The organism is Marcopretia estuarina LEGE 06307 (assembly GCF_056633115.1).
This window is the reverse complement of sequence record NZ_JBSJOY010000001.1, coordinates 280,179-504,259: the sequence shown is the minus strand read 5'-3', so window position 1 is coordinate 504,259 and position 224,081 is coordinate 280,179. Positions and strand designations below refer to the sequence as shown.

Sequence of the window (224,081 nt, the reverse complement as noted above, 5' to 3'; positions counted from 1 at the left end):
CAGATCGAGAAGCTGTTGCCCGCCCTGGAGCAGCAGGTGCAGCAGGCTGAGGCCTATGTCACCGCCTCCAAGGACAAGCTCAACCGGGAGCGCCTCAAGCTCGAGCACTACAAGAGCGACATGCAGAACATGAAGGATCTGGCGGAAGTGAACGCCGCGCTGGAATCGATCGCCAAGGTCAACAACGACTTCGACATCGGCTCCGCCCGCTCCTCCTTCGAACAGGCCAGGAACGCGGTGGAGGGTCGAAATCTGCGCAACGCCGCCCTCGCAGAACTCAGCGAAAATCCGCAGGAAAAGCTCACAGCCGATCTGGAACAGCTTTCGCTCGATGCGGAGGTCACCCAGCGGCTTCAGGCCCTTGAAGCTGCCCCCCTGCCCCAGTTCGAAGACAGGCAACCATGAACGGTGAGACCCCGAGCGGCAAACGCAGCGGACCGCCGCCGATCGTTTACATCCTGCTGCTGGTGATCGCAGCCGGTGCTCTCTGGGGTGGCCGCAACCAACTCCTGGGCCTGCTGGGTGCCCGTCCTTCCCTGCCCGGCCTGCCGCAAGGGGTGCCCAGCCTGCCGCAGGGGCTGCCCGGTCTGCCGGGCCAGGAGCCTGCGGCGGCCGCCTTCCCGCCGCCCAGCGCTGTGCCGGCCGGCACGGCCGTCAGCATCGATGGCTCCACCAGCATGGTGCTGATCAACGAAGCCCTCAAGGCCGGCTTCATGGCGGCGTTTCCGGGCACGGAAGTCACCACCGCCGCAGTGGGCACCGACAACGGCATCCAGGCGCTGCTGGGCGGCTCCGTGACCCTGGCGGCGATCTCGCGGCCGCTGACCTCTGAAGAGCAGGGGCGGGGCCTGAGAGCCGTGCCGGTGGCCGACGACCGGATCGCCCTGGTGGTGGGCATCGACAACCCCTTCCGGCGTGGCCTCTCCCGCAGTCAGGCGGTGCAGATCTTCCGCGGCGAGATCATCAACTGGGCCACGCTCGGCGGCCAAAATCGGGCCATCCGGGTGTTGAACCGCCCCAGCGTCAGCGGCACCCATTCGGCCTTCCGCGCCCTGGTGCTGGAGGGGCAGCCCTTCGGCAGTGGCCCCACCATCACCACCATGGAGCGCGACGCCACCACGCCGATGCTGCGCCTACTGGGCGCGGACGGCATCGGCTACGCCACTTACGCCCAGGTCGCTGATCAACAGACGGTGCGCGTGGTGCCGATCGACGGCAGCACCCCGGAAGCGCAGGATTACCCCTTCAAGCGTCCCCTCTTCTATGCCTACCGGGAGCCGGCCGGCCCCGCCGTCCAGGCCTTCCTCGGCTACGCCCTCTCACCCAAGGGCAGCGCGGCGATCGCCGCAGGCGTGAAGGGGCCCTGATCAAGCGCTGCTCGGTTCACCCACTGGTCTTACGGCTGGGGTTCCAGCTGACCTGGCAGCTGCCCTTCCAGCTGGCTGAAGATTCCCAACCGACGGAGCTCAGCGTGCAGCCGTTCGGCGGGCTCACGGTCGAGCAGCGGGGTGAGAGCCTCGCTTCGGGCGAGCAACCCAGTGGTCTCTCCCGGCGCGCAGCCCAACCAGCGGGCCAGACACTGCTGACATTCGAAACGCGCCTCCCCCTCTACTCCATCAGGCACGCGCAGCCGTAACCGCCAGGCCGGCGGCACGGCCTCCCCGCGCTCGATCCTGCGCAACCCTTTCAGCGTGGCCAATACCAACACCGCATCGCCCGTTGCCACCACCAGATCACAGGCCGGCAGCTCGATCACCGTGGCGCTGCCGCGGCGCCTCAGAGACACGGCAGTGACGCCATATCCGTGCTCCAAGCGGGCGATGGTGCGGCCGAGCAGGGTGTCGCCGGGCGCGATGCGGTAGCGCACCAGCAGCAGGTGGTGGCCGCCGATGCCCACCACCCCCTCCACCCGTTCCCCAAAGGCGGTAGCCACCAGGGCGTCAGCGGCCAGGTCCACCGCCGAGATCACCGTGACCCCGCCCAGCAACTCCCCTAGCCTGGGCGCCGCTGCCAAGGCGTGGGCAAGCACAGCCAGGCGTGCCTCGGGCCAGCGCCGCTGCAGCGCCAGTGCCCCTTCCAGATTCGCCAGCAGATCGGGAGAGAGCAGCCCCACGGCCGAAACCCTGCTTCCCCTGAGGGAGGTCAGGGCCGCATCAACGCTCTCGTAGATGGGGGTGCCAGCCTCCTGGTCCTCCCAGTCCTCCCCCCGCTGCACCCGCACGACCGGCAACTTCTGGCGCTGGAGGGCGTGCGCCACGCCACGCGCCAGGTCGCCGCCTTCCACCAGCAACACCGGCCGCAGCCCCCGCCGCAGCCGGGCAGGACGTCGGCGCACGAGCCGATCGCGCAGCAGCCGTTCCAGCAGCACGGCCACCAGCGCCGACGTGAGCAGGGTGCCCACCAACGAATAGAGCAGCGTGCCGGTGATCAGCCAGCCGCTGGCCTCCGCCAGGCCTGCGCCGCCATCGAGCAGCACGTTGACCGGATCCACGTATTCACCCTTGAGCAGCGCAAGGGTGACGAACATCCCCTGCCGCCAGCTGCCCGGCTGAGAAAACAGCTGCGGGCCGATCACCAGCAGCAGGGCCAGAGCACCCACGGCCAGCCACTGCGCCCGTGACCGGCGGGCGAGGGGCGCCAGCAGCCGCCGTGGCAAGGCGGTGACTCCCGCCACCGCTTCGGCGCGTTGGCCGGCGGCAGTGGGCGCCACCCCGAGCGGGTGGAATGATCCCGGCGTGAGCAGCAGATCGCTCCCACCGCCCCCGGCCTGGTCGGGGAGCTGCACCGGTCGCTGCCAGTGAGGGTCCTGGCGGGGCCCTTCCACCAAGTGATAGAGCTGGCCATCGGCTTCAAAGCTGGCGGCTGCTTCGCCCGGGCGCAACGCGCCGCTGATCGCGCCGGTGGCCAGCAAGGCCGGATCCACCACCGCCAGACCGGGCAGGCGGGCTTCCAGCAGCGCTCCCAGGCTGGCCTGCCGGCTGGAGGATCGCAGCACAATCGTGGCGTCGGGGTTGAGCAGGCGGCACTGCAGCGCCGCTTCCACATTCACCGAGCCATCGGAGCTGAGCAGCAGCACGGCGCGCGCCTGGTGCAGCCCGGCCCGCTGCAGGTCGCCGGGCTGGCGCATGTCGCCTTGCAGCAGCCCCGCGCCGAGCCGCTGCCGCAGGGAGGGATCGAGCCTGTTGGGTGGTTCCAGATCGAGCCCCGCCAGGGGCACATCGAAGCTCAGCAGGCGGCTCAGGCAGGCCTGGCCCAGCGAGCCGAGGCCACACACCAGCACCAGACCGGCCCGGCAGTCGACCGCCGTCGCCTGTCCGGTGCACCCGGCGTCATCGTCCTCGGATGGGCCGCGCACGCTCGCCGCCAGGGAGGACATCCATCATCAGCAGCGCGGCGATCATCAGCCGCGCCGGCGTGATCCAGGCGACAGCGCAGCAGCGCAGCAGCGGGACTGGCCGCGAAGTGTGACGGCTTCCGAAGCTCAACCGTGTGTTGAAGAGCCCTTAACCAGCTACCGACAGCTTGAAAGGGTTCCACGCCCGTCAGCAATGTCCGGATCGCAGACGCCGGGTCTTGCGCCCTCCAGCGCCGACCTGCCCCTGCCGGCTAGCTACGGCGACCCGCAACGCAACGGGCTGAGCGCCGCCGATCTGGTCGACGGCATGACCGAGCACCTCTTTTACACACTGGGCCGGCAGGCCAGGGGGGCCAGCCACCACGACCTCTACATGGCGCTCAGCTATGCCGTGCGCGACCGGCTGATGACCCGCCACCTCGCTTACAAGGACGAGCTGCGGCGACTGCGGCCCAAGGCGGTGGCCTACCTCTCGGCCGAGTTCCTGATCGGGCCGCAACTGGGCAACAACCTGCTGATGCTGGGCATCGTTGAACAGGCCAGGGAAGCCCTGCGTCGTTTCGGGATCAACAACCTGGACACGGTGCTCGATGAGGAGGAGGAGCCTGGACTGGGCAATGGCGGCCTCGGACGCCTGGCGGCCTGTTACATGGAGTCGCTGGCCAGCCTCGAAATCCCCGCCACCGGCTACGGCATTCGCTACGAGTTCGGCATTTTCGATCAGCTGATCGAGCACGGCTGGCAGGTGGAGATCACCGACGGCTGGCTGAAGGGAGGCTGGCCCTGGGAATTGATTCAACCCGAGCGCAGCTGCAGGGTGGGTTTTGGCGGCCACACCGAACAGGTCCGCGACGAACGGGGTGAACTGCGGCATCGCTGGGTGCCTGCTGAAGCGGTCATCGGCATCCCCCACGACGTGCCGGTGCTGGGCTTTCGCGTCAACAGCTGCAACCGGCTGCGGCTCTGGCGCGCCGGCGCCGCCGAAGACTTCGATTTCCATGCCTTCAATCGCGGCGATTACTACGGCGCGGTGGAGCAGAAGGTGGGATCGGAAACCATCTCCAAGGTGCTCTATCCCAATGACGGCAGTGATGCCGGACGGCGGTTGCGGCTGCGGCAGCAGGCCTTCTTCGTGAGCTGCTCCCTGCAGGACATGCTGCGCAGCCTCGTGCTGCGGGGTATCCCGATCGAGGCGTTCGCTGATCACTGGGCCGTTCAGCTCAACGACACCCATCCCGCGATCGCCGTGGCCGAGCTGATGCGGTTGCTGGTGGATGAGCATGGGCTGGGCTGGGAAGCCGCCTGGGAGATCACCAGCCGATCGATCGCCTTCACCAATCACACCCTGCTGCCGGAGGCACTGGAGTGCTGGGATCTGGGCCTGTTTGCCTCGCTGCTGCCACGGCATCTGGAGGTGATTCTGGAAATCAACCACCGCTATCTGCAGGAGGTGCGGCTGCGCCAACCGGGCGATAACGACCTGCTGCGGCGGCTGTCGATCATCGATGAAACGGACGGCAAGCGGGTGCGCATGGCCCACCTGGCCGTGGCGGCGGCCCACAGAATCAACGGCGTGGCGGGCCTGCACAGCGAGTTGGTGCGCACCAGCCTCTTCCCCGACGCTGCCCGCCTCTGGCCGGAGCGGTTCACCAACGTCACCAACGGGGTGACACCGCGTCGCTGGCTGGCCCTCGCCCATCCCGACCTGGGGACCCTGCTGGACGAAGCGCTCGGAACTGCCTGGCCTGCCGCACCGGAGCTCTGGCAGCGGCTGGAAACCTGGCAGAACGATGCAGCCTTTCTGGAGCGCTGGGCCGGGGCGAAGCGCGCCGCCAAAGAGCGCCTGGCGGCTCTGATCGAGGCCCGAACCGGGCAGGTGATCGATCCGACCAGCCTGTTCGACGTCCAGGTGAAGCGGATCCACGAATACAAGCGGCAGCACCTCAATGCCCTGCAACTCGTGGCTCAATACCTCCGGCTCAAACGCGGCGACAGCGATGGCATGGTGCCGCGCACCGTGATGTTCGGTGGCAAGGCAGCGCCGGGGTATGCGATGGCGAAATTGATCATCCGCTTCATTCACGGCGTGGCTGGTGTGATCAACGCCGACCCCGATGTTCACGGGCTGCTGAAGGTGGTGTTCCTGGCCGATTACAACGTGAAGCTGGGGGAGAAGGTGTATCCAGCGGCCGATCTCTCCGAGCAGATCTCCACCGCCGGCCTGGAGGCTTCCGGCACGGGCAACATGAAGTTCACCCTCAACGGTGCGCTCACGATCGGCACCCTTGACGGGGCCAACATCGAAATCCGCGATCAGGTGGGTGCCGAGAACTTCTTCCTGTTCGGTCGCACCAGCGAGCAGATCGCCGAGCTGCGCGCCAAAGGTCAACCCCATGACCGATTGGAGGCAATACCGCTGGCACGCGAAGCGTTGGATCTGATCAGCGCGGGCCATTTTAGCGAAGGGGATGGCAACCTGTTCCGCCCTCTGGTCGACTCCATCCGGGGGGCCGATCCCTATTTTCTACTGGCGGATTTCAACGACTATCTCGCCTGCCAGGACCAGGTGAGCCGCACCTGGAGCCAGCCGGCCCTGTGGACACGCCGGTCGCTGCTGAACACCGCCCGCAGTGGCTTCTTCTCCTCCGACCGCGCCATCCGCCAGTATTGCGATGGCATCTGGGCCGTGCGCCCGCTGCGCATCGCCATGACCCATGGCTGCTGATCCGCTCCTGCGCCGCCGCGAGCTGCTCGCCCTGCTGGGGGTATCGGCTGCCGCTGCTGCCGCTTCTGGCGGGGCCAACCCGCCGGCCGCCCAGGCCCTTTCCCGCACGGCCGCGCGGCGGCCTCCCTCCCTGAACGCACTGCCCTTCAAGCCCCTGCCCGGACCCCTGCCGTTGCCGGTGGCCGGGCTCAGTGGCGCCGAGCAGCTGCGCCTGTTCAGCACGATCACGCTCGACGACCGGATGGTGGTGCCGGATGGCTACCGCGCCGAGCTGGTGGCGGTGTGGGGGGAGCCAGTGGCCGCAGGCCGCTTTGGCTACAACAACGATTACCTGGCCCTGCGGGAGCTGGGCGATGGCCTGGCCTTGCTGACGGTCAACTTCGAGTACATCAGCCCGCGGCCCTGGCTGGAGGGCTTCAAGGAAGCCACCGGTGCGGAGCTGCCCGGCCGCGCCGTGATCCAGGCGCTGGTGAAACGGGGCGGGGCTGTCGACGTGCCGTCGCTCGATCCCAGCGACCCCCTGGCGCGGCAGTGCCGCCAGCTGGCGGCGGAAGCCCTGCGCGATCTGGGCGTCGGCGTGATCGCCCTGCGCCGCGATGGCGAGGGCAGCTGGCGGCGCGAACCGGGCCGCTACGACCGGCGCATCGATGGGCTCAGCGGTCTGGAGGATCCGGCCGCTCTGCTGCGCGTGAGTGGGCCGGCGGCGGCAGTGTTCCGCGCCCGCGAGCGCCTCGGCTACGACGACGGGCTCGGCGATCGGGTGATCGGCACCTTCGCCAACTGCGCCGGTGGCGTCACCCCCTGGGGAACCGTGCTCAGCGCTGAGGAGAACATTCAGGATCAGGTGGTGGAGGCGGTGCATGCCGATGGCAGCGCCTCGTCGCCGGCCCAGCTGCCATTCCAGTTCGGCGAACAGCGGGTGAAAGGCCTCGGCAATCCCTTTGCCCTGGCCGGCAACAAGTACGGCTGGATGGTGGAGCTGGATCCGCAGCGGCCTGAGCAGGCCGCCGTGAAGCACAGCTGGCTGGGGCGCTTCCGCCATGAGGCGGTGGCGGTGCGTGCGCAGGCGGGTGAACCGCTGGTGGTGTATTCCGGCTGCGACCGCATGGGCGGCCATCTCTATCGCTTCGTGAGCGCAGGGCGGATCCGCGATGCGGCCGACCCTGCCAACTCTCGCCTGCTGGAGGACGGCCGCCTGGAGGCGGCCCGCTTCGCCGCTGACGGCAGCGGCCAGTGGATTCCGCTGGCGCCGGCCACCGCCGTCGATCCGCTGCTGCCCAGCCACTTCGAACGCCACGGTGTGTCGCAGGCCTGCCGGCTGCCCCACAGCGACCGGCGCCAGGCCGGCGCTGAAAGCTTCAGCAGCGATGCCCAGGTGGCCGACTACCGACGCCGCTTCCCCACCCTCGGCGACCTCTACCCGGGCAAGGGGGAGCAGCGGATGGGGGCGATCCTGATCGATGCCCATCTGGCCGCCAGCGCCGCCGGCGCCACGCCCTCCGCACGACCGGAGGACACCGATCTCGATCCGCTCAACGGCGACCTGTTGGTCGCCTTCACTGCCGGCGGCGCCAATGACGACGGCCGCGCCGATCCCTCCATCTTCCGTGGCCCGGCCGGTGAAGCCAGCTGGCCGCACGGCTGGATCCTGCGCCTCAGCGATGGCGGCCCCGAAGCAGGCAGCCGTTTCCGCTGGAGCATGGCGGCCACCGGTGGCACGCCATGGCAGGGCGGCGCCGGCTTCTCCAACCCCGACAACCTCGCCTTCGATCGGGCCGGCAACCTCTGGATGGTCACCGACCATTCCGGCCGCGGCAGTGAGATCCAGCAATTCGGCAACAACGGCTGCTGGCTGCTGCCCCGCAGTGGCCCGGCGGCGGGGGAGGCGCTGCTGTTCGCCATAGGGCCGATGGAATGCGAGCTGTGCGGTCCCTGTTTCGATGCCGCCGAAACCAGCCTGTTTCTTGCCGTGCAGCACCCTGGCGAAGTGCACGGCGCCAGGGCCGGTGAGGCCCGCGAAGGTCAGGGCTATCCGCTCGTGAACCGCGATGGCCGCACCTTCGAGCAGTTGCGGTGGGTGCCGCTGGGCTCGAATTGGCCGTCAGGGGTGCCGGGGCGGCCACCCATGCCAGGGGTGGTGGCGATCCGGCGCCTGGATGGCGCTCCGCTGCTGGCGCCCACCAGCCCGCGCCCGAGTGATCAGTGATCAGTGATCAACGATCAGTGCATCAGCCCATCGCCACCAGCCAGCGGCACGCCGCCGCCAGCAGCAGCGCCGCCAGCGAGCCGCCCCACAACGACAACCGCCCCGGCGTCAGCAAGCGGCGCAGCAGCAGCAGTGAGCCTGCGGCGCCCACCAGCACCACCACGCTCTGACAGAAGGCGATCACGTGGGGGTCGGCGCTCCAGGCCGGCAACGGCGCCTGGAAGCTGACCGGCAGCACCAGCCCCGCCTCCGCCATGCCGAGCGGCAGATGGCGCCCCAGCAGGAGCGCCCATAGCAGCGGCAGCAGGCCGTAGAGCGACAAGCGCAGGCCCGCGGCCGGCATGGAGGTCCGCAGCGCCGCCACCAGCCGGACCAGCAGGAAGAGCGCGGACGGCAGCGCCAGTGCCACAGCGGCGAAGGCGAGCCGGGGCAGCAGCGAGCCCTCCTGCAGGCTGGCAGGCGCCAGCGGCAGGCCGCCCAGCAGGCGTTGCCACACGTGCAGGCACACGCCACCGGCCAGCACCAGGATCAGGCCGGCTTCCCCCGCCGGCGGCCGCATGTCGCGCTGCAGATCGGCGGCGGGGGGCCGCACACTGAGCTGTACCGAGCGGTGCGGACAGGCCTGGACGCAGGTGAGGCAGAGCACGCAGTTGCGGTTGTCGGCCAGGTGGGCGGGATGGGTGCCGAGCGGGCAGCCGGCCGTGGCCAGCCCCTCGCCTTCCGCCGGCCCACCCTTGAAGCAGGCGTAGCTGGTGCAGCTGCCCCCGCAGACGCCGGCCTGGGCACGCAGCTCCAGCACGGAGAGCTTGGCGAACAGGCCGTTCATGCCCCCCACCGGGCACAGATAGCGGCACCAGAAGCGCTTCTCGAACAGCACCGAGCAGATCACCGCGCCAGCGGTGATCACCAGCAGCAGGCTGCTGCTCAGCCGGGCCTGGTTTTCCATGCCGCTGAGCTCCTCCCACAGCAGGATCGCCGCGAAGCCGGCCGCCAGGCAGGGCGCCGCCCAGACGTCGGTGTCGCCGTGGGGCCAGGCGGCGGGACGCCAGCCCACGGCGCGGGCCAGCCGCTGGGCGATCTCCCCCCACACCATGAACGGACAGAACGAGCACCACAGGCGCCCCACCAGCGGGTAGCCGATCAGAATCAGCGGCCACCACCAGGCCCAGAACAGCACCAACCCACCGTTGTGGGCGCGGTCCTGGGGGCCGGCCCACAGCCAGATGTTCACCAGCACGAACACCCAGCTCACCACGCCGAACAGCAGCGCGTTCCAGAAGCGCGGCGAACGCATACGGGCGCGCAGAGAGGGCTTCCAGCGCCACAGATCGAAGCGCAAGCGCGGCTGACGTGGCGCCAGCCAGAACACCTCCTCAGGCAGTTGCGGTGGTGGGCGCTGGGTGGCGGCATCGGCAGACGGCACAGGCAGCTGGCGCAGGGCCCGCTCCACCAGCTGCTTGAGCTCGCGGATGTTGCCCGGGAAGTCGTGGGTCTGAAGCCGCCGGATCACCTCCGCCCCCACCGCCGGCGCCAGCGGCCAGCCCAGGTGGCGGCTCTGCTGGCGCAGCAGGTAGCGCAACCATTCGCCCAGGTCCTGGCGCCGCACCCGCAGCGCCGGCACCCGGATGCGGCTGCAGACCCGATCAAAGGCCGGCAGAGCGGATTCGGCGGTGAAGAACACCCGCCCGGCGAAGTGATGCTGCGCGCCAGCTTGGCCCTGGGGCGGCTCCCCCGGCGCTTGCCAGCTGCCGTCACGGGCCAGTTGCAGCAGCGCGGGCTGCAGGACGGGATCGACCCGATCGAGCTGGCAGATCAGCAGGGCGCCATCGCCGAGGGCCTCCAGCAGCGAGCCGCGCCCGCCACTGCCGGCGGCACCGAACAGGTCACTGCCATCGGCGCGCAGCAGCGCCCCATCCAGCCGAACCATCAGGCGGCGGCGGTGGCTGGAGCCACGGTGAATCAGGGCCGCCAGGTTGTCCTTCTCCAGCCCCGGCTCCCCCGAGAGCAGCACCGGCCCGTGCGCGGGGTCGGCGGAAGCGCGGTGCACCGCCTCACGCAAGGTGCGGGCGTAGCGGCTGGAGCCCACCACGCCCCGCCGCGCCGGGCCCACCAGAAACGGAGCCAGCCGCAGGAAGGCCTCGGGCACGTTGGACGAATCCTGCGTCACTGATGGTGGAGCCGGTTCCCTTTCGCGAGGCGAGGCGAGAGAGCCTTCGGAGTCCGGGGGCAGGGGCACGTTCAAGGCCAGTGCCTGCGTATAGCTCCACTCTGATGCGCTTTTGTGCGTTGCAACCGCGCTGCTGTGCGATGCAACCAAGCCAGGACGGCTGAGCCGCAACCAACCGGGCCTGCGCCTCAACGCTGCGGGCCGTAGGGCTGGGAGGGAATCGCCAGAGAGGGAGGCAGATCCGACAGACGCTCCGGCAGAGGGGAGCCGGTGCGCTGCAGCTCGGCGATCGGACGAACCTGGCCCATCGCCAGACCGGTGAGCATCGGCAGTTCTGTCTTCAGCTGATTGGCCGGTTTCGGATTCACAAAGCGAAAACTGAGCGTGGTTTTCTGGCCGGCGGTGTCATAGCCCACCACCGTGAAATACAGGTCGGCCGACTTGCCAGCCCTGGAGCCCGCGAAGGCTCCGCCCACCATGCCCCCCACCAGACCGATCGGGCCCAGCAGCACGCCGCCGGCAATCGCACCGGCGGTGCCGCCGCCGATCGCGCCCACCGTGCCGTTGGTGGTGTCGAAGGTTTCCTGGCCGCCCGTGAACCACTGGGCCACCCGACCGATCGGGATGAAACGCCCCTGAGCAGCGATACCGGTGGCGTCGAGGTTCACGGTGCAGGCACTGGTTCCGCAGAGCGCCTGGTAGGTGGAGGCCCGCGCCGGCAGATGCAGAAGCAGCCCCAGGACCAGGGAATAGGGAAGCAGCGAGGTGAACAACAGGCGTTGCAAGCGTCCGTCCATCGTTTCGGCACTCAGAGCCCTGTCAGTCAATCGAACTGCTCGCCAGGAGCAAGCATTGCCACAGAGCCAGCGGTGACCGAATGTGACCCAGGCCGCCTAATCGAGGCGCGTCATTACACCATGGTCTGAACAGACCAGTGGCCGTAGTGGCACAGGTGTGAGTGTCTGCTTCAGGCGATGCCTGCACCCCTTCACTCTTTTGCAGCGGTTGCATTCCAAGTCCATCAGCCGCTCATCAAGACTCCCAAGGGCGCCATCCGATCGAAGGACTGTCGATCCGAATGCATTTGCGGCCTCTACCAGCAGAGCCACTCAGGGCAACGGAAAACGTACAGAGTCAGATGTCACTTGCAGGAGTGGATAACGTAAGATTTCAATCGCAAGACTATACGAAGTCAGATTTCAATTGCAAGCCGGCAACGTTCTTACCCTCTGAACGGAAAGCCTCATCAACGATACGGCCGCCGAGGCCAGCACGGCTTCATTGAGGCCATCATTGAGGCCAGCGTCAGTTCGTTTCCGGTTCCATTCACAGCCAAGGGCCCAAGGGAGTAGGCGCGTGTCTCTCATGGGATGCCGACCATTGATGGAGTCATGCGTGAAACAGCCCCTTCGGTGCTGTCTTGACTCCGGCAATCAGCCATTGGCTTGCCGGCCAAGCTGATCGGCAACCCCAGGGTTTCCTGCCGAAAGCGGTGATGGGTTGATCGGGCAGCACAACCTGACCCATGGCGGCTGTGCACGAACCCTCATGGACACAACGTGCATGAGCATGGTGATTCATGCATGTGCAGAACGTGCCCTTGGTGATGACGATGCAACGAGAGTCAGTGGAAAGAAAGCCATGCCGACTGGATCGTCTTTCTTTGGCTGGTAGGCGCCTGGGGCTTCAGGGGTAGGGCCACCACCGCTGTCACCATCGGCGACCATCTCCTGGTGGTGGTGGTTTGTGCCTGAGATCCTTTGCCATTACAGGGCTGGGCTTGAGTTAGTCAACGCTGGTGGACCGATAATGGACCGCTGATCAGATTATGTAGTAATATTACTAGTCTTATTGGATCCGGCTTACATGCACTTGATTCATGTCAGCCAAGTCTTATCCGAACACATGGGCCGGTGTAACCCCCGCAGCAATTGATGCTGGTGCTCGTTATCCAGAGCTGGTAGCTGCACAGTGGGCGCTAGAGAGTGGACGGAGCACCTCACCCGTCGCTGCCAGGGTTGGACCGACGACATGACGCGCCAGCGGGGCTGGTGCCCGGAGGTGGCATGAGCAACCGGCGCGCGGTGGTGGGCGTGATGGGTGCCGGAGAGGGCGCCTCGGCTGAGGCTGTGGCCCTGGCCGAGGAGCTGGGGGAGCGCATCAGCGCCAGTGGTTGGGTGCTGCTCACCGGTGGCCGCCCGGTGGGGGTGATGGCAGCGGCCAGCCGCGGCGCGGCGCGGGTGGAGGGGCACCTGGTGGTGGGGGTGCTGCCCGATGAAGGGAACGGTGATGAGAGGCAAAGCACCGCGGAAGTGGATCTGGCCGTGTTCACCGGCATGGGCAAGGCCCGCAACGTGATCAACGTGCTCAGCGCCGATGTGGTGGTGATCTGCGGGGGCGGCGGCCCCGGCACAGCCTCAGAAGCCGCCCATGCGCTCAATTCAGGCAGGCCACTGATCCTTCTGGCGGTGCCGCCGCTGTGGCGTGAGTTCTTCTGCTCGCTCGGGAAGGGGGTACAGAGCGCGAGCGATGTGCAGGAGTGCTGCCGGTTGATCGAGGCCAGACTCGCAGAGGCATGAGTCGGCCATCACATCGTGTCCCCCTGACCCCAAAGGAGGGCTGGCTGAGCGACGGCCGTCAGGTGCTGCGCTTTCGCCCGACCCGCTGGGAGCGCACCTACCAGAGATTGGAAATCACCAGCGGCGAGTTGCTTCCCGGCGAGCCGGTGCCGCTGCTCAAGAACCGCCGGGAGATCAGCCGGGATGAAGCCCTCAAGCTCTGGAGCGAGAAACGCAAGGCGGGCTGGGCGCCCTGCAGCCCCCAGTGGTGAGCTGGTCCTGTCTGCAGTTGAGGCCCCCACCGCCGTGATCGGCTTGCCGTACTGACAAGCAAGCCAGGCGGATCTATTAATGAATCAGAGGCCTCGACCAGGGGAGCGCGAGCCCAAGCCCTGCAACCGGCCCAAGGGCGCCCGACACGGGGCGCCCTTCTCATGGGGAAGATCAGCAAATAATCACCAGCCCTGGTGGTTATTGGGGCAGCTGGCACCGCAAAGCCTCGGCTCCATAGAGATTGATGGGGCGCAGAGGCCCAAGCCGACGCAGTGGGCATGGCTGGAGCAACGCCGATGGCATATCTCGCTCTGCCGTTTGTTTCGCAAGCTAGAGCGCCCAGGCCAGGACAAGCCCGAGCCTGAAACCCAAAAGGACGTCAGTGCCACTGCAACTGTCAGAATAAGGTAGAATGCCCGGCTTCCTTCCTCCCGGCCGCACCATGACCGATCTCGCTCCAGCGACCCTGCGGTGGCTCAAACAGCTCGGCAGCACGACCCGCAGCATCGACAGCCTTGTGGATGAGGGGTTCGGTGGTTGTTCCCTGCAGGATCTCTTGCCATGGATGGACGAGGGCCACGGCCTGGCAGCCATCCAGGCGATCGACTGGGTGAAGAGCCAGCCGGACGAGAACGGCGAAATGGCGCTGATGACCGCTGATGCGGAGGGGCTGGACAGGCTTCTGGAGTGGATGCATGAAACCCGTGGCAGCTGCCCGATGGTCTATGCACCTGAGGCGGACTTCGTGGTGCCGGACGGGGTTCCCTTGCTGCGCCCCACGGCCTACAACCTGCCGGAGGGTATGTCCTCCGAGGAGGTGTTCGATGAGGAATTCAGCGAGAATCTCTCAGCGCTGTTCGCGGCCATCAAGGACTCCTATGGCAACCAGGCGCACCTCTACCGAATCGACTATGGCCAGCTGGTGGAGACGATCGAACACGGCCTCTGCATTGCCGGTCAGTTCATCGACCTCAACGATGGCGAAGTGTTTGACTTCAGCATGGACGCAACCAATCAGCGGATTCGCTACCAATCCACTGGCCGCTACCACGAAGGCTTTCCTGCAGGATCAGGCACAACCGGGTGATCTGCTCTGCTTCCGCGACTGTGTTCGAGAGGCAATGGGCACGGCTGATGGGTGTCAGGCGGGCCTTGACGTTTGTAGGGATGGGGTGTGAGGTCTTGGGCTGTTGGGTTGGGATTCAATGTCACTGATCTTCCTCATACCAGATGGAGTCGCGCCCATTGCTCTTGAACTCTCCGGTGAATGCACGAGCATTCCTGAAGGCGACGACGATGCGCCCCTTCTCGATGCATTCTTCTACGTGGGCGCGAGCGGCTTGTATGGACAGGGAGTCCTTGTCTTTCGAGTGCTTAAGGATTTCGTGCTTGACGTACTCATCAAGACGTGTTGGGTCCATGACGTGCGTCGCAACTGGGTCAATCTCAGCGGCAAGCAAGAAGTGATGCCCATGGAGCGTGCCAATTCTCAGGATGCGCTCATTGCGTACGCGATCCAGCGATGCGAGCCAGAATCCAGTGATTCCGTGGCGTGAGCCAGATGGCTTGGCCAGTACAGAATCCACCACTGCATCGACCAACCAAGACTTGACGTTGAACGACATAAGTTTCTCTAATTCAGGACGAGTGAACGAAGCTCGTTTTCTTCAGCGGAGGTGCTCTGCCCATCCCTTTGCCAAGGAAGTTGATGCCCTTCCATCCCGACCACTTCAAGCTCAAGGGGGGTCACGTCAGTGACACAACGGATCAGAATGGGCTGTTCCTCAATGGATGGAGAAAGGAATCCAGTTCAGCTGAAGTTTCGGCCATCATCTTGCATCGAAACGTGGACCAAGCGGCACAATCGATTGATCTGCTCCGCCTCCTCCACCGTGTTGGCGATACCCGTCACGAGGCCGGGTGAGCCCACAACGATCGAGAGGCAACGGGCACGGCTGATGGCCACGTTGAGCCGGTTGGGCTGCAGCAGGAAACCCAGGCCCCGGGGGGCGGCATCTCCGTCGCTGGCGGTGAGGGAGTGGATGGCCACGGGGGCTTCCTGGCCCTGGAATCGGTCCACCGTTCCCACCCGTGCGCGGGTACCCAACCGCTGTTGCAGCCGGTTCACTTGAACGTTGTAGGGGGCGGTCACCAGGATGTCGTCTGGGGTCAACAGCCCACGGCGTTCAGCGCCGCTGCTGGCATGGCGGTAGCTGGAGCCCAGCAGGGCTTCCACCAGCTGAGCGATGCGCTCGATTTCTTCTTCTGAGCTGACGCTGCAGCCGGTGTGCTCAACCGCTTCAAAGACCAGGCCCTGGCTGGGGAGGATCTGGCCCGTGCTGCCGGTGAAGGGCCCCCGCCACTCGATCCGGTTGATGGCATTGGCGGGGCTGGCCTGGAGGCGGCCGTCGTAGAAGAGCGCCGACACCATCGAGGTGAGCGAGGGTTCCATCCGCCAGCTGGTGGCCAGGAACACGCCCCGATCCGCCGGCACCACCGCCTTGTCCTGCATCAGATACTCCAGGCAGGAGCTGCCGCTTTCTCCCGGGTGATCGGCCTGGCTGGGCTGGGCCAGCTGCTGTTGATCCCCCACCAGCAGGATTCCTCGGGCGCAGCGGGCCATCACCAGCAGATTGGCCAGGGACATCTGCCCCGCCTCATCCACCACCAGCCAGTCGAAGACCTCCTCCATCACGGGGCGAGCGAACATCCAGGCCGTGCCGCCCACCACGGCCATCGAACCTGTGAGGGCATCGGGTTTGCAGAGCGCCACGGGCTGACCGACCAGCCCTTTGTCGTCATTGGCGGTGCTGCACTTCACCACCTGCTGGCTGAGGCCACGGGCGGCGCAGGTGCTGTGGGCCTTGAGCAGCAGGTTGTTGATCGCGGCGTGGCTGTTCGAGCTGATCGCCACCCGTAGACCGCGCTCCACCAACTCGGCAATGACCTCGGCGGTGACGGTGGTTTTGCCCGTGCCTGGGGGGCCCTGGAGCGCCAGGGTCAGATCGCTGTGGGAGGCCAGAAACTCCGCCAGTTGGACGGGCAAAGCGCTCGGTTCGGCTGCGAGGGCGGCATTGAGCGGGACCAGTGGCTCAATGGCACGGCGCTCCAGCAGGTGAACGATGGCGGCAGGGATGGGCTTGCCACCATCCACCCAGCTCTCGGCCTGGGCCAGCAGGCTGTCCCGTAGGAGCTCGCTGATGTCCTCGGGCACCTTGATCAGGGCGATGGGACCTCTCGGAAGCTCCACCGCCTGGCCGGCGGCTTGCCGCTTGTCTCTGGCGCTCCAGGGGTACTTGAGGGTGAGGGTGCCCCGCTCGCCGTCGATCACCACCGCCGGGAGCTTCTGGCCGGTCTCGGGGATCTCCAGCTTGATGGACCCATCACCCTGGGCGACATGGAGTTTGAGGGTCTGACTCGGATCGAAGCAGAAGGTGTGCCAGTCGGAGCCGGTTCTGGGACTCGGCACGCTCTCAACGCTTTGCCAGATAGCTCCGTTGATCGCCTCGCCATCGGCGTCGAGATCATCAGGACTCTGGAGGGCCTTGCCCCTGCGATCGAAGTAGGCCCACCAGGCCACCTTGGCCTCGCGGTGATGGAACGGCAGCAGCTGGGCCAGCAGGCGCTGCACCCGCCAGCTGAGGCCTCGTGAACCCAGTTGCTCCTGGGCGATCAGTTCGGCTTCTGGGGCATTGGCGGCTGGATCACTCTGGAGCTGCTCGGGCAACTGGGCGATCAACCGGGCGCTGAGGGCTTCCAGGGGCCAGGGTTCCGCCTCAGGGCGTTCCTCCACTGGATGCTCGAGCGGTTGCTCGGGCAGGCCCTGGGCGCGGCGCAGCTCCAGCAGCCAGTCGTGCAGCAGCACGGTGGAGAAGCAGTCGTCGCGGTTGTAGTCCTCGATCGCCTGAAGCCTGGGACTGCCGTCGGGGGCGGGACCCGGCAGGGAAGGCTCACCGGAGGACTGCCAGTGCAGGTAGGCGACAACAGAATCACCGGCGTTGGTGACATCGGCGCCACGGGGACCCATGTAGAGCCCCTCCACCTTCTTGATCGAGTAGCTGCCCTCACCGAGCACGATCGAGCGGGTGACGATCGGCAGCAGGTCGCAGAGCAGATCGCTGCGCAACCAGTCGTCGATCACCGCCTCACGCGTCTGGTGTTGCTGGGAAAGGCGGCGCATCGCCGACCTCTCATAGCTGGCGTAGTGGTAGACGTGCAGGCCTGGATGACGGCGCCGCCGTTCCTCCACCCAATCCACAAACCCTTCGAAGGCCCGCTTTTCTCCCAGGGGGCTATGACCCCACCAGGCGATGAAGGCTGCCGGCTCAGCCGGGGCCTCCCGGTAGCAGGCCCCGAAGAGGTATTCGAGCTTCTTGGCAGCAACGGCATCCTGAATGCCCTCCATGTCGAACCAGATGTCCCCGGCATCGGCGGCGGGCAGGGCGGCCAGCCCCTTGCCCGGCTGCAGGGGGCGCACCAGGAAGGCGGGTTTGCCATCGGCCCGATGGGGCGTGAGCTGCAGCTGGGCCTGCTGACGCAGCTCGAAGAGGGCCTCGGCAGCCAAACCAGCGATGCTGGCGCCAGGGGGCAGTTCGGCCAGCTGCTCGATCGTGTGGATGCCAGCGGCCTTGAGCTTGAGTCGCTGGTTCTGGCGCATGTTGGCCACCAAAACCAAATCCCGCTCGGCGATCAGGCGCTCCTCAATGAAGGCGCTCCAGCTGCCGTGATCACCGGGTTCATCCTCCGGTGGTGAGGCGGAATCGAAGGAGGCACAGAAATCGCGGTAGCGGTTGCGGAGCTGTTGATACCAGGCCCAGAAACGATCGGTGTCATAGGTCTGGAAGCGGCCACCACCGAGAAACAACTCGAAGCGATCGGGCCGGTGCCCAAGTAATGGGGTGAGCAGTTCGCAGTAGGTACAGGCCTGGACCAGAAAGGTGGTGCGGGGCTTACTGGCCAGCTTGCACTCGATCGGGATGTAGCTCCAATCCCCCAGGGCTGAGGGGCTCTCAATCCGGCGCAGCACATCGGCCGAGCCGCGGATCTCTCCGTTGTTCAGCGAGGCCTGATGGATGAAGTCAACCCCTGCTTCCATCGCCTCGCGGGTGGCGGCGTAGTCCGCTTCTGACTGCTTGCCGGCCAGGCGTGCGATGCGATAGCCCTCGGCTTCCAATTGGATGAGCAAGACCTGCTCGAGGCGGAGGCCATCGGCGAACAGTTGCTCATCAAGGGAGGAGGGGGGTGGCTGCACACCCGAGAAGAGGTCTCTGGCTTTGAGTTCCTCCCACCAGGCTCCGATCCGCGGACTGCGGCTGAAGAGTGCGAGCTGGCTGGGGGTGATGAGGCGTCGAAGTTTTCTAAGATCCATTTGAAAAAGAATCCAAGGCTAATTAATGTTCAAACCATGAACCCTGGTGCCAAATGCATTCTTGTAGAATGATTCCATCTGGATCACGTCTTCTTTCCTAGAGCCAATATCCATGGTATGGAGAATGCTGTATATCAAATTGCCCGCACCTCTCCTTTCAATATGCTCCCTGAGTAATATGTTCCCGTTATGCCCACCACCTAGGTATCCTTGCCATCTTTGCCATATACCTTGATTTGGCAAGCCAATGGCGCTATATGCCGATCCGACGTATGAGTCACCAGTTGACTTGTCCGTGATCACGTAAACACCTGAAACAGACGAAAGAGCGGCTTTCCAGGTTGTATCTTCGACACTGCCAATTCTTGCATCGAACTCTTCTCGGTTTAAATGAAATGAATAAAATCCAGGAAACGGAACATCAGATTCCCCATATTTCTTTTCTCTCAATTCAATAAGACTAAAGTTGATTCCATTTTCTTTGATCTTAAGGCATCGTACTCTGCATGGGCTTGACCACCTAAACACAATGCGTCCAAATAGCTGATTGATTTTGTTGTCACTCAGCTCATTTTCTATTATTGTATACTTTCCGTCATTATTAGGATGAGATCTTGATAAGACTTGGTAGGCGCCAGCGAATACATAACGCTCACTCCGATCTATTGGCACAAGAACTAATATCGATCTAGCAACTGCGAAATTATTTTGTGTCTGATGTTGATTTTCATCGATCATGCCACTTACGCCTTCAACGATAAACCTGTCTCTATAAAAAGATAGATTGTCTCTCCCCTTGTGTCTAGTGTGTGGAAAAACGTGTAAATATACGGGCGATGGAACGTCGCATTCTTCGGCAAGTTCAAAAATATCTCTCGAGTAGATCAATTCATTACCTGCTCAAGTTGGAATAAGTTTAACGAATTGCGGCCACTAGACAAGAGGTTGCTCGCCAGTGAACAGGCCCTTTGCCTTGAACTCCTCCCACCAAGCGCCGACTTGCGGACTGCGACTGAAGAGGGAGAGCTGGCTGGGGGTGATGAGGCGCCGGCTAACCCAACCGCCGTCTCGAACATCAGCAGGGTAGGCAAAGGACTTAGGCATCACTCCTTCCGAGTTCTGTAGACGGTTTCCCAAGTTCCAGCCTCACGCTGATGCTCCTCATCCAGCGGAGGAACCACCAGCATCATCGTCCCAGTTCGTCTATAGAGCTGGGGCAATGGGCCTGTCGACTGCCAGAGGTTTCTTTTGCGGACGATGAGGTTCACTACGTCTTCGCAAATCCAGACACGCTGCTGGAAGGGAGCATCTGTGGGATGCAGGCTGAGAATCTCATCGAGGGTGAATGCCTGCACGACTGGAGACAGGTCCTCATCAAACAGCAGGTAATGGAAGGGGCTGTCGATGGCCAAATCGCGGGCCTCACGAAAGAGGTCCAGGTAAGCCAACCGCTCCTCACGAGAGATTTCCAGAGGGCTCATGGCTCTACCTCCACAGTTGGAACGGATGGAAGTTCAAGCCGCATCGTCGTCAGCGTTCCACTCAGATACGCCCCGGTGTCGATCCCAATGCGATGCGGCAACCGGGTCACCTGGTAGTCGTTGCGGAATGGATGGCCGTGCACCACGATGTGGGGCAGGCCATGGGGCTTGGAAAGAAAGGGCTTGCGGATCCAGATTAGATCGTCGAAGGCCTGGCGCTCCAGCGATACCCCCGGCCGCACCCCCGCATGCACAAACAGGTAGTTGCCGCGAATCGCCTTGACCGGCAGCTGCCTGAACCACTGCTTGTGTTCGCGGGCCAAGGGGAGGAGATCCTTTTGGCCGCCGTTGCAACGCCACAGATCGAAGTCTTCTTCTGGGGTCGATTGGGCCATGGCGTCCAGCAGCATCTGCTCGTGGTTGCCCCGCAGCACGGTCACCCCGGCCAGCCCATACGCAGCCGGGTTGTCCTGCAGCTGCCAGACCCGCTCCAACACCTTGCGATCGCCATCGGGCTCAGGGGACCGGTCGATCAGGTCCCCCAGGAAGATCAACTCCGCGCCCGATTCCAGGTGCGGGGTGAGTTCCTGCTCCAGCAGGGAGGCGCAGCCATGCACATCCCCGATCGCCACCACATCAGGACTGGTCATCGTCGCTCTCCCAGACGTTGAGGCTGGAGCGCTGCGACTCCTTGCTCAGGTTCTTGCGGCCGCGCTTCGGATCGCTCTTGAGCAAGGCCAGCTTTTCGCCGAGCAGGTCGAGCTCGCGGGAGATCCTCGGGCTGGCGGGCATCTTCAACAGGTTGTCGCGCAGATTCCGCAGACTGAGGCTTGCGGTGTCGTGATCACCTCGATCGAGTTCCTCGATCACGCGCCTGCGCTCACGGTTGGCTTTGAAGAGGGCCAACTGTTCAGCCACCGCCTCATCGGGGTCCAGTGCCCCGAGCTCCTCGCTTTCCATTACAGGCAACTGCAGATGCTCGATCAGGGTCTGGCGTTCGTTGCTGCCGGGGGCATCCCAGGCCAGGCGCACGCTGAGGATCTCCTGATTGGGGATCCAGGCGGGCAGCTTGAGCTGCACACCCACATTGAGCTCTTGGCCGGCGCGCAGGTTGGGGAGCTGGTGATTGCCGGCGCCGGTGGGCTTGAGGTCGTTGAGCAGATCGACCAACTCGGCGCCGTGCTTGACCCGTAGACCGATGCTCACCCGCCGCCCGAAGGTGGTGGCCAGGCCCTGGAGCTCGGAGGCGTAAAGATCCGCCAGCTGGCTCGGGGTTTCGATGTGGGCCAGGGTGCCATCGCCAGCAGTGGCCATGGCACCCATCAGGTCTTCATCGAAGTCCGCCCCCAGGCCAAAGGCACTGGTGCTGATGCCTCGCTGGGTCAGGCCCTCCACCTTGGCGGCGATCTGTTCCTGGTCGGTGAGGCCCTCATTGGCCTGGCCATCAGAGAGCAGCAGCACCCGGTTCATCTGGGTGGGATCGAGGTGTTCGGCCACCTGGGTGGCTCCCGCCAGCCAGCCATCGAAGAGGGCCGTGCAGCCACCGCTGTGGATCGTGTTGATCGCAGCGATGAACGACTGCGGATCGATGACGGGGGTGGAGGGCACCACCACCTTCACCTCGTCGTCAAAGCTGACAATGGCGAGGCGATCACGGCTGGTGAGTTCCCCGGCCAGGAAGCGGGCCGCCTTGCGGGCGTAGCTGAGCTTGGTGCCGCTCATCGAGCCGGAGCGGTCGATTACCAGGGCCAGGTTCAGCGGCGGCCGTTGCTGGCGTTGGGGATCAACGTCAAGGCCTGGGGGTGTGATCGTGAGCAGCAGATCAAGGCGTGACGGGCGATCAGAGGCCACCGCCGGCCGCAGAGGCCGGAAGCGCAGGGTGGGTTGGGTCATAGCTGAGTAGGCGGTGGTACTTGGAAAAAAAGATTCAGCTGAAGGGGTCGTCGATCAGTTCGTTGAGCCGATCCAGCAGGCGCTTGAGCCACTGCTGACGGCGGGAACCGGCAGGAGGAAGAGAAACGGATTCGCGGACGTGAACTTCGATCCCGGGCGCGAGGGTGAAACGGAGCCAGCGGCTGGAGGCCTCGCGACTGCTCCCCCCGTAGCGGGAGCCGGAAGGGGAGCGGGAAGGGGAGCGTTCGGAGCGGGCCTGGGTAGAGAAGGGTTCGCTGAGCATCCGGAGAACGGGACTGAGCGAATGGGTTTTGCTCAACAGGTGCGCAGGAATGTCGTCGCTGGTGGGGGTGGATTCCTCTGAGGACTGCAGATCCCGGAGGTAGTCGAGGGCGGCCCGGGAAGCAGGAGGGGAAGGAACGGTGGCCGCCGCCCCTTCCCCATCAAGCTGCTCGAGTTGTTGCTCCAGATCGGCGTCGGCCAGAACGCAGAGGGGAGCAATCGCCGAGAGGCTGAGACCGCGCCGAGCCAGGGCGCGCACCAACACCAATTGCAGGAGATGGCGGTGGGTATAGACCGCACTGCGGCCCTCCTTGCCGGGGCGATCGATCAACCCCTGGGTGGCATAGAGACGCACGGTGCGGGGTGAAATCACCTCTCCCAGCAGCTTGCCGGCGACGAGGAGGAGCTCCTCGAGGCCGTAGAGGGCGTCAGCTGGAGTGGAGACCTTCACCATCACCCCATAATGCACAGTTGCAGTGCAGGTGTCAAGCGAGTAAGCTTCATGCCACATCAGGCAGATCACCATCGAATACCCCGCTCCCAAGCTCGCCCCAGACCACACCCGACTGCTGGAGCACCTGCAGCAACTGGCCCGGCCCCGCCATGCCCGCTGGGACCCCATGGGCCTGATGGCGGTTCGGACATATCTCAAGGAGCAGCTCGGCGCACTTGGTCCCGTGGAAGAACACCGCTTCTCGGAAGGGATCGATGCGGGCACCAACCTGATCCTCAAGCTCCCCGGCCAGCGCCCTGAGCTCGATCCCCTGCTGGTGGCGGCCCACTACGACGGACCCCTGCATTCGATCGGCGCCGATGACAACGCTTCCGGTCTGGCGGCCCTGATCGAGCTGGCCCGCCACTGGTCGGACCATCCACCCAGGAGACCGGTGTGGCTCGTGGCATTTGATCAGGAGGAATGGGGCATGCTCGGCAGCTCGGCCCTGGCCCGTGACCTCAAGGCCAGCGACCAGAAGCTCAAGTTGATGGTGAGCTTGGAGATGCTCGCCTACACCAGCGACACTCAGCGCTACCCCATCCCGGCCATGCAGGCGGTGTATGGCAACCGTGGCGACTTCATCGCCGTGGTGGGCAACCTCAGCGCCACACCGATGCTGTCGGGGATCGTTGGCCGCATGGGCCAGCAGGTGATCACCAAGCTGCTGCCGGTGCCCGCTGCCGGCCATGCCATGCCCGATGTGCGCCTGAGCGACCACAGCCCCTTCTGGGATGCGGGCTACAACGCTGCGATGGTCACCGACACCTCCTTCATGCGCAACCCGCACTACCACCAGATGAGCGACACGATCGACACCCTCGATTTGCCGTTTCTGGCTGCCGTCACCGAAGGATTGAAGGAGGGGTTGGGGGCACTGTGACCGTGGGGGGCTTTCGCGCAGCGAGTGGAGCCGACCGGAAGTCTTCAAGCTCCTGGGCGAGTATTCAGTACAGCAGCGTTTCAATGATCCAAAACTGCTGCGTCAATGCCACACCTTCCTGGGTTGCGACAGCGACAGGGTGACGGAGGTGATCGGGGAGGTGAATCTGAACCTGGCGCTGGTGGAAGTCGGCATGGCGTTTGCCTACCGCCAGTACCTGAGCCAGTGCAACGCCAAGGAGTATCTGGATGCCGAGTACCGGGCATCCCGCAGCCGCTTTGGCGTCTGGCAGGTGCCTGGCGGCATCACCCGGCCCTGGGAATTTCGCCTGGCCCGGCGTACGGGTGGAAGCAGCGGTGCAGTCAGTTCAGGTGTGGCTCCTGCTGGGACAGCCCCAGCTGCGAAGGCAGGCTAGCTTTGCCACTGCAAGCAGATTGGCAGATTTACCAAGGCCCAGGAGTTGCTGCGCCAGGGCCACACCTACCTCGATGGCAATGGTGATGGGATGGCCTGCGAGAGCCTGCGCTGTGAGGGCGGACAACCGCATCTTCTGGCTCTGGTCGTCATCTGCTTACCCGTTACCTTCAGGCTTTGAACGCCACGCCCATGGCGCTCACCGGATCTGAACCGCTCGCACAAGTCAAGGAGCTGGGTGCTGCCTCCAAGTCCGATCTGGTGCGAGCCATCGGTTATGTGAGCACCAAGAAGGACGTCAGCGAACGGCTGAACTTCACCGCCTTCTATGAGGCGCTGCTGGAGGCCAAAGGGCGTCAGCTCAGGTGATGGCGACGGCAAAACTAAAGGGAAGGCCGGTCGCAGCTTGAGCTACGTGGCCACCGTCCAGGGCAACGGCAACCTCCTGATCGGTAAGGCCTACTCCGCGCTGTTGGATCTCAAACCCGGTGATGAGTTTGAGATCAAGCTGGGTCGCAAGCAGACCCTGAACCCTGCTGCCGAGGGAGGAATCTCCAAGCAGGCGCGTGATCAGGTTCAGCTCCCAGAGCTGCTGGCCTTGGGAACCTGGCGCGAACAGCTGCTCCTGCACCACCCCCAGGCACCCCTGCTTGAAGGCGTCCAGCTGACCGGAACGCAAGTGGCGGCTGTTGGGCAGGCCCTCCGCCAGGCCAGCGGGGAGGCGCGCCGGGGCTGGTTGATTCGCCTCAGGGCTGTGTTCAACGCTCCAGCTCAACCCCGTGCCAGTTAGTCCCACCGTGGTGGGTGGGGGGCACCTCAGCGACTATTTGGGATGTTGAACGACGCACCGCGACCAGCCAGGGAAATCGAACTGAGCCCGCTCTTGCCGAAGTTGAAACGCAAGGGGCCCAGGCGGACGGAACGGCGGAAGCGGAAACCCATGGCGATCAGCGGCTGATGACGCAGGTGTTGCCAGAACTGAATCAGTCCAGCGTCATCCGCCTGCCAGGTCAGCAACAAGGCTGCCTTGCTGATGTGGTTGAGCGCAAATTCATGCACGCAACGCTTAGAACTGGCAGCGATAGGGGTCACCTGCGAGTCCCTGCGCGCACTGGGTTCCAGGGGGTACGGGAACAGGTACTCCAGTCGCTCGCCGCCGCAGATGCCTGATCAGGGCCAGGCCCCGGTCAACTGTGCAGATCGTCGTCGACAGTCAGGCCTCGGAGTCATCCGCTTAGGCGGCAGCTGCCGCTCCACAAACAGAAACACCAACCAGGCCAGAGAGGCACTGATCCCACCGTTCCAGTCGCTGCGCAGCAACTCCACGATCGCGATTGTGCTGGCGCCAATGAGGAGACCCCAGAGCAAAAAGCGGCCCAGCCTCTCTTGTTGAAACCGCATGGCCTGGGGGCATCGCTGGCCTGCAGCATCGCCCATGCCCAGGCGGCTAGCAGAAACTGGTGCCTCAGGTTGGCGGGAGAGCTTGGCCCGCCCGCAGCCGCTCGATCGCAGCTGGGGGAACGCCCACCTGAGTAGCGATCAGCAGCACCAGCTGCTCCAGCCGATCGAGTCGTTGCTCCAGGTGCTGAAGCTCAGGACCGCTGGCCTTGCTGTCACTCCTGCCACTGGCTTTACCGCCCTTGGCTGCTTTGACAGGGAGGGCGCTGCGCAAGGGGGGACCAGCGGGATGGCTGAGCAGGGCCTCCACCTGCTTCTCTACGGGGCCTTTGCTGAGGCCCTTGATCCCACGTGCTTTGCAGAGCGTCCAGAGCGCAGCGATCGACAGGCCCTCCAGTTCTTCCCGACTGGCAGGGCCATCCCCCTCCAGCACCGGTGCTGGCTGGCTGGTGGCCGGAGGCGTGTCGCCCAGCTCCTCCTGCAGACCGCGGTAGAGGCGGGCATCGGACTGGGCTAATTCCCGCAGCGTGGCCTTCAAGCTGTCAGTGATCTGGCCCATGGACCTCCGTCTCTACCGTCGCTGGCGTGACCGGTTCTGACTGGCTCACGGGGCCCTTGTGGCCCTTGCCACCCACGGTGAGTGGCGGCAGCTCCTTGCTCTTCTCGATGAACTCCTGGCGCTTCTGGTCCAGCTGCACCACCTTCTCTTTAGCGTGGGTCCAGCGGTTGATGAAGCGGATCACCGCTTGAACCAAGCCACCAAGAAAGGAGCCCCCCTGATAAGACCTACGGCCGAGCTTGTAACGGCCGAATTCATTGAGCAGATCGTCGCCAGCGTCTTCGATGTCACCGGCCAGGGAGGTGACGATTTCCAGCATTTCGTAGACGTCCTTGCGAACGGAGGCTTCCCGAGCAGCCAGATCCAGCAGGCGTTGCTTGAGCTGTGCTGTTTCATCTCGTGCCTTGTTGGCCAGGCTGCGGTGCTGGCCGCGGCTACGGATCGAGCTTTTGTAGCAGTTGCGTAGCTCGAGGTAAGTGCTGTTCAGATCCTCCCGACTCAGCACCACAGGGTCAGGCGGGAAATCAGATGTTGAGGGCAGATAGACCATGGGGCCAGCTTGACTGCTCCAATCCTGTCGCCTGCAGCACGACACCTGGCGAAATTGGACGCGGGTTTCTATGCGCAGACTGAATGCTGCAGCCGTGATCCCACGTAGCGGCTGGGGCGGCGGCAGGCTGCCGCATACGCGTTGAGGTGGGAAAAATTCACACCCCAAGCCCGCCCGGCCGCTGGCCGCCACTGCGCACGAGCGCCCCTCCGCTGCTGCTTCGCAGGAGAAAGGAGCCCAAGCGCTCAGAGACGGTGGAGGGTTGCTCTGGAGTTACACGGAGCCCTTGCACCTATGGACCAGATCGACCTGCTCCTAGCCGCTGAACTGCTGCTGGCGGTGCTGCTGGTGGCCACCCTCGATTGTTCACCGCCTGCTTCCACACAGGCTGAGCAGCCGCTCGACGATGCCCTGCAGGCGGGCTGGACGCCGGAGAGCGACATTCACGCCCAGCGCATCCTGCGGCTTGAAAGCCGCCGCGGTGTAACCCCAGAACACCAGTCCTGAGGCTTTAGGCGATGGAGCTTCTTAGGATTGGCTGGCTACCAGCAGCTGAGCAGGAGGGGGGGGCGATGCTCGGAGGTGCTGACCAGAAGGCGCTCTTCGACTACTGGCACGACAGGGTCCGGCTGAGGAACCTCAAGCGCATCGGCGCCCAGGAGCATGTTCCCACCCAGGAACTGCGCCATGAGTGCACCAACTACGACGAGCTGAGACACCTCAAGGCCGTTCAGGAGCTCGATGAGCTGGAGCGCTGCCGTGTCATCGCGATCATCAAGTACGAGTGCACCGCCAAGGCGTTGCAGCGGCGCACGGGCCTGCTGAGGGATTTCGCTCGGCTCTGCGAAGAAAACGCACTCAACCAGCAGAAGGAACGTTCCAGGCTTGGTGCGCTGCTGCACAAGCTCAAAGAAGTGCTGCGTGGCAAGCAGGTTTACATCGAGCGCCTGGAGGTACGCCTCAAGGCTCTGGAAGCGGATAACGCAGCCTTGCGCTCCGAGCAGCAGCAATCCAATGCCGAACGTCAGCTGGAGAAAGAGCTGGCGGCCCTGCAGGGTGCCTTCGATGCGGAGGTGGAACGCCGCAAGCAACTGGCTAGGAACAACCAGAGCCTCGGCGGCCGTGTCGCCCACACCAACCGCTATCGGCGCGAGCGGGATGAACTCCAGGACGCCCTGAGGATCGAACGCCAGACGAGCCAGGCGCTACGGCGGGAGCTGGAGCAATTGCGCAGCGGTGAGCAACTGGGCATGGAGCTCGCTGAGTAAGGGCATGGGAACAAAGAAGCCCCCTGGCCCGAAAGAGGCCAAGCCTCCAGCCAAGCCCAAACCAGCAGCGACGGCCAGGCCTGCGGGCCAGACGCAGCCAACGCTGGCGGACCTGAAACGTCAGGTGTTTGCTCTGGCAAAGGTGTCGAGCACCAAGGAGCTCAAGCGAACCAACATGGACCTGCGACCTCTCGATTTCCGCCTCAAGGTGAGCTGGTGCTCCGCCCTGGAGGTGCTCCAAAAGGCCGCCGCTGCCTATCCCGACTGGAGCACCAACCCACCAGAGGAATTCAAGGAGCTGTTCGCCGACATTGATCAGGCCACAGCCGCCTTCAGCACAACCATCGATGAAGGTCTAAAACTCAGCAGCCAGCTGCGGCAAGCGGCCGACGATCTGGAGTCCCTCTCGGGCGAGCTCCTGGAGGAGGCCGAAGAGCTCAAAACGATCGCGCAGGCCTCCCGCCGACAGAGCCGGGCGCGCCAGCTGAATTGAGCCAGAAACCGACTCAGGCCGGCTGGTACACCGCCAAGGCGGTCAGCAACTTCTTCTGGTGCTCCTCCCGCAGCGTCAGCGGTGCCTCTATGCGGATGCCGGCCCCAAAGCCGAACAGCCAGTTGCGCAGGTCAATGTCCCGCTCCACCGTCCAGGCCGGCAGGTCCAGCTCTACCGGGTAGGGATGGGTGTCGGCCGCTGTGCCCAGCTCCAGCACGTGCGGCGCCTTTGGGTGGTGCCACCAGGTGTCACTCGGCAGGCGCTTGGAGAAACGGGTGTGCTCAATCGGGTAGCGCTGCAGGCCCTCACGGATGAAGGCGAAGCTCCAGCTCTGGCAGCAGAAGCGCACGGTCACCAGTGCCTTGGCCCGCACCCTGTCCGTTGGGCTGCAGAGCTGCAGCTGGGTATCGAGGTTGTCGCCGAAGTAGATGCCGCCACTGTGGTGCAGAAGCAGCTCCAGCCGCTTGAGGGCCGCCCGATGGGCCTCGTCGCTGCGGCGGTAGCCCCGCTCGCTGCGGCGCAGGGCGAGACGATCGATCCGTTCGGTGCGAATCAAGCCCTCCTCCCGGCCCACGTTGTCCTCCTCATAGACGAGATACCAGCCGATGTTGTGGAAGAGCAGCTGCAGCGGCCAGACGCGGAACGAGCCGCTGGGGCTGTCGGCAAAGGAGGCCACCGAGGCGTAACGCTCCAGCTCCACCCGACGCCGTTCCACGATCGCTGTTTCCAGCCGTTCCGCCTGGGGCTCTGCCGCCAGGGAATCGGGGCGCACCAGGGCTGAAGACACGATCGAGCGATTGGCGAAGCCCCGCACCGGCGTCTCGTGATCGATGGCGATGCCGCCCCACTGGAGCCGTTCCTCCAGCTCAGCCAGCAGGTCCTGGGCCGTGGGATCGGCCAGCCGACCGGCCGCGTCACGCACCACGGCGTGAACCTCCCGCAGCTGGTGGGCCGAGAGCAGGGCAGTGCCAAGGCCATAGCCATGGCGCACGTTGTCGTTGCGGCGGCGGAAGCCATAGGGGGTGAGGATCCTCTCGATGTCCTTTCGCAGGGTGGCCGCCTCCCCGGGGAGGTAGGCACCGGGGATGGCCTCGGTCTGGGCAATCAGGTGCTCGGGCAACGGTGTTCCTGCCGCACGATCGAAGGGTTGCTGCAGCAGGTGACGCAGCAGCGTGAACACCCGCTGGAACACCGGTCCATCGCCCAGCGGTGGGTAGCCCCCATGGACCCCGCCCAGCCAGGGGCCCTGCTGCTGCTCGAGGCGGGGTGGCGACAGCTGGATCGGCGCCAGCGAGGGCTGGGCGCTGCTGAAAGCGTTGGCCTCCAGCCAGGCCAGATCAGAGCGGATGGCGACCGCATCGCCGTAGCACTCGCCATGCAGCCGGCGCAGGTAAGCCGCCGCCTGCTCGGCCAGGTCGCCCTCCGGCAGCGGGGAAACGATCGCCTCCAGCTCGGCCCGGGTAGCGGGGTCGTCCGCTGACAACTCCGGGTAGGTGCTCAGGAGGTGCAACAGATAGAGCAGCCGCTCCAGATCAAGCAGGCGTGAATAGCCATGCAGCTCAAAGCGGTTCTCGCGGTTGCGGGCCGAGCGGATGCGGTGATCGAGCCGGGCCAGCTCGTCGCGCAGCAATGGTTCCAGCTCGCGCACCTGGGTCGGCACCACCGCCACCACCGACGCGAATCCCTCCGCGCGCAACGGCCCGAAGACCGGATCGGCCAGGGCCGCCGCCATCTCGCGGATCACTGGCTCGGGCACCAGGCGCGCTCGGGTGTGGTTCCACTCCAGGCAGGTGGCGAGGGAGGTGTAGAGCCACCAGCCGATCCACTCGACCGGGGCCGGTAAGGCCAGGGCCTGGGTGATGGCGAGGCGCCAGGGCCGACGGGCGTGGGTGGCATCCACGATCACCGGAACCCCATCCGATACCAGCTCACGGATGCGCTGGTGCAGCAGGCCTTCGATGTCGCGCCAGGGCCCCTGCACGGCCGCATCGCCAAACAACTCACGCCTCAGGCGGTCGGTGGAGAGCACCTGGGCGCCGGTGAGCTCCGCCAGCACGCCAGCCAGGGTGGTCTTGCCACTGGCGGGCGGACCGATCAGCAGGTGGCAGCGGAGGGGTGCGGTCATCACGGCAGCCTGCCCAGCAAGAGCACCAGTTTCAAGAGTCTCCTGCGAACAAGCAAGCTCAAATCCAGGCCTGGCCTGGGTTCAGCTGGCTGGCTTTGCTCTTTCGCAGGAGATGACACTGCTTTTCCCACTGGGGAGCCGAGGCTTCCAGCAACGCCGTGGAGATCCCCCGATGGACCTCACCATCCCTGCGCTGCCGAAGCCGGCACACCGCTACCGCCTGCCGGCCCTGCTGCAGGACATCCGCCTTCTTGATCTGCTGGAGCTCAGCGGCACCACCATGGCGGCCAGTCACTTTGTTCGCCTCAGCCAGCCCACGGTGAGCCGTCGCTACCGGGCTCTGGCGGCGGACTTCGCCCTGGTGCCTAACCGTCGCCGGCAGCTGGGCTGCTGCTATGGCAGCTCCACAGTCATGCAGCAACTGCGGCTCGGCTGCCGCGCCCACCGCCTCTCCGCCGGCGTGGCTCGCTTCGGCAGCGATGTGCTCCTGCAGCCGCTGCTGGCGGGTTGCAGCTGGCTGCTGCCGGCGCCGCCGCGGTTCCGGACGGTGGAGTGCTGGTTGGAGCTGGTGCGCCAGGGGGTGCTCGATGGGGCCCTGGTGTCGGGGCTGGAGCTGCAGGGCAACGAACGGCTGAACACCAGTGAGCTGGAGCTGCTGCCCTTGGGTGCGCTGTCACTGGGTCTGGCGCTGGCCCGCGGCCTGGCGCCAGGGCGAGGCGCTCCTCTCCCTACGGTGCTGGTACCGAATCGCGGGGTTGCGCAGGGCCTGCAGCGGGCCTTGGCGGAGCGCGGACTCAGCTTGAAAATCGCGGGCACCACCTGCCAGACACCGGCCCAGTGGCTGCAGCGCCTGGAGTGCTCACCGCTGGCGATGCCCCTGGTCGAGCTGGAGCCCGCCGACTGGTGGCAGCCGCTGGTGGGTCTGCCGCTGCCGGTTCCACTGCAACTTCAGGTGTGGCTGGTGCTGCCGGCTGGCTGGCGGCAGCAGGCGGTGCTGGTCCACACGGTGGAGCAACTGCGCTGCCTGCCAGGTCTGATCGCCAGGGAGGCGGCATGACCACGCAACCAGCAAAGCCATGCACCACGTGTATGGAAACTCAGCTTGATGATCAATTCCTGCCGCTAGCGGTTCCCAATAGCCCAGTCAGGCCGCAAAATGCAGTAGCGCTCTCCCTTCAGCACCTTCATGCCGACGCAGCCGCGGCAATCGGTGCTCCCATGACCACCAGGCTGGAAGACCTGAAACCCGACGCCCTGGTCAAGGGCCTGGTGGGCAAGGAAGCTGTGAGGCTGATCAGCGTCCAGAGAATGGGCGACATGGCCTCCCAGGTCTTCTACCGAGGCCAGGACGGGAGCACCGGCGACACGATCGTGTTCCGCAGCAGCGAAGCCGACCTGGAGTTGGTCTCCGGTGGCCGGAAGTGGAGCTTCGAGGGGGACGGCGAGCTATTCCGGCTGGTGTCGGAGGCAGAACGCATCCGGCTGGCCTACCTGTTCGACCCCTACGTGGCGGTAAGCAGCAGCGCCATCGATCCTCTGCCCCACCAGATCAGCGCGGTCTACGAGCACATGCTCCCTAGGCAGCCGATGCGCTTCCTGCTCGCCGACGATCCCGGCGCGGGCAAGACGATCATGGCCGGCCTGCTGATCAAGGAGCTGCTGATCCGGGGCGAGCTGGAGCGCTGCCTGATCGTGGCGCCGGGCTCCCTCACAGAGCAGTGGCAGGACGAGCTAAAGGAGAAGTTCGAGCTGCAGTTCGAGCTGCTGACCCGCGACCTGATCAACGCCACCGGCCTGGGCAACCCGTTCGCAGAGCGGCCCTTACTGATCGCCCGCATGGATCAGCTCTCCCGCGATGCGGAGCTTCAGACCCGGTTGGAGCAGGCCCCCGAATGGGACCTGGTGGTGTTCGATGAATCCCACCGCATGAGCGCCCACTACTTCGGCAGTGAGGTGAAGCGCACCAAGCGCTACGACATGGGCAAGCGGGTGGGCAACCATGCCCGCAACCTGCTGCTGATGACGGCCACGCCGCACAACGGCAAGGACGAGGACTTCCAGCTCTTCATGGCCCTGCTGGATGAGGACCGCTTCGCGGGACAGCAGAAGGACGCCGTGCACCGCAGCGACCCCACCGACCTGATGCGCCGGCTGGTCAAGGAAGACCTCTACACGTTCGCGGGCACGAAGTTGTTCCCCGAGCGGCGCAGCTACACCGCCGAATACGAACTCTCGGAGCCCGAGAAGGTGCTCTACGAGAAGGTGACGGAATACGTGCGTGAGGAGATGAACCGCGCCGACCGCAACGCCCAGGCCGAGGGCGGCGGCAAGAAGCGGGTGAACGTGGGCTTCGCTCTGATGACCCTGCAGCGGCGGCTGGCCAGTTCCCCATTCGCCATCCATCGCTCGCTGGAACGACGGCGGGAGCGGCTGGAGAGCCGGCTGAAGGAAGAACGGTTGCTGCTGGAGGGCCGTGAGGCGGGCAGCAAGCTGCAGTTGGATGCCAAGTACCAGCCGAACACCATCAGCGACGACGACATCGCCGAGCTCTACGAGGAAGACACCGCTGGCGAAGTGGAAGCCACTGAAGAGGCCTTCACCGACAACGCCACCACAGCCCAGACCCTGGCCGAGCTGGAACTGGAGATCGAGACCCTCAAGGGTCTGGAGAAGCTGAGCAAGAAGGTGGTGGAGCAGCGCAGCGACGCGAAGTGGAGCGAGCTGGACCGGATCCTCGATGAACCCCTGATGCGCGAGCCCAACGGGGGTCGCCGCAAGCTGGTGCTGTTCACCGAGTTCAAGGACACCCTCACGGATCTGGCGATCAAGATCCGCGATCGGCTGGGCCGGCCAGAGGCTGTGGTGGAGATCCATGGCGGGGTGCCCCGTGACCGTCGCCGCCAGATCGTGCATGCCTTCATGAACGACCCGCAGGTGGTGGTGCTCCTCGCCAACGACGCCGCCGGGGAGGGGGTGAACCTGCAGCGGGCTCATCTGATGGTCAACTACGACCTGCCCTGGAACCCCAACCGGCTGGAGCAGCGCTTCGGGCGCATCCATCGGATCGGCCAGAAGGAGGTCTGCCACCTCTGGAACCTGCTGGCCAAGGACACCCGCGAGGGGGACGTCTACATCCAGTTGCTTCATAAGCTGGAGATCGCCCGAGAAGCCCTCGGCGACAAGGTGTTCGACGTGCTGGGGCAGTTGTTCTCCGGCCGCTCGCTGCGGGATCTGCTGATGGATGCCGTGCGCTACAACCAGCAGCCCGAGCGGCAGCTCCAGATGAATCTGGAGATCGATGGGGCCGTGAACCAGGACCACCTGCGGCAGTTGCTCAACGAGCGGGCCCTGGTCCAGCAGGGCATGGACGTCCACAAGGTTGAGCTGCTGCGGCAGCAGATGGAGCGGGCCATGGCCCGCCGCATCCACCCCCACTACGTGCACGACTTCTTCATAGAGGCTTTCAGGCGGCTTGGCGGCAAGGTGTTCGAGCGGGAGAAGGGCCGCTACGAGATCACCTACGTGCCGCCGCTGCTGCTCGACCGCAACCAGCAGATCGGCTTCGGAGTACCCGTGCAAGCGCGCTATGAGCGGATCTGCTTTGAGAAGGAACAGGTGGGTGAGAGCCCACGGGCTGAGCTGGTGAGCCCAGGCCATCCGCTGCTGGAGGCCTGCCTCTCCCTGGTCCTGGAGCGTGATGGCGCCGTGCTTGGCCAAGGGGCGGTGCTGGTGGATGAACGGGATCTGGGCACCGAACCCCGGATGCTGTTCTGTCTGGAGCATGGGCTGCAGGACGGCCGCCGCAACCGACATGGCCAGCAGCAGCTCATCTCGAATCGGCTGCAGTTCCTGGAGATCAACCGCCAGGGTGAAGTGGCCATCGCGGGCTCCGCGCCCTATCTCGACTACCGACCCTTGAAGGATGGCGAGCGGCAGCAGATCGAAGGGGTGCTGGGTGAGAGCTGGCTGGCTCAGGACTGGGACCAGTTAGTGATCACCCAGGCCCTCACGAACCTGGTGCCAGAGCACCTGGGAGAAGTGAAGGGGGAACGGCTGGAGCGGATCGCCAAGGCCGGCCAGGAGATCCAGTCAAGGATGCAGCGGGAGATCAACCACTGGTACCGCCGCTACGAGGAGCTCAAGCAGCAGGAGACGGCCGGCAAGCAGGTGCGGCTACCGGCCCAGGTGGCCAAGGAGCGCTACGAGCTGCTGGTGGCCCGGCTGGAGAAGCGCAAGGCCCAACTGGCCCTGGAGGCTCAGATCAGCGCCAAGGTGCCCATCCTCAAGGGGGGCACTCTGGTGATCCCGGTGGGCTTGCTGCTGGCGGCAGGGGCCACTGGGCCTGAAGCCGGGCCCGATGCTGCCACCCGCAAGCGGGTGGAGCTGATGGCGATGAACGCGGTGTTCCAGGCGGAGAAGGCGATGGGGCGCATGCCCAAGGATGTGAGCGCACATCGGGGCATCGGGTACGACATCGAATCGATGGACGACCAGGGCGATCTGTTCTTCATCGAGGTGAAGGGCCGTGTTGATGGGGCCGACTCGGTGACGCTCACGATCAATGAGGTGAACACCGGCCGCAACTCGCCCCACCGTTTCCGGCTGGCCCTGGTGAGCGTGACGGGCGGTCAGGCTTCTGCTCCGGTGTACGTGAGCGGCATCGACTGGGGCGTGCCTGGCTTCGGCGATACCCAGATCACCAAGAACCTGCAGCAACTTCTGGCCGCTGGCCGCGCCCCCCACTGAACTCAATGCCCTCCCACCCCGTCCACCGCCGCAAGAAGCTCATCGAGGTGGCCATCCCGCTGGAGGCGATCAATGCAGCCTCGGCGCGGGAGAAGAGCATCCGCCACGGCCACCCCAGCACGTTGCACCTGTGGTGGGCACGGCGACCGCTGGCAGCGGCGCGGGCGGTGATCTTCTGCCAGATGGTCGACGACCCCTCGGCAGTGCCGGAGGAGTTCCCTACCGATGAAGCCCAGGAGCACGAGCGGCTGAGGCTGTTCGCCCTGATCAGCGAACTCGTCACCTGGGAGAACACCACCAACGAACAGGTGCTGAACCGGGCGCGGACGGAGATCCGGCGCAGTTGGCGGAGGGCTTGCGCCGACAACGCCGATCACCCCGAGGCGGCCGAGTTGTTCAACCCGGAGAAGCTCCCTGGATTCCACGATCCCTTCGCCGGCGGTGGAGCCCTGCCCCTGGAGGCGCAACGGCTGGGGCTTGAGGCCTACGCCAGTGATCTGAACCCGGTGGCGGTGCTGATCAACAAGGCGATGATCGAGATCCCGCCCAAGTTCGCCGGGATGGCCCCGGTGAATCCCGAGAGCCGGCGGAAACAAGACATCAGCGCCTGGAAGGGCGCCCAGGGGCTGGCGGACGACGTGCGCTACTACGGCCAATGGATGCGCGATGAAGCCGAGAAGCGCATCGGCCACCTCTACCCGAAGGTGGAAGTGACGCCTGCGATGGCGAAGGACCGGCCGGACCTGAACCCCTACGTGGGCAAGAAGCTCACTGTGATCGCCTGGTTGTGGGCCCGCATGGTGAAGAGCCCGAACCCGGCCTTCTCGGAGGTGGAGATACCCTTGGCCTCCACTTTCATGCTCTCCACCAAGTCAGGTAAGGAGGCCTACGTGGAGCCTGTGGTAGGGGACGACAGCTATCACTTCACTGTGAAGGTTGGTAGGCCGAGGGATGTGGAGGCTGCCATGAACGGCACCAAGTTGTCACGCGGGGCGAACTTCCAGTGCCTGATGTCGACCACTCCGATCTCAGGTGACTACATCAAAGCCGAGGGCGTCGCTGGGCGAATGGGGTCACGGATGATGGCAATTGTGGCGGAAGGGAATAGAAGTCGGGTCTACCTGGCCCCAACGCCAGAGATGGAAGCCATTGCGCTGAATGCCCAGCCCACCTGGAAGCCCGAGACACCATTGCCCGATGATCCGCGCAATTTCTGGACCGTGCACTACGGCCTGACCACCTACGGCGACCTCTTCACTCCCCGCCAGCTCGTTGCCCTCACAACCTTCTCGGACTTGGTACAGAAAGCGCGGGAGCGGGTGAAAGCAGATGCGCTAGTTGCAGGGCACGTGGATGAAGCGATGACACTAAGCGAGGGAGGAGGTGGGGCTGGTGCCTATGCAGACGCGGTGGCAACTTATCTGGCTTTTGGCGTTTCAAAAATGACAAATATAGGCTCTTCGGTTGCATCGTGGATGAGCGACCGCGGAGCTTTCAGAGAAACATTTGCACGTCAAGCAATTCCAATGACTTGGGACTATGCCGAGTCAAATACATTCGCAGATCTGGGCGGCTCGTTCAGCACGGGGATCGATAAAGGCGCCATGGCGATTGAGTATTTCCCGCGCACGACACTCACGAGTCGGAGATGCGCAGAGCAGTTAGATGCATCTACTCAATCCATCTCTAGCCTTAGAGTAGTTTCTACTGACCCTCCTTATTACGACAATATCGGATACGCCGACCTCTCAGACTTTTTCTACGTATGGCTGCGACGCTCCCTGAAATCTGTTTTCCCCGAGCTTTTTGCGACTCTGGCCGTACCCAAGGCCGAAGAGCTGGTGGCTACGCCGTATCGTCATGGCGGCAAGGATGGTGCCGAGGCCTTCTTCCTTGGCGGCATGACTTTGGCGATGCAGCGGATTGCCGAACAATCTCATCCAGCTTTCCCGGTCACCATCTACTACGCCTTCAAGCAGTCAGAGACTAAGACGACCACAGGCACAGCGAGCACTGGATGGGAGACCTTTTTGGCGGCAGTGATCAGAGCAGGCTTTGCACTTAATGGCACTTGGCCGGTAAGGACAGAGGGCTCCGGTCGAATGATTGCAATGGGAACCAATGCACTTGCTTCCAGTGTTGTGCTGGTCTGTGAACGACGACTTGATTCAGCCATCACTCTGTCCCGCACGGACTTCCGACGCCAACTGCGTCAAGAGCTACCCCGGGCCCTTAAGGAGTTGGAGCGCGCCAACATCGCCCCCGTGGATGTGGACCAGGCAGCCATCGGCCCTGGCATGGCGATCTACAGCAGTGCTAAGGCCGTGCTCAACCCTGACGACAGCCCCATGAGCGTCCGGGAAGCCCTGATCGAGATCAACTCAGCGAAGGATGAATACCTCTCCCAGGATGAGGGTGACCTGGATGCCGACAGCCGCTTTGTCCTGACGTTCTTCGAGAGCTTCGGCTACAAGGAGCGAGTCTTCGGTGATGCAGAAGGCATCGCCAAGGCCCGTAACCTTTCTGTGGCTGGGGTTGCCGAAGCCGGCATCCTCCGGTCTTTGGCGGGCAAGGTTCGCCTGCTACAGCGTTCAGAACTCCCCGGGGACTGGGATCCTGCCAGCGACAAGCGCCTCTGCGTCTGGGAAGCCACCCAGCAGCTCATCAAGAGGCTGGAAGACGGCGGGGAAGACAAGGCGGCCGACCTGCTGCTTCAGCTCAAGAAGGTGTCCGGCCACGGCGATCTGGCCGTGAACTGCCGCGCCCTCGCCTACCGCCTCTACAACCACTGCGAGAAAACCAAGCAGGCAGAAGAAGCCCGCGCCTACAACGGCCTGGTGATCGCCTGGCCCGAGCTGGAGAAGCGGGCAGCCGCAGCCTCCAGCAGTTCCACCGCCCCCATTCAGACCACTCTGATCTGATCCCTCCCCCATGGCCATCTCCAACCGCGACCGTGTCGGCAGGGCTCTCGATCAGCTCCGGGATGCTCTGCTGCCCTACATCAGCCGCGAGCTTTACCAGGGGATCGGCAGCAACTGGCAGGAGAGCCTGGCGCCTAACACCAGCCTGCAGGACGTGTCCGTGCTGCTCAAGCTGTTCATGGAGCACTGGCAGACGGTGTTCAAGCGGCTGCTCAGCCAGGCGGACCGCTCCTATGTGAGTGAACTGCTCGACGCCCGCAACCGCTGGGCCCACCAGGAAGCCTTCTCCTCCGACGACACCGACCGCGCCCTCGACACCGCCGCCCGCCTCTGCCGCAACATCGCCGCGCCCGAGCCCGCCGAGGCGATCCGTCTCCTGCGCGAGGAACTGCAGCAGCAGGTGTACAGCGATCGGGCCCGCAACCGCACCCGCTACCAGGTGTCGATCGAGAACCAGGTGCAAGCCGGCCTGGTGCCCTGGCGCGATGTGATCACGCCCCACCCCGATGTGATCACCGGCAAATACCAGCAGGCCGAGTTCGCCGCCGACCTCGACCAGGTGCGCCGTGGCATCGGCACCAAGGAGTACACCGATCCCAGCGAGTTCTACCGCCGCACCTTCATCACCTCCGGCCTGCGCGCGCTGCTGCGCAACGCCCTCGAACGGCTCAACGGCCAGGGCGGTGAACCGGTGATCGAGCTGCAAACCAACTTCGGTGGAGGTAAGACCCACTCGATGCTGGCCCTCTATCACCTCTGCTCCGGCCAGACCCTCGCCAGCCTGCCGGGCCTCGATGAGGTCTGCAGTGAGGTGGGCATCTCCACCATTCCCATGGCCTCCCGCGCCGTACTGGTGGGCACGGCCTTCAGCCCATCGAAGGCCACCACCTATCCCGATGGCACCGTCGTGAACACCCTCTGGGGTGAACTCGCCTACCAGCTCGGTGGGGCCAAGGGCTATGCCCTGATCGCCAGCAGCGACAAGCAGCGGGTGGCCCCAGGAGCCCAGGATCTGGCTGCCCTGTTCACCGCCCATGCCCCCTGCTTGATCCTGGTGGACGAGTGGGTGGCCTACGCCCGCAACCTGGTGAGCAATGCCACCTTGCCGGCGGGCACCTTCGATTCGCAGGTGTCCTTCGCGCAGTCACTCACCGAGGCCGTCAAGCAGGTGCCCAATGCCCTGCTGCTGATCTCAGTGCCCCAGAGCGTCAACGAGATCGGCGGCAGTGATGGAGAGAAGGCCGTCTCGGCCCTCAAGAACGTCGTCACCCGCATCGCCTACCAGTGGCGGCCTGCTACCGGCAACGAGGGCTTCGAGATCGTGCGGCGGCGGCTGTTCGAACCGATCACCACCAAGGAGGCCGGCGCCGCCCGCGATGCGGTGGTCCGCAGCTTCACCGACCTCTATTCGCAGAACCCCTCCGAGTTCCCGGCCGAGACCCGTGAAACTGGGTACCGCGATCTGCTGATCAGCGCCTACCCGATCCACCCGGAGCTGTTCAAACGCCTCTACGACGACTGGAGCACCCTCGATCGCTTCCAGCGGACGCGGGGCGTGCTGCGCCTGCTGGCGCTCACGATCGAAGGCCTCTGGAACGGCAACAGCAAGGACCTGCTGATCATGCCCAGCTCGATCCCGCTCGATGACAACGATGTTAAGAACGAGCTGGTGCGCTTCCTCGATAACCAGTGGGAGCCGATCATCTCCCAGGACGTGGATGGCCCCCAGTCCACCCCCACCAGGCTGGACGCGGAGAACCCCAACTTCGGCCGCGTCAGTGCCTGCAAGCGGGTGGCCCGCTCCCTCTACATCGGCACCGCACCGGATGCGGATGCCCTGCGCAAGGGGATCGGCGATCAGCGGGTGAAGCTGGCGTGCGTGATGCCGGGCGAGCCGATCGGTGTGTTCGGCGATGCCCTGCGCCGACTAGGCGATCGGGGCCGCTTCATCCAGCAGGACGGCGACCGCTACTGGATCGACACCCGCCCCAACCTCAACCGCACAGCCGAAGAGCACCGCGAGAGCTACCTACGCCAGCGCGAGGAGCTGCTCGCCGAACTCAACACCCGCCTGGCCCAGGAAGCCAGCAAACGCGGCGACTTCGCCGGCCTGCATGCCGCGCCGATCGAGCACAGTGCCGTGCCCGATGAGGCATCCACCCGGCTCGTGCTCCTGGCGGCGCAGCACACCCACCGCAGGGGCGTGGAGTTCAGCGCGGCGAGGCAATGGGCCGCCGGCTGCCTGCAGAGCCGGGGCAACAGTCCTCGTCAGTTCGCCAACACCCTGATCTTCCTGGCCCCGGATGAAGCCAGCCTCGACAACCTGTTCCATGCGCTGGCCGATCGCCGCGCCTGGCAGCACATCATCGACAACGAGCTGGAGCTGAACCTCACGGTGGCCCAGAAGAACCAGGCGATCGGCAAGATCGCGGAAGCCACCCAGGCCGTGGCCAGCCGCATCCCAGAAACCTGGTGCTATCTGCTGATCCCTTACCAGAGCCAGCCGGGCCCCGGTGGGGCGCTCTGGGACGAGAAGAAGCTGACCAGCGGCAAAGGCAGCCTGGCCGAGCGGGCCAGTGAGCGCTGCGTTCAGGAAGACATGCTCTTCCTGCAGCTCGGTGCCCGCCGCATCCGGGACGACCTGAACCGCTTCCTCTGGACCGACAAGCCCCACGTGGCGGTCCGTGACCTCGTCGACTGGAGCCGCAAATACCTCTACCTGCCTCGTGTGGCCACCGATCAGGTGATCCTCAATGCCCTGGTGAACCCCCAGGCGGCGCTCACCGGCGAAGCCACCTTCCACCTGGCCGATGGCTTCGACGAGGGGACTGGTCGCTACAACGGCCTGAGGCCCCAGCAGGATCCCAACACCAGCCCGGCGTCTCTGATGAGCCTGGTGGTGAAGGACGAAGTGGCGGCCGTCCAGATCGAGGCGGATCGGCTGGCTGAAGAGGAGCGGAAGCGGCAGGCCTCACGGCCCGAGGGGGTTGGGGCTGGTGGAACGGGATCGGTGATCGAGAAACCTGGAGATCCGGTCGGGTCAGGACCCATTCCCCCTCCCCCGCCGCCGCCGGTGCCGGTCGCACCGAAGTTGCCCACCACCTACACCGCTTCCGTGAAGCTGAGCTCGGTCACGGCCGGGCCCCAGGTGGGCAAGTTCCTGGACGAGGTGATGTCGCACCTACAGGCTCTTCCCGGGGTAGAGATCGAGATGACCCTGGAGGTTCAGGTGCGGGCTCCTGGCGGGATCGATGAGGCGACGGCGCGCATCGTGCTTGAGAACTCAGCGGCGTTGAAGGTGGAGAAGCCGGGGTTGTACTGATCATGGGACCTATTCAAATAGCAGGCAATGACTTTGGCTTTGGCAATGATGACGTCCATTTGCTGGCGTCGATTAAGTATTGGGCTTTGCGTTCAGAAGGAAAACAGAGTGTCTCTTACAGCCGCCTCCGCAAGCACTTCATGAATGATGAGGCAAAGGCCAAAGAGCAGCAAGCTTATTTAGACAAGAAACGAGCCTGGGCTGATCAGTGGTACGACTTGACATCTAAACTTCTTGAGATCGGGATTGTTGTACCTGAGACACGCTTGCGAGAGCAGTTGGTTTCCCTCCATCTTTCCGAAACCAAGAAGGCGGCACTCTGTATTGAGCTGGCCACATTCACCGCCTACCACGACCTGACGCAAGATTCCAAGAACTGGGAGAGCCTTAGCTTTGACGACGAAGACAGAAAGCGATATCTGGGCTTCTGTGCGGAGATTATGGACGAAAGTCCCTACACTCTCTGGTTGGCATGGCAGGAGTTTAATCGCTGCCTTGAGAAGATCATCAAATCCAACAGCGGGCCAGACTTCACATGGATGTGGGTCGGCCTGGGTGCCGCTGTGCTCCTTATCGTTGCCCCATATTTAGCAGGAGCTATTGGAGGTTTCATGGGGCTCGGAGGCGCCGCCGCGACCTCTGCTGGCTTGGCACTTCTAGGCGGCGGCTCCCTTGCCGCAGGCGGTTTAGGAATGACAGGTGGTTATGTCGTTCTGATGGCTGGTGGTGCCATCCTGGGTTATGGATCAGGATCAGCTCAGTACCAGCAAAAGTTGCGAGAAGGCAGCAAGGAGGAACTTCTCTTCAACTGCGGCAAGCTATATGCAGCATCAAAGGTTTTCAATCTTTATGGCGATGATCAATTGAACATTTGCGGTCAGGCTCTTCGCATTCAATCCGACCTTGAAGCGGGTGCCGACCTCGAGTTTACGCAAGGGAACGTTGAGAAGGCAAAGCAGCTCGATGGCAAAGCCTTGGTCATGCGCTCCTTTCGTCGTCTTCTGCGCGGCGACCTTCAGTAACGTCCCGACCCAAGCCCTTCCTTTTCATTACGCTCATGATCGATAAACTCTGGTCGTTCTTTCTCAAGGTGCTTTGGCCATTGCTATGGCCCATCATTCGGGACAATATGGTTGAGGTTGTTCAGGATCTCGCGGCTTGGCTCAGAAAAGCAGTCGCCGAGCGATTCAACGCCACCACAGAGGCGCAGCAACAACGCGCAGAAGATCGTGCCCGTGATGCCCAGCAACAGGCTGACAGTGCGGCAACGGATGAAGACCGCATTAGGGGCAATGCCAAGGCAGAGGCTTGGCGGGAGATCGCTGAACAGCTGCGCAAGGACAACGAGGTACTGAAGCAGCAACTTGAAGAAGCGATCCGTCTCTCGCAGGTCTATGCAAGGAAGCGGATTGATTCGGAAGCAGAGCAGAACAAAGTCCAGGGGAAAGTGCAATCCCTTAAACCGCCAAGTGATTCAGGGCAGCTGCCGCCTGATGGGAAGTAGTTAGTAGCTAGCTCCTTCCATGCTCCCGCTTCAAGGATGACCCGCGGAACGGCTGCTGCAAGCGAGGCTATACCTACCCCGAACATGCCACTTCACACCATGCACCCTCAGCTCATCCTCGTGGAGCACAGCAACGTTCAGGTCTGCAGGTTCCGGCTCAAGGAGACGCTAGGTTTGGGATATCACTATTACCTTTCCGAAAAACAAGACTTCGCGCAATCGCTTGGATGGGGTCCCACTGGCCTAGAAGTTCAAGGCAGAGTCCGTGTCACAGCTAAGGAGTTGGAGAGGGTCGAGCGGTTCATCGCCGCAGCGAGCTATAGCATTGCCGCCAACAACTGCGAGCACTTTGCAAAGTACGTGAAATACGGCTTGCCGCTCTCCAGCCAAATGGACCGATGGTGGAATGCGCTTGGGGCCGAGCTTATCGCCAGGCTTCAGCCAACGCAGGACAAAAAGGGCAATATCAGTGATTATGTCGGAAAACAGGCTGCAGACGTCCTCAAGAAGGATCTGCGGCAAGCGAGAATCGCCCGTGCGAACCGAGAGCGCCACGACTTCTGGATGCAAAGAGGAATCGATCTCTCATGATTCAGAAGTTCACGCTCTTCGCAAAATATAAAAACCAACAATGAGGCGTCTGGACACCTTAAAAAGCGCGCGCAGGAGTCCTCAGCGTGCGCGGCCGCGCAAGGGCGATGCAAGCCGGCCCGCCGCAGGGGTTGAGACGCCGTGGGCACTGGTTCCTTGGAGCTCCACGGCCGGCCCTTGCGCTGGCCGTGCTGGCGCTATCGCTCCTGCGCTTCCGCCCCATGGCTGTTGCTTCCCCATCCACTGCCACCAAGGCTTCCCCTGAGCACAAGCTGGTGGCTTCCCTGATCGCTCTGCTGGAGGCAGGCACCACCCCCTGGCGGCGCGAGTGGGATGCCGCCGCTGGCGGGCACCACGTCAATCTGCTCTCTGGCCGTCGCTACCGCAGTGCCAATCCGGTGCTGCTCACCCTGGGAATGCACTTAAGGGGTTCAGCCCTGCCCTTTTGATGCGGTTTTTCCGAGGCCAAGGCGCTTGGGATCTTCCCCCGCAAGGGGAGCAACGCTGTGCATGTGCTGCGGCCCCAGGTGCATCAGCGTGGAGAAGGCTGGCTGGCCGAGGCTGCGCTGGCCGATGCGGCTGGCACGGGCGGGAGTGGGTCTGCTGGCCAGGAAGCCTCTGGGGCTGGCCGCCGCTGGGTGAGCTACCGGCCGGTGGCGGTCTTCAATTCCGCCGATTTGGAGGGCGCGGCGCAGGAGGGGCTCATCCAGAAGCGCCGCCAGGCTGAGGGAGTGATCCAGCGGCCCGAGCTCGAGCGGCTGGCGGCGGCTGAGGCCGTCCTGAGTTCCTGGCCGGTGCCGGTGCGCCATGGCGGCGATCGGGCCTGCTATCTGCCGGGGCCGGATCGCATCCAGCTGCCGGATCGCTCGGCCTTCCATACAGCGGCGGCTCTCTATGCCACCTGGGCCCATGAGGCGATCCACTCCACCGGCCACAGCTCGCGGCTGGCCCGGGATCTCTCTGGCGGCATGGGGGCCGAGGGCGATGGCAGCAACGCCTATGCCCGTGAGGAGCTCGTCGCCGAGCTGGGAGCGGTTCTGCTGGGTGATCGGCTCGAAGTCGGCAGTGCCATGGCCAATCACGCCGCCTATCTAGGCCACTGGGTCGAGCTGCTGCGCGAATCGCCCCGGGTGTTGCTGCAGGTGCTCAGCGATGCCAGGAAGGCCGCCGATCTGATTTGCCCCGAGGGGCCAGAAGTGCCCGGGAGCTGAGGGCGGTTGTGGAGGGTGGGGCCTGGGGCTGGCGATCACACCACCTGGGCTGCCCCCGTCTGCGCACCTCGCATGGGCTGACGCGAGTCGCTGCGCGACCCTTGCGCGGCGCTGGCGACGCCGGGGGGCAACGGCGGGGTTGTTCGCCAGCCCAGCCATAGCCGCCACCACCTTCAGCCGCGAATGCCCGATCCGCATCGTCTCGGCCCACCTGCTGGATTCTGCTGGCCAGCTGTTGCGGGTGTTGTTCCTCGATCGAGAGGGGCCCCTCAGTGCTCAGCCCTACTACATGTCCAAGGAGGAGGCACTGATCCTGGCCGCCAATCACGAGCGGGTGCTCAGGGTGCAGGTGCTCTGAGCACCAGGGGGCCACGGGCCCAATTCCACACGCATCCACCGGAGTCAGCTAGTAGGGGCCTGCCCGTCGATTTGTTCGCGTTGGCCTGCCGTCCTCCATCGCCAAGGCAATGCACATGCATTACCATCAAGCGACACCCGATTGGTCTCCGATGGCCGTTCTCTCTTCCCCCGCCGATGCAGCCTCGGGCGTGGGCTCACCCCAGGAGGAGGTGGAATCGGCCCTGACGGATCGCTATCAGACCACTGTGCCGCAGCCGGTGCGCATGGCCCTGGGGCTGCGCAAGCGCGACCGCATCCGCTACGCCTTCCTCGCCAACGGTGAGGTGGTGATGCAGCGCGTCAGCCCGGAAGAAGAAGTCGACGATCCGGCGCTGGCTCCTTTCCTGGCGCTGCTGGAGCAGGACATCAAGCGGCATCCAGACCACCTGAAGCCCATCACCTCTGATCTGGTCAGCCGGCTACAGGATCTGGTCGGTGGCATCGACGTGGATCTGGATGCGCCGCTGCCAGACGAGGACGAGCCCGACTGCCGGTGAGCACGCCCGCTGGATCGCCCGTAGAGATCAACGGGTGGCAGATATATGCGCACCCGCTGTTTCTAGATCAGCTTGAGGCGTTGATCACCGAGGTGGAGAAGCTGCGCCGCAAGGATCCCCAGGGGTACGGCAGCAAGAACGCCACCAAGCGTCTGGCGGCCATCACCCGCCTGATGCTCCAAGACATCCCCCAGGACCCAAGCCGCAAGGAGTTTCAGCAGGGATCCACCCTGGGGCCGGAGCATCGGCACTGGCGGCGGGCCAAGTTCTACCAGCAGTACCGGTTGTTCTTTCGCTTTCATGCCCGCTCACGGGTGATCGTGCTCGGCTGGGTCAACGACACCGACACCAAGCGCGCCTATGGCAGCAAGACGGATGCCTACCGCGTCTTTCAGGACATGCTGGCCAGCGGCCATCCGCCAGACGACTGGGCGGAACTCCTGCAGGAAGCGGGGAAGGCAAGCCAGCGTTGGAAGCAGCTCGCCGATCGCCTCCCTTGATCGGAAGGTGAATTGGGCTGGCTCCGGGCCTCTCCAGTCTGAGGCCCTCCTCCCGTCGGGCCTCGGCTGGGATCGGTCCCGTCGCTGCGCCATACCTAGCGCCGATCACCATGGTCACGCTCTCTGTTGGCAGCCCTGCTGCTGCCGCTGCCGGAAGAGGATCCGTTTCTGCTGTTGGAGTCCACCCTGCGCACGGTGCAGGAGATCCTGATCAGCCGGCGCGGGCTGCCGCTACGGCGCGTCTGGATCGAGCAGCCCTATGGCGAGGAGGAGATCACCCTGCTGGAGGAGGAGGTGCTGCCGGCCCTGCAGAGCTGTCTGGAGCGCATCGGGGCGATCGATGCGGCGCTCGAGGCGCAGCAGGAGGCTGAGATCGCCCGCATTGAGGTCGAGCGCGCGGGCGCTGGTGCTGGTGCTGGCGCAGGCCTGAGCCAAGCCGCTGTTCACTCAGCTGCGAACACCAGGGTGGTAGGCGGCCACCAGCCGACGCCGCCCTCGTCGCAGCCCAGCTCCATCATCTGATCCTCCAGGCTGCTGCTGGTGTTGAGGCTGAGCACCGTGGCGGTCAGCGTCAGCAGCCTGAACGCCTTGCAACGCCTCGTGATGCTGGTGCTCGTGTTTCAGCTCAGCACGCTCCTGCTGGTGATCGCCGGGCCCGTGCCGTCACGGCCTGAGGTGGACTGGTTTTTCTGGACAGCCCCCAACGTTAACCTCTGAGGTGGGGCATCGCCCCTGAAAGGGGGCTCACAGTGTTGAGCAAGCGCCGTACCTACAGCCCCGAGGTCAAGGCCAGGGTCGCCATGGTGGCGTTCAGTGGCCGCAAGACGATCCAGGAGATCGACGCCCACCGCGTTGTGCACCTGATCCAGGTCAGCCAATGGAAGTGGCAGCTGCTCGACGGAGCCACCGAGCGTTTCACCAGAGGCAAGAAGCCAAATGGCAAGGACGAGGGGCAGGCCAAAGAGGACGAGCTGGTCCAGCAGTACTGCCTTGCAGAAGCCTGACGGCTACGCGCAGCTGCAGATGGAGCTGGAGTTGCTCAAAAATGTCTGAGTTACTCTGATGTTCGTGAACCGCGCAAGCTGGTCGATCCGTTCTCTGAGGCAGTCGCTGCTCACTAGATCGGCTGCAGTAGCCGGTTCCTCTCGGTCGACGACATCACAGGCCACCACTTTATGGCTGCAGACGTCGATCAATAGGTAGAGAACCAGCCACACACCGCACACGGTGGTGATTAAGAGATTTGCCTGTAAATCTGATTATTCCCATTCTTCGTCATCTTCGTTCTCGGGGGTTAGCACCGGCTGTCGGTTCCGGTTTACCGGTGCTCTGAGTGAGCGAGATTCGAATCCAGCTCGATCGATAGCTGCAGCCGTTTGACCGATGGAGTCAAGCAACGCCCCGCTGATAGGAGCTAGCTCCCGACAGAAGGTAGCGATCGTTGTCCAGACGTTGGGTTTGTAGGAAGTCATCGAAATTGTTCGGAACGCTGGGTGTTGATGGTCATGGGTTGGGCGGATTGGGGCTTGTCTCTGTTGTGGAGGCACACTTCCTGGGGGATTCAGCTCTCACAAGGGGTGGAGGCCCAGGAAAGCCCGCAGGGCTTCTTTGATGACGAGCTCGGGGGGAAGCTCCAGCGCCTCCCGGTTCAGCCGAGTCTCCTCAGACGTTATGGCAGCATCAACCCACACCGGTGGTCGTCACAGCGCCACTGGTGTGGACACGACCGGCAAGGAGGTCAGAGCCCTTGCCCTTTCCTTTTCTGGCTTCGCCCTGCCTCAGTCGGTAGGAACCTCCTCTTGGCCGCAGGCCCTCAGCTGCGGGTCGCCGCCAACGCCAGTTCATGGGCCTGGGTGAGGGTGGCAGCGGCTTTGCCGAACCACAGCCCCTCCAGCCGCTGACGGGCGGCTTCGATCGGATCTCTCGAGCGGCCAGCGTCGTGGGAGAGGTATTCGGTCACCGCCTGGTAGGCGCCCCACATCGAGCCCTGCACGCCCGGGATGTCACTGCCGATGGCCTGACCTTCGAACTTGGCAGACAGACCCTCCCAGGCGGGGAGATCCTCCAGCCGCCGGGGCCGGCTGGTCGCCGTATCGCCCCGGCGGTCATTGATCGAGCCCCGCAGCTGATCGGCGAACAGGGTCTCGACATAGCTGCGGAACTGCGCAGCCGTGCAGGGGGCGGCGGCCATCGCCCGCAGTTCGGTCAGCCCTCCAGTGAATTGCTGCCTCTGCAGGTCGATCAGCTCAGGGAGCCGGCTGATCAAGGCATTGGCATTGCGGGTGTGGCGGATGCGGCAGCCCTGCTGGCGCCGGCTACTTGCTGAGGCAAGTCCCAGGGCAGCAGAGAGCGTGTTCTTGCAGACCACCCGGATGGGGGAGAAGAACACAGAGAAAGCGATCGTGCCGTCATGGCTCGTGCAGCCGACCAGGTACTGATTCACCGGATCACCGGGGAGCACCTCCCCTTCTGATTGGCGCACCCTTGCTGTAAAGGTCACCTTGCGGCCGCCGGCCAGGACGCAGACCGCATCCATGACCGCATCGCTATGGAGGGCCTCGGCGACCCGGATCAACTGCTCGTTTTGCACCACCTCATAGGTAGTGGTCCCCACCTACAACGAATCCGCCAACGTCGAAGGCTGCCTGAGAGCGCTGCTGGCGAGCGATCCCCGCTGCAATCACTGGCAGCTGGTGGTGGCCGATGACGACTCAAGCAACGACACCGACAGCAAGGCGGAAGGGGTGATCGCCGCGATCACGCTCGCCTCGATCTGGAAATCCACCACCGGCCGCGGCTGGACCTGGCGGGGACGCTCGCTGGCCTGAGGGAACCCTCAGGCCTTTTCGAGCCGGCGGATGATCATCGACATCAGCGCCAACGAACCGACGAGAGCGACGAGCAGGGCGATGGTCATGACGAATGGGGTGCCGAAGGTGGGTGCAGGTTACGGAGCCGCTGGGGTCAGCCCTGCTCAGACACCGGCGGGACCGGGGCGAGACAGCGATCACGCAGCAGGCGGGCCACCGTGAGGTTGCTCACCGTCATGCTGCTGTCGCGCTCAAGCAGCCATTCGGCCATCTCCATGCGCAGGGCATAGGCCTCTTCGAAGAACTCCAGCCGCTCCAGATCGCGCAGACGACCTTCGATCCACTGGAGGGTTTCTCCAGGGAGCTGGCGCTGGGAACGACGTTGGCTCACGGGGAGTGCCGCCTAGTGAGGGAATCTTGATGGATGGCGAGGGAAACTGGGTATCGGATGGAACACATCTGCAGCACAGCTGCGCACAAATGCCTTTGACGGAACACCTTCCCTTCCTCTGGCGCGGTCACAGGCTCGAGCTGCTGGGGGCGCGGGCGGTGTGGGATCCGACGCAACGTCTGCTGTTGGTGGCGGACCTGCACCTGGGCAAGGCCGAGTCGTTTCAGGCCCATGGCGTGCCGCTGCCCAGCGATGGCGATGCCTCCACCCTCAACGCCCTGATCGCGCTGGCGCACCGCTGGCAGCCGGCTGAGGTGGTGGTGCTGGGTGATTTGATCCACGGCCGGCTCGGCCTCACCGGCGAACTGCGTCAGAAGATCCAGGCCTTGCCGGAGCTGCTCGGTTGCCCGCTCACGCTGATCGCTGGCAACCACGAGCGGGGCAGCTGGCTGGAAGGGCTGGTGCAGCAGCCCAGCAGCCGTCGCGGCCCCCTCTGGCTGAGCCACGGACCGGAACCGCTGCCAGTGGGCGGGGGTGAACTGCTGCAGCTCTGCGGCCACCTGCATCCGGTGGCCACAGTCGGTGACCGCAGCGATCGGTTGCGCCTGCCCTGCTTCGTTCACGACGCGGAGGCTCAGCGCCTGGTGCTGCCCGCCTTCGGCAAGCTCACCGGCGGCCACCCCTGCGAAGACCACCATCAGCGCTGGCTGGTGGCCGACGGCGCGATCGTGGCCTGGCTCAGGCCGCTGCCGCCAGAGCGCGCACCACATCGCCGCGGGTGAGCACACCCACCAGCTTGTCGCCCTCAAGCACGAACAGCCGCTGGGTGCTGCGGTCCTGCAGCAGCCGGGCCGCGTCCGGCAAGGACAGATCGGCACTGCAGGTGTGGGGGTGCGCACCCATCAGTTCACCCACCGTGCTGCCCAGCACCTGGTGCACCTGCCGGTCCCAGTCGAGCGGATTGCGCAGGTAGATCACCGCGTCCAGCAGCATCACATAGGGGCCGGCGTCAAAGCCGCTCTCCTTCACCATCAGGTTCTGTTCGGTGAGCTCCCCCACCAGCGCTCCCGCCGCATCCAGCACCGGCAGTCCGCTGATGTGGTGGTCGCTCAGCAGTTGCACCGCCTGCTGCAGAGGGGTTTCGGGCGTCACGCTCAACACCGGGGTGGTCATGGCCGCCGCCACCCGCAGGGCCGGCTGGGAGTCGAGGGTCATCGGAGCGTTGCGATTGCAATGGTTCTAGGCCAGCGAGGGGTCGGGATCCGCGGCAGCAGACTGGCCCTTCCGGCCTGCCCAGCTTGACGCCGACACCCCAGCACCGCCCCACAGGCCGACAATCCGCCTCGACGTCCCGGCGCCTCGCCGATGGGCTCACGCTGGCGCGGGCCGTGATCGGCTTGCCGCTGCTGCTGCTGCTGGCCGCCGATCAGCAGGGGGCGGCCTGGTTCCTGCTGCTGCTGGGCGGCTTCAGCGACTGGGCCGACGGCGTCCTGGCCCGCCGTGCCGGCGGCGGTTCCGCCTGGGGTGCTCGCCTCGATCCCCTCACCGACAAGATCCTGATCAGTGCACCGCTGCTGTGGCTGGGCGCCGCCGGACGCCTGCCGCTCTGGACGGTGTGGCTGCTGCTGGCGCGCGAGCTGCTGATCTCCGGCTGGCGGGCCGGCCAGGGGGATGGCGGCCCCGCCTCCCGCGCCGGCAAGGCCAAGACGGTGCTGCAGTTCAGCGCGCTGCTGCTGCTGCTCTGGCCCGAACCCTGGGGGCTGGGCCTGGGCCAGGCCGGGTTTGTCGCCGGGCTGCACAGCGCCGGTTGGTGGCTGTTCTGGCCCTCGCTGGCGCTGGCCCTGAGCTCGGCGCTGGGGTATCTCAGCCCAGCAGCGCCGCGTCGCCACTGAAATCCGGCCGGGCGGCGGGACGCAGGGCGTAATCGTTGGTGTAGCTGTCCGCCAGGCCGGCATCGAGATCGAAGGCCGGCGTCCAGGCCAGCTCCCGCTCCAACCGGTGCACATCGGTGAGGAAATGGGCCAGGCGCAGGGGAAAGGCCTTGCGGGCCTTGGGGTCGAGGCTCGAGGGATCGAAACTGCGGATCGTCACCGCTGCCGGATCCTTGCCGCAGGCCCGTGCCGCTGCCGCCACCAGCCCGCGGAAGGTGACGCCCTTGCGGCCCGAGCAGTTGTAGATCCGGTTGGTGGCGGCCTCCACCTCCAGGCAGCGGGCCATGGCCGTGGCCAGGTCACTCACGTGGCCCAGCTGGGTGATGGTGTTGCCGTCGCCGGGCAGGGGGACCGGCTGGTCGTGCATGAGGCGGTCGAAGAACCAGCTCTCCACCGGGTTGTAGTTCCCGGGCCCGTAGATGTAGGTGGGCCGGAAGCTGGTGAAGGGGATGCGCTCGGCCCGCAGCCAGTCTTCGGTGTGGAGCTTGCCGGCATGGCGGCAGGCGGGGTCGGTGGGGGCGGTTTCATCCAGCGGCCACAGCTCACTGTCGGCATAGACGCCGGCCGAGCTCACGTACACGAAGCGATGGGCGGGGGGGCCGGTGCGCTCCACCACCGCCCGGCTGTCGTCGAGGTTGCGGCCGCTGCTGTCGATGATCACGTCGAAGGCACGGCCCCGCAGCGGTTCGAGCGCGGCGGCGTCGCTGCGGTCGCCCACCAGATGCTCCACCCCGGCCGGCACCGGATTGCGGCCGCGGGTGAACAGGGTGAGCGCATGGCCATAGCCCTGCAGCTGGGCCACCAGGGGCTTACCGATGAAGCGGGTGCCACCCATCACCAGGATCTTCACGGAAGCAGCGGCAACGGCGCCGCCATTCAAGCGCTGAGCGGGGCGGGAGCCGCCACCGCATGCACCCCCAGTGGGCAGGTGCTGCCCCACCCCTGCCGGCGAGGATGGGCCACGACCACGGCTCACCCGCTCCGCCATGCAGATCATTCCCGCCATCGACCTGCTCGACGGCCACTGCGTGCGGCTGCACCAGGGCGATTACGACCAGGTCACCCACTTCAACGACGATCCGGTGGCGCAGGCCCTCGACTGGCAGAGCCAGGGGGCCGAGCGGCTGCATCTGGTGGATCTTGATGGCGCCCGCAGTGGTGAACCGGTCAACGATGCGGTGGTGCGCGCGATCACGGCGGCGCTCCGTATCCCGGTGCAGCTGGGCGGCGGTGTACGCACGGCAGAGCGGGCAGAGGCGCTGCTTGCCGCCGGCCTTGAGCGGGTGATCCTGGGCACGGTGGCGATCGAACAGCCGGAGCTGGTGCAGGCGCTGGCGGTCCGCTTCCCCGGCCGGATCGTGGTGGGCATCGATGCCCGAGGCGGCAAGGTGGCCACCCGGGGCTGGCTGGAGGACAGCGCCGTGGAGGCCACGGCGCTCGCGGCCAGCTTCAAAGGCAGCGGTGTGGCGGCAATCGTGAGCACCGACATCGCCACCGATGGCACCCTGGCCGGCCCGAACCTGGAGGCACTGCGCGCGATGGCCGCCGCCAGCCCGGTGCCGGTGATCGCCTCCGGCGGCGTGGGTTCCGTCACCGATCTGCTGGCCTTGCTGGCCCTGGAGCCGCTGGGCGTGGAGGCGGTGATCGTGGGCCGGGCGCTCTACGACGGAGCGATCGACTTTCGTGAAGCCCTGCAGGCCGTGGGACCGGAGCGGTTACAGGATCCGATTCCGCCGAGCGTCTGCTAGGGGCCGATCCCTTACCCCAGGGGCAAACCGATTAAGGTTGAGGTAAAGCATTCGTATCCACGTGTGAAGGCTGCGACTGCCCCACCGCTGACCAACGGGCAGAGCACAGGCCCCACCGCCCTCGCGGGGGTGATCGAGGTGTTCGGGCGCTGCCGCGACCTGGGCATGCGCCTCAGCCGCCAACGCAAGCTTGTGCTGGAACTGCTCTGGCGAGAGCGGCGCCACCTGAGTGCCCGCGACATCTTCGAGCGCCTCAATCAGCAAGGCCGCCGCATCGGCCATACCTCCGTCTATCAGAACCTTGAAGCCCTGCAGAGCGCTGGAGTGATCGAGTGCCTCGACCGCGCCAATGGCCGCCTCTACGGCTACCGCAGCGACCCCCACAGCCATCTCACCTGCCTGGTGAGCGGTGAAATCCAGGACCTTGACGTGGTGCTCCCCGATGACCTGGTCCGCCGCATCGAAGAGCTCACTGGCTACACGATCGAGTCGTACACCCTGCAGCTGGCCGGCCGGCCCCGCCAGTGAGCGCGGTGGAGGGGCTCAGGGGAAAACAGGTGGCGAGAATCAGTGGCATCCAATGCTTTCAATTGACGCGAAATCAATCCAACTGACATCCAATGTCAGCTTGTGACATCACGGGAATTTTCCTCTTTGCTGCAACCTGTGGGGACGACATTCACCGAAGAGGGCCAGAACAACGGGGTCAGCTCGACGAATCTGAACGTGCATCCAGACGCTTCGACTCGACACAGGTGGAATCCATAGCTGTGCGATTCTTCACCGCTGGTGGGAGCCTTTGGAAGTATCGCTTTCTCGCCATCTCACTTTGTCGCTCATGATGAAGAAGGCGTGTGGATCCTTCCGGGGCAATAGTTGCTCCTTCGCGGAAGGTTGAATCGCGAGAGAGCGAATGCGTCAAACGACTTAAGCCAGGACGGACAGACTTCAGGACGAACCAACTCCAGAAACGGCGGATTCCGCAGGCAACCAGAAACGCGGGTTATTGGAGTCGCAGCTCACAGGATTCATAAGCTGGCGAATCCAGATGTCATCCCCATCGAGGAAAGAGCAAAGACCCCTCAGGATTCTCTGCGAGACACAACCCATCCTCCAGCTCTGCAACCAAATCCTGATTCAGGGCGCTGATGGTCTGGTAGTGAAGACATGACTTTCAGGCCAGCCGGCTGTCTTTGGATGGCGCGTGGATGGCGCCGATCCAGCGGGACAGAACCGCTACGGAATGCGGCAAGACAACACCAATGGAGCGCATTCTTGACGGCAAGCCTGAACTCCCAGCCCCCTGCCAGGACCCGTCGCCACCGTTGACCTGGGGATCAGGGAAAAAGCAAGACCTGCACAACGTGATCGGCACAGCCCCAGACCGCATCTGTTCACTTCACTGGCCTCCAATCAAGCTGGAGAATTCGCCGTCAGGTCGTTACCTTGGCTCCAATGAGCGCACGCCCCCAGTGACACCAGCCCCTGAGGACTCTCCAGCCACGGCAACTAACCGTCCCAGGATCCTGCTGTTCGCCGACCCCTTGCTGCGCGATGGCCTCAGCCGCCTGCTGAGTGCCGCGCCCTGTGCCGCCGATGTGTTCACCGATCCGGCCGCCTGCAGCCGTGCGCCCCAGCTGCTGATCTGGAGCGTGAGCGCGCCGGTGCAGCCCGCCAACATGCTGCGAGAGCTGCAGCGATTGGAGGAGCGCTGGCAGCCTGCCCCGCTGCTGTTGCTGCTGCCCGCGCAGCCGGGTTGCTCCAGCGACTGGTTGCTGCAACTGCCCGTGGCCGGCCTTCTGCAGGACCCCGATCCCGACACCTTGCTGGCGGCCGTGAGCACCCTGCTGGCCGGTGGGCGAGTGGTGGAGCTTCAGGGCGACGGGGCTCCTGCCCCAGAGGCCACGCCGCTGATGGGGCCGATCGGGCTGGGGCAATGGCTGCTGCAGAGCGGCCTGCAGCAGATCGATGCGGAGCTGCGCCTCTGCCGTCGCCTGCTCACCCCGCCGCCGGACACCTTCCTGCTGCAGTTGATCCTGGAGGGCCGGTTGCGCGAGCTGGGCGCCGCCCGCTCCTTGCTGCTCTGGCTGTGGGGGCCGCTGGTGCTGGCCTGGGGCGATGCCCAGATCAGCGACGACGGTGGACTGCCCAGCCAGGCTGTCATTGGCGACCTGCCGCAACCTCCGGCCAGCGGCAGCACGGCGATCACCCTGCGGCAACGCACCGCCGAAGGGGTGTGGAGCGCCATCCGCCAGCGGCTCCAGGAGTCCAGCCTGTCGGGGCCGCTCGATCCGCATGCCGGCACCCTGTTCGCGCTGCAGGGGCTCAGCGTGGAGCGGCGCCGCGACCTGCTGCTCGCCCTGCTGGGCCAGCTCGATCAGCTGCTGCTGCGGCTACGTCAGGAACGGCCGGCCACCGACACGCTTGAGGCCCGCTGGCAGGCGCTGCAGCCGGAACTGCGCCGCCATGCCCTGCGGCAGGTGGCCGGGGCCTACGTGCGGCTTCCTCTCGATGGGGTGCTGCTGCCGGTGGCCGACCACCTCAGCAGCACCACCGTGCTCACCAGCGACGACCCGGAACTGCCCGCCTCCCTGCCGATGCTGAATGCGCTGATGGGGGGTCAACCGCTGCTGGTGGACGGCAGCCTGCTGTCTCCCGATGAACCCACTGCCCTGCTGCACCTGGAAGCCCTGGTGAGCAACTGGCTGATCCGCACCGCCGAGCTGATCAGCGCCGAGCTGCTGGCCTGCTGCGGCGACTGGCCGGAACTGAGGCGCTACCTGTTGGTGAATGAGCTGCTGGCCACCCGCAGCCTCGAACGTCTGCGCAACCAGCTCAATGCCCAGCAGCGCTGGAGCAGCTGGTTCGAGCGCCCGATCCAGCTCTATGAGAGCCGGAGGCTGCTGTATCGGTTGGAGGCGGGCAGGATCACGCCGTTGCTGCTCACCGAACCCCGCGACCGGGAGCTGCGGCAGCTGGGCTGGCTGCAGCAGACGGTCACGCTGGCTCTTGAAGCCCGCGATGCCCTGGCACCGCAGCTGCAGGCGTTCCTGCGCCAGCTGGGCGATCTGCTGGTGGTGGTGCTCACCCAGGTGATCGGCCGGGCCATCGGCCTGATCGGCCGGGGCATCCTGCAGGGAATGGGCAAAGGCATCAACCGTCCCTGAGCGGCGGCTGGGCCCTGGTCTTTCGGCTGGGCGTCACAATGACCCCAACCCGCCTCCCGCTTCGGTTGCTGCGCTCTAACGCCTTTCCCTTCCTGATCCGCCGCAGCCTGGCGCTGCTGGTGGCGCTGTTCCTGCTGCTGGCTCCAAGACCGGCTCTGGCCTCGCTCACCACCAACAGCTACGACGGCAACATCTTTGCTCTCTACGCGGGCAATGGCTCGCTGGTGCCACCCCGCAGCACGCTGGCCCAGGCCCGCGCCGACCATCGGCCTGTCGTGCTGGTGTTTTATCTCGATGACAGCGCCGACAGCAAACAGTTCGCGCCGGTGCTCTCGGAGCTGCAGCGCCTGTGGGGCCGCACGGTGGAGCTGATCCCCCTCACCACCGATCCGCTGCAGGGCCTGGCCGATCAGGGTGCTGACGATCCGGTGCACTACTGGAACGGCACCATTCCCCAGGTGGTTGTCTTTGATGGCGATGGCAAGGTGCTGCTCGACGCCAACGGACAGGTGAACACCACCACGATCAGTGCCGTGCTCAGCAAGGCCACCGGGGTGGAACCCGCCGGCGGCGAGCGGGCCACCAGCACCCGCAGCTTCAACGAGCTCAACAGCGAAGTGGTGTCCGGCAGCTGATGGCCACCCGCACCGAAACCGACAGCCTGGGCCCGGTGGAGGTGCCGGCCCAGCACTACTGGGGCGCCCAGACCCAGCGCTCCCTGCATTTCTTCCCCTTCGGTGAGGCGATGCCGCTGCAGCTGGTGCACGCGTTCGGCCAGCTCAAAGCGGCCTGCGCCGAGGTGAACCGCGACATGGGCCGGCTGCCGGCCGAGCTCGCGGAGCTGATCGTGGCAGCGGCCGAAGAGGTGGCCTCAGGAGCGCTCGATCCGGAATTCCCGCTCAAGGTCTGGCAGACCGGCTCCGGCACCCAGACGAACATGAACGTCAATGAGGTGATCGCCAACCGGGCGATCGACGCTGCCGGTGGCACGCTCGGCAGCAAGCGGCCTGTCCATCCGAACGACCACGTCAATCTGAGCCAGTCGAGCAACGACACCTTTCCCGCCGCGATGCACATCGCCGTGGCGATCGAGCTCGAACGGACCCTGCTGCCGGCGGTGGAAGCCCTCGCCGCCACCCTGGCTGCCAAGGCCGAGGCTTACAGCAGCATCATCAAGATCGGCCGCACCCACCTGCAGGATGCGGTGCCGCTCAGCCTGGGCCAGGAATTCAGTGGCTACGTGGCCCAGCTGCAGCTGGCCGCCGCTGGCTTGCGTCTGCTTCTGCCCCAGGTGCTGCAACTGGCGATCGGCGGCACGGCGGTGGGCACCGGCCTCAATGCCCCCAGGGGCTATGGCGAGGCGGTGGCTGCACGGCTGGCGGAACGGATCGGCTTGCCCTTCACCAGCGCCGCCAACAAATTTCAGGCCCTGGCGGGCCATGAACCGCTGGCCGGTGCCCATGGCGCGCTCACGGTGCTGGCGGGCAGCCTGATGAAGATCGCCAACGACATCCGCTGGCTGGCCAGCGGCCCCCGCTGCGGGCTGGGGGAACTGGTGCTGCCGGAGAACGAACCGGGGTCGAGCATCATGCCCGGCAAGGTGAATCCCACCCAGTGCGAGAGCCTCACGATGGTGGCCGTGCAGGTGATGGGCAACAACACGGCCGTGCAGATGGCCGCCAGCCAGGGCAACTTCGAGCTCAACGTGTTCAAGCCGTTGATTGCGCTCAACCTGCTCCAGAGCATCGAATTGCTGGCCGGCGGCTGCCATGCGTTCCGTGAACACTGCATCGAAGGGCTCGAACCCGACCGCGCCCGCATCGAAACCCTGCTGGATCAGAGCCTGATGCTGGTCACCGCGCTGGCTCCGGCGATCGGTTACGACGGTGCCTGCCGCATCGCCCGCCACGCTCATGTGCACCGGCTCAGCTTGCGCGAAGCGGCGCTGGTGCTTGGAGAGATCAGCCCGGAAGCCTTCGACCGCTGCATTGACCCCGCCCAGATGATCTGAGCGGCTCAGAGCAGATTCGCCGCCAGCTCCGCCAGAGCAGAGCGTTCTCCTTTCTGCAGGGTCACGTGGCCGGCCAGCTGCTGTCCCTTGAACTTCTCCACCAGCCAGGTGAGCCCGTTGCTGTCAGCATCCACGTAGGGATTATCGATCTGGTAGGGATCACCGGTGAACACGATCTTGGTGCCTTCGCCCACCCGGGTCACAATCGTTTTCACCTCATGGGGGGTGAGGTTCTGGGCTTCATCCACCACCATGAACTGGTTGGGAATCGAGCGGCCGCGGATGTAGCTGATCGCCTCCACTTCCAGCAGGCCCATGCTCTTGAGATCCAGCCAGTTGTTGCGCGGGCCCCGGGCGCCACGGGCCGGTGCCTGGCCGGGGTCGTCGCTGCCGAGCAGATAGTCGAGGTTGTCCACGATCGGTTGCATCCACGGGCCCATCTTTTCCTGCAGGTCTCCGGGCAGAAAGCCGATGTCCTTGCCGAGGGGGATCACGGGCCTCGTCACCAGCAGGCGCTGGTAGGTGTGGTCATCGGCCACCTGATGCAGACCGGCCGCCAGGGCCAGCAGGGTCTTGCCGGTGCCGGCCTTGCCCACCAGCGTCACCAGCTGGATCGAGGCATCGAGCAACAGATCGAGCGCGAAGGTCTGCTCCCGGTTGCGCGCCGACACCCGGCCCAGCTTGGCGCGGGACACCTTGGCCAGAGGCCGCAGCTGGGCGGCAGCGGAGCAGTAGCGCGCCAGCAGGGTGTGGCCGGGCTGGGCCGCATCCACGAGGGTCACGCCCTCGTTGGCCTGCAGCGGGGGAGCCTCGGGCGGCGGCGGAGGCAGTTCGGCAACGGCCAGGCTGCCCTCGCGCTGCAACTGCTCCATCTGGGTGGCGTTCACCCACCACTCGGCGGTGCCGGGGTAGAGATCGGCGATCGCCACCTTGTCACTGGTGTAGTCCTGAGCGATCAGGCCCACCGCATCGGCCTTGATGCGCAGGTTGGTGTCCTTGGTCACCAGGATCACGGGCGGCTGGCTGCCCATCACGCCCTGCAGGCGCTGCTCCAGCGCCACCGCCAGGATGTTGTTGTCCCCGTTGCCCGATTTGAGTTCCGGCGGCAACTGGCTGAGTGTTTCGCTACGGCAGAACACCACCTTCAGCTGGCCGTGGGCGATCGGGTCGATCTCCACCCCCTCCGCCAGGTTGCCCTTTTCACGCAGCCCGTCGAGCAGGCGCGACACTTGACGGGCATTGCGGCCCTTCTCGCTGCTGTCGCGTTTGAAGCGATCGATCTCCTCGACCACCTCAATCGGAATCACGACGTTGTTGTCCTCGAAGCGCACCAGCGCCCGCGGGTCGTGCAGCAGAACGTTCGTATCGAGAACGAAGGTCTTCTTCATGGCGTGCCGGCGTGCTGCCGCCCAGAAAGCTAGGGCGGTGCTGAGGCCACCATCTACGCTCCCGCTGTTTCGCCGCCCGCAGCACTCCGTGGCCCCATTGCCCGCTCCTCTGTGCCTGGCCCTGATCGCCGCTCTTGGCTTCGGCGCCCTGCTGCTGTGGCTGGAGCTGCGCCACCGGCTGCGGCCCGCTTCACCGCTGCGGCTGGATTCCCATGACTGGACGGTGCAGGAGCACGCAGCCGCCACCACCGGAGCGGCCCCTGCGGCGGTCGCGGGGGCCATCACCGTGGAAGGCGTGCTGCGCCTCAGCAACCCCCATGCCCGCATGGAGGTGATGGTGCCGGAAGTGGAGCTGCGGCCCACCCTGCTGGGCAAGGGCGACCTGAGCGGGGTCACCGTCACGGCCCGCCTCACCGCCGCCCATCCCGATGAGGACACCCGCGCCGATGGCTACTGGGCGGCCTACATCGTCAAAGGGAACAAGCAGACGGAGGCCCGCGTCTCGCTCACGATCGCCGCGCCGGCCGGCCGGCCGTCTGATGGCGCCGCCGGGCAGCAGCCGATCAATCCCCTTGCCCTGATCGACACCCTCTGGCTCGAGGTGTTGTGGATCAACTACGGCCCCTTTGGACGGCTGCAACGCCGTGACGGTCTGCTGATACCCCTGCGCAAGCCCGAGCCCCTGCAACCCGCCACCGCCCGCTGGCGAGCAGGGGAAGCCTGTCAGGTGCTGCCGCTGCCCACCCATCTGCTCGGCGTGCTGGATGATCCCGCCGACGTTCTGCGCCGCTACGCCGCTGCCGTGCTGCAACCCGGCGACATCCTCACGATCGGCGAAACACCGCTGGCGGTGATGCAGGGCCGCTACCAGCACCCGGCCATGGTGGAGCCATCGGCCCTCGCCCGCCTGCTCTGCCGGGTGTTCCATCCCACCAGCAGCCTGGCCACCGCCTGCGGCCTGCAGACCCTGATCGACGACGTGGGCCCGGCGCGGGTGCTGTGCGCCTGGCTGGCGGGCACCCTGATGAAACTGGTGGGCAGCCGCGGCGGCTTCTACCGCCTGGCGGGAGAGCAGGCACGCCTGATCGATGACATCACCGGCACCACCCCCCCCTACGACCAGACGATCGTGTTGGGCCCGGCCCAACCCGAGCGCAGCTGCCGTGAACTGGCCAGGCAACTGGGCGTGCCGGTGGCGGTGGTGGATGTGAATGATCTGGGCCGGGTGAAGGTGCTGGCCGCCAGCGAAGGCTGCGATGAGGGCCTGCTGCAGCGGGCATTGCGGCCCAATCCGGCCGGCAATGCCAACGAGCGCACGCCTCTGGTGGTGGTCCGCCCCGCCTGACCCTCACGCGCTGGCGCCCCTCCGGCCAGCCGGTCCAGAACCGATACAGTCGGGTCACGACTGAAGTCACGTGCGGCACCCCATCCCCCTACGCCCCTCGGGAGGTGACCCGCTCGCCGCGCCGGGGGAGCTGCGGATCGAGCCGTTGCAGGGCTGGTCGTTGCCGCTGCTGAACGATGCCGCCTTCGCTGATCTGCAGCCGCTCTTGCAGCGCTCCCTTCTGCTGCGTCAGCCGGAGCGCCTGCTGAGTGCCCTGGTGCAGCGCCCGCCCCTGGTTCCTGAGGTTCTGGTGGCCTACGAGACAGCCGATTGCATGCTGGGGGTGAGCGTGGTGCGACGCCTCAACCGGAGTGGCAGCTGCTGGGGTGTGGAGGCGTTGCGGGTGGCACGCACCGCCCTGCAGCGGCCAGGCAGCCTCAGCGGCCAGGAGATCCAGGCGGGCCTGCTGCGCGAGGCGCTGCACCGCTGCAGCGGTGCCGCCAGCTGGATCGCCCGCTGTGACAGCACCGACACCGACCGGCTGGCACTGCTGCGGGAGCAGGGCTTTCAGCCCCTGCGGCACGAGGTCTCCTGGCTGTGGAACGCCCCGGCAGAGCCGGGCCCGGCTCTGCCGCCCCCTGGCGACCTGCAACTGCGGCCCCTGAATCGGCGCACCGCTGGCCTGATGCTGCACCTGGAGCAGGCGGCCTGCCCGGCGCTGCTGCGCCAGCTGCTTGACCGCCGGGTGGAGGATCTGCTCGACCAGAGCAGCGGCCCCAGTGCGCTCTGGCTCGACCCCAGCCGCCAGCAGGCAGTAGCGGGCGTGCGCCGGCTGCATCACCAGGGCCATGGCCCGGTGGATGTGCAGCTCACGGTGCATCCCGGTTGGTCGCGGCTGCACGGCCCGGCGCTGGAGCACCTGCTGATCCAGGCGGTGGCCAGCGATCCGGTGGTGCGCCTCTGCAGTGATGCCGGCGATGCGGAGCGCTGCGCCTGGTTGCGCAGCATCGGCGCCAGCCTGGAAGGCGAGCGGCTGCTGATGGCGCGCAGCGTCTGGCGCCGCCACGAGCAGGCCAGCAGCCGCGCCGCCAACTGGCGCCTCGACACCGTGCTCGAGCCGTTCAAACCGCGCCGTCGCACGGTGCCCACCCCTGCAGGACCGTCGGCGCTCACGCCCGCCGCACGCCCAACGCGGGCACTGGTGAGTGCCTCCTCCAGTGCGCTGTCCACCCTCCGGTGAGCGCCACCCCCGGCACGCGGCAACAACGCCAACCCCCACAGCCCCGCTCCGTGCTGGCGCTGGATGTGGGGCGGCGCCGCATCGGCCTGGCCGGTTGCGATCCGCTCGGGCTCACGGTCACCCCACTGCCGGCACTGGCGCGCGGGGCCTACGCCCACGACCTGGAAACCCTGCGCGCCCTCAGCGCCAGCCGGCGGGTGCAGGCGCTGGTGGTGGGCCTGCCGCTCGACAGCCACCAGCAGCCCACGCCCCAGGCGGCCCACTGCCGCCGCTACGGCGAACGGCTGGCCCGCCACCTGAGCCTGCCGCTGGCCTGGGTGGATGAGCACGCGAGCAGCTGGGAGGCGGGCGAGCGCCACCGCCTGCACGGTGACCGCAGCGGCGCGCTCGACAGTGCCGCAGCGGCGCTGCTGCTGGAGCAATGGTTGCGGGAAGGTGACGAGCCGGTGACCTTGGCGACCCCCCTGCGGACAGCAGGCCGGCGCTGAGACATTCTGAGAGGGTCTGACTCCCCCTCCATGAGTGCCGAAGGCCCCTCGATCACAGGATCCGGTGACGTGCCCACGGTTCTCGTCCGTGACGACCACGACCGCCAGCTGCTCTGCTTCCTCGAACAACTGATCCCGCTTGATGGGCACGATTACGCCCTGCTCACGCCGGTCGATACCCCGGTGTGCCTGTTCCGCCTGCAGGGCGACGACGAACCGGAGCCGATCGAAACCCTCGATGCCACCGAACCGATCCTGTCGGTGGCCGATGTGGTGCTGCAGGAGCACGACCTCACCCTGGTGCGTTCCGCCGTCACGCTCACGGTGAGCGGTGAGCTGGAGGAGCCCGATCCGGAGGATCTCGACGACGAGGACGGCGACGAAGACGACGACACCGACACCTACGAGCTGCTCGTCAGCTTCATGGTCGAAGACCAGGAGTACGGCCTGTACATTCCGCTCGACCCCTTCTTCGTGGTGGCCCGCATGCACAACGGCGAAGCAGTGCTGGTGGAAGGCGAGGAATTCGACCGCGTGCAGCCGCGAATCGAGGCTGAACTCGACGAAAGGGAGAGCGCTGGGTGACCTCCCGCCACCTGCTGCAACCCGACTGGGAGCTGCAAACCAGCCTGGCCGGCCTGCCGCTGGAGCGGCTGATCGCCCAGAACATCAAGGCGCTGGTGCTGGATGTGGATCGCACCCTCATCCCGCGCCGGCAGTCGCAGCTGCCGCCTGCCGTTGAGCAGTGGCTGATTCAAGCCAAGCCGCACCTGCGCATTCATCTGTTCAGCAACAACCCGTCCCGGCGCCGCATCGGAGCGGTGGCGGATCAGCTTGACCTCCCCTACACCGTGTCAGCGGGCAAGCCGCGCCGCAGCACCCTGCGGCGGGTGCTGGCTGAGCTGAATCTGCCGGCGCGGCAGGTGGCCGTGGTGGGGGATCGCCTGTTCACCGATGTGCTGGTCGGCAACAGGCTCGGCCTGTTCACGGTGTTGGCCAAGCCGGTGGATGTGCACGGGCTGCCCTGCCGCGTCGACCATCTGCAACGGCTGGAGGTGCGGCTGGCGCGGCTGGCGGGAGCGGACCTGAAGGGATGACGCGACGTGTGATCAAGGTGGGCACCAGCCTGCTGCGGGGCTCGGCGGATCGCGACACCGCCTGTGTGATCGCCGATCTGGCGGCCAGCCTCAGCCAGCAACGTCGCCGGGGCGATCAGGTGACCCTGGTGACCAGCGGCGCCGTGGGCCTGGGCTGCCACGCCCTGCAGCTGGAAAAGCGCCCCACCGAAGTGGTGGCGCTGCAGGCGGCGGCGGCGGTGGGGCAGGGCCAGCTGATGGGGCTTTACGCCGAAGCCTTCGCCAGCCACGGCGTGCGTGTGGCGCAGGTGCTGCTCACCCGCGGCGACCTGGCCTCGCGTCGCCGCTACCAGAACGCCTGCCGCACCCTGGAACACCTGCTGGGTTGGGGCGTGATTCCGATCGTCAACGAAAACGACACCCTGGCCACCGACGAACTGCGCTTCGGCGACAACGACACCCTCTCGGCGCTGGTGGCGGTGGCGATCGGCGCCGAGGAACTGGTGCTGCTCACCGATGTCGACCGGCTCTATTCCGGCGATCCCCGCAGCGATGCCACAGTCGAGCCGATCGAGGAGGTGCGTGACCTCCAGGAGCTGGCCCGGCTCAGCAGCGTGGCCAGCGGGGGCGGGCGCTGGGGAACCGGCGGCATGACCACCAAGCTCACTGCCGCCCGCATCGCCACCTCCAGCGGGGTGCGCGTGCGGCTGGCGGACGGCCGCGACCCGCGCGTGCTGGAGGCCCTGGTGGCAGGCGAGAAAGTGGGAACGGTGTTTCAGCCCAGCTCCAGACCCCTGGCCGACCGCAAGGGCTGGATGGCCCATGCCCTGCTGCCCAAAGGGGATCTGGTGATCGATGCAGGGGCGCAGAAGGCGCTGGTGGAGCGGGGCGCGTCCCTGCTGGCGGTGGGCATCCGCGCCGTGGAGGGCCGCTTCGGCCGCCAGGACGCGGTGCGGCTGGTGTCGTTGCAGGGAGAGGAGATCGGCCGGGGCCTCTGCGCCCTGAGCAGCGAGGAGGTGCGGCAGGTGCTGGGCCTCAGCAGCAGCGAGGTGCAGCGGGAGCTGCAGCAACCGGCAGGAGCGGCGGTGGTGCACCGCGACCATCTGGTGCTCACGGCCCTGGCAGCCGCCGGCGACTGACCGCAGGGCAGGCCTACGATCCGGCCTCAGTTCGCAGCTCCGGCAGCATGCGCTTCAGCACCCTGCTGCTCCAGCTCGCCCAGCGGGGCCTGCTCAACGACTCCGCACCGCGGCATCTGGCAGGCGACCCCGAACTGAGCGGGGCAGCCGCCGTGGATCAGGCCGCTGCCGGCCAGCTGTCCTTTCTTGAGCCCGGCCACCAGCTCAGTGCCGCCCTGGCCACCTGCCACGCCTCGGCGCTGCTGCTGCCGCTGGACCCGGAACTGCAGCAGTTGGCGCAGGAACGGGGCATGGCCTGGGTGGCCCTGAAGGATCCGCGGCTCGGGTTCGCTGAGGCCCTGGCGGCACTGCACCCGCCCCGGCACTGGCCCGCCGGCATTCACCCGTCGGCGGTGATCGATCCGAGCGCCAGCGTCGGCACCGGCGTGCACATCGCCGCCCATGTGGTGGTGGGGGCCGACTGCCTCGTGGGTGAAGGCTGCGTGCTCCATGCCGGCGTGGTGCTTTACCCCGACGTGCACCTGGCCGAGGGCTGTGAGCTGCATGCCAATGCGGTGCTCCATCCCGGCAGCCGTCTGGCGCGCGGCTGTGTGGTGCACTCCAACGCCGTGATCGGTTCGGAGGGGTTTGGCTTCGTGCCCACCGCCAATGGCTGGCGCAAGATGCCCCAGACCGGCCTGGTGGTGCTGGAGGAGCAGGTGGAGGTGGGCTGCGGCACCACGATCGATCGCCCATCGGTGGGGGAGACACGCATCGGCGCCGGCACCAAGATCGACAACCTCGTGCAGATCGGCCACGGCGTCGTCACCGGCCGGGGTTGTGCGTTGGCCGCCCAGGTGGGCATCGCTGGTGGCGCCCGTCTCGGCAACGGTGTGATCCTGGCGGGCCAGGTGGGTGTGGCCAACCGCACCACGATCGGGGATCGGGCGATCGCCTCGTCCAAGTCGGGCCTGCACGGCGACATCGCCGCCGGCGAGGTGGTGAGCGGCTATCCGGCGATCCCGAACCGCCTGTGGCTGCGCTGCTCGGCCGCCTTCAGCAAGTTGCCGGAGCTGGCCCGCAGCGTGCGCCAGCTCAAGGCCGCCGCCGGCGACCCCTGAGGACTGTGCGGGTGGGTCTATGGCTGTGCGTGTGGATCAGCGCCTGAGCCGGTAATCTCGCCAGTTGCCCCCGCCGCCTCGGCTGAACGCATGACCACGTACCGGATCACCCTCCTGCCCGGCGACGGCATCGGTCCGGAGATCACGGCGGTGGCCAGGCGGCTGCTGGAGGCAGTGAGCGCCAGCCACGGTTTTTCCCTCAGCTTCGACGAACAGCCGGTGGGAGGAGCGGCAATCGATGCCTGCGGCGTGCCGTTGCCGGAGCACACACTCGAGGCCTGCCGCCAGAGCGATGCGGTGCTGCTGGCGGCGATCGGTGGTCCCCGCTACGACGGCCTGCCGCGCGAACAGCGCCCGGAAAGTGGCCTGCTGGCCCTCAGGGCCGGCCTCGGCCTGTTCGCCAACCTGCGCCCGGTGAAGATCATTCCGGCCCTGGCGGGCGCCAGCAGCCTCAAGCCTGAGGTGATCGAGGGCGTCGACCTGATGGTGGTGCGCGAGCTCACCGGCGGCGTCTACTTCGGCACCCCGAAAGGCCGGGTGGAGGCCGGTGGGCATGTGCGTGCCTTCAACACCATGGCCTACAGCGACTACGAAATCGATCGCATCGCCAAGGTGGCCTTCCAGCTGGCGACGGAACGTCGCGGACGGCTGTGTTCGGTCGACAAGGCCAACGTGCTCGATGTGAGCCAGCTCTGGCGCGACCGGGTCACGGCGATGGCCGCCGACTATCCGGCGGTGGAGCTCAGCCACCTCTACGTCGACAACGCCGCCATGCAGCTGGTGCGCTGGCCCAAGCAGTTCGATGTGCTGCTCACCAGCAACCTCTTCGGCGACATCCTCAGCGACGAAGCCGCCATGCTCACCGGCAGTATCGGCATGCTGCCGTCTGCCTCCCTGGGCAGCGACGGGCCGGGCCTGTTCGAGCCGGTGCACGGCTCAGCACCCGACATCGCCGGCCAGGATGTGGCCAATCCGATGGCGATGGTGCTCTCGGCCGCCATGCTGCTGCGGGTGGGTCTGCAGCGGCCTGAAGCCGCCGACGCCCTGGAGCGGGCCGTCGACCAGGTGCTGGCGGCGGGCTGCCGCACCGCTGACCTGATCGGTGAGGCCGACCTCGCCACTGGCTGCACGCGGCTGGGTTGCGCCGCGATCGGTGAGCGGCTGCTGGAAGCCCTCTGACCGGCGACCTGCCAAACTCACAGCCTCGTTTCTCCCCCGCTGCACCGATGTCCAAACGTCACCCGGTCGTGGCTGTCACCGGTTCCTCGGGCGCAGGCACCAGCACGGTCAAGCGCGCCTTCGAGCACATCTTCCAGCGGGAGGGCATCCAGCCGGTGGTGGTGGAGGGCGACAGCTTCCACCGCTTCGAGCGCGGCCCGATGAAGGAGGAGATGGCGAAGGCCCAGGCCAACGGCATCAACTTCTCCCACTTCGGTCCGGAAGCCAACCTCTTCGATCAACTCGAGGATCTGTTCCGGGCCTACGGCGAAACCGGCAGCGGCAAGAAGCGCTACTACCTGCACTCGGTCGAAGAGGCCGCCGAGCACAACGCCCGGCTTGGCACCCAGCTCGATCCCGGTCAGTTCACACCCTGGGAAGAGATCCCCACCGGCACCGATCTGCTCTTCTACGAAGGCCTGCACGGCGGCGTGGAGGGCGACGGCTACGACGTGGCCTCCCTGGTCGACCTGCTGATCGGCGTGGTGCCGATCGCCAACCTGGAATGGATCCAGAAGATCAGCCGTGACAACGCCGAGCGGGGCTACTCCGCCGAAACGATCGTGGACACGATTCTGCGGCGCATGCCCGACTACATCAACCACATCTGCCCCCAGTTCAGCCGCACGGACATCAACTTCCAGCGGGTGCCCACTGTGGACACCTCCAACCCATTCATCTGCCGCAACATCCCCACCCCTGACGAGAGCTTCGTGATCATTCACTTCCGCAAAGGGGCGCGGGAGAAGTGGGGGATCGATTTCTCCTACCTGCTGCGCATGATCAACGGCTCCTTCATGTCGAGCCCCACGAGCATCGTGGTGAACGGCGGCAAGATGGGCTTCGCGATGGAGCTGATCCTCACCCCGATCATCCACCGGCTGATCGAGGATAAGAAGAGCCTCTTCTGACCGATTAAGCTGCGCCCAAAGGTCGCGCCGGGGGAGGACGATTTCCATCGCCACACCTCCTGATTCTTCATCCGGTTCCGTCCCCCCGTCGTTCGTGATTCGGGGGGCCGCCGGCGCGGCCAACCATTCCATGCGCTGGGATCGGATCAACAGCGGCGATGTGCTTCGACGGGCCCGTCAGGTGTACTACCACTACTGCGAACATGTCCCCGGCGGTAGTGAACCGCTGGGGATCGTGCTGCAGGAAGCCACTGATCAGGGCCGGGTGGTGTTCGAAGCCCCGGTGCTGTTGCCGGAGGAGCGGTTCATTCCGCTGGAGATGATTGGCGGGCGGGGCGCACGCTCCCGCAACAACCGACGTCCATGACCCCCATCAGCCTCGAACCGATCGCCGTGCTGGCAGCCGTGCTTGGCGCCTGCGTCGGCAGTTTCCTGAACGTGGTGGCCTGGCGCCTGCCGCGCCGCGAATCGATCCTTTCGCCCCCCAGCCACTGCCCCCACTGCGGCACCACGCTGGCCTGGTATGAAAACCTGCCGGTGCTGGGCTGGCTGTGGCTGCGGGGCCGCTGCAACCACTGCCACGCACCGATCTCTCCCCGTTACCCGCTGGTGGAGCTGCTCACCGCCGGGCTGTGGGTGGCCGTCGTGCTGGCCAGCCCTTCCGCCATGGGCGCGCCGCCGCTCTGGTTGCTGATGATTGCCGGCTGGGCGCTGATCAGCCTGCTGGTTCCGTTGGTGCTGATCGATGCCGATCAGCTGTGGCTGCCTGAACCGCTCTGCCGCTGGGGCCTGGTGGGGGGTCTGGTGGTCACCGCGCTGCTGGGGATCAGCCAGTCGGAGGCGATCGCCCGCCAGCTGCTGGTCAACCACCTGCTCGCCGCCGCCGTGGGGCTGCTGGTGTTTGAAGGGCTCAGCGCCCTGGGCGAGAAGCTGCTGGGCCGCCCCGCCCTCGGTCTGGGCGATGCCAAGCTCACGGCCCTGCTGGGGGCCTGGCTCGGGCTGCAGGGCATGGGCCTGGCGGTGGCCCTGGCCGTGCTGGGTGGCGCGGCACTGGGCTCGATCGGCCGCCTCACCGGCCGCCTGGGCCCGCATCAGCCCTTTCCATTCGGCCCCTTTCTGGCTTTCGGCGGCATCGCCGTGTGGCTTGCAGGCGAAGGCTGGTGGTTGCGCTGGTTCGGCGGCTGGCTGGGCTACCAGAGCCTCTGAGCGGCTTGCAGCGGCATGGCGCCGGCAGCGGCAGCTTTTAATGGTGATCCGTTCTTGCGCCTGTCGCCTCTCCCGTGTCGCTGTTCGACTGGTTCGCCGATCGCCGCAAGGCTGCACCGGTGGTGCGCGCCCCCCAAGAACTCGACGAGGGCGACGGGCTCTGGAGCAAGTGCCCGGAATGCGGCCTGGTGGTCTACCGGAAAGACCTGATCGCCAATGCCAGCGTCTGCAGCGGCTGCGGACACCATCTGCGCATCGACAGTGAAGCCCGCCTGCGGCTGATCGCCGATGAGGGCACGTTCCAGCCGCTCGATACCGATCTTTCCCCCACCGATCCGCTCGCCTTTAAAGACAGGCGCAGCTATGCCGATCGCCTGCGCGACACCCAGAGCAGCACCGGTCTGCGCGATGCGGTGATCACCGGCCTCTGCCGGATCGAGGGCATGCCCCTGGCGCTGGGCGTGATGGATTTCCGCTTCATGGGCGGCTCCATGGGTTCGGTGGTGGGCGAGAAGCTCACCCGCATGATCGAAACCGCCACCTTCCGCCGCTATCCGGTGTTGATCGTGTGCGCGTCTGGCGGGGCCCGCATGCAGGAAGGCATGCTGAGCCTGATGCAGATGGCCAAGATTTCCGGCGCCCTGCAGCGGCACCGCCAGGAGGAGCTGCTCTACATCCCCCTGCTCACCCACCCCACCACCGGTGGCGTCACCGCCAGCTTCGCGATGCTGGGCGACCTGATCCTGGCCGAACCGAAGGCCCTGATCGGCTTCGCCGGACGCCGGGTGATCGAGCAGACCCTGCGCGAGAAGCTGCCGGAAGGCTTCCAGACGGCTGAGTATCTGCAGGATCACGGCTTCGTCGACCTGATCGTGCCCCGCACCCGCTTCCGCTCCACCTTCGCGAGCCTGCTGCGGCTTCATGGCGTCACCCCCGCCGTAGCCGCTTGATGGGCTGGCTCACCAAGCAGCTCTTGCTGCCGCTTTTGCAGCGCTGGTCGCCCCAGCTCGCCGCCCGCCGTTTCTGGTCGTTGGCCCGGGCGATGGTTTCCGGTTGCAGGCTCCAGGGCTTCATCGTGGCCGCCGCGCTGTTGCTCGCGCTGCTCCCCGCGCTGCTGCTGCCGGCTCCTGGCTTGTCGGGCGGTGCGGCCCTGGCCGGCCCGGTCAGCTGGAAGGAGGTGCCTGCCACAGCGGAAGGGCGCCAGTGGTGGGATGAGGGCAGCCTGAGGCTGAGCCGTGAGGGCTGGCTCTCCGTGCTGAGCCGCTTTCAACCGGCGCCGCCCCCGGAAACAGACGACTCCGGTAACGCCACCAGGGCCAAGGCACGCCCCGGTCAGCTGTATGTGATGGACCTGGACTGCGGCCAGCGGCTTTATCGCGACACCTCCGTCAATGGCTTGCCCCGCTTCGGCGCCGACTGGCAACCCACCGGCGGGGATGCCCTGATCAGCGCGGTGCTGGAAGAAGCCTGCGCCGCCGGCGCCCCCCTGTTGGCCCTCCGATGACACTGCTCGAAGCAGCGCCCCTACGGGTAGCGGTGGCTGGCCTGGGATTCGGAGAAAAGGTGCACCTGCCGGCCCTGCGCGCCAGTGGCAGCACCGAACCTGTGGCGCTCTGGCACCCTCGACACGAGCGGGTTCAGCAGGCCGCCAGCGCCGCCTCCCTGCCTGGCTTCACAAACTTCGAGGCCCTGCTGGCGGAACCCGGCATCGAGGCGTTGGTGATCGCCACGCCGCCCGCCCCACGCTTCGCCCTGGCGAAAGCCGCCCTCGACGCCGGCAAGCACCTGCTGCTCGAGAAACCCGTGGGCGTTTCGGCGGAGCAGGTGGAGGAATTGCAGCGGTTGGCAATCAGCCGGGGGCTGCAGGTGGCGGTCAACTTCGAATACCGGGCGGTGCCGGTGTTTCAGCAACTGGCGGCCCTGCTGGCGGCTGGGGTGATCGGCGATCCCTGGCTGGTGAAACTCGACTGGCTGATGAGCAGTCGCGCCGATGCTTCCCGACCCTGGAACTGGTACGCCCAACGCAGCGAAGGTGGCGGTGTGCTGGGCGCCCTGGGCACCCACGCCTTCGACATGTTGCACTGGCTGATCGGCCCCACCCGGGAGCTGCAGGGCACACTCTCCACCGCCATCGACGCCCGCCCGCTGGCCGATGGCAGCGGGCGACTGGCTGCCGTGGATGCGGAGGACATCGCCCTGCTGCAGCTGGGACTCGATGCGGGCCTCGCTTCAGGCTTCGGCACAGGAAGCGCTGCTGGCAGTGGTGCTGGAAGCCAGCGGCTGGTGCCGGCCCAGGTGAGCCTGGCGGCAGTGGCCCGCCAGGGGCGCGGCTGCTGGCTCGAGTTGTACGGCAGCGAAGGCACGTTGGTGCTGGGCAGCGACAACCAGAGCGACTATGTGCATGGCTTCCACCTCTGGCGGGCAGGGCGAGGCGAAGCGTTGCAACCGGTACCGGTGGACCCTGCTCTGGCCTTTGCCCGCACCTGGGCCGATGGGCGAATTGCCCCGGTGGCGCGCCTGCACCGCTGGTGGGCCGAAAGCGTGCGCACCGGTCAGCCGATGGTGCCGGGTCTCAGCGAGGGCTTCCGCAGCCAGCTCTGCTGCGATCTGGCCATCGCCGCCGCCGACACCGGCCTGCGCCAGGACCTGCCGGTGGGTTGAGAGCGATCAGCATCGCCTAGAGTCGCGCGCATCCCGCGTCAGGGTTTCGAAGCCGGTGGCCTGGTCTCTTGGTCCGCCTCCCCTCGTTCACCGCGCTGGTGCCCCCGACGTGCCCACCCACACCCTCAGAGGTATTCCCCCATGGCCCTCGTTCCCCTTCGGCTGCTGCTCGACCATGCCGCTGAGAACGGCTATGGCATCCCTGCCTTCAACGTCAACAACCTGGAGCAGGTGCAGTCGATCATGGAGGCTGCCTATGAAACCGACAGCCCGGTGATCCTGCAGGCGTCCCGCGGCGCTCGCCAATACGCCGGTGAGATTTTCCTGCGTCACCTGATCATCGCCGCCACCGAAACCTATCCCGACATCCCGGTGGTGATGCACCAGGACCACGGCAACAGCCCTGCCACCTGCTTCGGTGCCGCCGCCAACGGCTTCACCTCGGTGATGATGGATGGCTCCCTGGAAGCTGACGCCAAAACCCCCGCCAGCTACGAGTACAACGTGGCCGTCACCAAGGAAGTGGTGGATGTGGCCCATGCCATCGGTGTGAGTGTGGAAGGCGAACTGGGCTGCCTGGGTTCCCTGGAAACCGGCAAGGGTGAAGCCGAAGACGGCCACGGTTTCGAAGGTGCCCTCTCCCGCGAGCAGCTGCTCACCGATCCTGCCGAAGCCGCCGACTTCGTCGCCAAAACCAAGGTGGATGCGCTGGCGATCGCCATCGGCACCAGCCACGGCGCCTACAAGTTCACCCGCAAGCCCACCGGCGAAGTGCTGGCCATTTCCCGCATCGCCGAAATCCACAAGGCGATCCCCAACACCCACCTGGTGATGCACGGCTCCAGCTCGGTGCCCCAGGAATGGCTCGACATGATCAACAAGTACGGCGGTGCCATTCCTGAAACCTATGGCGTGCCGGTCGAAGAGATCCAGAACGGCATCAAGAATGGCGTTCGCAAGGTCAACATCGACACCGACAACCGTCTGGCCTTCACTGCCGCTGTGCGGGAAGCCGCCTTCAAGGATCCTGCCAACTTCGATCCCCGCCACTTCAACAAGCCTGCACGGGCCTACATGAAGCAGGTGTGCCTTGATCGCTACCAGCAGTTCTGGTGCGCCGGCCAGGCCAGCAAGATCAAGCAGCAGAACATCAACTACTACGCCGCCCTTTACGCCAAAGGCGTCCTGGACCCCAAAACTGCTGTGGCCGTCTGAACCGTCCACAATCAGGCTGTCGACAACCAACAGTGTCGGGCTCACGCAGTCCACGCTCGCGCGAATCACATCCACCCTGGGGCCTTCGGGCCCTTTTTTCATGGGGAGATTTCGGGCTCAAGGCATCGGGCAGCCATGGGCCCTTTGGTCTCATGCCATCGAGAGCCATCCGGTCCCATTGGTCCGATGTGACATGGAACCACAGGCCCCTTTCGGGCTATCCATCCCATGAACCATGCCGCTCAGAGCTTCCGGCCTTGCTGCCTGTGGGACGTTCGGGCAGTGGTTGTGTGGCGGCTGCAAGCTGATTGATTGCGCGAAAGCTTCCAATCGTCCTGTTACCACAGCCTGGCCTCAGAGTGTGTCGAGACCGGGGATCGGCAGGGGCGGAGGCGTGAAGGCGGGCAGTGAGTCCGCTGGGCTGGAGCCTTTGGCGGTGCCTTGGGTGAGCTTTTCAAGGGCAAGTTCAAGATCCCGGTCCATCACAAAGCGGCGCCCGTCGGTGACCACCACCCGCACCAGCGTCGGCAGGCTGTTGTTGCCCGACTCGAGGTAGATCGGCTCCACGTAGAGCAGACCATCACCTACCGGCAAGACCAGCAGGTTGCCATGCACCAGTCGGGCTCCTGCTCGGTTCCACAGACCGAACTGGAAGCTGATCTGAGGATCCTGCTCGATCAGCGCGGTGACCTGCTCCGGGCCCAGCAACAGCCGCTGCTGAGGGAAGCGCACAAGGAACAGTTCGCCGTAATGGGGAGGATCGTTGCGGGCAGCCAACCAGCCCACCAGGTTGGAGCGGCGCACCGGGGAGAAGGGCAGCAACAACACGAATTCCGGCCGCCGTTCTCCAGGCAGCTGGACAGTGGCGTGATACGGCTGCACCGCCACAGTTTCAGAGCCGTAGGTTTCGAGCGGCACCGACCAGACATCATCGCCGTTGTAGAACGTGCGCACATCGGTGACGTGATAGCGAAGCAGACGCTCCGATTGAATCTTGAACTGACTGTTGGGCACCCGGATGTGGGCCAGCAAGGCTGACGGCATGTCCGTGAGCGGATGAAACAGTTCAGGGAAGGCCCGCTGCCAGGTGCGCAGCACCGGATCACTGGGATCGCTCACGTAGAACCACAGCCTGCCATCCTGTGCATCCACAACAGCTTTCACAGGATTGCGGAAATAACGGATGCCTTCCGCGTTGGCGTCACTGTAGGGATAACTGCGGCTCGTGGTGTAACCATCGAGCATCCAGTATTGATGGTGCTTCTCGTCAAACTCCGAGGCGTTCTTCACGTTCACCGTCACCATGTACGGCTCACTTTCGAAGCGCAGGAAAGGGGCCAGAGCTTCCACCCGTTCATTCACCTGGCGCCGCAGCAGCAGCAAGGAGCGGGACGTGAACGAACCGGCCAGCAGCACCCGCGGCTCATGCAGGTACACCGCGGCTGTGAAACGCTGCCAGGCATTGGTGAGCGGAATGCCCCGTTCACCGTCGTAGTGGCTGTAAACGTTCAGCTCCCCGTCAGGGAAATCGAATTCCTGCACCTTGGTGGGCGCGATGGCGTAAGGCGCCGGAGCCGAAGCGAAGTACAGGCGTGGTCGGCCCACGGGAAAAGCGGCCTGCGCTTCAGCGTCCGTGATGCCCAGCTGGGAGATGCCCTGCACCCTGCCACTGCGACCGAGATCCTTCACGAAGAACAGCGGTAATCCGTCAGGCCCGAACACATTCACGGGTGACACGGTGAAGCCGTAGCCATGGGTGAAGACCAGATGCCGGTTCAGCCAGGTGCGCGATCCCTCAGGAAGCGCGGCGCTGTCCAGCTCCCTGGCGGAAATCAGCACCTGCTGGGAGGCCTGGTCCTCTCCGGCCGCGGAGAGGTCGTAGCGGTCGACGGCCGCTGAGGGGAACGTGTAATACAGGCGCAGCTGCTGCAATTGGCGGTTGGCCGCCAGCAAGGGCCCGCTGTCCCAGAGGCGGATGTTGGCCAGGGTGCCCGGCGCTTCGACAAGGTCGGCGGCGGTGATGCGTTGCAGGGGCTCCAGGGTTGTGTTGCGCACCTCCTCAAGGCCGAAGGCGCGCCGGGTGGCACGGATGCTGCGCTCGATGTAGGGCGTTTCCACCGCCAGCTCGCGCGGCTGCACCCAGAAGCGCTGCGCCTGCGGCGCCACCGCGAACTCGGCCACCGGCAGCAGCAGAGCCGTGGCCAGCAGCGGGAGCACCACCACGCGGCGCAGCCAGGTGCGTCGCACCGGCAGCGCCAACCCCAGCGCCGCCAGCATCAACAGCAGGGCCAGCAGCAGCCGGATGGGCAGGCGCACATGCAGGTCGACGAAGCCGGCGCCTGCCGCTACACCGCTCCCCTGCACCATCAACGCGAACGGGGAGAGCGCATTGCTGAGCGAGGCCAGCGCCGCCAGCACGGCGATCTGGGGCTTGAGCACGCCCTGCTGGTCACGGCTCAGGCCTACGAAGCGGAGGTCGCTGAGGCTGGATCCTTCGGTGAAGCTGACCCAGAGGCAGCCGGCAAGCCCCACCACCAACTGCGCGATCAGCACGCTGAGCAGCAGCTGCAGAGCCGGCAGCCGCAGCACTGAAAAGCTGAGATCGAAATGGGTGAGCGGATCGGCTTCACCGAACGGCACGGCCAGCAGTGCCGGCAGCCACAGGCTCCAGCCGCGCGCCAGGGCTGTGGCCGAACCCGCCAGCGCCGCCACCAGCACCAGCCGCAGCACCGGCAGCGGCCGCACCAGCAGCAACAGGCCGAGCAGGGCGGCCAGCAGCCCCACCCCTACGGGCGAGAGGCCGGCCAACGCAGAGAGGCCACTCACCACATCGCCATCGAAGGGATCGGTGATCAGGCCCCGGGCCTGCACGAACAGAAACATGAGCCCTGTGCTGAGCAGCAGCAGCAAGGCCAGCAACGTGCACACCAGCGCGAGGGGGCCCATCCGCAGCAGGGGCTGGCGCGGCAACGGCTTGGCTGTGGCCTCGCTGCGCAATCGCCAGCAGCGGTGGAGTTGCTGCAACTGCAGCGGGACCCCGACTCCCATCACCAGGAGGAACCCAAGCACCTGCAGCATCCAGCGGCGCAACAGCACCTGCTGAAAGTCGAACTGCGAGTACCACGCCCATTCGATGCTCAGCCGCGAGACCACGAGCACGCCGAAGGCGAGCAGGGGCACGAGCAGCAGGCCCGCCAGCAGCGGTGGCTTCAGGCGAGGGAAACGGTGGGGCACGGGCTGAGGCTAAACAGGCATCGGACGCTGACAAGCCTGCGGCCTGAATGGCACTCCGAAGGCAACTGAATACCCGACTTCAGAAATCGGATATTTCCGTGCCTTCTGCTCATCGCTGCTAGCTTTCGATTCAACGCTGCAGTGAGCCTGTGACGGCCACCCTCTCTCGTGCCACCTTCACGGGGCTGCGCTGCAAGGAATGCGGCCACCCCTACGACGCCGGAGCCCGCCACGTCTGCGAAGACGTCTGTTTCGGGCCTCTGGAAGTCGTCTACGACTACGACGCCATCCGCGCCCGGGTGACCCGGGCCACGATCGAAGCCGGCCCGGCCTCCATCTGGCGCTACCGCGAATTTCTGCCCGTGCAGGGCGATCCCATTGATGTGGGCACCGGGTTCACCCCCCTGGTGCGGGCCAACCGTCTGGCCCGGCGCCTCGGCCTCAAGAGCCTCTATATCAAGAACGACGGCGTCAACATGCCCACCCTGTCCTTCAAGGACCGGGTGGTGTCGGTGGCCCTCACCCGCGCCCGCGAGCTCGGCTTCACCACGGTGAGCTGCGCCAGCACCGGCAACCTGGCCAACTCCACAGCTGCCATCGCTGCCCATGCGGGCCTTGAGTGCTGCGTCTTCATCCCCGCTGATCTGGAGCTCGGCAAGGTGCTCGGCACCTTGATCTACAACCCCACCCTGATGGCGGTGAAGGGCAACTACGACCAGGTCAACAGGCTCTGTTCGGAAGTGGCCAACACCTACGGCTGGGGCTTCGTGAACATCAACCTGCGCCCCTACTACTCAGAAGGCTCCAAAACCCTCGGCTACGAGGTGATCGAGCAGCTGGGCTGGCAACTGCCCGACCACATCGTGGCGCCGCTGGCTTCCGGTTCCCTGTTCACCAAGATCCGCAAGGGCTTCGACGAATTCATCAAAGTCGGCCTTGTCGATGAAAAGCCGGTGCGCTTCAGCGGCGCCCAGGCCGAGGGCTGCTCACCAATCGCCCAGGCCTTCGATGCGGGCCGTGATTTCATCACCCCCGTCAAGCCCGACACCATCGCCAAATCGATCGCCATCGGCAACCCTGCCGACGGCCCCTACGCCCTCGACATCGCCCGCCGCACGGGCGGCACCATCGCCTCCGTCACCGACGAGGAGATCGTGGCCGGCATCCAGTTGCTGGCCGAAACCGAGGGCGTGTTCACCGAAACGGCCGGCGGTACCACCATCGCCGTGCTCAAGAAACTCGCCGAGCAGGGCAAAATCGATCCAGAGGAAACCACCGTCGCCTACATCACCGGCAACGGCCTCAAAACCCTTGAGGCCGTCAGCGGGGTTGTCGGCGAGCCCCACACGATCGAACCTCAGCTCAGCAGCTTCAATGCCGCCTGGGAGCGGGCCCAATCCCTGCATCGCGCCACCTGGGAGCCGATGGGGGTCTGACCCCAGCCCACCGGGATTCCCGGCGATTTCATTCCTTCCTTCCCCCTTGCCCAAGTCCCATGGCGATTCAGGTCCTCATTCCCACTCCGCTGCAGAAGTACACCGCCGATCAGGCCAGCGTGGAACTGGAAGCCTCCAGCGTGGATGCCCTGCTGCAGGAGCTCGACAGCCAGTTCCCCGGCATCAAGGCACGTCTCACCGATGAGCAGGGCAAGCTGCGGCGCTTCCTGAACGTCTACGTGAACAGCGAAGACATCCGCTTCCTCGATAACCAGGCGACCCCCTTGAGCGATGGCGATGAAGTGAGCATCGTGCCGGCCGTGGCCGGTGGCTGAGGCCGGCAGCAGGCCAAAGGGTGTCATCGGCGGCCACCCCCCGGCTCCAGGCTTGCGTCAATAGGCTCACCGACATCACCAAGCGGCTGGATCCATGACCCAGACCAAGCCACCAACCGCCACCTCGCCGAGCAGCTCGAGCCGGCCTTCCGCGGCACCTGCAAGCAGCCCAAGCCCCACCGCCCAGCTGTTCGACTATCGCCAGGCAGCCAACCCTATCCGCCACGGGCTGACCGAACCGATCCCGGACCAGCGCTGGGGCCCTGAACTGCACGCCAGCGGTCCGACGGCCGTGCTGCCCCTTGATCTGAGCGCGGCTCTCGGCTGCAGCGGCCCGGCTACCAGTCCGGCCCTCTCCGCCAACTTCATTCGTCTGCTGGCCGGGGAGTCGATCGAGGCCAGCGCCACCGCCACCAGCCTCCTGTTTTACGTGCTCCACGGCGAAGGCCGCTGCCACCGGCAGGGCAACGGCATCGCCCCGGCCTTCCGCCAGAGCTGGAGTCAGGGCGATCTGTTCGTGCTGCCGGCCGGAGCCACGCCGCAGCTGGAGGCCACGGCCGAGAGCGTTCTCTACTGGGTGCACGACGCTCCTCTGCTCCGTCATCTGGGTGTGAGCCCCGATCAGGCGCGCTTTGAGGCCACGTACTACCCAGGCAGCTGGCTGCGCCAGGAGCTGGCTCTGCTGGCAGCCGACCCCAGCAGCGCCCGCAGCAACCGGCTGAGCCTGCTGCTGGCCAACACCGCCCTGCCTGCCAGCCGCACGGTCACCCATACCCTCTGGGCCATGTACGGCATGGTGCCGGCCGGCGCCGTCCAGCCACCGCACCGGCATCAGTCGGTGGCGCTTGATCTGGTGATCGACTGCGATCCCGGTTGCGCCACGCTCTCCGGCAGCGAGCTCAATGCCGACGGCACCATCCGCAACCCCGTGCGCATGGAATGGGAACCCGGTGCCGCCTTCGTGACCCCGCCAGGGCAGTGGCATTCCCACGTGAATGAAAGCGGCCGCACTGCCCTGTTGCTGCCCATTCAGGACGCCGGCCTGCACACCTACCTGCGCAGCCTCGACATCCGTTTCAGCTGAGCAGGTGGTTCCGGTTCATTCGATCGAACAGGTCGCCTGATCACAGGGTGACCTGATCAAATCGTTCCTTCGCTCGAACACACCAGTGCATCGAGCAGGCCAGTGATCGAAGAGCGCGTGGAGATAAACCGTTCGCCTGTTCCTCAGGCCTCGACTCGTGATGAATCAACACTGCCAAGGCTCCCCACCTGCGCTGCCCGCTCAGGCCGCGGGGGTGGGCGTAAGCGCCCTCTGGGTGGTGGCCATGAGGTTGGCTTCATAGCGGTCCACGATGGCCCGGAAGTCATCGCCGCTCAGGGTTTCCCGCTCGATCAGCAGCTCCACCAGATCATCAAGCAGGTCACGGCGCGGCTCCAGTTCGGCGACAGCCCGCTCGAGCGCCTCCTGGGAGAGCGCGCGCACCTGAGCATCAATGCGGCGGCCGGTGGTTTCGGCGTAGCTGGGCCGCGTGTGGATCAGATCGCGACCAAGAAACACTTCAGCGGCATCACCTTCAAGTGCGACCGGCCCCAGCGGTGAAAAGCCGTAGCGGGTGACCATCTCGCGGCAGATGCGGGTGGCCATCTGCAGGTCGCCGGAAGCACCCTGGGTGATTTCGCTGGGGCCGAACACCACCAGCTCAGCGGCGCGACCGCCCATCACGACCACCAGCCGGGCCTGCAGATACGCGCGGCTGATCAACCCGGAATCAATGATGTCCTCATCCGGCATGGTGCGGGCAAAGCCGCCGACGCCGCCGGCCCGCGGCAGCAGGGTCACCTTGTCGAGGCGATCCGCGTGGGGAATGAGGGTGGTGAGCAGGGCGTGCCCCACTTCGTGGTACGCGATCAGGCGCTTCTTGGCGCTGTCGAGCAGGGGAGCCACGGCCAGGCCCATGGTGATGCGCTCCAGGGCATCGCTGAGCGCCTGGTCATCGATGCTGGCTTTCTGGCGGCGTGCGGTGAGGATGGCCGCCTCATTGAGCAGGTTGGCCAGATCCGCCCCGGAGAATCCAGGCGTGCGGGCGGCCCAGGTGGCCATTGACACCTCGTCCGAGAGGGGCCTGCTGCGGGCATGCACAGCCAGGATCGCTTCGCGGCCGCGCCGGTCGGGCAGATCCACGCTGATCTGGCGATCAAAGCGACCGGGCCGGGTGAGGGCCACATCCAGAACATCCGGCCGGTTGGTGGCCGCCAGCAGGATCACGCCGGAGTTTTCCTCGAAGCCATCCATTTCGGTGAGCAGCTGATTGAGGGTCTGCTCCCGTTCGTCGTTGCCACCGCCGATGCCCGCTCCACGCTGGCGCCCCACGGCATCAACTTCATCAATGAAGATGATGCAGGGAGCCTTTTCCTTGGCGCGGCGGAACAGGTCGCGGACCCGGCTGGCGCCCACGCCCACGAACAACTCCACGAACTCCGAGGCCGCCATCGAGAAGAAGGGCACACCCGCCTCGCCGGCGATCGCCTTGGCAAGGAGGGTTTTGCCGGTGCCAGGCGGGCCCACCAGCAGAACACCGCGCGGAATCTTGGCGCCGATGGAGGTGAAGCGCTCGGGCTGGCGCAGGAAGCTCACCACCTCCTGCAGTTCTTCCTTGGCCTCGTTGATGCCCGCCACATCCTCGAAGCGCACCGACACCGTGCCTTCGGGCTGGAGGCGCGGCTGGCTGCGCCCGAAGCCGATCGCCTTGTTGGCCACCTGGGAGGAGCGGCGGATCAGCAGCGTGAGACCCCCCACCAGCATCACCACCAGCAGCACATTGACCACCAGGCCAGCGGTGGCATCTTCCTGGCGATCATCACGGACGCTGAGCGGCACCTTGGCCTGTTCGGCGGTGCTGAGCAGCAGGGTGTCGTTGGCGAACACCGGCACCCGCGCTTTGCTGCCATCGGCCATGGTGACCAGGGCTTCCCGCTGGCGCAGCGACAGCTCCACCTCCTTCACCTGGCCGGCCCGCATCAGGGCCAGCAGCTCGCTGTAGGTAGGGGCCGGAGCCTGCTGCACGCCAAAATTGCCGAAGAGGCCAGGGCGAGACTCGGCAGCAGCCGGAGGCAGGGCCGCGGGCGTCGCTTGACCGGGAGGCTGGTCTTGAGCTGCTTTCTCCGTAGGGGTCGGCTCTGCGGTGGAACGTTCTGGAGGGGTCTGGTTGCCGGGAGTAGGACTGGTGCTGGTGGCGGCTGGCCTCGATTCAACGGCAGGAGCCGCTGTGGGATCTGGGGCAACCGACAGGGCAGCGGTGGACCCGCTGGACCAGAGCGGATGCACAGGAGGCGCGCTGCTCACGGGGATTTGCTTCTCCTTGGAGCTTAGCGATTTGACGAAAGGCAGGCCGGCAGCGGAAAGTAGTTGTTTGGCAGTAGGTAGGGAATGGCTGTTCCCAAGAAGAAAACGTCCAAAGGCAAGCGCAATCAGCGCCACGCGCACTGGAAAGCCAAAGCTGGCGTTGCCGCCAGCAAGGCCCTCTCCCTCGGCAAAGCCGTGCTCAGCGGCCGGGCTCAGGGCTTCGTCTATCCGATCGACGACAGCGCCGAAACCGAAGAGAGCTGAGGACCTGCCAGGCGGGCCTGCTCACCGGTGCCCATCCAACGGAAGCGGCGCCGGCTGTCCAGTAGCCCCACCGCTTCCACAACCTGCTCCTGGCCTGGGTCGGTGCACCAGACCAAGGGATCCTGGTAAAGGGCTGGTGGGAGAGAACACAGACTGGCCCGCACAATCCTTTCCAGGTCGGCCCCACGCAACGCTATGGCTCCCGGGAGTGGAGTTTCTGTGGAGCTTCTGAACACGGAAGCGCTGATCCCGGCGTCCCCACCCATTGAGCCGCCCAGGCGGCGCTTGCGCGCTTCAGCCTGAAAGCGCCAGCGGCGTGGCCAGCTCCAGTCGAGCGGTCGCAGCACCCACAGCCCATCCAGCTGCGCCCACACCGGCGCGTAGGGCAACAGCGCAGCGTCCCACTGCGGCAGCCAGGCCTGTTCCTCGGGCGTCAACCCCAGTGCCGCCCCACCCCCCAGTCGCTCCAGCCGCCCCGCCAGTGCTGCCGGGCCAATCGCACGGCAACCGATCATCCAGCCCTCCAGCAGCACCACATCGGCCTGCTGGGCGCTCCAACCGCTGCGATCACCACGCCCTTGCCGCAGGCGTTTATCGAAGCGGGGCCAGCGCAGGATCCCTTCCTGGCGCCAGCGTGTGAGCTGGTGGGCGAGCAGGTCCGCGTCATGGCTGCCAGGAGGAACCCGGTCGACACCAAAGGGATTGCCCGCCATGCGGCTGATGCGCTCCTGCCAGGGCCAGTAGAAGTCGTCGATCGAGAGGCTGCTCAGGCTGAGGCCCAGCGCCGGTGCCAAGGCGCTCAGCCAGGCACCGAGGCTGGATTTGCCGGCCCCCACCGGGGCGTTGAGGCCGATCAGCAGGCGCTTGCCCTTGGCCACCTCGCGCTGGCAGCGGGTCAGCAGCGGTAACACCAGCGCCCAGCGCGGATCAGGCGGAATGGACAGGGCGTCGGGATGCTGCCGCCAGCGCTCCTGCCAGGCCACAGCATCCGCCACACCGCAGGCCTGCAGCAGGCGGCCGTAGGGAGCCTCAGGCCAGAGCGGGGTGTACGACGGCTCTGGAGTGTGCGTCACGAGCCCAGCTTGAACGCCTCTGCCACCACGGCGTAGACGAACCCGAGGCGCAGGTGGTCGCAGATCACCCAGGCCAGGGTGGGTTCACCGCGCACCTGGTGGCTGCGCACCCGTACCAGCACTTCGAGCAGCACCACCAGCAGAAGCACCACCACCGGCCGCTGCCCGATGGTGACGAGGAAATAGGAGGTGAGGTTGTTACCGGCGAAATACCCGGCCAGCAGGGCGATCAACGACAGGCTGCGGCGTCGCCAGGTGCCACGCACCCCCTGCAGCAGGGCAGCGGCGCTGCGATCGAGCAGGTGCTGAAAGCGGGTGGCCTGAACCGGCGGGGTGCTCATGACGGAACGGCCAGCTGCTCCAGGTAGGAGAGCGTGATCAGGCCGTCAGGGCAAGGTGGGCCCTGCAGCACCGAGACGGGAGCGCCGCCCTCACCCAGCTGGCTCACAATGGCGGCCGCCCCCTCGAACACAGCGAGCGGTTCCTGGCGTGTGGCTTCGCTGAGGGTCACCAGGGTGCGCAGGCCAGCGGCCGTGGCGGCCCGGGTGCCGTTGCTGGAATCCTCAATTGCCACCACCGCTGCCGCCGGCATCGCCAACTGGCTGAGGGCAAGGGTGTAAGCGTCGGGCGAAGGCTTGAGGGCAGCCACGTCGTCGCCGCACACAAGAAAGGCGAAGGTGGCAGCCGCCCCAGGCAACAGGCGATCGATCAGTGCCTGCGCGGAGACGCGCCCGCTGGTGGTGACCACCGCCTGGCGGAGGCCGGCGCTGGCGGCGGCCGTGATCAGCCGCTCGACGCCCGGGCGCAGCCGGATCGCCCCGGATGCCATCAGGGCTGTGTAGTGCTGTTGCTTGCGACGCACCAGGGCATCCAGCAAGGCGGGATCGGGGGGCTCAGGCCCCTGGTCGCTGAGGTAGACGCGCAACCGCTCCCGGCCGCCACTGATCGCCAGCAACTGGATGTAGGTGGCCGGATCCCAGTGCCAGGGGAGGCCTTCCTCGGAAAACGCCAGGTTGAAGGCCGGGCGATGACCGTCCAGCTCCGTTTCCGCCAGCGTGCCGTCCACGTCCCAGAGCAGGGCGCCAAGGGAAGGCTTCAGAGGAGCGTCATCCATGCAGGGAGGGTAGGCAAAGGCGCATGAACAGCCAGCACACAGAATGCGGAGGCCGCCTCGACGATGGCCTGTTGTCCCGCCTGCCCGAGCAACGCTGGCAGTTGCCGGCGCCCCTGCCGGCCCCGGAGGCCAGTGACCCGGCAGCCAGGGATACCGCTGCGGCGCTGGCCGCCCTGGGTCTGCCGCCCGAACTGCTGGCCGTGCTGCGCCGGCGGGGCTTTGACAGTGCGGCGGCGATCACCGCCTTGCTGGACCCCCCCACCGCCCCCGATCCTCAGCAGCATTTCCAGGACCTGGGCGTGGCGGTGGAGCGCCTGGCGCTGGCCTGTGGGCGAAGCGAAGCCGTGGCGATCTGCGGCGACTACGACGCTGACGGCATGACCAGCACGGCCCTGCTTGTGGGCGTGCTGGAGCGGCTGGGCGCCCGGCCGGTGGCGGCGATTCCCAGCCGTCAGGACGATGGCTATGGCCTCAACACGGCGATGGTGGATCGCCTGGCCGGCGACGGCATCCGCCTGCTGGTGACGGTGGACAACGGCATCGCCGCCGCGGACGCCCTGAACCGGGCTCTGCAGCTGAAGGTGGACGTGATCCTCACCGATCACCACACCATTCCGCCGGAGCCACCGCCTTACCTGGCGCTGCTGCATCCCGCCCGCACCCCCGAAGCCTCGCCCTACCGAGGCCTGGCCGGAGTGGGGCTTGCCTACGTGCTGGCGGTGGCGCTGGCGGAGCGGTTGAAGCGCGCGGATGCCACCGGCATGGCGCTCGACCTGTTCTGCATCGGCACGATCGCGGACATGGCGCCCTTGCACGGGGTGAACCGCCGCTGGCTTCAGGACGGCCTGTGCCGCTTGCAGGGCTCCGCGCTGCCGGGACTGCAGGCCCTGCAGCGGCTGGCTGGACTCGGGGAGCGACCGCTGGATGCCATGGCGGTGGCCTTTCAGATCGCGCCGCGGATCAATGCCGTCGGCCGGCTCGGGGATCCCCAGCTGGTGGTCGACCTGCTGACCACCGCAGATCTGGAGTGCGCCATGGAACTGGCGCAGCAGTGCGAGGCGCTCAACCGGCAGCGCCGCGATCTCTGCGATGCCATCGAAGCGGAGGCGGTGGCACTGGTGGAAGCCGACGGTCCCGAGCGCAGCCCTTTTCTGCTGCTGGCCCAGGGCCATTGGCACCACGGCGTGATCGGCGTGGTGGCGGCCCGGCTGGTGGAACGTTTTGGTGCACCGGTGGCCCTGCTGGCCGGCGAGGGCAACGGGATGCTGCGGGCTTCGGTACGGGCGCCCAAGGGATTTGCGGTGGATGCGGCGCTGCATGCCTGCCACGACCTGCTTGAACGTCACGGCGGCCACCCCGCCGCCGGTGGTTTCACAGTGCGGGCCGAAAACGTCGCGGCTCTCCACGACGCACTCAGCGCCATCGCCAGCGCCACTGCCAGCCCCCTGGGCAGCGGACTGCTGGTGGAGCCCGAAGCACGGCTGGCGCTCGATCGCATCGACAGACCCTTCTGGCTCTGCCTGCAACGGCTGGAGCCGTTCGGTGCCGGCCACGAAACACCCGTGTTCTGGAGCCAGCAGTGCCGCGTGGTGGAGCAGCGCAGCCTGCGGGGCGGCCATCTGCAGCTGCTGCTGGAGCAGAACGGCATCCGGCAGCGGGCGATCGCCTGGCGCTGGCAAGGAGAAGGAGCGGTGCCGGCCGTGGTGGACGTGGCCTTTCGCCTGCGGCTCAACCACTGGCAGGGCGAGGAGCGCCTGCAGCTTGAAGTGGTGGGCCTGCGCGAGAGCGGTGGGGGCGAGGTGCTGCTGCAGCGCCGCCAGCGCGCCTACTGGTGCCGGGTGGAAGCGGAGGAGTTGCGCATCCGCAATGCCTCAGGCGAAGAAATGGGCGTCCCCCTGCACGAAACGAACGTGCAGGGGGAGAGGCACCCCTACGTGCAGGGGCTGATTGATGAAGCGACCCTGGCCTTGGGCCTGGTGGCCTGAGGGGTGTGTTGGCGCAGGGCGTGGGCCTGGGCCGGACGCGGGGCCAGTGCCAGGGGCAGCAGGCTCAGAGCGCGCCGCGCCGATAGAAAAGGATGAAGATCACGGCCGGGCCGGCCAGGGTGATCAGAGCCAGGGCGAGGAAGTTGGCGATCAGATGGAAATCAATACCCATGGTCCGAAAGCTCGCAAGGAAAGCGCTCTGCGTGGCAGCCTAAGGGTCATGGTGACGGGCATCCCGGTGGCGACCATGCCACTGTGACGGCTTGTCACAGCAACGCGGGGTGACCTGATGGTCTGCGGAACCCACTGGAGCTGCATCTCCGGGTGTGGAGCCTGCTGTCGCCTCGATCCCGAGGAGCGGAGCGAGGCCCTTGAAGCGCTCAATCCCCGGCAACGGGAGACCTATCTCTCGATGGTGGGCGCTGACGGCTGGTGCCGCCATTTCGACACCGGCTCCCGCCGCTGCAGGATCTACGCCGAGCGGCCCGATTTCTGCCAGGTGAGCCAGCTGGCCAGCCTGTTCGGAGTGCCCGCAGCAGAAAGCCAGGCCTTCGCGATCCGTTGCTGCCAGCAGCAGATCCGCAGTGAATTCGGCGGGCGCAGCAGGGAGCTGCGCCGCTTTGAACGGGCCACCCGCCGGGCGCCGGCACCGCTGAACGACCAACCTGGTTCCGTTGCCTCCTGCCCTTCATGAGCGCCACCAACGACCCCGGCACCGGGCCAGCCGCAGATCCTGCGCCCCTGCCGGCCGACGCCCCGGACACAGGCGGAGCCGTCCTGCCGGCCTCGTTCGTGAGCATCCTGTTCACCACCTTCACCACGGTGTTTCTGGCGGAACTGGGCGACAAGACCCAACTGGCCGCCCTGTTGTTATCCGCGCAATCCGGACGCCCCGGGGTGGTGTTCCTGGGGGCGGCACTGGCCCTGATCTGCTCCAGCCTGGTGGGGGTGCTGCTCGGCCGCTGGCTGGCAACGGTGCTCCCGCCGCAACGCCTCGAACTGATCGCCGGGCTGCTGATGGTGGCGCTCGGCCTCTGGCTGGGCATCCAGGCAGCTGTGCAACTGCTGCAGGTCCCCGCGGCCGCCGTGCTGCTTCCTTGATCCAGCCGGCTTGGGTTGAACCTTCACCCGGCCTCATCGTCTCGTGACGTTGATCTCCCCTTGGATGGATCGACTGCTTGGTTGATCAATCCCGGCCGATCCACTCCTTGGTGATCCGCTCTCGGTTGATCCACTGCTTGAGTGATCGTCTCCTTGGTTGTTCTTCGCACAGATTCAGTTGGCCCGGGTGGAGCGCCCTCCGTTTGAGCGAACACTCCCCCTGACCAAGCCGCTGGAATTCCGGTCCTGCCGTCCACCCCCTCAATCCGATGCAACTTCCGCTGCTGGCCTCCACCTTTCTCACGGTGTTCGTGGCCGAACTCGGTGACAAAACCCAGCTCACGATCGTGACGATCAGCGGCACCTCCAGCAACACCCTGGCGGTGTTTCTCGGCAGTGCCGGTGCGCTGGTGCTGGCCAGCCTGCTGGGAGCCCTGGCCGGGGGGTCTCTCTCCTCGCTGATCCCGCCGGCCGCCCTGCAGCTGGCCGCCTCGCTGGGGTTCCTGGTGATCGGCAGCCGCCTGCTGATCCGGGTGCGGCAGGAGGCTTCGTAAAGTCTTTGCTAAGACGCCAGTTCCCGGGGGCTCCGCTGCACGCCCCGGGAACCGCCATCTCTATCCCCGTTCCTGGCTCCAACCCTGTCTCTCCCCGCTGCTCCGATGAAGTTTTCGGTCGCTGACCTGCTCGACCACCTGCCCGAATCCGATGTTCTGCCGGTCGAGCAGCTCGAGAAGGCGCTCGGTCTGAGCCTCACGCCCGACAAGCAACACCTTCGCATCGCCCTGGCAGGCCTTGAAAAAGTGGGGCTGCTCGAGGCGAACGAGGCCGGCATCTCACGACGCGCCGACGACAGCCTGATCGAGGCCCGGCTGCGCTGTTCCAGCAAGGGGTTCTGCTTCGCCCTGCGCGAAGACGGAGGCGATGACATCTACATCCGCGACCACCAGCTCAATCACGCTTGGAACGGCGACCGCGTGCTGGTGCGGATCACGCGGGAGGGTGGGCGCCGTCGCTCCCCGGAGGGCGGAGTGCAATGCATCCTCGAGCGGGCCACTGCCAGCCTGCTGGCTCAGGTGGAGCAACAGGACGACCGGCTGGTGGCCGTGCCCCTCGACGACCGGCTGCTGACCACCGTGGCCCTGCCAGCAGACGATGCCGTCTACCTCGACCCCGCGGCCGAATCGGTGGTGGAAGTGCGGCTCGATCGCTACCCGGTGGCCCAGTTCCCTCCCCAGGGCCATGTGGCCCGGCGTCTGCCGATCAAAGGGGGCGAGGAGGCAGACCTGGATCTGCTGCTCACCAAACATGGCCTGCGCGAACGGGCCAGCGCCCCCCGCGCCAGCCTGCGCAGCCCCAACGACAAGGGCCGCACCGACCTCACCGGTCTGCCCACCCTGCTGCTGCGGCCCTGGCAGGGAGCGGAGGCGCCGGAACTGCCGGCCCTCTCCCTGGAGGAAAGCGACGAAGGCCTGCGGGTCTGGATCCACAGCCCCGCCGTGGCCGAGCGGATCACGCCCGGCAGCGCCACCGACCAGTGGCTGCGCCAGCAGAGTTCGGCCTACTGCCTCGGCAAGCGCTGGTTGCCGCTGCTGAGCCCGGCGCTCGCCAAGGCCACTGCCTTCCGGACCGGCGAATCCGCCGCCGCCGTATCGGTGGCCCTGACGATCACGTCGGAAGGGCAGCTGAGCCACTACCGCTTCGCCCTCACCACCATCCGCCCCGACGCCGAAGTGGACGCCGCTGCCCTGGAGGCCCTGGCGGACCGCAAGCCGAAGGCCCGCACGGTGCCCACCTCGCTCAAGGCGCTCAAAACCGTCCTGCCCGACCTGGAACGCCTGATGGCGGTGGGTCGTGGGCTGCAGGAGCAGCGGCTGGCGGCCGGCTCGGTCGATCTCGATCTGCCCTTCCCCCCGCTGGACGTGCTCGGTGATCTGCGCACACCCGAACCCGATGAGTGCCACCGCGGCTGGATGATCACCCTTCCCTCCACCCAGCCGCTGGCGCTGCTGCGGGAAGTGGTGCTGCTGGCCGGCCGCGCCCTGGGTCATCACCTGCAGGCACTGCAGCTGCCGGCTCTGTTCGCGGTGCAGGCGGCGCCCGATCCGGCGGAAATCAACGAAGTGGCCAAGGCCGCCCTGGCCCTCGATGTCCCCCTTGACCTGGACGACGAGGGCAATGCCCCCGCTCCCGGCGTGCTGGCCACGATCTTCGCCGCCAGCGAACGCCGCCGCGGCTTGCAGCACCAGCTCAGCGAGGTACTCAGGCCCGTGCAGATCAGCCTGGAGCCGGGGCCCAACCTGCTCGCCGGCGAAACGCAGGCCTACGCCCCCTGGTGCCTGGCCACCTCCTCCTACGCCGATCTGTGGAACCAGCAGGTGCTGGTGCTGCTGCTCACCGAGGGCAAGGATCGCCCCAGCGTGCGCCATAAAACCCGGGTCGACCTGGCCTCCGATGCCTGCCACGGCCAGATCGACTGGCCGCTGCTGCCGCCGAGCCAGATGGCCGAGCTGCAGCAATCCCGCAGCGTGTCCCTGCTGCAGCGCCTCAATGGCCGGGCCCGCTTCGTCGCCGACCTCCAGGGCGACCTGCTGGCGATGGCCCAGGCCCGCGCCGCCGAACCCCTGGTGGGCGAGACACTCACCGGTGTGATCAGCGGCGTGCAGAGCTACGGCTTCTTCGTGGAAATCCCTCCGTCCCTGGTGGAAGGGCTGGTGCACGTGAGCTCGCTCAAGGACGACTGGTACGAATACCGCTCCCGCCAGAACCGGCTGGTGGGGCGCAAGAACCGCCGCACCTACATGCTGGGGGACGCCGTTGAGGTGACCATCCTCAAGGTGGACGCCCTGCGCCATCAGATCGATCTGGCGGCGATCCTGCCGGACGACGACGGCAGCGGCAGTGAGCTGGGCGGTGCAGGCCACTTCAGCGGTGATACCGGCGCTGAAGATGGCGCGGGCCCCGACGGTCAGGACGGCATCGACGCCGAGACCGACACGGAGGCCTGAGCGATGGACCCGGTGGTTCTGGCGGTCTCCGGCGCGTCCGCCATGCCGCTGGCGGAGCGGGCCCTGCAGCTGCTGCTGCAGGCGGGCCAGCCCGTGGAGCTGATCGTCAGCCGCGGCGCCATCACCGTCTGGCTGGCGGAGCAGGGCCTGCGCATTCCCGTCGAGCCTGAGGCCCAGACGGCGTTCTGGCTGCAGCGCACGGGCTGTGCCGATGGGCCGCTGCGCTGTCATCGCTGGAACGATCAGACGGCGGCGATCGCCAGCGGCAGCTTCCGCACCCGCGGCATGGTGATCCTGCCGGCCAGCATGGGCACGGTCGGACGGATCAGCAGCGGTGTCGCGCTGGACCTGGTGGAGCGGGTCGCCGATGTGCACCTCAAGGAGGGCCGGCCACTCGTGATCGCACCGCGGGAGATGCCATGGAACCTGGTGCACCTGCGCAACCTCACCCAGCTGGCGGAGGCCGGCGCCCGCATCGCTCCGCCGATTCCCGCCTGGTACCAGCAGCCCCGCTCCCTGGAGGACATGGTGGATTTCCTGGTGATCCGGGTGTTCGATTCGCTGGGGTTCGAGCTCGGTGAGCTGCGCCGGTGGCAGGGTCCGGTCGAGCTGGCGCTCCCCACCTGAGACCCGCCGTGCTGCAACGCCTGCTGCTGCTGCCACTGCTCGCCCCGTTGCTGGCAGTGCTGCTGGTGGGTGCCTTAAACCCGCGGCCAGCCACCAGCCTGCGGCTGCTGATCTGGACCTCACCGGCGCTGCCGATCGGTCTGTGGATCGCCGCAGCAGCCGGTGGTGGCGCCGCCCTGAGCGCGGGTGCCACGGCGCTGGCGCTCAAGGGTCAGTACCGGGTCGTCGTTCAGCGGCAACGCAGGGGTCTGGAGCCGCCAGCCCAGCAGGAACCATGGGACCTGCCCCGCAGCGAGCCGTCGCGGCGCCGCGACGCACCCGTTGAGGGGTCCGGGCGCGGGCGCCCGTTTGACGCAGCAGCGGCCGGCCCTGTTCGCGCCGCTGGAGACCCTGCCCCCACCGTGGCCGTCCCGTTTCGGGTGATCCGCCGCGCTGATCCAGGAATGGGCGCTGCCGGAGCTTCTGCTGCAGCCACCGCAGGAGATGCCGGTGCGGATGGCTGGGAGGCGCCACCAAGCGACGACTGGTGAACCAGCCGGACGGCACCGCCCCTAAAGTTCCCAGACCTGAACTCCAGATCCCCGTGCCGGTGAGCGAACCCAACGGAGCCGCCCCCACGCCATCTGCCGTGGGAGCCGCGGAGAAGCCGGCCGCCAAAGCCAAGCCCCCGGCAGTGGAGGACAAGCCGTTCGCCGAGTTCGTGCCGGAGATCTTCCTGCCGGCACTGGCCAAGGAAATGCAGGCCTACGGCGGGCCATCGCCGGAGCTGAGCTTTGAGCAGGCGCCGATGCCCGTTGTGGGTAGCGACTGCTGGGTGGTGAAAGGGTGCATGCCCCGGGGCCGGCGGTTCTGGCTGTGTTTCACCACCACCGACATCCACGGCCCCAAAACCTTCAGCCTGGCCGAATCCGGTAGCGAACCCACCTTGCTGGAGTCGTTCCTGATCGATGAACGCAAAGCCACCCTGCCCCTGCTGGTGTCCAGGGTTGTGTCACGGCTCAACGGGCAGAAGTGGCTCGGGCCCAACTGAGGCCAGCGCACCGGGCCCGGCCGGTACCTCAAGCACGCCGCCCCATTGGAGACACAGCGTTGAGCCTCTATCACGGCTCGATCTGTTGGAGCGTCACAACTGGGCCCCTTCGGCTCGGATGGCCCTTACGATGCCTGCATCGCCTGCCTCGACGCCAGAATGGTGCCTCCCACCGCCGCACCCAGCGCTCCCGTCGCCGCTTCGAACGACCACGCACCGGCCTTCAAGGATCCGGTCAAGGACACGATCCTCACCCCGCGGTTCTACACCACAGATTTCGACGCCATGGCGGCGATGGATCTGCGGCCCAACGAAGTGGAGCTGGAGGCGATCTGCGAAGAGTTCCGCAAGGACTACAACCGCCACCACTTCGTTCGTAACGGCGAATTCGACGGCGCCGCCGACAAGCTCGATCCCGACACCCGCCGTGTGTTCGTCGAGTTTCTCGAGCAGAGCTGCACGTCGGAGTTTTCCGGCTTCCTGCTCTACAAGGAGCTGAGCCGCCGCATCAAAGCCAAGAACCCGCTTCTGGCCGAATGCTTCGCCCACATGGCCAGGGATGAGGCCCGCCATGCCGGCTTCCTCAACAAGGCCATGGGCGACTTCGGGCTCCAGCTCGATCTGGGCTTTCTCACAGCCAGTAAGTCATACACCTTCTTCAAGCCCAAGTTCATCTTCTACGCCACCTACCTCTCGGAGAAGATCGGCTACTGGCGCTACATCGCCATCTACCGCCACCTCGAGAAGAACCCTGACAGCAAGATCTTCCCGATCTTCAACTTCTTCGAAAACTGGTGCCAGGACGAAAATCGCCATGGCGACTTCTTCGACGCTCTGATGAAGGCCCAGCCGGACACCGTGCGTGGCCTGCAGGCGCGCCTCTGGTGCCGTTTCTTCCTGCTGGCTGTGTTCGCCACCATGTACGTCCGTGACGTGGCCCGCAAGGAGTTCTACGAAGCCCTTGGCCTTGATGCCCGCGCCTACGACAAGTACGTGATCGCCAAGACCAACGAAACCTCCGCCCGGGTGTTCCCCGTGGTGCTCAACGTGGAGCACCCACGTTTCTATGAGCGGCTGGAGCGGATCGTGGGCAACAACCAGGCCCTCAGCGCCGCCGATGCCTCCCCCGCCATCGCTCCGCTCAAGGTGCTGCGCAAGCTGCCCTTCTGGGCCGCCAACGGCCTCGAAATGGCGAAGCTGTTCTTCATGGCTCCGATTCGCAGCGAGGCCTTCCAGCCGGCTGTGCGCTGATCCTCAGCCGTTTGAAGTGCCTGGCCAGGGGCCTAGCCAACCCAGCAAATCTCTGGGGGGGTTCCCTGGCAGCGAAGCTGCTGAGGCATCCCGTGCCTGCGGCCTCGCCGTTAGCCTGAGCCACCAAGATCAGGCCGACTTCCTTGGTTGCTTCCACTGCTCGCCCCTTGCTGGCGCTCGAAGGTTTTGACCTCAGCTGGCGTCAACGCCTGGAGCCGTTGCTGGCTGCAGGACGCGCCGCTGGAGCCAGCCTGGTGGAGGTGTTCCTGGAGAGCACTGACCACATCGGCTTGCTGGCTGAGCAGGACCGCATCACCAGCGTGAGCCCGGCCTTCGGCCGCGGCGCTGGTGTGCGCGTGTTCCGCGGCGAGCGCGATGGCTTTGTCTCCACCAACGACCTCAGTGAGCGGGGCCTGATGGTGGCGCTGGAGCAGGCCCTGGGCATGCTGGGCCTCACGGTCAACAGCAACGGCATCAGCGGCTTCGACGGGCTGCCCGACCTGCGCGACTACGCCCTCGCCAAGGGCGACTGGCTGATTGCCTGCCCGACCCTGGCGGAAAGCACCGACCGGCTGCTGGAGGGCACCGCCCTGCTGGAACAGCACGGCCAACACCTGCAGGCACGCCGCGGCAGCTACGCCCGCGACTGGCAGGAGGTGATGGTGGCCGCCAGCGATGGCACCTTCGCCCGCGACATCCGGCTGCACCAGTCGGTGGGGCTCACGGCCCTGGCCGCCGACGGGGAGCACCGGGCCAGCCAGGGCCGCCGTTATGGCAGCACCGACCGCCCGGACGATCTGCGCCAGTGGGATGCCCAGACGGCCGCCCTCGACCTGTGTGCCAGCACCCAGGCCATGCTGCATGCCGAGTATGTGGAAGCGGGCACCTACCCCGTGGTGCTTGCCAACCGCTTCGGCGGTGTGATCTTCCATGAGGCCTGCGGGCACCTGCTGGAAACCACCCAGGTGGAGCGGGGCACCACCCCCTTTGCCGATCGGATCGATGCTCCGATCGCCCACAGCGCCGTGACGGCGATCGACGAGGGGCTCAGCGACGGCGCCTTCGGCAGCCTGTCGATGGACGACGAGGGCATGGCGCCCCAACGCACGGTGCTGATCGAGAACGGCGTGCTCAAGCGTTTCCTCTCCGACCGCGCCGGTGAATTGCGCACCGGCCACCCCCGCACCGGCAGCGGCCGGCGCCAGAGCCACGCCTTCGCGGCCGCCAGCCGCATGCGCAACACCTACATCGCCGCCGGGCCGCACACCCCGGAGCAACTGATCGAATCGGTCGATCGGGGCTTGTACTGCAAATCGATGGGTGGCGGCAGCGTGGGCCCCACCGGCCAGTTCAACTTTGCGGTGGAGGAGGGCTATCTGATCGAGAACGGTCGCCTCGGCAAGCCCGTGAAAGGAGCCACCTTGATCGGTGAAGCCAAAGAGGTGATGCCCCGGCTCTCGATGTGCGCCAATGATCTGGAGCTGGCAGCCGGCTTCTGCGGTTCGGTGAGCGGCAGCATCTTCGTCACCGTGGGGCAGCCGCACATCAAGGTGGATGCCATCACCGTGGGAGGCCGCTGATCATGAGCACCACCACAGCGGGAACCACCTTGGGCCTCGACGCCCACGCCCTCAGTGAGCAGCTCAGCGGCCTGGCCCAGGGCCTGGGCATCGAGCGCTGGGATCTGGGCGCCGCCTGCAGCACCGACACCTCCGTGCAGGTGGACCGCGGCGAAGCCAAGCAGCTGAAGGGCGCCCAGCGCAGCGCCATCACCGTCCGGGTCTGGAACGGGGATGGCCTCGTGGGCATCACCAGCACCTCCGACCTCTCTCCCGCCGGCCTGGCCCGTGCCCTCAGCGGTGCCCGCGATGCCAGTGCCTACGGCAACGCCGACGACATCCCGGCCTTCTCGCCGCTGGCCACGGCCCCGCTCGAACCGCTCGATCAGCCCCTGGTGGAGCCACGCGGCATCCTCGAGCTGCTGGACACCCTGCGGGAAGCGGAGCGCGACCTGCTCGGCCGCCATGCCGCCATCACCACCGTTCCTTACAACGGCCTGGCCCAGCGCAGCAGCGAGCGCCTCTACCTCAACAGTGCCGGCGCCTGCCGCGAGCAGAAGCTCACCACCGCCAGCCTTTACCTCTATGCCCGCGGTGAAGAGGAGGGCCGCAAACCCCGCAGCAGCGGCGCCGTGCGCCTGGCCTACGGCCTGCAGCAGCTGGATGTGGCCGGCTGCATCGCCGAAGCGGCCGAGCGCACCATCGCCCATCTCGATTACGCCCCGATCCAGACAGGGCACTACACCTGCATCTTTTCGCCGGAAGCCTTCCTCGACCTGATCGGCGCCTTCAGCAGCCTGTTCAATGCCCGGGCCGTGCTCGACGGCGTCAGCCTCAGCAACCGCGACGCGCTCGGCAGCGCCCTGGCGGTGCCATTTCTCTCCATCCACGACAACGGCCTGCATCCCGGCAATGTGGGCGCCTCGAACTTCGATGGCGAAGGCACGCCCGTGCGGCGCCTGGCCCTGGTGGAAGGGGGCGTGCTGCGCCACTTCCTGCATTCCGAAGCCACGGCGCGCGCCTTCGGGGTGGAGCCCACCGGCCATGCGGGCCTGGGCGCCAAGGTGTCGGTGGGGCCGCATTGGTTCGAGGTGGGGCCAAGCGCCGGTTCCTCCGGCGGCGCCAGCGGCCTGGATCGCCACACTGCCGACGGCGTGGTGTGGATCGATTCGCTCTCGGCACTGCACGCCGGTGTGAAGGCGAGCCAGGGATCGTTCTCACTGCCGTTTGATGGCTGGCTGATCCGCAACGGCGAAGCGCGCTCGATCGAAGCGGCCACCGTGGCCGGTGACATCCGGGCTGTGCTCAAGGGCATCCTCGGCTTTGAAGGGGAAGCCAAGCTCACCCCCGATGGCCTCTGCCCGCACGTGTGGGTGGAAGGCCTGTCCGTGACCGGCGACGCCTGAACGGCACCGGCCCCGTTTGATCCACCCGCCCACGTCCCTGTGAAGATTCTGTTCTGGGGCACGCCGGCCTACGCCGTGCCCAGCCTTGAGGCGTTGGTGGCTGCCGGCCACACGGTCGTGGGGGTGGTCAGCCAGCCCGACCGGCGACGTGGCCGGGGGGCGGCGGCCCAGCCGTCGGCGGTGAAGGCCCGGGCCCTGGAGCTGGGGCTGCCCGTGTTCACGCCCACCCGCATCCGCCGCGAACCGGAGGTGCAGCAGCAGCTGGCAGCCCTCGGCGCCGACCTTTCGGTGGTGGTGGCCTTCGGCCAGTTGCTGCCGCCCGAGGTGCTGCAGCAACCGCCACTGGGCTGCTGGAACGGCCACGGTTCCCTGCTGCCCCGCTGGCGCGGGGCCGGGCCGATCCAGTGGTGCCTGATGGAAGGCGACGCGGAGACGGGGGTGGGGATCATGGCGATGGAAGCCGGCCTCGACACGGGTCCGGTGCTGCTGGAAGGTCGTCTGCCGATCGGCCTGCTCGAGAACGCCCAGCAGTTGGCTGCCCGGCTCAGTCCGCTCACCGCCACCCTGCTGGTGGAAGCGATGCCGAGGATCGAGGCCGCCGGTCCTGGCACCGAACCGGAGCGCTGGCAGCGGCTGGGGCTGCGGCCCCAGGGCGACGACGGCGTGCGCTTGGCGCGGTTGTTGCGCAAGGAGGACTTCGCGGTGGATTGGAGCCGTTCGGCGCTGGCGATCCACCGCCAGGTGATGGGCTTGTACCCCGGCGCCACCACCACGCTGGCGGGCAAGCGGCTCAAGCTGCTCGCCACCGAGCCGCTGGTGGCCAGGCTGGCGGAGCAACTGAGCGCCGACGTCCGGGCGCTGGCCACCGGCGTGGCTGAGCAGCAAGGGAGACCCGGTGAGGTGCTGGCTCTGCTGCCAGGCGTGGGGCTGGTGCTGGGCACCGGCGGCTGCCCGCTGCTGCTGCGCAGTGCCCAGCTGGAGGGCAAACAGGCGGCCAGCGGCCAGCCCCTGCTCCAGCAGCTGGGCCTGCAAGCGGGTGACCGGCTGGGTGAGAAGGGGGCAGGGTCTGCTCCAGAGGGGTCGCTCGGCAGGAGCTGAGCGCGGTTCCGCTGGTGCTCAGGCCAGGCGCCTTTCGATCTGGTGCTCAGGCCGGGCGTCTTTCCATACAGTGACGCCACGAGCGGACAGGACAGGCGCGATGGAGGGAGCCGGAGCGGCGGTGAATGCGCAGGAACCGGCAGCAGCGATGGAGAACGGGGGCCGCAACGATCCGCTGCTGTGGGCCCTGGATCATGCGCAGGCACCTTTGCGGGTGGGCACCTGGCTGAAGGTGGAAGCCGATCAGGCCGCGGTGTTCGCCGTGGGGAATCAGCTGGCCGATGTGCTCCTCACGGGCCGCCATCAGCTGCGGCGCCAGTCGCTGCCGAAGCTGGCGGGGTTGATCGACCTGCCGGGGCAGGAAGGCAGCTTCTTCAATGCCCAGATCCACGTGGTGGACCTGCGCCCCCTCACGGCCCTGCCCTGGGGTGAGAGACGTGCGCAGCCGATGGTCGCCACTGCGCTCCGTCCGGTGGCTCCCTCGCCGGAGACCTTCAGCGCCTCCGGGCTCTGCGCGATCCAGTGCCTGGACCCGCTGCTGGTGCTACGTACCGTGGGCGCCCGCCAGCTGATCGAGGGCCCGTCACGGCCGGCTGCACCGGTGACTGAGCTGCTGGCCCCGCACCTGCTTGGCATCTCCAGCCAGCTGCGGCAGGTGATCCACGATGGCGTCCTTGGCCCAGCGCGGGAGGAGCCATCGTTGGCCATGCTGGCCAGCGACACGGGGGAGAGGTGCCGCAGCAGCTTTGCAGCTGTCGGACTGGCGCTCAGCGATGTGAGCATCGAGAGCCTCACCCTGCCGGCACGGAAGCCGAGCGGAGAAGTAGCGGCCTCGTTGGAAGCACTGATGAGCCTGTTTCGGCCGGCACCACCGCCACCGCCACCGGCCTGAGCCGGTTGACTGGGCTGCAGGCTTGAGCAGGGGGTTTAGGGGCGACGGGTACGGGCCCGCGCCGGGGCGGCGGCAGATCCGGAGCCGGGCGCCGGCCGGCGGGAGCGGGTGGGGGGACGATCAGGCCGGCCACCGCCACCTCCGCCGGAGCGGCGTCCACCCTTGCCCCGCCCACCGCTGAGATCCAGCGGCGGGGCCGAGAGGATGGTGGGCTCAAACCCGGCGATCTCCAGCCGCGGCAGTGGGTTGCCGATCATCCGCTCGATCGCCCGCAGCAGCTCATGCTCCTCGGCGGCCACCAGGGAGATGGCATGGCCACTCTGGCCGGCACGGCCCGTGCGGCCGATGCGGTGCACGTAGTCCTCGGCCACGTTGGGCAGGTCGAGGTTGACCACATGGGGCAACTGCTCGATGTCGAGGCCGCGGGCAGCCAGATCGGTGGCCACCAGCACACGCAGCTCGCCGCTCTTGAAGGTGGCCAGCGCCCGGGTGCGAGCCCCCTGACTCTTGTTGCCATGGATGGCCATGGCCGTGAGGCCCTCCTGGTTGAGGCGATCGGCCAGGCGGTTCGCACCGTGCTTGGTGCGCGAGAACACCAGCACCTGCCGCCAATCGCCCTGGCGCACCAGATGGGTGAGCAGATCAGCCTTGCGGGCCATGTCGCAGGGATGCATCACCTGCTCCACCAGCGGAGCGGCCCTGTTCTCGGGCGTGGCCTGCAGCTGCACCGGGTTGTGCAGCAACCCCTGAGCCAATTTGCGGATCGAGGGGTTGAAAGTGGCGGAGAACAGCAGGTTCTGCCGCTTCGGCGGCAGCAAGGCCAGGATCTTCTGGATGTCGCGGATGAAGCCCATGTCGAGCATGCGATCGGCTTCATCAAGCACGAGGATTTCGAGCCGATCGAAGCGGATGGCGTTCTGCTGATAGAGGTCCATCAGTCGCCCCGGAGTGGCCACCAGCACGTCGGCGCCACGGCGCAGGCGCTGCATCTGCGGGTTGATCTTCACCCCGCCGAACACCACATCGCTGCGCAGATCGAGATAGCGCCCATAGACCTGCACGCTTTCCGCCACCTGGGCCGCCAGCTCGCGCGTGGGCGTGAGCACCAGGGAGCGCACCTGGTTGTTGCGGGCGTGGGGGCCGTGCTGAAGCCGCTCCAGCATCGGCAGGGTGAAACCGGCGGTCTTGCCGGTGCCTGTCTGGGCAGCCGCCATCACATCGTGGCCAGCGAGCACCGCTGGAATTGACTGCAGCTGGATCGGCGACGGCACCGTGTAGCCCTTGGCCGCGATCGCCTTGAGCAGCGGCTCCGAGAGACCAAGCGAATCAAAGGAGACGCCGGCATCGGGAAGGTCCGTCAGCACAGGCCGCTGCTGCGGTGCCTGCTCCTCTGCCTGAAGGCGACGGATGGGTGGCGTGCGGCGACCGCCGCTGGGTTGCTCCTGTCCCGGAGCTGGGTGGGTCAGAAGGGTGATCGGAGCGGCTCGCATGGTGCCCCAAGCCTAGAGGGAGCCACCAAGCACGCCCGAGGGTGGAGAGGCCTTGGGGTTGAGGGCCTCAGAGCGGCTGGTGGCATCGGAACCGTTGCGCCAGATGAGGAGAGCGACAAGGACGCCATGACGGCGAGCGGCAGGAACAAGCAAACGCAGGAGGATGACCAACTGCCAATTCGCCGTGCCGCCCAGTTGTGGCGGCTGACAAACGGATGGGAGGCGCACAGCGTCGGGATGCCGTACAACAGCGGCCAGCTCAGGTGCAGGCAGGAACAATCTGGTGGCCAACCACATCGAGCAGCAAAGTCCTGAGCCAAGGCATGGGTGATCTCAGCGGCTTGAAAGGCGGTAGCCGATCCCACGGATCGTTTCGATGCGGCGGGAATCGATTTTGCGACGGAGATAACCGATGTAGACATCCACAATGTTGGACTGGGGATCGTGGCCATAGCCCCAGACATGGTCGAGAATCTGCTCGCGGCTGTGGATGGCCAGCGGGTTGCTGAGCAACAACTCCAACAAACGGAACTCACGATCCGTGAGGTCGATAGGGTCGGGAAAACTCTCGAGGAACACCTGGCGTGCCCGCAGGTTCATGGTGATGCCGCAGTGCTGAAGCTCAAGCGTCTGCGCATTCGGAGCCTGAGCCAGGCGAGCAGAGGACGTGCGCAGACGGGCACGGATGCGCGCCAGCAATTCATCAAAGCGAAAGGGTTTGGTGATGTAATCATCAGCGCCAGCATCCAGGCTGGCCACCTTGGTGCTGAGATCATCGCGGGCGGTGAGAACAATCACCGGGGTTTCAATGCCCTGACCCCGCATCGCCTCGAGAACAATGGTGCCATCAAGGCCCGGAAGGCCGAGATCCAGCAATAACAGATCGATGGGGGAGGCAGAAAGGATGTCGACCACGCCATCACCGGATGGCGTGTGCACCACGTCGTAGCCCTGAGCCCGCAGCCCCTTTTCAATGAAGCGAGAGATGCGTGGCTCGTCTTCGGCGATCAGGATGCAGGCCATGGCTCAGGTGAAAAGTCACGCAGCAGCACAGGTTGCCGTGCGGGAAAGATCAATGTGAAGGTCGTGCCGCGGTTTGGCTGGCTGAGGAGTTCAATCCGGCCATGGTGGGCGTTCACGATAGCCCTGACGATCGACAGACCAAGACCCGAATGATGCTCAGCTTGGGTGCGGCTTCTGCCCTTGAAGAAGCGTTTGAACACCTGCGGCTGGATGCGCTCAGGGATTCCCTCACCGCTGTCTGAGACCCAGAGGCGGATGGAGCCATCGGCAGCGAGGGAGGAGCCCAGCTCAATGCGATCAGATTCACTGGTGTGCTGGGTGGCATTGAGTGCAAGGTTCATCATGCACTGGGTGAGGCGTTGTTCATCGGCCTCCATCATTGTCTGGGCCGTGCATGCCAACGACCAGCGGCGCGGGGCGAGAATCCTGGCCTTCTGGTAGATGTCCTGGGTGAAGCGATGCACATCAAGGTCACTGAGCACAAGGAATTCAGGGCGTTGGGATTGGGCCAGCAGTGAAAGCTCTGCAACCAGCCTGGCGATCCGGTCCACTTCATCCAGCACGAGGCGTACCGTTTCACGGCGAGCCTCCTCATCATCGTCCTGAAGAAGCAGCTCGATATTGCCCCTGATGATAGTGATTGGTGTGCGCAATTCATGCCCCGCATCTTGGATGAATTCCTTCTGGGAAATGATTAAGGCTTCCAGGCGGTCCATCATGGCGTTGAAGCTGAGGGTGATGTCCCCCAGTTCGCCTCTGCTGGTAACGGGCAAACGCTGCTTGAGATTCGTGGCCGTGATCGAACGCGTGGTGCTGGCCAGCAGCTGGAGGGGAGCCAGCACCGCCTTGGAAAGAATCCAGAGAAACAACAGCGACGTGATCAGAATGCCAACAACAATCTGAATCAAGATGGAGGTGAAATCGCCAACCTCAGCAAGTTCGCCGGCAGTGGTACGTGCCGCCACGAACACAGCTTGCACCCGGCCATCCACTTCAACAGGAACGGCCGAATACAGAATGGTTCCCACCTCTGGATCAGCTTCATCCACCTTGCCTGAAGCAAGCTTTGTGGTGGCTTCCCACTGCTGCATCAAGACAGATCCCGGCCGCATGGGGTGAGGCAGAGCCACTGGGCTCGAGCGCTGAAACTCTCCATTGATGATCAAGATGAAGAAGGTGTCGTCTTCCGGAAGGATCTTCGTGAGAAAACTCTTCATGTGCCCGGCAAGCTCAGGGCTGGAAGGAGCCGCTTCGGCGGTAAGCAATGGCCGCATGTAGTGCTCGAAGTCTTGAATGCTCTCGCCCAGGCTGGTTTGCTCACGCTGATGCAGCTCAAGCAGCAGCAGATGCTTACTGAGCGGCACCGTCAGACCAATCAGCACAGACAGCATCACGGCATAGAACACCAACAGCCGCGTGCGAACCTCACCAAAGAACCCCGCTTGCGGCATGTGACCTTCCAACGTGTACGGAATTGAGCAGTAAAGGTAAGGCAGCACCGCTGCTGGAAGCGATGCTTTCGCACTGGCGTTGAGCCTGGACTGACGCCGACACACACAGCTGAAACAGCCCCGTTCAGAGCACTGAACAAAGCGTGAGCAGTGAATGCAGGAAGAAACCCGCCAGGCCAACAGCCTGACGGGTGATCATCACGATCGATGAGGTCAGATGAAATCGAAGGTCGGCACGTAATCGAACTTGAAGTCGTTTCCGGGATCAAAGCCGCCGAAGTACCCCTGCAGCAGCATGCTTCCAGAGGAGCCAGCAAACGAGAGCTGGGTGCCCTGGGACGTGGTGCTGATGTTGATCGACGCTTCGGAAAGGCCCAGTGAGGCCGCGAAGTGGATCTGGTCTCCCTGTACGCGGCTGAAGTCGATCACCGTATCGCCAGCGCCGAAGATGAACACATCACCCCCTGCGCCACCCGTGAGCCTGTCATTTTGCAGGCCGCCGTCGATCAGGTCATCGCCGGCACCACCAACCAGTTGGTCGGCACCGCCGCCGCCCCAGAGCAGATCATTGCCGGCATCGCCGTTGAGGCGATCGGCACCGGCGCCACCATCGATGATGTCGTTGCCATCACCACCGAAAACGATGTCGTTTCCGCCAAGGGAACGGATCGCATCATTGCCATCCAGGCCGTTCATGGTGTCGCCGGCAGCGGTGCCCGTGAGCACGTCATCGCCGGCTGTTCCGGTGAGTTGAGGCAATGGCGGCGTGACCGAACCAGTGGTGGGGAGATAGCCACCCGTGTTGTTGAAGGGAACGAGGCTGGCTGCCGTGAGCGGCTGATCAGAAACCAGAATTTTCTCCAGCTGCAAGCCGGCATAGGCGCCACCCACACCAACAGCAGGCGATTCGGAAATATAGAAGAAGTCGGCACCATTCTTCGATTGATCTGGATCCACATCCAATGCATTCGCACTGGAGACTCCAAAGGTGGTCACCTGTCCAGCGGCGGTGGTGACAGTCAGACCGATGACGGCACCAGCGCCACCGATCAGAGCGCCGGTCTGGGCGTTGAAGCTGGCGGGAGCAAAGGTGATCCGCACCGTATCGGTGGCACTGAACCAGACACGCCCTACTTCGACGCTGGTTGTGGAAGCATTGGAGTCAAATTGCAGGGCTTCGCCGAGACGATCACCACTAACAGTGAGGGTTGTCATGTCGAGTTCTCAAGTAGGAGGAACACTCAACAAAGTTATCGGCCTATCTACCCGATGACTCAACAATGAGAACCTTCTCATGTCGCCTTCATCGTTATGACAATGTCTGTCAGATGTTACTCAAATACAACTGAATGCAAGAAAACAGCGGCGTGATTTCTTGCATTCTTGGTTGGGGCCGAACGAAGTGAGCCAGACAGCTCGGCAGAAGGGTTTCTCCCGCAAAGGAAGAAACGCAATCAGAGCCATCTGTTCTCTCGGATGTTGCTGTGGTAGCAGGAAGCGAGCTCTTGCTCCTCAGCGCCCCGCCCCAGCCCCCGCCGGCACCTTGCCGACGCCCAGAGCGCGCAGTTCCTGCAGCAGGGTCTGCAGCACCTGTTTGGCGTCGCCGAACACCATCGAGGTCTGGGGGAGTTCGAACAGGTCGTTGCGAATGCCGGCGTAGCCGGAGCCCAGGCTGCGTTTCACCACGAACACCGAGCGGGCCTGATCCACCTCCAGCACGGGCATGCCATAAAGCGGACTGCCGGGATCGCTTTTGGCGCGGGGGTTCACCACGTCGTTAGCGCCCAGCACGATCACCACATCGGTGCGGGGGAATTCCGGGTTGATCGCATCCATCTCGATCAACTGGTCGTAGGGCACATCGGCCTCAGCCAGCAGCACATTCATGTGGCCCGGCATGCGGCCGGCCACCGGGTGGATCGCATAGCTCACCTCAATGCCCTGCTGCTCCAGCAACTTGGCCAGCTCCTTGAGGCTGTGCTGCGCCTGGGCCACCGCCAGGCCGTAGCCCGGCACGAACACCACCCGCTCGGCCGCTTCCAGCGTGAGCGCGCATTCCTCGGCGCTGCAGGAGGTGACGTTCTTGTACCCCTCCTCCTTGGCACCATCGGCGCCGGCCGCCGGCGCTGCCCCCATGGCTCCGCCGAACAGCACCGAGGTGAGCGAACGGTTCATCGCCGTGCACATCACCTGGGTGAGGATCAGGCCCGCCGCCCCCACCATGGCGCCGGCCACGATCAGCAGCTCGCTGCCCACCACGAAGCCAGCCGCCGCTGCCGCCACACCGGAATAGGAGTTGAGCAGTGAGATCACCACCGGCATGTCGGCGCCGCCGACCGGCAGGGTGAGGCCCACGCCCAGCAGCAGCGAAAGCACGGTGAGCGGGATCAGCGCCACCGCCATGCCTTTGAGCACCAGGCCGCAGCACACCAGTGAGGCCACCACCAGGGTGATGTTGATCGCGTGGCGCTGGGGTTTCTGGGTCCAGCCGGGGGTGCCCAGCCATTCCTGCAGCTTGCCCATCGCCACCAGCGAGCCGCTGAAGGTAATGGCGCCCACCAGCACCGACGCCAACACCGACACCTGACCCAGCAGGTCGAGCGGCGTGGGCAGTTGGGCAGCGCCGATCGCCACCAGCAACGACGACAGGCCGCCGCAGCCGTTGAACAGCGCCACGGTTTCTGGCATGGCGGTCATCGCCACCTTGAAGGCAAGCAGGGCGCCGAGGCCGCCGCCCACTCCCAGACCGAGCAGCATCCACGGCCACCCGTCAAAACCCTGTTGCAGCAGCAGACCGGCCACCGCCAGCAGCAGGGCCAGGGCCGCCAGGCCATTGGCCGCCCGTGCCGTGCGGATCTTGGCCAGGCCCTTGAGGCCGAGGGCCAGAAGCAGCACGGCCCCGAGTTCGAGCGTCAGTTCACCCATCAGTTCGCTCCCTTGCGTTTGAACATGGCCAGCATCCGGTCGGTCACGAGGAAGCCCCCGACCACGTTGAACAGGGCAAAGCCCAGCGCAGTGGCGCCCAGCAGGCGCAGCGCCGGTGTGGGCGCCTCGGCGATCAGCACCAGGGCCGCCAGCAGGGTGATGCCGCTGATGGCGTTGGCGCCGGACATCAACGGGGTGTGCAGGGTGGGGGGCACCTTGCCGATCAGTTCCAGCCCGAGCAGGCTGCCGAGCACCAGCACCCAGAGCGCTTCGGTGCCGCTGAGAACGCCGCTCATGCCGCCACCTCCACCAGCGCGGGCCAGAGGTCGGGGCGGCGGCAGGCGCCGGCGTGGGTGATCAGACAGGGGTCCAACAGGGGGTCCTCCGGGGAAATGGTGAGCAGGTCGTCGACGAGCAGCTGCTCCAGCAGCGCCGACACATTGCGCGCATACAGGGCACTGGCGTGCTGCGGCACCGAGGCCGGCAGCTGGCCGGCGCCGATCACCCGCACCCCGCCGATCTCGACGGTGGTGTCGGCCTGGCTGCCGGCCACATTTCCGCCCTGACCCACCGCCAGATCCACCACCACCGATCCGGGCCGCATCACGGCCAGCATCTGTTCGGTGATCAGCAGCGGTGCCGGCCGACCTGGCACCAGCGCCGTGGTGATCACGGCATCGGCTTCGGCCAGGTGCACGGCCAGCTGCTGGCGCTGCGCTTCAAGGAAGGCCAGGCCGGCCTCGCGGGCATAGCCGCCGGCCTCACCGGGGGCATCGCGTTCAGGCGGATCAATGAAGCGGGCACCGAGCGATTCCACCTGCTCCTTGGCGGCCGGCCGCACATCGCTCACCTTCACCACGGCACCGAGGCGGCGGGCCGTGGCCACCGCCTGCAGGCCGGCCACGCCGGCGCCGAGCACCACCACCTTGGCCGGCTGCACCGTGCCGGCGGCGGTCATCAGCATCGGGAAGAAACGATCGAGCTCGGCCGCTGCCAGCAGCACCGCCTTGTAGCCGGCGATGTTGGCCTGCGACGAGAGGGCATCCATCGTCTGGGCGCGGCTGATGCGGGGCAGCAGCTCCAGCGCCAGCGCCGACACGCCCTGGTGGGAGAGGCGCTCGATCAGGGGGCGGTTCTGGTAAGGCTCCAGCAGGCCCATCAGCAGGCTGCCGGAGCGCAGACGCTCCACATGGCCGGGGCCGCCCTCGGCTTCCAGCCGCGGTGGCGCCACCGTGAGCACCACATCGGCGCTCTCCCAGCCTTCAGCGGCTCCGGCGGGCAGGACCTCCGCGCCGCTGGCCGCAAAGCTGTCGTCGCCGTAGCCCGCCTGCTGGCCGGCCCCACTCTCGATCGCCACCGCGCAGCCCTTGTCCGCAAGGCGGCGGGCCGTTTCCGGCGTCGCGGCCACCCGTCGTTCGCTGGGGCTCCGCTCCGCCGGGATCCAAACCCTGATCACGCTCCACTCCCTCCACACGGGTTTCCATGTAAAGAGCAGGAGGCCCATCAGGAGCCAGCCGGGCCCGGCCGTGTGTTCATGCCACCACATGCGTTCATGCCGCTGCCGGCAAGCGCACACACCACGGCAATCCGTAGCCGCCCGCACATCCGCGCCGCGATCGGCTCCCTAAATCCAGTGGGTCATCCACGTCGACCTCACCATGGCCACCTACGCGATCACGATCGAGGGCGGCAAGACCTTCGACTGCCCCGACGATCAGTACATCCTTGATGCCGCCGAAGAGCAGGGCATCGACCTGCCGTACTCCTGCCGTGCCGGTGCCTGCAGCACCTGTGCCGGCAAGATCCTGGCCGGCAGCGTGGATCAATCCGATCAGAGCTTCCTCGACGACGACCAGATCGCCCAGGGTTTCGCCCTGCTCTGCGTCAGCTACCCGATGAGCGACTGCACCGTGCTGCCGGGCGTGGAAGACGAGCTCTGAACCCGGAGCTGCGCGCGGCTCGTATCGCTCAGGCCCCCACCACCGCGCGGTAGGTGGGGTGCCAGCGGGCCTGCTCCAGGCAGGCGAGCGCTTGCTCGGCCGTGCTGGCGTGGCGGGCCACGCCGGCTTCCACCGCCGCCAGGGCCACCGCTTCCGCCACTGCTGTTGAAACCAACGCCACCTCAGTGAGATCCGGCATCAGCGGCGCCTCGGGATCGCTCCAGGCAGGAATGCGCCGCGCCAGTGCCTCCAGGCCCGCATCGATCATCGCTTCGCTCACCTCGCTGGCCCCCACCGCCACGCTGGCGAAACCCAGGCCGGGGAACAGGAAGCAGTTGTTGCACTGACCGATGCGGCGCAGCCGCCCCCCCACCTCCACCGGCGCAAACGGACTGCCGGTGGCTACCAGAGCACGGCCCTCACTCCAACGCAGCAGATCGGCGGGTTGGGCCTCCGCCAGCCGGGTGGGATTCGACAGCGGCAGGATGATCGGCCGCGCCACCGCGGCGGCCATGCGTTCCACCACCTGCTGAGTGAAGGCCCCCGCCACCGTGGAGGTGCCGATCAGCACGGTGGGGCAGACGCGCTCCACCACTTCCAGCAGGCCGATCGTGCCGGCGGCGTCGCGGCGGAAGGCCTCCAGCTCCGCCAGCTGGCGCGCCAAGGCTCGGGCCATCTCCGGGATCTGCTCCGGCAGCTGGCCCGTGTGCACCAGCCCGTGGCGATCGATCAACCACACACGTTGGCGCGCCTCTGTGGCGGAAAGGCCGCTGCGCTGCAGCAGCCGCACCAGGCCGTCGGCGATGCCGCACCCCGCTGTACCGGCGCCGAACACCACGATGCGATGCTCCGCAAGCGGCACTCCGGCCCCCTGGGAAGCCGCCCTCACCACAGCGCAGGCCACACCTCTGGTGCCCTGGATGTCGTCGTTGAAGCTGGGCAGCTGCTGCCGGTAACGGGCCAGGTTGCGGTGGGCATTGCCCACGCCGAAATCCTCCCAATGCAGCAAGGCCCCCGGAAACACCTCGGTGACGGCCTGCACGAAGCGGGCGATCAAGGCGTCGTAGGCCGCACCGGCCAGGCGCGGCTGGTGGCTGCCGGGATAGAGGGGATCGTCGAGCAGCTCGGGCCGATCGGTGCCCACATCAAGCACCACCGGCAACGCCCGGTGCGGATCCAGCCCGGCGCAGAGGGTGTAAACCGCCAGCTTGCCCTGGCAGATTTCGATGCCGCCCACCCCCTGGTCGCCGATGCCGAGGATGCCCTGCGCATCGGTGACGAGGATCAGATCGATCGGCCCGCTGGCCGCCTGCCGCAGCACCGCCGCGAAGCGGTCCTGATCGGCCGCCGCCAGAAACACGCCGCCGGCGGGGCTGCGGTAATCGAGGCTGAAGCGCTGGATCGCCGTTCCCACCGTGGGGGTGTACACGATCGGCAGCACCGCTTCGACGTGATCGGCCAGGAAGCGGTGGAACAGGATGCTGTTGGTCTGGCGCAGGCCGTGGGCGAAGCGGAACTTCTCCATGTCGCTGGCCAGGCTGCAGAAGGCCTTCCACACCCGGGCCACCTGGATGTCGAGCGTTTCCACGGCAAAGGGGAGCAGCCCCTCCAGGCCCAGCTGGAGCCGCTCCGCCCGGCTGAAGGCCGTGCCCTTGTTGAACTGCGGATCGGCGAGCAGCTGGCGCCCGCGCAGGCTGGTGGTCAGGGGCGCAGGGGTGGGCAAGGACGAAGCGCTCAACGGCCCCTCAGCAGCCGGGATGCCGGAGCGTACGCCAGTCGCCACAGCCGGTGCTGACCTCCAGGCCGATCCCGACCGGACCACCGGCAAGGCCGCCCCGCTGCTCCTGCCACCAGCCACAGGCCGCCTCCCAGGCCGCCTCCATCGAGTCGTAGGCCTCATCGAGCACGGGGTGAGGCTGTCCCTGGGGATCGACGAGCCGGTAGATCCGCTGGACAGGTGCTCCGGGCAGGACAGGAACCATCACGACAGGGTTCAGTGTGCAGGATCCTGCGCGGGATCGGGGACGCTGGCTGTGCCCACGCGAACCCTCCGGGCGGGGTGTGGCGCAGCCTGAGGCGGGCTCAGGCCTGTCGCCGGGCATCGGCGCGCTGCCAGAGAGCCAGGCCGCCGCCCTTGCCCCGTGCCGCCAGCCACGACCCCTCGGGATCCGCCGCGATCAGGGCAAAGAACGGCAGGCCCGCCACCGGCAGGCTGCTGAAGGGAGCGGCGGCGGGCAGCGGGCGATCCACCAGTGTGCGTTCGCCCAGCCGCAGCTGCAGACGCAGGAAGCGGAACAGCAGCAGGGGGCGCCGGCCCTGCAGCCGGGCCTCGCCGCAGAACCGCAGCTCCAGCATCCCCAGCCGCACGCTGTTGATGATCTCCAGAGGGTCCGCCTCAGAGGCGGCAGACGCGGCTGCATCGGTTGACTCTGCTGGCGCGCTCAGGCTGAGCGAGGCGCCGAGCCCGCGCAGCAGGGTGCTGGACAGGTCTGCAGGGGTGGAGCGGCCCCGCGGCCAGGTGCGCTGCAGGATCCACGTGCCGCGCAGCGCCGCCGGGCTCAGGCCGCTGCCATTGCGGCGGCTCGCGCACTCCAGCGCCAGCAGTTGCGGACCATCGGGCAGGGAATCGGACATCGGCGGGGGGTGAGGTGGGACAACGGCTGGCGGGTGGGGATGGCCGTTCGTGAAGCCGGGTATGGATCGCTGGACGGGGACTGGCACCGTTTTTAGGGTTGATGTGGAGGGTGCCTCACCGGCCTCCCCCACCGCCAACCCACGAGGATTTCCATGCGCACCCATGACCTCGAGAACCATGACAACCTCTACGCCGATGAGGTGGCCATGCAGGCGGGCGAAACCCGCGCCGATGCTCTCAACCATGCCCTGCTGGCCACCGGCGCGATCCTGCTGATGGTGGCTGCCCTGGGTGTGGTGTTGATCATCAGCTGAGCCAAACTCACAGCTCAGCAGGCAGGGCTGAGGGATGCTGCCGCTGTGCTGGGTGGTGGCAGGCGTTCAACCGGGGTGACTCGGTAGTGAATGCTGCACTGATTGCACCTGCGCATCGACTAAACACCAATGATGCAGCCGAGGTGAGCCGATGTCCAAGGACAAACTGAAAGAAGAGAAAGTCAAGAAGGACAAGAAACACAAATCCGGCAAGAATGGCCACAAGAAGAGCCACGGCAAAGCGCTCTCCTACCCGCTCGGCTCAGGCGATGCCTACGGTCCCTCGCCGATCCTTGACGACTTCTCCGAGCAATCCGAAGGACGTTTAACCAAACTCGACAAGAAGCTCTACGAGAAAGAGCTGGCTCGCCTGCAGGTGGAGTTGGTGAAGATGCAGTACTGGATCAAGTCAGTGGGCTACAGGCTCGTGCTGCTCTTCGAAGGCCGTGATGCGGCCGGCAAGGGTGGAACGATCAAGCGCATCACCGAGCCGCTCAACCCACGCGGCTGCAATGTGGTGGCCCTCGGCACCCCTTCCGACCAGCAGAAAACGCAGTGGTATTTCCAGCGCTATGTGGAGAATTTCCCCTCCGCTGGTGAGATCGTGCTGTTCGATCGCAGCTGGTACAACCGGGCCGGCGTGGAAAAGGTGATGGGCTTCTGCAAGCCTGAGCAGGTGGAGGAATTCATGCTCTCCTGCCCGGAATTCGAGCGGATGCTGGTACGCAGCGGCATCATCCTGATCAAATACTGGTTCTCCGTGAGCGATGAAGAACAGGAGGCCCGTTTCCTCTCCCGTCTGGAAGATCCTGCCCGGCGCTGGAAGCTGAGTCCGATGGATCTGGAGTCGCGCGATCGCTGGGTGGAGTTCTCCAAGGCGAAAGACGAGATGTTCGCCCACACCAACATTCCTGAAGCCCCCTGGTTCACGGTGGAGGCCAACGACAAACGCCGTGCCCGCCTCAACTGCATCCGGCACTTGCTCAGCAAGGTGCCCTACGAAGACATGACACCGGCCCCGTTTGAATTGCCGCCCCGCAAGAGCGGCAGCGATTACCAGCGTCCGCCGATGAACGAGCAATTCTTTGTGCCCAATGCTTATCCCTAAGCACGGGTGAGGCTCAGATCATGCTGCGGGGAGCCGGGGATGGGAACAACTGCTGAAAGGCCAGCTTGCGCTCGCTGAGCGGCTCCATGGCCCGGTCCCAGAGGGTTTCGAAGTAGAAGAAGGCCACCCCGAGCTGGCGCTCCCGCACCGCATTCACCTGGGCCTGAATCAGCTCCATCGGGACCAGGCGCTGGCGCTGACCCGTCATGATCGCCACCGCCGTGGGAATCCTGGTGCGCGATTCCAGCAGGGCCGCTTCGGCCAGCAGGGGCAGGAAGGAATCAAGATCCGGGCGATAGAGCTGCACGATCAGCTCATCCACCAGGCCACGCCGGATCCAACCGAGCCAATCCTGGAGCTGCAATTTGTAGGCGAAGTCGTAATAGTTCGGCGACACAGACACCACCGCTGAGGGCTTGGCCGCATGCACAGTGTCATGCACTCGTTGCATGAAGTCACTGATCTTGTCAGCGCGCCACTTCAACCAGGCCGGATCGCGCGGGTTGGCAGGAGGAGCCTTCCTGGTTTCCTTCCGATACAACGCCGTGGTGATGTCGTCATAACCGAAATCACTCGGCAGGCTCATGTGATCGTCGAACTGGATGCCGTCGCCGTCGTATTGGCTGATGATTTCCTGCACCAGCTCAAGAATGAACGCCTGCACGTCAGGATGCAGCGGGTTCAGCCACACCACCTCGCCGGCGGCGCTGATCGAGGTCAGGCCGCCGTCCTGTTTGCGGGTGAGCCATTGCGGATGCAGGCGGGCCAGCTCGGAGCCGGGCGGGGCCATGAAGCCGAATTCGAACCAGGGGATCACCAGCAGGCCTTTGGCATGGCCCGCCTGGATCAGCTCGGCGAGCACGTCCTGCCCCTGCAGGCCGCGGAACGTGAACGACTGAATGCCGCGGCGCTGGGTGGACGCACTGGCGTAATAGGCGATGCCGCTGTTCCACACCACCGGATAGATGGTGTTGAAGTTCAGCCGTGCCAGCTGCTCCACTGCCAGCTGCATCCGGTCGCGGTCGCGCAGCACCGGCATGTCGTTGCCGGTCATCCAGACGCCGCGGATCTCGGCGCGGTTGAGGCTGAGCGGCTGCGGCTGCGCCACGGGAACCGAGGAAGTCGCCGGAGCCGCCACAGTCCCCGGAGTCGCAGAGGCGGGCGGTGGTGGTGGTGGTGGCGGAAACGACGCGATGGCGAACCCTGGCAGCACCGTGGCAGCGACGGCCACGAGCACGAGAACCAGGCGCCGCAGCCAGCGGTGTCTGAAGAAGGGCATCGGTGGGGGCTGGGTACGGGCTGAGGGAGCGGATCGGCGATCCCGGCCTCCCGCTCGGGAGCGCGAATTGTGCCGCCTTGTCGCGGCACTGTCATGGCCGGCACAAAGGCAAACGCGACCGGATTCTCCGGCCGATCACGACGTGCTGGCGCCGACCGCCCTGACACCCTGCCGGCAACGGCTGCCGTGACACCATGCCGGCACCGTCCCGACCCGAGCCCGTGCCTCCAGACACCATGCGGGCGATCGTGCAGCGCCGCTACGGCCCGCCCGAAGTGCTGCGCCTGGAGCAGGTGCCCAGGCCGGTTCCGGCCGACGATCAGGTGCTGGTGCGGGTCCGGGCCAGCGCCGTGCATGCCGGCGACTGGCATCTGATGCGGGGAGACCCCTTCATCAGCCGACTGATCTATGGCGGGCTGCGCACGCCCTCGATCTCCACCATCGGCACCGACATCGCCGGTGAAGTGGCGGCGGTGGGCGCTGCAGTGACGGGGCTGCAGGTGGGGGAGGCGGTGTTCGGCGATCTGTCGGAGGCGGGCTTCGGTGGCTTTGCGGACTACGTCTGCGCCCCCGCCACGGCCCTGGCGCCCATGCCCGCCGGCAGCAGCTTCGCGGAAGCGGCGGTGCTGCCGGTGTCGGCGCTCACCGCCCTGCAGGCGCTGCGGGACGCGGGCCAGCTGAAGCCGGGACAGCACGTGCTGATCCATGGCGCCTCCGGGGGCGTGGGGTCCTATGCCGTGCAGATCGCCAAGGCCTACGGCGCCGAAGTGACCGGCCTCTGCCGGGTCCAGAACCAGGCGATGGTGCTGGCCCTGGGCGCCGACCACGTGAGCGATCTCGGGCCGGCCGATCTGCGCCGCCAGACCCAGCGTTTCGATCTGATCGTGGACATGGCGGCCTTTCTGCCGATCCGTTCCTGGCTGCCCCTGCTCACTCCCGCCGGCACCTACGTGCTGGTGGGGGGCGACTTCAGCCGGCTGCTGCGCGCCCTGCTGCTCGGCCCGCTGTTCTCCAGGCTGCGCCGCCGCCAGGTGGTGGCGGTGATGCAGCAGCCGAAGCGGGCGGATCTGCTGGTGCTGAAGGAGCTGGTGGAAGCCGGGCAGCTCAGGCCCTGGATCGATGGGCGCTACCCGCTCGACAAACTGCCGGACGCCGTGCGCCGTCTCGAAGCCCGGCAGGTGAAGGGGAAGCTGGCGATCGAGATCTGACGGGCACTCCAAGGCGGCGCCCACCGGGCTGAACAGCAGCGACAGCAGACCACCTGGATGGGCACTGCCGGCGCAACGGCGCTCTGGATCAGGAGCGCGGCGCCGGCTCCAGGCGGATCAGCTGGCCATCGCCCGCAGCATCGGTGAGCACGTAGAGGAAACCATCCGGCCCCTGGCGCACATCGCGCACCCGCGCGCCGATGTCGATGCGGTGCTGGCCGCGCACCCGGCCGGCGGCATCGAGCGTGAGGCGGTGCACCGCCTGCGACACCAGGCCACCGGCAAACAGCTGGCCGCGCCAGGCCGGCATCCGCTCTCCGTCGTACACCACCAGCCCCGAGGGGGCGATCGCCGGGGTCCACACCAGCTCCGGGTCCACGAAACGCGGCGATCCGGTGGCGGCGGAGATCGCCGGGCCGAAGTATTCGCGGCTGTGGGTCACAACCGGCCAGCCGAAGTTCGCCCCAGCCCTGGGGCTATTGAGCTCGTCGCCACCCTGGGCGCCATGCTCGGTAGCCCACACCCGCCCGCGGCCGCGGTCGTAGGCGAGGCCCTGGATGTTGCGGTGGCCCAGGCTCCACAGCCCTGGCAGGGCGCCGGGATCGCCGGCGAAAGCGGCGGCGCGCACCGGCCGGCCCGTGTCGGTGAGGTGCAGGATCTTGCCGAGGGCGCTGGCGCGGTTCTGGGCCTGCACACGGATCAGGGCCCCATCGAGCTGCACGGGGGGATTGCCGCCGTCGCCGATCGCCAGCAGCAGGGTGCCATCGGGCAGCCACAGCAGCCGGGAGCCGAAGTGCTGGCCGCCCACCTTGCGCTGGGGCACCTCGAAGATCACCTGCAGATCCTGCAGCGCGCGTCCGTCGAAGCGGGCCCGGGCCAGGCGGGTGTGGTTCGCCGCTTCCGTGCCGGCGGCATAGGTGAGATACACCAGCCCGTTGTCGGCGAAGCGGGGATGCACCGCCACATCCAGCAACCCACCCTGGCCCCGCGCCAGCACCGCCGGCACCCCGGCGATCGGGGTGGGATCAAGGCGGCCGTTACGCACCAGCCGCAACCGGCCGGGTCGCTCCGTGATCAACAGCTCACCGCTCGGCAGCCACGCCACCGACCAGGGGTGCTCCAGCCCCCCCACCACCGGCACCTGGCGCACCGCCTCACGCGGCGCCTCGGGGCTGACCACCAAGGGCGGGCGGGTGCCACTCGTTGCATCCGCTGTCTGGGCACCACTGGGGGTGGCATCAAGGACGGGCGAGCCCGGCAGCGGACCGCTCAGCGGCCGGGCCTGACAGGCCGTCACCAGGGGCAGGGCGAGCAACAGGACCACACGCGCGGGCCCAGCGAGGCAGCCGGGGAACCTGATCACGGGCCACAACCAGAGCAGGGGCCACGATGCTGGCCCAGAATCACAGGCGATGCGCTGCCCTGGCCGCCTCGCCCATGTCCCCATGGCTTTCCGGCCGGTTGATCGCTGCCAGTGGCCTTGCGCTGGTGGTGTTCCTGCTGGCCCATCTGGCCGGCGTGGCCCAGCTGGTGCTCGATCCGGCCGCTTTTGAGGCGCTGGCGGCCTGGCTCCATGCCAGCCCCTGGTTGCCGGCGGTGGAACTGGGGCTGGCCCTCGCGGCCCTCACCCACGTGGCGCTGAGCCTGCAGCGGGTGCTCCAATCTGCCCGCGCCCGCGGCGAGGCCGGCTATGCCCAGCTGCGCAGCCGTCGCCCCGACAGCCTTGCCGCCTTTGCTTCCCGCACCGCGCCGCTCAGCGGCAGCGTGCTGCTGCTGTTTCTGGTGGTGCATCTGCGCCAGTTGCGCTGGCAGCGGCCGCCGGCCGGCCTGGAGGCGCAGGCGGTGGCCCTGGCGCTGAGCTCTCGCTGGGCTCTCGCCCTTTACCTGGCGGCGGCCGTGGCCCTGGCCCTGCATCTGCTGCATGGCAGCGAGAGCGCCCACCGCAGCCTGGGCCTGCTGGAGGCCGCCAACGCCGCGGGCCTGCGCAGGGGCAGCTGGCTGCTGGCTGTGCTGGTGGGCGGTGGCTTTGCCCTGATGGCGGGCCTGGCCGCCGGTGCAGCAGGTGGCCTGGTGGCGGGGGCTGCTGGGGGCCTGGGAAGCCTGATGGCCCTGTTGGGCCTGCAGCCATGAAGCTTGATCCCCAGCTGCCCAGCGGGCCGATCCATGACGCCTGGACGCAACGGCGCCGCGAGCTGCCGCTGATCAGCCCGATCAACAAGCGGCGCTTCAAGGTGCTGGTGGTGGGCAGCGGGCTGGCGGGGGCCTCCGCCGCCGCCACCCTGGCGGAGCAGGGCTTCCGCGTGACCCTGCTCACCTATCACGACAGCCCGCGGCGGGCCCATTCGGTGGCGGCGCAGGGGGGCATCAACGCCGCTCGCAACTATCAGAACGACGGCGACAGCATTGAGCGGCTGTTCCTCGACACGGTGAAGGGGGGCGACTTCCGTGCCCGCGAAGCCGGCTGCCACCGCCTGGCTGAAATCAGCGGGGCGATCATCGACCAGTGCGTGGCCCAGGGGGTGCCCTTCGCGCGGGAGTACGGCGGCACCCTGGCCAACCGCAGCTTCGGCGGCGCCCTGGTGAGCCGCACCTTCTACGCCCGTGGCCAGACCGGCCAGCAACTGCTGTACGGCGCCGTGCAGGCCCTGCTGCGCCAGGTGGACGCCGGCCGGGTGGAGCTGCTCACGCAACGGGACGTGCTGGATCTGATCACGGTGGAGGGGGTGGCGCGCGGGGTGGTGTGCCGGGTGCAGGCCAGCGGCCGCCTTGAGGCCCACACCGCCCATGCGGTGCTGCTGGCCAGCGGCGGTTACAGCAACGTGTTCCACCGCTCCACCAACGCGGTGAAATCCAATGCCAGCGCCATCTGGCGGGCGCACCGGCGCGGTGCCGCCTTCGCCAACCCCTGCTTCACCCAGATCCATCCCACCTGCATCCCCAGCGGCGATCCAGGCCAGAGCAAGCTCACGCTGATGAGCGAAAGCCTGCGCAACGACGGCCGCGTGTGGTTGCCGGCCCAGGCCGGCGATGCGCGACCACCGCACGCCATCCCCGAAGCCGAGCGGGATTACTTCCTGGAACGCCAATACCCCACCTACGGCAACATGGTGCCCCGCGATGTGGCTTCGCGCCGGGCCAGGGAACGCTGCCTGGAGGGCCACGGGGTGGGCCCCGGCGGCCGCTCGGTCTATCTCGATTTCAGCGACACGATCCGTCGTGAGGGACGCGCTGCGATCGAAAGCCGCTACGGCAATCTCTTCGCCATGTATCAACGCATCACCGGCAGCGATCCCTATGCCGAACCGATGCGCATCTACCCGGCGCCGCACTACACGATGGGGGGGCTCTGGGTCGACTACAACCTGATGAGCACCATCCCCGGACTGTTCGTGCTGGGTGAGGCCAACTTCTCTGAACACGGCGCCAACCGGCTGGGCGCCAGCGCCCTGATGCAGGGCCTCGCCGATGGCCTGTTCATCGCCCCGGCCACGGTGAGTGGCTGGCTGGCGGGCCACCTGCACACCGAGGTGAGCGCCGATCATCCGGCCTGCCGCGACAGCATCGCCGCGGTGCAGGCCCGCATCGACGGCCTCGGCAGCACGAGCGGCGGGCACAGCTGCGACAGCCTGCACCGGCAGCTGGGGGACACCATGATCGGCGCCTGCGGCATCAGCCGCCATGCCGACGGCCTGCGCGCCGCCATGGCGGAGGTGCGGGCGCTGGAGTTGGCCTTCGCCCAGGAGCTGCGTCTGCCGGAACCGCGTGCGGGGCGCAATCCCGAGCTGGAGAAGGCGCTGCGGCTGGAGGACTTCCTGCAGCTGGCCGGCCTGATGCTGCGCGATGCGCTGGCGCGGGAGGAATCCTGCGGCGCCCACTTCCGCGAGGAGCACCAGAGCGCCGATGGCGAAGCGCTCCGCGACGACGACAACTTCTGCCACATCGCCGCCTGGCAGTGGAACGGCGAGGGCGAGGAGCCGATCCGCCACTGCGAACCGCTCCACTACCGGCACGCCACGCCCAGCCGGCGCAACTACCGATGAGCAGCGCTTCCCTCCGGCTCACGCTGCGGATCTGGCGTCAGGAGAGCCCGCAGCAGCCCGGCGCCTTCGTGAGCTACCCGCTGGAGGAACTCAGCCCCGATCTCTCGCTGCTGGAGGCGCTCGATCGCCTCAACGAGCAGTTGCTGATGGCCGGTGAGCGGCCGGTGAGCTTCGATCACGATTGCCGCGAGGGCATCTGCGGCGCCTGCGGCTTCATGGTGAACGGTCAGGCCCACGGCCCCCAGCGCGCCACCAGCGTCTGCCAGCTCTACCTGCGCCACTTCCGCGACGGCGACACGCTCACGCTTGAACCCTGGCGCGCCCGGGCCTTTCCCCTGCAGCAGGACCTCAGCGTCGACCGCTCCGCCTTCGACCGGGTGCTCGCGGCCGGCGGCTACGTGTCAGTGAACACGGGCAGCGCTCCGGCGGCCAATGCGCTGCTGGTGGGCAGGGAGCAGGCGGAGCAGGCCTTCGCCGCCGCCAGCTGCATCGGCTGCGGTGCCTGCGTGGCCGCCTGCCCCAACGCCTCCGCCAGCCTGTTCGTGGCCGCCAAGCTGGGCCATCTGGCCCTGCTGCCCCAGGGGCAACCGGAGCGGCAACGGCGCTCCGCCGCCCTGCAGTCCGCTATGGAGGCCGATGGCTTCGGCAGCTGCAGCAACCAGCTGGAGTGCGCCGCCGTGTGCCCGAAGGAGATCTCCGCCGACTGGATCAGCCGCATGAACCGCTCCGGCTGACCGACTGAGCCACTCACTGACTGAGCCACTCCCTGAGTCACCGACTCACCGACCGCCATTGCGGCTGCGGAAAGGCTGCTAGATCCGCGCACACTGCCATGCTGACCGCAGAACGATGAACTTCTTCGTCAAACTCACCGATGCGATGGCGAGCCGCCAGTCGCTGCTGATCACCGGTTTGGATCCCAACCCGGAGATGCTGCAGACCTGGACCCGCCATCACCCCTCCAGCGGCTCGTTCCTGGCTCAGGCACGGCGCTGGATCAAGGCGGTGATCGACGCCACCGGTGATCACGTCTGCGCCTACAAGCCGAGCCTCGGCTTCTACCAGGCGCTCGGGCCGATCGGCATCGAGCTGCTGCACGAAGTGCGCGAGCTGGTGCCGCGCGACATGCCACTGATCCTGGATGCCAAGCACGGCGATCTGAACACCTCCTCGGCCCTGGCCCAGTACGTGTTCCGCGAGCTGGGGGCTGATGCCCTCACCCTCTCGCCCCTGGCCGGCCAGGACATCGTCGCCCCGTTCCTGCTCTACCCCGACCGGGCCGTGGTGATCACCTGCCACAGCTCCAACCCCGGCGCCCGGGTGTTTCAGCACCACCCCGACGAAGACCGGCCGTTGTACACAACGGTGGTGCGCGAAAGCCAGTTGTGGGCCACCGCCGAGCAACTGCTGCTGGAGGTGGGCACCAGTGATCCAGCGGTGCTGGCGCGGGTGCGCAGCGCGGCACCGGAACGCTTCCTGATCCTGCGCAGCCTCTGGGAGCAGGAGGAGCGGCTGGAAGCTCTGCTGCAGGCGGGCCTCAATGCCTCCGGCGACGGCCTGCTACTGCCCCTACCCCAGCACCTGCTGGTGGAGAAAGGGATGGCGGCCGGCACCAGCGCCCTGCGCATCCAGATCGAAACCATGCGGCACCGCTGGCTCAGCAACGTGGCCGACCGCTGCGACCTGTGGCTGCCGGCGCCAGAGACGGGGGCTGCCGCTGCTGTCCTCGGCGGGAGTGCCGGAGCTGTCCTCAAGGGCGATGGGGAGGAGGGAGATGGTGAAGACGTTGACGGGGAGGCGGGTGCAGCGAAGCAGGGGGCTGACCTCGGTGCTGGCGCTGGCAAGGGCGGTGGGGGCTCGCTCAACGCCGCCGCCTCCAGCTCAGGTGGGCGGGGCGCCGGGCGCAACGCAGACGCCGTCGGCACCGGGAGCGACGGTGCGAAGCGTGAGGGGGCGGGGCGCACCAGCCGTGTCAGCAGCGTCGATCCACTCGATGAGTTGATCGTGGAACTGTTCGACGTGGGCTGCCTGCTGTTCGGTGAGTACGTGCAGGCTTCCGGCGCCGTCTTCAATTACTACATCGATCTGCGCCAGATCATTTCCGACCCCAACCTTTTCCACCGGGTGCTGCATGCCTATGCCGGCCAGCTGGAAGGGCTGCGGTTCGATCGGATCGCCGGCATTCCCTACGGATCGCTGCCCACCGCCACCGGCCTGTCGCTGAAGCTGCACCTGCCGCTGATCTATCCCCGCAAGGAAGTGAAGGCCCATGGAGCGCGGCGGTTGATCGAGGGCGACTTCAACGAGGGCGAAACCGTGGTGGTGGTCGATGACATCCTGATCACCGGCGGCAGCGTGCTGGAGGGCATCGCCAAGCTGGAGACCTCCGGCCTCGTCGTGCATGACGTGGTGGTGTTCATCGACCATGGTGGTCAGGCCCGCCAACGCCTGGCGGACGCGGGCTACCGCACCCATGCGGTGCTGACGATCCCGCGCATCACCAACGTGCTGATGGCCGCCGGCCGGCTCAGCAGCGACCAGGCCAGCCTGCTGGGCGGCGGTGCCGCGCATTCCAATGGCTGAGCTCCGATGCTCAGCTGGCCACTTCTCAAGGGAATCAGCCAGCGGTGACACCAGAGGCCAGGGTGGATCCCATTGCGGAGCCGGTGGATATTGACCCCCCCCACGAGCAGAAGTGGACAGGACCAACACCAAGGCACCGGGATGATGCGATGAGGGTTCTGGCAGCCAAGAGTTCTGCACGATTCTCAGAGGCCAGAACCAGCAGGCCTTCAGGGTTTTAGTCAAGCGCTTGAAGCATGCGGGGAATGATGCAGAACTCTCCCAGGTAGTCAGGGGCATTCCATGCAGTCAGCACCCTCTATGGGTGACGGGGACACCGGAAACCGTTCCAGGCTTAATGGGAATCAGCAGCGTCTATGGAAGGCAGCTGCTTCTTTGATCGTCAACAACCTCCTGGCCAGCGAAGGAACGACTCAGTCGGAGAGCAGTGCGACGTCTTCAGACTTGTGATTGATTGTGGTGTCCAGATTGGCAAGACAGGTTGCTGAGCCAAATACGAGGAGTTGATCTCCCACCTGAACAATTGCGTTGCCATTGGGGAAGCGCAGATTCTTTCCCTTTCTGCGGATGGCCTGAACAGTGACGCCGAATTGCTGTTGAACCTCCAGTTGAGCCAAGCTTTTGCCTGCCAGTGCACTTCTTTCCTTGATACGGATCCAAACGGAGGAGTCATCCGCTTGCGGAAGGTTGGACACTGACCCAGAGGCAAGCTTCTTGAAGGCAGCCAGCTCATCTGCCTCGCCCACCAACAAGTAGGTGTCGCCCTCCTCGAACAACGTATCGGCCTCTGGATAGTCGATGTGTGCGCCATTGGCTCGGGTCACTGCCATCAGGATGACGCCCGTTAACGATCTAAGCTGTGATTCGGCAATGGATTTACCAAGCAAAGCGGATTGCGGCGGAAGAGGATAGAGCTTGGTTGTCATCGTCCTCGTTGCATCCTTGATTTCCTTGAGAATCTGATCTTTAGATTGTTGAGGCCTCAAGGTGGAATAATGAGAATCTCGAATCTGCTGAATGTTTTGCTGAATAGCCAGTGAGGGGATACCCAAGGTGGAGAACAGATGGGTTGAGAGTTCCAGGCTGGCCTCAAACTCCGGCTGTACGACTTCTCTTGCACCCATTTGGTAAAGAGGCTCAATCTCGCCCTCAGTGCTTGCACGTACCACCAGATCCAATTCAGGATTGAGCACGAGGGATCGTTTCAGACACAGCCGAATGCTCATGGGGTCGGGCAAGGCAATCGCCATTCCTTTGGCCTGGGTTACTCCTGCCTTTTCAAGGACGAGCGCACTTGCTGCGTTGCCAAAGATGTATGGAATCTTTGCTTCTCTCAGTTTCTGCACATACTGCTCGGACTGCTCGATGACCATGACGGGATAGTCGCGCTCAAGCAACAGCTTCACAATGTTGCTGCCAACTCTTCCGTAGCCACAGACCACAATATGGTTGCGCAGAGATGCAACCTCCGAGGAGGCTTCCATCGCACCATCGGCTTTTGCAAACCAGGAAAATGACTCAGCTCTCTCCAAAAGCGCAGGCAGCCACTGAAGAACGAAAGGCGTAATAATCAACGTGACCGCAGTTGTGCCCAGAATCAACGAATAGACATTGTCTGAGATCAAGCCAAATTTACTGCCTTGCCCTGCCAGCACAAACGAGAATTCACCAATCTGAGCCAATCCCAACCCTGAAATGATAGCTGTCTTCAGCGGGTACTTAAAGAAGAACACCAAGGGTGCAGTGATCAACGACTTGCCGATTAACACAAGGGCGACCAAGCCCAGAATGAGCGGCAGATTATTCCAGAGGAAAACTGGATCGATCAATATACCAATGGCGGCAAAGAACGCCGCTGCGCAGATATCCCGGATTGGCTCTACGTAATCAAGAGTCTGATCAGAATATTCAACCTCTGAGATCATCAGACCTGCAACAAAGGCACCCATTTCGGTTGAGAGTCCAATTTTCCCAGTGAGCAGTGCAATACAAAGGCAAAGTGTGACGACACCAAGCAGGAAGAGTTCATGGCTTTCTGTCTTTGCCAGGAGTTGCAAGTAAGGAGGGATAAGCCACCTGCCCACCACATAGGCACCCAGGGCGAACAGGGCAAGCTTCAGGACAGCGAAACCAATCGCATAACCGAGTTCTTCTATCGGGCTATTCAGAGCTGGCAGGATCGCAAGCATCAAGCCAAGGGCCAGATCCTGGACAATCAAGATCCCAAGCATGACCTGTCCATGGGCCGTAGCCATTTCATCCTGTTCTGCCAAAGCTTTGATGACGACGGCAGTGGACGAGAGCGAAACCAATTCGCCAAGGAAGACGCCCTGCGGAACAGTGGTGACCCAGCCCACAGTCACTGCCACCAGGGCCGTCAGAGAAATGGTGAGGAGCAGCTGCAATCCACCACCACCCAACGCAATCTTTTTGACCTTATTGAGCTCTGCAAGGGAGAAATCAACGCCGATTGTGAAAAGCAGGAACGTGACGCCTAATTCGGCAATGGTTTCAACTTCTTCGTAGTTCCCAATCAATCCAAGCTCAAACGGGCCAACAATCACACCCGCAAGCAAATAGCCCAGGATCACTGGTTGCTTCAGCAGGGATGCCAGCAAACCGCCAAACGCAGCAGCCGCAAAGATGATGATCAGTTCTGTCATTGGTGGTGGGAAGACGTTCTCGGTTTAAGCACGTGATGGCGTCGCTACAACGACTCTCGGTGAGGCCTTTCCACTCCCATGCCGTGAAGGATTTCACTTCCCTACGAAGAGAGATGTCTATGCGCGAAGGGAAACGCCTCGGCGATTCAGTCCGACCGTCCTTTCCAGTCAGCTGGCTGGGGGCATCCAGCGGGAGCGATCAGGACATGCTTAGGAGGGTGATTTGGCCTTGGATAGGAGCATGATAGGGGCGTGCACAGGAAGTGATTGGGTCATCCTCAAAAGAGTGATTGGGTCACCCATAGGAGAGGGGTTGAGCCCCGTACAGAAGGGTCATCGGGCCATGCGTGAGAGTGTGCTTGGGGTACCAGACAGCAGAGTGATGAGTGTAACCGTGGGCATCTGTCTGCATCGATACGTTGGTTCCACAAGCACCAAGCATTGGCTCAACAAGCACCAAGCCGCAACCTCAGGCCCGCCTGATCATTTCCCCACGCACAGTCTTCTGACCAGCTCCGTGCCATTGCAATAGCAGGAACGTTGGTCATCGTGCCGGTTGTTGATTCACCGCTGATGACCAGCTGCCTAGAGAAACCTGTGAGCCGGCCCAGTCGGGTCAGTGAACGTATGGGCTCCCGGCGGCCGCGGACAGCAGACCCCAAAGCCCCCTTCGCGGAGCTGAGGTCTGGACCCGCTCTTGTGCAGTTCACCTGGCCATAGAACAGGCTGAGAGTTCCGTTGACACCCGCTGGCCTCAAAAGGAAGAGGGCGATCACCTGATGCAGGGGTGGGATCAAGGTCCTCACGCTGTGAATGGTCGTCGGCGTTTGCTTCGATCTTCTGCCTCAGTGCCTCTCCACAGGGAGGAAGCAAGCCGAGGAAGCCGGCGCCGAACGATGGGCGTGGCAGAGTTCGCCGCCGCGTGATGTCCCCTCAGTCGACCAGGCGCCAGGGCAGGGTCTGGCCGGCGTGGAATGGCACCAGCACCTCCACACCGCCGTTGCCATCGGCCAGCTCCAGGCGCCGTGGCACCGGCACCGGCTCGCGGCGCAGTTCCACGGTCTGCTCGTGGGGCGGCAGGCCGTAGAAGCGGGGGCCGTAGAGCGACGCGAAGGCTTCGAGCCGGTGCAGCGCCCCCTCCTGCTCGAACACCTGCGCGTAGCTCTCCAGCGCATGGGGCGCATTGAAGATGCCGGCGCAGCCGCAGGCCGCTTCCTTGGCGGAGCGGCGATGGGGGGCGGAATCGGTGCCGAGGAAGAAGCAGGGGTTGCCGGAGACCGCGGCACGGCGCAGGGCCAGGCGGTGCCGTTCCCGCTTGATCACCGGCAGGCAGTAGAAGTCGGGCCAGATACCGCCGCTGAACATCGCATTGCGGTTGAGCTGCAGGTGGTGGGGGGTGATCGTGGCGCACAGGCGTGGGTTGTCGCCGCCCGCCTGGCTCTCCACGAAGGCCACCGCTTCGCTGGTGGTGATGTGCTCGAGCACCACCCGCATGCGGGGATAGCGCTCCAGCAGCGGCTTCAGGTGCCGCTCGATGAACACCGCTTCGCGATCGAAGATGTCGATCTCCGCGTCGGTGACCTCACCATGCAGGAGCAGCGGCATGCCGATGCGCTCCAGCGTCTCGAACACGGGCGTGAGCCTGGCGATGTCGGTCACGCCATGGGCCGAATTGGTGGTGGCGTTGGCCGGATAGAGCTTCACGGCCGTGAAGATGCCGGCCGCATGGCCCCGCTCCAGTTCCGCCGGATCGATCGTGTCAGTGAGATAGGCGGTCATCAGCGGCTGGAAGCGGCTGCCGGGCGGCAGGGCGGCCAGGATCCGCTGGCGGTAGGCCTCGGCCATCGCCGCAGTGGTGATCGGCGGGCTCAGGTTGGGCATCACGATCGCCCGACCGAACGCCCGCGCCGTGGCAGCCACCACCGCGTTGAGCAGGGGGCCGTCGCGCAGATGCACGTGCCAGTCATCCGGGCGACGCATCACCAGGGCAGGGGAGGCCGGGTCCGGCGCGGCTGAGGAAACGGACATCAAACGGCGACCCAGGCCCGGACCTGAACGCCATCATCGCCTTCCTCTGAGGGGATGGAGAGCGGTCGTGCAACGTGTGGGCGTTGTGACCGGCACTCCTTGTGTCCTGCTGGCAAACTGCGCTCACTTCGCCACAGCCCCTGATGCTTCAGCTGCGATCACCGCGCCTGCAACCATCGCGTCTGCAACCATCAGGTCTGCAGCGGCTGCGTCTGCGATCCCTGCTGGCGGCGGCTCCGGTGGCGCTGTCCCTGCTGCTGACCAGCTGCGCCAACGACGGCGGCGGCGGCGAAGGGGTGCAGAGCCAGAAGATGGACACGATCCGCAGCCGCGGCAAGCTCGTCTGCGGCGTGGATGGCAAGCTGCCGGGCTTCAGCTTCCTCGGCCCCGACGGCACCTACAGCGGCCTGGATGCCGACACCTGCCGGGCCGTGGCCGCCGCCGTGCTCGGCGATCCGTCGAAGGTGGAATACCGCGATCTCAACTCCAGTGAGCGCTTTGCAGCCCTCGCCAGCGGCGAGGTGGACATGCTGGCCCGCAACACCACCATGACCCTGAGCCGCGATTCAGCCGGCGGCAACGGCATTTCCTTCGGTCCCACCACCTTCTATGACGGTCAGGGCCTGATGGCCCCGGTGGCCAGCGGCATCAAGACCCTCAAGGATCTGGCCGGCAAGCCGATCTGCGTGGAGAGCGGCACCACCACCGAGCTCAACCTGGCTGATCGCATGCGCGAGCAGGGCATCGCCTACACCCCGCTCAAATTCCAGACTGGCGACCAGACCTACGCCGCCTACCTGGGCGGCCGCTGCGTGGCGGTGACCAGCGACCGTTCCCAGCTGGCCGCCAAGCGCAGCAGCTTCCCGCAGCCCGATGCCCACATCCTGCTGCCGGAAGTGATGAGCAAGGAACCGCTCACCCCCGCCACCGTCAACGGTGATCCCGCCTGGGCCGATGCCCTGCGCTGGACCGTCTTCGCCCTGTTCCAGGCGGAGGAGCTGGGCATCACCCAGGCCAACGTGGCCGCCAAGGTGGCGGAAGCCAAGGCCAACACCAACCTGGCCGACCTGCGCCGTTTCCTTGGCGTGGAAGGGGATTTCGGCAAGCAGCTGGGCCTGCCGGCGGATTTCGTGCCCAAGGCGATCGCTGCGGTGGGCAACTACGGCGAGATCTTCGAGCGCAATGTGGGCACCGGCTCCCCGCTCAAGCTCGAACGGGCCGAGAACCGGCAGTGGAAAGACGGTGGGCTGATCTACTCGCCGCCCTTCCGTTGAGCACCTCGCAATGAGCGACATCCAGCGGGTTCCCTGGTGGCGGGATCGGCGCGTGGTTCCCTGGCTGGTCCAGGGGGCTGTGGGGCTGGCGATCCTGGTGGTGATCGCCCTGCTGATGGGCAACCTGGTGCGCAACCTCACCGCCGCCGGGCTGCTGCTCACCTGGCGCTGGCTCGGGCAACCTTCGAGCTTCGATGTGGCCGAAAGCCTCATCCCCTTCGATGCCTCCATGCCCTACTGGCGGGTGTTGCTGGTGGGGCTGGTGAACAGCCTGCGGGCAATCGTGGTGGGCCTGGTGGGGGCCACGCTCCTGGGCACGGCGGTGGGCATGGCCGCCTTCAGCGGCAATGGCCTGCTGCGCCGCCTGGCGCGGGTGTACGTGGAGGTGATCCGCAACATCCCGTTGCTGCTGCAGCTGCTGTTCTGGTATTTCGTGGTGTTCCTGGCGCTGCCGAACAGCACGGCGGCCCTGCAACTCCCTGGGGTGGTGCTCTCCAAATCGGGGCTGTATCTCGCCTGGTTTGCCGAGGGTTTCCGCTGGCAGGGGCCCACCCTGGTGAACGACGTCTGGCAGGCGCCGCTGCGCCTGTCGGTGGAGTTCTCGGCCCTGATCACGGGCCTGATCACCTACACCGGCGCCTTCGTGGCCGAGGTGGTGCGCGGCGGGATCGCCGCGGTGCCACGCGGGCAGTGGGAAGCGGCCACTTCCCTGGGCCTGCACTGGAGCGCCACGATGCGCAGGGTGGTGTTGCCCCAGGCGCTGCGGGTGATCGTTCCAGGGCTCAACAGCCAATACATCTCCCTGGCCAAAAACTCCGCCCTGGCGGTGGCGGTGGGCTACGCCGATCTTTATTCCGTCTCTGAAACCACCCTCAACCAGACGGGCCGCGCCCTGGAAGTGTTCCTGCTGCTGCTGGGCGCCTATCTGCTGATCGATCTGGTGATTTCGGTGCTGATGAACGGCGTCAACCAACTGGTGCAGATTCGCGAGCGCTGATGACCTCCTCCTCCTCCCCGCCGCTGCAGCCGCCCCGGCCCGCTCCCCCCTCAGCCCGCCGTAGCTGGCGCGGGGCGCTGCGTCAGGAGCTGTTCGCCACTCCGCTCGACGGGGTGATCAGCGTGGTGCTGCTCGCTGCCCTGCTGGCCGCCGCGGTGGGCCTGTGGCAGTGGGCCTTCCGCCAGGCCCAGTGGGCTGTGATCCAGGCCAACACCACCCTGTTTGCCGTGGGGCGCTACCCGCTGCCGCAGCAATGGCGCCTCTGGCTGCTGGTGACCCTGGCGGCGGCCACGATCGGTGTGAGCTGGGGCCTGCTGCGCAGCCATCCGCGCGCCGATCGCACCGGCACACTCTGGCCCGTCAACGACCTGGTGGCCATCGCCGTGCTGGCCTTTCTGGCCGCCTGGCTGCCGGCTGCGCTGAAGCTGCCGCTGCCCCTGCAGCTGCGCTGGTGGGCGATCACGGCGCTGCTGCTGATGCTGCGGGGAGTGTCTGGGCAGTGGGGGCGGCTGGTGCCGCGCCGCCTGCTGCGCTTTCTGCCGCTGTTCTGGCCGGCGCTCTACCTGTTCGGCATGGTGCTGATCGCCGGCGGGCTGGGCGTACCGCACGTGCCGCCGTCGGAGTGGGGCGGCCTGCTGCTCACCCTGCTGATGGCCAGCTTCGCCATCCTGCTCAGTTTCCCGATCGGCATCGTGGTGGCCCTGGGCCGCCGCAGCACCCTGCCGCTGCTGCGCTGGAGCTCGGTGCTCTACATCGAGTTCATCCGCGGCGCCCCGCTGATCACCCTGCTGTTCCTGGGGCAGAACATCCTCGGCTACATGCTTCCCGGCGGCTGGGCCCCCGACCGCGTCTGGCGGGCCGCCTGGGTGCTCACCTTCTTCTGCGGCGCCTATCTGGCGGAAGCCGTGCGCGCCGGACTGGCGGCGGTGCCCGTCGGACAGCTCGAGGCCGCCCGCTCCTTGGGGCTCTCGGTGCCGCAGGCCCTGCGGCATGTGGTGTTGCCCCAGGCCCTGCGCATCGCCCTGCCCGCCACGGTGGGGCAGTTCATCTCCCTGCTGCAGGACACCACCTTGCTGTCATTGATCGGCCTGCTCGATCTGCTCGGTACCGCCCGTACGGTGATGGCCAATCCGGAATTCCTCGGCAAAAACGCCGAGGTGTACCTCACCCTTGCGGTGCTGTTCTGGTGCTGCTGCGCCGCCCTTGGCCTGGGCAGCCGGGCTCTGGAGCGCCGCCTCGATCCCTCCCACTCCCCCACCTGACCATGACCGCCAGTCAGCCGATGATCGAGGCCCGCGGGGTCCAGAAGTGGTACCCCAACGGCTTCCATGCCCTGCGCGGCGTGGATCTGAGCGTGAGCCGCGGCGAGGTGGTGGTGATCATGGGGCCCTCGGGCTCAGGCAAGAGCACCTTCATCCGCACCTTCAACGCCCTCGAAGACTTCCAGGAGGGCACGATCACCATCGATGGCATCGCCCTCTCCAACGACCTGCGCAACATCGATGCGATCCGCTGCGACACCGGCATGGTGTTCCAGCAGTTCAACCTCTTTCCTCATCTCACCGTGCTGGAGAACCTCACGCTGGCGCCGGTGGTGGTGCGCAAGCGGCGGAAGGCCGAGGTGGAGGCCCAGGCCCTGGGTCTGCTGGAGCGGGTGGGCATCGCCGAGCAGGCGGGCAAGTACCCCGGCCAGCTCTCCGGCGGCCAGCAGCAGCGGGTGGCGATCGCCCGCTCGCTCTGCATGGAACCGCGCATCCTGCTGTTCGATGAACCCACCAGCGCCCTCGACCCAGAGATGGTGGGGGAGGTGCTGGAGGTGATGCGCGCCCTCGCCGCCGACGGCATGACGATGGTGGTGGTGACCCACGAAATGGGCTTCGCGCGCGAGGTGGCGCACCGGGTGGTGCTGATGTCGGAGGGGCAGATCGTGGAGGAAGCGGCCCCCACCACTTTCTTCACCAACCCCCAGCACGAGCGCAGCCGTCAGTTCCTGGCCCAGATCCTCTGAGCGGTTCAGCCCAGCAGCCCGGCCCAGACGGCCAGCTGGCGGCCGGCGCCGATCAGGGCCGCCGTGAGGATCAGCCGGAGCACCGGCCAGCGCCAGCGCAGCAGGGCCACGGCCGCCGCCACCATCAGCGCCAGCGCCGCCGGATCGAAGCCACTGCCCGCGCCGTCGGGCCAGAGCACATGGCCGGCGAAGAACACCGCCAGGTTGGCGATCACGCCCACCACCGCGGCGGTGATCGCCGTGAGCGGCCCGCTGAGGCGGATGTCCTCGCGGCTGGCTTCCACCAAGGGCCCACCCGCCAGGATGAACAGGAACGACGGCAGGAAGGTGAACCAGGTGACCGTGAGGCCCGCCGCCACGGCCAGCGGCAGGGCCGTGGCGGCAGCGGCAAGACTGGTGGCGGTGCCCACAGCGAGGCTGTTGGCGGCGTCCGCGCTGAGATGGGCGAGCGCGGTGTTCCAGCCGCCCATGAAGCCCACGAAGGTCACCACCATGATCAAGGGCCCCGGTGTGGTTTCACCGAGAGCCAGGCCGTCGATCATCTGGCTGGCGCTCAGCCACTGGTGCTGTTCCACCGCCCCCTGAGCCACGTAGGGCAGCACCGCATAGGCGCCACCGAAACTGAACACGGCCACACGGCTGAAGAAACGGGCCATCGTGGCCAGCAGCCCATCCCAGCCACCCATGCCGCTCACCAACGCCAGCGGCAACGCCAGCGCGGCGAGCCCGGCCAGCAGGATCAAGGCCAGGCGGCGGCGATCGAAGCGGGCATGGGCGGGGGTGGGAGTGGCATCGCCATGCAGTGGGGGCCACTCGGCGCTGGGCGTGGTGCTGGTCGGGGCATGGCCGGCCTGGCGAGACGGGCTGAACAGCTGCGGACGCCAGCGACCGCCAAGCCAGCCGATCACGGCCGCTGTGAGCAGGATCACGGGAAAGGGCAGCCGCAGCAGGGTGAGGCCGGCGAAGGCCAGCACCGCCAGCGCCAGCAACGCCGGGTTGTGCAGGGTGCGCCGCCCGAGCCGCCAGGCCGCCTGCATCACGATCGCCGTCACGGCCGGCTTGAGCGCCCAGAACACTGAAACCAGCAGCGGCAGCTGCCCCCAGATGGCGTAGACCGCCGAAAGCAGCAGCAGCAGCAGCAGCGAGGGCAGGATGAACAGGCTGCCCGCCACCAGTCCACCGGGGATGCCGTGCATCAGCCAGCCGATGTAGGTGGCCAGCTGCTGCGCTTCCGGGCCCGGCAGCACCATGGCGTAGTTGAGCGCATGCAGGAAGCGCCGTTCCGAGAGCCAGCGGCGGCGCTCCACCACCTCGCTGTGCATCAGCGCCACCTGCCCGGCCGGCCCTCCGAAACTGATCAACCCCAGCTCCAGCCAGTAGCGGGCGGCCTCTGCGAAGGGAACCGGCCGCTGGGCGGGAGCCGCAGAGGATTCTGCGGCGGGCTCAGGCGGCGGGATGGCAGGGGTCATGGGGTCCGGCGCCGGCGGTGTTACGGGAGGCGCACCCCGATGGCTGGGGCAAAGCTAAGAGCCGGCCGGCCCAGGGGTGGGGGGATCGTCGGCGATCAGGTGCAGATCCACGTGGCGGCCCACCAGCCGCTGCTGCAGCTTCTCGGCCAAAGAGCGCCCCAGCAGCGCCCGGCCCCGGGAGCGTGGCGACTGGCCCATCACGATCTGGGTGATCCGTCGCTCGGCGGCCACATGGGCGATCGCGCCGAGCACATCGTCGCTGTCGAGGCGCAGGAACTCAGCGCCGAAGTCGTTGCTGAGGCGGGTGCAATCCTCCAGCACGAGGCTTTCCTCCCGGGTCAGGAAGCGGTGGGGATTGAGCACGATCACCACCAGCAGCGGGGCATCCATGAAGCCGGCCAGGCGGGCGGCGCGGCGCAGCAGCCGCCTGGATCCCGGATACATCGACAGACAGACCAGCACCCGTTCGCGCAGGGAGCTGTCGGGGGACGTTTCGTCATCGACCCGGTCGGCCACTTCCCGCAGGGCAAGCTCCCGCAGGGCCACCAGGTTGCGGCGCTGGAAGAAGTGGGCCAGGGCCTGGCCCACCTTCTCGCTGGCGTACACCTTGCCTTCGCGCAGGCGCTCCTGCAGCGTTTCGGGGGTGACATCCACCAGCACCACCTCATCGGCCCGCTCCAGCACGCGATCGGGCAAGCGTTCGCGCACGATCACGCCGGTGAGCTGGGCCACCAGATCGTTAAGGCTCTCCAGGTGCTGGATGTTCATGGTGGAGTACACATCCACCCCCGCCGCCAGCAGGTGCTCCACGTCCTGCCAGCGCTTGACCCGCTCGCTGCCGGGGGCGTTGGTGTGGGCCAGCTCGTCCACCAGCACCAGTTGCGGGAGTCTGGCCAGCAGGGCGGCCACATCGAGCTCCTCCAGCCATACCCCCTGGTGCTGGAAGCGGCGCAGCGGCACCCGTTCCAGGCCCTCGGCCTGGGCGGCGGTGTCCACTCGGCCATGGGTTTCGAGCACACCGATCACCACATCCGTGCCGGCGCGGCGCAGCTCGCCGCCTTCCTGGAGCATGCGGTAGGTCTTGCCGACCCCCGGCGCCATGCCGATGAACAGCTTGTGGCGCCCCTGGCCTCTGGAGGAGCGGATCATGGCGACGACCTCATCGGGTGGGGCTCAGGCGCAAGGGTTCAGGGGGCGAGGCGATCGAGCTCCAGGTTGAGCGCCAGCACATTCACCCGCGGCTCCCCCAGCAGCCCCAGGCTGCGGCCCTTGGTGTGGCGGCGCACCAGCTGACGCAGCTGGTCGGGGCTGAGGCGGCGGGCCGCACTCACCCGCTCGATCTGCTGGGCCGCCGCCGCGGGGGAAAGGTGGGGATCAAGGCCGGAGCCGGAGCCATAGAGAAGATCGGCAGCCGGTGGGCGGAGCCCGGCGGCTTGCAGCAGCTCCGCGCCCTCACGCACCCGCGTGGCCAGCGCCGGGTTGGTGGGACCCAGGTTGCTGGGGCTGGAGCTGGGTGCCCCTGGCCCCGTGCTGTAAGCGATGGCACTGGGGCGGCCCCAGAAGTAGCGCGCGCTGGCGAAGGGCTGGCCGATCAGGGCCGAGCCCACCACCCGGCCCTCCAGCCGCAGCAGCGAACCATTGGCCTGGGCGGGGAACAGCCCCTGGCCGATCATTAGCAGCGGCAGGGTGTAGAGCACCACGCTGATCAACCAAAGGGCCGCCGTGAGCCGCAGGGCGCGCAGGGCGTCGCGAAGCAGGGACATCAGAAGGTCTCCGGCTGAAAGATCACCACGAACAGATAAATCGACAGCGCCACGGTGCCGCTCAGCAGCAACGACAGCGCGCCCGTCTGCAGCGGTGGGTGGAAGCTGCGCACCAGTGCGGAGGCCGCCACCGCACCAGCGGCCAGCAGCAACGGGATCCAGAAGATCGGTCGGGTCAGGAACATCGCAGGAGCCTCAGATCAGAGAGAACGAGCAAATGGGCGGGATTCGATCGGCGATCCGGCGAGGGCAGACGAGACGTTCCAATCGAAGCTCGGCGACGCCAGGCGATCAGACCAGGTGCAGTGACGTGAGCGCCAGGTCGATCACCTTGATGCCAACGAACGGCACCACCAGGCCGCCCAGGCCATAGACGAGCAGGTTGCGCCGCAGCAGCGTTTCGGCCGAATCCGGGCGGAACGCCACCCCTCGCAGGGCCAGGGGCACCAGGGCGGGAATGATCACGGCGTTGAACACCATCGCCGAGAGGATGGCGGAGTGGGGGCTCTGCAACTGCATCAGATTGAGGGGACCGAGCCCCACACCACCGAACAGGGCCGGCAGGATCGCGAAGTACTTGGCCACGTCGTTGGCGATCGAGAAGGTGGTGAGCGCCCCGCGGGTGATCAGCAGCTGTTTGCCGATCGTCACGATGTCGATCAGCTTGGTGGGATCGCTGTCCAGATCCACCATGTTGGCCGCCTCCTTGGCGGCCTGGGTGCCGGAGTTCATCGCCACGCCCACGTTCGCCTGGGCCAGGGCCGGGGCGTCGTTGGTGCCGTCGCCGGTCATCGCCACCAGCTTTCCGAGCCGCTGTTCCGCCTGGATCACGGCGATCTTGTCTTCCGGGGTGGCCTCGGCGATGAAGTCGTCGACGCCGGCTTCGCGGGCGATCACCCCGGCGGTGATCGGATTGTCGCCGGTGAGCATCACGCTGCGGATGCCCATGCGCCGCAGCTGATCGAAGCGTTCGCGCATGCCCGGTTTGATGATGTCCTTGAGGTAGACCACGCCGTAGATGGTGTCGCCACGGCACACCGCCAGCGGCGTGCCCCCCAGCCGCGACACCTGCTCAAAGGCCTCATCCAGCCCGCCGGGTACCTGGCCGCCACGGGATCGCACAAACCCCTTGATGGCATCCACCGCCCCCTTGCGCAGTTCGGTGCCATCGGCCAGATCGGTGCCGCTCATCCGAGTGCGGGCGGAAAACTCCAGGCCGATGGCCCCCGCCGCGTCGAATCCCGCGCTCACACCGAGCTTCTCGGCCAGCCGCACGATCGATTTACCCTCGGGCGTGTTGTCAAAGCCACTGGCACCGAGGGCGACGGCAGCGAGCTCCGCCTCGCTGTGCCCACCCACCGGCAGGAACGCCTCCGCCAGGCGGTTGCCCAGGGTGATTGTGCCGGTCTTGTCGAGCACCAGGGTGTTGATGTCGCCGCAGGCCTCCACCGCCCGGCCGGACGTGGCGATCACGTTGAACTGCGCCACCCGGTCCATGCCGGCGATGCCGATGGCGCTGAGCAGGCCGCCGATCGTGGTGGGAATCAGGGCCACGAGCAGGGCCACCAGCACCACCACCGGAGTGGGTCCGCCGATGTAGGCCGCCACGGGCGGCAGGGTGGCCACCGCGATCAGGAACACCTGGGTGAGCACGGCCAGCAGCACCGTGAGGGCGATCTCATTGGGGGTGCGGCTGCGCTCAGCGCCCTCCACCAGGGCGATCATGCGGTCGATGAAGCCCTTGCCGGGATCAGCAGTGATGCGGATGGTGAGCTGATCGGACACCACCCGCGTGCCGCCCGTAACCGAACTGGCCACATCGGAGCCGGCCTCCTTGAGCACGGGGGCGGATTCACCGGTGATCGCCGATTCATCCACCGCTGCCACCCCACCCACCACCTCGCCATCGGCGGGGATCAGCTCACCGCTGCTCACCCGCACCTGATCCCCCTGGCGCAGGCTGCTGGAATCCACCAGCGCCTCACCGCCATCGGGCAGCAGGCGGCGGGCCTGGGTGCGCGCCTGGGTGCGGCGCAGGGCATCGGCCTGGGCCTTGCCGCGCCCTTCGGCGAGGGCTTCGGCGAAGTTGGCGAACAGCAGGGTGAACACCAGGATCGCGGCGAGCGCGGCGTTGAAACCCCGGCCCGGTGCCTCGCTGCTGAGGCCGAACAGCTGGGGCTCCAGCGTGGTGGCCAGGCACACGAGCGTGCCGCACCAGACCACGAACATCACCGGATTGCGCACCGTGTGGCGCGGATCGAGCTTGCGGAACGCTTCCACGCTGGCCCTGGCCAGCAGACCCTGGCGTCGGGGGCGTTCGGTGTAGCGCCGCTGGTCGCGACGGCCCCGCGGCATGCGCGGGAAGAAGGGCCGTTGAAGGATGGTCATGGCAGGCGCAGGGCGATCAGCGAGGGAGCGAGAAGGCTTCGGCGATCGGCCCCAGGGCCAGCACCGGGAAGAAGGTGAGAGCGCCGAGGATCAGGATCACCACGGCGGTCACCAGCGTGAACAGGGCCGTATCGGTGGCGAGGGTGCCGGGCCCGGGGGGCACCGGGGGCTTGCGGGCGAAGGCTGCCGCCAGCTGCAGCAGCGCGAAGATCGGCAGGTAACGCCCGCCCAGCAGGCTCACGACCGTGCTGAGGTTCCACCACAGGCTGTTATCGGCCAGGCCTTCGAAGCCGCTGCCGTTGTTGGCCGAAGCTGAGGCGTACTCGTAGACCACCTGGCTGACGCCGTGAAAGCCCGGATTGCTGATGCCCGCGAGGGTTGGCGCATCGGCCAGGGTGAGCGCCGCCGGCACCAGCACGAACAGCGGGTGGATCAGCAGGATCAGGCTGCTCCACACGATTTCCGCCTTCTCCACCTTGCGGCCGAACAGCTCAGGGGTGCGCCCCACCATCAGTCCGGTGAGGAACACCGTGAGGATCAGGAACACCAGCAGGTAGGCGGCGCCGGTGCCCTGACCGCCGAACACCACCTGCAGGAACATGTTGAACAGCGGCACCATGCCCCCCACGGGCATGAGCGAATCCATCGAGCCGTTCACCGCGCCGGTCATGGTGGCGGTGGTGATGGCGGCGAACAGGGCGGAGAGGGTGGCGCCGAAGCGCACCTCTTTACCTTCCAGATTGGGGCCGCTCAGCCACGGCGCCAGCAGGGGGTTGCCGGACTGCTCAGCCTGGATCGCCACCACGGCCAGGGCCAGCAGCAGCCCCGTGACCAGCACCAGCAGCAGATTGGCCTGGCGCCTGTTGCCGAGAAAGCGGCCAAAGGCGTCGAGGGTGGCGGCCGGGATGGCCAGCATCGCCACCATGGCCAGCAGGTTGGTGAAGGGGCTGGGGTTCTCGAACGGATGGGCCGAGTTGGCGCCGAAGAAGCCGCCGCCGTTCTCACCCAGCTGCTTGATCGCCTCGTAACCCGCCACCGGGCCCCGCACCAGGATCTGGGTGGCGCCTTCGAGCGTGCGCAGGCTCACCGGACCGCCCAGGGTCATGGGCACGCCCTGGATCAGCAACACCACAGCGAACACCAGGCTGAGCGGCAGCAGCACCCGTGTGATCGCGCGGATCAGGTCGCTGTTGAAGTTGCCCAGCGGGTGGCCGGTGAGCCCGCGGATGAAGGCCACACCCACCGCCAGGCCGGTGGCGGCCGAGGTGAACATCAGGAACTGGATCGCGCCGAGCTGGGTGAGATCGCTGAAGGTCTGCTCCGGCAGGTAGTGCTGCTGATCGGTGTTGGTGACGAACGAAATAGCGGTGTGCAAGGAGAGATCCCAGGGCACCGGCGGCAGCCCCTGGGGATTCAGCCAGGGCGGTTGAACCAGAAGCAGCAGCAGGGCCACGGCGGTGAAGCCAAAGTTGCTGAGCAGCAGCGGGCGCAGGTAATCCCAGGCCAGTTCGGCGGGCCGGCCTGGATCACCCACCCAGCGCAGCAGGGTGGATTCGAAGGGGGAGAGCCAGCGGTCCAGCCAGGGCTGGGGCTGGCCGTCGAACACCTCCCAGAGGTGGCGGCCCAGTAGCCGGGAGGTGCCCAGCATCAGCAGGATCAGCAGGGCCACCTGTAGCCAGTCGGTCATCGGCGGTAGCGTCCGGCGCGGAGGACCCGATCACTGTCTTTGCCGCCTGCAGCAGGGCGCCAGTAGCGATGGGTATGTCGTTGAAACAAAGATCCCTACCCCTGGGTATAGAGGCTCTGGCCTCTCCCAGTCGCCAGGTGGCCCTGCTCACCGTTGCGGTGGCACTGGTGGAGCTGGTTACCCCGGTGCCGGTGGTGCTGGGTTATCTGTACGTGCTGCCTCTGTTGCTGTTGAGCGAGACGGCCCCGCCGGCGCGGATCTGGCGCTATGTGGCCCTCAGCTGCGCCCTCACGCTCGCCAACCTGGTGGTTCCGCACATCACTCCCCCCGACGGCTCGGTGCTGACCAACCGGCTGATCGTCTGCGGCGCTTTGGTGCTGAGCGCCAGCCAGTGCGTGCGCATTCAGGCGTTGCAACGCCAGCGGCTGCAGCTGGAAGGCCAGCTGGCCGTGGCGGATCTGCGCCGGGATTTCGTGGCCACCCTCGCCCATGACCTCAAGACACCGATCCTGGGCACAATCGCCACCCTGCGCAGCCTGAGCAACCAAGGGGAAAGGCGGCAGGACCCTCAGCTGCAACGGCGCCTGGCCACGATCGAGCGGGGCCAGAACCGAGCTCTGCAACAAATTCAGACGCTGCTGGAGGTGTACCGCAACGACGCCGAGGGCCTACGTCTCCAGCGCCAGGCCGTGGACCTCACCCGCCTGGTGGAGGACGTGATCCGCGACCTCGCCGCCCTGGCGGAGGAGCGGCAACTCCGTCTGCAGCTCGGCTTCGGGGAGAGCTCCCAGCGTCAGCCCCACAGCCTCTGGGGCGATGGGGCCCAGCTGCGACGGCTGGTGGAGAACTTGCTGATTAACGCCATTCACCACAGCCTGCGGGGCAGCTGCATCCGGGTGCAACTCTCGGACCACGGCAGCGGCCATCGGCTTCTGGTGGCCGATGGCGGTCCGGGCGTGCCGGAGGAGGAGATCCCGCGGCTGTTCCAGCGCTTCCAGCGTCTATCGGAGGAGCGGCCAGGCAGTGGCCTGGGGCTCTACCTCTGCCGCCAGATCGTCAGCGCCCATGGGGGATCGATCGGGCTGCGCAACCGGCCGGGCGGCGGGGCCGAAATCGACGTGGTGTTGCCGCCGGGAGAGCCCGAGGCTGCCGGAGAGGCCAGGAATGGGCGCTCGGCTCATTCAGCGGTGGAGGGTTGAACCGATGCGCGTACTGGTGGTGGAAGACGACGAGCTGTTCCGACTGGGGCTCGAGTTGACGCTGCAGGGCTTCACCGGCATCGAGGCAGTGACGGCGGTGGCAGATGGCGAGCAGGCGCTCGACCTGCTGCGCCACCAGGCCTTCGAATTGATCCTGCTCGACCTGGGCCTGCCGGGTCTGGGGGGGCTGGAAACCTGCCGCCGCATCAGTACCGACCACCCCCGGATTCCGGTGCTGATGGTCACCAGCCAGGATGACCCCGTCTGGTGCCACCGCCTGGTGCGCGCGGGAGCACGGGGCTACCTGCACAAGGGGGTGGCGGCGGCGGATCTGCAACTGGCGATCCAGTCGGTGTTGCGGGGAGCCTCGTGGTGGGATGCGGAGGCCACCGTCGCCCTGCGCGCACTGGGTGAAGCGGACGCCCTGGCCGCAGCAGATCGTGCAGCAGCCAGCTGCTCGCCGGTGGATGGCACGGAACCTGCCCTCGCCGGCACCCTGGCCCTGCTGACTCCCCGGGAGCGGGAGGTGCTGGAAGCGATGGCACGGGGACTGAGCAACCGGGAGATCGCCGCCGAGCTCTGCATCAGCCTGGGCACCGTGCGAGTCCACGGCCACCAGATCATGCAGAAGCTGGAGGTGGCCAACCGAACCCAGGCCGTCCTGAAGCTGCTGCCCCGGCGGCCGTAAAGCGGTGAGCCAGGCGTTCGAGCACTGGAACTCCAGGCACGGCTGAGGCTGTGGGTACAACGGCGGTCCCCATGCTGAAGCCGCTTCCACCCCCGCTGCCATTGAGGCGTGCGCTTGTGGGCCGTGTCACGGTTCGCCTGTGCTTGGGGTGTTCCGTTGCCCTTGCTACGGGACGGCCTGATCGCCAGACACAAGCTTGTCAGGTCCTACCCGGATGGGCTGTTGCCGATGACACGACGTGAAAGCTCAGGGGACAGCCTGTCTGCCCTTGACACCTTCGATCACTTCACAACCAATCTGTTCGCTGGCATTCACCAGGCTGAACTGCGCCGTCTGGGGGTGGTCCTGCTGGCCGCTGGAGCAGGCCTGTTGCCCCTGATGGCGGGGTCGGCCCACGCCGCTCTGACCAAGGTTCCCACCAACGGCGCCGACACCCTGTTGATGCTGATGGGTTCAGCTCTCGTGTTGCTGATGACACCGGGCCTGGCCTTTTTCTACGGAGGCTTCACCCGCGCCAAGAATGTGCTCAACACGATGATGATGAGCTTCTTCATGATGGGGCTGGTCGGTGTTCTATGGGTGGTGATCGGCTACAGCCTTTCCTTCGGCGTGGGCTTCAAGAGTCCGTTCATCGGCGGGCTCGAGTTCTTCATGATGAATGGAGTCGGTGGTCCATTGGGTGATGCACCGCTCGCCGATGGCTTTGCGATCAGCGCCACGAGTTTCGCCCTGTTTCAGGGCATGTTCGCGATCATCACCCCGGCGCTGATCAGTGGCGCGCTCGTAGAGCGCATCAGCTTCAAGGCGTGGTTCTGGTTCACCCTTCTCTGGAGTGTGTTCATTTACTGCCCGATGGCCCACATGGTCTGGGGCGGAGGCTTCATCGGACCTCTCGGTTCCATTGGCGCCATCGACTTCGCCGGTGGAACAGTGGTTCACATCGCCTCAGGCGTGGCCGCTCTGGTTGCCGCAGCGATCGTGGGCCCTCGTAACGCCTTTCCCGATGCAACGCGCCCACCGCATAACGTGCCGTTCATTCTTCTGGGTGCGGGGTTGTTGTGGTTCGGTTGGTTCGGCTTCAACGGCGCCAGCTATTTCGCCGCTGCAGGAGCCGGCCTGTGTTTCGTCACCACCACCACATCCGCCTCAGCCGGGATGCTCACCTGGTGCCTGATCGAATGGTTCAAAGGTGGCAAGCCCACCGCCGTGGGCGCGGCCACAGGAGCCGTGGCGGGGCTGGTGGGAATCACCCCAGCGGCCGGCTTCGTCACGATCGGAACCTCCCTGCTGTTCGGCGCGCTGACTGCCGCAGCCTGCTTCATCGCCATCCAGATCAAATCCGCCATCAAGTTTGACGACTCCCTGGATACCTTCATGGTGCACGGCGTTGGCGGAACAGTGGGAGCCCTGCTCACCGGCATTCTTGCCGCAAAGGTGCTCGTTCCTCTGGATTACTTCCCCCTTTCCGCCAAAATCCTCGCCGAAAGCGGTAACTTCGGCCTGTTCATCGCCCAGTTCAAGGCCACAATTCTCACCTATGCCTTCGTTGGCGTCGGCACAGCCATCATTCTCTACGTCGTCAAAGCCACCTGTGGTCTGCGCCTTGAGGCTGATGATGAAGAGCGTGGCGTGGACATCGTTTGCCACGGAGAGGAAGCCTACGAACCAATGACGAATTAGTATTCATTTGGTAACTTGGCACGATTGGCCAGAACCTGCCTAAACTCAGGCCTGGCTTCTTTCAGCCCAACCCCCAACCAGCGGCTCAGTCAACTCCCACGGGCACTTACCGCTGCGGCCATCGGTTTAGACCGATGGCCGTTTGGGTGGGCCATCCTCCAGTCCCTTCATCACCGCATTTCTGAGTCACCATGAAAAAAATCGAAGCGATCATCCGGCCCACCAAAATCGATGATGTGAAAACAGCCTTGGTGAATGCCGGAATCATCGGCATGACCATCACCGATGTGCGTGGCTTCGGCAGACAGAAAGGCCAGGTGGAAACCTATCGCGGTGCGGAATACACCATTGAATTCATCACCAAGGTGAAAGTGGAAGTGGTCGTCGAAGACGACAAGGTGGACACCGTGATCGCCGCGATCACAGGCCCTTCCCGCACCGGCGAAATCGGCGACGGCAAGATCTTCGTGCTGCCTGTGGAGGCTGTCGTGCGCATCCGCACGTCGGAATCAGGAGCGGCTGCGATCTAACGCTCTCCTCCAAACTTGAGCGTACGATCCCCATCTGAACGCGTCTGAGCCGACCCTTGACCAAGGATCCACGCGGATCAGGCAGCCAGTCGCTCAGACGCCTACTGATCGGAGCCCCGCTTCCCACCAGCGCCCACTCCGAGGAACGGCTCACCAACGCCGAAGCTCTCGCCATCCTCAGCTCCGACGCCCTCTCCTCGGTGGCTTACGCCACCCAGGAGATCGTGCTGGTGCTGGGCATGGCCGGGGCCGCCGCCCTGCCGTTCACGTTGCCGATCACAGGCGTGATCGTGGCGTTGATGCTGGTGGTGGCGATCAGCTACAGGCAAACCATCAAGGCCTATCCCCATGGTGGTGGCTCCTACCGGGTATCCCACGACAACCTCGGGGTGATCCCCGGCCTCTGCGCCGCCGCTTCGCTGTCGATCGACTACACGCTCACCGTGGCGGTGAGCACGGCGGCAGGCATCGCCGCCCTCACTTCCTATTTCCCCCTGCTCGACGCGCTGCGCGAACCGTTGTGCCTGGTGGCGGTGGCCCTGCTGATGCTGGCCAACCTGCGCGGCGTGCGCTCCACGGCCCAGCTGCTGAGCCTGCCCACCTTCCTGTTCATGGGAACGGTGTTCACCCTGGTGGTAGCTGGCCTGATCCAGTGGAGCCAGGGGTCACTCACCGCTCTGCCGCTGGCCGAGCAGAGCCGGCTGCTGAACAGCGGAGACGGCGCCTCGCTGGCGGCGCTGGGGCCGGTACTGCTGATGCGCGCCTTCAGCTCCGGCTGCGCCGCCCTCACCGGCATTGAAGCGATCAGCGACAGCGTGATGGCGTTCAAGCCGGTGGAGTGGCGCAATGCCCGCCGCGTGCTCACCGTGATGGTGATCCTGCTGGCGTTGATGTTCAGCGGCATCAGCGCCCTGGCCACCGAGCTGGGGCTGGTGGCGCAGGACACCGGCCCCACCCTGCTCTATCAGCTGGGAGAGCGCATCTTCGGCAATGGACCACTGCTGCTGCTGCTGCAGCTCACCACCCTGCTGATCCTGCTGCTGGCCGCCAACACCGCCTTCGCCGACTTTCCCCGCCTGGCCGCCTTCCTGGCCCAGGACGGCTTCATGCCGCGCCAGCTCGCCTCCCTCGGCGACCGGCTCGTGTTCACCAACGGCATCGTGCTGCTGAGCAGCTTCGCGGCGGTGCTGTTGCTGGTGTTCGACGGCAGCGTGACCCGCTTGATCGCGCTTTACGCCGTGGGGGTGTTCGCCAGCTTCACGCTCTCCCAAGCCGGGATGGTGATGCATTGGTGGAGGGGGCGCAGCGCCGCCGAGGGCTGGCGAGGCAAGGCGCTGGTGAACGGGCTGGGCTGCCTGGTCACCGGGTTGGTGTGCGGCGTGCTGCTGTTCAGCAAGTTCACCGAGGGGGCCTGGCTGGTGGTGGTGGGCGTGCCGCTGCTGGTGAGCCTGTTTCTGGCGATCAAGACCCACTACGGCCGCATGGCCCGCCGCCTCGATCTCAGCCCCGGCGCCCCGCTCAGCCTGCCGCCGGCCCCCGCCCAGGGCGGCACCCCGGTGGTGGTGCTGGTGGGCGCGCTCAACCACGGCAGTGCCGATGCGGTGCGTTATGCCCGCAGCATCGCCGGCCCCCTGGTGGCGGTGCATGTGGATCTCGATGGCAGCGGCGCCGAAGCCTTCCGCCAGCAATGGAGCCAGCGGCTGCCGCAGGTGCGCCTGGTGGTGTTGCCCTCCCCCTACCGCTCCCTGGTGGATCCGATCACCTCCTTCGTGCACCGCTTCGAAGCGGAGCACAACAAACATCCCACCAGCTTCTGCACCGTGGTGATGCCCGTGTACGTCACGCGCCGCCCCTGGGAGAAGCTGCTGCACAACCAGTCGGCATTGAATCTGCGCCGGGCCCTGCGCAACGGCGGCACTCGGGTGGTCACCACCGTGGGCTTCTATCTCTGAGCCCACTCTGGGCCCGCCGGAATCTCCCTACCCTCGGCAGCAGCGCGTTCAGACCGCTCGATCCCATCACCTCTGGTTCCTTGCTCCTTCCTGCTCTGATCGCCCCCACCGCCCACCTCAGCCCTGGGGCGTTGTTCAGCCAGTCGTCGCTGTTCGGCTTCGGAATCGCCTTCAGCCCGCTGCACATCGCCGTGGTGGCGCTGCTGTTGCTCGGCCCTTTCCCGCTGCGGCGTTCCTTCGCCTACGTGAGCGGCTGGGCGATGGCCAACGGCCTGGCGATCCTGGCCCTGATGCTTGTGGGCGACCGCTTTTCCCTGGCCCTCAACCACGGCGAACAGGGGCAGGTGGCGATTGATCTGGTGGGGGCGGTGGCGCTGCTGGGCATCGGCCTGTTCCAGCTCACCCCGGCGGCCGAGCTGGGCCACGAGGGCATGGCGGTGAAGCTGCTCAACCAGCTGCCCGATGTGCGCACGCCCTTGCTGGTGCTGATCGGCGCCACCAGCGCCCTGCTGACGCCGGAAAACCTGGTGTTCTATCTCAAGGAAGCGGGCCTGCTGCTGGTGAACCAGCCAGGGGTGAGCCGTGATCTGGAGCTCACCGGCGTGTTCGTGCTGGTGGCCAGCTCCCTGCTGCTGCTGCCACCGCTGGCCTGGATCGCCACCGGTGGCGGCATCCGCGAGCCGCTGCTGCAGGTGGAAGGCTGGCTGGTGCACCGGGCCGAATGGGTGGTGGGCGTGCTCGCCCTGCTGATCAGCGCCTACCTGGCCTGGGAAGGTCTGCACGGCCTGTGGATGCTGCAAGGAGCTGCGCCGCTGTGATCGCGACCGAGCCGCTGAGCACCCTGTCGGCGGTGCTGGTGGCTCTGGCCCTGGTGATCGTGGTCTCGAAGCTGCTGGGGCGCCTGCTGGCCCGCTTCGATCAGCCCGCGGTGATCGGCGAGATCCTGGGCGGCATCGTGCTGGGGCCCTCCTTGCTGGGGGCGCTGGCACCCCAGCTGCAGCAGGCGGTGTTTTCCGCGGCGGTGCTGCCCCAGCTCAACCTGCTCTCCCAGCTGGGCCTGATCCTTTTCATGTTTCTGGTGGGGCTGGAGGTGAACCCGGAGCATCTGCACGGCCGGTTGCGACTGGCGGCGCGAATTTCGCTTGCGGGCATCGTGCTGCCGCTGCTGCTCGGGGTGCTGTTGGCCGTTGGCCTGGAAAGCGTGCTGCCCGCGCTGTTGCCGGGCGATCGCACCCTGCCGGGCCTGTTGTTCATGGGCACGGCGATGGCGATCACGGCCTTTCCGGTGCTGTCGCGCCTGCTCAAGGAACGGGGGTTGCTGGGGCTGCCGCTCGGCCAGCTGGTGATCAGCTGCGCCGCCATCGACGACGTGGTCAGCTGGGTGCTGCTGGCGGCGGTGGTGTCGTTCACCCGCTCCGGATCGGTACTGGGCGCCCTGCCGGCATTGATCGGCACCCTGGCCTGGGCGCTGCTGCTGCTGCTGGGGCTCAGGCCGTTGATGCACCGGCTCCAGGAGCACTACCGGCGCGAGCGGCAGCTGAGCCCGATTCTGCTCTCATTGCTGTTCGCTGGAGCGATTCTCTCGGCCGTGATCACCGACTGGATCGGTGTGCACTACATCTTCGGGGCGTTTCTGTTCGGCCTGGCCCTGCCCCGCTACGGCCCGCTGCTGCGCCGCCTGCGGCTGCACATCGAGGATCTGGTGCTCACCTTGCTGCTGCCGGTGTTCTTCGCCATCAGCGGCCTCAACACCCGGATCGCGGACCTCGATCAGCCGCTGCTGTGGCTGGCCCTGCTGGCGGTGCTGGCCGTGGCGATCGGCGGCAAGTTCATCGGCTGCTGGGCCATGGCCCGCCTGGGAGGGTTGCCCCCCCAGCAGGCCCAGGCGGTGGGCTGGCTGATGAACACCCGAGGGCTCACGGAACTGGTGATCCTCAACGTGGCCCTGAGCCTTGGGGTGATCAGCACCACCCTGTTCACGATGATGGTGGTGATGGCCTTGGTGACCACCGCCATGGCCTCTCCCCTGCTCACCCGGCTGGGGATCAGCCCGGCAGCATCACCCGGTTGATCACGTGCACGATGCCGTTGTCGCAGACGATGTCGGCGGAGAGCACGGAGGCATTCTTCACCTCGAAGGGCTCGGCGCAGCGGATCGGGATCGGGGCGCCCTCCAGGCTTTCCCAGCTGGGCTGATCCACCAGCTCACTGCGGCTGAAGGCGCCGGAGAGCACGTGGAACTTGAGGATGCGCGCGAGTTGGGGCGGGTTGTCCACCAGGGTCTGCACGGTGCCGGGCGGCAGGGCGGCGAAGGCGTCGTCCACCGGGGCGAACACCGTGAAGGGGCCAGGGCTCTCCAGGGCTGCGGTGAGGCCGGCCACCTCCACCGCTGTAAGCAGGGTGGAAAACAGGCCGGCGCCTTTGGCGGTTTCGATGATGTTGGCCATGGCTGGGAGTCTCTAGCGGTAGTCCTGGGTTTGCACATCCCGGAGGCGGGCCTCAGGGCGGAGGAAGCGATCCATCTGGGCCTCGAAGAAGGCGCGGTTCGCCTTGAGGTGCTCCGGATCGGGATCATCGAGAGGGAACAGCAGGGCGCAGCGCAGCGCCTGGATCACCGCTGAGGTCACGTTGTACATGGAGCGCTGGAAGGTGATGCCCAGCTGCACAAGGATGTCGTCTTCGCCGCGCTTGTGGTTGCGGTAGAGCTCCACCAGATAGGGCGGCAGGAAGTGGAGCATGTCCTGCATCAGCAGGGTGGGCGGGATGCCGGCTGAACCCACCGGGAACACATCGGCATAGAGGATGCCGTAGTGGAAATCCGCCTGCTCCGACGGCACCTGATCAGCCTGGGCGTTGTAGCTCTTGGTGCCGCGGAAGGGGGCCGTGCGATAGAACACCGCCTCCACATAGGGGAGGGCCGCCTCATACAGCCAGGTGAAGCCTTCCGACTTGGGGATGATCTCGATGCATTCACCACCGATGTAAACGTGGTGATAGATCGGCCGGCCTGCCACGGCAAAAATGCCGTTCACCAGGAAATCCATGGCGGCTGGCACACCAGAGAAGCCCCCTTCATCGTAGATGTCGCTCATCTCGAAGAACACCGGCGCCATCACCTCCCAGAAGAGGCCAAGATTGGCGTAGTAGCTCATCTTGCGCACCTGCTCCAGGAACATCTCCGGGAACAGCTTGTGCAGGCCCAGCATCAGTGGGTTGCCTTTGAAGTAAGCGAGGATCGCCCGCTCGGCGTTGGCCTTGTAGGCGTCGCTCTCCAGGTAGTCGTAGAAGCGGCCGCCCATGCCCTGGTGCCAGAACATGGCATCCATGCAGGCCTCCGCGAACTCCATGTTGATACGGTCGTGCCAGAGGTGATGGAGCAGCTTCGGCAGCTTGCCGGCTTCGCCCTTCTCCATGAACTCCAGCAGCTCCGGGTGGGCGGTGGCCGGCCCGCGCCAGATGCGCAGCTTGGAATCATCACCCGCGTAGGAATTGGGCAGATCCAGATACTCCTGACTCGGGAAATACTTGAACGCCGGCAGGGGATCGAGGAACACCCGCTCGGCGATGTAGAGCAGGTCGCGCCAGTAGAAATCCATCGGCACGGCATAGGCCTTGTAGATGCCGATGATCTGCATCAGGTTTTCCGGCGTATCCGGCAGCATCGAGCCGCCGGCTTCGAGCCGCTGCACCACCTCAGCGAAGGGGTGGGTGGAAGGCGGCAGGGCGGTGGCGGGAGTGGTGACGGTCATGGCCGGAGAGCCAGCGAGGTGGGCAGGTGCAGGGGCGCCAGCGGAGCGTGGAGCGCCGGGGTCGTCAGTGAAGGCAGGGTGGCGAGCGTTGGCAGGGCTGGGCTCGGGGCAGCCATCGCCAGGGCGTTGATCGGCGGGCGGGAGAGGGCGAGGGCACTGGTGGTGTCCTCACTCCAGCCCAGCAGGATCTGGGGCCAGAGGCCCGCCAGGATCACCAGGAAGGAGAGGGCCAGGGCCGGCAGCCGCTCCACCCAGGTGGTGCTCACGTAGTCGGCGGTCTTGTTGTCGAGGCGTCCGAAGCCCACCCGGTTGAACAGGCGCACCGCATACACGGCCGTGAGGCCCGAGGCCAGGATGCAACCGATCGTGGGCAGCGGGAACACCGGCCAGCTGCCCTGGAACACCACCATCTCCGCCAGGAAGCCGGCCTGGCCGGGCACACCCGCCGCTGCCATCAGCGCCAGCAGCAGCAGGCCCAGGGTGAAGGGCAGGCCCCGGCTGGGGTTCATCAGGCCGGAGAGGGCGGCGATCTCGGTGGTGCCCGTTTTCGCCTCGATCTTGCCGACCAGGCAGAACAGCAGGGCCACGATCATGCCCTGGGCGAGGATCTGGGCGATCGCCCCCTGCAGGCTCAACGGCGTGGCGGCGGCCAGGGCCAGCACTAGCAGGCCCATGTGGCCCAGGGCACTGAAGGCCACCAGGCGGCGCATGTCCGTCTGGGCGATCGCGTTGAGGGCCCCATACAAGGCGCTGACCATGCCGACCACGGCAATCCACGGCGACCACTCGGCCCAGGTGTCGCCCAGCATGCCGATGCCGAAGCGCAGCAGGCCATAGGCCCCCAGCTTCGAGACCACCCCGGCCAGCTGCATGGCCACGGGCGTGGAGGCCTGGCTGTAGGTGAGCGGCTGCCAGCCGTGCAGCGGAAAGATCGGCATCTTGAGGCCGAAGGCGAGCAGCAGCAGGGCCAGGATCCAGCGCTCCGCCCCCTCCGGCAGCACCGCCTGGGCCATGTCGGCGTAGGCGAAGCTGAAGCCATTGCGGTTGAGCAGGGCCAGGGCCAGCAAGCCCGCCAGCAGGGCCATCCCCGACACCGCGCCATACATCAGATAGCGGATCGCAGCGGTGGCACGCCGCTCGCCGCCCCACACCGCCACCAGCAGGGTGGTGGGGATCAGCGTGATTTCGTAGGCCAGCACGAACAGCAGGCCGTTGCAGGCCAGGAAGGCACCGGTGAGGCCCACGTTGGTGGCCAGCACCATGGCGTAGAAGAAGCGCCGCCGCGGCTGGCTGATCGGCGTGGCGAACACCGCCATGAAGGAAAGAAGAGCCGTGAGGCCGGCCAGCGGGAGCGACAGGCCATCGAGGCCCAGGTGAAGCTCCAGACCAAGCTGGGGCAGCCAGACCTGGCGGAGTTCCGGCACCGGGTGGCCCGCCAGCCACAGCAGCATCAGCAGTTGCACCGCCGGAGCGAACACCGCCACGCGACGGGGCCAGGGGCCCGGCAAGGGGGCGAGACAGAGCAGCAGTACAGCCGCCAGGGGAAGCAGCAGAAGGGTGAGCAGCATGGGAGATCTCGGTGGTCTGCTTCAGAGGGAGAGGAAGGCGGGCGTGTGGCGGGTGAGGATCCACAGCCCCATCAACACCACCCCCACCAGCACGGTGAAGGCATAGGCCTGCACCCGGCCGGTGGTGCTGAGGCTGAGGCGGCGCGCCCCCTCCAGGGCAAGGTCGCCGCTGCGGTTGCTGAAGCCGTCCACCAGGATGCGGTCGACCCAGCTGCTGGTGGCCGCCAGCGCCACCACCAGACCCACCACGGTGCGGCGGTAGAGGCCTTCAGTGTGCAGGTCGGCGGCCAGCCATTCCTGCAGCCCTGCCAATGGTCCGGACAGCTTGGGCAGGTGGTCGGTGGAGAAGAGATAGAGCACCGACCCGGCCGTGATTCCCAGCAGCGTGGAGGCGAGCAGCGGCAGCGCCATCGGACCCCACTCCGCGCCGATACCGGCGCGGTTGATCAGGATCGGCAGGTGCAGCACCAGGCCGGTGGCCACCATCGCCGGCAGCACCATCAGCCACAGCACTTCGGCGGAGCGCTTGGTGAACACCGAGGGCTTGCCGCCCCAGATCAGCCCGAAGATCCGCACCAGTGCGGCGCTGATCAGGCCATTGGTGAGCAGCACCACGGCGGTGAGCAGCAGCGGGGCCTGGCTGTCCGAGAGGCTGGCGGTCATGGCGCGCAGGGCGCCGAAACCGGCCAGCGGCGGCAGCCCCACCAGGCCCGCGCCACCCACCAGGAAAGCGATGCCCATCAAGGGGCGGCGCGACCAGAGGCCACCCAGCTGGGTGAGGTCCTGGCTGACGTTGCTCGACACCACCGTGCCCAGGGCCAGCAGCACCAGGGCCATCGGCAGCGGATACACCAGCAGCATGCGCCAGGCGGTGTCTCCGGCACCGGCGCCCACGGCCAGGAACAGCAGCCCCAGCCAGCTGCTGACCAGAAAGGAAACGGCCCGCTTGATATCGATCTGGGCCAGGGCGATCAGGGCGCCCACCAGGGCGGTGGTGCCGCCCACGACCACCAGCACGGCCTGCACGGTGGGGCTCACCGAGAGCAGCGGCTCAAGGCGCAGCAGCACCCAGGCCCCGCCCAGCACCACCACGGAGTTGCGCAGCACCGTGGAGGGGAAGGGGCCTTCCATGGCCTCGTCGAGCCAGAGGTGCAGCGGGATCTGGGCGCATTTGCCCATCGGGCCGGCGATCAGGGCCAGCAGGATCAAGGTGAGGCCGGGGCTGGGGGTGGCCTGTTCGGCCCAGGCATTCAGGGCGTTGATGTTCCAGCTGCCGGCCACCGGCAGCAGCGCCACCAGGCCGGCCAGCAGCACCAGATCGCCTACCCGCTTGGTGAGGAAGGCATCGCGCGCCCCCTTCACCACCAGCGACTGGTTGAACCAGGTGCCCACCACCAGATAGGTGCCAAGTGTGAGCAGCTCCAGCACCACATAGGCGAAGAAGAGCGAATCGGTGAGCACAAGTGCGCACAATCCGGCCTCAAACACACTCAGGCAGCCGAAGAAACGGGGCCAACCCCAGTCCATCTCCAGATAACCGATCGCATACACCTGAGCCAGCACATGGATGCCGCAGATCATGGTCATGGCGATCAGCACCGGCGTGTTGATCGTGGCGTCGAATCGAATCGAGAGGCCAGCGGTATCCAGCCAGGGCCAGCTGCGGGTGAGCGGGGTGCCGCTGAAAGCGATCCAGGCCGCGAGGCTGTGCAGGAACGCCACCAGGTTGAACAGGAGGTTGATGTAGCCGGCGGGGCGTGGACCGGTGCGGGAGATGAGCCCGGGCACCCACAGCAGGGAGAAGAACGCTCCCAGCAAGGGATAAAGCGGAATCAGAAAGGCCGTCTCAAGGACGGACGTTGCAAAGGAGGCCGTCTCGGGCGGGGGGACGGTCATCTGATCGCGAAGCTTCCGGGATGATCGCGAACAATAGGGATAGGCCGATGGCGTTTGGGGGATGGATGAAGAGGTATTGCCAATGGCTGCCCCAAGCAAGCGTGATCAGTGGGCCGGCTGATCCTTGGAGGCCTGGATGCAAGGCTCCGTGGATCCGAGCATCGGTAGATCCATGCACAGAATCCGTATTTGTACTTAGCGGATTAACAGAAGGTGAATGCAGCGAAGGCCGCGAGCCGCAGCACCGCCGCCCCAGCTGCACCACCAGGGTGGGAACTCCGAAACGCAGCCAGTAGCCGAAGGGGAGCAGCGCGTCCTGCTGCCAGGCGATGCCGGCTCCCCCCAGGTTGGCGAGGCGCCGATCAAGGTCACGTTGCCCCCTCCGCCCCGGCCAGGCATGCCCGCGGGCCAGAGCGTCAAAGGGCCTCCGGGAGGGTGAGGCGAAAGGGGAGCGGCGGCGGGCTCAGGCCTCAGCTTCCTCGGCTGATCGTTGCTGACGATGGCACTGGCCTGAGAGCAGGCGCGGCTTCGCCTCGACGCCTGGATCAGCCGACGACGCTGCGCAGGCCGACGGCCGCCTGCAGGGCCTCGTGGCGGCTGATCTCGGTGTGGGCGGCATCCAGCAGCTTGAACAGGCGGAGCCGCTCAAGCCGTTGACGGGTGGTGCCATGCGCTCCCACCACATACACGTTGCGCCCCTTCTCCACCGCCTCTTCCACGGCGTTTTCGAGGGCCAGTGCCGCTGTCACGCCCAGGTGGGACACGGAGCCCAGATCGAAGACGATGCTCTGGCAGTCGGTGATGGCGTTGTGCTCGCGGGCGATCGCCTTGGCCACGCCGAAGATCATGGCGCCGTTGAGCTGGAAAAGCAGCACCTTGCCTTCGCCCTGATCCAGCAGCACCTTCTCCTCCGGGGTGAGATCAAGCTCGCCGTCGCCGGTGCTGATCGCCTTCACACCCCTGGATTGCAGGGCGTTCATGCGCTCGATGGTGAGGAAGTTGGCCACGAACACGCCGATGCCCACCGCCACCATCAGATCCACCAGCACGGTGAGCAGGATCACGCCGTACATGATTGCGGCGCCCTTCACCGAGAGCAGGTGGGCGCGCTTGAGGAAGCCCCAGTCGATGATGTCGATGCCCACCTTGAGGGCGATGCCGGCCAGCACCGCCATCGGGATCGAGGCGGCCAGGCCCGAGGCCCCCAGGATCACCACCATCAGCACGATCGCGCGGGTGAGGCCCGAGAGCGCACTGCGGCCGCCCGCCTGAATGTTCACCACCGTGCCCATGGTGGCGCCGGCACCGGCGATGCCACCGAACAGGCCGGACATCACGTTGCCCAGGCCCTGACCGAAGAGTTCCTTGTTGGAGTCGTGCTCGGTGCGGGTGAGGCTGTCGGCCACCATCGAGGTGAGCAGGGCGTCGATGCAACCGAGCATGCCAAGCACGGCCCCGTAGAACACCATCCGCTGGAGTTCACCGGGATAGAAACTGGGCAGCTGCAGCGGCGGCAGGCCGGAGGGGATCTCGCCGATGCGGCGGATGTCGGCATCACCGAAAGCCACCAGCGAGATCAGCGTGCCCGCCACCAGCGCCAGCAGCTGGGGCGGCACCAGCTTCTTGAAGCGAGCCGGCGTGAACCAGATGATCGCCACGGTGAGAGCGGCCAGGAACGTTTCCACCGGCTGGATCTCGCCAAGCAGCAGTGGGACGGACTCCAGGGTGCCGAGCACGCCGCCGGCGGGAATCGCCTGGCCGAGGAAGGGGCCCACCTGAAGAATGATCAGGATGATGCCGATCCCGGACATGAATCCCGAGATCACGGTGTAAGGCATCATCGTGATGTAGCGGCCCAGCTTCAGCACCCCGAACAGGATCTGGAACAGGCCCGCCAGGATCACCACGGTGAAGGCCATCGCCAACCCGTCATCGGGATGGGCCGCCGTGAAGGTGGCGATCACCGTGGTCATCACCACTGTCATCGGGCCGGTGGGCTCGGAAATCAGGGTGGGAGTGCCACCGAACAGGGCGGCGAAGAAACCCACCAGCACGGCACCCCACAGGCCTGAGGCGGCCCCTGCACCCGAGGCCACCCCGAAGGCGAGCGCCATCGGCAGGGCGATCACCGCAGCGGTGACGCCGCCGAACACGTCACCGCGGAGGTTCTGAAGGCTGATCCGGTTGGTGATGCCCACGCGGGTTCGCCTTGCCTCTGAACCGTCACCGTACGAAGGGTGTCCGGATTCGGCAGGGGCCGCAGGTCATAATTGCGCCCTCAACCGGTGCCCTCAGTGCTCAGCGTCGTCGAAATCATCGTGGGCATCCTGCTGCTGTTCGGCGGTGGCGAGCTGTTCGTGCAGGGGTCGGTGGCGCTCGCCCTGCTGCTCGGCATTCCGCAGCTGGTGATCGGCCTCACGGTGGTGGCCATGGGCACCAGCGCTCCGGAACTGTTCGTGAGCGTGCTCTCCACCCTCCAGGGCGCCGACGACATTGCCGTCAGCAACATCGTCGGCAGCAACATCTTCAACGTGCTCGTGGTTCTTGGCTGCAGCGCCTTGATCCTGCCGCTGCGGGTGCACAGCCGTCTGATCCGGCGCGATGTGCCGATCCTGCTGGCGGTGTCGATGGCGGTGTGGGGCATGGCCTCGCCTGGGCGCATGACCTGGCAGGCGGGTTTCGCCCTGCTCACCGCCCTGGTGATCAACACCATCTGGGAGATCCGCTCCGCCAAGGAGGACGGCGATGCTGACAGCGACATTGATGCCGATGAGGCCAAGGGTGGCTACCTTCCCGCCTTCATCAAGCTCGCCGCCGGCCTGGGGCTGCTGGTCTGGGGCTCTCAGATCCTGGTCAAAGGGGCCACGGCCATTGCCTTGAGCCTGGGGGTGAGCGAAACCCTGATCGGCCTCACGATCGTGGCGGCCGGCACTTCCATGCCCGAGCTTGTCACCTCGATCGTGGCGGCCTTGCGCGGCAAGGCCGATCTGGCGATCGGCAACGTGATCGGCAGCAACCTGTTGAACCAGCTCGTGATCCTCGGGCTCTGTGCCTTCATCTCCGGCGATCGCGGCCTCAGTGTGGATTCTGTGATGATCCACCGCGACTTCCCGATCATGGTGGCCACCACCGTGGCCTGCCTGCCGATCTTCTTCAGCGGCGGGGTGATCACCCGCCTGGAGGGCGGCATCCTGATCGGCCTCTACGGCCTCTATCTGGTTGAGCAGATCCTCCCGTATACCTACCCCGGCCTTGACGGCCCGATCGAGCGCTTCACCCTGATGGCATTGATTCCTGCCCTGATCGTGCTGCTGGGCTGGCAATCCATGAGCCACTGGCGCCAGACACGTCGCCTTCCCGGCTGAGGCCGGGCGGAGCTGCCGCAGAGCTCAGCCGGCACTCGCCAGAACTGAGGGGGCACCCACGAGTGATCAGGCGGGACAGCAGCCCTTAAGCGGCTGTCCTGGTGGGTCCGGCAGGTTGGCGGATCAACCAGAGCTGGTCGCCCTGCACCCACAGCAACAGCAGCCCTGCGGGGGAGTGCACCGAAACAGCGTGCGGCTGGCTGAGGCCCATGGCCTGGGCAGCCGCCAAGGGCAGGCGGCGCAGTTCCACCCCCTGAGGCAGGTCGGTCAGGCTCTCGGGCCTGTTGCTGGCCATCACGCCGGTGTCCCAGAGCAGCCGGTAGGGGCGATCGGCGTTGGCACCAAGCCGTAGGTGACGCCTGGCCAGGGCGGCGCTGGCAGCCTTCTGGCCCTCGTCCATGGCCGGGCGTTCCGCTGCCGCCGGCGGGGCGGCTGCGTCTGCGGGCGTGGCGTTTGAACCAGCAGCAATTGGCGCGGCGGCCGCCCCGGCCTTGCTCTGCAGCTGGGCGACAAGTTCCAGGGCGGAGGCGGCGCTGGCCGGAAGGCCAGCGGAGGCAGCCGGCGGGACCCCCCAGGCCAGGCCGCCGCGGCCAGCGCTGCCTGCAGCGGTGCGGGAAGCCGGCAGCACCGGAGTGGCGGAACGGCGCGGGGTCGTTGGGCCGGCCTCAAGCGGCGGCGGCGGCGGCAGTGGCAGGCTGTTGCCGAAGGGCAGATCGATCGTGCTCAAGCTGGCTGCCAGCGCCACGGGCTGACGGGCACCACTGCTGAAGCGCAGCAGCTCCGGGGTGTTATCGGTCACCGGCAGGCGCGGGGCCGGTGGGCGGGGACGCACCGTCAGGTTGCTGCTGGAGAGCCAGAGGGCATGGGCTCCCACGGCGATACCCACCGGCAGCAGCCAGCGGGAGGTGCCGATCGCCGCCAGCCAGCGACGGTTGGCGCCCGCCCGCGCCCAGGCGGGCAGCGGGAGGCTGCGGCCTGCGGCAGGGGGCCGGCCGTCAGGAGGCAGGGGCTTGGGACGGGGAGGGAAGTTGAACGTCAAAGGGAAGCGCACTGGCATCGAGCAGGGGAAGAAATCGCTGCACCAATCCCCAGGAGGTGGTGGGGGAGGGAATCAGCCGCACGCGGGCCTGCGCGTTGATGCGGCGGGCCTCCTGCAGCAGGGCGGGCAACTGGCCCGGGTTGACCGTGCGGTTCCAGAGGCGCAGCCGCCCATCGGCCTCCAGGTGCAGCACCACCAGGCCGCGGTGGGCGGGCGCCTGGGCGAGCTGCTGAGGCAGCAGAAGCAGCGCCATGCTGAACAGGCCGAGGGCCGCCCCAAGCAGCGCCAGCCAGAGGCCCTGCTCACCGGCCGTGATCGGGCCGGCCGTCCCGATCCGCCGCACCGCCAGGGCTGGTGAAATCCCCAAGAAGGGGTTGGCGCGCTCTGCTGGTCTCACAGTGGGCCCGGCAGACGGTCGATCCACACCGGCTGGCGGCTGTGGCGACGCAGCCAGGCCAGGTCGCTGCTCACCTGCCTGCTGGAGCGGGCATCGGAGGGCAGAAAACGCACACCTTCTGGGTTGGTGGCGCCACGCAGCTGAGCCACCAGCGCCACTTCACTGATCGCGGCGCCATCGAGGTACCAGCTGCCGCTGGCGGCGCGCACCAGAAACCAGTGGGGCTGAAGGCCCTGAGAGGCGGTGGCGCGATGGCGCGGCTCCGGCTGCCGCAGAACAACGGGCAGGGCAGCCACGGCGGTGAGGGCGATCAGGTTGAGACCGGTGAGTGCCAGGAGGCGGAAGGTCATGGGGCCTCGACCGCAGCGCGCAGGCAGGCCAGCTCCAGACGACTGCGTTGCCATTGCCGCAAGCCCTGATTGGTGCGCAGCAGCACCGCAGCGATCAGGGCGACCACCAGGCCCAGCCAGGTGCTGACCAACACCTCGCCGTAACCCTGCACGCTGGCGCCGCTGGGCAGGGTGAGGTCGGGGCCGAGCTCGGCGAGCACACGCATCAGACCGCTGACGGTGCCGATCAGGCCCAGCAGGGGGCCGATCAAGGTGGCGGCTTCAAGCACGGGCTCACCCTGGGCCATGGCCAGCTCCAGCTGGGCCAGCTCAAGGCCTTCCCGTTGCTGGCGGCTGGCGCCTGCGGGCGTGGCCGAAAGGGTGTCGAGCAGGAGGCGCTCCTGGCGGGTGGAACTGAGACCCCAGCGCTGCCAGTAGCGCAGCCGCTCCACGCCGATCGCCAGCACCACGATCGAGAGCAGCAGCAGGGGAACCATCACCGGACCACCGGCACGCAGCGCCGCGAAACCCATGCCGCCGCCCAGTTTCCCTTCCTTTGCAATGGCGAAACTAAGGGGCCGCGGGGCCGGGGCTGTGTCGTGCCAGAACTTGACAAACGTGTGGAAACCATTCACCGCTTTGGCGTGGGTTCCGCCTCATCCGGGAGCCCTCCAGGCCGCGCTGGCCTTGCTGTTGGAGGCTTGGGCGCGGGCTGCGCGGCAGCTGTAAGCGAGGACGCCCAGCCTTCGAGCCAGGTGGCCCTGTTGCTGCCAGGCTGCTCTTAGCCAACTGATGTTCCGATGACCACGATCTTCGCCGACAGCAGCTTCAGCATCGGGCGCACGCCAATGGTGCGGCTCAACCGGGTGGTGGGTGACTGCAAGGCCACCGTGCTGGCCAAGATCGAGGGCCGCAACCCCGCCTATTCGGTGAAGTGCCGCATCGGCGCCGCCATGATCTGGCAAGCGGAGAAAGATGGCCTGCTGGGAGCCGGCAAGGAGCTGATCGAGCCCACCAGCGGCAACACCGGCATCGCCCTGGCTTTCGTGGCGGCGTCCCGCGGCATTCCGCTCACGCTCACGATGCCTGAAACGATGAGCCTTGAGCGGCGCAAGCTGCTGGCGGCCTACGGCGCCAAGCTCGAACTCACCGAGGGCCGGCTCGGCATGACCGGGGCCGTGGGACGGGCCCGCGAGATCGCCGCCTCCAACCCCGACCGCTACGTGCTGCTGCAGCAGTTCGCCAACCCGGCCAACCCCCAGATCCACCACGACACCACCGGGCCGGAGATCTGGGCCGACACCGATGGCGCCATCGATGTGCTGGTGGCCGGTGTGGGAACGGGCGGCACGATCACCGGCGTGAGCCGCTACATCAAGAACACCCTGGGCAAGCCGCTGGTGTCGGTGGCGGTGGAGCCGGAGAACAGCCCGGTGATCAGCCAGACCAAAGCAGGCCAGCCGATCCAGCCCGGCCCCCACAAGATCCAGGGCATCGGCGCCGGCTTCGTGCCGGACAACCTGGACGTGGAACTGGTGGACCGGGTGGAGACAGTGAGTGATCAGGAGGCGGTGGCGATGGCCCGACGGCTGATGCGCGAGGAGGGAATCCTGGCCGGCATCTCCTGCGGTGCCGCCACGGTGGCTGCCCTGCGCCTTGCTGCGGAAGAGGCCTACACCGGTAAAACGATCGTGGTGGTGCTGCCCGATTCCGGCGAGCGCTACCTCAGCTCCGTGTTGTTTGAAGGCGTGTTCGACGAGGCCGGGCTGGCGATCGCGGGCCGCTGAGCGGCAGCTGGGCCGGCGATGCGGGCGGCTTCCCGCCACCAGGCCCAGCCCTCGCGGTTGATCAGCAGGCCGATCAGCACCAGCACCACCATCAGCGCCACCTGATCGGGTCGTGAGTCGGGCACGAGGATATCGGCGATCAGGTGCGGCAGGTTTGAGATGGTGTACACCACGCTGATCCAGAAGTGCAGCCGCCGCCATGGCCGCCAGCGGGCGGGATGGCCCGGATCACTGGCGGCATAGGCGATGGTGACCAGGCAGGCGAGCGGTACCAGGAAGTAGCCGAGCATGGCGCCGAACAGCAGCGGCAGCATCGCCACCGGCACCTGGCTCTCGATTTCCGGCGACTGACCATGGAACAGGGGCATCAGCCCCAGGTCGACATGAAACAGCATCGCCAACAGCCAGACCAGCCATAACCAGCGCAGGCGCATGGCCTGGTCCACGGCGGGGAGCCGATCAGCCGGAAATGAAAGTGGGAGCAAGGGATGCGCTGGGATCAGCAGCCTGCCATCAGGGGTGCTTGCAGGGGTGCTTGACTCGGCCATCGTTATCACTCGCATCGCCCTTTTCAGCATCGCCATTCCTGGCCCATGCGGCCGTATGGGCGCCTTGGTTCGCAATCAGAGCTGACGCAGCGGCAACCAATGGCACGGTATTGAGGTCTGAACCATGAGCGCCTTCCTCACTGTTGCCTCAGAGCCGGCGGGTTTGATCACGCTGCTGATTTTCGCCGGCGCGATCGTGCTGTTCATCACCGGCTGGCTGGCGCCGGAGGTGACCGGCCTGCTGGCCGCTGCCCTGCTGGTGACCTTCAAGGTGCTCAAACCCGATGAGGCCGTTCAGGGGTTCGGCAGCCCTGCCCTGATCACCTTGATGGGCCTGTTTGCCGTGTCGGCGGGATTGTTCCGCAGCGGCGGCCTCGATCGTCTGCGGGCGCTGATCGGGTCCGATGCGGTGCGCAGCCCGAAGCGCATGATCGCGCTCATGGTGGGCGTGGTGGCCCCGATCTCGGCATTCGTGCCCAACACCCCGATCGTGGCCACCCTGCTGCCGGTTCTGGAGGGCTGGTGCCACAGGCGCGGCATCTCCCCCTCGAAAGTGCTGTTGCCCCTGTCCTTCGCCACCGTGCTGGGGGGAACCATCTCCCTGCTCGGCACCTCCACCAACCTTCTCGCCAGCGATGTCAGCCGCCAGCTCGGCTATGGCTCGCTGGAGCTGTTCAGCTTCACGGCGATCGGGATTCCGATCTGGCTGATCGGCTCGGCCTACATGCTGTTCTTCACCGAGCGCATGCTCCCCGATCGGGGATTTGAAGGCGACGACCTGCTCGGCTCCATGGCTCGCGAGGGCTACTTCACCGACGTGCTGATTCCATTGGAATCGGAACTGATTGGACAATCGCTTCACAACAGCAGGCTGCAGCGCCGTTTCGACGTGGACGTGCTGGAGCTGCACCGGGGCAGTGAGAGCTTCACCGCCCCGCTGGCGGATCTCGTGCTGCAGGCCGGCGACCGGCTGATGCTGCGCTGCAATCGCGACAACCTATTGCGCCTTCAGCAAGAGCACACCGTGACCCTGGCGCCGATCACCGATCTTGACGAAGACGTTCAGGAACTGGCCGGGGCTTCCAGCACTTCCCCCCAGCGCGTGGTGGAAGTGCTTCTCCCTGATGGTTCTGCGATCGTCGGCTCCAGCGTGCGGGATCTGCGCTTCCGCCAGCGCTACAACGCCACCCTGCTGGCGGTGCGGCGCGGCAACCAGGTGCTGCGCGAGCTGCTGGGGCGCGTGCAATTGCAGGCTGGCGACGTCCTCCTGCTTCAGGCCCCGCTCGATGCGATCCGCGGCATGCAGGCCAACAACGACCTGGTGCTGCTCGACGAATTAGAGAAAGACCTGCCCACCACCAGCCGTAAGTGGGTGGCGGTGGTGATTTCGGCACTGGTGATCCTTTTGCCGATGTTCAAGTTGCTGCCGCTGATGGCAGTGGTTCTGCTGGCGGTGGTGGCAATGGTGGCCACCGGCTGCCTGCGTCCCGGAGAGCTGCAACGCTCGATCCGCTGGGATGTGATCCTGCTGCTGGGCTCACTCACCAGCTTCAGCGTGGCGATGCAATCCACCGGGCTGGCCGAGGCGCTCGCCACCGATTTGTTGCGCTCGATGCAGGGCTGGTCGCCCTATCTGGTGCTGCTGTCGGTGACGGTGCTCGCGCAGATTTTCACGGAGGCCCTCAGCAACGGAGCCACCGTGGTTCTGCTGATTCCGATCGCCACCGAGGTAGCCAAAGGGCTGGATCTGCCGCCGATGGCCTTCATCTTCGCCGTGATGTTCGCCGCCAGCCAGAGTTTCCTCACGCCGATCGGCTATCAGACCAACCTGATGGTGTTCGGCCCCGGCCGCTACCGCTTTCTCGACATGACCCGCTACGGCCTGCCACTCACCCTCACCCTGGCCGTGACGATGCCCTGGCTGATCTGCCGCCACTTCGGCATCTGAGCCCACACTGGAGGGAAGCGCCAAGCCCTCCTGTGCTCAGCAAGCTGAACGAACGTCTGCAGCACTGGGGCTTCAGCTGGAGCGGCTGGCGTGACAACCGCCGTGGTGAATGGTGGCTGGCGGCCCAGCTGCTTCTGATCGCCGCCCATCTGCTGCCGGCCACGCCACCGCCCAGCCGCCTGGGCATCGACTGGCCGCTGCCCTTGCAGCTGGTGGGCCTGGCCCTGTTGGTCGTGGGTCTGGGGCTGGCCCTGCAGGCGTTCCTGAACCTGGGAGATAGCCTCACGCCGCTGCCTGAACCGATGCCCGGTGCGGCCCTGGTGACGGCAGGGCCCTACGGCCGCTGCCGCCATCCGCTGTACCAGGCAGTGTTGCTCTGCTCGCTGGGGATGGTGATCGCCCTGGGCAGCCTGCTGCACCTGTTGCTGCTGCTGGGCCTGGCCGCCGTGCTGGGCGGCAAGGCCCGGCGTGAGGAACGGGCCCTGTGCGCCACCCATCCCGACTATCCCGCCTACCGGGAGCGCACGCCGGCGATCGTGCCGTCACTCCCCTGGCTCGACTGGCGCTGATGCGGTGCGCAGGGCAAGGCCAACGCCTGCATCAGGTTTCCGGGCATCTCCGCCTCCGCCTGCAGGCGGGCGATGCCGCAAAGACGCTGTCAACCCTATCTGATTAAAGCTGTTATGCCCTTTTCCGCATAAGTGTCAACATGCGACAGGATGTGCATGACGATCGGATTCTTCAGTTCTTGGTCCGGTTCTCACGTACTCAAAAGGTGCGTCACCCACCCCAAAACGGCAAACATGACGCCATGATGGTTGGCGTTGCTAGGTATTTTGCGTAATGAGTGCTGCGGCCGATGGGCTAGTTCCAACCCCCCAGCTTCTTGAAGAACTCAGCCAGTTCTTTCGCCTCCTGAGTGAGCCGGCGCGGCTGCAATTGCTCTGTCTGTTAAAGACGGGCCCCCAGGATGTGGCCGCCCTGATTGCCTCTACCGGCTTCAGCCAATCCCACATCAGCCGCCAGCTGAGCCAGTTGCAGCGGGCGGGGCTGGTGCGCTGTGAGCGGGAGGGCACCCGCTTGATCTACACCGCCGACGAGCCGCTGGTGGACGATCTCTGCATGTTGGTGATGGGCCGCCTGCGGGAAAGGCTTGAACAGCAGCTTGAGCACCTGCAGGCCGCCTGATTCGTCGCCTCAGACCAACCGCGACCCGCTGGCCTTCAGTCGCTGGCGAGGATCAAACACCGCAGCGATCGTGCGGATCAGCCAGCGTCCTTCCGTGCTGACGCGGAAGCCATTGGACTCCAGCTGCAGCAGGCCGTCGGCCTCCAGGGCCTGCAGGTCAGCCCATTCTGCCGCGAACCGCTGGGGGCCGTTGAGCAGTTCTGCTCCAGCCTGGGCGTTTATAGCTTGGCCGGTCTGATCTGCGCCGCCAAGGTGGGCAAAATCGACGCGAAAATCGCACATCAAGCGCTGAATGATGCGACGCCTGAGCAGTTCGTCAGGATCCTCCACCACCAGCCCCCTCTCCACCGGCAACACGCCGGCGTCCAGCGCCTTCAGATAGGCCCGGAGATCCCGCTGGTTCTGGCTGAACAGGGTGGGGTACTGGCTGATCGCCGTGACGCCGATCGCCAGCAGGTCGAGCTCTCCACCGGTGGTGTAGCCCTGGAAATTGCGATGCAGGCGGCCAGCCCGGGCCGCCACGGCCAGGCTGTCCTCCGCCAGGGCGAAGTGGTCCATGCCGATGGCGTCATAGCCGTGGCTGGTAAAGGCGTCATAGGCGCCCTGCAGCATCTGCACCCGCTCGCGCTGGCTGGGCAGATCATCAGCAGCGATCTTGCGTTGCAGCGGCAGTTGCTCGGGCAGGTAGGCGAAGCTGAACAACGACACCCGATCGGGCCGCAGCTCCTCCACGAGGGCGATCGTGGCGGCGAAACGGTCAGGCGTCTGCAGCGGCAGGCCGCAGATCAGATCCACGTTCACGCTCTCGAAGCCCGCCTCCCGCATCCAGCCCATCGCCCGCCGCAGCTGATCGGGCGGCACGATCCGGTTCACCGCCGCCTGCACTTCTGGATCGGCGTCCTGAATGCCGAAGCTGATGCGGTTGAACCCGAGGCGGCGCAGGCCCAGCACCTCGTCACGGCTGAGGAATTCCGGATTCACCTCGATCGAGGCTTCCAGGCCGGGCTCCAGATCGAAGTGGTGGGCGATCAGCGCCCAAAGCTCCGCCTGCTCGCTCACGCTCAGGTAATTGGGAGTGCCGCCACCCCAGTGCAGCTGGCTGAGGCGCCGGCGCTGGCCCGAGGCCTGCTGGATCAGCGCCAGCTCCCGGCCCAGGGCCTGCAGGTAGGGGCCCACCACCTTCGAGCCGGCCTGGGTGGTGATCCGGTTGCAGCCGCAGTACCAGCAGGCATGGCGGCAGAAGGGGATGTGCACGTAGAGCGACAGGGGCTCGCTGCTCGGCCGGGCCAGCTCCGCCGCCAGTTCACCAGGGCCCACACCGGTGTGGAAGCTGGCGGCCGTGGGGTAGCTGGTGTAGCGGGGCACGGGCTTGTCATGCTTCAGCAGCAGCTGCAGCGGTTCGAGGCGGGCAGGAGCAGTGGCGGGCATGGGACGGGGGGCGCGCAGGAGAGAGTGAGGAAAGAGGGGAAGAGGCAGCAGCCAGGGGCAGATGGCGCGGCGGGAGGGCCTGAGGCACGACATCCAGCCGCCAGCAGCAGACGCCAGTTGCCGGGCGCCAGCTTTCGGGCTCAGGCGGCGCCCAGATCGCCCAGTTCGGCCAGCAGGCGCTGGGTGTCCTGGAAGGCCACCACCGCTTCATCAAGCAGCTCACCTTCTTCCGCCTCGCTCAGGTCGAGTTGCTCAAAGGCGTCGTGCAGGGCGGCCTTGAGCACCGGCAGCGGCTGATCGAAGGCCCAGAAGCGCACGGCCGGCAGGCCATGGGACGCAAGGATGGCGTTGGCCTGCTGGGCCAGCTGTTGGCCGCCGGAGAGATCGCCGCCGTAGCGCACGTAGACGTGGGCCAGAAAGCGGTGCGGAGCCTGCTGGGCCAGGGCCTGCAGATGCTCGAGCCAGAGGGCGGCAGCGGCGGAGCGCGGCGTGGCGGGCGCTGCCGCCAGGGCTGCCGCATCGGCGGCGAGGGCAGCACTGCGGGCCAGCGCCGCCCAGGGGAAGTCGATCGCACCAAGGGCCGAGGCCAGCTCAGGGCCCTGCTGCTCGATCAGGGCGTAGCCGGGGCCCAGCGCACGGATCAGGGCCGCCAGCTGCAGCGGGCTGGCCTGGCCGTCGAGCAGGGCGCGTGAGAACTCCATACCTTCGGCCTGGTGGTGGGCGGCGCCGATGCGGCCATGCAGACGGCGCACCCGCGGGCCGAAACCCTTGCGGGCCGCCAGGTCGGCGGGGCTGGCGTGATCGGAGAGGTCGCTCGGGGAGGTAGCGGTTGGGGAGGCAGGCGCGGGGCTGGAGGCCGCGGCGGGGTGCGTGGTGGTCATGGCGAAGGCAACCGGTGCGGGGCCTGACACAGGCCGAACCAGCTAACGGTATCGCGCTACCGTTATGTCGTTGTTTCGTCGTTGCAGATTCGTTGCAACGTTCAGCACCCATGGCTGCCATCCCCTCCACTCCCCAGGTCTGCGGCGCAAGGCCGCTGCAGCTGCTGCTGGCTCCCAGCGGCCAGCTCAGCGACGACGGCCAGCTGCGGGAGCTGATCGCCGAGCGGCGCGACAGGCAGGGCGCCAACGTGGAGCTGTGGTATCTGCGCCCGGTGGTGCTGGCGGCCCTGCTGCCGGAGCATGGCGCGGGTCAGGAAGCAGTGGTGGCGGCTGATCCGGCGGTGATCACCTGGTTGCAGCTGCGCTTCGGCGGCAGCGTGAGCACTGCCGTCCTCGACCCCCAGCAGCTGCACAACCGGGCCGGCGGGCTGCCGCCGCGGGCGCCGCTGGCGGCGGTGACGCTCTGAGGTCTCCGTTCAGGACCTCCACACCGAGGTGTCCAACGCGACAGCCAGAGCCACCGGACCGCTTCAGGGTCTGGTGGTGCCGCTGGCCCGCGCGCCCGGATTCCGCCGACCGCCAGCCCCACGCCGTCTTCGCCTCACTCCTCCCTGGTGACCAGGGCTTCCGTCATGACCCTCAGCCCGCTCCGGGGCCCCCGCCAAGGGGTTCTGATCGATCGGCTCCGCCACTGGCTCCATGGCATCGGCCCGCGTTCCCTGCCGCTGGCCCGCCTGCTGGTGCGGCTGATTCCTGCCCGCTGCCCGTTCGAGCGCACCGTGGTGATCGCGGGCCACACCGTGCTGCATATCCCGCCGCTCTGCCAGATCAACCCCCTGTTCGATGAGCTGATGGCGCTGCGCTTCCGTGCCCTCTGCCGCCTGGAGGCCCACCAGCAAGGCCAGCAGGAACGGAGTCAGGACCGCCAGCCTCAGGCCCGGCGGCAACACTCCTGACCCTGGCGAGGGCAACCGCGCTCAGCCTCAGGCCACTGGATTCAGTTTCAGGCCCCTGCACTCAGCCGCAGGCCACCGCCGCCAGGCGTGCGGCCAGGCGCGTGGCCTGGCGTGGGGCGAAACCGACCGCCTCCAGCGCCGTGCCCAGGCAGCCCATGAATTCCCCCACCAGCGCACTGGGATCGATGCCGATCGCTTCGAGATCGCCGTGCACCGCCCGCAACATCGCCATCGCCACGGGCACCGCCCGCTCACACCAGCGGCTGATCGGCGCCGCCACAGCCGGGAAGCGAGCCGCCAGCTGGCGCTCGCCGTAGTCGAGGTGTTCGGCCTCATCGGCCAGCACCGCCGCCGTGATCGGTGCGGCATAGGCATCGGCCACCGGCAGATAGCAGCGGTAGGCGGCCACGGCGAAGCTTTCCACGATCAGGCACTGGATCACCAGAGCCCCCACCGTGTCCGTGGTGCTGAACGCCTCATTGAACAGGGCGCGCAGCGGCGCGAACAGGCGGCGCGCCAGGGGGAGATCGGGGCGAATCGCCAGCTGGCGGCCGCAGCCCACGAAATCCACGGCGTGGCGGCCTTCCATCGCCGCCAGGCGCCGCAACTCGTCGCCGTCTTCCGGCAGCAGCTGGGCCAGCTGGCGGAAATGGTGATCGGCCAGGCCCTCGCCCACGATCACAAGACCATTGATCCGCCCATAGGCATCGCGGTAGGCAGGGGTGAGCGCGGGAGCGGGCATGGTGACCTCAGGTGATGGAAACGGGAAGGGGGTGATGGCCCACAGGCTGCGCCTCGGGGGCACCAACAGCCGCCGGCTGTGGGGAACGGCCACCGACCGGCTCCGGCGCAACAACAGCCGCCGGCTCCACCGGCAGCGGTTCGTTCATGGCGGCGCGGGCCGCCAGCCAGCGGTCTGAGGCGGGCATGGTCAGGCAGTCGTCGAACCAGGGGCCGCCCAGCGTGTAGTGCAGGATCTTTGGGGCCGCCGGCAGGGGCTGCACCCCCACCAGCACGTTCCATTCGGGCGGCAGGGCGCCGATCTGCTCGTCGGCCAGCCAGTGGAACTGGTGCAACTCCAGGCCCGAGGCGCTGTTCACCAGCTCCGGCGTGAGCGCCGTGCAACGCGCGCAGTTGAAGAGCATCACCGACGACCAGTTCTTGCGGCCATAGGGCGTCTGGGGCATGCCCTGGAACTTCAGCCCCTGCTCACACACGTGCTGGTGCTTCACCAACTGCACCGCATAGAGTTCATCGCGCAGGGCCCAGAGCTCGGCCAGATCCGCCAGGCAGAGCATGTCGGCATCGATGAACAGGGCCCAGCCCTGGTAACCGGCCAGCCAGGGCACCAGGAAGCGGCTGAAGGAGAAATCCGTGCTCTGGCGCGGATCGCGCTCCCGCTGGTACACCCCCGCCAGCTGATCGAGCCGCACCTGAGCGATCAGCAGCGGCAGGCTGGAGCGGGCCTGAAAGGAATCGGCGAGCACGTTCACCGCCACCCGTTCCCGCGGGTCGTAGCCGATGAACACGCGCGGGATCTCGAAGCCGGCGTGTGTGTGGGTCATGCCCCCTCCGCCGGCACCATCGGCTGGCAGAACTGACGCAGCAGCAACCCAGCGAAGCGCAGCTTCAGGCCCAGCCTGCGCAGCAGTGCGCCCGGCTCCGTCTTGAGCGCCTGCATCTGCTGGAAGCAGGTGACCAGGCGATCGCGCAGCTCCAGGTAACGGCTCTGCTCGAGGTCGAACACCCAGGGGAAGGCGCGGCGGGCGGTGCGGTTGGTCTGACGCATCACCTCGGCATCGAAGCGGCGGGGATCCATGCCCAGCAGGCGGTAGAAATCGCCCCGCTCACACACGGTGAGGCTGTGGGTGAGAAACACCGACCAGAGGAAGAAACGGCTGAGCAACTTGCCGCGCAGCCCCTGCTTCAGACCGGGCCAGCAGCGGATCAGCAGGTTGAAGATGTCGCCGTGGCGGTTCTCGTCCTGGCACCAGGGTTCGAAGAAATCGAACAGCGGCGCAAAGGCGTTGTCAGGGTTGGCCTTGAGATGGCGGTCGATCAGGATGTAACGCCAATAGCCGATCTTTTCGGACAGAAACACGGAATAGAGCACCCAGCTGAGCGGGAACCAGGTGATCGGCCGCTTGGTGCTCAGCTTGGGCAGATCGAGCTCGATCCCTTCCGCCACCAGCGCCCGGTTGAGGAAGCCGGCATGGCGGGCTTCATCGCGGGCCATCAGCTGGAACAGGCGGCCCAGCTCCTGGCGTTCGGCCTGGAACAGGCGGCGGGAGAGCTCCTTGAACAGCAGGAAACCGGAGAACTCCGACACGCACGACCGCACCAGATAGCTCTCGTAAGCGGTCTTGGCTTCCGGGCTGAGAGCGCGCAGACGGTCGAGCGGGGCCTTGCGGTCGAAGTGGTCGCGGTTGTGATCGGCCTCCATCTCGGCGAGCATCGCCTCGAAGGCAGGGCGCTGCTGCTCCAGGTCGGTGCGGGCGGCCTTGTCGATCTCCGTGGTGTAGAAGCGGGGCGTCAGCAGGTCTTCGCGCAGATGGGGGGCGGCCGGGTTGGCGGCGGCGGCGGGCTGGCGGATGGTGGCGGTCATCGGGAGGCGCTCGAGAGGGGGACAGGGGCGGCGGCGGCGCGGGCATAGGCGACGGCATCGGCGCCATGGCGATGCAGGTGGAACCACTCCTGCAGATCGAGCAGCCAGCCGAGCCGCTCGGCGCTGCCGGCGGGGGTGCAGCCTGCGAGCTCGGCGGCCTGGCGGTGGCTGTAGCGATGGCCGGGGCAGAGGCAGCCCACTTCGGCGAGCCAGCGCTCCTCCAGCCGCAGATGCAGACCCAGGGCCCGCACCAGCTGACGGCAGCCGGCGGTGGAGGCCTCGCCGTCGATCAGCTGCTCCAGCAGCGCCTCGATGCGGCTGTGCTGCCGTTCCAGCAACCGGCTGCGCTCCGACCAGAGCCGCGGCCAGGGCCGGCTGCGGCCGCGCCGCTGCCAGCGAACACGCTGCCGGGCGGCCGGCAGTGCTTCGGGGGCTGGCGGCACGGGAGGCGCAGCAGCGGAGGGGGCGGGGAGCGTCAACACCAGCGGCATTGTTCAACGCTATAACGACATCGTGATGCTAGAGGATGACGGTCAGGTCGCAACCGTCCGGTTACAGGAGCTGGGGAGTCGCTGCACAGCAGAGATCGCCAGGAATGGTCAAGGCCGAGGCCGCCTGCTCTGGCCTGCGCAGGGCGTTCCGACAGTTCACGGCAGCGACGGCTACCGTCTGCCCACACAATCCCGGCAGACCGCCGGAAGACCCCGCCTCCATGGCTCCCTTTCGTCTGCTTGAACTGCTCATCCTGGGGGCGGTGCTGGCAGGTTTTGCGGGCTTGCTGCTGCGCCGCAACCTGTTTCTCAAGATCCTGTCGATGGACGTGATGGGCTCCGCAGTGGTGGCCCTGTTCGTGCTGGTGGGGGCCCGCTCCGGCCTGCGCAGCCCGATCCTGCCGGCCAGCGGCGCTGCAGCCATTGATCCGGGAACACCCTGGGCCGACCCCATCCCCCAGGCAGTGATTCTCACCGCGATCGTGATCGGCCTTTCGATTCAGGCGTTGCTGCTGGTGGTGATCACCCGCCTCTCGCGCATTGATCCCAGCCTGGATCTGGCCAGCTTCGACACCGGTGGCCAGCGGTGATGCTCACCTTCATCCAGGGGCTGACGCTCACCTTGATGCCGCTGCTATCCACCAAGGCAATGGTGATCGCCTGGTTGCTGCTGCCGTTCCTGGCCGCCTTCCTGGCGGCCATGCTGCCACCGCTGGCCCGTTGGCTGGCCCTGCTCTGCAGCCTGGCCACCACCGCGATAGCCGTGGCGATTCAGCTCGGCGGCCTACCCGGCAGCGTCGAACTGCTCGGCGCCTACGGCGTGGCCCTGAACACCGATGCCGTCGCCGTGCCGTTCCTGCTGCTCAACGCCCTGGTGTGCAGCGCGGTGGTGATCGACAGCTGGCGGCGGCCCCTGCCGGGCCCCTTCCTGTTGCTGCTGATGGTGCTGCACGGCGGCCTGTGCACCGCCTTTGTGGTGACGGACCTGATCAGCCTCTACGTGACGCTTGAAGTGGTGGGCATCAGCGCCTTCCTGCTGATCCTGATCAGCCGCTCCGACCGCTCGCTGTGGGTGGCCCTGCGCTACCTGCTGATCGGCAACACCGTGATGACGCTGTTCCTGATCGGGGCTGCCCTGGTGTATCTGGAGCGCGGCAGCTTCCGCTTCGAGGCTGTGGCGAGCACCAGCAGCATCGCCGCCCTGGCCCTGATCCTGGTGGGCCTGCTGATGAAGTCCGGCCTGTTCCTCTCGGGCCTGTGGCTGCCCGTCACCCATGCCGAGGCGCCGGCGGAAGTATCGGCCTTGCTCTCGGGTGTGGTGGTCACCGCCGGCATCGCCCCGTTGCTGCGCCTCAGCTACGGCGTGCCGGCCCTGGGCCCGGTGATCACGGGCGTCGGTCTGGCCAGTGCCGTGCTGGGCCTGATGTTCGCCCTCGCCGACGCCGATGCCAAGCGCCTGCTCGCCTGGAGCACCCTGTCGCAGATGGGTCTGGTGGCGCTCTCACCGGTGGCCGGCGGCTTTTATGCCCTCAGCCACGGCACCGCCAAGGCGGCGCTGTTCCTGGTGGCGCGCCGCTTCCCCGGCCGCGCCCTGCAGGGCTGGCGCGAACGGCCCCTGCCTGCCGGGGTGTGGTGGCCGCTGTGCATCGGCTCGCTTTCGATCGTGGGCCTGCCGCCGCTGGCCGGCTTCACCGCCAAGGCGGGCCTCTCCGCTGCGCTCTCCCTGCCGCTGGAGGTGGCCGTGACGCTGCTGAGCATGGGCACGGCGGCGGCCTACGCCCGCTTCTGGGGCGCCCCGCTGATCCGCAGGCCGGCAAACGGCAGCAGTGCCAGCGGGGACACCCCTGAACCCGCCTGGTCGCTGGGCGTGATCCTGCTGGTGCTGGCGCTGGTGGTGATCGGCGCTGCGACCCTGACCTGGACCGACAAGCCCGTCAGCGCCATCGCCAAGAGCGCCCTGGTGCTGCTCGGCGGCTGGGGCCTGCACCAGCTGCTGGAAGGGGAGGGTCTGCGGCAGCGGCTGCGGCTGCCCGAGCTGGAGGGCCTCTCCGACCTGCTCGGCGGTATCGGCGTGGTGGGCGCGGGACTGCTCGTGATCCTGAACCGATGAGACGTCTCCTGCCGCTGTTGCTGAGCACCGCCTTTCGGCTGGCGGTGTGGTGCCTGCTCACCAGCGATTTCAGCCGGCTCAACCTTCTGATCGGGCTGGTGGTGGCACTGCTGCTGCCGCGCACCCGCTCGCGGCCCCTGCCGCTGCGGCTGTTGCTGAAGGCAACGCTGCGCGCGCTGCTGGCGATTCCGCAGGCCTACGCCGAGGCGTTCCGGCTGATGCTGGCGCCGGGGGTGGTGGAGCGCGAAACCAGCGAACCGGCCACCGATCGAGCCCTGCCGCTGCTGGTGTTCCTCGATGTGTTCCGCATCACGCTCACCCCATTCACGATCGTGCTCGGCCTTGAAGACGGCGGCCAGCGCTACCGCATCCACTCCCTTCTTCCTGCCGCCAGAGCGGAGGCCTCCGACCGATGACTGTGTTGCTGTGGGGCATGGTGCTGGCCCTGCTGATCCCGATCGCCGTGGCCTGCCGTCCCTCCGATGTGTGGGACCGGCTGGCGGCCTTCTCCAGCGTCTCGTCGAAGGTGGCGCTGATCATCCTGGTGGTGTCGGTGCTGCGCGACGACCGCATGCTGGGGCTGGTGGGGGCGATCGTGCTCAGCGCCGGCAACGCCGGCCTGCTGCTGCTGGCCAACCTGCTGCGGGAGGTGGAGCGATGAGGCCCGACTCCTTCGCGGATCACGCCAGCCTGCTGCTGCTGGGCGCGGGCCTGGTGCTCTGGTTCTGGGGCACCTGGCCGCTGCTGGGCACGCACAGCTACCTGCGCAAACTGCACGCGCTTTCGGTGGCCGACACGCTCGGATCGTCGCTGATGCTGCTGGGCCTGCTGCTGCGTATCCCCGCGCAATGGCCGCTGCTCACCCTGGCGCTGGTGGGCCTGATCGTGTGGAACACGATTTTCGGCTACGTGCTGGCCGCCTGCTCGCTGCCGTCCCATCCCAGCCGCCCCACGGAGGAGGAGACCACCCCATGACCGCGCTGTTCGATCTGGCGGGGCAGCTCGATCTGATCCTGCCGATCACCGCCCTGCTGCCGCTCACCGCCGTGCTGCTGGTGAGCCAGTCCAACCCCTACCAGACACTGGTGCTGCGGGGCATTCTCGGTTCGGTGGCCACCTTGCTCTATGCCCTGCTGGGGGCGCCGGACGTGGCGATCACCGAGGCGCTGGTGGGCACCCTGCTCTCCACCACCCTCTATGCCGTGGCGCTGCGTTCCTCGATGGCGCTGCGGCTCTCGTTTCCCGATCGCGCGCCGCCGTCGCCCCAGTGCCAGCAGCTGTTGCGGGCCTGGCTGGAGCCTGCCGGCCTGCGGCTGCGGCTGGTGCCGCCGGCGGAGGCGGCCCTCGCTGCCGCCGATGGCTGTCACGGCCGCCTCGAAGCCGACCAGCGGCTGGTGCTGGCGAACCCGCGGCTGCTGAAGCGCCTGCAGGCCCTGGAGGGCTATCGCGCCTGGCGCGAGAGCGGCGGGGCGCTCGACCTGGCGGAAACCCCATGACCTGGCTCTACCTGGTGGCCGCCACGGCCCTCTGCCTCTCCCCCCTGGCTTCGGCCCTGCCGCCGGCCGCCGATCTGGTGCCGCTGATCAACACCCTCGTCGAGCAGACGAACGTGCCGAATCTGGTGTCGGGGGTGATCCTCTACACCCGCCTCTACGACACGGTCACCGAGGTGGTGGTGTTCACGCTGGCGTCGATCGGCGTGCGCTTTCTCTTTGCCGGCGAAACGGCCAAACCAAGCGTGCGCGCCCTTGCTGATGCTCCTTCAGTGGTGCTCTGCCAGCTGGGCGGCACGATCGCCGCCCTGATCGGTGTGGAGCTGGCCCTGCGCGGCCACCTCTCGCCCGGAGGCGGCTTTGCGGCGGGGGTGGCCGGCGGCACGGCGATCGGGCTGGCCCTGATCAGCGGCTCGGCGGAACTGTCCGATCGTCTCTACCGGCGCTACCGCGCCGACCTGTGGGAGAAGGGGGCGGTGATCGCCTTCGTGCTGCTGGCCGCCCTCACCCTCGGTGGCCTGCCGCCACCACCCGGGGACTTCGGCAGCCTGGCGGGTGGCAGCTGGATCCCGCTGCTCAATGTGCTGGTGGCGATCAAGGTGACACTGGGCTCCTGGGCGATGGTGCAGCTGTTCGTGCGCCACCGAGGGCTGCTCTAGACGCTGCTGCTCAGCCGCAGCGTGGAGCCGCGGTCGCCGGCGATCACCTCGATGCCGCCGCGGATGCGCTCGCGCAGGGCGCTCACGTGGCTGATCAGGCCGATCATGCGGCCGCCCTCGCGCAAGCGGTCGAGCTCGTCCATCGCCAGCTGGAGGTTGTCGGGATCGAGGCTGCCGAAACCTTCATCGATGAACAGGGCCTCCAAAGGCACCCCGCCGGCGTGGGCCTGCACCGTGTCGGCCACGCCCAGGGCCAGGGCCAGGGAGGCCTGGAAGGTTTCGCCGCCCGAGAGGCTGCTCACCTCCCGCTCCTCGCCGGTGTAGGCATCCAGCACGCGCAGACCCAGGCCGGCGTTGCGGCCGCCGTGGCCGCCCTCATCGGTGAGCCGCAGCTGGTAGCGGCCGGAGGTCATCAAGGTGAGCCGCTGGTTGGCGTAGCCGCAGATGTCGGCGAGGTAGGCGGAGAGCACCCAGCGCTGCAGGGAGATGTAGGGGGCCGCCTTGCCCTGGCAGCGGTTGGCCACGGCGCTGAGCCGCTCGGCCCGCTCCTGCTTCTCGGCCAGATCGGTGGCGCCGGTGCGGTGTTCGGCGGTGAGGCGGGTGATCTCCCGCTGGGCGCCCCGGGCTTCGCTGTGGCGCTCCACGGCCCGGGTGCGTGCCCCATCCAGGCGGGCCACGGCCTCGCCGGCGGCGGCGGTGTCGGGCCGGGCTTCCGGCAGATCGGCCAGATCGGGGGCGGCCAGGAGGTTGCGCTGCTCGATCACCGCCGCCTCGTAGGCCGCGATCCGCTCGACCAGCTTCAGGCGCCAGCTCTCCTCCTGCAGGGCCGCCGCGGCATCCTCCGCCGTGGCGAAGGGTGAGGCGGCCAGCTCCTGAGCCAGCCGCCGGGCCGCCTGCTCCAGCTCGCTGGTGGCACGGGTGTGGGCACCCGCACCGGCCACCAGGGCCTGGAGGGCGGCCTCCAGGGGCCCGAAGGCCCGCAGCACCACGCCCGGCTCCAGGCCCTCCCCCAGCTCTCGCGCCACCTGCTCCGCCAGGGTCTGCTGCCGCTGGCTGGCCTCGGCGGCGGCCTGGTTCTCCAGGGCGATCGCGGTGGCGGCCGCCTCAATGGCCTTGGCCAGCTGCTGGCGTTGCTGCTCCCGATCGGTGGTCTGCTGCTCCAGCGCCGGCAGGCCTTCGGCCAGGGACTGGGCTGCCTGGTGGGCCGCAGCGGCCGTGCCGGCGGCCTGGCGGGCGGCGAGCGGATCGACGCCGTCGCCCGCCTTCTCCAGCACGGCAGCGAGGGCGGCCTGGGCGTTGGCCAGGGCCACCGCCGCCGCCTGCGCTGCCTGGGTGGCCGCAGCCAGGGTCCGTTCGGCGGCGGCGATCGTCCCGTCGTCCACGGCATCGGCCGAGGGCCGGGCCGGCGCCGGATGGTCGGTGGCGCCGCAGACAGGGCAGGGGGCTCCGGCGGCCAGCTCCCCGGCCAGCCGGGCGGCCATGCCCTCGATCTGGCGCCGCCGCAGCTCGTTGAGGCCGGCGGCCGCCGTGTTGACGTCGCGATCGGCGCCGTTCCTGGCGACCTCGGCCATGTGCTGCCGCTCCCGGGCCGGGGCGATGGCTTCGGCGGCAACGGCACGGCCTTCGGCCTCCCTGGCGGCCCGCTGCAGGCCCTCGAGCTGGTCGCGGGCGCTGCGGGCCTTGGCGAGCAGCACCAGCCCCCGCTCCTGCTCCGCCGCCAGCCGCTCCTGCTGGGCGACGGCGGTGGCCCGCCCGGCTTCGGCCTCCCTGGCCCGCTGGCCGGCGGCGGCCGCGGCCCCCCCGGCCTGGGCGGCCTCCTCGGCTTTGCGGGCCAGCTCCCGCACCTCCGCCCCCCGGGCGGCAAGGTCTGCACCGGCAGCGGCGAGGGCTTCGGCGGACGGCAGGGCCGCAAGATCCAGCTCCTGCACCGACGGCGGCAGCGCCCACGCCCCGGCCCTGGCCTGGATCGCGGCGCGCAGTTGCTCCTGCAGCCCCTGCTCCACCAGGGCGAGGGAGCGTCGGGCCCCCTGTTCTGCCACCAGGCTGGGACGCAACGTTTCGGCCCGCTCCGCCAGCTCCAGCTTCTGGCGGTACTCCGCCACCGTCTCCTGTTTGGCCTCCAGCTCGCCCAGTTGGGCGCTGGCGGCTGCGCGCCGGTCCCAGCGGTCCGCCTGCGCCGCCAGGGCCGCCAGGGTCGTCTGGGCCGCCAGCAGGCTGGCGGAGACCTCCCCCAGGGCGGCCTCGGTGCCCTGCACCACCCCGCCGATCCGCTCCACCAGCGCTTCGAGGCCGGCCTGGTCGGCGGGGGGCGGAGGCGCTTCCACCCCCTCCGGCGGCTCGGGCGCGTGGGGGTCCCAGGCGTCGGCCGCCCGGCGCCGCAGCACCTCCTGCTCCCGGGCCCGCTCCAGCGCCAGATTCCGCGCCATGCGGGCCTGCTCCTCCAGCCACCAGCCGGCCCGCTCGTAGATCACCGTGTCGAAGAGCGTTTTGAGCAGGGCCTCGCGCTCCTCGGCCTTCGCCCGCAGCACCTCGGCGAAGCGCCCCTGGGGCAGCAGAATCACCTGGCGGAACTGGGCGGCATTGAGCCCCACCAGGTGTTCCACCTCCCGGGTCACTTCGGTGGTCTTCGCCGCCACGGCCTGCTCCGGTGTGCCGGCGCCCAGCCGGAACAGGAACGCCTGGGGCGCCTTTTCGGTGGTGCCCTGGCCGCGGGCCTTCGGGGCCGTGTGGGCGGGGACCCGCTCCACCCGGTAGCGGGCGTTGCCGCAGGAGAACTCCAGGCTCACCCGGGGCACGGCGCCGGGGGGGGCGTGGTCGGAGCGCAGCCCCTTGACGCTGCGGTCGCCGGACACCTCGCCATAGAGGGCGAAGCAGAGGGCATCGAGCAGGAAGGTCTTGCCGGCGCCGGTGGTGCCGTGGATCAGGAACAGCCCCTCGGCGGCCAGCTCGTCGAAGTCGATCGCCACCGGATCGGCGTAGGGCCCGAAGGCCTCGATCGTTAGCCGGTGCGGCTTCACCGCTCCCCTCCCCGTTCGGCGGCCGCCAGGGCGGCTGCCAGCAGCTCGGCCTCCGGCTCGCCGGGCGGCTGGCCCTGCTGGTCGGTGAAGAAGGCGGTGGCCAGCTGCAGCGGCGAACGGGCCTGGCGCACCTGGCGGTGGCGCTCGGCCTCGCCGGCGCGGACCACATCGGGGGGCTCGTGGCGCAGCTCGGCGATGTGGGGGAAGCGGGCCCGCAGGCGGGCCATGGCCTGCAGGGGCAGGCTGTCGTCGGTGAGGATCGCCCGCACCCGCGCCTCGCTGGCGGCGGCGTGGGCAGGGTCTGAGCAGAGCTCCTCGATGGGCCCCCGCAGGGTGCACAGGCGCCGGCCCACGCCCAGGGGCACCACCTCCACGCTGGGCGTCCCATCGGCGGCCAGCTCCACGATCCGCACCGACTTGACCTGCCGCTCCTCGGAGAAGGAATAGGCCAGGGGGGTGCCCGAGTAGGCCACCCGTGGGCCGTCCAGCTGCTGGGAGGCGTGCAGGTGGCCCAGGGCCACGTAATCGAAGCCCTCGAAGGCCGCCACGCTCACCCGGTCGACGTTGCCGATGGTGAGCTCCCGCTCCGACTCCGATGTCTCGCCGCCCGCCACGAAGGTGTGGGCCACCAGCACCGAACGGTGGGGCGGCCGTTCGCGGCGGTCGGCGTGGATCCGCTCGATGGCCAGCCGGGTCACCTCCTCGTGGCGCAGGCGCACGGGAGCTCCGGCCAGGGCCGGCCCAACCACCGCCGGCTCCAGGTAGGGCAGGGGATAGATAGCCACGGGCGAGCCGCCGGCCCTGGGCGTCACCAGCACCGGCTCCTGGGCCCGGCCCACGTCGCCCCGCACCGTGACCCCGAAGGCGGAGAGCAAGGGGTCGTACACCGACACCCGCACATGGGAATCGTGGTTGCCGGCGATGGCCACCACGGCGGTGCCATCGCGGCTCAGCTGGGCCAGGGCCCGGTTGAACAGGTCCACCGCCTCGGCCGGCGGGATGGCCCGGTCGTAGAGGTCGCCGGCGATCAGCACCGCATCGACGGCATGCTCCCGCGCCAGTTCGGCGATCCGCGAGATCGCCGCCGCCTGCTCCTCCAACAGCGAGACCCCGTGAAAGCTGCGGCCCAGATGCCAGTCGGAGGTGTGCAGCAGACGCATCGGGCCAAGGTAAGCAGGGGCGGGCGCGGTGACGAGAAAGTCTGCAGCCGGAACAACCTGGTGGCACTACACACCTAGAAGCAACTCCCCGCTGGTGATCTCCAACTGGTGCACCTCACGCTTTTGCCTGGTGGGGCGAAAGCGCAGCACATGACGGCCGTCGCTCAGCCAGCCCTCCTTTGGGTCAGGGGGACACGAGGTGATGGCCGACTCATGCCTCTGTGAGTCGGGCCTCGATCAACCGGCAGCATTCCTGCACATCGCTCGCGCTCTCCACCCCCTTGCTGAGCGAAAGGAAGAAGTCCCGCCACAGCACCGGCACCGCCAGCAGGATCAGTGGTCTGCCCGCATTGAGCGCATGGGCGGCTTCTGATGCTGTGCCTGGGCCGCCGCCCCCACAGATCACCACCACATCAGCGCTGAGCACGTTGATCACGTTGCGGGCCTTGCCCATGCCGGTGAACAGGGCCAGATCCAGGTCCGCCGTGCTTTGCCTCTCCTCTCTGCTCCCTTCATCGGGAAGTACCCCCACCACCAGGTGCCCCTCAACGCGCGCCGCGCCGCGGCTGGCTGCCGCCATCACCCCCGCCGGTCGGCCACCGGTGAGCAGCACCCAACCCCTAGCGCTGATGCACTCCCCCAGCTCCTCGGCCAGGGCCACAGCCTCAGAAGAGGCGCCCTCTCCGGCGCCCATCACGCCCACCACCGCGCGACGGCTGCTCATGCCAACTCCGGGCACCAGCCCCGCTGGCGCGTCATGTCATCGGTCCAACCCTGGCAGCGGCGGGTGAGGTGCTCCCCATGGGCCAGCAGACCCTGGTGCAGCTGGCAGGTGAGCAGCGGTATGCAGTTCACCCCGGCGCGATGGCGGAAGAAGTGGCAGGTGAGGCAAACCTTGCGGCTGCGGCTGGCCACCAGCACTTCCTCATCGAGATAGGGCCAGTGCTCGTCGTCGCCATCGTCTGCCGCTGAGTTGGGCACCGGCAGGGTGCCGCGGGAATGGGATGGGAGAGCAGCCACAACGACACCAGCAGAGCGAACACCTGTACTAGCAGAAGTCTTCTGGTTCTGGCCAGCTCAGGCGCGACCTCAAGTGGAGCCCCGGTGACAACGACGCGCTGAATGCGGGCTCACAGATCAGGCGTCCAGACCCGCACCCGGTTCCTCGATGCCACCGGCCAGGAACTGCCGGTGCCCTTGGCTCAGCAGGCTCGATCGTCCTCTCATGCTCTGTGTTCTCGCCGGGTACCTGGCGTTGCTGCCGAAGCTCGACCAATTCATCACCAAATCTGGAGTGATTCGTAGCTGGCGTTCAGCTCATGGCTGAGCCTGCTCCTCGGACCGGCCGCCGTTCTGGCTGATGCCACCAGATGCACGCGGACGTCTTCTCCGTTGAGAAGACCGCCCGTTCACCCTCTGCCAAGCCCTGCTCAACACGAATTCAGGCTTGTGAGCCATCCGGGCCAAGCGTCACCGGCAGGTGGCCAGTCTTCACCCAGATGGTGCAGCCCGGCTCACTCCAGGGCTGGTGTGCACTGCCAGCAGGATTGCGCAACCAGCTGCCGGCGGGATAGCTGCCCTGCTCGTCCTGAAACACACCATCGAGCACCAGGATCTCCTCTCCACCCGGGTGGCCGTGGGGCTGAAAGACCGTGCCGGGCGCCCAACGCACCAGGGCCACGTGCTCCGAGCCCCAGGCATGCAGCGGCTGCACCTGCAGTCCCGGCACCAGGCCCGGGAACCAGTCGGCGGTGCGGGTGTCGATCACCACGCGCTGCTGATCGTCCGGGTGCATCTGCTGCAGCTTCACCAGGACCGTGCAGCCCTCCTCACTGAACGGGGCATGGGCGGAGCCGGCCTGGTTGCGCAGGTAGGTGCCGGCGGGGTAATCGCCTTGGTCATCTGAGAAGGTGCCTTCCAGCACCAGGATTTCCTCTCCGCCGCCATGGTGATGTCGATCAAAACGGCTGAGCGGGGCGTAGCGCACGATCGAGGTGGCCCGGGCCACTTCTGCGCCCTCGCGATCGAGCATGCGCCGCTCCACGCCCGCCATCGGCGATGGGCTCCAGGCGAGGGCGCCGGTGTCGATCACCACGCGCTGGCTCAGGTCGGCATGCTGGTCCATGCCCCCGATTGTGCTCAACCGCTGTGTCGGGCCGCCGTACGGCCATGCCGCTCAACACATGTCGCGTTTGAACGGGGCAAGCTGGAGGCATGAGCCCCTCCAAACAGCCCCTCAGCGCGGACGCGAGCCGCTGGGACCATCGCTACCAAGAAGGCGCTGACAGCTGGCTGCTGGGGCTGTTCTGGTGCCACCGCCAGCCAGGCGGCCCGCCCTGGGGCAGTGACCCGGAGCTGGTGGATTCGCAACTGCGGCAGGCCGGCCTGGTGCCAGAGATCTGGGAGCCGGCCACCGGGTCGGTGGACAAGCGCAACGACGAGTGGCTCGGCCTGTGGCGCCAGCCTGTCCCAACCCCTTCACCTTTAGGGATCAAATCATGCTGAGCCAACTGAACGAACGAATGCAGAAGTGGGGCTTCTCCTGGGAGGGGCTGAGGGACAACCGCCACGGCGAGTGGTGGGTGCTGGCCCAGATGATCCTGATCGCCGCCCACTGGCTGCCGCCAACGCCTCCCCCCTCGGGTTTGGGGATTCACTGGCCCCTGGCGCTGCGCCTGATCGGTGGGCTCACCTTCCTGATCGGCCTGGTGATCGGCGCCCAGGGGGCCTTGAACCTCGGGGACAGTCTCAGTCCGCTGCCGGAACCGATGCCAGGGGCGCCCCTGGTCACCGAGGGGGCCTACGGCCGTTGCCGCCATCCCCTCTACCAGTCACTACTGCTCTGTTCCCTGGGGGTGACCCTGGCCCTCGGCAGCCTGCTGCACCTGGGCCTGCTGCTGGCATTGGCGACCGTGCTCAGCCTCAAGGCACGACGGGAGGAGCAGCGCCTGTGTTCTACGCACAGCGGCTATGCCGACTACATGACGACCACCCCGGCGATCGTTCCCTTTCTGCCCGGCCTCGACTGGCGGTAGACCTGGCTCTCATGGACGGGCGTTGCGCAGGGAGCCCTCTTCTTCGCCCATCATTCAGTTGGATCGGGCTGTCTCTCTTGTCGTTTGGATAGACTGCACAGTACATACTTTACTGCTGTCTGGCATCAGCACGCACGGATCAATCGTTCCGATTCGTAAACCCGCCAGGAAGACTCTTGTCTGCCCACATGTCAATAGTTTGCGTGCTTGGCTCGTGATTGTTCTCTATAGCTAGGGTATAAATGAGACGTTCGCTTAAAGGCTGATGAATTATGCTGCGGTCGCTCATTCCATCGCGAAGACGCTCACAGCACGGCTAGGCATGGCCGGCGTGGCGACTCTTGCCTGCGCAGCAACCTTCTCTGCCGCTTTGGCCGCACCTGTCATTCCGAGCATGATCGGCACATGGACAGTGGAAGGGAAAGGAGCCGTGCTCTGCAAAGTCGAAGCATCGAGATGCAAGACCCACCATCATGGTGATTTCAGCGATCTGAATGCCGTTGCTCAAATCACCAGGCAACAGGGTCGGGTTTTCCACGGAATAATCAAATCCAAGTACGCAACGAAGAAGTTCGTCGGCACGCTCGGGCATGACAATGCCAGCTTGTACATGGTTGATGAAGACGGCTTTACGGATGGCAAGATCATCAACCCCAACCTGATTCAGGTTGTTTATCGTCACACCTCCGATCTCGATTCCGTCGTGGACATTGGTACATGGACGCGCCGCTGAGTGAGCTTGATCCAAGCAGGCACCGCCCCGGCTGCAGTCCCTTCATGGGGTCTGCCGCCACCAGCGCCAAGCCTCCACGTTGATCAGCAGCCCGAAGACCGTGAGGGCCACCATCAGCACGATCTGATCGAGGCGGGCATCGGGCACCAGGATGTCGGCGATGAGATGGGGGACGTTGGTGACCGAATAGACGACGCTGAACCAGAAGTGGATCCGCCGCCAGGGCCGCCAGCGCGTGGCCGGAGCAACCGTGGTGGCGGCGTAGGCGATCAGCACGGTCGCAATCAGCGGCAGCAGGAAGTAGCCGAGCATCGCCCCGAACAGCAGGGGCAATGCCCCCTCCTGCACATGGCTGTGGATCTCCGGCGACTGGCCGTGGAACAGGGGCATCAGGCCCAGGTCCACGTGAAAGAGCATCGCCAGCAGCCAGGCGATCCAGAGCGTGATCAGCCGCAGGGGCTGGTTGATCGACGGGTTCATCGGCCTCGAGGCTTGTTACCTCAGTGTGGGAAGCAACGAAGCAAGGGCCTTGCGATCTTGGTGGTTCTTTGCGGATGGATCGATGCGTTGCAGCCAGGCCGGCGCGGCGTGAGTTCCGCCGAAGTCGCCGGCCACCATCAGCACCCCGCCAACGTTCGCCAGGCCTACGCGCCTTCTGTCGTCACCACCGGCTCACCGGCCGCCTTCCAGCCTTCGATGCTGGGTGCAAAGCCCTTCACCTGGTGGCGGCCCTCCAGCTGCAGCGCCATCACTCCCATGGCAGAGCGAAAGCCGCTGGAGCAATAGAGCACCACCTCTCGCTCTGGGGAAATCTCAGCCACGTGGCGGCTGAGATCGTTCAACGGTCTGTTGATGGCTCCGGCAATGTGTCCCGCCCGGTACTCAGCAGGGGTCCTCACGTCAATCAGCGACACATTGCCGCTGGCAAGCAGGCGCTTCAGGGCTGGAACCGATCGAATCGCGTGAAAATCACCCGGCAGGTTGGAGAGGTACTGCTCCACTGCGGAGTCAATGGCAGCTGCCTCGCCTGCAGCAACCGTGGCATCCGGAGGGGCGATCGTGGTAGCCGCAGCGGCACCCCGAGGCGCTGAGATCAGTAGGCAGAGGGCAAGGGCGACCCCCAGCAGGAGCGAGCGAAGGCGAGACATATGGGGTTTCTATACATCCTAGGGGGATTGATCGTGCTGGTGGTCAGCGGTTTTCCCTATTCGGCACTCACCTTGCCTCGAAAGGCGATGTAGTTGTAGATGTTGTAGAAGAGCATGATGGGAATCAGCACGCCGATGAACGTCAGCATGAACACCATCGAACTCACCGACGACGACGCCTGAAAGATCGTGACCGATGGCGGAATCACCGCCGGAAATACCATTACCCCCAGACCAGCGAAACTGAGGATGAACAACAGTACGGTATACACGAAGGGCCATACCTCCTGCTGCATCGCCAGGCTGCGGAACAGTTGAACGATCAGGGCGACACCCAGCAGCGGCAATACAACAAAGAAGGGCAGGAACGCAGGATCAAACAGGCGCTGCCGCAGCGTTTCCGACGCGAACGGTGCCGTAAAGGTGATCAGCAGGGCCCCTCCCAGGGTGGTGGCAGCCGCCAGGCGGGCGGTGCGCACGTGCAACCGCTGCAGCTCACCACTGGTTTTGAGGATCAAGTAGGTGGAGCCGATCAACACGTAGCCCTGGATGAGCGTGAGAGCCACCACCAGGCTGCTGGGGTTCACCCAGATCCAGGCGGAGCCTGTGAAGTGGCCTGCGGCATCGGTGGGGATGCCCGAGAGCACCGTGCCCAGACAGATGCCCTGGGAACCAGCGGCCAGCACGCTGCCAATACCGAACATCAGGTTCCAGGGCCGCTTGTTGGTGGCGTTTTCGCGAAACTCGAAGGCGACGGCCCGCAGGATCAGCCCGAGGATCATCAGGTAGATGGGGCCGTAAAGGGCCTTGAGGATGGTGCCATAGGCCAGGGGAAAGGCTCCGAACAGGGCGCCGCCCATCAGCACCAGCCAGGTTTCGTTGGCATCCCACACATTGCCGAGGCTCGTCATCAGGATCGTGCGCTGGGATTCGCTGGGCGAGGTGAGCGAGAGGATGCCTACCCCCAGATCAAAGCCATCGAGGATCACATAGAGAAGCAGGAACAGGGCCAGGATCACAAACCAGACCGTGGGCATGAACCATTCGAGGAACTCCATGGTCAGGTGCTTGCTGATGGGTCGGAAAGAATTGCGGCTGTGGCAGGACCAGAGGGCGGCTCAAGGGTGAGGTTCGGCCCCTTGGCGATGATCCGGGAGCCGAAATACAACGCGAAGACCAGCAACACCGTGTAGAGCACAGCGAACACACTCAAGCTGGTGAGAACCTCGCCCACCGGCAGCACCGAGGCGGCATCGGCGGTCCGCAGCTGGCCGTAGACCGTCCAGGGCTGGCGGCCCACGCAACGCACCACCCACCCGGATTCAATCGCCAGGTAGCCGGCTGGAGCCGAAAGGATCCAGGCCCAGCTGAACCAGGGCCACTGGGCGAAGCTGGCGGCGCTGAGGCCGCCTCGCCACCAGAGCAGCAGGCTGAGGGCCATCAGGGCTGCCACAGCGAGGCCGATCGCCACCATCACCCGGAAGGCATAGAAGAGCAGACCCACCATGTGGGGCCGCTGGTCGGCGGGCCAGCTGTTGAGCCCACGCAGCGGTTGGCTGAGCTGCGGCCGCGTCTCCAGGATCCAGCTGAAGGCGCCAGGCACCGACAGGCTCCAGCGGTTGCTGCCGCTGGCCTCATCGGGGGAAGCGAGCACGGTCCAGGCCGGGGAGCTGCCGGCGGCCTGGTCGTCCCAGAGGGCCTCGATCGCGGCCAGCTTGGTGGGCTGATGCTCGGCCACCTGCACGGCGCTTTCGTGGCCGGCCAGGATCTGCAGCGGCGCCACCGCCAGCAAGATCACCAGCGCCAGCTTGAAGGAGAACAGGAAGAACTCCGGTGCCTTCTGGCGCATCAGCGACCAGGCACTGACCGCGGCGACCACCAGCATGGAGGTTTCCACCGTGGCCAGGGCCATATGAATCACGCTCCTCACCATGAAGGGGTTGTTGATGGCGGCGAAGTAGTTCTGCACATGAAAATGGCCCTCGGAGAAAGTGCCACCCGACGGAGTCTGCAGCCAGGAGTTGGCACTGAGAATCCAGAACACTGAGAGGTTCGCGCCGAAGGCCACCATCACGGTGGAGAGGAAGTGAATCACTGGTGGCACCTTCTGCCAGCCGAACAACATGATCCCGAGGAAGCCGGCTTCGAGCATGAAGGCCATCGCTCCCTCGAAGCCCAGCACCGACCCGAAAAAATCGCCGGCGAACTCCGACAGTGGCGCCCAGTTGGTGCCGAACTGGAACTCCATCGGCAGGCCTGAGGCCACACCGATGCCGAAATTGAGCACATAGAGCTTTGCCCAGAAGCGGGCCTGCCGGTAGTACAAGGAATTGCGTGTGCGCAGCCAGATGGCTTCCAGCACCACCAGATAGATCGCCAGGCCGGTGGAGAGCACGGGCCAGAGCATGTGAAAGATCGCGGTCAGCGCGAACTGGAGCCGTGACAGAGTCACGACATCAAGAGTGCCAAGCATGGGTTGGGAACAAAACGAACGGCGAGAAAGCTTGACAAGCCATACGAATGCGCTGTGACGAATGGACTGCAACGAATGGGCAGGAACGGGTGGCGTACCAGCCAGTGACGACCAGCGACGACGAAAGCTGGAAAGCTAAAGAAATAAATCGCAACTGTGGGCGCGTGCGCGAACTGTGCAGGGCTGGGGCGATGGAGAGACAGTTCCACCATCCAACCCTAGAGGCTTCAGCAGTGAATGGGAGAGAGTAACCCTTTCACCGATGTTCTGATGCCCACACGATTGCCTCTCCTGGCGAACATTGGCAGCAGGATTGAGATTTGAAGTGGAAGGGTCGGCTCGTCAGTGCAGTGCGAGCCGCCAAGAGCCAATGTCAATGATCCTTTACTCCTGCAGGCATTGGCTTGTCGGCTACATCCCGTTAGTCCATAGTCTGTGAGACTGACGTTTGGTGAGCCGGATCCAGTGCAGCCGAAGTCAGCTAGGCCAGGAATAGGGATGACGATTGTGTTTCGGCCGAATACTGTGAGGCCAATTTCAATCGAGCTGAATTCAATGAGCCTGAATCGGGTTGTGGATGATTGGATGAAGTTTCAGATACCGATGAAGCGTCTGTTCTGGAAGATCAGTGGCTCCGTGGGAATTGCAGGCCTGGCCCTGCTGCTGAGCACGCAGCGGCCCGTCGCTGCTCAGAAGGGCCCGGCAGCGCAGCCCCTGCTGGTGAGTGCCGCCATCAGCCTCACTGATGTTCTCCAGGGGCTTGCACCCTCGTTTTCGCGCAGCAAGCGTGTCCCTCCACCCCAGTTCAACCTCGGGGCCTCAGGCTCGCTGCAACGCCAGATCGAACAAGGAGCCCCTGTCGATGTGTTCCTCTCTGCGGGAACCAGGCAGATGGACGCATTGGAACAAGCCAAGCTGCTCCTGCCTGGAACCCGCCGCAACCTGATCAGCAACCAACTGGTGCTGGTGGTGCCTGCCCAACGCAGGGGGGTGGTGGGATTCACCGACCTGGAGAGTCCCCGCATCCGCCGCATCGCCATCGGGGACGCTGCTGTGCCGGCCGGAGAGTACGCCAGGCAGGCCTTGCGCCATTACAAGCTGCTCACGGCGTTGCAGCCCAAGTTGGTTCCGCTCAGCTCGGTACGAGCCGTCGCCGCCGCCGTTGCTAGTGGGAGTGCTGATGCTGGCTTTGTCTACCGCAGCGATACCTATGGCGTCAGCAACCTGCGGATTGCAGCCACGGCATCAGCAGCCAGTCACACCCCGATTCTTTACAGCGGGGCCGTGATCCGCCGCAGTCGACAACCGGCTTTGGCCAGGGCCTATCTGGATGGATTGCAAAGTCCTGCAGCCCGCAGCGCCTTCATCCGCGCTGGCTTCTCCCCCTTGCCTCCAGCACGCTGATCTCCCCTCCCGCAAGCCTCCTGTCACCGCTGCTGCTGTCATTCCGCGCCGCTGCATTCGCGGTGCTGTTGCTCAGCCCGCCTGCGATTGCCGCTGCCTTGTTCCTGCGGGGATGGCAGGGCCAACGACGCGCTGCCGCTGACCTGCTGCTGCTCTCACCTCTGGTGATGCCGCCCACGGTGCTTGGCTTTCTGCTGCTGCAGTTGCTGGGGCCGCTGGGTCCTCTGGGGGAACCGCTGGAGCGGATGGGCATCACGATTGTCTTCAGCTGGACAGCCACTGTGATCAGTGCGGCAGTGGTGGCATTCCCGCTGATGTACCGCAGCACACTTGCCGCTCTGGAACAGCTCGATCCGGCATTGGAAGCGGTGGCGCTCGGGCTTGGCTGCAGCCCGCTCCGGACGTTCTGGAGAGTCACAGTGCCCTTGACTCGTCCAGGCCTGCTTGCGGGTGTGAGCCTGAGCTTTGCACGGGCGCTGGGCGAATTCGGCACAACGATGATGCTGGCAGGCAACATTCCCGGCCGCACGCAGACATTGCCGTTGGCGATTTACAGCGCTGTAGAAGGTGGCGATCTCACGCTGGCCTGGCGGCTTACAGCCGTGGTGCTACTGCTCAACGGCAGCTGCCTGATGCTGGTGGGATGGCTCAACCGCAGCCGCTCAACCACCGCTACCTCGCAACGTCTCACCACTGGCGCTGTCGATGAGGACGGATGGGTACCGATAGAACCGATCGGCCAGCTCCGTCCACGCGTCGTGACACAGATGCAGGTGGCCATCCAGCTGCAACGCGGCTCCTTTCAGCTGAGGATGAACTGGAAGAGCCAGGCGGCACGACAGGCCGTGCTGGGATCTTCTGGAGCGGGCAAGAGCCTGCTGCTACGCTGCATCGCCGGGCTTGAGCGGCCTCAGGGTTGCCGCATCCAGCTCGGGCAGCGGCTGCTCTGCGACACCGATCGGGGAATCTGGGTCGAACCGCATCTCCGGCGGATCGCCATGGTGTTTCAGCAACACGCCCTGTTCCCTCACCTGCGTGTGGCCGACAACGTGGCTTTCGGACTGGATCGACTCCCGCGAGAGCAGCGCCGCGAACGGGTGGCGAAGCTGCTGGCCGCCGTCGGTCTGCAGGAGCATGCCTCTCACTTCCCGCATCAGCTTTCCGGCGGGCAATGTCAGCGCGTTGCTGTAGCGCGGGCGTTGGCGGTGCAACCCGATCTGCTGCTTCTGGATGAACCGTTCAGCTCTCAGGACAGCTTTCGACGCCGCCGGCTGCAGCAGTGGATGGATGATCTACAGCGGAGCTCAGGTACGCCCATCCTGCTGGTGACGCACGATATCGATGAAGCGTTTCGCCTGAGTGATGAATTGCTGGTGCTGGAGGGCGGACGGCTGGTGGCTCAGGGCGCCACACAGTGTTTGTTTTCCCAGCCTGAACAACTGATCGTGGCCCGGCTCACAGGCTGCAAGAACCTCAGCCCGATCACCTGGGTTTCTGCTCACCAGTGCCTGGCGACCCGCTGGGGACTCCTCCTGGATGGCCAGTCGATGGGGCACAACCAGCGAAGCGATTGGATTGGCCTGCGAGCCAATCACTTGCGCCTGGCTCCCGCTGGCACAACATCGGCCTCACAAGCACGGATCGTTCGTCCTTGTCGTCTGGTCAAGATCAGTCGGGGTGCCCTCCAGGTCAGTGTGTATGTGCAGATCGCAGAGGGAGCCAATGAGCTACACGTGGAAGTACGTGAGTGGGAATGGGCTGAACTTGATGGCCAGAGCGAGGCACTTGAACTCGTGATTGATCGCGCGCGACTGCTCTATCTGAAGGCCTAAACCCTGATGCCTTTCACTTCACTCTCGTTCTATCAAAACCCTGGCAAATCAGCCACCGTCACGGTGTGATCACGGCTGTTTGAATGCCAGCCCCAGCGCGCGCACCAGCGGGGCGAACGGCTTGAGGAAGCGGCTCTCGTGCAGCCGGCCCTTGAGCACCCGGTGCCAGTACACCCAGGGAAACACACGGGTTTCCACCAGAAACATGCTCCAGCGCTCCTTGGTGGGATCCACCAGGAAGGAACTGACCGGCTGCAGCTCGTAGTTGAACTCCGCCATCACCACGCTGTGGAAACTGGTGATCAAAGGGCAGGCGGTGTAGCCGTCGTAATGGGCCAGCAGGGGGCGTTGATCGAGCTGAGCCAGCAGGTTCGCCACCAGCACCGGCGCCTGACCCCGGATGGCGGCCAGGCTTTTCGACGTTGGCAGTGAGCTCACATCGCCGAGAGCGAACACATCGGCAAAGCGCTTGTGCTTGCAGGTGTCCTTGTTCACTTCCACCCAGCCGCCAGGACCATCGATCGCCAAGGGGCTGTGGGCCACCACATCCGGCGCCGCCATCGGTGGCACCACATGCAGCAGGTCGAAGCGGATCTCCTCGCGGCGGGGCTCGACCCCTGGCTCACGCACGTCGAACACCGCCACCTGCTCGCTGGCACGCACGAACCGATGCGTTCAGACGCATGCTGCGCCGACCGACGGCACTGGGAGCCGACTAGGAAGCAGCCAGAGAACGAGAAGGGAAGGGGGCTTGCGACCACTCCCAAAACATCTCGCTAGCGTTATAGAGTCATTGCAGGTGTCCCACCATGAAAACCTTTCTTCGGCTGCCGCCTTCTCCCGGCCACACAGCGCCCAGCTCGTCGGCACTGCCAGTCCAGCCCCATGCGCTGGTTCCGCTGCTGCCACTTCTGCTACTTGCGCTTGTGATGAGTCTGCTGCTGGGCAGCTCACCGGCACTGGCTGCAGAGAGCTGGTCGCTCAGCGACGGAGCCGGCCATCGCCTTGCCGCCAAGGTGTTCGAGCAGCCGTTCCCGGAGTATCCCTCGGGCCTGCGCCTCCGCCTCAATGCGGTGGACGGCCAGACCAGGCTGGATCACACCCACCAGCTGGTGTTGACCGACTCCCTCGGCCAGGAATGGAGCCTGCCCAACCGCAGTGAAGAGCTGGTGCAGAGAGGCGAAGCCGCAGTGCCAGCCGGATCGGCCCAGTTCGATCTCGATGCCCTGATGCCCCGTCCGAGTGAAGCGCTGCCGCTCCATCTGACGGTGCCCACTACCGCCGGAGCGTTTGGCTTCGATCTCACGCCGGAGCAGGCGATGACCCTGCACGCCATGGAATCAGTACCCCGTCCCGGTACCGACCCACAGGCATGAATGGCGTGGAGCGCCGGCCGGTGGCATTCAGGCCACCGGCTGGTCTGCCGCCATCCAGCCGGCGAAACCTGGCGCAAACCCCCGCACGCGCGGGTAGCCGTGCAGCTGCAGGGTCATCACCCCGAGCGCCGAGCGATAGCCGGTGGCGCAGTAGAGCACCACGTCGCGATCGCGGGGAATGGCCTCCAGGTGGTGGGCGAGACCCTGGAGCGGCAGGTTGATCGCGGCGGGGATGTGTCCCCGGCGGTAGTCGGCGGGGCTGCGCAGATCCACCAGCAGGGGATTCCGACTCGCGATCCGAGCATTCAGGGCCTCGACTGAACCGATGGCCAGCACATCGGCGGGCAGGGAGTCGAGAAACCGATCCACGGCCAGCCCCACCGGTACTGAGGCCACCATCGGTGCCGAGACCTCCACCACCGCAGCCGGCTCCGCCACCACGTCGGCAAACGCAGCGCCTAGGCCCAGCAGCAGGCAGACGGCAAGGCTGAGCCCGGTGGTCAACCACGCAAGCCAAGCAAAGGAACGAAGCACTGCCATCAGCTCGCGGCGGGGGCAAGCGCGGGCGTGAGCGAGGAGGCGGAGCTGAGCAGCTTCTGCACGATGGCGATGCCGCTGATCGCCTGCCAGCCGAACAGGGTGAGAACGAGGCCGTTGGTGGTCACGTGCAGGGTGCGGGCCCAGTCCTTGCCTTTCTGCAGGGAGGGACCGAGCGAGGCGGTGAGGATCACCAGCACGGCCACGGCCAGCCCCACGAACAGGTGCGGGCCGATCACCAGCTTGCCGTTCTTGAGGAAGGTGGCGCCCATGCCACCGGCGGCGCCCAGCAGGGTGACCGCCAGGATCACAGGGCCGAGCCGGGCGTGCCGCGCGCCGTAGTGCTCCTGCAGCATGGCCTTGCGGTCTTCCGGGCTGGCCTTGCGGATCAGGCTGGCCTTGAAGCCGAGATAGCCCGAATAGAGCATCAGACCCAGCAACCCCCACATCAGCACGGGGTGAACGAAGTTGAGCGCAAAGGGCATCGGACCTGGGCGACGGAACAGACGGAACCCGCGGCTGCGGCGTCACCTGCACCATGGCCACGATCGAGGGGCCTGAATCGGCAGCCGCCCTGACCATCGCTCAAGGTGAGTGCTTGTGCTGGGCTGGGCTCCGCTCAAGGCGCCAGCCGCTCGATCAGCCAGGCGCTGCCGCTAGCCCCACCGCTGCCTGCCTCTGCGCCGCCTGCCTCTGCCGCGCCACCTTCCCCTGCTTCCCCCGCCCGCCGGTAGCGGAAACGATCGTGCAGGCGGTTGGGCCGCCCCTGCCAGAACTCGAATTCGGCCGGCACCACCCGCAGGCCGCCCCAGGCCGGCGGCAACGGCACCTCACCACCGGCGAAGCGGCGCGCCATCGCCTCCCATTGCGCTTCCAGCAATGAGCGCGAGCTGATCACGGCGCTCTGCTGCGACACCCACGCCCCCAGCCGGCTGCCGAGCGGCCGTGAGAGGAAATAGGCGAGTGATTCAGCCGTGCTGATCCGCTCGGCCCGGCCCAGGATGGCCACCTGTCGCTCCAGCCCGTACCAGGGGAACAGCAGGCTCACCTGGGGATGGGCGGCGATCTCGGTGGCCTTGCGGCTGTCGTAGTGGGTGAAGAACACAAAGCCGCGCACATCGAACGCCTTGAGCAACACGGTGCGGGCACTGGGACGCACACCATCACTGGTACCCAGCACCATGGCGTTGGGTTCCTGCAGTTCGGCGGCCACCGCCTGATCAAACCAGCGGCGGAACTGCGCCACCGGATCGTCCGCCAGATCGGCGCGCCGCAGGTCGGCCTGCTGGTAATGGCGCCGCAGCTGAGCAGGATCGGTGGGGACGGGAGGGTCACTCATGGCGGCGGATTACAGAGGCGGATCACAGAGGTGATTTACAGAGGTGATTCACCCCTTGGCGCTAAAGCTTCAAACCACAGCTTCGGACCACAGCTTCAAGCCACAGGTTCAAGCCATAGCGGGGCGTCGTCAGGCCACCAGAGCCAAAGGCTCGGGATCGCGAAGAATCCAATAAAGCGAACCCGACAACAACGCGCTGAAAAAGCACCAGACCGAGGTGAAGGCATAGCTGAACGAAAGGTGCGACAGCAGAAACGCCACAAGCACAGATCCTGCGAACCCACGCAGCCGCCCCGAGCAGCTGAGCAGCAAGGGAGCGATGATCACCATTCCGTAGAGCGTGCTGCCGAAACCGACACTGATCCAGCGGTCGGCCAACAGGGTGGTGGTGTAGTTGAGGGATCCGTTCACCACCACCGGCTCGAACAGAGCGCCATCCAGCAGCAGCGGCAGCCAGAGCCCGGCGCCCACCAGCAGGCCAAGCACCAGAGCGATCTGCAGCAGGCGGTGACGCAGACCGGGCAGCGGCTGCCGGTTCAGACGCAGGGAACACCAGGGAAACCAGGCCAGCCAGAAGGCGTAGGCAAAGAACAGATAGGCGAGCGCGGCGGGATGCACGAGCGCGGCGGCACCGCCCGGCGCCAGACCAAGCCAGACCACACCCTCCAGGGCCTGTTGCACCGAGAAGAACAGCGGCGAGAGCGCCAGGGGCAGCAGATCACTGCGCTGGGCTTGCCGGCAATAACGCACGGAGGCCACGCCCACGGGCAACAACGCCGCCGCCATCACGAAGCTGGCGCTGCTGGAGAAGCACATCGGCGTGGCGCCGTCTCCGGCAGCAACTGATTGCCGTCAGCCTGGCGCGGCGAGAGGTGCACCAGCCGCTAGCGTTGATGGCATCGATTGCACTGCCATCAGGGTTGGGCATGGCCAGTCTCACGATCCGAAACCTTGATGAGGCCACCAAAGCCCGGCTGCGGCTTCAGGCGGCGCGCCATGGCCACTCCATGGAGGAAGTGGCGCGCATGATCCTCAGACAGGGGGTGGCAGCGTCGTCTGCGGTTGCTGATGGCCCTGGCCTGGGCAGCCGCATCCAGGCGCATTTCGCCGCCCTCGGTGGTGTGGAGCTCGATCTGCCGGCCCGCACCTCGATGGCGCAAGCCGCTGGCTTCGCAGAAGAGCAGCCTTGATTGTGCTGGATACGAATGTGATCGCGGAGCTGATGCGGCCGCGTCCTGAGCCCAAGGTGGTGGCCTGGGCAGATCGCCTGGCTCCGGGAACGGCAGGCCTCACGTCAATGAATGAGGCCGAGATTTTGCATGGCATCGCTCGCCTCCCTGAGGGCCATCGGCGCGAGGCGCTGCAGCGAAGCTGGGACACACTGCTGCCAGCCCTGTTCCACGAACGGGTGTGGGCATTCGATCGAGAAGCCGCGCATTGGTATGCGGAGGTACTCAGGCAGCGGGAACGCCTGGGCCGGCCGATGACCACGGCTGATGCGGTGATCGCTGCCACCACACTGGCCCGGGGTGCCCAATTGGCCACCCGCCATGTGGCCGATTTCGAAGGGATCGGGATCGATCTGATCAACCCCTGGCAGGCACCATGAGCCCTTGGGCTCGATCACCACTCTGAAGCGCCAGACTGGCGCAAACCCGGACCGATCACCCTGAGGCTGCCTGTGTCTCGCGCCTGCCGAGCCCTGCCGGCCGTTCTGGGCCTGGCGCTGCTGGCCCTGCCACCCCTGCTGCCCCGGGCCCTGGCCCAACCGGCGGGAGCTGCGCCACAACCCGCGGCAGCCACGATCCCCCTGCCCGAACCGCAGGGCCAGACCCTCCTGCTGCAAAGCGCCAATCGCGCCGACTACGGCCCGCTGGCGGAGCAGTTCCTCACCCAGGCCAACCTGGCCTACTGCGGCGTGGCCAGCATGGTGATGGTGCTCAACAGCCTGGCCGTGCCGGCGCCGGCGGCAGCGGGCTACGGCAGCTACCGCTTCTGGACGCAGGACAACGTGTTCGACGCCGCCGCCACCCGGGCAGTGCTGAGCCCTGAGGTGGTGACCCGCCAGGGCATGACCCTGCAGGAACTGAGGGCGCTGTTGGCCAGCCATGGCCTGCAGGCCCGGGCCATCCACGGCGACCGGCTCAGCCTGGCCCAGTTCCGCCTGCTGGTGCGCAGCAACCTCGCCCGCGCCGACGACCGCCTGCTGGTCAACTACTTCCGCCCGTCCCTCGGCCAGGCCGGCGGCGGCCACATCTCCCCCCTGGCCGCCTACAACGCCAGCACCGATCGGGTGCTGATCCTGGATGTGGCCCGCTACCGCTACCCGTCGGTGTGGGTGCCCCTGAAGGATCTCTGGCAGGCGATCCGCACCACCGACAGCACCTCAGGCCGCAGCCGCGGCGTGGTGGTGGTGCGGCGGGGTTGAGGGGTGCCAGTGCTGTTGGGCAAGACATGGGGGGCCAGAATGCACCCATGGATGCCGCCCACGTTCCAATTCCCGTGCTTTCAAAGCGTCTGCAGACCGCTCGCGAGGAGGTGTTGGCGGTGGCGGAACGCCATGGAGCTCACAACCTGCGGGTTTTCGGTTCGGTAGCTCGTGGGCTGGACCGGCCAGGCAGTGACCTTGATCTGTTGGTGGATCTTGAACAAGGCCATTCCCTGCTGGAAGTGATCGCACTTCAGCAGGAGCTGGAATCCCTGCTGAACTGCCGTGTTGATCTAGCCGAACCGGATCAGCTGCATCCAACGATCCGCATTCAGGTGATCGCAGAAGCCAGGCCGTTGTGAGTAAAGACCTGCTCTATCTCGAAAGCATTGCTGAAGCTTTGGAAAGAATCCGCTGCTATACGCAGGATGTTCTCATTCACGACTACCTGCGCGTGAATCTTGATCAGGTATGGGAAACCGTGGATCGCGACCTGCCGCCCTTGGACATCTCGATCGGTTCCATGATTGCTCGAGTGTCTGCCGGTTGAACCACCTGAACTCCAGCACCGATCTCCCCAAAACCGCCCCACCCCAGGCAGACTCTGCCAAGCGACGCCAGACCTGGTCCACCAGTGCCCGCCGACCCGGATCAGCTGAACGACTTCCTCGAAGCCCTGGAAAAGGCCGGCAGCCCCGCGAGAAACCCTGCCCTGCGTGAGACGCTCGGCTGGGATGCCCCCCTCTACGAAGAGGTGAAAGCGGCACTGGTGGCCAAGGGGATCGTGACGCGCGGTCGGGGCCGCAGCGATTCGGTGTCCCTGGTGGGCGCCGAGCCAGTGGCACCACAGGCCGCGCCAGCCCGAGCCCCCCGCAAAGGAAAAGCCGCCGGCAACGGCACCGCCAACCTGGGCTTCGAGGCCAAGCTCTGGCTCACGGCCGACAAGCTGCGCAACAACATGGACGCGGCCGAGTACAAGCACGTGGTGCTTGGCCTGATCTTCCTCAAGTACATCTCCGACAGCTTCGAAGAGCACCGCGCCAAGCTGCTGGCCGGAGAGGGCGACTACGAGGGCGCCAACCCGGAAGATCCAGACGAATACAAGGCCGAGAACGTGTTCTGGGTGCCGGCCGAGGCCCGCTGGAGCCACCTGCAGGGCCAGGCCAAAGAGCCCACGATCGGCAAGCTGGTGGACGACGCCATGGTGGCGATCGAGCGCGACAACCCGCGCCTCAAAGGGGTGCTGCCGAAGGACTACGCCCGTCCGGGACTCGACAAGCAGCGCCTGGGGGAACTGATCGATGTGATCGCCACGATCGAACTCACTGCTTCAAGCGAGGGCGAGCAGACCCATCGCTCGGTGGATCTGCTGGGCCGGGTGTACGAATACTTCCTCACCCGCTTTGCCTCAGCCGAAGGCAAGAACGGCGGCCAGTTCTACACGCCGAGCTGTGTGGTGCGCTGCCTGGTAGAGATGCTGGAGCCCTACAAGGGCCGCATCTACGACCCCTGCTGCGGCTCCGGTGGCATGTTCGTGCAGAGCGAGAAGTTCGTGGAAAGCCACGGCGGCAGGCTGGGCGATATTTCGATTTATGGCCAGGAGAGCAACGCCACCACCCGCCGGCTGGCGGTGATGAACCTGGCCCTGCGCGGCATCGAGGCCGACTTCGGCCCCGAGCATGCCGACAGCTTCCGCCGCGACCTGCATCCGGATCTGCGGGCGGATTACGTGCTCGCCAACCCGCCCTTCAACGACTCCGACTGGTTCCGCAAGGACGACGACGTGCGCTGGCAGTTCGGCGTGCCGCCCAAGGGCAACGCCAACTTCGCCTGGGTGCAGCACTTCCTCCACCACCTGGCGCCGCAGGGTATGGCCGGCTTCGTGCTCGCCAACGGCAGTATGAGCTCCAACCAGAGCGGTGAAGGCGAGATCCGCCGCGCCCTGATCGAGGCCGACCTGGTGGACTGCATGGTGGCCCTGCCCGGCCAGCTCTTCTACAGCACCCAGATTCCGGTGTGCCTCTGGTTTCTGACGAAGAGCAAAGCCGCCGACAGCCAACGGGGCTTCCGCGATCGGCGCGGGCACACGCTGTTCATCGACGCCCGAAAGCTCGGCAGCCTGATCGATCGGGTGCATCGGGAGCTGCTGGAGGCCGACCTGGAGAAGATCAGCGGCACCTATCACCACTGGCGGGGCGCCAACTGCGATGGCAGTTACGACGATGTCCCGGGATTCTGTAAATCCGCCACCTCTGCCGAGATCGCTGCCCATGGCCACGTGCTCACGCCGGGGCGGTATGTGGGGGCGGAGGAGGTGGAAGACGACGGCGAGCCGTTCGAGGTGAAGATGCCGAGGTTGGTGGCGGAGCTGGAGGCTCTGTTTGCTGAGTCGGCGAAACTGGAGGAGGCCATCAGAGCCAACCTGGGGGGGCTTGGTTATGGCGGGTGAATGGGAGAAATCACGGCTTGGGGATCTCGTAAAAATCACTCACGGGTGGCCGTTTAAGAGTGAGTGCTTCACTGAGAATCGCGCCGGGCGACCAATCATCGTCAGCATTGGAAACTTTAAGTACACGGGTGGTTTTCGTTTCGAGTCCACAACTATCAAGGAGTACACCGGCGACTATCCCAACGAATATGAGCTAATTCCCGACGACATCCTTCTCGTGATGACTTGCCAGACATCCGGCGGTGAAATCTTGGGCATTCCCGCCCGGATTCCTGATGACGGCAATATCTACCTTCATAACCAGCGGATGGGCAAGGTCGTCATCAAGGACAAGGATCGTATCGACCCAGGCTTTGTGTACTACCTTGCGCTCTGGCCGGACTTCAACCGTGAGCTGTGTGTCACTGCCTCGGGCACGAAGATTCTCCACACCGCCCCTGTTCGAATTGAAGCGTTCGAGTTCAATCTCCCACCCCTCACCGAGCAAAGAGCAATCGCGGAGGTGCTTGGGGCTCTGGACGACAAGATCGAGTTGAACCGGCGGATGAACTCGACACTGGAGGCGACGGCGCGGGCGCTGTTCCAGAGCTGGTTCGTGGATTTCGATCCTGTGCGGGCCAAGCTTGATGGGCGGCAGCCTTTTGGGCTCGATCAAGCTACTGCAGCTCTCTTCCCCGAGCACTTTGAGGACTCACAGATCGGAAAGAAGCCAATTGGTTGGGATGTCACTACACTCGAACACGTTCTAACTGTGTTGGAAACAGGTGGTCGTCCAAAGGGTGGTGTTAGTGGATTTACCAGTGGTATCCCCAGCATTGGTGCAGAGAGCATCGTTGGTGTCGGCATATTTGACTTCGCTAAGACGAAGTTCGTGCCAATCGAGTTCTACGAAGGGATGAAGAAGGGCCACATCGAGAGCCACGACGTTCTGCTCTATAAGGACGGCGGACGTCCCGGCGAATACGAGCCACACGTGGGCATGTTCGGCGATGGATTCCCTTTTGATAAATGCAGTATCAACGAGCACGTCTATCGTTTGCGAACCAACGATAACCTTAGTCAAGAGTATCTCTACTTCTGGATGACCTCAGAGTTCGCCCTTGCCGAAATGCGAATCAAAGGAACCGGCGTTGCCATCCCCGGTCTGAACTCATCCGCTGTCCGCTCGCTTGCCGTGCTAGTTCCACCGCCTCCCATTGTCGAAGCGTTCACGAAACAAGCTGCGCCGCTGGTGACCCGGATCCTCTCAAGCGCGAAGCAATCCCTCACCCTCTCCACTCTGCGCGACACGCTGCTGCCGAAGCTGCTCAGCGGGGAAATTACGACCAGCAATCCAGACATCACTCAATCCTAATGAATACACACGATCCACGCGAACACATCCGGGGCATCCACCAAATCCTGATATCCGACAAGAAGCGTATCGGTTTCTTGTTCGGCGCGGGAACTTCATTTGCGACCGGGCTCTCGTCAGTCTCTGTTCCGGCGATCGAAAAGATGACGAAGACCATCGTTGCTGACGTGGAGGCTCACTCGCCTGAGTTCGCTGCTGCGATCAAGGAGATTCAAAACGAGACAGAGCTTCTTGAAGTCGCCTTCAATATCGAAACCCTGCTTTCAAGAATCGAAGCCAAGCGAGCGGTTATCGGCGAAGGCCAGCTAAATGGGCTCGATTCGACAGCGTTCAACACATTGGCAACGCTTGTAAAAACACGTGTTGTGAAACTAGTTTCAGTCCATGAGACACTGTTGACCGACGACCGAAAGAAGTTAGCGCACGCTCGTCTCGCTAATTGGGTTCAAAAGGCGAGGCGGCGATTCCCAGCCGAAATATTCACAACGAATTACGATTACTTGTTCGAGATTGCCCTAGAAGGTTCAGGAATTCCCTATTTCGACGGATTCTCTGGAAGCTTTGAACCGTTCTTTTGCCCCGAGGCTGTGGAAGACGTGGAGACTTACCCCCACCTCGTGAAGCTTTGGAAGATGCACGGATCGCTTGGGTGGACTTATCGTGACGTGGACAAGGCTGTCATTCGGCAGCAGTCTGCCCCTGAAGATTCTATCCTCATCTATCCATCGCATCTCAAGTACAACACCTCAAAGAAGCAGCCTTACGTAGGACTAATCGACAGGCTTTGTGCATTCCTGCAACAGGACGATGCCGTTTTGTTCACCTGCGGATACTCGTTCGGGGACAGTCACATTAATGAACGCATTGTGACATCACTCAGGCGCGGGGCGAACTCCCACGTTATAGCGATGTATTTCGATCAAACATGGAACGAAGATAACAAGAGTGTGTTTGGCCTTGCAGATGAAGCCAATAGCATCCGTGGCCTTGCAACTCACGAGACTGGGGGGAAAATGTCGGTATATGGCCGTCGTCACGCTGTTATTGGAGGTAAATTTGGAGAGTGGCGGTTGAGAGATGAGCCGAAGCCCACGGAATCGATTCTAGTAAGCCAATACTTTGACGAAGACGCAGCCACTCCCTCTGAGGAGTCAGGAGAGCGAAAGGGAGATGAATACTGGGAAGGAACCGGACTTTTTCTTCTCCCGGACTTTCAAAGACTTACTGACTTTCTGAACGATTTGTCCTCATCCGAAGGCCCAGCAAGCACGCTTTGACCGCATGAAACACAATCCAACACACATCGGTCAAGTTGAGAGTGTCAGCGGCAACTCCGTCACGATCAAAATGGCGAGCAATTACCCGTCGAACATGCCAATCGTCGACGGAACGGTTTACCGTATCGGGCAGATAGGTTCGTTCCTTAAAATTCCATTGGGATATGCGAATCTTTATGGTCTTATCACGCAGGCTGGAGTTCTGGCGATGCCGGAGACGCTGCTGATAGCCTACAAAGAGAATCCGTCCATCGCAGATGGCCACCGCTGGTTGAGGATGATTCTAGTCGGCGAGCAAATCGGTTCATCGTTCGAGCGGGGAGTTCTCCAGTCTCCAACTTCAGGTGATCAAGTTCATCTCGTTACGAACGAAGACCTCAGAATCGTTTACGGCGGCTACAATGCCCAATCGTCGATTGTCATTGGGAATCAGAGTGCATCTGAGGGCCTCGCCGCGCAGTTGGATATGGACAAGCTCATCTCGCGGCATTGTGCAATTCTTGGCGCTACCGGCAGTGGAAAATCGAATGCAGTGGGCATCGTGGTGAAAGCGATTGCCGAGAAGCCGTTCCCGAGTGCGCGCGTCCTCATTATTGATCCCCACGGTGAGTATGCGAGTTCGCTGCCCGGGAAATGCCGGGTATTTCGAGTGGGTGCAAGTGCTTCGGACGGTGAAGACGAGCTCTGCGTTCCCTTTTGGGCGCTTCCCTTCAAAGAACTGATGGCGATTTTTCCTGGCCGTCTTTCTGATCAGAACGAAGATTACATACGAGGAAAGGTTTTGGACTTGAAACGTGTGTCGGCCGGAGCACTCGGTGGCCTTCGGGCCGAGGCAATCACTGCGGATAGCCCAATTCCCTTCTCGATTGACCAACTATGGTTCGACTTGGACAACTTTGAGAGAATTACGTTTAAGGCTGACCGCACAACACCAGAGGCTTTGATTTCTGCTGGTGATCCTGCGACATTGAAATCCAATCAGTATCCGCCGGCGGGACTTGGAAGCAGCGCCCCATTCTTAAATACGAAAGCTAAGGGCATCCTTGGTTTTTTGGACGGTATGAGGTCACGCCTTCTCGACCAAAGCTATAATTTCCTTTTCCGTCCGATTGGATATTCGCCATTGCTCAACGGTACGTCACCGAATGATCTTCCGGGATTATTTTCAACTTGGTTTGGGCACGGTTCCCCTGTCGCGATTCTCGACCTTTCAGCGATTCCTTCGGAAATCATGCAGACGATTTCCGGTTGCATTTTGAAGATTATCTACGACGCTCTTTATTGGGGCCAAAACACGCTTGTTGGGGGAAAGAAGCAACCTTTGTTTGTAGTCCTAGACGAAGCTCACGCCTACCTCAAGGCAGGTGAAGACTCAATTTCGTCGCGAACCGTTCAGGCAATTGCGAAAGAGGGACGAAAGTATGGTGTCGGCATGCTGCTCGTGACGCAGCGTCCTTCGGAGTTGGACGAGACAGTCCTAAGCCAGTGCGGCTCGATTATCGCTCTAAGGATGACTAATACCCGCGACAAGGGGTACGTATCTTCGGCCATGCAGGATGAACTTCGTGAAATGGCGGACGTGCTCTCAAGCCTGCGAACAGGTGAAGCGATCGTCAGTGGTGAGGCTGTCCGTATTCCATCCAGAGTGAAGTTCTACCAGGCTGACAATGCAGTGAAAAGCTCCGATCCAATCCCATCGAAGCTGTGGGCGAATGCCCGGCCGGATGTGGTCGTATACGAGACCAGCATCCGCAACTGGAGAAACCAAACATTTAACTAAGGAAACCAAATGTCAATGCCCGACATGCAACCCGTCAGTTCATCAAACATCGCAGCGCTCGGCTACGATGCAGACAATCAAATTGTCTACGTCCAATTTCTAAACAACACAGTATACGCCTACAAAGGGGTGCCAGAGCACGAATACGAGAATTTGCTAACGGCTGCCTCTGTGGGTTCCTACCTCAACCGCAACTTCAAAAACATTTACCCATACGAGCGTGCTTAATGCTCTGTCGGCACATTGAAATGGCCCTGAACGAATCCATGGTCGAAGATGTGTCTCTCGGCTCGTTCAAGGATCTTGGTAGTGCGGTGCTACCTGGCTTCCAGCTGACCCCCCGGGGAATCGGCGGCGGAGCATGATTCGTTCAGCGAGGGAGAGCTGGAGAGGCGATTGAGCGAGGCATCCTGGACCTGAATGCTGGACCGCACAGGAACCTGCATGCACAAACAGGCATGGCGCGAGATTGAGCTGACGGATGCGACGCCCAAAGCCACGATCATCAAACGCCGCCATCGCCTCGCAGCTTCGGCATCTCGCATGGTGCAGGGCATCGGCTAAGTAGAGCCAGTTGCACATACCGGCCACAGCCTGCTCCAGGGCTGGCCGGTCTTGTGCCATGAGGCCGGAATGGGCCAGCAGGTGGTCGAACACCTGCAGCACCTGCTCCACCGGGAAGCCGTAGTACCCGCGCAGCATCCACTCCAGCTCCAGAGCCACCTTTTGGCCAGAAACAGCGGCTGACCGGATTCGATCAGATCGCGGGCGGCCCGGCGCTGGCGTTCCGTAGCCGCAACAGCATCGTCCTCTCCCACGAAGGCTCGGGCCAGCACATTGGTGACCACGCCAATCACGGGCGTAGCAGGCTGGCGGGGTCGAAGACTGCCGACACAACTGACCGGGTGGACCTGAGCGATCCGAACCCGCTCTCCACCAGGGGCTGCTCCGGCTTCCACGGGCGCAGCTCGATGTGGACCACTCCATCTCGCTGAGGACAGGCCGCCATCGCCTACCAGGTGATCGCGGCCACGATCGAGGCCGGCCTGATCAAGCCGGACCAAAGCGTGGGTAGCTCCCGCAAATTTGCCCGGTTCCTACCGTTCTGGGCCTGAGGTTCATTTAATCACGTGGCACCGTGCTCGGTGGTCTTTCCTCCAAAAGCCCTGCAGCACAAGTACTTTCCCTTTTAAGGCTGTCCCCGATCCCAACACACAAGCGAGGCCGGTGCCGTGCCCCCCCTCCGCCGTGTCCATCGCAGACGAAGACCCCAACCACGAACGAAAGGCAAACACCGCCGTAAACCTCCTCACCCAATGCCCCCAGCCCGCCCGTTCGCGCTGCGCCTGTTGGTGCCCTCCGGGCTCCCAGAGGGCATGCGCATCGTGGAGAAGACGAACTGGAGCGGCATCGGCTACGTGATCCCTCGCTCCCAGCTCAAGGAGTTCACCCAACGCCCGGAGGCCGGTCGACCTGGCGTGTACGTGCTCACGGGTCCCGACCCTGAGGACGGCGGCGCCGACCTCGCGTACATCGGCGAGGCGGACCCCCCTCGGCCGGCGGCTGGAGCAGCACTAGGCCAAGGAGTTCTGGACCACCGCCTACGCCTTCACCTCCAAGGACGGCTACCTGAACAAGGCCCACGCCCAGCACCTGGAGCCTGGCCGAGATGGACCGCGCTGAGGCGGAAGGCTTCCTGGAAGAGGTGCTGGTTTGCTTTCCGGTTCTCGGGCTCAGGGTTTTCGAGCAGCCACCCACCTTTCCCTCCATCAACCCCGTCAACCTCTTCTTCCTTAGTGGCGTGGAGGCCGAGGGCAGGGGGTTCGAGTCGCCGAACGGGTTCACCGTTCTGAAGGGGGCCAAGGGGCGCCGGGGCTTCACACCCGGCTCTCCCGACGGCCTGATGCGCACGCGGGAGCAACTCATCCGGCAGGGCGTCCTTGCCAAGCAAGACAACCAGTTGGAACTGCTCAAGGACTATGAGTTCAAGTCGCCGTCCCAGGCAGCGGGGCATCTGCTCGCCCGCAGCGCCAACGGCCGGCTCGAGTGGAAGGATGCCGCCGGGATCACCCTCAAGGATCGCCAGGATCGTGCGGCGGCGGCGGCCTCAGCGGACGCTGATCCGTGAGGGGCCATCAACTTTCGCCGCTTACCCCAGCGTCCGCAGGATGTCCTTCATCAGCAGCACCAGATGCAACGGGTCGGTGGGGGAGGGCTCGAATTCCGGAATGAGGTGCAGGTAGAACGCCCGGGCCGCCGCACTCTCGGCATGGACGAGCAACCCGCGGCAACCCACTTCGGAGCCAATCTGCGCGGTGCGGCTGATCACATCCGCCAGCAGGGCGGCTCCCAGGCCCCGTCCTTCATGGTGAACGTCCACCCCGAGACGGGCCAGCAGGGCAACGGGCTGGGGATAGCGGCCGGCGCCTTTCCGCAGCCGCGGCGGGGCCTGCGCCGGCGTGTTGCTGGCCATACACCAGGCGTAGAAGGCCACCACATCGCTGCCACAGGCTTCAGTGACCACGAACACCCTGCTGGTGCCGCCACGGGCATGGGCCTGGCGGGCGTGCTTTTTCAACCAGATCGTTTGCTCCTCAGATCGGCATTCGAAACCGTCAAGGCGATCGGCGGAGCTCAGCAGCCGGAGCGGCAGGTAGCCGGCGCTCACTCCTGAAACGGTGAGGGCCGATCCATCAGCGCCCGCAGCCCCTTCAGCGGGCGTGCCGGCCGTTCATTGATGCGCTCCCAGGCGTCGAGAGCCTCGGGGTCAAGGCGGAACTCATCGCGATCGGCCAGCACCTGCTGGGCGGCCAGGCGCAGATGGGTGATCACGAACCCGGTGAGATCGGTGCCGGAAGCGATGACAGCCCGGTCGATCAGCAGGCGGTCCTCAGCTGTGGCCCGTACTTCGATGCGTCGATTGCGCGAACGGGTGCTGGCGGGGTCCAAGGACTTACCTTTCTGTACGACCATTGTACGGCCACTCAACAGGCCATCGGGGACTGGCTCGAGACCTGCCAACACCCCAGGCACCGTCTAGCCTCTGGCCAGTGGATGGCAGCGTTGCCAAGACCATGATCAGCGTGGAGGTCACCGGCAAGCCCTGGGCGGTGACCCCGGAGAAGATCACAGAAGCCGTGCGGCGGTTGGTGGATGCGGCGGCCCCCACGCGCCTGATCGCCTTTGGCTCTGCTGCCACAGGCGATCTCAGCCTTGCCAATGACCTTGACCTTCTCGTGGTGGAAGCCCAGGTGGCCGACCGCTACCAGGAAATGCTGCGCCTGCGCCGTGTGCTGCGTGGGCTGCTGATGCCGATCGACCTGATCGTCACCAGCGAGGCCCTCTACGACTCACGCACCAAGGTGCCGGGCACGGTGGAGTTCGCTGCTCGCACACAAGGCCGAGTGCTCTATGCGGGCGATTGAACAGGCCCAGCTGCTGCAACGCAAGGCTGCGCAAGACATTGCCGTGCTGCAGAAGCTGATCAACGATCCCACCATCAACACCGAGACCCTCGGCTTCCATGCCCAGCAGGCGGCAGAGAAGCTGATCAAGGCATTGCTGGTCCTGGGCGAGCACGACTACCCCCGCACCCATGATCTGAGCCTGCTGCTGGATCTGCTCGCTGCCGTGGATGTGCGCCTTCCCGAGGCGCTGCTGACGGTGGAAAACCTGACCCCCTTCGCCACCGTGTTCCGCTACGACGACCTCCCGCTGGAAGCCAGCATCGATCGGCAGGAGTGGCTGTCCCTTCTCTTGGCGTTGGAGGAGTTCGTAAGCGGGGCCATCGCGGCGGCGACGGATCCGTTGGATCCACCATGACCCTCACCGAATCCATGGTTGAAGAGGTGGCCCCCAGCTGGCGCCCGGCCAGTTGCAAGGCTTCGCCAACAACCGTTGCAAAATCTGCAACAGTTTGATCAAGAAGCTGGCTGAACTCATGAGCAACGAAGCTTTGCCCGATTCCGAAATCATCCTCTACCAGACGGAAGATGGCCGCACGCGCGTCCAATGCCGACTAGAAGATGAAACCCTGTGGTTGACCCAGGCACAGATGGCCGAGCTGTTTGAAACGTCTCCCCAGAACGTGACCCTGCATTTGAAGAGCATCTTTGCCGAGGGTGAGCTGGTCGAATCGGCAACTTGTAAGGACTACTTACAAGTTCGCTTGGAGGGTGGGCGAGAGGTCTCGCGCAAGCTTCGCCATTATCGGCTTGAAGCGGTTATGGCCGTTGGTTTCCGCGTGCGCAGCCATCGAGGCACTCAGTTCCGCCAGTGGGCCATCGGTTGCTTGAACGAGTATCTGGTGAAGGGCTTCACCATTGACGACGACCGGCTGAAGAATCCCCCTGGCAAGGGTCAGAGAGACTATTTCGACGAGCTTCTTGATCGCATCCGCGACATCCGCTCGTCGGAACGTCGGTTTTATCAGAAGATGCTGGATATCTACGCAACGAGTGTGGACTACACGCCTGATGCTGAAACGACCCAGTTGTTCTTCGCCACTGTTCAGAACAAGATGCATTGGGCAGCCCATGGCCACACGGCGGCTGAAGTGATCGCCGAACGGGTGGATTCCACGAAGCCCTTCATGGGCCTGCAGTCCACACGATCCAGCGGCGTCGTTCGCAAAGGTGACGTGTCTGTTGCCAAGAACTACCTCTCAGAAGATGAACTTCAGGTCTTGAACCGCATCGTTAGCCTCTACATCGAATACGCGGAACTCCAGGCGCTGGAGCGCAAGCCGATGACGATGCAGGCCTGGATCACGAAACTGGATGAGTTTCTGGCCATCTCCGGACGTGATGTGCTGGATCACGCAGGAAGCGTTTCTGCTGAGTCTGCCAGGAGGAAAGCTGAGCTGGAGTATGGCCGCTATCGGGCGCTGCTCGATGCGCAGCCTCAGCGTATCGATGTGGAGTTTGAGAAGGCTGCCAAGGACTTGAAGAACTTGCCTAGGCCGAAGAAGCCCAAAGCGCCGTAATCATGACCCTCACCGAAGCCATGGTCGAGGAAGCCGCCCTCGGCTGGTTCAACGAGCTGGGCTATGCCGTGCTCCCCGGCCCCCAGCTGGCCCCCGGCGAACCTTCGGCCGAGCGGGAATCGTTCAGCGATGTGGTGCTGGTGAGCCGCCTCCGCGAAGCCATCCGCCAGCTCAACCCTGCCATTCCTGACGATGCCCGAGAAGAAGCGCTGCGCAAGCTCTTGCGCCTCGCTACGCCCTCGCTCGTACAAACCAACCGCGCCTTCCACCGCCTGCTGCGGGAAGGCGTGCCGGTGGAATACCCCCGGGCTGATGGCAGCATCGCCGGCGACCATGTGCGCCTGGTCGACTTCACAACCGTTGCCGCCAACGACTGGCTGGTGGTGAACCAGTTCGCCGTGAGCGACGACCAGCACAACCGCCGGCCCGACCTGGTGGTGTTTCTCAACGGCCTGCCCCTGGGCCTGATCGAGCTCAAGAATGCCGCCGCTGAAGGCGCAACCATCTGGAGCGCCTACGCCCAGCTGCAGACCTACAAAGCCGAAATCCCTTCGCTCCTACAAACCAACGCCGCCCTGGTGGTGAGCGACGGGCTGCAGGCCCGCATCGGCTCGCTCACGGCCAACCAGGAGTGGTTCAAGGTGTGGCGCAGCATTGATGGCGAGGCGCACGCCCCCGCCACCGCATTGGAGCTGGAAACGCTCATCCGCGGCGTGTTCGAGCCGCAGCGGTTTCTTGATCTGCTGCAGCACTTCATCGTCTTCGAGGAAAACCCGGATTCGGGTGCCCTGCACAAGATCATCGCCGGCTACCACCAGTTCCATGCCGTGAACGCCGCGGTACAGGAAACCGAGCGTGCCAGCGGCCTGGGCCAGGCAGCCTGCAGCCAGGGCGGCCGGCCGGGCGACCGTCGCGCTGGGGTGGTGTGGCATACCCAGGGCAGTGGCAAGAGCTTCTCGATGCTCTTCTATGCCGCCCGCATCGTGCGCCATCCGGCACTGCAGAACCCCACCCTGGTGGTGCTTACCGATCGCAACGACCTCGACGACCAGCTCTTCGGCCAGTTCCAGCGCTGCGCCGACCTCCTCGGCCAGACGCCCGTGCAGGCCGCCAGCCGAGATCACCTGCGCGAGCTGCTCAACCGGGCCAGTGGCGGTGTGGTGTTCACCACCATCCAGAAGTTCATGCCCGACAAAGGCGAAGCGATGCCCGAGCTGAGCAGCCGCCAGAACATCGTGGTGATCGCCGATGAAGCCCACCGCAGCCAGTACGGCTTCGGCGGCAAAGTCAACGAGAAGACGGGCGTGATGTCGTATGGCTTCGCCAGCAACCTGCGCGATGCCCTCCCCAATGCCTCCTTCATCGGCTTCACCGGCACGCCGATCGAGCAGACCGATGCCAACACCCGCGCGGTGTTCGGCGATTACATCTCCATCTACGACATCCAGCGCGCCGTGGCCGACAAGGCCACCGTGCCGATCTACTACGAGAGCCGCATCTCCAAGCTGTCCCTGAACGCCGCCGCAATCCCCAGGATCGACGCCGAATTCGAGGAGATCACCGAAGGCGAAGAGTTCACCCAAAAGGAAAAGCTGAAAACCAAATGGGCCGCCCTGGAAGCGCTGGTGGGCGATCCCAAGCGTCTCGCCCTGGTGGCTGCCGATCTGGTGGCCCATCTTGAGAAGCGCCTGGAGGCGATGGACGGCAAAGCGATGGTGGTGTGCATGAGCCGCCGCATCTGCGTCGATCTCTACAACGCCCTGATCCAGCTGCGGCCTGAGTGGGCGACAGACACCCTCAAGGTGGTGATGACCGGCAGCGCCGACGACGGCCCCGACTGGCAGCCCCACATCCGCAGCAAGGAGGCGCGCCGCCAGCTGGCCAACCGCTTCAAAGATTCCTCCGACCTGTTCAAGATCGTGATCGTGCGTGACATGTGGCTCACCGGTTTCGATGCGCCCTGTCTGCACACCATGTATGCCGACAAGCCGATGCAGGGCCACGGCCTGATGCAGGCGATCGCCCGCGTGAACCGGGTGTTCCGTGACAAGCCCGGCGGCCTGGTGGTGGATTATCTCGGCCTCGCCGATCAGCTCAAACGCGCCCTGGCCACCTACACCGAAAGCGGCGGCCAGGGCGACCCCACCTTCGACACTGCCCAGGCCATCGCCGTGATGCTGGAAAAACACGGCATCGCCACGGATCTCCTGCATGGGTTCGACTGGGATGCCTGGACCAGTGGCACCCCCACCGAGCGCCTGCAGCTGCTTCCCGCCGGCCAGGAGTTCATCCTCCAGCAGGAGAACGGCAAGCAGCGCTGGCTGCAGGTGGTGGCCGAACTCTCCCGCGCCTTCGCCCTCTGCGCCGCCAGCGACGAGGCCACAGCCATTCGCGACGACGTGAGCTTCTTCCAGGCGCTGCAGGCGGCCCTCGCCAAGCAAACCAGCAGCACCAGCAAAACACCCGAGCAGCTCGATGCCGCCATCCGCCAGCTGGTGAGCAAGGCGATCACCACCGAAGGCGAGGTGATCGATGTGTTCACCGCCGCCGGCCTGCCCAAGCCCGACATCTCGATCCTCAGCGATCAGTTCCTTGCCGAGGTGCGTGGCCTCAAGCACAGGAACGTGGCCGCCGAGCTGCTGGAGAAACTGCTCAAAGACGAGCTGAAAGTGCGCTCCAAGCGCAACCTCGTGCAGAGCCAGGTGTTCTCCGAGAAGCTCAACCAAGCCCTCAACGCCTACCACAACCGCGCCATCACCACCGCCGAGGTGATCGAAGAGCTGATCGCCCTCGCCAAGGAGCTCGATGCCGCCACCAAGCGCGGCGAATCCCTCGGCCTCACCGACGACGAAGTGGCCTTCTACGACGCCCTCGCCGCCAACGACAGCGCCGTGCAGGCCATGGGCGACGCCAAGCTCAAAGTGATCGCCGCCGAACTGATCACCCAGGTGAAGAAGAGCGTGACGATCGACTGGACCCTGCGGGAAGGCGCCCGCGCCAAGATCCGCGTGATGGTGAAACGCATCCTCAACAAATACGGCTACCCCCCCGATCTGCAGGAAGAGGCGGTGAAAACCGTGCTCGCCCAGGCGGAACTGCTCTGTGCCCAGTGGGTGTGAGCAGGCGAACCCCGCCCTCACCCCACCTCCTTCCCACCCCGCAACCGCCGCAGCGCCAGTGCCAGCGGCATCAGCGACACATTCTCCACAGACAGCTCGTCGCCAGCGGCGAAGGGATTATCGAGATCGGTGATCAGGTAGAGCAGCTTGATCAGCAGGAAGGAAATCACACCGATGAAAAACATCGATTCACTGAACGGTTCGATGTCGGTGAGCACCAGACCCACGGTGAGCAGGCCTGTGCCGAGATAGGCCATGCCATACACCGACGGCACGAAGGTGGTTTCCCGGATCACCTCGATGCGATGCACATGGCGGCGGATCGTGGCCAGCTCGAGCAGCAGGCGAGCCTGCAACGGCGCCGGGTTCCAGGCGCGCAGCTGCTCAATCAGCTGCTGCAGGGCATCGAGCTGATCCAGCAGCAGGGCCACACCGCCGCCATCCCGCATCCAGCCAAGCAGAGCCTCACTGAAGGCCGTCAGCGCCGCCAGGGCCGGGCGGATCTCGGCCTCTGGGTGCAACACCTGCACACCGCGCACTTCACTGGAGAGGCATTCCATCGCAGCGGCCAGTTCCGCCGGCATCGTCTCGCCCTCCTTGTAATCCAGCAGCACCCCGTTCAGCAGGAAGCCCAGCAGCACCACCTCGGAGGCCACCAGCGCCGGAAACAGCGGATTGGGGGCCAGCACCTCCCACCCCAGCCGGCGCACCAGCAGCTTGGTGACGCCGATGCCCGCCAGCACCAGGCACACCCGCAGGAACGCCCACAGCCGCCGCAGCTTCGGATCGCGCACCCCATCGAGCTCCGCCGGTCCGGCGGCGGTGTCAGTCACGCCCTCATTCCCCCTTGGAGTCGGCTGAAGGCAGCGCAGACGGTGGCAGCACTTCCAGGTGCGGCGGGTTGGGGGCGGTCTCCGGGCCGATCAGATCGACGGCGGTGCGTTGCACCACCAGCCGGAAGCGCAACGGCGCCTGGTTCTTGTTGATGAAGGCCTGCACGCCCGCCACCTGAGCGGAGGTGGGCAGGGAGGGATCCGTGACCCGCACCCGGGCGCGGATCAGGGGCGGATTCTTCTGCCAGTCGATCGAGAGACCCACCAGATCGATGGCCGGATCGCCGCCGAGGGTGATCGTGCTGCTGCGCAGTTGCTGCTCGATCACCTGCTCCACTTCCTTGGCCTTCGTTTCTTGCCGTGATTGGTTCAGCAGGCGAAAGAAGCTGCTGCCCAGTGGAATCACCAGCAGCGCCGTGAGCGCCACGCTGGTGAGACCCAGCCTGCTGTGGAACAGGCGGCTGCGGTACACCCGCTCCAGCGCGCCGAGTGCCGCCATCGCCCCCACCATGATGCCCAGCAGGTTGGTGGCAAACAGCAGCAGCGCCCCGTAGGCCTGGGCCCAGAACGACGAGGCCAGCAGGATTCCCACCACACACATCGGCGGCACCAGGGCCACGGCGATCGCCAGGCCGGCCAGCGCCGAGATCGCGTCCTTGCGGAGCTTGGCGAACATCGCCACCGCACCGGCCACCAGCGCCACGCCCAGATCCAGCAGGTTGGGGCTGGTGCGGTTCATCACCTCGCTGCCGAAGCTGGGGAAGGCCACCAGACGGCCCACCACCATCGCCAGCACCACGCAGATCACCACGCCCAGCAGCAGGGTGCGCAGGGCCCGCAGAAACATCGGCAGGCGACCCCGCAGGATCTCGAACGCCATCGCCTGCAGCGGCATGATCCAGGGAGCCACCACCATCGCGCCGATCACCACGCCGGGGCTGTTGGCAAGCAAACCCAGGGTGGCGATCAAGGTGGCGCCCACCGTCAGCACCACGAACACCAGATTGAAGCTGGCGTCCCGCTCGAACTCCTTGCGCAACAGCACAAGACGGCTGTCTTCCGGCTCGTTGATGGTGGACGTGGAGGTCATGCCGGAAGCCCTCATTCGGGTCGCGCATCATCTTCGGCCGTGATCCAGCGAGGCGCCAACGCGCCCGGCGCCGTTACAGCCAGATGCAGCCAGCCCCTTCTTCATGAACAATCCCTGAGACACCGGGGGCACTGGTCGAGGCAGCCGCTCCGCCCCCGTGGCCACCCGCGCCGTCTATTCATTCACAGGCTTTCCCGGCGCGCCGGTGCGCCACCTCTACCTTCACCACGACGGCTACCCCACCGGCGCCGCCTGGCGCTTCGCCATGGCGCTGCGGCAGCAGCAGCAGATGACCGCCTTCCTGGCCGCGTTCCTCAGCACCCAGCCGGGCGCCGAACCGTTGGCCGCCCCCGAGCAGGCCGCCGATGCCGACTACCGCTACCAGGTGCAGCTGCTCGCTGGCGACGTGGGCGGGGACGCTGCCTGCGATCCAGCCGGCGTAGAGGTGCAGTGCTGGCGGCGGCTGCCGGGCGGCAACAACTGGCAGGCCCGCTGCCGGCCGATGCCCCTGGCCCAGTTCATCCGGCGTTTCCTGCCCGGTGATCCGCTCTGAGCGACGTTCGGCAGCTTCAGCGCTTGCGCTTGAGGTAGCGGCGGATCTGGGAGGGCCAGTCGCCCGGCAGGTCCCCCTCCCGCAGGCTCGTGTTCGACATCGACACCACCAGCGGCCAACCCCCCAGTTGCAGGCTGCCCGCCACATGCACCAGCACCGCCAGGCCGATCACAAGCCAGGCCACCAGATGCAGCGAATACACCAGGTGGTGCAGTTCGCCGTCACGCAGCCAGTCTTCCTGCATCAGCTTGCCGGTGGCAACCGCCAGCACCAGCGCCACCAGCGCCATCGCGTTGGTGGCGCGCCGCAGCCGCGCCTTGCCGAGCGTGAGCGCATAGGCGGTGAAGGCCAGGCCCACGGGCAGCAGGAACCAGCCCACCTGGCCATGCAGATCGATCCAGCTGCCTCCCGGAACGAAGGGCAGCCGTCCCCAGCGGCCGTCGTAGCGGCTGTACACGAACAGCCCGCTCAGCCAGCACCCCAGCACCAACACCGCCGTGAGTCCGTGCAGCAGCCTCAGCAGCGAGGGTTGGTAAGGGCGCCCCATGGTGTTCAAGGGTTGTCGGCACAGTGTGCCACAGGCCTGCCACTGGAGCTCCGCAGCAGCAGGTGAAGGCTGCGGATCAGGCCGGGGTTTTGCTGCAGACGCCGTCCATCAACTCTTCGCCACGGCCGTCTCGCTTCGTCAGGGCGTGTTCCTTGAACCTGAGGCTGCGGCGGTCGATCGTGGTGCGGTGCACCTCATCGTGGCCGTGGTCGAAATGGATCACCGCGGGGGCCACCCGGGCGGGGATCCCGAGGGCACGCTGCTCGGGGCTGGGCACTCCCAGGGCAGCTTCATCGCCGTCGTTGTCATTAAGAGCGAAGGCGTTCGACTCCTTTTCCAAGAACGTGATCGTGTCGTGGCCGGACTCCACCGGAAGGGTCAGGCCATCAGCGAAACGCACCTGATCCTTGCCGTGCCCCACCTCGACCCGAAAGTCCTTCAGGCCCCTGGGATCGTCGCTGTGGCGGCAGACGATCGACAAAGGCGGTGAAGGACCACACCGGGCAACAACGAAGGCCAGCAGGCCGAGGCCCGCGGCGACGGCCAGGACCAGCCCTCTCCGCCCACCGAGCATGCCTGAATCAACGGCAGACATCGCAGTTTTGCCGTGTATCTCTGAGTATGAATCGGCGCCTCCAGGAGCACGGCGGTGCTGACCAGGGCTGGCCCCGCGAAGCCAAGGTTCAGAGATTCAGGAAAGCCGCGATCCGTGCACCGAGCCCCATGGAGAGAGGCATGGATGGTGGGCAGGCGACGGACCAGATCCTTCACCTGCGGTGGGGGGGTTGGCCGCTGCTGGTGGGGATGTCTGGTGAGGATCCAGCTCATGTCCTGGTTCGCCATTCATGCGCAGCTGCCATTTCCGCTGCAGCGGGCGGCTTTCAGTTCGCACAGGCGTCAGTCAGGGAGTGCAGGGTCTGCACCTGGCCTGGCGAAAGTGCAAAGCTCAGATCACCTGCAGAACTGACGACTGTCATCTCCAAGGGCACGCCATCACTCGGGGTGGGGTTGAGACAACTGGCGTCGTACTGGGACGAAGCCACCGTGGTGGCGCCATCGTTACTCGCCATGAGTTCGCCGCTGCGGTTGGCAAGACTCCAATTCTGACCACGCCCATCACTGAGCATCAGGGGACGGGCATGATCCAGTTTGAGCCCGTCAGACTCCGCCGTCAGTTTCAGGCGCAGACCAGCAGACGAATCAATGTTTGATCGTTCATAGAGCACGGCCCCCAGCCGGTGGCCCGAACCATCCTCAAGGTTCCAGTTGCCCGAGCTATCGGCAGCCATAGCAACCGATGGGCTGCACAGTGTGCCGAGCACAAACAGTGCAAAGGTCATCACCCAGAGGGTGCCATGAGCGGCAAAACGCCGAAGCCATGCGAAAAACGGGAAAGTGAAGGATGTCTTCATGGTGAGAACTGTATGTTTACGCCCTCAACCTAGTCAGATCCGAGGCAAGAAACCGGCGGGAATCCTCTCTCCTGGACAAGCGCAAGCCTTGCTACACAAGGGGCAATTTATACCTTCATTTCTCAACATCTTTCGCATTGTCGATAAATCTCTGGCGGGCTTCCCCGCCAGCTCACTGCCATCCACCGGCACCAGGACGTGGCGGGTGCTGCTCGTGGGGGGCTGAGCGGAGGGCTCCCTCAGATCAGCGCAGCGAGGTGAGGACAATGCGCTTCTGCACCCCATCGGGCAGGTTGCGGGAGACCGGACAGAGCTTCATGCGTTCCTGGATGGAGGCGATCGCCTCCGCATCGGCGAGGCCCCGTTCCTGCTCGGAGGCGGCGGCATCCAGCTGGATCCGGAAGTCGCCCTCCACCCTGGCCACGATCCAGTCGCTGCTGGTGGTGACGACCAAATCAGCCTCCACCTGCTGCAGCGGAATGGCCTTCTCCCTGGCATTGGCCACCAGATAGAAGTGCTGGCAGAGCAGCAACGCCATGAGATACATCCGGAATCCCGGCATGGTGAAGCTGAGCAGCTGGGGTTCCCAGGCGCCGGAGTCGCCCAGGAACTCCACCACCAGGTCATGGGTGGCGCGATCCGGAGCGGGGTGGCTGCTGCGCAGCCTGAACTGGAAGGTGCGTTCACTCATGGTGCGATTGAAACGGCTGAGGATGAGGAGACCGGAGCGGCTGACCGGTGCGCAGCCTGCAGGCTCTGGCGGCTGGAAGCCATGGGAGCAGCGGGCAGGTGGTCGTGGCGACGCCAGGCCTCGGCTCCGGTGAGCAGGGCCGATCCGATCAGAAGCGCGGAGAACCCCTGGCGCAGCCGCACCTCCGGCAGGTGAGGCGCGAGCCGCTGTCCCACCACCGTCCCCAGAAAACCACCAGCCACCAGTGGAAACAGGAGCGGCAGGTGAGCGGAGGGCCAATGCCCCAGGGCGGCAAGGGCGACCAGGGAATTGGTGGAGATCAGCAACAGGCTCGTGCCGCTCGCCAGCGGCATCGACAGACCCGCCAGCAGAACAAGAGCCGGGACGATCGCAAAACCACCGCCCACCCCGGCGACGCCGGTGAGCAGGCCCACGAACACGCCCTGGCTGGCCAGCAGCACGGGGGAACCCGCTGCGCGTCCGTCATTGGGACGACGCTCTCTGGCACTGCGGCGATTGAGCAGCCAGGAGGCCAGCAACGCCGCTGCCGTGAAGATTCCCAGCTGCAGCGGCTCCGGGATCAGACCAGCCTTCACCAGCAGGCCGCCGATCCAGCTGCCGGCGAGGGCCGGCACCCCCAGCACCAGGGCGGGTTGGATCGCGATCTGGCGGCGGCGGATGTAAGGGCCCACATTGCCAAGGGCCAGCAAGGTGACGACAAGCAGCGAGAGCGGAACCGCGGCCTTGGTGGGCAGGGCCGCACCGCTCACCAGCAGGGGCAACAGCAGAATGGAGCCGCCCGCCCCGAGCACGGCGAGCAGAAAGCCGATCAGGGCGCCACCCACCACCAGCAGCCCCACGGTCGAGGCGTTCATGTCCCCCGCGATCCCGTCGCCACCTGGTTCCAGGGCATCACAGCCAGCAGCCGCGCCATGCCGCAGAAGCCGCTCAGGCCCGCGAAGGTGAGGCCAGCCCCCACGAATCCGCTCAGCCAGATCCAGCCGGGAGCCACTGTCTGGCTCAGGATCACCCCCAGCAACACCAGGCTTCCTGCCACGATCTGCACCTGGCGCATCAATGGCAGTGGTGCTCCTTTGAGCTTGCGCACGGAGAAACCAGCCGCCTGCCAGGCGGGGATGCCACCGAGCAGGTCAGCCACCGGATGGGGGTGACCCTTTTGCAGAAGCTGGGTCAAGGCCTTGGTGCTGCGGTTACCGCTCTGGCAGACCAGCACAAGCGCTCCGCTCGGCAGGTCGGCCCGGGTGAGGCGCGAGAGGGGAACGTTGAGGCTGCCGCTGATGTGGCCGGAGGCGTACTCCATCGGTTCGCGCACATCGATCACGGTGACGCCTTGAGCCGCCAGCTGGTCGGCCAGGTCATGGGCGCTGATGCGGTGGAGTTGTGCAGCTGCAGGGGTGGAAGCCATCGGTGGAGAAGCAGAGAACGGGGCAATGCCGAAGCGGAGTCGGTGATCGAAGCGGGGTCGGTGATCAGAGCGATCAGGGGCGCACCCCTCAGACAGGGATGGCGCCATCCAGCGGGAAGCCCTCGGCCGCCCAACGGCTCAGGCCGCCGTGCAGGTTGGCCACCTGGGCGTGACCAGCCTTCAGCAGTTGCTGGGTGGCAAGGGCGGAACGACTGCCGGAATGGCAGACCACCACCAGCGGTCGACCGGTGGGGATCTCGCTGGAGCGGCCTTCAAGCTCCGGCAGGGGGATGAGCAGGCTGCCGGCCACCCGGCCGTCGGGGCCGTTGAATTCCTCCGCAGAGCGCACATCGAGCACGGTGAGATCGCTCTGATGGGCAACCACCCAGGCCGGTGTGAGTTCAGGCAGGCCGGCGTAGCTGCGGGTCAGGGGCGCCCAGGCGGGAACGGCCGCCAGCTCGCGTGGCTTGCCGGAGCGCATGTTGCCGGGCAGGGCTTCGGCGATCTTGTGGGGATGGGGAAGCTTCATCGCCTCCATGTGGCCGACGAAATCCCGCTCGGTGGCATTGCCACCAAGCCTTGCGTTGAAGACCTTCTCCTCGGCAACGGAGGTCACGCTGCGGCCGGTGTAGTCGTGGCCGGGGTAGAGCAGACAGGCCTCGGGCAGAGAAAGGATCTGCCCCGTGATCGAGGTCCAGAGGGTGTGGGCGTTGCCCTGCTGGAAGTCGCAGCGGCCGCAGCCGCGGACCAGCACGGCATCGCCGGTGAAGGCCATCGTCTGGTCATCGAGCACGTAGGTGAGGCAACCGTCGGTGTGGCCGGGGGTGGCGCGCACCTCCACGGCGCGCTCGCCGAAGGGAACCCGATCGCCGTGACGCAGTGGCAGGCTCACGTGCTCGGCACCGACAGCAGCGGCCAGGCCAATGGCACTGCCGGTGGCGGCGTGCATCAGCCAGCTGCCCGTCACGTGGTCGGCATGGGCATGGGTGTCCAGGCAGGCCACCAAATCGATGTCCAGTTCACGGATCAGGGCAAGATCGCGGTCGTGCTGCTCGAAGACCGCATCGATCAGCAGGCCCTGGCGGCTGCGCACATCGGCCAGCAGGTAGGTGAAGGTGCCGGTGTCGCCGTCGAAGAGCTGGCGGAAGAGCAGGCTGCCGCCACCGGCGGCGGCGGCGAGGGAAAGAACAGACGCGGGAGCGACGGCCATGGGTGGTCCATCAGCAATTGCTATGAGTTTAGCCGCATAGAGGGCATAAAGGCAACTCTTGCTAAGCCGCAAGCCGTCACCTACTCCAGTTCCACTGCATAATGCTGTAAGCGACATATTTGATTGCCATGGCTGCGCCCGTTGCCGGGTCCCTGCCGAGCCCCCAGCTCCTCGAAGAACTCTGTGGTTTCTTCCGTCTGCTGAGCGAACCGGCACGCCTGCAACTGCTCTGCCAGCTCAAACAGCAAGGAGCCATGGATGTGGCCTCCCTGATCGAGGCCACGGGTTTCAGCCAGTCCCACATCAGCCGCCAGCTGGGGCAGCTGCAACGGGCTGGCCTGGTGCGTTGCGAGCGGGATGGGGTGCGGCTGATCTACACCGTTGCCGATCCCTTGGTGGATGAACTCTGCAATCTGGTGCAGGGGCGTCTGAGGCAACGGTTTGAGGAGCAGCTCCGGCAACTGCAGCCGGTCTGATCACGGCTGTTTGAATGCCAGCCCCAACGCGCGCACCAGCGGGGCGAACGGCTTGAGGAAGCGGCTCTCGTGCAGGCGGCCCTTGAGCACCCGGTGCCAGTACACCCAGGGAAACACACGGGTTTCCACCAGAAACATGCTCCAGCGCTCCTTGGTGGGATCCACCAGGAAGGAACTGACCGGCTGCAGCTCGTAGTTGAACTCCGCCATCACCACGCTGTGGAAACTGGTGATCAAAGGGCAGGCGGTGTAGCCGTCGTAATGGGCCAGCAGGGGGCGTTGATCGAGCTGAGCCAGCAGGTTCGCCACCAGCACCGGCGCCTGACCCCGGATGGCGGCCAGGCTTTTCGACGTTGGCAGTGAGCTCACATCGCCGAGAGCGAACACATCGGCAAAGCGCTTGTGCTGGCAGGTGTCCTTGTTCACTTCCACCCAGCCGCCCGGACCATCGATCGCCAAGGGGGTGTGGGCCACCACATCCGGCGCCGCCATCGGTGGCAACACATGCAGCAGGTCGAAGCGGATCTCCTCGCGGCGGGGCTCGCCCCCTGGCTCACGCACGTCGAACACCGCCACCTGCTCGCTGGCACGCACTTCGATCAGGTTGTGGAGCGTGCGGGCGTCGATGTGGCGGCGCGCCACAACCTGCTCAACGGTGGTGTTGTAGGCCTCCACCGGATAGAGCTTCGCCATGGCGGTGCAGAAGATCACGTGGCTGTTCACGCCCACGCCACTGGTGGCCTGAAACACGTCGTCGGCCAGGTACATCACCTTCTGGGGCGCGCCGCCGCACTTGATCGGTGTGGCCGGATGGGTAAAGAGGGCGATACCCCCCTGGAAGCCGCGGATAGCCGCCCAGGTGGCGATGATGTGGTCGCGGGAATAGGCGCTGACGATGCCATGGCTGCCGAGGGCCTCCGGCAGTCCTTGGATGTGGTTCCAGTTGAGCTGGAGGCCCATGGCCACCACCAACACTTGGTAGCTGATGGATTCACCAGTCGCGGTGATCACCCGCTGGGCCTCCGGCTCGAAGCGGGCGGCGCTGTCCTGGATCCAGCAGGCTCCCGGCGGGATCACGCTGGCTTCCGGCCGGTGGGTGAAAGCGAGTGGCAGCAGACCGGCGCCAGCAGGGATCCAGCCGGATTGATAGTCGTGAACGGTGGCGGGCTCGAGGATCGCCACATCCAGGCCCGGCCGGGCCCGCAGCAACTGGGCGGCCACGGTGATCCCGCCGGAGCCACCGCCCACGATCAACACCTGGTGGTGACGATGGCTCGCTGATCCGTTGGCGACCACACCACCTCCACAGCTTCAGGATCACTCTGAGGCCGGACGCCGTGGGGCGATCACCCTGCACACATAGCTTATTGTGTCTACACGCATAAAGGAATATGGCTAGATTGCAACTTCTGCGGTCAGGCGGATGACTCCAGGTCAGCGGCGTGCACCCTCAACCCTGGCGGCGCCTCCGCTGCGGCTGGTGAAGCACGGGGGGATTTTCACCGCGGTGAATCCGTCCGACTGGCTCCGGCACTGGCGCCACCCCAATCACCTGATGCTGGCGGTTCCCTGGGCGGGCTTCTTCGGGCTGGTCGCCGCTGGCTATCTACTGCTCAATCTGCTGTTCGCCCTCCTCTACCTGATCGATCCGCACGGCATTGCCGGGGTGGCCGGCAGGACGACCACCTTTTCGGAAGCCTTCTTCTTCAGCGTGCAGACCCTGGGGTCGATCGGCTATGGAGCCTTCCATCCCACCAGCCTGTACACCCATCTGGCCGTCATCGTTGAATCGCTGCTGGGGTTGATCGTGATCGCCCTGATAACGGGGATGGCGTTCAGCCGCTTCTCCCGCTCGTCGGCACGGATCCTGTTTTCTGATGGGGTCACCGTTCACGATTACGACGGTCGGCTCACCTTGATGTTTCGCGTCGCCAACGAACGCCGCAAGACCATCCTGGAAGCCAGGGTGCAGGCCTATCTCGCCATCGATGAGCGCACAACGGAGGGGCACCGAATGCGGCGTCTCCACACGATGACGCTGAGCCGCGATCGCTCACCCCTCTTTCTGCTCACCTGGACGTTGATGCATACGATCGCTGCCCATAGCCCCCTGCACGGACTGACGCCCCAGGATCTAGCCGCCAGGAAAGCGGACATTCTGATTTCTTTCAGTGGCATTGATGAAACCCTGGAGCGGCCGATCTATGCCCATCACTGTTACTCGTTCACCGATGTGCTGTTTGGCCGCGGCTTTGTGGACATGATGCAGGAGGAAGGTGAGTGCAAAAGTTTCGACTTTGCCAATTTCAATCAGACCTACACCTGCCCATCCGCAAAACCGTCCTAACCAGCTGGAGAAGCGTTAAACGCTCAGCTCAGCTCCACCAAGGCTTCTCGCCGGTGCGGGGATCGCTCTCACTCCAGGTGCTAAGCAGCACCCGTTCGCTTTCCACAGCCACATGGGCGAGGGCCAGGGGCAACGGGGCAGGGCCGCGGACCACGGCCCCCTCCGGGTCGTACTGGCTGCCATGGCAGGGGCAGATGAACTTGTTTTCACCGCTGTTCCAGGGGACCACGCAACCCAGATGGGTGCAGATGGCGTTGAGGCCGATGGCACCGATGGCGCCCTCCCCTTCGACGATCAGATAGGTGGGATCACCCTTGAGGCCCTGCACCAGGCTGCGGTCACCGTCGCTGTGGCTGGCCAGCCAACCGCTGGCCGCGATCGGATTGCCGAGTTCGTCCAGGGCCAGGGCACCACCCGAGGCGCCAGCCTCCATTGGCGGGATGAAATAGCGCAGCACCGGGTAGAGGGCGCCGAGCGCCACCCCGCTGACAGCACCGAAGGTGAGCAGATTCATGAACTGGCGACGCCCCAGGCTGGGGACCTCGTTGCTGGCAGGTGGTGCGGGAGTGAGAGTCATGGCTGGAGCGCGAAGGGTTGTTCGTGACGTGATACGTCCACTGGAGCTATGGGTTGGCGTTGCTGTTGGTCAGCGCCCGGCTGCGACCAGTGCGGCCTGAACCTCCGGCAGGTGTACGGCGTACATGCCGCGCAGATCTCCCACCTTGAAATCAAAGGCCTTGTCGTCGGGATAGTTCGCCTTCACGAAGGCGGGGCGGCTCTCCTTCGAGCCGTGGCAGGCCATGCAGCTGGGGACCACATCAATGCGGCGGTAGTAGTTCACGCCGGCTCCCTGCTCGGCGGAAGCCGGCTGCCACAGGCCTGTGATCGCCGGGTGGCGTTGGAACAGATCGATCACGTCCTGCTCCTGAGCGTTGGCGGGGGCATGGTCGGGATTGCGCGTCTTGCTGGCCACCTGGCGCACCTGCCAGCCGTGCTCCTTGCCGATCGCGATCGCCTTCATTCCCACCGGCTTGCACACCTCCTTCATCGTTTCGATGGTGGGGGCATCGCTCTGGTCCTCCAGGGTGGAAGCCAGAGCGATGCGCATCCGGTCGAGCTGCTCCATCTCCGCCACCGCGCTGGCCAGCTCCGCCGGCTCCACCGGAGAACGGGCCAGGCTGGCGTGAGCCAGCGGAGTGGCGCAGAGCAGCACAGCAGCGAGCACCCCCAGTGCCATAGCGGCAAGGGCCGAACGGACCAGGGCCCGCAGTGGCAGGAGCAGATGGGACATGGGGAGCTCCGGGGGTGGGGGTTAAAGCGGCTGGGTGGGGGTCAAAGTCCCACTAACCGATCGCTGGAGCGGTGAGCGCCACGGGGGTGCTGGAACTGGTGGCCAGATCCAGCGGGAAGTTGTGGACGTTGCGCTCGTGCATGGCCTCAATGCCCAGCCCACCGCGGTTGAGCACATCGGCCCAGGTGTTGATCACCCGGCCCTGGTGGTCGATCACGGAGTGGTTGAAGTTGAGGCCGTTGAGGTTGAACGAGAAGCTCGCCACCGCCAGTGCCGCGAACCAGATGCCGATCACCGGCCAGGCGGCCAGGAAGAAGTGCAGGCTGCGGCTGTTGTTGAAGGAGGCGTACTGGAAGATCAGACGACCGAAGTAGCCGTGGGCAGCCACGATGTTGTAGGTCTCCTCCTCCTGCCCGAATCTGTAGCCACGGTTCTGGCTTTCGACCTCGGTGGTTTCACGCACCAGGGAACTGGTGACCAGAGAGCCGTGCATGGCGGAGAACAGCGCCCCGCCGAACACACCCACCACACCGAGCATGTGGAAAGGGTGCATCAGCACGTTGTGCTCGGCCTGCAGCACCAGCATGAAATTGAAGGTGCCGGAAATGCCGAGCGGCATGCCGTCGGAGAAGGAGCCCTGGCCGATCGAATACACCAGCAGCACGGCGGTGGCGGCGGCCACGGGCGCTGAATAGGCCACGGCGATCCAGGGGCGCATGCCGAGCCGGTAGCTCAGCTCCCATTCACGCCCCATCCAGCAGAAGATGCCGATCAGGAAGTGAAAGATGATCAGTTGGTAGGGGCCACCGTTGTAGAGCCACTCATCAAGGCTGGAGGCAGCCCAGATCGGGTAGAAGTGCAGGCCGATGGCATTGGAACTGGGCACCACCGCGGCGGTGATGATGTTGTTGCCATAAAGCAGGCCGCCGGAAACGGGCTCACGGATGCCGTCAATGTCGACGGGTGGGGAGCCCACGAAGGCGATCACGAAGCAGACGGTGGCCGCCAGCAGGGTGGGGATCATCAGCACGCCGAACCAGCCCACATAGAGGCGGTTCTCGGTGCTGGTGACCCAGTCCTTGAAGGACCCCCAGGAGAGACCCGGGAGGCGGCGTAGGGACGTAGTGACCATGGTGTCGAAACACGAAGGACGGGGGAGAAGCGACCGCTCGCCACAGGGACGACGGTTCACCGCCAACGGCGCTCAGAGAAGGAACCGGCCGAGCAGGGGCACAAGCAGGCATCACGTGAGTGGAGTTATGCGGTTTAACGCCTAAACCCACATAAATGCTAACGCTGATATCCGTGCCCGCGCGTGCCTCCCCCTTTCAGCGCCTATCGGTAGACCGGCATAGGGTCGAGAGGCCCGCAACCTCTGCAAACCATGGCCGTTTCATCAGGGAGGGCGCCCAGGCTTCGCGCCGTTGGAGCCACCGCTGTCGTGCCAGCGAGACTGCTGGCTCGCCTGCTGGTCGCGGCGCTGGCAGTGGTGATGTTCACAGCCGGCCTGTCGCTGCTGCCAGGGGCTGGCATGGCGGAGGGACAGGCCATGGCGGGGGCCTCTCCCCAGCGCTGGACGCTCAGTGATGCGGCCGGCCAACGCTGGGGCCTGGTGTTGTTCGAGCAACCCGATCACGCCGATCCCGCAGGCCCGCGCTTACGCCTGAATGCCCTGACGCCGGGTCTCCGGATCGATCACCTTCGCCCCTTACAGGTCGACGACGGAGCGGGTCAGCAATGGCAACTGCCCAACCGCAGCGAGGAGCTGGTGGCGGCAGAAGAGACGGCACTACCGCAGGGAGCCGCCCAGTTTGATGTGGCTGGCCTGATGCCTGCCCCCAGCGACTTACGGCCCCTGCGTCTGCTGGTGCCGGTTGCCAATGGGGCCGCCGATGTTGCGCTCATGCTCGGAGCGGATCCCACCAAGCAACTGGCCCGACGAGCGGCCGGCCTTTGACAGGCCACCAGCGCCCTTTGAACCGGCATGGCAAGGGCGGGATTCACACCACACCCCATATCACACCATGGGATTATGATGGTGAGAACACATCAATACGGAGGAGCGGGCCATTCAGGCAGTTTTTGAAATAGTCAGATTCTGATCAGATCTTGCCCGCAAGCCATCCAACATCTGGGACCACCCCACCCATCGACTTTGATGCAGGACCTGGTTTCTCCCTCCCGATTGTCTCGGTTGTGGCGAGGCTATTGGCGTGGCTCTCCATCCGCATCAAGATGAAGAGGGCATGAATCCCTGGAATATTCTCTCAGTTCGTAGCGATCACACGTTATTCGTTGTGCATCACCCCCCTACCCCATGTTTAGGTCTGCCATGACTTCCATAACTCCCAACTCCAAGTCCGTAGGCAATGCTTCTCAGACCACGAGCGAGCGTGTTCGGATCATGCAACGTCAGCCACGCCGCATCTCCATCACCATCAGCCATCAGGTGTATCAAACCCTCCTGAACCGCTCGGAAGAGGAGGGTCGTTCCATGTCCAATCTCTGCGCCTTCCTGCTGGAGGAAGTGCTCCACCAGCAAGCGCCCGCTCCTGCACACAGCCAGGCCTATGCTCAGCCCCCAAGCACCAGCGAAAGAAGCCAACCGCAGCACAGCCACTCGATGCCTGTGGGAGTGTCTGCAACGAACGGTGCTTATGTCTGAGCCGCCCCATCGCGGTGGTGGCAGTAACCCCCAGGCACCTCTCAGGCCATGGCCTGCGTCTGCTGATGGGGAAGATCAAGGCAATAGCCCATGCCATAGATCGTTTTGAGAAAACGGGGGCGGTGCGGCTCCGGTTCGATCTTGGTTCTGAGGTGACGAATGTGGGTGCGAATGCACTCAATGTCGTCACCGCTGGGGTGGCCCCACACCTCCTTGAGAATCACCCCCCACGACACCGCTTGGCCATGGCGTTGCAGCAGACAGTGCAGCAGTTCGAATTCCAGCCTGGTGAGGCGTATCGGCTGGTCAAACCACTGCACCTCCAGCTGCTCAGGGCAAAGCGTGAGAGGCCCGAAAGAAAGGATTTCCGGTGTGACCAAGGCCAGCGGCGGTTCCAGCTGGTGGCGCAGCAGCGCCCGGATGCGGACGAACACCTCCTCCACCTGGAACGGCTTGGTCACGTAGTCGTCGGCGCCACAGTTGAAGGCCTTGATCTTGTCTTCCTTGCTGGCCAGTGCCGTGAGCACCATCACGGGCAAGCGGGCGGTGCGCTGATCACGGCGGAGGCGCTGCAATACCGAGAGGCCGTCCAGCTTGGGCAGCAGCAGGTCGAGCACGATCAGATGGGGTTGGTGCTCCATGGCCATGGCCTGGCCGTGGTAGCCGTCGCCGGCGTGCAAAATGCGCCAGCCCACCTGCTCCAGCAGCGGGGTGAGCACCTCGACCACCTCCGGCTCATGGTCGATGAGTTGGATCAGGGGTTGCACGCGCAACAGAAGGTACTGCAGGAAGAACTGACTCAATGCTGCAGACCTTCATCATCAAGTGAGCGGAATGTCTTGATAAAGAAATACTGAAGCTCCTGATTTGCTTATGATTTCAATCAACACTCTTTCGGTTTCTCAGCATCCGCCCTGCCTCGGCCCCAGTCACTGACTTGGATTTGCCCCCGGTCCTGGCCTCAGTCACCCTTTTGCACCGTGTCGCGCCGTGCTGCCGACCGTGGGTGCGTCCTCCCCGCTGCGCTCAGTTCGGCATCGTTACAAATTCCTCAGAAACGGTGGGGTGCAACGCCATGGTGCGATCGAAATCCGCCTTGGTGGCTCCCATGCCGATGGCGATCGCCGCCATCTGAATGATCTCGGCGGCGTGCTCGCCCACCATGTGGCAGCCCACCACCTTGCCGGTGGCCACCTCCACCACCAGCTTCAGCAGGCAGCGGGGGCCGCTCTTGGGCAGGGCCTGCGCCATCGAGCGGAAGCGGGCCCGATGAATGCGGATGCCATCGGCGCCGAAACGCTCGATCGCCGCTTCTTCGCTGAGACCCACGGTGGAAAGCTCCGGCTGGCTGAACACGGCGCTGGCCACCAGCTCGTGATCCACCTGGCGCGGCTTGCCGCCATAGACGCTGTCAGCGAAGGCGCGGCCCTCATCCACCGCCACCGGCGTGAGGTTGATGCGATCGGTCACGTCGCCCACCGCATAGATGTGGGGCACGTTGGTGCGTTGATCGGCATCCACCGGGATGCGGCCCGCCTCGCTGGCCACACCGGCAGCTGCCAGATGCAGCGGCTCCAGCCGGGGCCGGCGGCCGGTGGCCAGCAGCACACCGCCGCAGGCCAGCTGCTCGCCGTCCTGGGTGGTCACCTGCAGATCACCGGGGGTGCCGCTGATGGCGGCAGGGCTGTGGCTGAAGCGGATCTCGATGCCGGCCTCCTCCATCCCCTCGCGCACGGCGCCGGCCAGCTCGAGGTCAAAGCCCCGCAGCAGGTGATCGCCACGCACCAGCTGGGTGACGGCCACGCCCAGGCCATTGAGGATGCAGGCGAACTCACAGGCGATGAAGCCCGCACCCACGATCACCACCCGCTGGGGCAGTTCCTCCAGCAGGAACATGTCGTCGCTCACCCAGGCCAGCTCGGCGCCCGGCAGCACCGGCCGCTGGGGCACGCCACCAGCGGCGATCAGCACCCGCTCCGCCCGCAGGCGGCGGCTGGCGGTGGTGGCGGCTGCCTCACCGGTGATGTCTTCACTGGCCACCACGTCCACGTGATGGGAATCAGCGAAGCGGCCCCAGCCGCGCACGAGCTCCACGCCGGCCTTTTCGAGAAAGCCGATGTGCAGCCCATTGAGCCGGTCGACCTCGGCGCGCACATTGGCCAGCAGCCGTGCCGGCTCGCAGCGGGCGGCCTCCACCGTCCAGCCGAACGCCTCGGCGTCGTGAAGGATGTGGCGGTAGGCCGAGCCATACACCAACAGCTTCTTGGGCACGCAACCGCGGATCACGCAGGTGCCGCCCACCCGATCGCCTTCAAGCACCGCCACCCGGGCGCCGTAGGAGGCAGCGCGCTTGGCCGCTGCCAGGCCACCGGAGCCGGCGCCGATCACAACCAGATCGAAGCCGTCTTCAGCGGGTTGGGGGGAAGCAGTCACGGCTGATCGGAGCACGATGGCTTCAATCATGCAGGGCGGGGCGTGCCCCCGTGCCGGCCTGGCACTCAGCTCGGCAGCTCATCGAGCTGGCAGGTCTGCAGGTCGCAGCCGCTCAGGTCGGCGCCGCGCAGGTCGGCCTGCCGGAGATCGGCGCCATACAGGCAGGCCCCCACAAGGCGGGCCCCCTGCAGCCGCACCCCGGAGAGGCGGGCAAAGCTGAGGTCAGCGTCGGTGAAATCGGCACCGCTCAGGTCGGTGGGCTGATCCTGCCCGGGGCGGAAATCCGCCTCCACCAGACGCGCCTGACGCCACACGCTGCCGGCCGCCGCAATGCCCCGCAGGCAGCTGCGATGCAGGGCAGCGCCATTGAATTCCGCACCCTGCATGCGGGCGCCGGAGAGATCGGCCTCCTGCCAGGAACTGCCGTGGGCCATGAGCTGGCGCATGTCAGCGCCCCACAGCAATGCCTGCTGGAAACAGGCTCCTTCCAGCTGGCTGCCGCGCAGATCGGCGTGGCCGAGCCGGATGGCCCGAAACTGGCCGCCCCGCAGGTCGCAACCCGCGAGCACAAGCTCCACCGCATCGGCTTCAGGCAAGGCCAGACCTGGAAACGCCCGTTCACCGGCCGCCAAGGAGAGGCGCAGGTCGTTGATGGTGGCGGGCAGCCGGGTAGGCATTCAGAGGCTGGTGGAGAGGGCGTCGAGTTGCTGGCGGCGGGCTGCGAGCAGGAGGTCCTGGCAGGCGGCGATCAGCTGGAACACGTTGGGATCAATCACTTCGTAGAACACCAGGCTGCCTTCCGGCCGCCGCCGAACCACACCGGCAATCATGAGCAGCTTGAGGTGCTTTGACACGAGTGCCTGGCTGAGGCCGGTCTTTTCAACCACCGCCGTGACGTTCAGGGGGCCGTGGCGCAAACACTGGAGCACGAGCAGACGACT

General features: G+C 66.0%; 222 protein-coding genes and 1 pseudogene (2 of these 223 cut by a window edge). 128 read left to right on the top strand and 95 right to left on the bottom strand.

The genetic code is table 11. The features are described from left to right. On the top strand, positions 1–405 hold the 3' portion of the coding sequence (locus tag ACWJI3_RS02500; RefSeq protein ID WP_480202746.1) for a PspA/IM30 family protein. 318 nt of this gene lie to the left of the window's left edge; 405 of the gene's 723 nt are visible here — the last part of the coding sequence; its start codon lies off the left edge, out of view; the stop codon is at positions 403–405. Continuing rightward, a complete protein-coding gene (locus ACWJI3_RS02495; RefSeq protein ID WP_480202745.1) occupies positions 402–1,367 on the top strand; it encodes a substrate-binding domain-containing protein in 966 nt (321 codons plus the stop codon). Before ACWJI3_RS02500 ends, ACWJI3_RS02495 begins: the two co-directional genes overlap by 4 nt. Positions 1,368–1,396: 29 nt before the next feature. Here the strand turns inward: ACWJI3_RS02495 and ACWJI3_RS02490 are convergent, their stop codons facing one another. Continuing rightward, positions 1,397–3,376 carry an NAD-binding protein gene (locus tag ACWJI3_RS02490; RefSeq protein ID WP_480202744.1) on the bottom strand — a complete coding sequence of 660 codons (1,980 nt, stop codon included), beginning with the start codon at positions 3,374–3,376 and terminating at the stop codon, positions 1,397–1,399. Between the two features lie 172 nt (positions 3,377–3,548). On the opposite strand from ACWJI3_RS02490, the gene ACWJI3_RS02485 reads away from it, so the two are divergent. Beyond that, a complete protein-coding gene (locus tag ACWJI3_RS02485; protein ID WP_480202743.1) occupies positions 3,549–6,080 on the top strand; it encodes a glycogen/starch/alpha-glucan phosphorylase in 2,532 nt (843 codons plus the stop codon). Then, positions 6,070–8,286 (top strand): PhoX family protein, encoded by a 2,217-nt coding sequence (locus ACWJI3_RS02480; RefSeq protein WP_480202742.1) that lies wholly within the window; start codon positions 6,070–6,072, stop codon positions 8,284–8,286. The genes ACWJI3_RS02485 and ACWJI3_RS02480 overlap by 11 nt, the downstream gene beginning before the upstream one ends. Positions 8,287–8,308: 22 nt before the next feature. On the opposite strand, the gene ACWJI3_RS02475 is transcribed toward ACWJI3_RS02480, so the two are convergent. Both ACWJI3_RS02475 and ACWJI3_RS02470 read right to left on the bottom strand, forming a co-directional pair. Continuing rightward, positions 8,309–10,453: an AAA-type ATPase lid domain-containing protein gene (locus ACWJI3_RS02475; protein WP_480202741.1), complete on the bottom strand. Its 2,145-nt coding sequence runs from the start codon at positions 10,451–10,453 to the stop codon at positions 8,309–8,311. A gap of 188 nt (positions 10,454–10,641) precedes the next feature. Continuing rightward, entirely contained in the window at positions 10,642–11,280 is a 639-nt protein-coding gene (locus ACWJI3_RS02470) for a hypothetical protein (RefSeq protein ID WP_255140131.1), read from the bottom strand. Between the two features lie 1,239 nt (positions 11,281–12,519). Here ACWJI3_RS02470 and ACWJI3_RS02465 point away from each other — a divergent pair. From ACWJI3_RS02465 to ACWJI3_RS02455, 3 genes are all read left to right on the top strand, one after another. Continuing rightward, positions 12,520–13,032 (top strand): SLOG cluster 4 domain-containing protein, encoded by a 513-nt coding sequence (locus ACWJI3_RS02465; protein ID WP_480202740.1) that lies wholly within the window; start codon positions 12,520–12,522, stop codon positions 13,030–13,032. Beyond that, on the top strand, positions 13,029–13,283 hold the full coding sequence (locus ACWJI3_RS02460) for a DUF1651 domain-containing protein (protein WP_255101197.1): 255 nt from the start codon (positions 13,029–13,031) through the stop codon (positions 13,281–13,283). The genes ACWJI3_RS02465 and ACWJI3_RS02460 overlap by 4 nt, the downstream gene beginning before the upstream one ends. A 443-nt stretch (positions 13,284–13,726) precedes the next feature. Beyond that, positions 13,727–14,371 carry a hypothetical protein gene (locus ACWJI3_RS02455; RefSeq protein ID WP_480202739.1) on the top strand — a complete coding sequence of 215 codons (645 nt, stop codon included), beginning with the start codon at positions 13,727–13,729 and terminating at the stop codon, positions 14,369–14,371. A 121-nt stretch (positions 14,372–14,492) separates the two neighbouring features. On the opposite strand, the gene ACWJI3_RS02450 is transcribed toward ACWJI3_RS02455, so the two are convergent. From ACWJI3_RS02450 to ACWJI3_RS02420, 7 genes are all read right to left on the bottom strand, one after another. Next, on the bottom strand, positions 14,493–14,909 hold the full coding sequence (locus ACWJI3_RS02450) for a hypothetical protein (protein WP_480202738.1): 417 nt from the start codon (positions 14,907–14,909) through the stop codon (positions 14,493–14,495). A 185-nt stretch (positions 14,910–15,094) separates the two neighbouring features. Further along, complete coding sequence (locus ACWJI3_RS02445) at positions 15,095–18,535, bottom strand: TM0106 family RecB-like putative nuclease (protein WP_480202737.1); 3,441 nt, start codon at positions 18,533–18,535, stop codon at positions 15,095–15,097. Between the two features lie 135 nt (positions 18,536–18,670). Further along, positions 18,671–19,540 (bottom strand): GIY-YIG nuclease family protein, encoded by an 870-nt coding sequence (locus ACWJI3_RS02440; RefSeq protein WP_480202736.1) that lies wholly within the window; start codon positions 19,538–19,540, stop codon positions 18,671–18,673. Positions 19,541–19,755: 215 nt separating this feature from the next. Next, positions 19,756–20,133 (bottom strand): hypothetical protein, encoded by a 378-nt coding sequence (locus ACWJI3_RS02435; protein ID WP_480202735.1) that lies wholly within the window; start codon positions 20,131–20,133, stop codon positions 19,756–19,758. Then, positions 20,130–20,783: a metallophosphoesterase family protein gene (locus tag ACWJI3_RS02430; RefSeq protein ID WP_480202734.1), complete on the bottom strand. Its 654-nt coding sequence runs from the start codon at positions 20,781–20,783 to the stop codon at positions 20,130–20,132. The genes ACWJI3_RS02435 and ACWJI3_RS02430 overlap by 4 nt, the downstream gene beginning before the upstream one ends. Further along, positions 20,770–22,026 (bottom strand): vWA domain-containing protein, encoded by a 1,257-nt coding sequence (locus ACWJI3_RS02425; protein ID WP_480202733.1) that lies wholly within the window; start codon positions 22,024–22,026, stop codon positions 20,770–20,772. Before ACWJI3_RS02425 ends, ACWJI3_RS02430 begins: the two co-directional genes overlap by 14 nt. A gap of 34 nt (positions 22,027–22,060) precedes the next feature. Next, a complete protein-coding gene (locus ACWJI3_RS02420) occupies positions 22,061–22,762 on the bottom strand; it encodes a MerR family transcriptional regulator (protein WP_480202732.1) in 702 nt (233 codons plus the stop codon). Positions 22,763–22,937: 175 nt separating this feature from the next. Between ACWJI3_RS02420 and ACWJI3_RS02415 the strand changes: the two genes are divergently transcribed. The 4 genes and pseudogenes from ACWJI3_RS02415 to ACWJI3_RS02400 form a co-directional block, all read left to right on the top strand. After that, complete coding sequence (locus tag ACWJI3_RS02415; RefSeq protein WP_480202731.1) at positions 22,938–23,684, top strand: M20/M25/M40 family metallo-hydrolase; 747 nt, start codon at positions 22,938–22,940, stop codon at positions 23,682–23,684. 52 nt (positions 23,685–23,736) lie between these two features. Then, positions 23,737–24,099: a thermonuclease family protein gene (locus ACWJI3_RS02410; protein ID WP_480202987.1), complete on the top strand. Its 363-nt coding sequence runs from the start codon at positions 23,737–23,739 to the stop codon at positions 24,097–24,099. A gap of 18 nt (positions 24,100–24,117) precedes the next feature. Beyond that, the gene (locus ACWJI3_RS02405; protein ID WP_480202986.1) at positions 24,118–24,279 is read left to right on the top strand and encodes an excalibur calcium-binding domain-containing protein; all 162 of its coding nucleotides are present in this window, start codon (positions 24,118–24,120) and stop codon (positions 24,277–24,279) included. 11 nt (positions 24,280–24,290) lie between these two features. After that, positions 24,291–24,621: pseudogene (locus ACWJI3_RS02400) on the top strand (AbrB family transcriptional regulator); the annotation flags it as partial. 293 nt (positions 24,622–24,914) lie between these two features. On the opposite strand, the gene ACWJI3_RS02395 reads toward ACWJI3_RS02400, so the two are convergent. From ACWJI3_RS02395 to ACWJI3_RS02385, 3 genes are all read right to left on the bottom strand, one after another. Further along, positions 24,915–25,190 carry a DUF4236 domain-containing protein gene (locus ACWJI3_RS02395; protein ID WP_480202730.1) on the bottom strand — a complete coding sequence of 92 codons (276 nt, stop codon included), beginning with the start codon at positions 25,188–25,190 and terminating at the stop codon, positions 24,915–24,917. 373 nt (positions 25,191–25,563) lie between these two features. Further along, the gene (locus tag ACWJI3_RS02390; protein WP_480202729.1) at positions 25,564–26,055 is read right to left on the bottom strand and encodes a hypothetical protein; all 492 of its coding nucleotides are present in this window, start codon (positions 26,053–26,055) and stop codon (positions 25,564–25,566) included. Continuing rightward, positions 26,039–26,605, bottom strand: a complete 567-nt coding sequence (locus ACWJI3_RS02385; RefSeq protein ID WP_480202728.1) for a hypothetical protein — start codon at positions 26,603–26,605, stop codon at positions 26,039–26,041. Before ACWJI3_RS02385 ends, ACWJI3_RS02390 begins: the two co-directional genes overlap by 17 nt. Before the next feature lie 294 nt (positions 26,606–26,899). On the opposite strand from ACWJI3_RS02385, the gene ACWJI3_RS02380 reads away from it, so the two are divergent. The 3 genes from ACWJI3_RS02380 to ACWJI3_RS02370 all read left to right on the top strand — a co-directional run bounded on the left by ACWJI3_RS02380 (position 26,900) and on the right by ACWJI3_RS02370 (position 28,366). Further along, entirely contained in the window at positions 26,900–27,112 is a 213-nt protein-coding gene (locus tag ACWJI3_RS02380; RefSeq protein WP_480202727.1) for a hypothetical protein, read from the top strand. Between the two features lie 65 nt (positions 27,113–27,177). Further along, a complete protein-coding gene (locus ACWJI3_RS02375) occupies positions 27,178–27,873 on the top strand; it encodes a hypothetical protein (protein ID WP_480202726.1) in 696 nt (231 codons plus the stop codon). Positions 27,874–28,048: 175 nt separating this feature from the next. Continuing rightward, the gene (locus ACWJI3_RS02370) at positions 28,049–28,366 is read left to right on the top strand and encodes a hypothetical protein (protein WP_480202725.1); all 318 of its coding nucleotides are present in this window, start codon (positions 28,049–28,051) and stop codon (positions 28,364–28,366) included. A 13-nt stretch (positions 28,367–28,379) separates the two neighbouring features. Here ACWJI3_RS02370 and ACWJI3_RS02365 read toward each other — a convergent pair whose 3' ends face one another. Next, positions 28,380–30,491 (bottom strand): AAA family ATPase, encoded by a 2,112-nt coding sequence (locus ACWJI3_RS02365; protein WP_480202724.1) that lies wholly within the window; start codon positions 30,489–30,491, stop codon positions 28,380–28,382. Between the two features lie 112 nt (positions 30,492–30,603). Here ACWJI3_RS02365 and ACWJI3_RS02360 point away from each other — a divergent pair, with 112 nt between their 5' ends. From ACWJI3_RS02360 to ACWJI3_RS02290, 15 genes are all read left to right on the top strand, one after another. After that, positions 30,604–31,548 carry a hypothetical protein gene (locus ACWJI3_RS02360; protein WP_480202723.1) on the top strand — a complete coding sequence of 315 codons (945 nt, stop codon included), beginning with the start codon at positions 30,604–30,606 and terminating at the stop codon, positions 31,546–31,548. A 161-nt stretch (positions 31,549–31,709) separates the two neighbouring features. Then, entirely contained in the window at positions 31,710–35,237 is a 3,528-nt protein-coding gene (locus ACWJI3_RS02355; RefSeq protein WP_480202722.1) for a helicase-related protein, read from the top strand. 5 nt (positions 35,238–35,242) lie between these two features. Then, positions 35,243–38,158 carry a DUF1156 domain-containing protein gene (locus ACWJI3_RS02350; RefSeq protein ID WP_480202721.1) on the top strand — a complete coding sequence of 972 codons (2,916 nt, stop codon included), beginning with the start codon at positions 35,243–35,245 and terminating at the stop codon, positions 38,156–38,158. Positions 38,159–38,168: 10 nt separating this feature from the next. Further along, positions 38,169–41,480, top strand: coding sequence for a DUF499 domain-containing protein (locus ACWJI3_RS02345; RefSeq protein ID WP_480202720.1), 3,312 nt, complete (start codon positions 38,169–38,171; stop codon positions 41,478–41,480). A 2-nt stretch (positions 41,481–41,482) separates the two neighbouring features. Then, complete coding sequence (locus ACWJI3_RS02340; protein ID WP_480202719.1) at positions 41,483–42,502, top strand: hypothetical protein; 1,020 nt, start codon at positions 41,483–41,485, stop codon at positions 42,500–42,502. Positions 42,503–42,537: 35 nt separating this feature from the next. After that, complete coding sequence (locus ACWJI3_RS02335) at positions 42,538–42,984, top strand: hypothetical protein (RefSeq protein WP_480202718.1); 447 nt, start codon at positions 42,538–42,540, stop codon at positions 42,982–42,984. Positions 42,985–43,020: 36 nt separating this feature from the next. After that, the gene (locus ACWJI3_RS02330; RefSeq protein WP_480202717.1) at positions 43,021–43,575 is read left to right on the top strand and encodes a lecithin retinol acyltransferase family protein; all 555 of its coding nucleotides are present in this window, start codon (positions 43,021–43,023) and stop codon (positions 43,573–43,575) included. Positions 43,576–43,796: 221 nt separating this feature from the next. Next, positions 43,797–44,024 carry an ArdC family protein gene (locus ACWJI3_RS02325; protein WP_480202716.1) on the top strand — a complete coding sequence of 76 codons (228 nt, stop codon included), beginning with the start codon at positions 43,797–43,799 and terminating at the stop codon, positions 44,022–44,024. 57 nt (positions 44,025–44,081) lie between these two features. Continuing rightward, positions 44,082–44,786 carry a zincin-like metallopeptidase domain-containing protein gene (locus tag ACWJI3_RS02320; RefSeq protein WP_480202715.1) on the top strand — a complete coding sequence of 235 codons (705 nt, stop codon included), beginning with the start codon at positions 44,082–44,084 and terminating at the stop codon, positions 44,784–44,786. A 139-nt stretch (positions 44,787–44,925) separates the two neighbouring features. Beyond that, positions 44,926–45,144 (top strand): hypothetical protein, encoded by a 219-nt coding sequence (locus ACWJI3_RS02315; RefSeq protein WP_480202714.1) that lies wholly within the window; start codon positions 44,926–44,928, stop codon positions 45,142–45,144. 151 nt (positions 45,145–45,295) lie between these two features. Then, positions 45,296–45,682: a type II toxin-antitoxin system PrlF family antitoxin gene (locus ACWJI3_RS02310; RefSeq protein WP_480202713.1), complete on the top strand. Its 387-nt coding sequence runs from the start codon at positions 45,296–45,298 to the stop codon at positions 45,680–45,682. Continuing rightward, positions 45,679–46,182 (top strand): type II toxin-antitoxin system YhaV family toxin, encoded by a 504-nt coding sequence (locus ACWJI3_RS02305; protein ID WP_480202712.1) that lies wholly within the window; start codon positions 45,679–45,681, stop codon positions 46,180–46,182. Before ACWJI3_RS02310 ends, ACWJI3_RS02305 begins: the two co-directional genes overlap by 4 nt. A gap of 126 nt (positions 46,183–46,308) precedes the next feature. Then, positions 46,309–46,704 (top strand): hypothetical protein, encoded by a 396-nt coding sequence (locus ACWJI3_RS02300; protein ID WP_480202711.1) that lies wholly within the window; start codon positions 46,309–46,311, stop codon positions 46,702–46,704. A gap of 36 nt (positions 46,705–46,740) precedes the next feature. Continuing rightward, the gene (locus ACWJI3_RS02295; RefSeq protein ID WP_480202710.1) at positions 46,741–46,899 is read left to right on the top strand and encodes a hypothetical protein; all 159 of its coding nucleotides are present in this window, start codon (positions 46,741–46,743) and stop codon (positions 46,897–46,899) included. Between the two features lie 35 nt (positions 46,900–46,934). After that, on the top strand, positions 46,935–47,186 hold the full coding sequence (locus ACWJI3_RS02290) for a transposase (RefSeq protein ID WP_480202709.1): 252 nt from the start codon (positions 46,935–46,937) through the stop codon (positions 47,184–47,186). 809 nt (positions 47,187–47,995) lie between these two features. On the opposite strand, the gene ACWJI3_RS02285 is transcribed toward ACWJI3_RS02290, so the two are convergent. Then, positions 47,996–48,796 (bottom strand): DUF932 domain-containing protein, encoded by an 801-nt coding sequence (locus ACWJI3_RS02285; protein ID WP_480202708.1) that lies wholly within the window; start codon positions 48,794–48,796, stop codon positions 47,996–47,998. On the opposite strand from ACWJI3_RS02285, the gene ACWJI3_RS02280 reads away from it, so the two are divergent. Next, positions 48,786–49,010, top strand: coding sequence for a glycosyltransferase (locus ACWJI3_RS02280; protein ID WP_480202707.1), 225 nt, complete (start codon positions 48,786–48,788; stop codon positions 49,008–49,010). The two genes, ACWJI3_RS02285 and ACWJI3_RS02280, sit on opposite strands and share 11 nt — an antisense overlap. A 136-nt stretch (positions 49,011–49,146) precedes the next feature. Here the strand turns inward: ACWJI3_RS02280 and ACWJI3_RS02275 are convergent, their stop codons facing one another. After that, a complete protein-coding gene (locus tag ACWJI3_RS02275; protein ID WP_094510663.1) occupies positions 49,147–49,383 on the bottom strand; it encodes a hypothetical protein in 237 nt (78 codons plus the stop codon). 89 nt (positions 49,384–49,472) lie between these two features. On the opposite strand from ACWJI3_RS02275, the gene pdeM reads away from it, so the two are divergent. Then, entirely contained in the window at positions 49,473–50,165 is a 693-nt protein-coding gene (gene pdeM / locus ACWJI3_RS02270) for a ligase-associated DNA damage response endonuclease PdeM (protein WP_480202706.1), read from the top strand. On the opposite strand, the gene ACWJI3_RS02265 is transcribed toward pdeM, so the two are convergent. Continuing rightward, positions 50,122–50,556, bottom strand: a complete 435-nt coding sequence (locus ACWJI3_RS02265) for a CBS domain-containing protein (protein ID WP_094510782.1) — start codon at positions 50,554–50,556, stop codon at positions 50,122–50,124. The two genes, pdeM and ACWJI3_RS02265, sit on opposite strands and share 44 nt — an antisense overlap. Positions 50,557–50,681: 125 nt before the next feature. Between ACWJI3_RS02265 and ACWJI3_RS02260 the strand changes: the two genes are divergently transcribed. Next, positions 50,682–51,275: a CDP-alcohol phosphatidyltransferase family protein gene (locus ACWJI3_RS02260; protein WP_480202705.1), complete on the top strand. Its 594-nt coding sequence runs from the start codon at positions 50,682–50,684 to the stop codon at positions 51,273–51,275. Here the strand turns inward: ACWJI3_RS02260 and ACWJI3_RS02255 are convergent. Next, positions 51,247–52,164, bottom strand: coding sequence for an NAD-dependent epimerase/dehydratase family protein (locus tag ACWJI3_RS02255; RefSeq protein WP_480202985.1), 918 nt, complete (start codon positions 52,162–52,164; stop codon positions 51,247–51,249). The genes ACWJI3_RS02260 and ACWJI3_RS02255 overlap by 29 nt on opposite strands. 136 nt (positions 52,165–52,300) lie before the next feature. Between ACWJI3_RS02255 and hisA the strand changes: the two genes are divergently transcribed. The 5 genes from hisA to fumC all read left to right on the top strand — a co-directional run bounded on the left by hisA (position 52,301) and on the right by fumC (position 58,240). After that, on the top strand, positions 52,301–53,062 hold the full coding sequence (hisA, locus tag ACWJI3_RS02250) for a 1-(5-phosphoribosyl)-5-[(5-phosphoribosylamino)methylideneamino]imidazole-4-carboxamide isomerase (RefSeq protein WP_480202704.1): 762 nt from the start codon (positions 52,301–52,303) through the stop codon (positions 53,060–53,062). Positions 53,063–53,227: 165 nt separating this feature from the next. Continuing rightward, a complete protein-coding gene (locus tag ACWJI3_RS02245; protein WP_094510784.1) occupies positions 53,228–53,590 on the top strand; it encodes a Fur family transcriptional regulator in 363 nt (120 codons plus the stop codon). A 944-nt stretch (positions 53,591–54,534) separates the two neighbouring features. After that, the gene (locus tag ACWJI3_RS02240) at positions 54,535–56,229 is read left to right on the top strand and encodes a DUF3685 domain-containing protein (RefSeq protein ID WP_480202703.1); all 1,695 of its coding nucleotides are present in this window, start codon (positions 54,535–54,537) and stop codon (positions 56,227–56,229) included. A 38-nt stretch (positions 56,230–56,267) separates the two neighbouring features. After that, on the top strand, positions 56,268–56,864 hold the full coding sequence (locus ACWJI3_RS02235) for a thylakoid membrane photosystem I accumulation factor (protein WP_255099333.1): 597 nt from the start codon (positions 56,268–56,270) through the stop codon (positions 56,862–56,864). Then, positions 56,864–58,240: a class II fumarate hydratase gene (fumC, locus tag ACWJI3_RS02230; RefSeq protein WP_094510668.1), complete on the top strand. Its 1,377-nt coding sequence runs from the start codon at positions 56,864–56,866 to the stop codon at positions 58,238–58,240. The genes ACWJI3_RS02235 and fumC overlap by 1 nt, the downstream gene beginning before the upstream one ends. Positions 58,241–58,245: 5 nt before the next feature. Here fumC and ACWJI3_RS02225 read toward each other — a convergent pair whose 3' ends face one another. Then, positions 58,246–59,628, bottom strand: coding sequence for a PhoH family protein (locus tag ACWJI3_RS02225; RefSeq protein WP_480202702.1), 1,383 nt, complete (start codon positions 59,626–59,628; stop codon positions 58,246–58,248). 88 nt (positions 59,629–59,716) lie between these two features. On the opposite strand from ACWJI3_RS02225, the gene ACWJI3_RS02220 reads away from it, so the two are divergent. From ACWJI3_RS02220 to fba, 15 genes are all read left to right on the top strand, one after another. Further along, positions 59,717–60,973 carry a F420-0:Gamma-glutamyl ligase gene (locus ACWJI3_RS02220; RefSeq protein ID WP_480202701.1) on the top strand — a complete coding sequence of 419 codons (1,257 nt, stop codon included), beginning with the start codon at positions 59,717–59,719 and terminating at the stop codon, positions 60,971–60,973. Between the two features lie 70 nt (positions 60,974–61,043). Beyond that, a complete protein-coding gene (locus ACWJI3_RS02215) occupies positions 61,044–62,192 on the top strand; it encodes a hypothetical protein (protein WP_255140830.1) in 1,149 nt (382 codons plus the stop codon). Further along, on the top strand, positions 62,189–62,680 hold the full coding sequence (ruvX, locus tag ACWJI3_RS02210) for a Holliday junction resolvase RuvX (protein WP_480202700.1): 492 nt from the start codon (positions 62,189–62,191) through the stop codon (positions 62,678–62,680). Before ACWJI3_RS02215 ends, ruvX begins: the two co-directional genes overlap by 4 nt. Before the next feature lie 30 nt (positions 62,681–62,710). Further along, positions 62,711–63,265: a DUF3727 domain-containing protein gene (locus tag ACWJI3_RS02205; protein ID WP_480202699.1), complete on the top strand. Its 555-nt coding sequence runs from the start codon at positions 62,711–62,713 to the stop codon at positions 63,263–63,265. Beyond that, the gene (locus ACWJI3_RS02200; RefSeq protein ID WP_094510672.1) at positions 63,262–63,777 is read left to right on the top strand and encodes a YqeG family HAD IIIA-type phosphatase; all 516 of its coding nucleotides are present in this window, start codon (positions 63,262–63,264) and stop codon (positions 63,775–63,777) included. Before ACWJI3_RS02205 ends, ACWJI3_RS02200 begins: the two co-directional genes overlap by 4 nt. Next, on the top strand, positions 63,774–64,895 hold the full coding sequence (gene proB / locus ACWJI3_RS02195) for a glutamate 5-kinase (RefSeq protein ID WP_480202698.1): 1,122 nt from the start codon (positions 63,774–63,776) through the stop codon (positions 64,893–64,895). The genes ACWJI3_RS02200 and proB overlap by 4 nt, the downstream gene beginning before the upstream one ends. 47 nt (positions 64,896–64,942) lie before the next feature. Next, positions 64,943–65,995, top strand: coding sequence for a UDP-3-O-(3-hydroxymyristoyl)glucosamine N-acyltransferase (lpxD, locus tag ACWJI3_RS02190; RefSeq protein ID WP_094510674.1), 1,053 nt, complete (start codon positions 64,943–64,945; stop codon positions 65,993–65,995). Positions 65,996–66,085: 90 nt separating this feature from the next. Beyond that, entirely contained in the window at positions 66,086–67,174 is a 1,089-nt protein-coding gene (gene leuB / locus ACWJI3_RS02185; RefSeq protein ID WP_480202697.1) for a 3-isopropylmalate dehydrogenase, read from the top strand. 47 nt (positions 67,175–67,221) lie between these two features. Beyond that, positions 67,222–68,124, top strand: coding sequence for a phosphoribulokinase (locus ACWJI3_RS02180; protein ID WP_255099343.1), 903 nt, complete (start codon positions 67,222–67,224; stop codon positions 68,122–68,124). Positions 68,125–68,254: 130 nt separating this feature from the next. After that, positions 68,255–68,491: a hypothetical protein gene (locus ACWJI3_RS02175; RefSeq protein WP_094510786.1), complete on the top strand. Its 237-nt coding sequence runs from the start codon at positions 68,255–68,257 to the stop codon at positions 68,489–68,491. Next, positions 68,488–69,330: a prepilin peptidase gene (locus ACWJI3_RS02170; protein WP_255099345.1), complete on the top strand. Its 843-nt coding sequence runs from the start codon at positions 68,488–68,490 to the stop codon at positions 69,328–69,330. The genes ACWJI3_RS02175 and ACWJI3_RS02170 overlap by 4 nt, the downstream gene beginning before the upstream one ends. Positions 69,331–69,404: 74 nt before the next feature. Next, positions 69,405–70,280, top strand: a complete 876-nt coding sequence (gene accD / locus ACWJI3_RS02165; protein ID WP_094510678.1) for an acetyl-CoA carboxylase, carboxyltransferase subunit beta — start codon at positions 69,405–69,407, stop codon at positions 70,278–70,280. After that, positions 70,280–70,834 (top strand): hypothetical protein, encoded by a 555-nt coding sequence (locus ACWJI3_RS02160; RefSeq protein ID WP_480202696.1) that lies wholly within the window; start codon positions 70,280–70,282, stop codon positions 70,832–70,834. Before accD ends, ACWJI3_RS02160 begins: the two co-directional genes overlap by 1 nt. Then, the gene (locus ACWJI3_RS02155) at positions 70,831–71,991 is read left to right on the top strand and encodes a Gfo/Idh/MocA family protein (protein ID WP_480202695.1); all 1,161 of its coding nucleotides are present in this window, start codon (positions 70,831–70,833) and stop codon (positions 71,989–71,991) included. The genes ACWJI3_RS02160 and ACWJI3_RS02155 overlap by 4 nt, the downstream gene beginning before the upstream one ends. Positions 71,992–72,132: 141 nt before the next feature. After that, entirely contained in the window at positions 72,133–73,206 is a 1,074-nt protein-coding gene (gene fba, locus ACWJI3_RS02150; protein WP_094510680.1) for a class II fructose-bisphosphate aldolase, read from the top strand. A gap of 354 nt (positions 73,207–73,560) precedes the next feature. Here the strand turns inward: fba and ACWJI3_RS02145 are convergent, their stop codons facing one another. Beyond that, entirely contained in the window at positions 73,561–76,440 is a 2,880-nt protein-coding gene (locus ACWJI3_RS02145) for a UPF0182 family protein (protein ID WP_480202694.1), read from the bottom strand. A 149-nt stretch (positions 76,441–76,589) separates the two neighbouring features. Between ACWJI3_RS02145 and thrC the strand changes: the two genes are divergently transcribed. The 3 genes from thrC to ACWJI3_RS02130 all read left to right on the top strand — a co-directional run bounded on the left by thrC (position 76,590) and on the right by ACWJI3_RS02130 (position 79,295). Further along, entirely contained in the window at positions 76,590–77,876 is a 1,287-nt protein-coding gene (thrC, locus tag ACWJI3_RS02140) for a threonine synthase (RefSeq protein WP_259729396.1), read from the top strand. A 59-nt stretch (positions 77,877–77,935) separates the two neighbouring features. Further along, positions 77,936–78,211, top strand: a complete 276-nt coding sequence (locus tag ACWJI3_RS02135) for a MoaD/ThiS family protein (RefSeq protein ID WP_094510683.1) — start codon at positions 77,936–77,938, stop codon at positions 78,209–78,211. A gap of 94 nt (positions 78,212–78,305) precedes the next feature. Beyond that, positions 78,306–79,295 (top strand): cupin, encoded by a 990-nt coding sequence (locus tag ACWJI3_RS02130; protein WP_480202693.1) that lies wholly within the window; start codon positions 78,306–78,308, stop codon positions 79,293–79,295. 201 nt (positions 79,296–79,496) lie between these two features. Here the strand turns inward: ACWJI3_RS02130 and ftsH are convergent, their stop codons facing one another. Beyond that, positions 79,497–81,233 (bottom strand): ATP-dependent zinc metalloprotease FtsH, encoded by a 1,737-nt coding sequence (ftsH, locus tag ACWJI3_RS02125; RefSeq protein ID WP_094510789.1) that lies wholly within the window; start codon positions 81,231–81,233, stop codon positions 79,497–79,499. 408 nt (positions 81,234–81,641) lie between these two features. On the opposite strand from ftsH, the gene rpmF reads away from it, so the two are divergent. Beyond that, complete coding sequence (rpmF, locus tag ACWJI3_RS02120) at positions 81,642–81,821, top strand: 50S ribosomal protein L32 (protein WP_094510684.1); 180 nt, start codon at positions 81,642–81,644, stop codon at positions 81,819–81,821. Here the strand turns inward: rpmF and ACWJI3_RS02115 are convergent. From ACWJI3_RS02115 to ACWJI3_RS02105, 3 genes are read right to left on the bottom strand one after another with little or no spacing between them, the layout of a single operon-like run. Then, complete coding sequence (locus ACWJI3_RS02115) at positions 81,782–82,894, bottom strand: hypothetical protein (RefSeq protein WP_480202692.1); 1,113 nt, start codon at positions 82,892–82,894, stop codon at positions 81,782–81,784. The two genes, rpmF and ACWJI3_RS02115, sit on opposite strands and share 40 nt — an antisense overlap. Beyond that, positions 82,891–83,235 (bottom strand): DUF565 domain-containing protein, encoded by a 345-nt coding sequence (locus ACWJI3_RS02110; RefSeq protein ID WP_480202691.1) that lies wholly within the window; start codon positions 83,233–83,235, stop codon positions 82,891–82,893. The genes ACWJI3_RS02115 and ACWJI3_RS02110 overlap by 4 nt, the downstream gene beginning before the upstream one ends. After that, positions 83,232–84,008, bottom strand: a complete 777-nt coding sequence (locus ACWJI3_RS02105; protein ID WP_480202690.1) for an HAD-IA family hydrolase — start codon at positions 84,006–84,008, stop codon at positions 83,232–83,234. The genes ACWJI3_RS02110 and ACWJI3_RS02105 overlap by 4 nt, the downstream gene beginning before the upstream one ends. A 23-nt stretch (positions 84,009–84,031) precedes the next feature. On the opposite strand from ACWJI3_RS02105, the gene recJ reads away from it, so the two are divergent. Continuing rightward, a complete protein-coding gene (gene recJ / locus ACWJI3_RS02100; RefSeq protein WP_480202689.1) occupies positions 84,032–85,993 on the top strand; it encodes a single-stranded-DNA-specific exonuclease RecJ in 1,962 nt (653 codons plus the stop codon). Positions 85,994–86,057: 64 nt separating this feature from the next. On the opposite strand, the gene psb30 is transcribed toward recJ, so the two are convergent. Next, a complete protein-coding gene (gene psb30 / locus ACWJI3_RS02095; RefSeq protein ID WP_094510689.1) occupies positions 86,058–86,165 on the bottom strand; it encodes a photosystem II reaction center protein Ycf12/Psb30 in 108 nt (35 codons plus the stop codon). A 117-nt stretch (positions 86,166–86,282) separates the two neighbouring features. Between psb30 and ACWJI3_RS02090 the strand changes: the two genes are divergently transcribed. The 12 genes from ACWJI3_RS02090 to ACWJI3_RS02035 all read left to right on the top strand — a co-directional run bounded on the left by ACWJI3_RS02090 (position 86,283) and on the right by ACWJI3_RS02035 (position 97,962). After that, the gene (locus ACWJI3_RS02090) at positions 86,283–86,687 is read left to right on the top strand and encodes a YkgJ family cysteine cluster protein (protein WP_480202688.1); all 405 of its coding nucleotides are present in this window, start codon (positions 86,283–86,285) and stop codon (positions 86,685–86,687) included. Then, positions 86,684–87,094 (top strand): TMEM165/GDT1 family protein, encoded by a 411-nt coding sequence (locus ACWJI3_RS02085; RefSeq protein WP_255140820.1) that lies wholly within the window; start codon positions 86,684–86,686, stop codon positions 87,092–87,094. Before ACWJI3_RS02090 ends, ACWJI3_RS02085 begins: the two co-directional genes overlap by 4 nt. Positions 87,095–87,363: 269 nt before the next feature. Further along, the gene (locus ACWJI3_RS02080; RefSeq protein ID WP_255099363.1) at positions 87,364–87,648 is read left to right on the top strand and encodes a TMEM165/GDT1 family protein; all 285 of its coding nucleotides are present in this window, start codon (positions 87,364–87,366) and stop codon (positions 87,646–87,648) included. A gap of 105 nt (positions 87,649–87,753) precedes the next feature. After that, positions 87,754–90,099 (top strand): RNB domain-containing ribonuclease, encoded by a 2,346-nt coding sequence (locus ACWJI3_RS02075; protein WP_480202687.1) that lies wholly within the window; start codon positions 87,754–87,756, stop codon positions 90,097–90,099. Positions 90,100–90,102: 3 nt separating this feature from the next. Continuing rightward, a complete protein-coding gene (locus ACWJI3_RS02070; RefSeq protein ID WP_094510694.1) occupies positions 90,103–90,726 on the top strand; it encodes a flavin prenyltransferase UbiX in 624 nt (207 codons plus the stop codon). Positions 90,727–90,734: 8 nt separating this feature from the next. Then, positions 90,735–91,256 (top strand): hypothetical protein, encoded by a 522-nt coding sequence (locus tag ACWJI3_RS02065; protein ID WP_480202686.1) that lies wholly within the window; start codon positions 90,735–90,737, stop codon positions 91,254–91,256. 59 nt (positions 91,257–91,315) lie between these two features. Continuing rightward, positions 91,316–91,756, top strand: a complete 441-nt coding sequence (locus ACWJI3_RS02060) for a DUF2996 domain-containing protein (RefSeq protein ID WP_480202685.1) — start codon at positions 91,316–91,318, stop codon at positions 91,754–91,756. Positions 91,757–91,915: 159 nt separating this feature from the next. After that, positions 91,916–93,007 carry a magnesium-protoporphyrin IX monomethyl ester (oxidative) cyclase gene (gene acsF, locus ACWJI3_RS02055; RefSeq protein WP_480202684.1) on the top strand — a complete coding sequence of 364 codons (1,092 nt, stop codon included), beginning with the start codon at positions 91,916–91,918 and terminating at the stop codon, positions 93,005–93,007. Between the two features lie 143 nt (positions 93,008–93,150). Beyond that, on the top strand, positions 93,151–94,587 hold the full coding sequence (locus ACWJI3_RS02050) for a TldD/PmbA family protein (protein ID WP_480202683.1): 1,437 nt from the start codon (positions 93,151–93,153) through the stop codon (positions 94,585–94,587). A gap of 2 nt (positions 94,588–94,589) precedes the next feature. Then, positions 94,590–95,972 (top strand): TldD/PmbA family protein, encoded by a 1,383-nt coding sequence (locus tag ACWJI3_RS02045; protein ID WP_480202682.1) that lies wholly within the window; start codon positions 94,590–94,592, stop codon positions 95,970–95,972. Between the two features lie 39 nt (positions 95,973–96,011). Beyond that, complete coding sequence (locus tag ACWJI3_RS02040) at positions 96,012–97,070, top strand: methionyl-tRNA formyltransferase (RefSeq protein WP_480202681.1); 1,059 nt, start codon at positions 96,012–96,014, stop codon at positions 97,068–97,070. A gap of 100 nt (positions 97,071–97,170) precedes the next feature. Continuing rightward, positions 97,171–97,962 carry an SPFH domain-containing protein gene (locus tag ACWJI3_RS02035; RefSeq protein ID WP_480202680.1) on the top strand — a complete coding sequence of 264 codons (792 nt, stop codon included), beginning with the start codon at positions 97,171–97,173 and terminating at the stop codon, positions 97,960–97,962. Positions 97,963–97,997: 35 nt separating this feature from the next. Here the strand turns inward: ACWJI3_RS02035 and ACWJI3_RS02030 are convergent, their stop codons facing one another. From ACWJI3_RS02030 to ACWJI3_RS02000, 7 genes are all read right to left on the bottom strand, one after another. After that, a complete protein-coding gene (locus tag ACWJI3_RS02030) occupies positions 97,998–99,452 on the bottom strand; it encodes a DEAD/DEAH box helicase (RefSeq protein WP_233132773.1) in 1,455 nt (484 codons plus the stop codon). A 333-nt stretch (positions 99,453–99,785) separates the two neighbouring features. After that, complete coding sequence (locus tag ACWJI3_RS02025) at positions 99,786–100,475, bottom strand: response regulator transcription factor (RefSeq protein ID WP_480202679.1); 690 nt, start codon at positions 100,473–100,475, stop codon at positions 99,786–99,788. Beyond that, entirely contained in the window at positions 100,460–101,974 is a 1,515-nt protein-coding gene (locus ACWJI3_RS02020; RefSeq protein ID WP_480202678.1) for a sensor histidine kinase, read from the bottom strand. Before ACWJI3_RS02020 ends, ACWJI3_RS02025 begins: the two co-directional genes overlap by 16 nt. 165 nt (positions 101,975–102,139) lie before the next feature. Further along, the gene (locus ACWJI3_RS02015) at positions 102,140–103,141 is read right to left on the bottom strand and encodes a calcium-binding protein (RefSeq protein WP_094510701.1); all 1,002 of its coding nucleotides are present in this window, start codon (positions 103,139–103,141) and stop codon (positions 102,140–102,142) included. Positions 103,142–103,438: 297 nt separating this feature from the next. Then, entirely contained in the window at positions 103,439–104,851 is a 1,413-nt protein-coding gene (locus ACWJI3_RS02010) for an NAD(P)(+) transhydrogenase (Re/Si-specific) subunit beta (protein ID WP_480202677.1), read from the bottom strand. After that, positions 104,851–105,147, bottom strand: coding sequence for an NAD(P) transhydrogenase subunit alpha part 2 (locus tag ACWJI3_RS02005; protein ID WP_094510703.1), 297 nt, complete (start codon positions 105,145–105,147; stop codon positions 104,851–104,853). Before ACWJI3_RS02005 ends, ACWJI3_RS02010 begins: the two co-directional genes overlap by 1 nt. Next, positions 105,144–106,307, bottom strand: a complete 1,164-nt coding sequence (locus tag ACWJI3_RS02000; protein ID WP_233132774.1) for an NAD(P) transhydrogenase subunit alpha — start codon at positions 106,305–106,307, stop codon at positions 105,144–105,146. Before ACWJI3_RS02000 ends, ACWJI3_RS02005 begins: the two co-directional genes overlap by 4 nt. Positions 106,308–106,509: 202 nt before the next feature. Here ACWJI3_RS02000 and ACWJI3_RS01995 point away from each other — a divergent pair, with 202 nt between their 5' ends. Beyond that, on the top strand, positions 106,510–106,791 hold the full coding sequence (locus tag ACWJI3_RS01995; RefSeq protein WP_094510704.1) for a 2Fe-2S iron-sulfur cluster-binding protein: 282 nt from the start codon (positions 106,510–106,512) through the stop codon (positions 106,789–106,791). Between the two features lie 28 nt (positions 106,792–106,819). On the opposite strand, the gene ACWJI3_RS01990 is transcribed toward ACWJI3_RS01995, so the two are convergent. From ACWJI3_RS01990 to ACWJI3_RS01980, 3 genes are all read right to left on the bottom strand, one after another. Further along, entirely contained in the window at positions 106,820–108,529 is a 1,710-nt protein-coding gene (locus ACWJI3_RS01990) for an NAD-dependent malic enzyme (protein ID WP_480202676.1), read from the bottom strand. A gap of 7 nt (positions 108,530–108,536) precedes the next feature. Further along, positions 108,537–108,773 (bottom strand): hypothetical protein, encoded by a 237-nt coding sequence (locus ACWJI3_RS01985; protein ID WP_094510706.1) that lies wholly within the window; start codon positions 108,771–108,773, stop codon positions 108,537–108,539. 100 nt (positions 108,774–108,873) lie between these two features. Beyond that, positions 108,874–109,425 carry a hypothetical protein gene (locus ACWJI3_RS01980; RefSeq protein ID WP_480202675.1) on the bottom strand — a complete coding sequence of 184 codons (552 nt, stop codon included), beginning with the start codon at positions 109,423–109,425 and terminating at the stop codon, positions 108,874–108,876. A gap of 153 nt (positions 109,426–109,578) precedes the next feature. Here ACWJI3_RS01980 and ACWJI3_RS01975 point away from each other — a divergent pair, with 153 nt between their 5' ends. Further along, positions 109,579–109,740 (top strand): hypothetical protein, encoded by a 162-nt coding sequence (locus ACWJI3_RS01975; protein WP_255099385.1) that lies wholly within the window; start codon positions 109,579–109,581, stop codon positions 109,738–109,740. A 151-nt stretch (positions 109,741–109,891) separates the two neighbouring features. Further along, positions 109,892–110,848 carry a polyphosphate kinase 2 gene (ppk2, locus tag ACWJI3_RS01970; protein WP_255099386.1) on the top strand — a complete coding sequence of 319 codons (957 nt, stop codon included), beginning with the start codon at positions 109,892–109,894 and terminating at the stop codon, positions 110,846–110,848. Positions 110,849–110,861: 13 nt separating this feature from the next. On the opposite strand, the gene ACWJI3_RS01965 is transcribed toward ppk2, so the two are convergent. Then, positions 110,862–112,127, bottom strand: a complete 1,266-nt coding sequence (locus ACWJI3_RS01965; protein ID WP_480202674.1) for a glycoside hydrolase family 10-like protein — start codon at positions 112,125–112,127, stop codon at positions 110,862–110,864. Between the two features lie 194 nt (positions 112,128–112,321). Between ACWJI3_RS01965 and ACWJI3_RS01960 the strand changes: the two genes are divergently transcribed. Next, positions 112,322–113,335 (top strand): NAD(P)-dependent alcohol dehydrogenase, encoded by a 1,014-nt coding sequence (locus ACWJI3_RS01960; RefSeq protein ID WP_480202673.1) that lies wholly within the window; start codon positions 112,322–112,324, stop codon positions 113,333–113,335. An 88-nt stretch (positions 113,336–113,423) separates the two neighbouring features. On the opposite strand, the gene ACWJI3_RS01955 is transcribed toward ACWJI3_RS01960, so the two are convergent. Further along, positions 113,424–114,653: a PQQ-dependent sugar dehydrogenase gene (locus ACWJI3_RS01955; RefSeq protein ID WP_480202984.1), complete on the bottom strand. Its 1,230-nt coding sequence runs from the start codon at positions 114,651–114,653 to the stop codon at positions 113,424–113,426. A gap of 119 nt (positions 114,654–114,772) precedes the next feature. Here ACWJI3_RS01955 and ACWJI3_RS01950 point away from each other — a divergent pair, with 119 nt between their 5' ends. The 4 genes from ACWJI3_RS01950 (at position 114,773) to pyrF (ending at position 119,958) form a co-directional block, all read left to right on the top strand. Then, on the top strand, positions 114,773–115,465 hold the full coding sequence (locus ACWJI3_RS01950; RefSeq protein ID WP_480202672.1) for a succinate dehydrogenase/fumarate reductase transmembrane subunit: 693 nt from the start codon (positions 114,773–114,775) through the stop codon (positions 115,463–115,465). Continuing rightward, positions 115,462–117,375 carry a fumarate reductase/succinate dehydrogenase flavoprotein subunit gene (locus ACWJI3_RS01945; protein WP_480202671.1) on the top strand — a complete coding sequence of 638 codons (1,914 nt, stop codon included), beginning with the start codon at positions 115,462–115,464 and terminating at the stop codon, positions 117,373–117,375. The genes ACWJI3_RS01950 and ACWJI3_RS01945 overlap by 4 nt, the downstream gene beginning before the upstream one ends. After that, positions 117,372–118,109 (top strand): succinate dehydrogenase/fumarate reductase iron-sulfur subunit, encoded by a 738-nt coding sequence (locus ACWJI3_RS01940; protein WP_480202670.1) that lies wholly within the window; start codon positions 117,372–117,374, stop codon positions 118,107–118,109. The genes ACWJI3_RS01945 and ACWJI3_RS01940 overlap by 4 nt, the downstream gene beginning before the upstream one ends. Positions 118,110–118,224: 115 nt before the next feature. Continuing rightward, positions 118,225–119,958, top strand: a complete 1,734-nt coding sequence (gene pyrF / locus ACWJI3_RS01935; RefSeq protein WP_480202669.1) for an orotidine-5'-phosphate decarboxylase — start codon at positions 118,225–118,227, stop codon at positions 119,956–119,958. Positions 119,959–120,371: 413 nt separating this feature from the next. On the opposite strand, the gene ACWJI3_RS01930 is transcribed toward pyrF, so the two are convergent. Further along, the gene (locus ACWJI3_RS01930; RefSeq protein WP_480202668.1) at positions 120,372–122,621 is read right to left on the bottom strand and encodes a monovalent cation:proton antiporter family protein; all 2,250 of its coding nucleotides are present in this window, start codon (positions 122,619–122,621) and stop codon (positions 120,372–120,374) included. Positions 122,622–123,554: 933 nt separating this feature from the next. Then, complete coding sequence (gene pyrC, locus ACWJI3_RS01925; protein ID WP_480202667.1) at positions 123,555–124,649, bottom strand: dihydroorotase; 1,095 nt, start codon at positions 124,647–124,649, stop codon at positions 123,555–123,557. Positions 124,650–124,792: 143 nt separating this feature from the next. On the opposite strand from pyrC, the gene ACWJI3_RS01920 reads away from it, so the two are divergent. Genes ACWJI3_RS01920 through ACWJI3_RS01905 form a run of 4 tightly spaced genes read left to right on the top strand, consistent with a single transcriptional unit; the run spans position 124,793 to position 128,928 of the window. Then, the gene (locus tag ACWJI3_RS01920; RefSeq protein WP_480202666.1) at positions 124,793–125,923 is read left to right on the top strand and encodes an amino acid ABC transporter substrate-binding protein; all 1,131 of its coding nucleotides are present in this window, start codon (positions 124,793–124,795) and stop codon (positions 125,921–125,923) included. Positions 125,924–125,933: 10 nt separating this feature from the next. After that, positions 125,934–126,920 carry an ABC transporter permease subunit gene (locus ACWJI3_RS01915; RefSeq protein ID WP_094510714.1) on the top strand — a complete coding sequence of 329 codons (987 nt, stop codon included), beginning with the start codon at positions 125,934–125,936 and terminating at the stop codon, positions 126,918–126,920. Beyond that, positions 126,920–128,182, top strand: coding sequence for an amino acid ABC transporter permease (locus ACWJI3_RS01910; RefSeq protein ID WP_480202665.1), 1,263 nt, complete (start codon positions 126,920–126,922; stop codon positions 128,180–128,182). The genes ACWJI3_RS01915 and ACWJI3_RS01910 overlap by 1 nt, the downstream gene beginning before the upstream one ends. 2 nt (positions 128,183–128,184) lie before the next feature. Beyond that, positions 128,185–128,928 (top strand): amino acid ABC transporter ATP-binding protein, encoded by a 744-nt coding sequence (locus ACWJI3_RS01905; RefSeq protein WP_094510716.1) that lies wholly within the window; start codon positions 128,185–128,187, stop codon positions 128,926–128,928. A 5-nt stretch (positions 128,929–128,933) separates the two neighbouring features. Here the strand turns inward: ACWJI3_RS01905 and chrA are convergent, their stop codons facing one another. The 6 genes from chrA to kdpA all read right to left on the bottom strand — a co-directional run bounded on the left by chrA (position 128,934) and on the right by kdpA (position 136,235). Then, on the bottom strand, positions 128,934–130,397 hold the full coding sequence (chrA, locus tag ACWJI3_RS01900) for a chromate efflux transporter (RefSeq protein WP_480202664.1): 1,464 nt from the start codon (positions 130,395–130,397) through the stop codon (positions 128,934–128,936). Between the two features lie 54 nt (positions 130,398–130,451). Then, positions 130,452–131,546: a sensor histidine kinase KdpD gene (locus ACWJI3_RS01895; RefSeq protein ID WP_480202663.1), complete on the bottom strand. Its 1,095-nt coding sequence runs from the start codon at positions 131,544–131,546 to the stop codon at positions 130,452–130,454. 38 nt (positions 131,547–131,584) lie between these two features. Continuing rightward, a complete protein-coding gene (kdpC, locus tag ACWJI3_RS01890) occupies positions 131,585–132,160 on the bottom strand; it encodes a K(+)-transporting ATPase subunit C (protein ID WP_480202662.1) in 576 nt (191 codons plus the stop codon). Beyond that, complete coding sequence (locus ACWJI3_RS01885; RefSeq protein ID WP_255099405.1) at positions 132,160–132,345, bottom strand: potassium-transporting ATPase subunit F; 186 nt, start codon at positions 132,343–132,345, stop codon at positions 132,160–132,162. The genes kdpC and ACWJI3_RS01885 overlap by 1 nt, the downstream gene beginning before the upstream one ends. 106 nt (positions 132,346–132,451) lie before the next feature. Next, entirely contained in the window at positions 132,452–134,548 is a 2,097-nt protein-coding gene (gene kdpB / locus ACWJI3_RS01880) for a potassium-transporting ATPase subunit KdpB (protein ID WP_480202661.1), read from the bottom strand. A gap of 16 nt (positions 134,549–134,564) precedes the next feature. Further along, a complete protein-coding gene (gene kdpA / locus ACWJI3_RS01875) occupies positions 134,565–136,235 on the bottom strand; it encodes a potassium-transporting ATPase subunit KdpA (RefSeq protein WP_480202660.1) in 1,671 nt (556 codons plus the stop codon). Positions 136,236–136,372: 137 nt separating this feature from the next. Here kdpA and ACWJI3_RS01870 point away from each other — a divergent pair, with 137 nt between their 5' ends. The 7 genes from ACWJI3_RS01870 (at position 136,373) to ACWJI3_RS01840 (ending at position 144,355) form a co-directional block, all read left to right on the top strand. Further along, positions 136,373–137,434 (top strand): sensor histidine kinase, encoded by a 1,062-nt coding sequence (locus ACWJI3_RS01870; RefSeq protein WP_480202659.1) that lies wholly within the window; start codon positions 136,373–136,375, stop codon positions 137,432–137,434. 4 nt (positions 137,435–137,438) lie between these two features. Then, the gene (locus ACWJI3_RS01865; protein WP_480202658.1) at positions 137,439–138,122 is read left to right on the top strand and encodes a response regulator transcription factor; all 684 of its coding nucleotides are present in this window, start codon (positions 137,439–137,441) and stop codon (positions 138,120–138,122) included. 228 nt (positions 138,123–138,350) lie between these two features. Next, complete coding sequence (locus ACWJI3_RS01860; protein ID WP_480202657.1) at positions 138,351–139,802, top strand: ammonium transporter; 1,452 nt, start codon at positions 138,351–138,353, stop codon at positions 139,800–139,802. Between the two features lie 191 nt (positions 139,803–139,993). Then, positions 139,994–140,332 carry a P-II family nitrogen regulator gene (locus ACWJI3_RS01855; RefSeq protein ID WP_255099414.1) on the top strand — a complete coding sequence of 113 codons (339 nt, stop codon included), beginning with the start codon at positions 139,994–139,996 and terminating at the stop codon, positions 140,330–140,332. Positions 140,333–140,388: 56 nt separating this feature from the next. After that, complete coding sequence (locus tag ACWJI3_RS01850) at positions 140,389–142,284, top strand: APC family permease (RefSeq protein ID WP_480202656.1); 1,896 nt, start codon at positions 140,389–140,391, stop codon at positions 142,282–142,284. 80 nt (positions 142,285–142,364) lie between these two features. Continuing rightward, entirely contained in the window at positions 142,365–143,102 is a 738-nt protein-coding gene (locus ACWJI3_RS01845; protein WP_255099416.1) for a GAP family protein, read from the top strand. Beyond that, the gene (locus ACWJI3_RS01840) at positions 143,099–144,355 is read left to right on the top strand and encodes a cation:proton antiporter domain-containing protein (RefSeq protein WP_480202655.1); all 1,257 of its coding nucleotides are present in this window, start codon (positions 143,099–143,101) and stop codon (positions 144,353–144,355) included. Before ACWJI3_RS01845 ends, ACWJI3_RS01840 begins: the two co-directional genes overlap by 4 nt. On the opposite strand, the gene ACWJI3_RS01835 is transcribed toward ACWJI3_RS01840, so the two are convergent. From ACWJI3_RS01835 to bicA, 5 genes are all read right to left on the bottom strand, one after another. After that, positions 144,330–144,731 carry a fasciclin domain-containing protein gene (locus ACWJI3_RS01835; RefSeq protein ID WP_255099418.1) on the bottom strand — a complete coding sequence of 134 codons (402 nt, stop codon included), beginning with the start codon at positions 144,729–144,731 and terminating at the stop codon, positions 144,330–144,332. The two genes, ACWJI3_RS01840 and ACWJI3_RS01835, sit on opposite strands and share 26 nt — an antisense overlap. A gap of 12 nt (positions 144,732–144,743) precedes the next feature. Further along, positions 144,744–146,033, bottom strand: a complete 1,290-nt coding sequence (locus ACWJI3_RS01830) for a CO2 hydration protein (RefSeq protein ID WP_094510730.1) — start codon at positions 146,031–146,033, stop codon at positions 144,744–144,746. Beyond that, on the bottom strand, positions 146,030–147,601 hold the full coding sequence (locus tag ACWJI3_RS01825; protein WP_480202654.1) for an NADH-quinone oxidoreductase subunit M: 1,572 nt from the start codon (positions 147,599–147,601) through the stop codon (positions 146,030–146,032). The genes ACWJI3_RS01830 and ACWJI3_RS01825 overlap by 4 nt, the downstream gene beginning before the upstream one ends. Before the next feature lie 21 nt (positions 147,602–147,622). After that, the gene (locus ACWJI3_RS01820) at positions 147,623–149,497 is read right to left on the bottom strand and encodes an NAD(P)H-quinone oxidoreductase subunit F (RefSeq protein WP_480202653.1); all 1,875 of its coding nucleotides are present in this window, start codon (positions 149,495–149,497) and stop codon (positions 147,623–147,625) included. Positions 149,498–150,042: 545 nt separating this feature from the next. After that, the gene (gene bicA, locus ACWJI3_RS01815) at positions 150,043–151,695 is read right to left on the bottom strand and encodes a bicarbonate transporter BicA (protein WP_480202652.1); all 1,653 of its coding nucleotides are present in this window, start codon (positions 151,693–151,695) and stop codon (positions 150,043–150,045) included. A gap of 87 nt (positions 151,696–151,782) precedes the next feature. On the opposite strand from bicA, the gene ACWJI3_RS01810 reads away from it, so the two are divergent. Beyond that, positions 151,783–152,862, top strand: coding sequence for a calcium/sodium antiporter (locus ACWJI3_RS01810; protein WP_480202651.1), 1,080 nt, complete (start codon positions 151,783–151,785; stop codon positions 152,860–152,862). Positions 152,863–152,947: 85 nt separating this feature from the next. Here the strand turns inward: ACWJI3_RS01810 and ACWJI3_RS01805 are convergent, their stop codons facing one another. The 4 genes from ACWJI3_RS01805 to ACWJI3_RS01790 are packed head-to-tail and all read right to left on the bottom strand — an operon-like array spanning position 152,948 to position 155,262. Beyond that, positions 152,948–153,901 (bottom strand): hypothetical protein, encoded by a 954-nt coding sequence (locus ACWJI3_RS01805; protein ID WP_480202650.1) that lies wholly within the window; start codon positions 153,899–153,901, stop codon positions 152,948–152,950. Then, on the bottom strand, positions 153,858–154,268 hold the full coding sequence (locus tag ACWJI3_RS01800; protein ID WP_480202649.1) for a hypothetical protein: 411 nt from the start codon (positions 154,266–154,268) through the stop codon (positions 153,858–153,860). Before ACWJI3_RS01800 ends, ACWJI3_RS01805 begins: the two co-directional genes overlap by 44 nt. Before the next feature lie 26 nt (positions 154,269–154,294). Then, positions 154,295–154,648, bottom strand: a complete 354-nt coding sequence (locus ACWJI3_RS01795; protein ID WP_255099426.1) for a hypothetical protein — start codon at positions 154,646–154,648, stop codon at positions 154,295–154,297. Then, on the bottom strand, positions 154,645–155,262 hold the full coding sequence (locus ACWJI3_RS01790) for a MotA/TolQ/ExbB proton channel family protein (protein WP_480202648.1): 618 nt from the start codon (positions 155,260–155,262) through the stop codon (positions 154,645–154,647). The genes ACWJI3_RS01795 and ACWJI3_RS01790 overlap by 4 nt, the downstream gene beginning before the upstream one ends. A gap of 165 nt (positions 155,263–155,427) precedes the next feature. On the opposite strand from ACWJI3_RS01790, the gene cysK reads away from it, so the two are divergent. Then, a complete protein-coding gene (gene cysK, locus ACWJI3_RS01785) occupies positions 155,428–156,414 on the top strand; it encodes a cysteine synthase A (RefSeq protein WP_480202647.1) in 987 nt (328 codons plus the stop codon). On the opposite strand, the gene ACWJI3_RS01780 is transcribed toward cysK, so the two are convergent. Beyond that, positions 156,348–156,899, bottom strand: coding sequence for a hypothetical protein (locus tag ACWJI3_RS01780; RefSeq protein WP_480202646.1), 552 nt, complete (start codon positions 156,897–156,899; stop codon positions 156,348–156,350). The genes cysK and ACWJI3_RS01780 overlap by 67 nt on opposite strands. Positions 156,900–157,086: 187 nt before the next feature. Between ACWJI3_RS01780 and ACWJI3_RS01775 the strand changes: the two genes are divergently transcribed. The 3 genes from ACWJI3_RS01775 to ACWJI3_RS01765 all read left to right on the top strand — a co-directional run bounded on the left by ACWJI3_RS01775 (position 157,087) and on the right by ACWJI3_RS01765 (position 160,098). Further along, positions 157,087–158,910: an SLC13 family permease gene (locus ACWJI3_RS01775; RefSeq protein ID WP_480202645.1), complete on the top strand. Its 1,824-nt coding sequence runs from the start codon at positions 157,087–157,089 to the stop codon at positions 158,908–158,910. A 32-nt stretch (positions 158,911–158,942) separates the two neighbouring features. Further along, entirely contained in the window at positions 158,943–159,479 is a 537-nt protein-coding gene (locus tag ACWJI3_RS01770) for a methyltransferase family protein (protein WP_094510742.1), read from the top strand. A 274-nt stretch (positions 159,480–159,753) separates the two neighbouring features. Continuing rightward, complete coding sequence (locus ACWJI3_RS01765) at positions 159,754–160,098, top strand: ArsR/SmtB family transcription factor (protein ID WP_094510743.1); 345 nt, start codon at positions 159,754–159,756, stop codon at positions 160,096–160,098. Between the two features lie 9 nt (positions 160,099–160,107). Here the strand turns inward: ACWJI3_RS01765 and hemN are convergent, their stop codons facing one another. Together hemN and ACWJI3_RS01755 are read right to left on the bottom strand one after the other, a co-directional pair. Further along, on the bottom strand, positions 160,108–161,526 hold the full coding sequence (hemN, locus tag ACWJI3_RS01760; RefSeq protein ID WP_480202644.1) for an oxygen-independent coproporphyrinogen III oxidase: 1,419 nt from the start codon (positions 161,524–161,526) through the stop codon (positions 160,108–160,110). Positions 161,527–161,666: 140 nt separating this feature from the next. Next, positions 161,667–162,407: a biliverdin-producing heme oxygenase gene (locus ACWJI3_RS01755; protein WP_480202643.1), complete on the bottom strand. Its 741-nt coding sequence runs from the start codon at positions 162,405–162,407 to the stop codon at positions 161,667–161,669. A gap of 110 nt (positions 162,408–162,517) precedes the next feature. Between ACWJI3_RS01755 and ACWJI3_RS01750 the strand changes: the two genes are divergently transcribed. Then, on the top strand, positions 162,518–162,874 hold the full coding sequence (locus ACWJI3_RS01750; protein ID WP_255099433.1) for a hypothetical protein: 357 nt from the start codon (positions 162,518–162,520) through the stop codon (positions 162,872–162,874). A 165-nt stretch (positions 162,875–163,039) separates the two neighbouring features. Beyond that, positions 163,040–163,363 carry a Mo-dependent nitrogenase C-terminal domain-containing protein gene (locus tag ACWJI3_RS01745; RefSeq protein ID WP_480202642.1) on the top strand — a complete coding sequence of 108 codons (324 nt, stop codon included), beginning with the start codon at positions 163,040–163,042 and terminating at the stop codon, positions 163,361–163,363. Positions 163,364–163,424: 61 nt separating this feature from the next. On the opposite strand, the gene ACWJI3_RS01740 is transcribed toward ACWJI3_RS01745, so the two are convergent. Genes ACWJI3_RS01740 through ACWJI3_RS01725 form a run of 4 tightly spaced genes read right to left on the bottom strand, consistent with a single transcriptional unit; the run spans position 163,425 to position 166,450 of the window. Next, positions 163,425–164,105 carry a long-chain fatty aldehyde decarbonylase gene (locus ACWJI3_RS01740; RefSeq protein WP_480202641.1) on the bottom strand — a complete coding sequence of 227 codons (681 nt, stop codon included), beginning with the start codon at positions 164,103–164,105 and terminating at the stop codon, positions 163,425–163,427. A gap of 7 nt (positions 164,106–164,112) precedes the next feature. After that, positions 164,113–164,928 carry a hypothetical protein gene (locus ACWJI3_RS01735; protein WP_480202640.1) on the bottom strand — a complete coding sequence of 272 codons (816 nt, stop codon included), beginning with the start codon at positions 164,926–164,928 and terminating at the stop codon, positions 164,113–164,115. Then, a complete protein-coding gene (gene acsF / locus ACWJI3_RS01730; RefSeq protein ID WP_480202639.1) occupies positions 164,925–165,968 on the bottom strand; it encodes a magnesium-protoporphyrin IX monomethyl ester (oxidative) cyclase in 1,044 nt (347 codons plus the stop codon). The genes ACWJI3_RS01735 and acsF (ACWJI3_RS01730) overlap by 4 nt, the downstream gene beginning before the upstream one ends. Beyond that, a complete protein-coding gene (locus ACWJI3_RS01725) occupies positions 165,965–166,450 on the bottom strand; it encodes a hypothetical protein (protein WP_480202638.1) in 486 nt (161 codons plus the stop codon). Before ACWJI3_RS01725 ends, acsF (ACWJI3_RS01730) begins: the two co-directional genes overlap by 4 nt. Positions 166,451–166,680: 230 nt before the next feature. On the opposite strand from ACWJI3_RS01725, the gene ACWJI3_RS01720 reads away from it, so the two are divergent. The 7 genes from ACWJI3_RS01720 to ACWJI3_RS01690 are packed head-to-tail and all read left to right on the top strand — an operon-like array spanning position 166,681 to position 170,721. Next, a complete protein-coding gene (locus tag ACWJI3_RS01720; RefSeq protein WP_255099438.1) occupies positions 166,681–167,049 on the top strand; it encodes a cation:proton antiporter subunit C in 369 nt (122 codons plus the stop codon). Continuing rightward, positions 167,049–168,569 (top strand): proton-conducting transporter transmembrane domain-containing protein, encoded by a 1,521-nt coding sequence (locus ACWJI3_RS01715; protein WP_480202637.1) that lies wholly within the window; start codon positions 167,049–167,051, stop codon positions 168,567–168,569. The genes ACWJI3_RS01720 and ACWJI3_RS01715 overlap by 1 nt, the downstream gene beginning before the upstream one ends. Beyond that, positions 168,566–168,985 (top strand): Na+/H+ antiporter subunit E, encoded by a 420-nt coding sequence (locus tag ACWJI3_RS01710; RefSeq protein ID WP_255099440.1) that lies wholly within the window; start codon positions 168,566–168,568, stop codon positions 168,983–168,985. Before ACWJI3_RS01715 ends, ACWJI3_RS01710 begins: the two co-directional genes overlap by 4 nt. Then, the gene (locus tag ACWJI3_RS01705) at positions 168,982–169,230 is read left to right on the top strand and encodes a hypothetical protein (protein ID WP_255099441.1); all 249 of its coding nucleotides are present in this window, start codon (positions 168,982–168,984) and stop codon (positions 169,228–169,230) included. Before ACWJI3_RS01710 ends, ACWJI3_RS01705 begins: the two co-directional genes overlap by 4 nt. Beyond that, on the top strand, positions 169,227–169,544 hold the full coding sequence (locus tag ACWJI3_RS01700; RefSeq protein WP_255099442.1) for a monovalent cation/H(+) antiporter subunit G: 318 nt from the start codon (positions 169,227–169,229) through the stop codon (positions 169,542–169,544). Before ACWJI3_RS01705 ends, ACWJI3_RS01700 begins: the two co-directional genes overlap by 4 nt. After that, a complete protein-coding gene (locus ACWJI3_RS01695; RefSeq protein ID WP_480202636.1) occupies positions 169,541–170,065 on the top strand; it encodes a hydrogenase subunit MbhD domain-containing protein in 525 nt (174 codons plus the stop codon). The genes ACWJI3_RS01700 and ACWJI3_RS01695 overlap by 4 nt, the downstream gene beginning before the upstream one ends. Next, positions 170,062–170,721: a Na(+)/H(+) antiporter subunit B gene (locus ACWJI3_RS01690; RefSeq protein ID WP_255140775.1), complete on the top strand. Its 660-nt coding sequence runs from the start codon at positions 170,062–170,064 to the stop codon at positions 170,719–170,721. The genes ACWJI3_RS01695 and ACWJI3_RS01690 overlap by 4 nt, the downstream gene beginning before the upstream one ends. Here the strand turns inward: ACWJI3_RS01690 and ACWJI3_RS01685 are convergent. From ACWJI3_RS01685 to ACWJI3_RS01665, 5 genes are all read right to left on the bottom strand, one after another. Next, positions 170,718–173,738: an AAA family ATPase gene (locus ACWJI3_RS01685; protein WP_480202635.1), complete on the bottom strand. Its 3,021-nt coding sequence runs from the start codon at positions 173,736–173,738 to the stop codon at positions 170,718–170,720. The two genes, ACWJI3_RS01690 and ACWJI3_RS01685, sit on opposite strands and share 4 nt — an antisense overlap. Continuing rightward, positions 173,735–174,898, bottom strand: coding sequence for an exonuclease SbcCD subunit D (locus ACWJI3_RS01680; protein ID WP_480202634.1), 1,164 nt, complete (start codon positions 174,896–174,898; stop codon positions 173,735–173,737). The genes ACWJI3_RS01685 and ACWJI3_RS01680 overlap by 4 nt, the downstream gene beginning before the upstream one ends. Positions 174,899–175,109: 211 nt before the next feature. Next, the gene (locus tag ACWJI3_RS01675; RefSeq protein WP_480202633.1) at positions 175,110–175,622 is read right to left on the bottom strand and encodes an SLOG cluster 4 domain-containing protein; all 513 of its coding nucleotides are present in this window, start codon (positions 175,620–175,622) and stop codon (positions 175,110–175,112) included. Then, entirely contained in the window at positions 175,619–175,918 is a 300-nt protein-coding gene (locus ACWJI3_RS01670) for a galactose oxidase (RefSeq protein WP_480202632.1), read from the bottom strand. The genes ACWJI3_RS01675 and ACWJI3_RS01670 overlap by 4 nt, the downstream gene beginning before the upstream one ends. Before the next feature lie 421 nt (positions 175,919–176,339). Next, positions 176,340–177,023, bottom strand: coding sequence for a cupin domain-containing protein (locus ACWJI3_RS01665; protein WP_480202631.1), 684 nt, complete (start codon positions 177,021–177,023; stop codon positions 176,340–176,342). 89 nt (positions 177,024–177,112) lie between these two features. Between ACWJI3_RS01665 and ACWJI3_RS01660 the strand changes: the two genes are divergently transcribed. The 3 genes from ACWJI3_RS01660 to ACWJI3_RS01650 all read left to right on the top strand — a co-directional run bounded on the left by ACWJI3_RS01660 (position 177,113) and on the right by ACWJI3_RS01650 (position 178,666). Beyond that, a complete protein-coding gene (locus ACWJI3_RS01660; protein ID WP_480202630.1) occupies positions 177,113–177,403 on the top strand; it encodes a hypothetical protein in 291 nt (96 codons plus the stop codon). Next, entirely contained in the window at positions 177,397–177,933 is a 537-nt protein-coding gene (locus ACWJI3_RS01655) for a methyltransferase family protein (protein WP_480202629.1), read from the top strand. Before ACWJI3_RS01660 ends, ACWJI3_RS01655 begins: the two co-directional genes overlap by 7 nt. A gap of 265 nt (positions 177,934–178,198) precedes the next feature. Beyond that, on the top strand, positions 178,199–178,666 hold the full coding sequence (locus ACWJI3_RS01650) for a hypothetical protein (RefSeq protein ID WP_480202628.1): 468 nt from the start codon (positions 178,199–178,201) through the stop codon (positions 178,664–178,666). Positions 178,667–178,708: 42 nt separating this feature from the next. Here the strand turns inward: ACWJI3_RS01650 and ACWJI3_RS01645 are convergent, their stop codons facing one another. From ACWJI3_RS01645 to ACWJI3_RS01630, 4 genes are all read right to left on the bottom strand, one after another. After that, positions 178,709–179,146 (bottom strand): hypothetical protein, encoded by a 438-nt coding sequence (locus ACWJI3_RS01645; protein WP_480202627.1) that lies wholly within the window; start codon positions 179,144–179,146, stop codon positions 178,709–178,711. Between the two features lie 164 nt (positions 179,147–179,310). Beyond that, positions 179,311–179,814: a rhodanese-like domain-containing protein gene (locus ACWJI3_RS01640; RefSeq protein WP_480202626.1), complete on the bottom strand. Its 504-nt coding sequence runs from the start codon at positions 179,812–179,814 to the stop codon at positions 179,311–179,313. A gap of 56 nt (positions 179,815–179,870) precedes the next feature. Beyond that, positions 179,871–180,872, bottom strand: a complete 1,002-nt coding sequence (cydB, locus tag ACWJI3_RS01635) for a cytochrome d ubiquinol oxidase subunit II (RefSeq protein WP_480202625.1) — start codon at positions 180,870–180,872, stop codon at positions 179,871–179,873. A 2-nt stretch (positions 180,873–180,874) separates the two neighbouring features. Then, the gene (locus ACWJI3_RS01630) at positions 180,875–182,287 is read right to left on the bottom strand and encodes a cytochrome ubiquinol oxidase subunit I (RefSeq protein ID WP_480202624.1); all 1,413 of its coding nucleotides are present in this window, start codon (positions 182,285–182,287) and stop codon (positions 180,875–180,877) included. 603 nt (positions 182,288–182,890) lie between these two features. Here ACWJI3_RS01630 and modA point away from each other — a divergent pair. Together modA and modB are read left to right on the top strand one after the other, a co-directional pair. Next, a complete protein-coding gene (modA, locus tag ACWJI3_RS01625) occupies positions 182,891–183,691 on the top strand; it encodes a molybdate ABC transporter substrate-binding protein (RefSeq protein WP_480202623.1) in 801 nt (266 codons plus the stop codon). Beyond that, positions 183,622–185,523, top strand: coding sequence for a molybdate ABC transporter permease subunit (gene modB / locus ACWJI3_RS01620; protein ID WP_480202983.1), 1,902 nt, complete (start codon positions 183,622–183,624; stop codon positions 185,521–185,523). Before modA ends, modB begins: the two co-directional genes overlap by 70 nt. A 69-nt stretch (positions 185,524–185,592) precedes the next feature. Here modB and ACWJI3_RS01615 read toward each other — a convergent pair whose 3' ends face one another. Continuing rightward, complete coding sequence (locus ACWJI3_RS01615; RefSeq protein WP_480202622.1) at positions 185,593–186,186, bottom strand: hypothetical protein; 594 nt, start codon at positions 186,184–186,186, stop codon at positions 185,593–185,595. A 266-nt stretch (positions 186,187–186,452) separates the two neighbouring features. Here ACWJI3_RS01615 and ACWJI3_RS01610 point away from each other — a divergent pair, with 266 nt between their 5' ends. Next, a complete protein-coding gene (locus tag ACWJI3_RS01610) occupies positions 186,453–186,899 on the top strand; it encodes a DUF3122 domain-containing protein (RefSeq protein ID WP_480202621.1) in 447 nt (148 codons plus the stop codon). 27 nt (positions 186,900–186,926) lie between these two features. On the opposite strand, the gene ACWJI3_RS01605 is transcribed toward ACWJI3_RS01610, so the two are convergent. The 4 genes from ACWJI3_RS01605 to ACWJI3_RS01590 all read right to left on the bottom strand — a co-directional run bounded on the left by ACWJI3_RS01605 (position 186,927) and on the right by ACWJI3_RS01590 (position 189,591). After that, positions 186,927–187,403 carry a rhodanese-like domain-containing protein gene (locus ACWJI3_RS01605; RefSeq protein WP_480202620.1) on the bottom strand — a complete coding sequence of 159 codons (477 nt, stop codon included), beginning with the start codon at positions 187,401–187,403 and terminating at the stop codon, positions 186,927–186,929. 35 nt (positions 187,404–187,438) lie between these two features. After that, entirely contained in the window at positions 187,439–187,921 is a 483-nt protein-coding gene (locus tag ACWJI3_RS01600; RefSeq protein ID WP_480202619.1) for a DUF4079 domain-containing protein, read from the bottom strand. Positions 187,922–188,055: 134 nt separating this feature from the next. After that, positions 188,056–188,775: a pyridoxamine 5'-phosphate oxidase gene (gene pdxH / locus ACWJI3_RS01595; protein ID WP_480202618.1), complete on the bottom strand. Its 720-nt coding sequence runs from the start codon at positions 188,773–188,775 to the stop codon at positions 188,056–188,058. A 129-nt stretch (positions 188,776–188,904) separates the two neighbouring features. Beyond that, the gene (locus ACWJI3_RS01590; protein WP_480202617.1) at positions 188,905–189,591 is read right to left on the bottom strand and encodes a DUF6629 family protein; all 687 of its coding nucleotides are present in this window, start codon (positions 189,589–189,591) and stop codon (positions 188,905–188,907) included. Positions 189,592–189,701: 110 nt separating this feature from the next. Between ACWJI3_RS01590 and ACWJI3_RS01585 the strand changes: the two genes are divergently transcribed. The 10 genes from ACWJI3_RS01585 (at position 189,702) to ACWJI3_RS01540 (ending at position 198,291) form a co-directional block, all read left to right on the top strand. Continuing rightward, a complete protein-coding gene (locus tag ACWJI3_RS01585; protein WP_480202616.1) occupies positions 189,702–189,965 on the top strand; it encodes a FitA-like ribbon-helix-helix domain-containing protein in 264 nt (87 codons plus the stop codon). A gap of 2 nt (positions 189,966–189,967) precedes the next feature. Next, positions 189,968–190,384, top strand: coding sequence for a PIN domain-containing protein (locus ACWJI3_RS01580; RefSeq protein WP_480202982.1), 417 nt, complete (start codon positions 189,968–189,970; stop codon positions 190,382–190,384). Positions 190,385–190,456: 72 nt separating this feature from the next. Further along, a complete protein-coding gene (locus ACWJI3_RS01575) occupies positions 190,457–191,203 on the top strand; it encodes a phytochelatin synthase family protein (protein WP_480202615.1) in 747 nt (248 codons plus the stop codon). A 74-nt stretch (positions 191,204–191,277) separates the two neighbouring features. Next, complete coding sequence (locus tag ACWJI3_RS01570; RefSeq protein WP_480202614.1) at positions 191,278–191,565, top strand: nucleotidyltransferase family protein; 288 nt, start codon at positions 191,278–191,280, stop codon at positions 191,563–191,565. Further along, positions 191,562–191,753, top strand: a complete 192-nt coding sequence (locus tag ACWJI3_RS01565; protein ID WP_480202613.1) for a HepT-like ribonuclease domain-containing protein — start codon at positions 191,562–191,564, stop codon at positions 191,751–191,753. Before ACWJI3_RS01570 ends, ACWJI3_RS01565 begins: the two co-directional genes overlap by 4 nt. A gap of 84 nt (positions 191,754–191,837) precedes the next feature. After that, complete coding sequence (locus ACWJI3_RS01560) at positions 191,838–193,652, top strand: class I SAM-dependent DNA methyltransferase (RefSeq protein WP_480202612.1); 1,815 nt, start codon at positions 191,838–191,840, stop codon at positions 193,650–193,652. Continuing rightward, positions 193,642–195,006 carry a restriction endonuclease subunit S gene (locus ACWJI3_RS01555; RefSeq protein ID WP_480202611.1) on the top strand — a complete coding sequence of 455 codons (1,365 nt, stop codon included), beginning with the start codon at positions 193,642–193,644 and terminating at the stop codon, positions 195,004–195,006. Before ACWJI3_RS01560 ends, ACWJI3_RS01555 begins: the two co-directional genes overlap by 11 nt. Before the next feature lie 143 nt (positions 195,007–195,149). Then, positions 195,150–196,283, top strand: coding sequence for an SIR2 family NAD-dependent protein deacylase (locus tag ACWJI3_RS01550; protein WP_480202610.1), 1,134 nt, complete (start codon positions 195,150–195,152; stop codon positions 196,281–196,283). Between the two features lie 4 nt (positions 196,284–196,287). Next, on the top strand, positions 196,288–198,063 hold the full coding sequence (locus ACWJI3_RS01545; RefSeq protein WP_480202609.1) for an ATP-binding protein: 1,776 nt from the start codon (positions 196,288–196,290) through the stop codon (positions 198,061–198,063). A gap of 9 nt (positions 198,064–198,072) precedes the next feature. Beyond that, complete coding sequence (locus tag ACWJI3_RS01540) at positions 198,073–198,291, top strand: KTSC domain-containing protein (RefSeq protein ID WP_480202608.1); 219 nt, start codon at positions 198,073–198,075, stop codon at positions 198,289–198,291. A 66-nt stretch (positions 198,292–198,357) separates the two neighbouring features. On the opposite strand, the gene ACWJI3_RS01535 is transcribed toward ACWJI3_RS01540, so the two are convergent. Beyond that, a complete protein-coding gene (locus tag ACWJI3_RS01535) occupies positions 198,358–198,786 on the bottom strand; it encodes a PIN domain-containing protein (RefSeq protein WP_480202607.1) in 429 nt (142 codons plus the stop codon). A gap of 946 nt (positions 198,787–199,732) precedes the next feature. On the opposite strand from ACWJI3_RS01535, the gene ACWJI3_RS01530 reads away from it, so the two are divergent. Next, the gene (locus tag ACWJI3_RS01530) at positions 199,733–200,191 is read left to right on the top strand and encodes a DUF4357 domain-containing protein (protein ID WP_480202606.1); all 459 of its coding nucleotides are present in this window, start codon (positions 199,733–199,735) and stop codon (positions 200,189–200,191) included. A 21-nt stretch (positions 200,192–200,212) separates the two neighbouring features. Here ACWJI3_RS01530 and ACWJI3_RS01525 read toward each other — a convergent pair whose 3' ends face one another. Further along, complete coding sequence (locus ACWJI3_RS01525) at positions 200,213–200,731, bottom strand: GNAT family N-acetyltransferase (RefSeq protein ID WP_480202605.1); 519 nt, start codon at positions 200,729–200,731, stop codon at positions 200,213–200,215. Continuing rightward, a complete protein-coding gene (locus ACWJI3_RS01520; RefSeq protein ID WP_480202604.1) occupies positions 200,728–201,012 on the bottom strand; it encodes a type II toxin-antitoxin system TacA family antitoxin in 285 nt (94 codons plus the stop codon). The genes ACWJI3_RS01525 and ACWJI3_RS01520 overlap by 4 nt, the downstream gene beginning before the upstream one ends. A gap of 125 nt (positions 201,013–201,137) precedes the next feature. Between ACWJI3_RS01520 and ACWJI3_RS01515 the strand changes: the two genes are divergently transcribed. From ACWJI3_RS01515 to ACWJI3_RS01500, 4 genes are read left to right on the top strand one after another with little or no spacing between them, the layout of a single operon-like run. Further along, positions 201,138–201,488 (top strand): nucleotidyltransferase domain-containing protein, encoded by a 351-nt coding sequence (locus tag ACWJI3_RS01515; RefSeq protein WP_480202603.1) that lies wholly within the window; start codon positions 201,138–201,140, stop codon positions 201,486–201,488. After that, entirely contained in the window at positions 201,475–201,885 is a 411-nt protein-coding gene (locus ACWJI3_RS01510; RefSeq protein WP_480202602.1) for a HEPN domain-containing protein, read from the top strand. The genes ACWJI3_RS01515 and ACWJI3_RS01510 overlap by 14 nt, the downstream gene beginning before the upstream one ends. Positions 201,886–201,937: 52 nt before the next feature. Next, positions 201,938–203,047, top strand: coding sequence for a virulence RhuM family protein (locus ACWJI3_RS01505; RefSeq protein ID WP_480202601.1), 1,110 nt, complete (start codon positions 201,938–201,940; stop codon positions 203,045–203,047). Between the two features lie 2 nt (positions 203,048–203,049). Continuing rightward, entirely contained in the window at positions 203,050–206,166 is a 3,117-nt protein-coding gene (locus tag ACWJI3_RS01500) for a type I restriction endonuclease subunit R (protein ID WP_480202600.1), read from the top strand. A 17-nt stretch (positions 206,167–206,183) separates the two neighbouring features. Here the strand turns inward: ACWJI3_RS01500 and ACWJI3_RS01495 are convergent, their stop codons facing one another. Next, the gene (locus tag ACWJI3_RS01495) at positions 206,184–206,999 is read right to left on the bottom strand and encodes a hypothetical protein (protein WP_480202599.1); all 816 of its coding nucleotides are present in this window, start codon (positions 206,997–206,999) and stop codon (positions 206,184–206,186) included. A 4-nt stretch (positions 207,000–207,003) separates the two neighbouring features. Next, a complete protein-coding gene (locus ACWJI3_RS01490; protein ID WP_480202598.1) occupies positions 207,004–208,089 on the bottom strand; it encodes a DUF389 domain-containing protein in 1,086 nt (361 codons plus the stop codon). 157 nt (positions 208,090–208,246) lie between these two features. On the opposite strand from ACWJI3_RS01490, the gene ACWJI3_RS01485 reads away from it, so the two are divergent. Next, entirely contained in the window at positions 208,247–208,642 is a 396-nt protein-coding gene (locus tag ACWJI3_RS01485; protein ID WP_480202597.1) for a hypothetical protein, read from the top strand. Positions 208,643–208,658: 16 nt separating this feature from the next. Here ACWJI3_RS01485 and ACWJI3_RS01480 read toward each other — a convergent pair whose 3' ends face one another. The 7 genes from ACWJI3_RS01480 to ACWJI3_RS01450 all read right to left on the bottom strand — a co-directional run bounded on the left by ACWJI3_RS01480 (position 208,659) and on the right by ACWJI3_RS01450 (position 213,928). Next, complete coding sequence (locus tag ACWJI3_RS01480) at positions 208,659–209,189, bottom strand: cytochrome b/b6 domain-containing protein (protein WP_480202596.1); 531 nt, start codon at positions 209,187–209,189, stop codon at positions 208,659–208,661. A 76-nt stretch (positions 209,190–209,265) separates the two neighbouring features. Beyond that, positions 209,266–209,784, bottom strand: a complete 519-nt coding sequence (locus ACWJI3_RS01475; protein WP_480202595.1) for a hypothetical protein — start codon at positions 209,782–209,784, stop codon at positions 209,266–209,268. Between the two features lie 286 nt (positions 209,785–210,070). Further along, the gene (locus ACWJI3_RS01470; RefSeq protein ID WP_480202594.1) at positions 210,071–210,601 is read right to left on the bottom strand and encodes a DUF3122 domain-containing protein; all 531 of its coding nucleotides are present in this window, start codon (positions 210,599–210,601) and stop codon (positions 210,071–210,073) included. Between the two features lie 244 nt (positions 210,602–210,845). After that, positions 210,846–211,292 (bottom strand): OsmC family protein, encoded by a 447-nt coding sequence (locus ACWJI3_RS01465; protein ID WP_094510827.1) that lies wholly within the window; start codon positions 211,290–211,292, stop codon positions 210,846–210,848. Next, the gene (locus ACWJI3_RS01460) at positions 211,289–212,167 is read right to left on the bottom strand and encodes a sulfite exporter TauE/SafE family protein (RefSeq protein ID WP_480202593.1); all 879 of its coding nucleotides are present in this window, start codon (positions 212,165–212,167) and stop codon (positions 211,289–211,291) included. The genes ACWJI3_RS01465 and ACWJI3_RS01460 overlap by 4 nt, the downstream gene beginning before the upstream one ends. Next, a complete protein-coding gene (locus ACWJI3_RS01455) occupies positions 212,164–212,718 on the bottom strand; it encodes a rhodanese-like domain-containing protein (protein WP_094510829.1) in 555 nt (184 codons plus the stop codon). Before ACWJI3_RS01455 ends, ACWJI3_RS01460 begins: the two co-directional genes overlap by 4 nt. 88 nt (positions 212,719–212,806) lie before the next feature. After that, on the bottom strand, positions 212,807–213,928 hold the full coding sequence (locus tag ACWJI3_RS01450; RefSeq protein ID WP_480202592.1) for a rhodanese-like domain-containing protein: 1,122 nt from the start codon (positions 213,926–213,928) through the stop codon (positions 212,807–212,809). Positions 213,929–214,056: 128 nt separating this feature from the next. On the opposite strand from ACWJI3_RS01450, the gene ACWJI3_RS01445 reads away from it, so the two are divergent. Continuing rightward, on the top strand, positions 214,057–214,404 hold the full coding sequence (locus tag ACWJI3_RS01445; protein WP_255099481.1) for an ArsR/SmtB family transcription factor: 348 nt from the start codon (positions 214,057–214,059) through the stop codon (positions 214,402–214,404). On the opposite strand, the gene ACWJI3_RS01440 is transcribed toward ACWJI3_RS01445, so the two are convergent. Continuing rightward, a complete protein-coding gene (locus ACWJI3_RS01440) occupies positions 214,405–215,700 on the bottom strand; it encodes an NAD(P)/FAD-dependent oxidoreductase (protein WP_480202591.1) in 1,296 nt (431 codons plus the stop codon). Positions 215,701–215,959: 259 nt separating this feature from the next. Between ACWJI3_RS01440 and ACWJI3_RS01435 the strand changes: the two genes are divergently transcribed. Beyond that, positions 215,960–216,751 carry an ion channel gene (locus tag ACWJI3_RS01435; protein ID WP_480202590.1) on the top strand — a complete coding sequence of 264 codons (792 nt, stop codon included), beginning with the start codon at positions 215,960–215,962 and terminating at the stop codon, positions 216,749–216,751. 28 nt (positions 216,752–216,779) lie between these two features. On the opposite strand, the gene petC is transcribed toward ACWJI3_RS01435, so the two are convergent. From petC to psbA, 3 genes are all read right to left on the bottom strand, one after another. Next, positions 216,780–217,328 (bottom strand): cytochrome b6-f complex iron-sulfur subunit, encoded by a 549-nt coding sequence (petC, locus tag ACWJI3_RS01430; RefSeq protein WP_480202589.1) that lies wholly within the window; start codon positions 217,326–217,328, stop codon positions 216,780–216,782. A 69-nt stretch (positions 217,329–217,397) separates the two neighbouring features. After that, on the bottom strand, positions 217,398–218,042 hold the full coding sequence (locus ACWJI3_RS01425; RefSeq protein ID WP_480202588.1) for a Tll0287-like domain-containing protein: 645 nt from the start codon (positions 218,040–218,042) through the stop codon (positions 217,398–217,400). Positions 218,043–218,094: 52 nt separating this feature from the next. Further along, positions 218,095–219,174: a photosystem II q(b) protein gene (psbA, locus tag ACWJI3_RS01420; protein ID WP_094510831.1), complete on the bottom strand. Its 1,080-nt coding sequence runs from the start codon at positions 219,172–219,174 to the stop codon at positions 218,095–218,097. 309 nt (positions 219,175–219,483) lie between these two features. Here psbA and ACWJI3_RS01415 point away from each other — a divergent pair, with 309 nt between their 5' ends. After that, a complete protein-coding gene (locus tag ACWJI3_RS01415; RefSeq protein WP_480202587.1) occupies positions 219,484–219,999 on the top strand; it encodes a DUF3122 domain-containing protein in 516 nt (171 codons plus the stop codon). 375 nt (positions 220,000–220,374) lie between these two features. Continuing rightward, positions 220,375–220,707, top strand: a complete 333-nt coding sequence (locus ACWJI3_RS01410; protein ID WP_255099487.1) for a ribbon-helix-helix domain-containing protein — start codon at positions 220,375–220,377, stop codon at positions 220,705–220,707. 41 nt (positions 220,708–220,748) lie between these two features. On the opposite strand, the gene ACWJI3_RS01405 is transcribed toward ACWJI3_RS01410, so the two are convergent. The 4 genes from ACWJI3_RS01405 to ACWJI3_RS01390 form a co-directional block, all read right to left on the bottom strand. Next, positions 220,749–221,474, bottom strand: coding sequence for a response regulator transcription factor (locus ACWJI3_RS01405; RefSeq protein ID WP_094511053.1), 726 nt, complete (start codon positions 221,472–221,474; stop codon positions 220,749–220,751). Between the two features lie 259 nt (positions 221,475–221,733). Beyond that, positions 221,734–223,140: a glutathione-disulfide reductase gene (gene gorA, locus ACWJI3_RS01400; protein WP_480202586.1), complete on the bottom strand. Its 1,407-nt coding sequence runs from the start codon at positions 223,138–223,140 to the stop codon at positions 221,734–221,736. A gap of 65 nt (positions 223,141–223,205) precedes the next feature. After that, entirely contained in the window at positions 223,206–223,817 is a 612-nt protein-coding gene (locus ACWJI3_RS01395) for a pentapeptide repeat-containing protein (protein ID WP_480202585.1), read from the bottom strand. Then, positions 223,818–224,081: the 3' portion of an ArsR/SmtB family transcription factor gene (locus tag ACWJI3_RS01390; RefSeq protein ID WP_094511054.1), read on the bottom strand. 42 nt of this gene lie beyond the right edge of the window; 264 of the gene's 306 nt are visible here — the last part of the coding sequence; its start codon lies off the right edge, out of view — the gene reads right to left on this strand; it ends in the stop codon at positions 223,818–223,820.

What these genes read in the sequence shown, in the direction of transcription:
- ACWJI3_RS02345 (WP_480202720.1), top strand. Translation starts at nt 38,169, where the DNA reads ATGGCCATCTCCAACCGCGACCGTGTCGGCAGGGCTCTCGATCAGCTC.
- ACWJI3_RS01995 (WP_094510704.1), top strand. Translation starts at nt 106,510, where the DNA reads ATGGCCACCTACGCGATCACGATCGAGGGCGGCAAGACCTTCGACTGC.
- ACWJI3_RS01510 (WP_480202602.1), top strand. Translation starts at nt 201,475, where the DNA reads ATGCGGGCGATTGAACAGGCCCAGCTGCTGCAACGCAAGGCTGCGCAA.
- pdxH (WP_480202618.1), bottom strand. Translation starts at nt 188,775, where the DNA reads ATGAGTGACCCTCCCGTCCCCACCGATCCTGCTCAGCTGCGGCGCCAT.
- ACWJI3_RS01410 (WP_255099487.1), top strand. Translation starts at nt 220,375, where the DNA reads ATGACTTCCATAACTCCCAACTCCAAGTCCGTAGGCAATGCTTCTCAG.
- kdpC (WP_480202662.1), bottom strand. Translation starts at nt 132,160, where the DNA reads ATGTCCCTGCTTCGCGACGCCCTGCGCGCCCTGCGGCTCACGGCGGCC.
- ACWJI3_RS02080 (WP_255099363.1), top strand. Translation starts at nt 87,364, where the DNA reads ATGCAACTTCCGCTGCTGGCCTCCACCTTTCTCACGGTGTTCGTGGCC.
- ACWJI3_RS01470 (WP_480202594.1), bottom strand. Translation starts at nt 210,601, where the DNA reads ATGAAGACATCCTTCACTTTCCCGTTTTTCGCATGGCTTCGGCGTTTT.
- psb30 (WP_094510689.1), bottom strand. Translation starts at nt 86,165, where the DNA reads ATGGGTATTGATTTCCATCTGATCGCCAACTTCCTCGCCCTGGCTCTG.
- ACWJI3_RS01885 (WP_255099405.1), bottom strand. Translation starts at nt 132,345, where the DNA reads ATGTTCCTGACCCGACCGATCTTCTGGATCCCGTTGCTGCTGGCCGCT.
- ACWJI3_RS01705 (WP_255099441.1), top strand. Translation starts at nt 168,982, where the DNA reads ATGACTGTGTTGCTGTGGGGCATGGTGCTGGCCCTGCTGATCCCGATC.
- ACWJI3_RS01720 (WP_255099438.1), top strand. Translation starts at nt 166,681, where the DNA reads ATGGCTCCCTTTCGTCTGCTTGAACTGCTCATCCTGGGGGCGGTGCTG.
- ACWJI3_RS02015 (WP_094510701.1), bottom strand. Translation starts at nt 103,141, where the DNA reads ATGACAACCCTCACTGTTAGTGGTGATCGTCTCGGCGAAGCCCTGCAA.
- ACWJI3_RS02485 (WP_480202743.1), top strand. Translation starts at nt 3,549, where the DNA reads ATGTCCGGATCGCAGACGCCGGGTCTTGCGCCCTCCAGCGCCGACCTG.
- kdpB (WP_480202661.1), bottom strand. Translation starts at nt 134,548, where the DNA reads ATGACCATCCTTCAACGGCCCTTCTTCCCGCGCATGCCGCGGGGCCGT.
- modA (WP_480202623.1), top strand. Translation starts at nt 182,891, where the DNA reads ATGAAGCGTCTGTTCTGGAAGATCAGTGGCTCCGTGGGAATTGCAGGC.
- hisA (WP_480202704.1), top strand. Translation starts at nt 52,301, where the DNA reads ATGCAGATCATTCCCGCCATCGACCTGCTCGACGGCCACTGCGTGCGG.
- ACWJI3_RS01445 (WP_255099481.1), top strand. Translation starts at nt 214,057, where the DNA reads ATGGCTGCGCCCGTTGCCGGGTCCCTGCCGAGCCCCCAGCTCCTCGAA.
- ACWJI3_RS01930 (WP_480202668.1), bottom strand. Translation starts at nt 122,621, where the DNA reads ATGACAGAACTGATCATCATCTTTGCGGCTGCTGCGTTTGGCGGTTTG.
- ACWJI3_RS01450 (WP_480202592.1), bottom strand. Translation starts at nt 213,928, where the DNA reads ATGGCCGTCGCTCCCGCGTCTGTTCTTTCCCTCGCCGCCGCCGCCGGT.
- ACWJI3_RS02420 (WP_480202732.1), bottom strand. Translation starts at nt 22,762, where the DNA reads ATGGTGAAGGTCTCCACTCCAGCTGACGCCCTCTACGGCCTCGAGGAG.
- ACWJI3_RS02225 (WP_480202702.1), bottom strand. Translation starts at nt 59,628, where the DNA reads ATGAAGAAGACCTTCGTTCTCGATACGAACGTTCTGCTGCACGACCCG.
- ACWJI3_RS01775 (WP_480202645.1), top strand. Translation starts at nt 157,087, where the DNA reads ATGAGCGCCTTCCTCACTGTTGCCTCAGAGCCGGCGGGTTTGATCACG.
- acsF (WP_480202684.1), top strand. Translation starts at nt 91,916, where the DNA reads ATGGTGCCTCCCACCGCCGCACCCAGCGCTCCCGTCGCCGCTTCGAAC.
- ACWJI3_RS02265 (WP_094510782.1), bottom strand. Translation starts at nt 50,556, where the DNA reads ATGACCACCCCGGTGTTGAGCGTGACGCCCGAAACCCCTCTGCAGCAG.
- ACWJI3_RS01545 (WP_480202609.1), top strand. Translation starts at nt 196,288, where the DNA reads ATGAAACACAATCCAACACACATCGGTCAAGTTGAGAGTGTCAGCGGC.
- ACWJI3_RS02310 (WP_480202713.1), top strand. Translation starts at nt 45,296, where the DNA reads ATGGCCGTTCTCTCTTCCCCCGCCGATGCAGCCTCGGGCGTGGGCTCA.
- ACWJI3_RS01755 (WP_480202643.1), bottom strand. Translation starts at nt 162,407, where the DNA reads ATGACCACCACGCACCCCGCCGCGGCCTCCAGCCCCGCGCCTGCCTCC.
- chrA (WP_480202664.1), bottom strand. Translation starts at nt 130,397, where the DNA reads ATGACCCCTGCCATCCCGCCGCCTGAGCCCGCCGCAGAATCCTCTGCG.
- ACWJI3_RS01695 (WP_480202636.1), top strand. Translation starts at nt 169,541, where the DNA reads ATGACCGCGCTGTTCGATCTGGCGGGGCAGCTCGATCTGATCCTGCCG.
- ACWJI3_RS01795 (WP_255099426.1), bottom strand. Translation starts at nt 154,648, where the DNA reads ATGACCTTCCGCCTCCTGGCACTCACCGGTCTCAACCTGATCGCCCTC.
- ACWJI3_RS02110 (WP_480202691.1), bottom strand. Translation starts at nt 83,235, where the DNA reads ATGAGCACCCCGCCGGTTCAGGCCACCCGCTTTCAGCACCTGCTCGAT.
- pyrF (WP_480202669.1), top strand. Translation starts at nt 118,225, where the DNA reads ATGAACTTCTTCGTCAAACTCACCGATGCGATGGCGAGCCGCCAGTCG.
- hemN (WP_480202644.1), bottom strand. Translation starts at nt 161,526, where the DNA reads ATGCCCGCCACTGCTCCTGCCCGCCTCGAACCGCTGCAGCTGCTGCTG.
- ACWJI3_RS01830 (WP_094510730.1), bottom strand. Translation starts at nt 146,033, where the DNA reads ATGACCGTCACCACTCCCGCCACCGCCCTGCCGCCTTCCACCCACCCC.
- ACWJI3_RS01750 (WP_255099433.1), top strand. Translation starts at nt 162,518, where the DNA reads ATGGCTGCCATCCCCTCCACTCCCCAGGTCTGCGGCGCAAGGCCGCTG.
- ACWJI3_RS01515 (WP_480202603.1), top strand. Translation starts at nt 201,138, where the DNA reads ATGATCAGCGTGGAGGTCACCGGCAAGCCCTGGGCGGTGACCCCGGAG.
- petC (WP_480202589.1), bottom strand. Translation starts at nt 217,328, where the DNA reads ATGACTCTCACTCCCGCACCACCTGCCAGCAACGAGGTCCCCAGCCTG.
- ACWJI3_RS01740 (WP_480202641.1), bottom strand. Translation starts at nt 164,105, where the DNA reads ATGCCCGCTCCCGCGCTCACCCCTGCCTACCGCGATGCCTATGGGCGG.
- ACWJI3_RS02075 (WP_480202687.1), top strand. Translation starts at nt 87,754, where the DNA reads ATGAAGTTTTCGGTCGCTGACCTGCTCGACCACCTGCCCGAATCCGAT.
- ACWJI3_RS02450 (WP_480202738.1), bottom strand. Translation starts at nt 14,909, where the DNA reads ATGTCGTTCAACGTCAAGTCTTGGTTGGTCGATGCAGTGGTGGATTCT.
- ACWJI3_RS02460 (WP_255101197.1), top strand. Translation starts at nt 13,029, where the DNA reads ATGAGTCGGCCATCACATCGTGTCCCCCTGACCCCAAAGGAGGGCTGG.
- ACWJI3_RS01655 (WP_480202629.1), top strand. Translation starts at nt 177,397, where the DNA reads ATGCTGAGCCAACTGAACGAACGAATGCAGAAGTGGGGCTTCTCCTGG.
- ACWJI3_RS02455 (WP_480202739.1), top strand. Translation starts at nt 13,727, where the DNA reads ATGACCGATCTCGCTCCAGCGACCCTGCGGTGGCTCAAACAGCTCGGC.
- ACWJI3_RS01950 (WP_480202672.1), top strand. Translation starts at nt 114,773, where the DNA reads ATGTCCCCATGGCTTTCCGGCCGGTTGATCGCTGCCAGTGGCCTTGCG.
- ACWJI3_RS01835 (WP_255099418.1), bottom strand. Translation starts at nt 144,731, where the DNA reads ATGGCCAACATCATCGAAACCGCCAAAGGCGCCGGCCTGTTTTCCACC.
- ACWJI3_RS02430 (WP_480202734.1), bottom strand. Translation starts at nt 20,783, where the DNA reads ATGACCAGTCCTGATGTGGTGGCGATCGGGGATGTGCATGGCTGCGCC.
- ACWJI3_RS02390 (WP_480202729.1), bottom strand. Translation starts at nt 26,055, where the DNA reads ATGGGCCAGATCACTGACAGCTTGAAGGCCACGCTGCGGGAATTAGCC.
- ACWJI3_RS02010 (WP_480202677.1), bottom strand. Translation starts at nt 104,851, where the DNA reads ATGGGTGAACTGACGCTCGAACTCGGGGCCGTGCTGCTTCTGGCCCTC.
- ACWJI3_RS01860 (WP_480202657.1), top strand. Translation starts at nt 138,351, where the DNA reads ATGACACGACGTGAAAGCTCAGGGGACAGCCTGTCTGCCCTTGACACC.
- ACWJI3_RS01765 (WP_094510743.1), top strand. Translation starts at nt 159,754, where the DNA reads ATGAGTGCTGCGGCCGATGGGCTAGTTCCAACCCCCCAGCTTCTTGAA.
- ACWJI3_RS02025 (WP_480202679.1), bottom strand. Translation starts at nt 100,475, where the DNA reads ATGGCCTGCATCCTGATCGCCGAAGACGAGCCACGCATCTCTCGCTTC.
- ACWJI3_RS02170 (WP_255099345.1), top strand. Translation starts at nt 68,488, where the DNA reads ATGACCCCCATCAGCCTCGAACCGATCGCCGTGCTGGCAGCCGTGCTT.
- ACWJI3_RS02105 (WP_480202690.1), bottom strand. Translation starts at nt 84,008, where the DNA reads ATGGATGACGCTCCTCTGAAGCCTTCCCTTGGCGCCCTGCTCTGGGAC.
- ACWJI3_RS02335 (WP_480202718.1), top strand. Translation starts at nt 42,538, where the DNA reads ATGATCGATAAACTCTGGTCGTTCTTTCTCAAGGTGCTTTGGCCATTG.
- fumC (WP_094510668.1), top strand. Translation starts at nt 56,864, where the DNA reads ATGGCCACCCGCACCGAAACCGACAGCCTGGGCCCGGTGGAGGTGCCG.
- cydB (WP_480202625.1), bottom strand. Translation starts at nt 180,872, where the DNA reads ATGGAGTTCCTCGAATGGTTCATGCCCACGGTCTGGTTTGTGATCCTG.
- ACWJI3_RS02480 (WP_480202742.1), top strand. Translation starts at nt 6,070, where the DNA reads ATGGCTGCTGATCCGCTCCTGCGCCGCCGCGAGCTGCTCGCCCTGCTG.
- ACWJI3_RS01500 (WP_480202600.1), top strand. Translation starts at nt 203,050, where the DNA reads ATGACCCTCACCGAAGCCATGGTCGAGGAAGCCGCCCTCGGCTGGTTC.
- ACWJI3_RS01820 (WP_480202653.1), bottom strand. Translation starts at nt 149,497, where the DNA reads ATGACCGTCCCCCCGCCCGAGACGGCCTCCTTTGCAACGTCCGTCCTT.
- ACWJI3_RS01700 (WP_255099442.1), top strand. Translation starts at nt 169,227, where the DNA reads ATGAGGCCCGACTCCTTCGCGGATCACGCCAGCCTGCTGCTGCTGGGC.
- ACWJI3_RS01630 (WP_480202624.1), bottom strand. Translation starts at nt 182,287, where the DNA reads ATGCTTGGCACTCTTGATGTCGTGACTCTGTCACGGCTCCAGTTCGCG.
- ACWJI3_RS01490 (WP_480202598.1), bottom strand. Translation starts at nt 208,089, where the DNA reads ATGACCTCCACGTCCACCATCAACGAGCCGGAAGACAGCCGTCTTGTG.
- ACWJI3_RS01645 (WP_480202627.1), bottom strand. Translation starts at nt 179,146, where the DNA reads ATGAACCCGTCGATCAACCAGCCCCTGCGGCTGATCACGCTCTGGATC.
- ACWJI3_RS01530 (WP_480202606.1), top strand. Translation starts at nt 199,733, where the DNA reads ATGGACCGCGCTGAGGCGGAAGGCTTCCTGGAAGAGGTGCTGGTTTGC.
- ACWJI3_RS02465 (WP_480202740.1), top strand. Translation starts at nt 12,520, where the DNA reads ATGAGCAACCGGCGCGCGGTGGTGGGCGTGATGGGTGCCGGAGAGGGC.
- recJ (WP_480202689.1), top strand. Translation starts at nt 84,032, where the DNA reads ATGAACAGCCAGCACACAGAATGCGGAGGCCGCCTCGACGATGGCCTG.
- ACWJI3_RS01690 (WP_255140775.1), top strand. Translation starts at nt 170,062, where the DNA reads ATGACCTGGCTCTACCTGGTGGCCGCCACGGCCCTCTGCCTCTCCCCC.
- ACWJI3_RS01865 (WP_480202658.1), top strand. Translation starts at nt 137,439, where the DNA reads ATGCGCGTACTGGTGGTGGAAGACGACGAGCTGTTCCGACTGGGGCTC.
- ACWJI3_RS01540 (WP_480202608.1), top strand. Translation starts at nt 198,073, where the DNA reads ATGTCAATGCCCGACATGCAACCCGTCAGTTCATCAAACATCGCAGCG.
- ppk2 (WP_255099386.1), top strand. Translation starts at nt 109,892, where the DNA reads ATGTCCAAGGACAAACTGAAAGAAGAGAAAGTCAAGAAGGACAAGAAA.
- ACWJI3_RS02205 (WP_480202699.1), top strand. Translation starts at nt 62,711, where the DNA reads ATGAGTGCCGAAGGCCCCTCGATCACAGGATCCGGTGACGTGCCCACG.
- ACWJI3_RS01455 (WP_094510829.1), bottom strand. Translation starts at nt 212,718, where the DNA reads ATGGCTTCCACCCCTGCAGCTGCACAACTCCACCGCATCAGCGCCCAT.
- ACWJI3_RS01590 (WP_480202617.1), bottom strand. Translation starts at nt 189,591, where the DNA reads ATGTGCTTCTCCAGCAGCGCCAGCTTCGTGATGGCGGCGGCGTTGTTG.
- ACWJI3_RS01920 (WP_480202666.1), top strand. Translation starts at nt 124,793, where the DNA reads ATGCTTCAGCTGCGATCACCGCGCCTGCAACCATCGCGTCTGCAACCA.
- pdeM (WP_480202706.1), top strand. Translation starts at nt 49,473, where the DNA reads ATGCCTTTGACGGAACACCTTCCCTTCCTCTGGCGCGGTCACAGGCTC.
- ACWJI3_RS01715 (WP_480202637.1), top strand. Translation starts at nt 167,049, where the DNA reads ATGCTCACCTTCATCCAGGGGCTGACGCTCACCTTGATGCCGCTGCTA.
- ACWJI3_RS01585 (WP_480202616.1), top strand. Translation starts at nt 189,702, where the DNA reads ATGGCCAGTCTCACGATCCGAAACCTTGATGAGGCCACCAAAGCCCGG.
- ACWJI3_RS01980 (WP_480202675.1), bottom strand. Translation starts at nt 109,425, where the DNA reads ATGTCCGATTCCCTGCCCGATGGTCCGCAACTGCTGGCGCTGGAGTGC.
- ACWJI3_RS02030 (WP_233132773.1), bottom strand. Translation starts at nt 99,452, where the DNA reads ATGCGAGCCGCTCCGATCACCCTTCTGACCCACCCAGCTCCGGGACAG.
- ACWJI3_RS02245 (WP_094510784.1), top strand. Translation starts at nt 53,228, where the DNA reads ATGCGCCTCAGCCGCCAACGCAAGCTTGTGCTGGAACTGCTCTGGCGA.
- ACWJI3_RS02180 (WP_255099343.1), top strand. Translation starts at nt 67,222, where the DNA reads ATGTCCAAACGTCACCCGGTCGTGGCTGTCACCGGTTCCTCGGGCGCA.
- ACWJI3_RS01825 (WP_480202654.1), bottom strand. Translation starts at nt 147,601, where the DNA reads ATGCTGCTCACCCTTCTGCTGCTTCCCCTGGCGGCTGTACTGCTGCTC.
- ACWJI3_RS01465 (WP_094510827.1), bottom strand. Translation starts at nt 211,292, where the DNA reads ATGAGTGAACGCACCTTCCAGTTCAGGCTGCGCAGCAGCCACCCCGCT.
- ACWJI3_RS01555 (WP_480202611.1), top strand. Translation starts at nt 193,642, where the DNA reads ATGGCGGGTGAATGGGAGAAATCACGGCTTGGGGATCTCGTAAAAATC.
- ACWJI3_RS02370 (WP_480202725.1), top strand. Translation starts at nt 28,049, where the DNA reads ATGGACCTGCGACCTCTCGATTTCCGCCTCAAGGTGAGCTGGTGCTCC.
- ACWJI3_RS02380 (WP_480202727.1), top strand. Translation starts at nt 26,900, where the DNA reads ATGGACCAGATCGACCTGCTCCTAGCCGCTGAACTGCTGCTGGCGGTG.
- ACWJI3_RS01915 (WP_094510714.1), top strand. Translation starts at nt 125,934, where the DNA reads ATGAGCGACATCCAGCGGGTTCCCTGGTGGCGGGATCGGCGCGTGGTT.
- ACWJI3_RS01910 (WP_480202665.1), top strand. Translation starts at nt 126,920, where the DNA reads ATGACCTCCTCCTCCTCCCCGCCGCTGCAGCCGCCCCGGCCCGCTCCC.
- ACWJI3_RS01680 (WP_480202634.1), bottom strand. Translation starts at nt 174,898, where the DNA reads ATGCGTCTGCTGCACACCTCCGACTGGCATCTGGGCCGCAGCTTTCAC.
- ACWJI3_RS02045 (WP_480202682.1), top strand. Translation starts at nt 94,590, where the DNA reads ATGAGCACCACCACAGCGGGAACCACCTTGGGCCTCGACGCCCACGCC.
- ACWJI3_RS02365 (WP_480202724.1), bottom strand. Translation starts at nt 30,491, where the DNA reads ATGACCGCACCCCTCCGCTGCCACCTGCTGATCGGTCCGCCCGCCAGT.
- ACWJI3_RS01480 (WP_480202596.1), bottom strand. Translation starts at nt 209,189, where the DNA reads ATGGGGCGCCCTTACCAACCCTCGCTGCTGAGGCTGCTGCACGGACTC.
- fba (WP_094510680.1), top strand. Translation starts at nt 72,133, where the DNA reads ATGGCCCTCGTTCCCCTTCGGCTGCTGCTCGACCATGCCGCTGAGAAC.
- ACWJI3_RS01855 (WP_255099414.1), top strand. Translation starts at nt 139,994, where the DNA reads ATGAAAAAAATCGAAGCGATCATCCGGCCCACCAAAATCGATGATGTG.
- psbA (WP_094510831.1), bottom strand. Translation starts at nt 219,174, where the DNA reads ATGGTCACTACGTCCCTACGCCGCCTCCCGGGTCTCTCCTGGGGGTCC.
- ACWJI3_RS02375 (WP_480202726.1), top strand. Translation starts at nt 27,178, where the DNA reads ATGCTCGGAGGTGCTGACCAGAAGGCGCTCTTCGACTACTGGCACGAC.
- ACWJI3_RS01735 (WP_480202640.1), bottom strand. Translation starts at nt 164,928, where the DNA reads ATGACCCACACACACGCCGGCTTCGAGATCCCGCGCGTGTTCATCGGC.
- lpxD (WP_094510674.1), top strand. Translation starts at nt 64,943, where the DNA reads ATGCGCTTCAGCACCCTGCTGCTCCAGCTCGCCCAGCGGGGCCTGCTC.
- ACWJI3_RS02155 (WP_480202695.1), top strand. Translation starts at nt 70,831, where the DNA reads ATGACACTGCTCGAAGCAGCGCCCCTACGGGTAGCGGTGGCTGGCCTG.
- ACWJI3_RS02235 (WP_255099333.1), top strand. Translation starts at nt 56,268, where the DNA reads ATGACCCCAACCCGCCTCCCGCTTCGGTTGCTGCGCTCTAACGCCTTT.
- ACWJI3_RS01660 (WP_480202630.1), top strand. Translation starts at nt 177,113, where the DNA reads ATGAGCCCCTCCAAACAGCCCCTCAGCGCGGACGCGAGCCGCTGGGAC.
- ACWJI3_RS01905 (WP_094510716.1), top strand. Translation starts at nt 128,185, where the DNA reads ATGACCGCCAGTCAGCCGATGATCGAGGCCCGCGGGGTCCAGAAGTGG.
- ACWJI3_RS01610 (WP_480202621.1), top strand. Translation starts at nt 186,453, where the DNA reads ATGAGTCTGCTGCTGGGCAGCTCACCGGCACTGGCTGCAGAGAGCTGG.
- ACWJI3_RS02355 (WP_480202722.1), top strand. Translation starts at nt 31,710, where the DNA reads ATGACCACCAGGCTGGAAGACCTGAAACCCGACGCCCTGGTCAAGGGC.
- ACWJI3_RS01475 (WP_480202595.1), bottom strand. Translation starts at nt 209,784, where the DNA reads ATGTCTGCCGTTGATTCAGGCATGCTCGGTGGGCGGAGAGGGCTGGTC.
- ACWJI3_RS01745 (WP_480202642.1), top strand. Translation starts at nt 163,040, where the DNA reads ATGACCCTCAGCCCGCTCCGGGGCCCCCGCCAAGGGGTTCTGATCGAT.
- ACWJI3_RS01395 (WP_480202585.1), bottom strand. Translation starts at nt 223,817, where the DNA reads ATGCCTACCCGGCTGCCCGCCACCATCAACGACCTGCGCCTCTCCTTG.
- ACWJI3_RS01640 (WP_480202626.1), bottom strand. Translation starts at nt 179,814, where the DNA reads ATGTCTCGCCTTCGCTCGCTCCTGCTGGGGGTCGCCCTTGCCCTCTGC.
- ACWJI3_RS01940 (WP_480202670.1), top strand. Translation starts at nt 117,372, where the DNA reads ATGAGCAGCGCTTCCCTCCGGCTCACGCTGCGGATCTGGCGTCAGGAG.
- ACWJI3_RS01975 (WP_255099385.1), top strand. Translation starts at nt 109,579, where the DNA reads ATGCGCACCCATGACCTCGAGAACCATGACAACCTCTACGCCGATGAG.
- ACWJI3_RS02490 (WP_480202744.1), bottom strand. Translation starts at nt 3,376, where the DNA reads ATGTCCTCCCTGGCGGCGAGCGTGCGCGGCCCATCCGAGGACGATGAC.
- ACWJI3_RS02330 (WP_480202717.1), top strand. Translation starts at nt 43,021, where the DNA reads ATGACCCGCGGAACGGCTGCTGCAAGCGAGGCTATACCTACCCCGAAC.
- ACWJI3_RS02035 (WP_480202680.1), top strand. Translation starts at nt 97,171, where the DNA reads ATGGAGGGAGCCGGAGCGGCGGTGAATGCGCAGGAACCGGCAGCAGCG.
- kdpA (WP_480202660.1), bottom strand. Translation starts at nt 136,235, where the DNA reads ATGACCGACTGGCTACAGGTGGCCCTGCTGATCCTGCTGATGCTGGGC.
- ACWJI3_RS02085 (WP_255140820.1), top strand. Translation starts at nt 86,684, where the DNA reads ATGAGCGCCACCAACGACCCCGGCACCGGGCCAGCCGCAGATCCTGCG.
- ACWJI3_RS01435 (WP_480202590.1), top strand. Translation starts at nt 215,960, where the DNA reads ATGCTGGCGGTTCCCTGGGCGGGCTTCTTCGGGCTGGTCGCCGCTGGC.
- ACWJI3_RS02495 (WP_480202745.1), top strand. Translation starts at nt 402, where the DNA reads ATGAACGGTGAGACCCCGAGCGGCAAACGCAGCGGACCGCCGCCGATC.
- ACWJI3_RS02175 (WP_094510786.1), top strand. Translation starts at nt 68,255, where the DNA reads ATGCGCTGGGATCGGATCAACAGCGGCGATGTGCTTCGACGGGCCCGT.
- cysK (WP_480202647.1), top strand. Translation starts at nt 155,428, where the DNA reads ATGACCACGATCTTCGCCGACAGCAGCTTCAGCATCGGGCGCACGCCA.
- ACWJI3_RS01425 (WP_480202588.1), bottom strand. Translation starts at nt 218,042, where the DNA reads ATGTCCCATCTGCTCCTGCCACTGCGGGCCCTGGTCCGTTCGGCCCTT.
- ACWJI3_RS01960 (WP_480202673.1), top strand. Translation starts at nt 112,322, where the DNA reads ATGCCGGCACCGTCCCGACCCGAGCCCGTGCCTCCAGACACCATGCGG.
- ftsH (WP_094510789.1), bottom strand. Translation starts at nt 81,233, where the DNA reads ATGCGGGCCGGCCAGGTGAAGGAGGTGGAGCTGTCGCTGCGCCAGCGG.
- proB (WP_480202698.1), top strand. Translation starts at nt 63,774, where the DNA reads ATGACGCGACGTGTGATCAAGGTGGGCACCAGCCTGCTGCGGGGCTCG.
- ACWJI3_RS02360 (WP_480202723.1), top strand. Translation starts at nt 30,604, where the DNA reads ATGACACTGCTTTTCCCACTGGGGAGCCGAGGCTTCCAGCAACGCCGT.
- ACWJI3_RS01965 (WP_480202674.1), bottom strand. Translation starts at nt 112,127, where the DNA reads ATGCCCTTCTTCAGACACCGCTGGCTGCGGCGCCTGGTTCTCGTGCTC.
- ACWJI3_RS01600 (WP_480202619.1), bottom strand. Translation starts at nt 187,921, where the DNA reads ATGCCCTTTGCGCTCAACTTCGTTCACCCCGTGCTGATGTGGGGGTTG.
- ACWJI3_RS02425 (WP_480202733.1), bottom strand. Translation starts at nt 22,026, where the DNA reads ATGACCCAACCCACCCTGCGCTTCCGGCCTCTGCGGCCGGCGGTGGCC.
- acsF (WP_480202639.1), bottom strand. Translation starts at nt 165,968, where the DNA reads ATGACCGCCACCATCCGCCAGCCCGCCGCCGCCGCCAACCCGGCCGCC.
- ACWJI3_RS01895 (WP_480202663.1), bottom strand. Translation starts at nt 131,546, where the DNA reads ATGATCCGCTCCTCCAGAGGCCAGGGGCGCCACAAGCTGTTCATCGGC.
- pyrC (WP_480202667.1), bottom strand. Translation starts at nt 124,649, where the DNA reads ATGTCCGTTTCCTCAGCCGCGCCGGACCCGGCCTCCCCTGCCCTGGTG.
- ACWJI3_RS01945 (WP_480202671.1), top strand. Translation starts at nt 115,462, where the DNA reads ATGAAGCTTGATCCCCAGCTGCCCAGCGGGCCGATCCATGACGCCTGG.
- ACWJI3_RS01460 (WP_480202593.1), bottom strand. Translation starts at nt 212,167, where the DNA reads ATGAACGCCTCGACCGTGGGGCTGCTGGTGGTGGGTGGCGCCCTGATC.
- ACWJI3_RS01665 (WP_480202631.1), bottom strand. Translation starts at nt 177,023, where the DNA reads ATGGACCAGCATGCCGACCTGAGCCAGCGCGTGGTGATCGACACCGGC.
- ACWJI3_RS01550 (WP_480202610.1), top strand. Translation starts at nt 195,150, where the DNA reads ATGACGAAGACCATCGTTGCTGACGTGGAGGCTCACTCGCCTGAGTTC.
- ACWJI3_RS02415 (WP_480202731.1), top strand. Translation starts at nt 22,938, where the DNA reads ATGGCGGTTCGGACATATCTCAAGGAGCAGCTCGGCGCACTTGGTCCC.
- ACWJI3_RS02070 (WP_094510694.1), top strand. Translation starts at nt 90,103, where the DNA reads ATGGACCCGGTGGTTCTGGCGGTCTCCGGCGCGTCCGCCATGCCGCTG.
- ACWJI3_RS02340 (WP_480202719.1), top strand. Translation starts at nt 41,483, where the DNA reads ATGGGACCTATTCAAATAGCAGGCAATGACTTTGGCTTTGGCAATGAT.
- ACWJI3_RS02005 (WP_094510703.1), bottom strand. Translation starts at nt 105,147, where the DNA reads ATGAGCGGCGTTCTCAGCGGCACCGAAGCGCTCTGGGTGCTGGTGCTC.
- ACWJI3_RS01710 (WP_255099440.1), top strand. Translation starts at nt 168,566, where the DNA reads ATGAGACGTCTCCTGCCGCTGTTGCTGAGCACCGCCTTTCGGCTGGCG.
- ACWJI3_RS02090 (WP_480202688.1), top strand. Translation starts at nt 86,283, where the DNA reads ATGGTCTGCGGAACCCACTGGAGCTGCATCTCCGGGTGTGGAGCCTGC.
- ACWJI3_RS02160 (WP_480202696.1), top strand. Translation starts at nt 70,280, where the DNA reads ATGGGCTGGCTCACCAAGCAGCTCTTGCTGCCGCTTTTGCAGCGCTGG.
- leuB (WP_480202697.1), top strand. Translation starts at nt 66,086, where the DNA reads ATGACCACGTACCGGATCACCCTCCTGCCCGGCGACGGCATCGGTCCG.
- ACWJI3_RS02135 (WP_094510683.1), top strand. Translation starts at nt 77,936, where the DNA reads ATGGCGATTCAGGTCCTCATTCCCACTCCGCTGCAGAAGTACACCGCC.
- ACWJI3_RS02130 (WP_480202693.1), top strand. Translation starts at nt 78,306, where the DNA reads ATGACCCAGACCAAGCCACCAACCGCCACCTCGCCGAGCAGCTCGAGC.
- ACWJI3_RS02350 (WP_480202721.1), top strand. Translation starts at nt 35,243, where the DNA reads ATGCCCTCCCACCCCGTCCACCGCCGCAAGAAGCTCATCGAGGTGGCC.
- rpmF (WP_094510684.1), top strand. Translation starts at nt 81,642, where the DNA reads ATGGCTGTTCCCAAGAAGAAAACGTCCAAAGGCAAGCGCAATCAGCGC.
- ACWJI3_RS02325 (WP_480202716.1), top strand. Translation starts at nt 43,797, where the DNA reads ATGGCTGTTGCTTCCCCATCCACTGCCACCAAGGCTTCCCCTGAGCAC.
- ACWJI3_RS02435 (WP_480202735.1), bottom strand. Translation starts at nt 20,133, where the DNA reads ATGAGCCCTCTGGAAATCTCTCGTGAGGAGCGGTTGGCTTACCTGGAC.
- ACWJI3_RS01985 (WP_094510706.1), bottom strand. Translation starts at nt 108,773, where the DNA reads ATGGTTCCTGTCCTGCCCGGAGCACCTGTCCAGCGGATCTACCGGCTC.
- ACWJI3_RS02385 (WP_480202728.1), bottom strand. Translation starts at nt 26,605, where the DNA reads ATGGTCTATCTGCCCTCAACATCTGATTTCCCGCCTGACCCTGTGGTG.
- ACWJI3_RS01675 (WP_480202633.1), bottom strand. Translation starts at nt 175,622, where the DNA reads ATGAGCAGCCGTCGCGCGGTGGTGGGCGTGATGGGCGCCGGAGAGGGC.
- ACWJI3_RS01650 (WP_480202628.1), top strand. Translation starts at nt 178,199, where the DNA reads ATGAATTATGCTGCGGTCGCTCATTCCATCGCGAAGACGCTCACAGCA.